Origin of the sequence: Pandoraea fibrosis (assembly GCF_000807775.2) — a bacterium.
Taxonomy (GTDB): Bacteria; Pseudomonadota; Gammaproteobacteria; order Burkholderiales; family Burkholderiaceae; genus Pandoraea; species Pandoraea fibrosis.
Map to the genome: position 1 here is coordinate 4,260,520 of NZ_CP047385.1, position 230,686 is coordinate 4,491,205.

The 230,686-nt window shown below is 61.7% G+C and carries 214 protein-coding genes, 1 tRNA gene, 1 other RNA gene and 1 pseudogene (1 of these 217 cut by a window edge); 97 read left to right on the plus strand and 120 right to left on the minus strand.

The features are described 5' to 3' along the window. Together PI93_RS18790 and PI93_RS18795 are read right to left on the minus strand one after the other, a co-directional pair. Positions 1–190, minus strand: partial view of a malonic semialdehyde reductase gene (locus PI93_RS18790; RefSeq protein ID WP_039369112.1) — the start only. The gene continues 404 nt to the left of window position 1, outside the view; only the first 190 of its 594 coding nucleotides appear in the window; its start codon is at positions 188–190; the stop codon falls past the left edge of the window. A gap of 91 nt (positions 191–281) precedes the next feature. Beyond that, entirely contained in the window at positions 282–1,178 is an 897-nt protein-coding gene (locus PI93_RS18795) for a DMT family transporter (protein ID WP_039369569.1), read from the minus strand. A 205-nt stretch (positions 1,179–1,383) separates the two neighbouring features. On the opposite strand from PI93_RS18795, the gene PI93_RS18800 reads away from it, so the two are divergent. Next, positions 1,384–1,815 (plus strand): DUF1841 family protein, encoded by a 432-nt coding sequence (locus PI93_RS18800; protein ID WP_039369114.1) that lies wholly within the window; start codon positions 1,384–1,386, stop codon positions 1,813–1,815. A gap of 134 nt (positions 1,816–1,949) precedes the next feature. Here the strand turns inward: PI93_RS18800 and PI93_RS18805 are convergent, their stop codons facing one another. Together PI93_RS18805 and PI93_RS18810 are read right to left on the minus strand one after the other, a co-directional pair. Next, positions 1,950–2,363, minus strand: a complete 414-nt coding sequence (locus PI93_RS18805) for a c-type cytochrome (RefSeq protein WP_224785852.1) — start codon at positions 2,361–2,363, stop codon at positions 1,950–1,952. A 25-nt stretch (positions 2,364–2,388) separates the two neighbouring features. Further along, a complete protein-coding gene (locus PI93_RS18810; protein ID WP_039369117.1) occupies positions 2,389–2,754 on the minus strand; it encodes a c-type cytochrome in 366 nt (121 codons plus the stop codon). A 281-nt stretch (positions 2,755–3,035) separates the two neighbouring features. Between PI93_RS18810 and PI93_RS18815 the strand changes: the two genes are divergently transcribed. The 4 genes from PI93_RS18815 to PI93_RS18830 all read left to right on the plus strand — a co-directional run bounded on the left by PI93_RS18815 (position 3,036) and on the right by PI93_RS18830 (position 6,796). Continuing rightward, a complete protein-coding gene (locus tag PI93_RS18815; protein WP_052240589.1) occupies positions 3,036–3,878 on the plus strand; it encodes an AAA family ATPase in 843 nt (280 codons plus the stop codon). 13 nt (positions 3,879–3,891) lie between these two features. After that, positions 3,892–5,067, plus strand: coding sequence for a vWA domain-containing protein (locus PI93_RS18820; protein WP_039369123.1), 1,176 nt, complete (start codon positions 3,892–3,894; stop codon positions 5,065–5,067). Positions 5,068–5,176: 109 nt separating this feature from the next. Next, on the plus strand, positions 5,177–6,373 hold the full coding sequence (locus tag PI93_RS18825; protein ID WP_039369126.1) for a benzoate/H(+) symporter BenE family transporter: 1,197 nt from the start codon (positions 5,177–5,179) through the stop codon (positions 6,371–6,373). Positions 6,374–6,457: 84 nt separating this feature from the next. Next, positions 6,458–6,796 (plus strand): DUF2322 family protein, encoded by a 339-nt coding sequence (locus tag PI93_RS18830; RefSeq protein ID WP_039369574.1) that lies wholly within the window; start codon positions 6,458–6,460, stop codon positions 6,794–6,796. A gap of 100 nt (positions 6,797–6,896) precedes the next feature. Here the strand turns inward: PI93_RS18830 and PI93_RS18835 are convergent, their stop codons facing one another. The 5 genes from PI93_RS18835 to PI93_RS18855 form a co-directional block, all read right to left on the minus strand. Beyond that, a complete protein-coding gene (locus PI93_RS18835) occupies positions 6,897–7,739 on the minus strand; it encodes a class I SAM-dependent methyltransferase (RefSeq protein ID WP_039369129.1) in 843 nt (280 codons plus the stop codon). 106 nt (positions 7,740–7,845) lie between these two features. Then, positions 7,846–8,373 (minus strand): DNA-deoxyinosine glycosylase, encoded by a 528-nt coding sequence (locus PI93_RS18840; RefSeq protein WP_039369132.1) that lies wholly within the window; start codon positions 8,371–8,373, stop codon positions 7,846–7,848. A gap of 6 nt (positions 8,374–8,379) precedes the next feature. Beyond that, positions 8,380–8,961, minus strand: coding sequence for a chorismate--pyruvate lyase family protein (locus PI93_RS18845; protein ID WP_039369135.1), 582 nt, complete (start codon positions 8,959–8,961; stop codon positions 8,380–8,382). Between the two features lie 224 nt (positions 8,962–9,185). Beyond that, the gene (htpG, locus tag PI93_RS18850; RefSeq protein ID WP_039369138.1) at positions 9,186–11,072 is read right to left on the minus strand and encodes a molecular chaperone HtpG; all 1,887 of its coding nucleotides are present in this window, start codon (positions 11,070–11,072) and stop codon (positions 9,186–9,188) included. A gap of 270 nt (positions 11,073–11,342) precedes the next feature. After that, a complete protein-coding gene (locus PI93_RS18855) occupies positions 11,343–12,770 on the minus strand; it encodes an aminotransferase-like domain-containing protein (protein WP_039369577.1) in 1,428 nt (475 codons plus the stop codon). A gap of 209 nt (positions 12,771–12,979) precedes the next feature. On the opposite strand from PI93_RS18855, the gene PI93_RS18860 reads away from it, so the two are divergent. From PI93_RS18860 to PI93_RS18880, 5 genes are all read left to right on the plus strand, one after another. Continuing rightward, entirely contained in the window at positions 12,980–13,354 is a 375-nt protein-coding gene (locus PI93_RS18860; RefSeq protein WP_052240590.1) for a DUF2917 domain-containing protein, read from the plus strand. A gap of 84 nt (positions 13,355–13,438) precedes the next feature. Continuing rightward, on the plus strand, positions 13,439–14,125 hold the full coding sequence (locus tag PI93_RS18865; RefSeq protein WP_039369141.1) for a VOC family protein: 687 nt from the start codon (positions 13,439–13,441) through the stop codon (positions 14,123–14,125). 76 nt (positions 14,126–14,201) lie between these two features. Next, a complete protein-coding gene (locus PI93_RS18870) occupies positions 14,202–15,098 on the plus strand; it encodes a DMT family transporter (RefSeq protein WP_052240615.1) in 897 nt (298 codons plus the stop codon). A gap of 140 nt (positions 15,099–15,238) precedes the next feature. Further along, positions 15,239–16,429 carry an aminotransferase-like domain-containing protein gene (locus PI93_RS18875; protein ID WP_039369144.1) on the plus strand — a complete coding sequence of 397 codons (1,191 nt, stop codon included), beginning with the start codon at positions 15,239–15,241 and terminating at the stop codon, positions 16,427–16,429. A 177-nt stretch (positions 16,430–16,606) separates the two neighbouring features. Then, positions 16,607–17,062, plus strand: a complete 456-nt coding sequence (locus PI93_RS18880) for a RidA family protein (protein ID WP_039369147.1) — start codon at positions 16,607–16,609, stop codon at positions 17,060–17,062. A 117-nt stretch (positions 17,063–17,179) separates the two neighbouring features. Here the strand turns inward: PI93_RS18880 and PI93_RS18885 are convergent, their stop codons facing one another. Then, positions 17,180–18,445: an MFS transporter gene (locus PI93_RS18885; RefSeq protein ID WP_039369149.1), complete on the minus strand. Its 1,266-nt coding sequence runs from the start codon at positions 18,443–18,445 to the stop codon at positions 17,180–17,182. 131 nt (positions 18,446–18,576) lie between these two features. Here PI93_RS18885 and PI93_RS18890 point away from each other — a divergent pair, with 131 nt between their 5' ends. Further along, positions 18,577–19,500 (plus strand): LysR substrate-binding domain-containing protein, encoded by a 924-nt coding sequence (locus PI93_RS18890; RefSeq protein WP_039369152.1) that lies wholly within the window; start codon positions 18,577–18,579, stop codon positions 19,498–19,500. Positions 19,501–19,507: 7 nt separating this feature from the next. On the opposite strand, the gene PI93_RS18895 is transcribed toward PI93_RS18890, so the two are convergent. The 9 genes from PI93_RS18895 to PI93_RS18935 form a co-directional block, all read right to left on the minus strand. Beyond that, positions 19,508–19,960, minus strand: a complete 453-nt coding sequence (locus tag PI93_RS18895) for a CopD family protein (RefSeq protein WP_039369156.1) — start codon at positions 19,958–19,960, stop codon at positions 19,508–19,510. Positions 19,961–19,972: 12 nt separating this feature from the next. Then, positions 19,973–22,309, minus strand: a complete 2,337-nt coding sequence (gene parC / locus PI93_RS18900) for a DNA topoisomerase IV subunit A (protein ID WP_039369160.1) — start codon at positions 22,307–22,309, stop codon at positions 19,973–19,975. A 273-nt stretch (positions 22,310–22,582) separates the two neighbouring features. Next, positions 22,583–23,533: a lytic transglycosylase domain-containing protein gene (locus tag PI93_RS18905; RefSeq protein WP_080759127.1), complete on the minus strand. Its 951-nt coding sequence runs from the start codon at positions 23,531–23,533 to the stop codon at positions 22,583–22,585. Then, a complete protein-coding gene (locus PI93_RS18910) occupies positions 23,514–23,933 on the minus strand; it encodes a DUF4399 domain-containing protein (RefSeq protein WP_191623300.1) in 420 nt (139 codons plus the stop codon). Before PI93_RS18910 ends, PI93_RS18905 begins: the two co-directional genes overlap by 20 nt. A 109-nt stretch (positions 23,934–24,042) precedes the next feature. Then, a complete protein-coding gene (locus PI93_RS18915; protein ID WP_039369163.1) occupies positions 24,043–26,022 on the minus strand; it encodes a DNA topoisomerase IV subunit B in 1,980 nt (659 codons plus the stop codon). 293 nt (positions 26,023–26,315) lie between these two features. Further along, positions 26,316–28,247 carry an ATP-binding cassette domain-containing protein gene (locus PI93_RS18920; protein ID WP_039369166.1) on the minus strand — a complete coding sequence of 644 codons (1,932 nt, stop codon included), beginning with the start codon at positions 28,245–28,247 and terminating at the stop codon, positions 26,316–26,318. Between the two features lie 107 nt (positions 28,248–28,354). Then, positions 28,355–28,822, minus strand: coding sequence for a GNAT family N-acetyltransferase (locus PI93_RS18925; RefSeq protein ID WP_039369168.1), 468 nt, complete (start codon positions 28,820–28,822; stop codon positions 28,355–28,357). 100 nt (positions 28,823–28,922) lie between these two features. After that, the gene (locus tag PI93_RS18930) at positions 28,923–29,156 is read right to left on the minus strand and encodes a hypothetical protein (protein ID WP_039369172.1); all 234 of its coding nucleotides are present in this window, start codon (positions 29,154–29,156) and stop codon (positions 28,923–28,925) included. Between the two features lie 556 nt (positions 29,157–29,712). Further along, complete coding sequence (locus PI93_RS18935) at positions 29,713–30,228, minus strand: hypothetical protein (RefSeq protein WP_039369175.1); 516 nt, start codon at positions 30,226–30,228, stop codon at positions 29,713–29,715. 147 nt (positions 30,229–30,375) lie between these two features. On the opposite strand from PI93_RS18935, the gene PI93_RS18940 reads away from it, so the two are divergent. From PI93_RS18940 to PI93_RS18950, 3 genes are all read left to right on the plus strand, one after another. After that, entirely contained in the window at positions 30,376–30,573 is a 198-nt protein-coding gene (locus PI93_RS18940; RefSeq protein WP_039369178.1) for a hypothetical protein, read from the plus strand. A 238-nt stretch (positions 30,574–30,811) separates the two neighbouring features. Next, a complete protein-coding gene (locus PI93_RS18945; protein ID WP_039369181.1) occupies positions 30,812–32,530 on the plus strand; it encodes a glutamine--tRNA ligase/YqeY domain fusion protein in 1,719 nt (572 codons plus the stop codon). A 250-nt stretch (positions 32,531–32,780) separates the two neighbouring features. Then, positions 32,781–33,719 carry an urea transporter gene (locus tag PI93_RS18950; RefSeq protein ID WP_080759128.1) on the plus strand — a complete coding sequence of 313 codons (939 nt, stop codon included), beginning with the start codon at positions 32,781–32,783 and terminating at the stop codon, positions 33,717–33,719. A gap of 272 nt (positions 33,720–33,991) precedes the next feature. On the opposite strand, the gene PI93_RS18955 is transcribed toward PI93_RS18950, so the two are convergent. Beyond that, positions 33,992–35,485 (minus strand): cryptochrome/photolyase family protein, encoded by a 1,494-nt coding sequence (locus PI93_RS18955; RefSeq protein ID WP_039369188.1) that lies wholly within the window; start codon positions 35,483–35,485, stop codon positions 33,992–33,994. Between the two features lie 127 nt (positions 35,486–35,612). Here PI93_RS18955 and PI93_RS18960 point away from each other — a divergent pair, with 127 nt between their 5' ends. After that, positions 35,613–36,068, plus strand: coding sequence for a hypothetical protein (locus tag PI93_RS18960; RefSeq protein ID WP_144400480.1), 456 nt, complete (start codon positions 35,613–35,615; stop codon positions 36,066–36,068). 251 nt (positions 36,069–36,319) lie between these two features. Here the strand turns inward: PI93_RS18960 and PI93_RS18965 are convergent, their stop codons facing one another. From PI93_RS18965 to PI93_RS19005, 9 genes are all read right to left on the minus strand, one after another. Then, the gene (locus tag PI93_RS18965; RefSeq protein ID WP_039369194.1) at positions 36,320–36,829 is read right to left on the minus strand and encodes an MgtC/SapB family protein; all 510 of its coding nucleotides are present in this window, start codon (positions 36,827–36,829) and stop codon (positions 36,320–36,322) included. A gap of 25 nt (positions 36,830–36,854) precedes the next feature. Further along, on the minus strand, positions 36,855–37,985 hold the full coding sequence (dinB, locus tag PI93_RS18970) for a DNA polymerase IV (RefSeq protein ID WP_039369592.1): 1,131 nt from the start codon (positions 37,983–37,985) through the stop codon (positions 36,855–36,857). A 71-nt stretch (positions 37,986–38,056) separates the two neighbouring features. Beyond that, entirely contained in the window at positions 38,057–38,845 is a 789-nt protein-coding gene (locus PI93_RS18975) for a hypothetical protein (protein ID WP_236105796.1), read from the minus strand. A 117-nt stretch (positions 38,846–38,962) separates the two neighbouring features. Beyond that, the gene (locus PI93_RS18980) at positions 38,963–40,063 is read right to left on the minus strand and encodes a CaiB/BaiF CoA transferase family protein (protein ID WP_039369196.1); all 1,101 of its coding nucleotides are present in this window, start codon (positions 40,061–40,063) and stop codon (positions 38,963–38,965) included. Between the two features lie 101 nt (positions 40,064–40,164). Then, the gene (locus tag PI93_RS18985) at positions 40,165–41,448 is read right to left on the minus strand and encodes a CaiB/BaiF CoA transferase family protein (RefSeq protein ID WP_039369198.1); all 1,284 of its coding nucleotides are present in this window, start codon (positions 41,446–41,448) and stop codon (positions 40,165–40,167) included. Positions 41,449–41,451: 3 nt separating this feature from the next. Then, positions 41,452–43,479: an aconitase family protein gene (locus PI93_RS18990; protein WP_039369201.1), complete on the minus strand. Its 2,028-nt coding sequence runs from the start codon at positions 43,477–43,479 to the stop codon at positions 41,452–41,454. 128 nt (positions 43,480–43,607) lie between these two features. After that, positions 43,608–44,684 carry an ABC transporter substrate-binding protein gene (locus tag PI93_RS18995; protein ID WP_080759129.1) on the minus strand — a complete coding sequence of 359 codons (1,077 nt, stop codon included), beginning with the start codon at positions 44,682–44,684 and terminating at the stop codon, positions 43,608–43,610. 161 nt (positions 44,685–44,845) lie between these two features. Then, entirely contained in the window at positions 44,846–45,769 is a 924-nt protein-coding gene (locus PI93_RS19000) for a LysR family transcriptional regulator (protein WP_039369205.1), read from the minus strand. Positions 45,770–46,322: 553 nt separating this feature from the next. Beyond that, complete coding sequence (locus tag PI93_RS19005; RefSeq protein WP_236105794.1) at positions 46,323–48,143, minus strand: ABC transporter permease; 1,821 nt, start codon at positions 48,141–48,143, stop codon at positions 46,323–46,325. A 296-nt stretch (positions 48,144–48,439) separates the two neighbouring features. On the opposite strand from PI93_RS19005, the gene PI93_RS19010 reads away from it, so the two are divergent. From PI93_RS19010 to PI93_RS19020, 3 genes are read left to right on the plus strand one after another with little or no spacing between them, the layout of a single operon-like run. Further along, a complete protein-coding gene (locus PI93_RS19010; RefSeq protein ID WP_039369207.1) occupies positions 48,440–49,549 on the plus strand; it encodes an ABC transporter ATP-binding protein in 1,110 nt (369 codons plus the stop codon). 59 nt (positions 49,550–49,608) lie between these two features. After that, positions 49,609–50,403, plus strand: coding sequence for a thymidylate synthase (locus PI93_RS19015; RefSeq protein ID WP_039369210.1), 795 nt, complete (start codon positions 49,609–49,611; stop codon positions 50,401–50,403). Continuing rightward, positions 50,400–50,888 (plus strand): dihydrofolate reductase, encoded by a 489-nt coding sequence (locus PI93_RS19020; protein WP_039369212.1) that lies wholly within the window; start codon positions 50,400–50,402, stop codon positions 50,886–50,888. The genes PI93_RS19015 and PI93_RS19020 overlap by 4 nt, the downstream gene beginning before the upstream one ends. On the opposite strand, the gene PI93_RS19025 is transcribed toward PI93_RS19020, so the two are convergent. The 7 genes from PI93_RS19025 to pmbA form a co-directional block, all read right to left on the minus strand. After that, positions 50,835–52,292: a sensor domain-containing diguanylate cyclase gene (locus tag PI93_RS19025; protein WP_080759130.1), complete on the minus strand. Its 1,458-nt coding sequence runs from the start codon at positions 52,290–52,292 to the stop codon at positions 50,835–50,837. The genes PI93_RS19020 and PI93_RS19025 overlap by 54 nt on opposite strands. Before the next feature lie 439 nt (positions 52,293–52,731). Beyond that, complete coding sequence (locus PI93_RS19030; RefSeq protein ID WP_039369215.1) at positions 52,732–53,445, minus strand: ABC transporter ATP-binding protein; 714 nt, start codon at positions 53,443–53,445, stop codon at positions 52,732–52,734. Then, a complete protein-coding gene (locus PI93_RS19035; RefSeq protein ID WP_039369218.1) occupies positions 53,442–54,242 on the minus strand; it encodes an ABC transporter ATP-binding protein in 801 nt (266 codons plus the stop codon). The genes PI93_RS19030 and PI93_RS19035 overlap by 4 nt, the downstream gene beginning before the upstream one ends. Positions 54,243–54,260: 18 nt before the next feature. Further along, positions 54,261–55,136, minus strand: a complete 876-nt coding sequence (locus tag PI93_RS19040; RefSeq protein WP_039369221.1) for a branched-chain amino acid ABC transporter permease — start codon at positions 55,134–55,136, stop codon at positions 54,261–54,263. A 13-nt stretch (positions 55,137–55,149) separates the two neighbouring features. Then, complete coding sequence (locus PI93_RS19045; RefSeq protein ID WP_039369224.1) at positions 55,150–56,031, minus strand: branched-chain amino acid ABC transporter permease; 882 nt, start codon at positions 56,029–56,031, stop codon at positions 55,150–55,152. A 130-nt stretch (positions 56,032–56,161) separates the two neighbouring features. Continuing rightward, positions 56,162–57,313, minus strand: a complete 1,152-nt coding sequence (locus PI93_RS19050; protein WP_039369227.1) for an ABC transporter substrate-binding protein — start codon at positions 57,311–57,313, stop codon at positions 56,162–56,164. Positions 57,314–57,531: 218 nt separating this feature from the next. Next, positions 57,532–58,890 carry a metalloprotease PmbA gene (pmbA, locus tag PI93_RS19055; RefSeq protein WP_144400479.1) on the minus strand — a complete coding sequence of 453 codons (1,359 nt, stop codon included), beginning with the start codon at positions 58,888–58,890 and terminating at the stop codon, positions 57,532–57,534. Between the two features lie 115 nt (positions 58,891–59,005). On the opposite strand from pmbA, the gene yjgA reads away from it, so the two are divergent. Beyond that, positions 59,006–59,614, plus strand: coding sequence for a ribosome biogenesis factor YjgA (gene yjgA, locus PI93_RS19060; RefSeq protein WP_039369233.1), 609 nt, complete (start codon positions 59,006–59,008; stop codon positions 59,612–59,614). Beyond that, positions 59,614–60,234, plus strand: coding sequence for a molybdopterin adenylyltransferase (gene mog / locus PI93_RS19065; RefSeq protein ID WP_039369235.1), 621 nt, complete (start codon positions 59,614–59,616; stop codon positions 60,232–60,234). Before yjgA ends, mog begins: the two co-directional genes overlap by 1 nt. 104 nt (positions 60,235–60,338) lie before the next feature. Here mog and orn read toward each other — a convergent pair whose 3' ends face one another. After that, positions 60,339–60,977 (minus strand): oligoribonuclease, encoded by a 639-nt coding sequence (gene orn / locus PI93_RS19070; protein WP_039369238.1) that lies wholly within the window; start codon positions 60,975–60,977, stop codon positions 60,339–60,341. A gap of 102 nt (positions 60,978–61,079) precedes the next feature. Here orn and PI93_RS19075 point away from each other — a divergent pair, with 102 nt between their 5' ends. Continuing rightward, complete coding sequence (locus PI93_RS19075; protein ID WP_039369241.1) at positions 61,080–62,327, plus strand: M48 family metallopeptidase; 1,248 nt, start codon at positions 61,080–61,082, stop codon at positions 62,325–62,327. Continuing rightward, positions 62,324–63,265 carry a ribosome small subunit-dependent GTPase A gene (gene rsgA / locus PI93_RS19080; protein ID WP_039369244.1) on the plus strand — a complete coding sequence of 314 codons (942 nt, stop codon included), beginning with the start codon at positions 62,324–62,326 and terminating at the stop codon, positions 63,263–63,265. Before PI93_RS19075 ends, rsgA begins: the two co-directional genes overlap by 4 nt. Before the next feature lie 79 nt (positions 63,266–63,344). Here the strand turns inward: rsgA and PI93_RS19085 are convergent, their stop codons facing one another. The 6 genes from PI93_RS19085 to rpsP all read right to left on the minus strand — a co-directional run bounded on the left by PI93_RS19085 (position 63,345) and on the right by rpsP (position 67,694). Beyond that, positions 63,345–64,283 carry a CobD/CbiB family protein gene (locus tag PI93_RS19085; protein WP_039369248.1) on the minus strand — a complete coding sequence of 313 codons (939 nt, stop codon included), beginning with the start codon at positions 64,281–64,283 and terminating at the stop codon, positions 63,345–63,347. 135 nt (positions 64,284–64,418) lie between these two features. Then, on the minus strand, positions 64,419–65,105 hold the full coding sequence (locus tag PI93_RS19090; RefSeq protein WP_039369251.1) for a CoA pyrophosphatase: 687 nt from the start codon (positions 65,103–65,105) through the stop codon (positions 64,419–64,421). Between the two features lie 233 nt (positions 65,106–65,338). Further along, positions 65,339–65,728, minus strand: coding sequence for a 50S ribosomal protein L19 (gene rplS, locus PI93_RS19095; protein WP_010807534.1), 390 nt, complete (start codon positions 65,726–65,728; stop codon positions 65,339–65,341). A 103-nt stretch (positions 65,729–65,831) separates the two neighbouring features. Further along, the gene (trmD, locus tag PI93_RS19100; RefSeq protein WP_039369254.1) at positions 65,832–66,602 is read right to left on the minus strand and encodes a tRNA (guanosine(37)-N1)-methyltransferase TrmD; all 771 of its coding nucleotides are present in this window, start codon (positions 66,600–66,602) and stop codon (positions 65,832–65,834) included. Positions 66,603–66,662: 60 nt separating this feature from the next. Further along, positions 66,663–67,313 (minus strand): ribosome maturation factor RimM, encoded by a 651-nt coding sequence (rimM, locus tag PI93_RS19105; RefSeq protein ID WP_236105792.1) that lies wholly within the window; start codon positions 67,311–67,313, stop codon positions 66,663–66,665. A 129-nt stretch (positions 67,314–67,442) separates the two neighbouring features. Then, positions 67,443–67,694: a 30S ribosomal protein S16 gene (gene rpsP / locus PI93_RS19110; protein ID WP_017234865.1), complete on the minus strand. Its 252-nt coding sequence runs from the start codon at positions 67,692–67,694 to the stop codon at positions 67,443–67,445. Between the two features lie 210 nt (positions 67,695–67,904). Here rpsP and PI93_RS19115 point away from each other — a divergent pair, with 210 nt between their 5' ends. The 5 genes from PI93_RS19115 (at position 67,905) to PI93_RS19135 (ending at position 72,837) form a co-directional block, all read left to right on the plus strand. Beyond that, on the plus strand, positions 67,905–69,110 hold the full coding sequence (locus PI93_RS19115; RefSeq protein WP_080759132.1) for a PQQ-dependent sugar dehydrogenase: 1,206 nt from the start codon (positions 67,905–67,907) through the stop codon (positions 69,108–69,110). Positions 69,111–69,298: 188 nt separating this feature from the next. Beyond that, positions 69,299–70,111 (plus strand): META and DUF4377 domain-containing protein, encoded by an 813-nt coding sequence (locus PI93_RS19120; protein ID WP_039369260.1) that lies wholly within the window; start codon positions 69,299–69,301, stop codon positions 70,109–70,111. Between the two features lie 9 nt (positions 70,112–70,120). Further along, entirely contained in the window at positions 70,121–70,570 is a 450-nt protein-coding gene (locus tag PI93_RS19125) for a TM2 domain-containing protein (protein WP_039369263.1), read from the plus strand. A gap of 9 nt (positions 70,571–70,579) precedes the next feature. Beyond that, complete coding sequence (locus PI93_RS19130; protein ID WP_039369266.1) at positions 70,580–71,512, plus strand: Rossmann-like and DUF2520 domain-containing protein; 933 nt, start codon at positions 70,580–70,582, stop codon at positions 71,510–71,512. Between the two features lie 191 nt (positions 71,513–71,703). Further along, a complete protein-coding gene (locus tag PI93_RS19135) occupies positions 71,704–72,837 on the plus strand; it encodes a PA0069 family radical SAM protein (protein WP_052240592.1) in 1,134 nt (377 codons plus the stop codon). Positions 72,838–72,846: 9 nt separating this feature from the next. On the opposite strand, the gene PI93_RS19140 is transcribed toward PI93_RS19135, so the two are convergent. Further along, positions 72,847–73,335, minus strand: coding sequence for an Lrp/AsnC ligand binding domain-containing protein (locus tag PI93_RS19140; protein WP_039369269.1), 489 nt, complete (start codon positions 73,333–73,335; stop codon positions 72,847–72,849). 104 nt (positions 73,336–73,439) lie between these two features. Between PI93_RS19140 and PI93_RS19145 the strand changes: the two genes are divergently transcribed. Both PI93_RS19145 and ald read left to right on the plus strand, forming a co-directional pair. Continuing rightward, positions 73,440–74,726, plus strand: coding sequence for a D-amino acid dehydrogenase (locus PI93_RS19145; protein WP_039369273.1), 1,287 nt, complete (start codon positions 73,440–73,442; stop codon positions 74,724–74,726). Positions 74,727–74,830: 104 nt separating this feature from the next. Then, positions 74,831–75,964 carry an alanine dehydrogenase gene (gene ald / locus PI93_RS19150; protein ID WP_039369275.1) on the plus strand — a complete coding sequence of 378 codons (1,134 nt, stop codon included), beginning with the start codon at positions 74,831–74,833 and terminating at the stop codon, positions 75,962–75,964. 66 nt (positions 75,965–76,030) lie between these two features. Here the strand turns inward: ald and PI93_RS19155 are convergent, their stop codons facing one another. Beyond that, positions 76,031–79,174, minus strand: coding sequence for an efflux RND transporter permease subunit (locus PI93_RS19155; protein ID WP_039369278.1), 3,144 nt, complete (start codon positions 79,172–79,174; stop codon positions 76,031–76,033). Between the two features lie 29 nt (positions 79,175–79,203). Next, positions 79,204–80,502 carry an efflux RND transporter periplasmic adaptor subunit gene (locus tag PI93_RS19160; RefSeq protein WP_052240593.1) on the minus strand — a complete coding sequence of 433 codons (1,299 nt, stop codon included), beginning with the start codon at positions 80,500–80,502 and terminating at the stop codon, positions 79,204–79,206. Between the two features lie 444 nt (positions 80,503–80,946). Here PI93_RS19160 and ubiG point away from each other — a divergent pair, with 444 nt between their 5' ends. From ubiG to ssrA, 4 genes are all read left to right on the plus strand, one after another. Further along, complete coding sequence (gene ubiG / locus PI93_RS19165) at positions 80,947–81,645, plus strand: bifunctional 2-polyprenyl-6-hydroxyphenol methylase/3-demethylubiquinol 3-O-methyltransferase UbiG (RefSeq protein ID WP_039369282.1); 699 nt, start codon at positions 80,947–80,949, stop codon at positions 81,643–81,645. A 1-nt stretch (position 81,646) separates the two neighbouring features. Further along, positions 81,647–82,372, plus strand: coding sequence for a phosphoglycolate phosphatase (gph, locus tag PI93_RS19170; RefSeq protein ID WP_052240594.1), 726 nt, complete (start codon positions 81,647–81,649; stop codon positions 82,370–82,372). A gap of 117 nt (positions 82,373–82,489) precedes the next feature. After that, positions 82,490–86,473 carry a DUF748 domain-containing protein gene (locus tag PI93_RS19175; protein ID WP_052240595.1) on the plus strand — a complete coding sequence of 1,328 codons (3,984 nt, stop codon included), beginning with the start codon at positions 82,490–82,492 and terminating at the stop codon, positions 86,471–86,473. Between the two features lie 29 nt (positions 86,474–86,502). After that, positions 86,503–86,861, plus strand: a transfer-messenger RNA (tmRNA) gene (gene ssrA / locus PI93_RS19180). Positions 86,862–86,934: 73 nt separating this feature from the next. Here ssrA and PI93_RS19185 read toward each other — a convergent pair. Both PI93_RS19185 and PI93_RS19190 read right to left on the minus strand, forming a co-directional pair. Further along, complete coding sequence (locus PI93_RS19185; RefSeq protein WP_144400485.1) at positions 86,935–88,005, minus strand: linear amide C-N hydrolase; 1,071 nt, start codon at positions 88,003–88,005, stop codon at positions 86,935–86,937. A 118-nt stretch (positions 88,006–88,123) separates the two neighbouring features. Continuing rightward, on the minus strand, positions 88,124–88,723 hold the full coding sequence (locus tag PI93_RS19190) for a LysE family translocator (protein WP_039369288.1): 600 nt from the start codon (positions 88,721–88,723) through the stop codon (positions 88,124–88,126). 364 nt (positions 88,724–89,087) lie between these two features. Here PI93_RS19190 and PI93_RS19195 point away from each other — a divergent pair, with 364 nt between their 5' ends. Next, complete coding sequence (locus tag PI93_RS19195; RefSeq protein WP_039369291.1) at positions 89,088–89,987, plus strand: LysR substrate-binding domain-containing protein; 900 nt, start codon at positions 89,088–89,090, stop codon at positions 89,985–89,987. A gap of 79 nt (positions 89,988–90,066) precedes the next feature. Further along, positions 90,067–91,356, plus strand: a complete 1,290-nt coding sequence (locus tag PI93_RS19200) for an MFS transporter (protein ID WP_039369294.1) — start codon at positions 90,067–90,069, stop codon at positions 91,354–91,356. Positions 91,357–91,396: 40 nt separating this feature from the next. Here PI93_RS19200 and PI93_RS19205 read toward each other — a convergent pair whose 3' ends face one another. The 6 genes from PI93_RS19205 to PI93_RS19230 all read right to left on the minus strand — a co-directional run bounded on the left by PI93_RS19205 (position 91,397) and on the right by PI93_RS19230 (position 99,010). Further along, positions 91,397–91,864, minus strand: a complete 468-nt coding sequence (locus tag PI93_RS19205) for a hypothetical protein (RefSeq protein ID WP_039369297.1) — start codon at positions 91,862–91,864, stop codon at positions 91,397–91,399. A gap of 150 nt (positions 91,865–92,014) precedes the next feature. Then, on the minus strand, positions 92,015–93,415 hold the full coding sequence (locus PI93_RS19210) for a c-type cytochrome (protein WP_236105790.1): 1,401 nt from the start codon (positions 93,413–93,415) through the stop codon (positions 92,015–92,017). Positions 93,416–93,426: 11 nt separating this feature from the next. Next, a complete protein-coding gene (locus PI93_RS19215; RefSeq protein WP_039369300.1) occupies positions 93,427–95,202 on the minus strand; it encodes a GMC family oxidoreductase in 1,776 nt (591 codons plus the stop codon). A 12-nt stretch (positions 95,203–95,214) separates the two neighbouring features. Then, positions 95,215–95,937: a gluconate 2-dehydrogenase subunit 3 family protein gene (locus PI93_RS19220; protein WP_039369303.1), complete on the minus strand. Its 723-nt coding sequence runs from the start codon at positions 95,935–95,937 to the stop codon at positions 95,215–95,217. A 380-nt stretch (positions 95,938–96,317) separates the two neighbouring features. Then, positions 96,318–97,910, minus strand: a complete 1,593-nt coding sequence (locus tag PI93_RS19225) for a hypothetical protein (protein ID WP_039369306.1) — start codon at positions 97,908–97,910, stop codon at positions 96,318–96,320. A gap of 185 nt (positions 97,911–98,095) precedes the next feature. Then, a complete protein-coding gene (locus PI93_RS19230; protein ID WP_039369309.1) occupies positions 98,096–99,010 on the minus strand; it encodes a helix-turn-helix domain-containing protein in 915 nt (304 codons plus the stop codon). A gap of 342 nt (positions 99,011–99,352) precedes the next feature. Between PI93_RS19230 and PI93_RS19235 the strand changes: the two genes are divergently transcribed. The 6 genes from PI93_RS19235 to PI93_RS19260 all read left to right on the plus strand — a co-directional run bounded on the left by PI93_RS19235 (position 99,353) and on the right by PI93_RS19260 (position 105,582). After that, the gene (locus PI93_RS19235; RefSeq protein WP_039369312.1) at positions 99,353–100,405 is read left to right on the plus strand and encodes a porin; all 1,053 of its coding nucleotides are present in this window, start codon (positions 99,353–99,355) and stop codon (positions 100,403–100,405) included. Positions 100,406–100,576: 171 nt separating this feature from the next. Next, positions 100,577–100,900: a hypothetical protein gene (locus PI93_RS19240; RefSeq protein WP_039369314.1), complete on the plus strand. Its 324-nt coding sequence runs from the start codon at positions 100,577–100,579 to the stop codon at positions 100,898–100,900. Positions 100,901–101,047: 147 nt separating this feature from the next. Then, on the plus strand, positions 101,048–102,310 hold the full coding sequence (locus PI93_RS19245) for an MFS transporter (RefSeq protein WP_039369317.1): 1,263 nt from the start codon (positions 101,048–101,050) through the stop codon (positions 102,308–102,310). Positions 102,311–102,470: 160 nt separating this feature from the next. Further along, on the plus strand, positions 102,471–103,319 hold the full coding sequence (locus tag PI93_RS19250; RefSeq protein ID WP_039369628.1) for a dihydroorotate dehydrogenase electron transfer subunit: 849 nt from the start codon (positions 102,471–102,473) through the stop codon (positions 103,317–103,319). Continuing rightward, on the plus strand, positions 103,312–104,262 hold the full coding sequence (locus PI93_RS19255) for a dihydroorotate dehydrogenase (RefSeq protein ID WP_039369320.1): 951 nt from the start codon (positions 103,312–103,314) through the stop codon (positions 104,260–104,262). Before PI93_RS19250 ends, PI93_RS19255 begins: the two co-directional genes overlap by 8 nt. Before the next feature lie 66 nt (positions 104,263–104,328). Continuing rightward, on the plus strand, positions 104,329–105,582 hold the full coding sequence (locus tag PI93_RS19260; RefSeq protein WP_039369323.1) for a hydantoinase/carbamoylase family amidase: 1,254 nt from the start codon (positions 104,329–104,331) through the stop codon (positions 105,580–105,582). Positions 105,583–105,698: 116 nt separating this feature from the next. On the opposite strand, the gene PI93_RS19265 is transcribed toward PI93_RS19260, so the two are convergent. From PI93_RS19265 to PI93_RS19305, 9 genes are all read right to left on the minus strand, one after another. Then, positions 105,699–107,159 carry a M20 family metallopeptidase gene (locus PI93_RS19265; RefSeq protein WP_039369326.1) on the minus strand — a complete coding sequence of 487 codons (1,461 nt, stop codon included), beginning with the start codon at positions 107,157–107,159 and terminating at the stop codon, positions 105,699–105,701. Positions 107,160–107,425: 266 nt separating this feature from the next. Beyond that, a complete protein-coding gene (locus PI93_RS19270; RefSeq protein WP_039369329.1) occupies positions 107,426–107,797 on the minus strand; it encodes a hypothetical protein in 372 nt (123 codons plus the stop codon). Further along, positions 107,782–107,949 carry a hypothetical protein gene (locus tag PI93_RS19275; protein ID WP_158453307.1) on the minus strand — a complete coding sequence of 56 codons (168 nt, stop codon included), beginning with the start codon at positions 107,947–107,949 and terminating at the stop codon, positions 107,782–107,784. Before PI93_RS19275 ends, PI93_RS19270 begins: the two co-directional genes overlap by 16 nt. Positions 107,950–109,188: 1,239 nt before the next feature. Further along, a complete protein-coding gene (locus PI93_RS19280; RefSeq protein WP_039369332.1) occupies positions 109,189–109,470 on the minus strand; it encodes a hypothetical protein in 282 nt (93 codons plus the stop codon). A gap of 112 nt (positions 109,471–109,582) precedes the next feature. Next, entirely contained in the window at positions 109,583–110,536 is a 954-nt protein-coding gene (locus PI93_RS19285; protein WP_236105788.1) for a DNA/RNA non-specific endonuclease, read from the minus strand. A 51-nt stretch (positions 110,537–110,587) separates the two neighbouring features. Next, complete coding sequence (locus PI93_RS19290; protein WP_158453306.1) at positions 110,588–110,746, minus strand: hypothetical protein; 159 nt, start codon at positions 110,744–110,746, stop codon at positions 110,588–110,590. Positions 110,747–110,867: 121 nt separating this feature from the next. Beyond that, positions 110,868–111,512 carry an FMN-binding negative transcriptional regulator gene (locus PI93_RS19295; RefSeq protein ID WP_039369339.1) on the minus strand — a complete coding sequence of 215 codons (645 nt, stop codon included), beginning with the start codon at positions 111,510–111,512 and terminating at the stop codon, positions 110,868–110,870. Between the two features lie 148 nt (positions 111,513–111,660). Continuing rightward, positions 111,661–112,128 (minus strand): DUF2501 domain-containing protein, encoded by a 468-nt coding sequence (locus tag PI93_RS19300; RefSeq protein WP_039369633.1) that lies wholly within the window; start codon positions 112,126–112,128, stop codon positions 111,661–111,663. Positions 112,129–112,266: 138 nt separating this feature from the next. Then, on the minus strand, positions 112,267–113,889 hold the full coding sequence (locus PI93_RS19305; RefSeq protein WP_039369344.1) for a restriction endonuclease: 1,623 nt from the start codon (positions 113,887–113,889) through the stop codon (positions 112,267–112,269). Positions 113,890–114,306: 417 nt separating this feature from the next. Between PI93_RS19305 and PI93_RS19310 the strand changes: the two genes are divergently transcribed. From PI93_RS19310 to PI93_RS19330, 5 genes are all read left to right on the plus strand, one after another. Beyond that, complete coding sequence (locus PI93_RS19310; RefSeq protein ID WP_052240597.1) at positions 114,307–115,014, plus strand: phosphatase PAP2 family protein; 708 nt, start codon at positions 114,307–114,309, stop codon at positions 115,012–115,014. A 219-nt stretch (positions 115,015–115,233) separates the two neighbouring features. Continuing rightward, complete coding sequence (locus tag PI93_RS19315; protein ID WP_039369347.1) at positions 115,234–115,986, plus strand: sulfite exporter TauE/SafE family protein; 753 nt, start codon at positions 115,234–115,236, stop codon at positions 115,984–115,986. Between the two features lie 69 nt (positions 115,987–116,055). Beyond that, positions 116,056–116,751, plus strand: coding sequence for a phosphoribosyltransferase (locus tag PI93_RS19320; RefSeq protein WP_080759134.1), 696 nt, complete (start codon positions 116,056–116,058; stop codon positions 116,749–116,751). Between the two features lie 153 nt (positions 116,752–116,904). After that, positions 116,905–117,435: a glycine cleavage system protein R gene (locus PI93_RS19325; RefSeq protein ID WP_039369353.1), complete on the plus strand. Its 531-nt coding sequence runs from the start codon at positions 116,905–116,907 to the stop codon at positions 117,433–117,435. Then, positions 117,404–118,033, plus strand: coding sequence for an SRPBCC family protein (locus PI93_RS19330; RefSeq protein ID WP_052240598.1), 630 nt, complete (start codon positions 117,404–117,406; stop codon positions 118,031–118,033). The genes PI93_RS19325 and PI93_RS19330 overlap by 32 nt, the downstream gene beginning before the upstream one ends. A gap of 150 nt (positions 118,034–118,183) precedes the next feature. Here PI93_RS19330 and PI93_RS19335 read toward each other — a convergent pair whose 3' ends face one another. Further along, on the minus strand, positions 118,184–118,942 hold the full coding sequence (locus tag PI93_RS19335) for an IclR family transcriptional regulator (protein WP_039369355.1): 759 nt from the start codon (positions 118,940–118,942) through the stop codon (positions 118,184–118,186). Between the two features lie 300 nt (positions 118,943–119,242). Next, the gene (locus PI93_RS19340; RefSeq protein WP_039369358.1) at positions 119,243–120,091 is read right to left on the minus strand and encodes an NAD(P)-dependent oxidoreductase; all 849 of its coding nucleotides are present in this window, start codon (positions 120,089–120,091) and stop codon (positions 119,243–119,245) included. A 351-nt stretch (positions 120,092–120,442) separates the two neighbouring features. Here PI93_RS19340 and ybgC point away from each other — a divergent pair, with 351 nt between their 5' ends. From ybgC to PI93_RS19385, 9 genes are all read left to right on the plus strand, one after another. Next, on the plus strand, positions 120,443–120,925 hold the full coding sequence (gene ybgC / locus PI93_RS19345) for a tol-pal system-associated acyl-CoA thioesterase (protein WP_080759135.1): 483 nt from the start codon (positions 120,443–120,445) through the stop codon (positions 120,923–120,925). Between the two features lie 39 nt (positions 120,926–120,964). Beyond that, the gene (tolQ, locus tag PI93_RS19350) at positions 120,965–121,639 is read left to right on the plus strand and encodes a protein TolQ (protein ID WP_039369362.1); all 675 of its coding nucleotides are present in this window, start codon (positions 120,965–120,967) and stop codon (positions 121,637–121,639) included. 21 nt (positions 121,640–121,660) lie between these two features. Next, positions 121,661–122,095 (plus strand): protein TolR, encoded by a 435-nt coding sequence (tolR, locus tag PI93_RS19355; RefSeq protein ID WP_023873635.1) that lies wholly within the window; start codon positions 121,661–121,663, stop codon positions 122,093–122,095. Continuing rightward, complete coding sequence (gene tolA / locus PI93_RS19360) at positions 122,092–123,141, plus strand: cell envelope integrity protein TolA (protein ID WP_039369370.1); 1,050 nt, start codon at positions 122,092–122,094, stop codon at positions 123,139–123,141. The genes tolR and tolA overlap by 4 nt, the downstream gene beginning before the upstream one ends. A 101-nt stretch (positions 123,142–123,242) precedes the next feature. Next, on the plus strand, positions 123,243–124,535 hold the full coding sequence (gene tolB / locus PI93_RS19365) for a Tol-Pal system beta propeller repeat protein TolB (protein ID WP_039369372.1): 1,293 nt from the start codon (positions 123,243–123,245) through the stop codon (positions 124,533–124,535). Positions 124,536–124,565: 30 nt separating this feature from the next. Further along, on the plus strand, positions 124,566–125,066 hold the full coding sequence (locus PI93_RS19370) for an OmpA family protein (protein ID WP_039369374.1): 501 nt from the start codon (positions 124,566–124,568) through the stop codon (positions 125,064–125,066). Between the two features lie 49 nt (positions 125,067–125,115). Continuing rightward, entirely contained in the window at positions 125,116–125,820 is a 705-nt protein-coding gene (ybgF, locus tag PI93_RS19375; protein WP_236105787.1) for a tol-pal system protein YbgF, read from the plus strand. 331 nt (positions 125,821–126,151) lie between these two features. Continuing rightward, positions 126,152–127,267, plus strand: a complete 1,116-nt coding sequence (locus PI93_RS19380; RefSeq protein ID WP_039369380.1) for a YeeE/YedE family protein — start codon at positions 126,152–126,154, stop codon at positions 127,265–127,267. 106 nt (positions 127,268–127,373) lie between these two features. Next, positions 127,374–127,449: transfer RNA gene (locus PI93_RS19385), tRNA-Lys, on the plus strand. A 107-nt stretch (positions 127,450–127,556) separates the two neighbouring features. On the opposite strand, the gene PI93_RS19390 is transcribed toward PI93_RS19385, so the two are convergent. The 8 genes from PI93_RS19390 to PI93_RS19425 form a co-directional block, all read right to left on the minus strand. Beyond that, a complete protein-coding gene (locus PI93_RS19390) occupies positions 127,557–128,063 on the minus strand; it encodes a hypothetical protein (RefSeq protein WP_039369383.1) in 507 nt (168 codons plus the stop codon). 223 nt (positions 128,064–128,286) lie between these two features. Beyond that, entirely contained in the window at positions 128,287–128,508 is a 222-nt protein-coding gene (locus PI93_RS19395) for a tautomerase family protein (RefSeq protein WP_039369385.1), read from the minus strand. A gap of 646 nt (positions 128,509–129,154) precedes the next feature. Further along, the gene (locus PI93_RS19400; RefSeq protein WP_201278403.1) at positions 129,155–129,745 is read right to left on the minus strand and encodes a lytic transglycosylase domain-containing protein; all 591 of its coding nucleotides are present in this window, start codon (positions 129,743–129,745) and stop codon (positions 129,155–129,157) included. A 2-nt stretch (positions 129,746–129,747) separates the two neighbouring features. After that, a complete protein-coding gene (locus PI93_RS19405; protein WP_159372143.1) occupies positions 129,748–129,972 on the minus strand; it encodes an acyl carrier protein in 225 nt (74 codons plus the stop codon). 80 nt (positions 129,973–130,052) lie between these two features. Beyond that, a complete protein-coding gene (locus tag PI93_RS19410; RefSeq protein ID WP_144400476.1) occupies positions 130,053–133,448 on the minus strand; it encodes a hypothetical protein in 3,396 nt (1,131 codons plus the stop codon). Between the two features lie 326 nt (positions 133,449–133,774). Continuing rightward, the gene (locus PI93_RS19415; RefSeq protein ID WP_039369392.1) at positions 133,775–134,632 is read right to left on the minus strand and encodes a hypothetical protein; all 858 of its coding nucleotides are present in this window, start codon (positions 134,630–134,632) and stop codon (positions 133,775–133,777) included. A 40-nt stretch (positions 134,633–134,672) separates the two neighbouring features. Continuing rightward, positions 134,673–136,055 (minus strand): type III secretion system translocon subunit SctE, encoded by a 1,383-nt coding sequence (sctE, locus tag PI93_RS19420; RefSeq protein ID WP_158453304.1) that lies wholly within the window; start codon positions 136,053–136,055, stop codon positions 134,673–134,675. Positions 136,056–136,079: 24 nt separating this feature from the next. Then, on the minus strand, positions 136,080–136,613 hold the full coding sequence (locus PI93_RS19425; RefSeq protein ID WP_328803333.1) for a SycD/LcrH family type III secretion system chaperone: 534 nt from the start codon (positions 136,611–136,613) through the stop codon (positions 136,080–136,082). Between the two features lie 194 nt (positions 136,614–136,807). On the opposite strand from PI93_RS19425, the gene PI93_RS19430 reads away from it, so the two are divergent. Next, a complete protein-coding gene (locus PI93_RS19430; protein ID WP_039369398.1) occupies positions 136,808–137,746 on the plus strand; it encodes a hypothetical protein in 939 nt (312 codons plus the stop codon). A 73-nt stretch (positions 137,747–137,819) separates the two neighbouring features. On the opposite strand, the gene PI93_RS19435 is transcribed toward PI93_RS19430, so the two are convergent. From PI93_RS19435 to PI93_RS19460, 6 genes are all read right to left on the minus strand, one after another. Beyond that, a complete protein-coding gene (locus PI93_RS19435) occupies positions 137,820–138,512 on the minus strand; it encodes a hypothetical protein (RefSeq protein WP_039369400.1) in 693 nt (230 codons plus the stop codon). Further along, positions 138,496–139,098 carry a hypothetical protein gene (locus PI93_RS19440; RefSeq protein WP_039369403.1) on the minus strand — a complete coding sequence of 201 codons (603 nt, stop codon included), beginning with the start codon at positions 139,096–139,098 and terminating at the stop codon, positions 138,496–138,498. The genes PI93_RS19435 and PI93_RS19440 overlap by 17 nt, the downstream gene beginning before the upstream one ends. Continuing rightward, positions 139,095–139,835, minus strand: coding sequence for a type III secretion system inner membrane ring lipoprotein SctJ (gene sctJ, locus PI93_RS19445; protein ID WP_052240600.1), 741 nt, complete (start codon positions 139,833–139,835; stop codon positions 139,095–139,097). Before sctJ ends, PI93_RS19440 begins: the two co-directional genes overlap by 4 nt. Then, positions 139,832–140,035: a type III secretion system inner rod subunit SctI gene (gene sctI, locus PI93_RS19450; RefSeq protein WP_158453303.1), complete on the minus strand. Its 204-nt coding sequence runs from the start codon at positions 140,033–140,035 to the stop codon at positions 139,832–139,834. The genes sctJ and sctI overlap by 4 nt, the downstream gene beginning before the upstream one ends. A gap of 365 nt (positions 140,036–140,400) precedes the next feature. After that, a complete protein-coding gene (gene sctF, locus PI93_RS19455; protein ID WP_144400475.1) occupies positions 140,401–140,676 on the minus strand; it encodes a type III secretion system needle filament subunit SctF in 276 nt (91 codons plus the stop codon). Between the two features lie 157 nt (positions 140,677–140,833). Beyond that, the gene (locus PI93_RS19460; RefSeq protein WP_039369408.1) at positions 140,834–141,955 is read right to left on the minus strand and encodes a PrgH/EprH family type III secretion apparatus protein; all 1,122 of its coding nucleotides are present in this window, start codon (positions 141,953–141,955) and stop codon (positions 140,834–140,836) included. Positions 141,956–142,210: 255 nt separating this feature from the next. On the opposite strand from PI93_RS19460, the gene PI93_RS19465 reads away from it, so the two are divergent. The 15 genes from PI93_RS19465 (at position 142,211) to PI93_RS19535 (ending at position 156,036) form a co-directional block, all read left to right on the plus strand. Further along, entirely contained in the window at positions 142,211–142,537 is a 327-nt protein-coding gene (locus PI93_RS19465) for a hypothetical protein (RefSeq protein ID WP_039369412.1), read from the plus strand. Further along, positions 142,516–143,307, plus strand: coding sequence for a helix-turn-helix domain-containing protein (locus PI93_RS19470; RefSeq protein WP_080759140.1), 792 nt, complete (start codon positions 142,516–142,518; stop codon positions 143,305–143,307). Before PI93_RS19465 ends, PI93_RS19470 begins: the two co-directional genes overlap by 22 nt. Before the next feature lie 267 nt (positions 143,308–143,574). Continuing rightward, positions 143,575–145,380: a type III secretion system outer membrane ring subunit SctC gene (gene sctC, locus PI93_RS19475; protein ID WP_080759141.1), complete on the plus strand. Its 1,806-nt coding sequence runs from the start codon at positions 143,575–143,577 to the stop codon at positions 145,378–145,380. Continuing rightward, entirely contained in the window at positions 145,373–146,488 is a 1,116-nt protein-coding gene (locus PI93_RS19480) for an HrpJ domain-containing protein (protein ID WP_039369418.1), read from the plus strand. The genes sctC and PI93_RS19480 overlap by 8 nt, the downstream gene beginning before the upstream one ends. Further along, positions 146,481–146,786, plus strand: a complete 306-nt coding sequence (locus PI93_RS19485) for a hypothetical protein (protein ID WP_039369420.1) — start codon at positions 146,481–146,483, stop codon at positions 146,784–146,786. Before PI93_RS19480 ends, PI93_RS19485 begins: the two co-directional genes overlap by 8 nt. Before the next feature lie 79 nt (positions 146,787–146,865). Beyond that, the gene (locus PI93_RS19490; RefSeq protein WP_236109295.1) at positions 146,866–148,896 is read left to right on the plus strand and encodes an EscV/YscV/HrcV family type III secretion system export apparatus protein; all 2,031 of its coding nucleotides are present in this window, start codon (positions 146,866–146,868) and stop codon (positions 148,894–148,896) included. A gap of 8 nt (positions 148,897–148,904) precedes the next feature. Then, complete coding sequence (locus PI93_RS19495; protein WP_039369426.1) at positions 148,905–149,309, plus strand: InvB/SpaK family type III secretion system chaperone; 405 nt, start codon at positions 148,905–148,907, stop codon at positions 149,307–149,309. Continuing rightward, positions 149,306–150,613: a FliI/YscN family ATPase gene (locus tag PI93_RS19500; protein ID WP_052240602.1), complete on the plus strand. Its 1,308-nt coding sequence runs from the start codon at positions 149,306–149,308 to the stop codon at positions 150,611–150,613. Before PI93_RS19495 ends, PI93_RS19500 begins: the two co-directional genes overlap by 4 nt. Next, positions 150,597–151,058, plus strand: coding sequence for a hypothetical protein (locus tag PI93_RS19505; RefSeq protein ID WP_039369429.1), 462 nt, complete (start codon positions 150,597–150,599; stop codon positions 151,056–151,058). Before PI93_RS19500 ends, PI93_RS19505 begins: the two co-directional genes overlap by 17 nt. Further along, on the plus strand, positions 151,055–152,257 hold the full coding sequence (locus PI93_RS19510) for a SpaN/EivJ family type III secretion system needle length determinant (RefSeq protein WP_039369432.1): 1,203 nt from the start codon (positions 151,055–151,057) through the stop codon (positions 152,255–152,257). Before PI93_RS19505 ends, PI93_RS19510 begins: the two co-directional genes overlap by 4 nt. Beyond that, complete coding sequence (locus PI93_RS19515; RefSeq protein ID WP_080759142.1) at positions 152,254–153,174, plus strand: FliM/FliN family flagellar motor switch protein; 921 nt, start codon at positions 152,254–152,256, stop codon at positions 153,172–153,174. The genes PI93_RS19510 and PI93_RS19515 overlap by 4 nt, the downstream gene beginning before the upstream one ends. Next, positions 153,171–153,866, plus strand: coding sequence for an EscR/YscR/HrcR family type III secretion system export apparatus protein (locus PI93_RS19520; RefSeq protein WP_039369438.1), 696 nt, complete (start codon positions 153,171–153,173; stop codon positions 153,864–153,866). The genes PI93_RS19515 and PI93_RS19520 overlap by 4 nt, the downstream gene beginning before the upstream one ends. Before the next feature lie 8 nt (positions 153,867–153,874). Beyond that, positions 153,875–154,129, plus strand: coding sequence for a type III secretion system export apparatus subunit SctS (sctS, locus tag PI93_RS19525; protein WP_039369441.1), 255 nt, complete (start codon positions 153,875–153,877; stop codon positions 154,127–154,129). A 15-nt stretch (positions 154,130–154,144) separates the two neighbouring features. Next, entirely contained in the window at positions 154,145–154,915 is a 771-nt protein-coding gene (gene sctT / locus PI93_RS19530; protein ID WP_080759143.1) for a type III secretion system export apparatus subunit SctT, read from the plus strand. Continuing rightward, entirely contained in the window at positions 154,912–156,036 is a 1,125-nt protein-coding gene (locus tag PI93_RS19535) for an EscU/YscU/HrcU family type III secretion system export apparatus switch protein (protein ID WP_052240604.1), read from the plus strand. Before sctT ends, PI93_RS19535 begins: the two co-directional genes overlap by 4 nt. 105 nt (positions 156,037–156,141) lie before the next feature. Here the strand turns inward: PI93_RS19535 and PI93_RS19540 are convergent, their stop codons facing one another. The 3 genes from PI93_RS19540 to PI93_RS19550 form a co-directional block, all read right to left on the minus strand. After that, on the minus strand, positions 156,142–156,507 hold the full coding sequence (locus tag PI93_RS19540; RefSeq protein WP_158453302.1) for a CesT family type III secretion system chaperone: 366 nt from the start codon (positions 156,505–156,507) through the stop codon (positions 156,142–156,144). 13 nt (positions 156,508–156,520) lie between these two features. Beyond that, positions 156,521–157,420 carry a hypothetical protein gene (locus tag PI93_RS19545; protein ID WP_039369446.1) on the minus strand — a complete coding sequence of 300 codons (900 nt, stop codon included), beginning with the start codon at positions 157,418–157,420 and terminating at the stop codon, positions 156,521–156,523. A gap of 113 nt (positions 157,421–157,533) precedes the next feature. After that, positions 157,534–158,208: a hypothetical protein gene (locus tag PI93_RS19550; RefSeq protein WP_039369449.1), complete on the minus strand. Its 675-nt coding sequence runs from the start codon at positions 158,206–158,208 to the stop codon at positions 157,534–157,536. 353 nt (positions 158,209–158,561) lie between these two features. Here PI93_RS19550 and PI93_RS19555 point away from each other — a divergent pair, with 353 nt between their 5' ends. Beyond that, positions 158,562–158,765, plus strand: a complete 204-nt coding sequence (locus tag PI93_RS19555) for a hypothetical protein (RefSeq protein WP_144400474.1) — start codon at positions 158,562–158,564, stop codon at positions 158,763–158,765. A gap of 145 nt (positions 158,766–158,910) precedes the next feature. Then, positions 158,911–159,585: a response regulator transcription factor gene (locus tag PI93_RS19560; protein ID WP_144400473.1), complete on the plus strand. Its 675-nt coding sequence runs from the start codon at positions 158,911–158,913 to the stop codon at positions 159,583–159,585. A gap of 324 nt (positions 159,586–159,909) precedes the next feature. On the opposite strand, the gene PI93_RS19565 is transcribed toward PI93_RS19560, so the two are convergent. The 7 genes from PI93_RS19565 to PI93_RS19595 form a co-directional block, all read right to left on the minus strand. Continuing rightward, positions 159,910–160,998, minus strand: coding sequence for a CfaE/CblD family pilus tip adhesin (locus PI93_RS19565; RefSeq protein ID WP_080759145.1), 1,089 nt, complete (start codon positions 160,996–160,998; stop codon positions 159,910–159,912). Between the two features lie 306 nt (positions 160,999–161,304). Continuing rightward, positions 161,305–161,991 carry a thiol:disulfide interchange protein DsbA/DsbL gene (locus tag PI93_RS19570; protein ID WP_158453301.1) on the minus strand — a complete coding sequence of 229 codons (687 nt, stop codon included), beginning with the start codon at positions 161,989–161,991 and terminating at the stop codon, positions 161,305–161,307. Between the two features lie 98 nt (positions 161,992–162,089). Then, the gene (locus PI93_RS19575) at positions 162,090–164,783 is read right to left on the minus strand and encodes a TcfC E-set like domain-containing protein (RefSeq protein WP_039369458.1); all 2,694 of its coding nucleotides are present in this window, start codon (positions 164,781–164,783) and stop codon (positions 162,090–162,092) included. Positions 164,784–164,881: 98 nt separating this feature from the next. Beyond that, on the minus strand, positions 164,882–165,385 hold the full coding sequence (locus PI93_RS19580) for a CS1 type fimbrial major subunit (RefSeq protein ID WP_052240608.1): 504 nt from the start codon (positions 165,383–165,385) through the stop codon (positions 164,882–164,884). A 57-nt stretch (positions 165,386–165,442) separates the two neighbouring features. After that, complete coding sequence (locus PI93_RS19585; protein WP_144400471.1) at positions 165,443–166,249, minus strand: fimbria/pilus periplasmic chaperone; 807 nt, start codon at positions 166,247–166,249, stop codon at positions 165,443–165,445. Between the two features lie 380 nt (positions 166,250–166,629). Next, positions 166,630–170,007, minus strand: a complete 3,378-nt coding sequence (locus PI93_RS19590) for an ATP-binding protein (protein WP_158453300.1) — start codon at positions 170,005–170,007, stop codon at positions 166,630–166,632. Next, a complete protein-coding gene (locus PI93_RS19595; RefSeq protein ID WP_052240609.1) occupies positions 169,991–170,665 on the minus strand; it encodes a response regulator transcription factor in 675 nt (224 codons plus the stop codon). Before PI93_RS19595 ends, PI93_RS19590 begins: the two co-directional genes overlap by 17 nt. Positions 170,666–171,465: 800 nt before the next feature. On the opposite strand from PI93_RS19595, the gene PI93_RS19600 reads away from it, so the two are divergent. Continuing rightward, positions 171,466–171,972, plus strand: a complete 507-nt coding sequence (locus tag PI93_RS19600) for a hypothetical protein (RefSeq protein WP_039369470.1) — start codon at positions 171,466–171,468, stop codon at positions 171,970–171,972. Positions 171,973–172,679: 707 nt separating this feature from the next. Here the strand turns inward: PI93_RS19600 and PI93_RS19605 are convergent. The 7 genes and pseudogenes from PI93_RS19605 to PI93_RS19635 form a co-directional block, all read right to left on the minus strand. Next, positions 172,680–173,162: a hypothetical protein gene (locus tag PI93_RS19605; protein WP_039369473.1), complete on the minus strand. Its 483-nt coding sequence runs from the start codon at positions 173,160–173,162 to the stop codon at positions 172,680–172,682. Positions 173,163–173,683: 521 nt separating this feature from the next. Further along, positions 173,684–174,625, minus strand: a complete 942-nt coding sequence (locus PI93_RS19610) for a hypothetical protein (protein ID WP_144400469.1) — start codon at positions 174,623–174,625, stop codon at positions 173,684–173,686. A 1,015-nt stretch (positions 174,626–175,640) separates the two neighbouring features. Beyond that, positions 175,641–175,949, minus strand: a pseudogene (locus PI93_RS19615) (proton-conducting transporter transmembrane domain-containing protein); the annotation flags it as partial. A gap of 188 nt (positions 175,950–176,137) precedes the next feature. Next, positions 176,138–177,430 (minus strand): hypothetical protein, encoded by a 1,293-nt coding sequence (locus PI93_RS19620; protein ID WP_039369483.1) that lies wholly within the window; start codon positions 177,428–177,430, stop codon positions 176,138–176,140. A gap of 715 nt (positions 177,431–178,145) precedes the next feature. Further along, the gene (locus PI93_RS19625) at positions 178,146–179,711 is read right to left on the minus strand and encodes a complex I subunit 4 family protein (protein ID WP_039369486.1); all 1,566 of its coding nucleotides are present in this window, start codon (positions 179,709–179,711) and stop codon (positions 178,146–178,148) included. 476 nt (positions 179,712–180,187) lie between these two features. Further along, a complete protein-coding gene (locus PI93_RS19630) occupies positions 180,188–180,808 on the minus strand; it encodes a flavin reductase family protein (RefSeq protein ID WP_039369492.1) in 621 nt (206 codons plus the stop codon). Between the two features lie 89 nt (positions 180,809–180,897). After that, positions 180,898–181,431, minus strand: coding sequence for a cupin domain-containing protein (locus PI93_RS19635; RefSeq protein ID WP_236105785.1), 534 nt, complete (start codon positions 181,429–181,431; stop codon positions 180,898–180,900). Positions 181,432–181,729: 298 nt separating this feature from the next. On the opposite strand from PI93_RS19635, the gene PI93_RS19640 reads away from it, so the two are divergent. The 4 genes from PI93_RS19640 (at position 181,730) to PI93_RS19655 (ending at position 184,756) form a co-directional block, all read left to right on the plus strand. After that, positions 181,730–182,383, plus strand: a complete 654-nt coding sequence (locus PI93_RS19640; protein ID WP_039369682.1) for a DsbA family oxidoreductase — start codon at positions 181,730–181,732, stop codon at positions 182,381–182,383. A 6-nt stretch (positions 182,384–182,389) separates the two neighbouring features. Further along, entirely contained in the window at positions 182,390–183,796 is a 1,407-nt protein-coding gene (locus PI93_RS19645; RefSeq protein ID WP_039369497.1) for an MFS transporter, read from the plus strand. Between the two features lie 165 nt (positions 183,797–183,961). After that, complete coding sequence (locus PI93_RS19650) at positions 183,962–184,381, plus strand: DUF3224 domain-containing protein (protein WP_039369500.1); 420 nt, start codon at positions 183,962–183,964, stop codon at positions 184,379–184,381. A 21-nt stretch (positions 184,382–184,402) separates the two neighbouring features. Continuing rightward, positions 184,403–184,756 (plus strand): VOC family protein, encoded by a 354-nt coding sequence (locus tag PI93_RS19655; RefSeq protein ID WP_039369503.1) that lies wholly within the window; start codon positions 184,403–184,405, stop codon positions 184,754–184,756. Positions 184,757–184,767: 11 nt separating this feature from the next. Here the strand turns inward: PI93_RS19655 and PI93_RS19660 are convergent, their stop codons facing one another. Then, the gene (locus tag PI93_RS19660; protein WP_236105778.1) at positions 184,768–185,274 is read right to left on the minus strand and encodes a lipocalin-like domain-containing protein; all 507 of its coding nucleotides are present in this window, start codon (positions 185,272–185,274) and stop codon (positions 184,768–184,770) included. 168 nt (positions 185,275–185,442) lie between these two features. Here PI93_RS19660 and PI93_RS19665 point away from each other — a divergent pair, with 168 nt between their 5' ends. Further along, on the plus strand, positions 185,443–186,324 hold the full coding sequence (locus tag PI93_RS19665; RefSeq protein ID WP_039369504.1) for a LysR substrate-binding domain-containing protein: 882 nt from the start codon (positions 185,443–185,445) through the stop codon (positions 186,322–186,324). A gap of 15 nt (positions 186,325–186,339) precedes the next feature. On the opposite strand, the gene glmS is transcribed toward PI93_RS19665, so the two are convergent. Continuing rightward, on the minus strand, positions 186,340–188,169 hold the full coding sequence (gene glmS, locus PI93_RS19670; protein ID WP_039369507.1) for a glutamine--fructose-6-phosphate transaminase (isomerizing): 1,830 nt from the start codon (positions 188,167–188,169) through the stop codon (positions 186,340–186,342). 155 nt (positions 188,170–188,324) lie between these two features. Here glmS and PI93_RS19675 point away from each other — a divergent pair, with 155 nt between their 5' ends. The 4 genes from PI93_RS19675 to PI93_RS19690 all read left to right on the plus strand — a co-directional run bounded on the left by PI93_RS19675 (position 188,325) and on the right by PI93_RS19690 (position 192,186). After that, the gene (locus PI93_RS19675; protein WP_039369509.1) at positions 188,325–188,819 is read left to right on the plus strand and encodes an Lrp/AsnC family transcriptional regulator; all 495 of its coding nucleotides are present in this window, start codon (positions 188,325–188,327) and stop codon (positions 188,817–188,819) included. A 103-nt stretch (positions 188,820–188,922) separates the two neighbouring features. After that, complete coding sequence (locus tag PI93_RS19680) at positions 188,923–189,696, plus strand: DeoR/GlpR family DNA-binding transcription regulator (RefSeq protein WP_039369513.1); 774 nt, start codon at positions 188,923–188,925, stop codon at positions 189,694–189,696. Between the two features lie 114 nt (positions 189,697–189,810). Continuing rightward, the gene (locus PI93_RS19685) at positions 189,811–190,746 is read left to right on the plus strand and encodes a glycerophosphodiester phosphodiesterase family protein (protein ID WP_039369515.1); all 936 of its coding nucleotides are present in this window, start codon (positions 189,811–189,813) and stop codon (positions 190,744–190,746) included. 204 nt (positions 190,747–190,950) lie between these two features. Further along, the gene (locus PI93_RS19690) at positions 190,951–192,186 is read left to right on the plus strand and encodes a porin (protein ID WP_039369517.1); all 1,236 of its coding nucleotides are present in this window, start codon (positions 190,951–190,953) and stop codon (positions 192,184–192,186) included. Between the two features lie 94 nt (positions 192,187–192,280). Here the strand turns inward: PI93_RS19690 and PI93_RS19695 are convergent, their stop codons facing one another. Beyond that, a complete protein-coding gene (locus tag PI93_RS19695) occupies positions 192,281–193,171 on the minus strand; it encodes an AraC family transcriptional regulator (RefSeq protein ID WP_080759148.1) in 891 nt (296 codons plus the stop codon). Positions 193,172–193,269: 98 nt separating this feature from the next. Continuing rightward, the gene (locus PI93_RS19700; RefSeq protein ID WP_039369519.1) at positions 193,270–193,560 is read right to left on the minus strand and encodes a DUF4148 domain-containing protein; all 291 of its coding nucleotides are present in this window, start codon (positions 193,558–193,560) and stop codon (positions 193,270–193,272) included. Between PI93_RS19700 and PI93_RS19705 the strand changes: the two genes are divergently transcribed. Continuing rightward, positions 193,559–193,780, plus strand: coding sequence for a hypothetical protein (locus PI93_RS19705; RefSeq protein WP_158453299.1), 222 nt, complete (start codon positions 193,559–193,561; stop codon positions 193,778–193,780). The genes PI93_RS19700 and PI93_RS19705 overlap by 2 nt on opposite strands. A 64-nt stretch (positions 193,781–193,844) precedes the next feature. Here the strand turns inward: PI93_RS19705 and PI93_RS19710 are convergent, their stop codons facing one another. From PI93_RS19710 to PI93_RS19755, 10 genes are all read right to left on the minus strand, one after another. Then, positions 193,845–194,336 (minus strand): Rrf2 family transcriptional regulator, encoded by a 492-nt coding sequence (locus PI93_RS19710; protein ID WP_039369521.1) that lies wholly within the window; start codon positions 194,334–194,336, stop codon positions 193,845–193,847. Between the two features lie 145 nt (positions 194,337–194,481). Continuing rightward, complete coding sequence (locus tag PI93_RS19715) at positions 194,482–195,504, minus strand: branched-chain amino acid ABC transporter permease (RefSeq protein WP_080759150.1); 1,023 nt, start codon at positions 195,502–195,504, stop codon at positions 194,482–194,484. A gap of 7 nt (positions 195,505–195,511) precedes the next feature. Beyond that, the gene (locus tag PI93_RS19720) at positions 195,512–196,402 is read right to left on the minus strand and encodes a branched-chain amino acid ABC transporter permease (protein ID WP_039369525.1); all 891 of its coding nucleotides are present in this window, start codon (positions 196,400–196,402) and stop codon (positions 195,512–195,514) included. A gap of 21 nt (positions 196,403–196,423) precedes the next feature. Further along, positions 196,424–197,173: an ABC transporter ATP-binding protein gene (locus tag PI93_RS19725; protein WP_052240610.1), complete on the minus strand. Its 750-nt coding sequence runs from the start codon at positions 197,171–197,173 to the stop codon at positions 196,424–196,426. Beyond that, entirely contained in the window at positions 197,170–197,949 is a 780-nt protein-coding gene (locus tag PI93_RS19730) for an ABC transporter ATP-binding protein (RefSeq protein ID WP_039369528.1), read from the minus strand. Before PI93_RS19730 ends, PI93_RS19725 begins: the two co-directional genes overlap by 4 nt. A 4-nt stretch (positions 197,950–197,953) precedes the next feature. Next, on the minus strand, positions 197,954–198,643 hold the full coding sequence (locus tag PI93_RS19735; RefSeq protein ID WP_039369530.1) for a DUF2848 domain-containing protein: 690 nt from the start codon (positions 198,641–198,643) through the stop codon (positions 197,954–197,956). Positions 198,644–198,678: 35 nt separating this feature from the next. Further along, positions 198,679–199,920 carry an ABC transporter substrate-binding protein gene (locus PI93_RS19740; RefSeq protein WP_039369533.1) on the minus strand — a complete coding sequence of 414 codons (1,242 nt, stop codon included), beginning with the start codon at positions 199,918–199,920 and terminating at the stop codon, positions 198,679–198,681. Between the two features lie 106 nt (positions 199,921–200,026). Then, a complete protein-coding gene (locus tag PI93_RS19745; RefSeq protein WP_039369536.1) occupies positions 200,027–200,407 on the minus strand; it encodes a cupin domain-containing protein in 381 nt (126 codons plus the stop codon). Positions 200,408–200,491: 84 nt separating this feature from the next. After that, the gene (locus PI93_RS19750; protein WP_039369539.1) at positions 200,492–201,973 is read right to left on the minus strand and encodes a 4-hydroxyphenylacetate 3-hydroxylase family protein; all 1,482 of its coding nucleotides are present in this window, start codon (positions 201,971–201,973) and stop codon (positions 200,492–200,494) included. A gap of 26 nt (positions 201,974–201,999) precedes the next feature. Next, on the minus strand, positions 202,000–202,518 hold the full coding sequence (locus tag PI93_RS19755; RefSeq protein WP_052240611.1) for a flavin reductase family protein: 519 nt from the start codon (positions 202,516–202,518) through the stop codon (positions 202,000–202,002). Positions 202,519–202,934: 416 nt separating this feature from the next. Here PI93_RS19755 and PI93_RS19760 point away from each other — a divergent pair, with 416 nt between their 5' ends. Then, complete coding sequence (locus PI93_RS19760; protein WP_039369542.1) at positions 202,935–204,167, plus strand: IscS subfamily cysteine desulfurase; 1,233 nt, start codon at positions 202,935–202,937, stop codon at positions 204,165–204,167. 49 nt (positions 204,168–204,216) lie between these two features. Here the strand turns inward: PI93_RS19760 and PI93_RS19765 are convergent, their stop codons facing one another. The 4 genes from PI93_RS19765 to PI93_RS19780 all read right to left on the minus strand — a co-directional run bounded on the left by PI93_RS19765 (position 204,217) and on the right by PI93_RS19780 (position 209,221). Beyond that, a complete protein-coding gene (locus PI93_RS19765; protein WP_039369544.1) occupies positions 204,217–204,759 on the minus strand; it encodes a MarR family winged helix-turn-helix transcriptional regulator in 543 nt (180 codons plus the stop codon). Positions 204,760–204,919: 160 nt separating this feature from the next. Further along, positions 204,920–205,654, minus strand: coding sequence for a transporter (locus PI93_RS19770; protein ID WP_039369548.1), 735 nt, complete (start codon positions 205,652–205,654; stop codon positions 204,920–204,922). A gap of 133 nt (positions 205,655–205,787) precedes the next feature. After that, a complete protein-coding gene (gene mgtA / locus PI93_RS19775) occupies positions 205,788–208,541 on the minus strand; it encodes a magnesium-translocating P-type ATPase (RefSeq protein WP_052240612.1) in 2,754 nt (917 codons plus the stop codon). A 326-nt stretch (positions 208,542–208,867) separates the two neighbouring features. Then, positions 208,868–209,221 (minus strand): hypothetical protein, encoded by a 354-nt coding sequence (locus tag PI93_RS19780; RefSeq protein WP_144400468.1) that lies wholly within the window; start codon positions 209,219–209,221, stop codon positions 208,868–208,870. Between the two features lie 630 nt (positions 209,222–209,851). Here PI93_RS19780 and PI93_RS19785 point away from each other — a divergent pair. From PI93_RS19785 to PI93_RS19815, 7 genes are all read left to right on the plus strand, one after another. Then, positions 209,852–210,370: a sigma-70 family RNA polymerase sigma factor gene (locus tag PI93_RS19785; protein ID WP_039369551.1), complete on the plus strand. Its 519-nt coding sequence runs from the start codon at positions 209,852–209,854 to the stop codon at positions 210,368–210,370. A gap of 29 nt (positions 210,371–210,399) precedes the next feature. Then, positions 210,400–211,419, plus strand: coding sequence for a FecR domain-containing protein (locus PI93_RS19790; RefSeq protein WP_039369554.1), 1,020 nt, complete (start codon positions 210,400–210,402; stop codon positions 211,417–211,419). Positions 211,420–211,566: 147 nt separating this feature from the next. Further along, positions 211,567–214,032 carry a TonB-dependent receptor gene (locus PI93_RS19795; protein ID WP_080759151.1) on the plus strand — a complete coding sequence of 822 codons (2,466 nt, stop codon included), beginning with the start codon at positions 211,567–211,569 and terminating at the stop codon, positions 214,030–214,032. A gap of 83 nt (positions 214,033–214,115) precedes the next feature. After that, on the plus strand, positions 214,116–214,862 hold the full coding sequence (locus tag PI93_RS19800; protein ID WP_052240614.1) for a DUF4198 domain-containing protein: 747 nt from the start codon (positions 214,116–214,118) through the stop codon (positions 214,860–214,862). Between the two features lie 12 nt (positions 214,863–214,874). Continuing rightward, complete coding sequence (locus PI93_RS19805; protein ID WP_039369557.1) at positions 214,875–215,186, plus strand: DUF3649 domain-containing protein; 312 nt, start codon at positions 214,875–214,877, stop codon at positions 215,184–215,186. Further along, positions 215,183–216,847: a PepSY-associated TM helix domain-containing protein gene (locus PI93_RS19810; protein ID WP_039369560.1), complete on the plus strand. Its 1,665-nt coding sequence runs from the start codon at positions 215,183–215,185 to the stop codon at positions 216,845–216,847. The genes PI93_RS19805 and PI93_RS19810 overlap by 4 nt, the downstream gene beginning before the upstream one ends. Beyond that, on the plus strand, positions 216,844–217,122 hold the full coding sequence (locus tag PI93_RS19815; protein ID WP_039369564.1) for a DUF3325 domain-containing protein: 279 nt from the start codon (positions 216,844–216,846) through the stop codon (positions 217,120–217,122). Before PI93_RS19810 ends, PI93_RS19815 begins: the two co-directional genes overlap by 4 nt. 22 nt (positions 217,123–217,144) lie before the next feature. On the opposite strand, the gene ribA is transcribed toward PI93_RS19815, so the two are convergent. From ribA to PI93_RS19835, 4 genes are all read right to left on the minus strand, one after another. Next, positions 217,145–217,792: a GTP cyclohydrolase II gene (gene ribA, locus PI93_RS19820; protein WP_039369567.1), complete on the minus strand. Its 648-nt coding sequence runs from the start codon at positions 217,790–217,792 to the stop codon at positions 217,145–217,147. A gap of 264 nt (positions 217,793–218,056) precedes the next feature. Continuing rightward, positions 218,057–219,148 (minus strand): threonine aldolase family protein, encoded by a 1,092-nt coding sequence (locus PI93_RS19825; protein ID WP_052241086.1) that lies wholly within the window; start codon positions 219,146–219,148, stop codon positions 218,057–218,059. Beyond that, the gene (locus tag PI93_RS19830; protein ID WP_039375130.1) at positions 219,145–220,455 is read right to left on the minus strand and encodes a dicarboxylate/amino acid:cation symporter; all 1,311 of its coding nucleotides are present in this window, start codon (positions 220,453–220,455) and stop codon (positions 219,145–219,147) included. Before PI93_RS19830 ends, PI93_RS19825 begins: the two co-directional genes overlap by 4 nt. A 54-nt stretch (positions 220,456–220,509) precedes the next feature. Next, entirely contained in the window at positions 220,510–221,202 is a 693-nt protein-coding gene (locus PI93_RS19835; RefSeq protein WP_039375129.1) for a GntR family transcriptional regulator, read from the minus strand. Between the two features lie 436 nt (positions 221,203–221,638). Here PI93_RS19835 and PI93_RS19840 point away from each other — a divergent pair, with 436 nt between their 5' ends. The 5 genes from PI93_RS19840 (at position 221,639) to PI93_RS19860 (ending at position 227,240) form a co-directional block, all read left to right on the plus strand. Beyond that, positions 221,639–222,691, plus strand: a complete 1,053-nt coding sequence (locus tag PI93_RS19840; RefSeq protein WP_080759486.1) for a DUF2167 domain-containing protein — start codon at positions 221,639–221,641, stop codon at positions 222,689–222,691. Positions 222,692–222,699: 8 nt separating this feature from the next. Then, positions 222,700–223,428: a site-2 protease family protein gene (locus PI93_RS19845; RefSeq protein WP_039375128.1), complete on the plus strand. Its 729-nt coding sequence runs from the start codon at positions 222,700–222,702 to the stop codon at positions 223,426–223,428. 100 nt (positions 223,429–223,528) lie between these two features. Then, positions 223,529–224,173: a LysE family translocator gene (locus PI93_RS19850; protein ID WP_039375126.1), complete on the plus strand. Its 645-nt coding sequence runs from the start codon at positions 223,529–223,531 to the stop codon at positions 224,171–224,173. Between the two features lie 219 nt (positions 224,174–224,392). Next, positions 224,393–225,748: an aspartate aminotransferase family protein gene (locus PI93_RS19855; protein WP_039375124.1), complete on the plus strand. Its 1,356-nt coding sequence runs from the start codon at positions 224,393–224,395 to the stop codon at positions 225,746–225,748. Positions 225,749–225,848: 100 nt separating this feature from the next. After that, positions 225,849–227,240, plus strand: a complete 1,392-nt coding sequence (locus PI93_RS19860) for an amino acid permease (RefSeq protein WP_039375123.1) — start codon at positions 225,849–225,851, stop codon at positions 227,238–227,240. A 121-nt stretch (positions 227,241–227,361) separates the two neighbouring features. Here PI93_RS19860 and PI93_RS19865 read toward each other — a convergent pair whose 3' ends face one another. Continuing rightward, positions 227,362–228,243 carry a MurR/RpiR family transcriptional regulator gene (locus tag PI93_RS19865; protein ID WP_039375122.1) on the minus strand — a complete coding sequence of 294 codons (882 nt, stop codon included), beginning with the start codon at positions 228,241–228,243 and terminating at the stop codon, positions 227,362–227,364. 1,140 nt (positions 228,244–229,383) lie between these two features. Then, complete coding sequence (locus tag PI93_RS19870; protein ID WP_158453317.1) at positions 229,384–230,472, minus strand: CfaE/CblD family pilus tip adhesin; 1,089 nt, start codon at positions 230,470–230,472, stop codon at positions 229,384–229,386. Positions 230,473–230,686: the final 214 nt, after the last annotated feature.

Below are 230,686 nucleotides of genomic sequence, written 5' to 3' on the forward strand. Positions count from 1 at the left end.
TGGCCTTCGCCTGCTCACTCTTCACGAAGACGATACGCGCAGGCGTGGTGTTGGCCGATGTCGGGCCCCACTTCACGAGGTCGTACAGTTCGCGCAACGTATCGTCGCTGACCGGCTTGTCGAGCCACACGTTGTGCGTGCGGGCATCGGTGAACAGTTGGGCGATGGCTTCTTTGGCAATAGTGCTCATGACGATTGACCTCGGGTAATGAATGACAAACGATGCGCGATTGTACCGTTGCCGTACGACATGCGCTGAGGTGGCAAAAATCCTTGAGATATCAAGAGTTGGCAGGCGCACCGCGCGCCGATAGCCAGATCACCCCGGCCAGAATCAGCACGCCGCCGCCAAGCTGCGCCACGGTGAGCGTTTCGCCCAGCAGCATGGCCGCGAGCAAGACCGTGACCACCGGCTCCAGCGTCGAGAGCATCGAGGCGCGCCCTGCCCCGAGACGCTGCAGACCGGCGAAGAACGTCAGAATGGCGATGACCGTCGAACACACCGCGATGGCGACAAGCGCCGCCCAGCCGCCCGAGCCCGTCGGCCATTGCAGCGGCAATCCTTGCGCCACACGCACGACCGCCAGCACGCCAAAGGAGACGGTGGCCGCCACACAGACGAGCGTTGCGGTGGCGCGGGCGTCGACCCCCTTCGTCAACCGGGCACCGACCACGATATAGCCCGAATAGATCAGCGCCGACGCCACGGCCAACGCCATGCCCAACGGCTGCCCGTGCCCGCCACCCACGGTGAGCGCGGTGCCGAGCGAGCAAAGCACGAGTGCCCCCAGCGTCACCGACGTCAGACGTTCATGCAGAAAGAGCGCCGCCAATATCGTCACAAACACCGGGTACAGATACAGCAGCAGCGCGACCAGCGACGCCTGCGCGTATTGCAGCGCCCCGAAGAAGCACAACGACTGGCCGACGTAGCCGACACCCCCCATCAGCGCAATGCCAAGCGCCCGGCGGCGCGACGGGAAGCGCACCCTTTGCCACCGACACCAGACGAGCAACAGGATGGCGGCCACGAAGAAACGGAACAGCAGCATCGCGAAGATGTCCGCGCCGGACGCCGCGGCCGCCCGCGCAAAAATCGCCATGGCGCCGAACGCAGACGCCGACACGGCAATCAACGCCACACCGGCCCAGGCCGACGGCGGAGGGACGGGATGCATGGCAGCGATGTCGCCGGCGGCGGCCGGCACGCGGGGGCTTTGCGACATGATTGGAAAAATTGAGCGACAATACGGCCTGTTTTCATGCGATACCGGCGCGTTCCACCCACAACGGCCCGCCCGGCGCACTGCGGCGATCGATCCGCCATTGTAGTCATGGCATAACGTGCCGCAAGATGCACGACAAGAACCCCACGGAGTCCCCATGTTCAATCCGAGCCGCGACGAAGTCCGGCAATTCTTCTGCACCACCTGGCAAAAGCAGCGCAGCGGCAGCATCCTGACGCCGCTCGAGACGATTGCCGCCGACTGGATCAACGAACATCCCGAGTATCACGACGCGCTGTCCGATACCGAGGAAGCCAGCGCGCGCGACTACTCGCCCGAGGCCGGACAGACCAATCCGTTCCTGCATCTGTCGATGCATCTGGCCATCAGCGAGCAGGTCTCGATCGATCAGCCACCGGGCATCCGTGCCGCCTTTGAGAAGCTGACCCAACGTCTCGACTCGCCGCACGACGCGCAGCATCGCATCATGGAATGTCTGGGACAAACGCTATGGGAAGCACAACGCACCGGCCAGCCGCCGGACTCGGACGCCTACCTGCAACGCATCGAGCAACAGGCGTCGCGCTGAACGAAGCGAAACGAGAATCGCCTCGCTAACGTTGCCCGCCAGCGAAGCCTGAACAAAGACAAAGCGAAGACAGAAAAGCAGACGACGGTGGCCCTCGGCGCAACCGTCGTTTTTTTATGCCGACACCCGAACGCTTACTTCTTCGTCACGAGATCGCCGGGCAGCGATTCGATATAGGCCGAAATGTCCTTGAGTTCCTGCGACGTGAACGGACGCGGCTTGCCATCCTTGCCGATCGTCGCGGGGTTGGACATGACCTGCGTCTTCATGATGGCGTTACTGCGGCCATACACCAGACTGGTTTCGTTCTGATAAGCCCGCAGCGCGTTATACACGTAGTCCGCATATTGCCCTGCCAGCTTCGGATACTCCGGGGTGATCGGCGCGTTCAGATTGGCGCCGTGGCAGCTCGCGCACATGCCTTTGTCGACGAGCGCCTTGCCGTTGGCGATATTGCCGGCCGCCACTGCCGAGCCGGTCCAGCCGGCGAGCATGGCGCCGAGCGCCAGGGATGCCGCCGCCGCGGCCTTTACCATCGAATGCTTCATCGTGTTCTCCTCAGCCACGCAGGTTTTACTTCTGGGGATTGACCGGTGTCGACGCCGTTTGCGCCGCGTAGTACGCGGCAATGTCGACGATGTCCTGATCGGTCAACGTGGCTGCGATGCCATGCATCGTCTGGAACTTGCGATCGCCCTTCGCGTACTCCTTCAGGGCGTTTTCGATGTACTTCGCATTCTGTCCGCCGATCCGGGGCACGTGATACACCTCGGGAAATGCGGTGCGATAGTCGGGAATGCCGTGGCAGCCGATACACATGGCCACCTTGTCCTTGGCCGCGTCCAGATTGGGCTTGAGTTCAGCCGCGTGAAGCGCACTAAGTGACGTGAGCGACGTGCTGCCGAGCGCCAGCGCCATCATCGTGAGGAACTTTTTCATGGTCTTCTTGGGAACGTTTTTGGTTGGAATACCGGCCCGCAACACGCAGATCGTCGTCCCGACTCCAAGGCCGCCGACCTGTGAAAAAAGCAATCGATTGTAACCCACACCTTCGCCCTCGCAAACTCGGTGCTGACCCGCACAGTTCTCCGAAGTTTTCCCCCAAGCCCTTGATGCAAAGACAGATTTTGACTGTCCCAGCGAGGCTCATGCGCAATGTCTTATACTGAACTTTTTCCCTGCCCGGCCGGTTGGCCGGCTGTTTGCGGACGGCACAGACAATGCGCTTCGAAGGCTCTTCCCAGTACGTCGCCACCGACGACCTCAAGCTCGCCGTGAACGCGGCGGCCACGCTGCAACGACCGCTGCTCATCAAGGGCGAACCCGGCACCGGCAAGACCATGCTCGCGGAGGAAGTTGCCGCCGCGCTCGACATGCCGTTGCTGCAATGGCACGTGAAGTCCACGACCAAGGCCCAGCAAGGGTTGTACGAGTACGATGCCGTCTCGCGTCTGCGCGACTCGCAACTGGGCGACGAACGGGTGCGCGACATCGCGAACTACATCGTGAAGGGCGTGCTCTGGCAAGCCTTCGAGGCCGATCATCCTGTCGTGCTGCTCATCGACGAGATCGACAAGGCCGACATCGAATTCCCCAACGACCTGCTGCGCGAGCTCGACCGAATGGAGTTCTACGTGTACGAGACACGCCAGTTGGTGAAGGCCCGCCATCGTCCGCTCGTCATCATCACGTCGAACAACGAGAAGGAACTGCCTGACGCCTTCCTGCGCCGCTGCTTCTTCCACTACATCAAGTTCCCCGATCCGGTGACGATGCAGTCGATCATCGACGTGCACTTCCCGAACATCCGCCGCGAGTTGGTCAGTGCCGCGATGGCGACCTTCTTCGAGGTGCGGGAGATCCCGGGACTCAAGAAGAAGCCATCGACCTCGGAGCTGATCGACTGGCTCAAGCTGCTGATGGCCGAGGAAATCGGCCCCGAAGCGCTGCGCAGCGCCGACAACAAGCTGGCGATCCCGCCGCTGGCCGGCGCGCTGCTCAAGAACGAACAGGACATGCATCTGTTCGAGCGCCTCGTGTTCATGAATCGCGCCAACCGGTAAGCGCGCCACCGTCATGCTGATCGACTTCTTCTACACCTTGCGCGCGGCGAAGCTGCCCGTCTCGGTCAAGGAATACCTGACGCTGCTCGAAGCACTACAGCGTCAGGTCATCGCCCCTTCGCTCGACGAGTTCTACTATCTGGCGCGACTCTCGCTCATCAAGGACGAGAAGCACTACGACAAGTTCGATCAGGCGTTCGGTGCGTATTTCAAGGGCGTGCAGCAAGTCGTCGACGCCTCGGGCGAGGTACCGCTCGAGTGGCTCAAGAAGCGCATGCAACGCGAGCTGTCCCCCGAGGACAAGGCGCGGATTCAGGCGCTGGGCGGCATCGACAAGCTCATGGAGCGGCTGAGGCAACTGTTCGACGAACAGAAAGGCCGTCACGAAGGCGGCAGCAAGTGGATCGGCACGGGCGGCACGTCGCCGTTCGGCAATGGCGGCTTCCATCCCGAAGGCATCCGCATCGGCGGCGAGAGCAACGGCAATCGCACGGCGGTGAAAGTCTGGGATCAACGCACCTATCGCGACTACGACGACACCGTCGAACTCGGCACCCGCAACATCAAGGTCGCGCTGCGGCGCCTGCGCAAGTTTGCGCGCGAGGGTGCCGCCGAGGAACTGGATCTCGACGACACCATTCGTTCGACCGCAGCCAACGCCGGCTGGCTCGATCTGAAACTGGTGCCAGAGCGTCACAACAACGTGAAGGTCCTGATGCTGCTCGACGTCGGCGGCTCGATGGACGACCACATCGCACGTACCGAAGAGCTGTTTTCTGCGGCGAAATCCGAATTCAAGCATCTCGAGTTTTACTACTTCCACAACTGCGTCTACGACTATCTGTGGCGGCAAAACCGACGCCGTCACAACGAGCGCTTCGAGACGTGGGACGTGCTGCGCAAGTACCCGAGCGATTACAAGCTGATCTTTGTGGGCGACGCCACCATGAGTCCCTACGAGGTGCTGCAAGCCGGTGGCTCGGTCGAATACAACAACAAGGAAGCCGGGGCCGTGTGGCTGCGCCGCTTCATCGACCGCTTCCCGCATCACGCATGGCTCAATCCGGAGCCCGAGGCGATATGGCAATATCGCCAGTCGATCTCGGTCATCCGGCAGCTCTTCGCAGGCCGCATGTATCCGATTACGCTGGCCGGACTGGAATCGGCCATGCGCGTGCTAAGCAAGTAAGGCCTGACGCCAGAGATCATCGCCGCAATAGGCCACAGCCCGGGACGACCGGCCGCGTGCCTCGCCCCCTGCATCACAACAACAACGTAACGAGACACATCCTTCCACCATGACGTCCAGCACCACTCCCCTGCCACCGCTCCGGCCGTTGGCAGATACGTCGCCGTCCGCCATCGTCGCCGGCTTCGTGGCCATGATGACGGGCTACACCAGTTCGCTGGTCCTGATGTTCCAGGCGGGACAAGCCGCCCACCTGTCTGCGGCGCAGATTTCGTCGTGGATCTGGGCGCTCTCCATTGGCATGGGCGTGACGACGATCGGACTATCGCTGCGCTATCGCACTCCGGTGGTCGTCGCCTGGTCGACGCCCGGTGCGGCGCTACTGATCACGTCGCTTCCGGGAGTGCCCTACGGCGAGGCCATCGGCGCGTTCATCGTCTGCAATGCCTTGATCGCGCTGTGCGGGCTGACCGGCGGCTTCGAGACGATCATGCGCCGCGTGCCTCCGGCGCTGGCGTCGGCGCTGCTTGCCGGCATTCTGTTTCGCATCGGACTCGAGATCTTTGTAGCGGCCCAGCATCAGACGGCGCTGGTGCTCTCGATGTTCTTCACGTATCTGGTCGTCAAGCGCTTTGCGGCGCGCTACGCGATTCTGTTGGCGCTGATCGTGGGCACGGCGGTCGCCGGCGGACTCGGCCTGCTCGACTTCAGCCACTTCAATATCTCGCTCGCCAAGCCCGTGTGGACCACGCCGTCGTTCTCGCTGGCGGCCACCATCAGCATTGCGATTCCCTTGTTCGTGGTGGCCATGGCGTCGCAGAACGTGCCGGGGCTCGCCGTGCTGCGCGCCGACGGCTACAAGGTGCCGGCGTCGCCGCTCATTTCGACGACGGGCATCGCGTCGGTGCTGCTCGCACCGTTCGGCTCGCACGGCATTCATCTGGCGGCCATCACCGCCGCGATCTGCACGGGACGCGAAGCGCACGAAGATCCAGCCAAGCGCTACACCGCCGCCGTGTGGTCGGGCGTGTTCTATCTGATTGCCGGCACGTTCGGCGCGACCATCGCGGCACTGTTCGCCGCCTTCCCGAAGGCGCTGGTGGTCTCGATTGCCGCCCTTGCGCTGTTCGGCTCGATCATGAACGGTCTGGCGAACGCCATGCACGACACCCGCCAGCGTGAAGCCGCGCTCATTACGTTCATGGTGACGGCCTCGGGTCTGACGCTGCTCTCGATCGGCTCGGCGTTCTGGGGCCTGATCGCGGGCGTGGTAACGCTCACGATCCTGCAATGGCGACGCGCATGAGGCATCGCGAGCCGAGGTGATACCATTCGGCCCGCACCGTTTTTCTGAATTCAACGTAACCGCAGGAGCCGCACCACCATGGCAGTGATCGAACCGACCCCGGTCTTCAAGGACAACCTCGCACAGATGGCCGCCATCGGCAGCATCGAGGGCATCGCTCGCATCGAGTTGCGCGACAGCAAGGGTGCGGTGGTGGCAACCATCGAGAACGCCCCGGGCAAGCAAGGCTCGCTCGCCGTGTACCACTACCTGAAGCAGGCCTTCGGCACGCTCGACGCCAAGGCGGCCGAGCACGGCCTGGCCGTCTTCGGCGAACACACGGCCGACGCGCGCCAACGTCCGGGGGCTCACCCGAACGTCGACCGTCTGCTGGCCATCGTGGCAGGCAGCGAAGCGCTCAGCATCGAGGAAATCGCTGCCTGAGTCCGCAACGTTCGTCGTACCCAAAAGAAAAGCCAGCCTCACGGCTGGCTTTTTTGCATCCCCTGCGCACGCACAAGCAGCGCAGGATCGGTAGCGAACGTCAGATCGTCAGTACCGGTCCGCCGTCGCCGTTGGCCGAGCGAAGCTGCTTGACCCAACGCTTGGCCGGCAGGCCCGTGGCGGCTTCCACGACTTTCGCACGCGCTTCCACATCCTTCCACTCGACCGACAACAGCGGGCCGTTGAAGGCGAGCACGATGACGTTGCCGTCGTGCACTTCCGGGAATTCGATCACGCGATTATCGAATGCCTGACGCAGACGACGGATGTTCTTCGGATAGCTGTCGTGATCGCCGAACAGGTTCATCGTCAGCATGCCCGGCGCACGCAGCGTAGCGCGGCAAGCCTTGTAAAACGCCGGCGTATCGTGCACAGGGCCGCGCGCCGTCGCATCGTAAAGATCGACTTGCAGTACATCGACGGTGCCATGGTTTGCCGTATCGGTGACGAAGTCCCAGGCATCGGCTTCGAGCACCTTCAGATGACGCGAATCGTCCGGCAGGCTGAACATCGTGCGCGCGGCAACGACCACGGCCGGGTTCAATTCGACGGCCGTGACTTGCGTGCGCGGGAAGTGCTGGTGCGAGAACTTGGTGATCGACCCCGTCCCAAGGCCCAGTTGCACCACGTGCTTCGGAGCACGCATGAACAGCAACCACGCCATCATCTGTTGCGCATATTCCAGTTCGATACGGTCGGGCTTGGACAGACGCATCGCCCCTTGCACCCACTCCGTGCCGAAATGCAGGTAACGCACGCCACCCTGTTCAGAGAATGTCACCGGCGCAAAGCGCGGCTTATAAGCGGGACGGGGAGCACGCGTCGTGCGCTCGTCGCTGACGAACGCTTCGGCTTCGATGGATTTGCGTTTGATGAGGGTCATGTGTCCTTCAGTGAAGCTCGGGGAATTCCGATGGGTTCGCATTGTACCGGGTTCGCGTAGCGCCGCCGTCGCGCTGGCCCACGCACTACGCTGGCGAACGTGCGGCTCAAGCCGCCGCGTTCGTGCCCAGCCAGTCGCGCAACGCGAGCCACGCATCGCGTTTCGTCGCATAGGGAATCGTGTAGGCCGGGCTGCTCGACGGCAGCAGTACCACCGGCGTCGTCACACCGCCTTGTGCCAACGCTCGCTGTCCGATGCGTGCCGCCGTGCCGCCATTAAACGCAACCGCGCGCAGCGACGGCAGCGTAGCGATCAGCCCTGCGAGATCGCTGCCGGCGTGCAGACGAATATTGCTGTCGAGACTGCCTTCGCGTCGCGCTTGCGCCACCACATCCCAAAGCCCGACGCCGTGCGCGCGCACCACCTCCAGTCGCTCGGCATACGGCAGCGACGGCAGGGGTTCATCGATCACCTCCCCCACCAGATGCCAGAAGCGATTCTGCGGATGCGCGTAGTACTGCTGGTGCGCAAGCGACACTTCGCCAGGCAGGCTGCCGAGAATCAGCACCCGCGTGTGCACATCTACCACTGGCGGAAAGTTGCGCTTGAGTTCGGATGGGGATGGTGTCGCCATGAGGTGTCAGTCGTGCGCCGCTTGCAGACGTCGCCAGAACCGCGGCAGAAACGCTTCGGTCACGAGCAACGGCGCACCGTGGCGCAGGAAGACCGAGCGGCGCGCCCACAACCGCGCATACGACTTCGCGCCCACCAGCGGATCGCGGGCATCGTGCCGTGCGCGGCCGTGCAGCAAATGGCGCGGCCCCAGCGGGCTCGACACCAGCATGGAGCGCGTCACCGTAGGGTCGTGGTAAAGCAGATCGGCCAGCGGTCGTGTGCGCAGACGACGCATTGCCTGCCATATCGAACGGCTATAGGTGAGCGGCGTGACGCTATGCGCCACAACGACCGGCTCGTCGTCGACCAGCAGAATGACGTCGCGCGCCCACATCGGTGTGCGCAACGGCACACCGATCGCGCGGCACTGGTCGGCGTCGGCGGGCATCACCCGCTCTGCGACCACACGCACACTCACCCGGCCGAGTGTCGACAGATGGCGCGTGAGCGCCCCCCCGCGGGTCAGCCAGTCCTTATGACGACGCGAAAGCGCCGGTGCCGGGACAGCCTGCCAGCGCCGCCCGCCTACATCGAATCGGAAAGTCATGGCTCGGCATTATAAAGGCGCAAAGCGACAGCGCGCCGCCCAAGAAACGCCCGCTCCCAGCCGCCGGAAATTCTCAGCGCCACGGCGAGCAAAACGTTCGACAGATACACGAAGGCCCCCGCGACATATCGACGCGGGGGCCTTTGAACTACGCTACGTGCCATGCCGCTATTGGCGGGAGACCCCGGTGATTGACCGTGACTGCCCGCCGTGGCTGAATGCGATCAACGGGCGGCGAGCAGCAACGCGTTGGTACGCTTCACGAACGCGGCCGGATCTTCGAGGCTGCCACCTTCGGCCAGCAGCGCCTGATCGAACAGGAGCTGCGTCCAGTCGGACAGATCGGCGCTCTCGGCCGTCAGTCGCTGAATCAGCGCATGCGACGGGTTGATTTCGAGAATCGGACGGAACTCCGGCATCTTCTGGCCGGCCGCCTTCATCAGCCGCTGGAGCGTGCCGCTCATGTCGTTCTCATCCGACACCAGGCACGACGGCGAATCGGTCAGACGGAACGTTACCCGCACGTCCTTGGCCTTATCGGCGAGCACTTCCTTCATCTTCTCGACGAGCGGCTTCAGATCGTCGCTGGTTTTCTCCTGCGCAGCCTTCTCGGCGGCATCTTCCAGCGCGCCCAGATCCAGATCGCCCCGCGCCACGCTCACGAGCGGCTTGCCGTCGAACTCGTGCACATACGAGAGCATCCACTCGTCGACGCGATCCGTGAGCAACAGCACTTCCACACCCTTCTTGCGGAAGACTTCCAGATGCGGGCTGTGACTTGCGGCCACCCAGCTCTCCGCCGTGACGTAGTAAATCTTGTCCTGACCTTCCTTCATGCGGCTGACGTAGTCGGCCAGCGACACGCTCTGCTCGGCCGAATCGTTATGTGTGCTGGCAAAGCGCAGCAGCTTGGCGATGCGCTCACGGTTCGCGTGATCCTCGCCCGTGCCTTCCTTGAGCACCTGACCGAACGCGCCCCAGAACTGCGTGTACTTGTCTTTCTGGTTCTCGGCCAGGTCTTCGAGCAGACCGAGTACCCGCTTCGTGCAACCCTCCCGGATCGCCTTCACATCACGGCTTTCCTGCAGGATTTCGCGCGATACGTTCAACGGCAGATCGGCCGAGTCCACGACCCCACGCACGAAGCGCAGGTAGTTCGGCAGCAGTTGATCCGCGTCATCCATGATGAACACGCGCTTCACGTACAGCTTCAACCCACCCTGCGAGTTGCGATCCCACAGATCGTATGGTGCGTGCGCCGGCACATACAGCAATTGCGTGTATTCGCTGCGGCCTTCGACACGGTTGTGCGTCCATGCCAGCGGGGCCTGCATATCGTGCGCGATGTGCTGGTAGAACTGCGTGTACTGCTCGTCGGTGATGTCGCTCTTGCTGCGCGTCCACAGCGCGCTGGCCTGATTGACGGTCTCGTCCGTCGAGGCGGGGACCATCTCCTTCTTCTCTTCGTCCCAGGTCTCGCCGCGCATGACGATCGGCAGCGAAATGTGATCGGAGTATTTGCGGATGATCGACTGGAGTTGCCACGACGAAAGCAGTTCGTCTTCGCCATCACGCAGATGCAGCGTGATGGCTGTGCCACGCGGCGCGCGTTCGATGGTCTCGACCGAGAAGTCGCCTTCGCCGGTCGACGACCAGCGCACGCCTTCCGATGCCGGCAGACCGGCGCGACGCGATTCGACCGTCATCCGGTCGGCCACGATGAAGCCTGAGTAGAAGCCCACGCCGAACTGGCCGATGAGCGCAGCGTCCTTCTGCTGATCGCCCGACAGGCGCGAGAAGAACTCCTTGGTGCCGGACTTGGCAATCGTGCCGAGATGCGAGATCGCTTCCTCGCGGCTCATGCCGATGCCGTTGTCCTCGATCGTGACGGTGCGAGCGTTCTTGTCGAACGACACGCGAATCTTGAGTTCCGGATCCTGCTCATACAGCGCTGCGTCGTTGATCGCTTCGAAGCGCAGCTTGTCGGCGGCGTCCGAGGCGTTGGAGATCAGTTCGCGCAGGAAGATTTCCTTGTTGCTGTACAGCGAATGAATCATCAGTTGCAGAAGCTGTTTGACTTCTGCCTGGAAGCTCATGGTTTCTTGCGCCATGGTCGGGAACCCTCGTGAATCGGTGTGATGGATGGAATGTCGACACTGACCGCCACTCGGCGCACTTGCGCGCGCGCTGCCAAAACGGCGGTACAGATCGGAACATAGGGACAGGCAGCCGGCATTTCAAGGCCGCCAGCAGGGTTATTTCGACGCCGGTTGCGCGACGATGCGCAACATTGCGGTGAAACCCGGCGATATCCCCGTGTGACCGGCGTGTGCGCACCGGGACCGCCGCCCCGCCCCCCACGCCCATGGCCGTCCGGCCGGTCAGGCAGCCAGTTCGAGCTGACGCGACAGGAAGCTCAGCATGGCAGGATCGCTGGAGCAGGCGACATTCATCCGCATCCACGTACTCGGCGCCTGGCGCGGCGAGAACAGCGCGCCCGGCGCAAACAGGAAGCCCGCCTCGTGACCGGCGGCGGCGACCGCACTGGTATCGACCCCGGTGTCGACCCAGAGGAACATGCCGGACGTCGGATCGCCGAACATGCGCAGGCCGATGCGTTCGAGATGCCGCCGCGTGCTGTCGCGCACGTCGTCCAGACGCGAGCGCAGGCGCTCGACGTGACGTCGGTAATGCCCCTCGGTGAGAGCCTTGTAGACGATCCGCTCGTTGATCTCGGGCGTGGTCGAGCCCGAAAGCATCTTGTGATCGATGAAGGTCTTCGCCAACTCGGGAGAACAGGCGACGAACGCCACGCGCAGATTGGCGGCGAGCGTCTTCGAAAAGCTGCCCATGTAGATCACGCGCTTGAGTTGATCGAGACTCGCCAGACGTGCCACCTGCTGATGCGGTGGGCACAGATCGCAGTAGATATCGTCTTCCAGCACCATGAAATCGTACTGCTCGGCCAGCCGCAGAATCTGGAACGCCCGTGCCGGTGTCAGCGACGTGCCCGTCGGGTTCTGAAGGATAGAATTGATGATCAGCAGCTTCGGGCGATGCTGCTGCACCAGACGCTCCAGCGCCTGCATATCCGGCCCGTCGACCGTGTACGGCACCCCCACGGTATGCGCGCCTTGCGACGCAATGCGGCCGAACATCACGAACCATGCCGGATCGCCCACGAGTACCGTGTCGCCGGCCCGCACATACAGACGCAACAAGAAGTCCACCGCCTGCGTGATCCCCGACGTCAGCACGATCTGCTCGGGCCGCGCGCCGATTTCCAGCTCCGCGAGCTGGGTCTGGAGTTGAACGCGCAGCGGCAGGAACCCGTGCGGATTGCCGGTTTGCAGCAAGTGCGCGCTCGACTGACGGCTCATGGATCGCATGGCGGACGTCATCATCTCGGCGTCGAGCCAGCCCGGGGGAAGATAGCCCATACCGGGCCCGCGCTCGGGCGCCACCGAGTGCAGCATGCTGCGCACGAGCCAGGCCACGTCGATGGGGCCTTTGGCGACCATCGGCATCGCGGCGTTCTGCGGCGGCATCGCGGGCCGCTCGCGCACGTAGAACCCCGAGCCGCGACGCGCCTCGAGATAGCCCTGCGCGACCAGACGCTCATACGCTTCCACCACGGAAAAGCGCGATACACGCTTGTCTTCCGCGAGCGAGCGGATCGACGGCATGCGCATGCCCGGCAGAAACACCCGCTCTTCGATGCGCAGACTCGCCCAGTGTACGAGTTGATCGACAAGCGTCATGCGCGCGGTGTCGAGTGCGGCGTTGTCCGCCAGCGCCAGCGGAGAAATACGGTTGGTTGTCGTCATCGTCTGTCCACCTCTGCCCGGTTGACCGGCATCGTGCTGCCGAAGTGTCTTCCCGTTGCCGCTCATGGGTCGCCACTCTACGCCAGCCAAATTCCCTGTCAATCCAGAACTGTACCGAAGATTACCTTGATATCTGTATCGGTACTGTACCGGAGTTAACCGATAAAGTGTCCTCTCAACTGGAGACCGCTATGCGTGAAATCCGACTCTTCGAACTGGACCGGGGACAGACCGTCTTCTGGCCGAGCCCGGCTGCCGACCTGCCGCAATCGCTTCAGGTCTTGCAGGGCGTACTGTGGCTGACCGTGGAAGGCGAGCCCGCCGACCACTGGCTTCACGCCGGTGAGAGCTTCGAGATTCGCGGCGGTCAACGGGTGTGGCTCGGCACGTGGCAGGACGGCGCGCGGTTGCGCGTGAGCCAGCCGGCGACGACGCTCTCGCCGTCCGCAGGGATGCTGGTACGCCCGCAGGGCCGCGACACGGGCCGTCTGGGCTGGCGTCTCGCGTGGCGCGATCTCGCGGCACGCCTGGTCAATCGGACGGCAACGCGGCTTTCGCGCGGCTAAGTCCGCGCAGATCCGTCGATCCGCCGATGCATCGCGAAACGATCGGGGCGGAGTAAGCTATCGGTTTTGCCGTCTGAACCCACCATGTCCGCACCTCAAGCCCTGAAACTGGATCATCTCGTCGTTGCCGCGCAAACGCTGGAGGCGGGCGAAGCTCATGTCATCGAGCAGCTTGGCTTGACGGATGTTGTGCCGCAGCGCGGCGGCAAGCACGCCCGCATGGGCACGCACAACAGTTTGCTGGGGCTGTGGGGTGGCGTGTATCTGGAGATCATCGCGATCGATCCCGACGCCCCGCCGCCAGGCCGCGCCCGCTGGTTCGGCCTCGACGACGAAGCGGTTCAGGCGCGTCTCGCCCAGGGACCTTATCTGGCGCATTGGGTGGCGCGCGTGGATCGTCCACGCTCGCTGCCGCGCTGGCAGACCCAGTATCCGCAGCGACTGGCCCCCGTCATCGAGATGCAGCGCGGCGCACTGACGTGGCAGATCGGCGTGCCCGACGATGGCAGCCTGCCCGCATGGCAAGGCGCCGGTCAGGGCGTGCTGCCCACGCTAATCCAATGGGATTCATCGCAGCATCCGGCCGATACGCTACCCAGCGCCGATTGCGCGGTCACGTTGTTGCGCGGTTTCCATCCGCAAGCGGCCGCGATCCACGAACAATTGCAGTGGCTCGGCGCAGACACCCTCATCAATGTGGAAGCGACGCTGGTCGAGCCGTCCCTCGCCGCAGAAATCGATACCCCCGACGGTCCGCGTACATTGCGCTAGCGCCAAAGCAACACCAGGCGCCCGGCACAACGCATGGCGGGCGTGCAACCGAAAACGAGATACACGAGGCGGCATGATGAATTCGCGCGAATCCCAAGGCATGCTGATCGGACTGATCGGCGTGCTGATCTTCAGCCTGACGTTGCCGATGACCCGCATCGTCGTGGCGGAAGTCAATCCTCTGCTCAACGGACTGGGACGTGCGCTGGTTGCCGCTGTATTCGCGGGCGCGTTGCTCTGGTGGCGTCGCGAGCCGTGGCCCACGTTGCCGCAACTCAAAAGTCTGGCCATCACCTCATTGGGCGTGATCATTGCGTTCCCCGTGTTCTCGGCATGGGCGATGAAGACGATTCCGGCGTCGCACGGCGCGGTCGTCAATGGCCTGCAACCCTTTTTCGTCGCGATCTACGCCTATTGGCTGGGTGGCGAGCGTCCGTCGCGTGGCTTCTGGGTCTGTGCACTTGCCGGTAGTGCGCTCGTCATCGCGTTCGCGCTGCGCGCCGGGGGCGGTAGCCTGCATGCGGCCGATGGCCTGATGTTGTTCGCCGTGATCATTGGCGCGCTGGGGTATGCCGAAGGCGGCAAGCTCGCCCGCGAGATAGGCGGCTGGCAGGTCATCTGCTGGGCGCTGGTGGTATCCGCGCCAGTGCTGCTCCTGCCGGTCGGCTGGCTCGCCTGGCAGCAACCGTGGCCCGTGAGCGGCAAAGCGTGGGGCGCATTCGCCTACGTCACCCTCTTCTCGCAGTTCATCGGCTTTTTCGCGTGGTATGCCGGTCTCGCCATGGGCGGAATCGCACGCGTAGGCCAAGTACAATTGCTTCAGATTTTCTTCACGATTGCGCTGTCCGCCCTGTTTTTCGGCGAACAAGTCGACGCAGCGACGTGGCTCTTTGCGGCTGGCGTCGTGTTGACCATTGCACTCGGCAAGAACATGAAGATCGGCGCCTCGCGACTCACGGGCAAACCGGTCTGACGGCACGTCGCGGTGCATGCGATCCCTGCACCGCGATGCGCCTGCCCCCCGGCGTTTGCGACTGCCTTACGCGCCCGGCACCCGCAACGCCTGATACTCGCGGCCGCTCAGAAAGGCCGCACTCTCAAAGCGAGACCATCATGCATGATTGGCAATATTCCGAACGTGCCCGCAATCTGACCAGCTCGGCCATTCGCGAAATTCTGAAGGTGACGGAACGCCCCGACGTCATTTCGTTCGCCGGTGGCCTGCCCTCGCCGGCCACCTTCCCCGTCGCCCAGATGCGCGCCGCCGCCGAGCGTGTACTGACCGAGTCGCCGCAGGCTGCGCTGCAATACAGCGCCACCGAAGGTTTCGCGCCGCTGCGCGAGTGGATCGCCAAGCGCTACTCGCGCGACGGCCTCGCGCTCACCCCAGAGAACATCCTGATCACCACAGGCTCGCAGCAAGGCCTCGACCTCATCGGCAAGATTTTCATCGACGAAGGCAGCCGTGTTCTGGTGGAGGCCCCCAGCTATCTGGGCGCCCTGCAATCGTTCTCGCTGTTCGCCCCGAAGTACGTGCCGGTGCCGACCGACGACCACGGCCTGCTGCCTGAAGCACTCACGCCCGAGATCGTCAATGGCGCACGCTTCCTGTACGCCATGCCGAACTTCCAGAACCCGACCGGACGCCGACTGCCGATGGCGCGCCGCGAGGCACTGGCTGCGGTGGCCAAGCGCGACGGTCTGGCGATCATCGAAGACGATCCATACGGCGAACTCGACTACGAAGGCCAACGCCTGCCCAGCCTCATGTCGCTCGCCCCGGAGCATGTGCTCTACATGGGTTCGTTCTCGAAGGTGCTCGCGCCGGGGCTGCGACTCGGCTTCATCATCGGCCCGCAGGCCGTGATCGCCAAGCTCGTGCAGGCCAAACAGGCCGCCGATCTGCACACACCGAGCCTCACGCAGCGCATCGCTTACGAGGTCGTGAAGGACGGCTTCCTGGATTCGCATATCCCGTCGATCCGCACGCTCTACGCAGCGCAGGCCAAGGCGATGCTCGCCTCATTGGCAAAGCACATGCCGGCAGACGCCACCTGGACCACGCCGGCCGGCGGTATGTTCATCTGGTTGACATTGCCCGCAGGCATCGACACCATGCAGTTGCTGGAAAAAGCGATTGCGCAGAATGTCGCGTTCGTGCCCGGTGCACCGTTTTACGTCGGTACACCGCAATCGAATACGCTGCGACTGTCGTTCGTCACCGTGCCGCCCGAGAAAATCGAAGTGGGCGTTGCCCGACTGGGTGCGCTCGTCGCGGAAGCCCTCACGCGTCGCGCTGCCTGACGCGACTGCCCTGAGCGTCGGGGTGCCGGGCCGAAGAGAGTTCGGGCCGGCACATCGACGTTGCGACACAGTGGTGACGCCGTCACGCACCTGACACCCATCGCCCGACCAGCCTCACACCGACCTGTCCGACCGATCGACAGGTCCCGATTCAACGTATCTGCAAGGAAGCCGTACATGTCCGTCTACGACAAACTGAAGCAACTGGGTATCGAACTGCCGAGCGCCGGCGCCCCCGCTGCCGCCTACGTGATGAGCGCACAAACCGGCAATACCGTGTTCCTCTCGGGCCATCTGCCGAAGAAGGATGGCAAGATCTGGACCGGCAAGCTCGGCCAGGACGTGAGCGTCGACGAAGGCAAGGCTGCCGCACGCGCCGTTGCCATCGAACTGATCGCGACCCTGCATGCCCACACGGGCGACCTGAACAAGGTCAAGCGCGTGGTGAAGCTGATGAGCCTCGTGAACTCGACGCAGGAATTCACCGATCAGCATCTGGTGACGAACGGTGCCTCGGAACTGATCGCGGAAGTCTTCGGCGACGCCGGCAAGCATGCACGTTCGGCCTTTGGCGTTGCGCAGATTCCCCTGGGCGCATGCGTCGAAATCGAACTGATCGCCGAACTCGCCTGACGATCGCCCGGTAGGCAATGCGCCGCGTTGCGGCCATTCTTACGCACCCAACGACAACAGCCACCCTCGGGTGGCTGTTGTTTTATGGAAGTGTCCCGCTTAGGTAGCGTGCCGGAATCAGAGCGGCTTACCGCCGCCGTATGCGCGGCGCATGGTGATCGCTACCGCCAACGACAGCACGACGGCCACGGCCAGCAACGCCACGACCCCATGCCAGCCGTGCGCCTTGAGCATCACGCCCGAGTAGCTGCCCAGCAGGCTCGATCCCAGATAGTAGAAGAACAGATACAGCGCCGAGGCAATCGCGCGCCCTTCCGTGGCCCGGCGTCCGACCCAACTGCTGGCGACGGTATGCGCGCCGAAGAAGCCGAACGTGAAGATTGCCAGACCGATCACCACACCCAGCACTTGCGACGAAAGCATGGTCACGAGTCCTACGAGCGAGAACGCGACCAGCACCCACAGCAGACGCGGGCGTCCCACGCGATCCGATAGCGGCCCGGCAATGAACGAGCCGACCACACCGATCAGGTACATCGTGAAGATCGCGCCAATCGCCGCATGCGGCAAATGGAACGGCGACGCCGACAAGTGGAAGCCCAGATAGTTGTAGACGCTCACGAAGCTGCCCATCATCAGCCCGGCGAACAGATACAACCCCAACAGCGCCGGATCGCCCAGATGGCGACGTGCGTGACCGATGGCCTCGCGCACCGACATGTGACGCGGCGTGAAGCGGCGCGAATGCGGCAGGCTGCGGGCAAACTCCAGCCCCATCGCCAGACATACCAGGCCGATCACGGCCACCGACACGCGCCACGAGAACATATCCGCCACGAACGCGGCAAGCACGCGCCCGGCCATGCCACCCAGGATATTGCCGCCGATGTACAGGCCCATCGACATACCGAGCGAGCGCTGATCGATCTCTTCGCTCAGGTACGCCATCGCGATGGCCGGCAAACCGGAGAGCGCCAGCCCCTTGAGAGCACCGAGAACCACGACGGTCTCGAAGTTGGTAGAGAACGCACTCGCGAGCGTGAGCACCGACGAACTGAGCAATGCCATCGTCATCATCCGCTTGCGACTCACCCGATCGGCAGCAACGCAGGTCACGAGCAGCCCCAGCGCCATCATCATCGTGGCTGCCGAAACGGACCAACTGGCCTGCGCAGGCGTAATGCCGAACGTCGTGGTCAGCAACGGCAACAGCGACTGCATGCAGTACAACTGCGCGAACGTCGAAAAACCGCCGAAGAAGAGTGCCCGGCTGATGACAGCGTATTCGGCGGTGCCACGGGCAACGCCCGCAGGAAGCTTGGGCGCCGACGCACCACTGGCCGTCGCGCCGTTAGCAAGAGGAAGGGAATTGGTTGATGCCATGACGCTGGCTCGCCTCGCGCGAACCCAGGATGAAATGTATACGGCGAATGATAAGTTTGCCGTTACCCAGCGTCCAATATATATTTAAGCGATATTTCCATATATAAAACAGATCAATCGAGGTTCGACGTATGGAACTGCGCCATCTCCGCTACTTCGTCACCGTGGCTGAAGAGTTGCATTTCAGCCGCGCTGCGCAAAAGCTCAATATCGGGCAACCACCGCTTTCCATGCAGATTCGCGCGCTGGAGGAAGAACTTGGCGTGCCGCTCTTCGAGCGTTCGCAGCGGCGTGTCTTTCTGACCACCGCCGGACGCGCGTTTCTCGTGCGAGCCCGTCAAATCCTCGCCGATGCCGAAGCGGCACGTCTCGAGGTACAGCAAATCGCAGGACTCGACGCCGGGGAATTGCGTATCGCGTTCACGACCTCGGCACCAATGACCAACCTGATGAAACGTGTGCTCACCAGCTATCGGCAACGGTATCCGCGCGTCACACTCACGTTGAGCGAATCGCCATCGGAACGCCAGCGTGACGCGCTTGCCGAGCGCACACTCGACATCGGCCTGTTACGTCAGGCAGATGACGCGCCACCGGTCGCCGGATTGAGTTTCGAAACGTTGATCGACGAAGCGCTGGTCGTCGTTCTGCATCAGGGCCATGCGCTGTCGCGACGTCAAAGCCTGTCCATTGCGGATCTGGCGAACGAAGCGTTCATCATGCACCCGCACGACGTCGGTACGGCGGTAGACGGCAAAATCCGGGGAATGTGCGAACGCGCGGGGTTCATGCCGCGCGTGGTGCAGGAAGCGCGCGAGTCGACCACCATCGTCGCACTCGCGGCGAGCGGGTTGGGCGTTGCCGTCCTTCCCGCGGCCGTGCGATGCATCCAGATCGAAGGGGCATGCTTCATGGACCTCAGCGAGCCCGATGCCCATACGCCTCTGCTGCTGGCCAAGCGTCGCGACGATGCCAGCCCGTTAGTGCAAGCGTTCGTCGCGATGTGCCACGAAGTGGCTGGCAATCTTCACGAGACTCGCCAGCCTGCGCACTGACGCGGGATCAGCCGCGCAGCGAGGCCGCCAGACCGATGACGACGACGCCCAGCACGAGGTTGAGAATTACCAGCCGGCGAATGCCGTTGACCGCCGCAGCACCGTCCGGCCATGACTGCGCCTGCACCGCGCGTTGCAGGCGCGGGAACAGAGCAAACCGGATGTGACCGAAGACGAGCATCATCAACACGCCGACGCCTGCCATCGCATGCACAGGCCAACGCGCATGCAAGCCCCCCATCCCCATCATCATGTGACCGCCCGAGAGCAGGATCACGACGATGGCCACGCCCACCCACGTAAAGAAGCGCGTGAGCGCCGCCTCCCACAACGGCAGACGTTGCTGCGGCGAGAGTTCGGACGACGCCGGCCGCAGGCAGGCCAGGGCAAAGAACATCCCCCCGATCCAGACAGCAACGCTTACCAGATGCAAGAACAGGCTGAAGGCATAAACGCTCATGCGTGACTCCCGTCAGGATGCCGAAGGCACGGCCGGCAACACCGGCTCGAGCGAACGCGGCTTGAAAGTAGCGAACTTGACGGCAGGCGAGCGCCCCTTGCGGGCACGCTTGCCGATATTCGGCGCCAGCGATGCCCCCGAGAGTGTCTCGGACTGCACCTTGCCGCCGCGAACTTCGCCGTACACCGTGACACCGGCTTCGCTGATCGGCACCGCCGCCACCAGCGTTTGCTTGTCGTCGAGCCCGATCAGCGTGACACCCCGTCCGCCGCCCGTGAGCGACTTCATCTCGTCCATGCCGAACACGAGCAAACGGCCGTCACTCGACAGACAGGCCACCGCGCTTGCCCCCTGCCAGATCGGCGTCGGGGCAAGCGGCTCGGCACCATCGTCGATGGTCATGAACGACTTGCCCGCCTTCACGCGGCTGACCATATCGCCCAGCTTCGTCGTGAAGCCAAAGCCTGCCGACGTAGCCAGCAACAGCGGTTGTTCGCTCGATGCCGCGTAATAGTGCAACAAGCGCGAGCCCGACTCGAGTTCGATCAGCGACGTGAGCGGCACCCCGTCGCCACGCCCCCCCGGCAGCAGCGACACAGCGACCGAATAGACGCGGCCATTGCTGCCCCACGCGATCAGCGGATCGACGGTGCGGCATTCGAACGCGCCGTACAGGGCGTCGCCCTGCTTGAACGAGAAGCCCTGTGCGTCCAGACCATGGCCCTTGAGCGCACGCACCCAGCCTTTGGCAGAGACCACCACCGTGACCGGCTCGTCGACCACGCGCGCCTCGGCAACGGCACGCTTTTCTTCCTGAATCAGCGTGCGACGATCGTCACCGAACTGCTTCGCGTCGGCCTCGATTTCCTTGATGATCAGGCGCTTCATCGTGCTGTCGTTGGCGAGCAACTCTTCGAGCTTGGCCTTCTCGTCGCGCAACGACGCGAGTTCCTGCTCGATCTTGATCGCTTCCAGACGCGCCAACTGACGCAGCCGGATTTCGAGAATGTCTTCGGCCTGACGCTCGCTCAACTGGAACGCGCTCATCAACGCGGCTTTCGGCTCGTCCGACTCGCGGATGATGCGAATGACCTCGTCGATATTCAGAAAGACGATCATCCGTCCTTCGAGAATATGAATGCGGTCGTTGACCTTGCCCAGACGATGGCGCGAGCGGCGCGTGACCGTCTCGAAGCGGAATCCGATCCACTCGGAAATGATGTCGCGCAACGACTTCTGCGCCGGACGACCATCGGCCCCCACCATCACGAGGTTGACCGATGCGCTCGACTCGAGGCTCGTATGAGCGAGCAGCATCGTAATGAATTCCTGCTGGTCGATGCGGCTCGACTTCGGCTCGAACACCAGTCGCACAGGCGCATCTTTGCCCGATTCGTCGCGAACCGTATCGAGCATGCCAAGCACCGACTGCTTGAGGTTCTGTTGCTCCGGCGTGAGCGTCTTCTTGCCGAGCTTGACCTTCGGGTTGGTGATTTCCTCGATTTCCTCGAGCACCTTCTGGCCCGAGGTATTGGGCGGCAACTCGTACACTACCGCTTGCCACTGGCCGCGCGCCATCTCTTCGATCTTCCAGCGCGCGCGCACCTTGAGACTGCCGCGACCGGTATCGTAGGCCGCACGGATTTCCGCAGCGCTCGAAATCAGTTGACCGCCCCCCGGGAAATCCGGCCCCTGCACGTAGGTCATCAACTCGGCATCGTCGAGCTTCGGGTTGCGGATCAGCGCAACGGCAGCCGACGCGACTTCGCGAAGATTGTGCGACGGGATTTCCGTCGCCAACCCCACGGCAATCCCCGACGCGCCATTGAGCAATACGAACGGCAGACGTGCCGGCAACAAACGCGGCTCTTCCGTCGACCCATCGTAGTTCGGCACGAAGTCCACCGTGCCCGCATCGATTTCGTCGAGCAGCAGCTTCGCGATCGGCGTCAATCGCGCTTCGGTGTACCGCATGGCCGCCGCGCCGTCGCCATCGCGCGAGCCAAAGTTGCCCTGACCGTCGATGAGCGGATAGCGCATCGAGAAGTCCTGCGCGAGACGCACCAACGCGTCATAGGCAGACTGGTCCCCGTGCGGGTGAAACTTGCCGAGCACGTCACCGACCACACGCGCCGACTTCACCGGCTTGGCGTCGGCCGCAAGGCCCATTTCGTTCATCGCGAACAGAATCCGGCGCTGCACTGGCTTCTGGCCATCGCAGACGTCAGGCAGTGCACGGCCTTTGACCACGCTAATTGCGTAGTCGAGATAAGCGCGCTCGGCGTAAGCGCCGAGCGTCAGCGTGTCGTCATCCGACGGCTGCGTAAAGAGATCTTCTACTTGTTCCATAAAACCTGTGGGTTTGCTGCGAACGTTTGACGAGAGTTCGGGTGGACGTTGACCGCGAGATCATACCAAGCTCGTCGGTACATTTCGGCAAAAACACGTCCGAATGACAAAGCAAGACGTGATTTCGGAGCTGAGGAGACGGGAATCGGGAGGATGCCGCCCATGTTTCAGACGAATCCGAGCATCGAGACCGCAGTTTGCGCATACGACCGCACGACCCGCACGACCATCACGCGCCCCCTCCTGCGGCAATAACACCCCAGAGGTGACGATTCAGTCGGTCGATGGCGCGGAAGACAGTGCCCTTGGCGCCGAGTCACGTACCGACGCGTTCGGCATGGTAGCAGGCACGACGGGCAAACCGGACGGCGCCCCCAAAATGACGTGAATGCGGCCATCGCGCGAGCCGCTCACTCGGGCACGGCCGACTTGTCCTGCGCCGTTGGTGCCGGCCGCCCGAAGCACACCGCCGCCAGAGGCCGCGTCTGGCGCGTCGGGATTGAAGCGTCGGTAGAGTTCGAGCACGGCAGCCACATAGTCGCGGGTCTCCGCGTAAGGCGGGATCTGATCGGCATGACGCGCGACAGCGCCCTCGCCGGCGTTGTACGACGCCAGCACCAGTTCGAGACGATCGGGATAACGCGCCTGCAAATCACGCAGATAGCGCGCCCCCGTCAACACGTTGATACGCGGATCGGTCAGTTTGTCCGCGACCGTGCGCTTCGCATCGGCACGCACGCCGTAACGCTCGCCCGTCGTCGGGAGTACCTGCATCAGGCCGACCGCCCCCTTGGGCGACACGGCATCGCTATCGAATCCCGACTCGGCCGCAATCACCGCCTTGAGCAGCGCGGCATCCACCTGAAAACGCTGCGCCGCCTGGGCAATGACGGGTGCGAGCTTTTTCAGATTGGGATGACGTGCGAGCGCGTCGTAAAGACGTGAGCGATCGGTACCGGTGACAGCGCCGCCCGGCTGGGCTCGCAGATCGGCGCTAGCCCCTGACCCGACGACCAGACGGTAGCGCGCGTCGAGCTTGCGTGCGGCGAGATGAGCCACGCCGTTCTCGTCGACATAACCGTAGAGTTCGGCATGCGCAAGCGGCGGCGCGACAAGCAGCGCAGCCGCCAGCGCGGGCCCTGCGAGCTTGCGCAGAGAGAACGGTTGGCGGAGCGCGCTCGCGCGATCCGCCGTCGACACTGACTTATTGCTGACCTTTGACATGCACCTTGATCGTCTGGCTCATCGCCGGACCATACGACTGGTGCGCACCGTTGGCGAACTGCATCGTCAACGTGTGATCGCCCGGCGTCAGATTGACGCTCGTCTCGGTCTGGCCCTTGCCAAAATGCAGGTGCGTGTCGTCGGTGGGAACGACCTGACCTGCCGGAACGGAATCGCCGTCGATAATGAGGTGGTGATGACCGGTGTTGGGCGTCATATCGCCCGCCGGCTTGATCGCCATCCCCTCGACGCCGAACTTGACCACGACCGGGTTCGACACCGTGGCACCGTTGGTCGGCGCAACGAAGAAGACGCGCGGCTGAGCCGACTGTGCCAAAGCGGTAACGCTTGCGCCAGCAAGCAGTAGCGGCACGAAAATGCAACGCATGGAACGCAACATAACGCGACTCCCGGAAGGGTGAAGCTTGGATTATCCCACTATGTGAGCGCTCACGCTGGTCTGCCCATGCGTGAGGCTCCCGCGATTGGAACGACGTCTGCGCAAGCGCTTAGATGTCGGCTTCCACTTCATTGCCCTTGGCTTCGAGCCAGCTGCGCCGTTGCGCCGCTTCGCCCTTGCCCATGAGCATGTTCATACGCGCCACGGTCGCATCGAAATCCAGAGCGCCGAGCGCCACCGGGCTCAGCCGGCGCGTGTCGGGATTCATGGTGGTTTCCCACAACTGCGCGGCACTCATTTCTCCCAGCCCCTTGAAGCGGCTGATCGACCATGCGGACTCGCGCACGCCATCCTTGCGCAGTTTGTCGAGAATCGCCTCGAGCTCACCTTCGTCGAGCGCGTAGAGCTTCTGCGCGGGCTTCTTGCCACGGGCCGGGGCGTCCACGCGATAAAGCGGCGGACGCGCCACATACACATGCCCCGTCGCAATCAATTGCGGGAAATGACGGAAGAACAGGGTGAGCAGCAGCACCTGAATGTGCGAGCCGTCGACGTCGGCGTCCGAGAGAATGCAGATCTTGCCGTAGCGCAGATTCGACAGGTCGGGCGTGTCGTTCGCGCCATGCGGATCGACGCCGATGGCCACGGCGATGTCATGCACTTCGTTGTTCGCGAAGAGCCTGTCGCGCTCGGTCTCCCAAGTGTTGAGCACCTTGCCGCGCAACGGCAGAATCGCCTGAAACTCCTTGTCGCGGCCCATCTTCGCCGAGCCGCCTGCCGAGTCGCCCTCGACCAGAAACAGTTCGTTACGCGTGATGTCTTCGGTCTCGCAATCGGTGAGCTTGCCCGGCAACACGGCCACGCCGGAACTCTTCTTCTTCTCGATCTTCTGGCCGGCGCGCGTGCGCGCCTGCGCCTGACGAATCACAAGTTCGGCGAGCTTCTTGCCATGCTCGACGTGATGATTGAGCCACAGCTCGAGCGCAGGACGCGTGAACGACGACACCAGACGCACGGCGTCGCGGCTATTCAGACGCTCCTTGATCTGGCCCTGAAACTGCGGATCGAGGACCTTCGCGGACAGCACGAACGACACGCGCGAGAAGACGTCTTCCGGCAGCAACTTCACGCCCTTTGGCTGAAGATTATGCAGTTCGATGAAGCCTCGCACGGCCTGAAACAACCCTTCGCGCAGGCCCGATTCGTGCGTGCCGCCGGCTGGCGTCGGAATCAGGTTGACGTACGACTCGCGCACCGGCGCACCGTCTTCGGTCCAGGCGACGACCCACGCCGCGCCCTCGCCTTCGGCGAAGCTGTCTTCGTTGCCGTCGGCAAATCGCTCGCCTTCGAACAACGGAATGAGCGGCTCGGCACCGTTCAGCGATTCGACCAGGTAGCCACGCAGACCCTGCTCGTAGAACCACGTCTGCTCTTCGCCGTTCTTCTCCTGACGCAACGTCACGCGCACGCCCGGCAACAGCACTGCTTTCGAGCGCAGCAAGCGTTGCAGTTCGCCCAGCGGCAGCGCAGGGCTGTCGAAGTACTTCGTGTCCGGCCAGACGGTGACACGTGTACCGCTCTTCTTCTCACCGCGTTGTGCGGCACGCGAATGCAGTGCCACGTTGACGTTACCGCCGTCGGCGAACTCGAGTTCGGAAACCTGACCGTCGCGCCAGACGGTGACCGCCAGGCGGGTGGCCAGTGCGTTCGTCACCGACACGCCAACGCCGTGCAAACCACCGGAGAAGGTGTAAGCGCCACCGGCGGCCTTATCGAACTTGCCACCGGCGTGCAGGCGGGTGAATACGATTTCGACGACCGGCACCCCCTCTTCCGGGTGGATGCCGACGGGGATGCCACGACCGTCGTCCTCGACGCTCACCGAACCATCCTTGTTCAGAGTGACGAGAATCTGCTTACCGAAACCGCCCAGCGCTTCGTCCGACGCGTTGTCGATGACTTCCTGAATGATGTGCAGCGGATTTTCGGTGCGTGTGTACATGCCCGGGCGCTGCTTGACCGGCTCAAGGCCCTTCAGGACCTTGATGGACGCTTCGCTGTACTGGGCAGGCGTATTTTTTTTCGACATAGCGTGACTGAATTGGGGTACGACGCCCGGCGATTATCCACATTTCCTGTGGACAACCACGGGGAAAACCCATTAACACATGACAAAAGTGACGCCGGATCAACGACTTGAGTTGCGGCGCCCACATAATGGGCACTCTGAGCGCTTCGCGCCCGGCATGGGGGTCCGGGAAGCGAGCCGCGCCTGATGAATCGCGGCCTATTGTACTGTCACTCGCGATGCGATCGAATGACAGCCCCTGCCGGACAACATTCGGCGGCCGGACCTCGGGCCGCAGGAGCGTCCATCGACACTCAGGCGTTCTCGCCGCGCTGCCTGGCTTCGAGCACTTCCCAGCGTTCGAGCGCTTCGAGCAACTCCAGTTCAATGGCTTCGAAACGTTCGGACAACGCCGCCCCGGCTGCCGGATCTTTCACAAAGATCGAACCGTCTTCGATCTTCGCCGCAGCCTCCTTCTGCTCGTTTTCCAACGAAGCGATGCGCTCCGGCAGACCGTCGAGCTCTCGCTGCTCCTTGTAGCTCAGCTTGACCTTGCGATTCGCGCTGCGCTTGGCGGCGACGGAGGCATCCTTGGCCACCTCATCGGAGGGTGCACGCTGCGCGGCGAGCGCGGCGGAGCGCTCGCTCTGCACCTGCCAGTCGGTGAATCCGCCGACATACTCGCGCCAGTTGCCGTCGCCCTCGGCCGCAATGACCGAGGTCACGACGTTATCCAGGAATGTCCGGTCGTGGCTCACGAGGAACACGGTGCCGGTGTACTCCTCAAGCAGTTCTTCGAGCAGTTCGAGGGTCGGGATGTCCAGATCGTTGGTCGGCTCGTCGAGCACCAGCACATTGGCCGGACGCGCGAACAAGCGCGCGAGCAGCAGGCGGTTTCGCTCGCCACCCGAGAGCGACTTCACCGGCGAGCGGGCGCGCTCCGGCGAGAACAGGAAGTCACCGAGATAACTCATGACGTGCTTGCGCACGCCACTGATTTCGATCCAGTCGCTACCCGGGCTGATCGTATCGAGCAGGCTCTTCTCCGGATCGAGCTGTGCGCGCATCTGATCGAAGTACGCCACCTGCAAATTGGTACCCACGCGGATCTGCCCGCTATCCGGCGTGATGTCGCCGAGGATAAGCTTGAGCATCGTCGTCTTGCCGACGCCATTCGGACCGACGAGACCCACCTTGTCGCCACGCATGAGCGTCGCCGTGAAATCGCGCACGATGACGCGATCGCCATACGATTTCGTCACGTTGGTGAGTTCCGCCACGATCTTGCCGGACTTCTCGGCTTGCGCCACGTCCATGCGCACATTGCCCTGAATCTCACGGCGCTCGGCACGCTCGTTGCGCATCGTCTTCAAACGCTCGATGCGCGACACACTCCGCGTGCGGCGCGCTTCAACGCCCTTGCGAATCCACACCTCTTCCTGTGCGAGCAGCTTGTCGAACTTCTCGTTCTCTACCCGCTCGACTTCGAGTTGTGCGGCTTTGCGCTCCTGGTATTGCGTGAAGTTGCCGGGGTACGACAGCAAGCGTCCACGATCGAGTTCGACGATACGTGTGGCGACACGGTCGAGAAAACTGCGGTCGTGGGTGATGAACAGCAGCGCGCCGCGAAAGCCGATGAGCAGTTCTTCGAGCCAGCGGATCGCCTCGAAATCGAGGTGGTTGGTCGGCTCGTCGAGAAGCAACACGTCGGGTTTCGCGACCCAGGCCTGCGCAAGCGAAACGCGCTTTTGCATCCCGCCGGAGAGCGCCCCGACACGCGCATGCCCGTCGAGGCCAAGCTGAGCAATGGTCGTCTCGACACGCGTCTTGAGTTGCCATGCATCGGCGGCATCGAGCGAGGATTGCAGGGTGTTGAGTCGCGCGAGCAGCGCATCGTGCTCGGCGCCATCGGGCGCTTCGGCCAATGCCTCGGCCGTGCGGTCGTAATCGGAGAGCAACTGGTGCGCGTCGCCCAGGCCGAGCGCGACGGCGTCGAACACCGTCTGATCGGCGTCGAACTCGGGCTCCTGCGGCACGTAGACCGTATGGAGCCCAGCCTGACGGGCAACCAGCCCGTCGTCGGGCGCCGTCAGGCCCGCCACGATCTTGAGCAGCGACGACTTACCTGCGCCATTGCGCCCGATAAGCCCGACGCGCTCACCGGCTTCGAGCGAAAAATCGGCATTGTCGAGCAATGCCACGTGACCGAACGCCAGTTGGGCGCCCGTGATGGAATACAAGGCCATGAGTCGGGGAACGGGAGAACTACGATGGGAGGTATTGTAGTGCCGGGCACGAAGGCCCGACCGATATTGCACTGCGAATGCGCTGCTTCTACACGGCTAAGGTACGGTCATTGCGCGGCCGGTGCGCGCAGCATTTCGATATGCATGATGCCGTCTTCGTCATACGGCTCGCTTGCCTTGACGAACCCGAACGCGCCATAAAACGCTTCCAGATGCGCCTGAGCACCGATGCGCAGCGGGGCTGATGGCCACTGTACCTCGGCAATGGCCACCGCCCGGGCGAGCAACTCGCGCCCGAGTCCGGTACCGCGATGCGACGCTGCCGTGATCACTCGCCCGATCGACGCCTCGTCGTAGGCAAGTCCCGGCGGCAGTAGACGCAGATACGCGGCAATCTGCTGCTGGTCCGACGCGTCGCGCACTTGCGCAACGAGATGCAGGCTATGGGGATCGCGTCCGTCGATGTCCTGATAGGGGCACTGTTGCTCAACCACGAATACGGCATTTCGCGCCGCCAGAATGCGGTAAAGCAGTGTGCTGCCCAACTCGTCGAACGACTTGCACATCCATTCCATTCCCGACTCTCCCGCCTCGCGTTGCGAAAGGCGGGACTATAGCACCGTCACAAATCGACGATGCCAGCATCGCGCACAGGGAATGAACTCGGGATTGGATTTACTGGTAGTAGACGATGCCCTGCTCGATGTCGGCACGGGCATTGCGCTCGGCGTCGTCAAGGGCGTTACCTTGCGTGGCAAAGCCGTAGGCGGTCTGCACCTGATAGGCGCCTACCTTCTCCATCCCACGTTGCGTCGGGCGGTGAATCTCGTAGAACGCGTCCCAGCGGGCGTTGTCACGCTCCACGGCACGGACGCTGTACTGGAATTCTTGATATTGTGATGTTTTCATTTTGTATCCTTCTTACTGCATAAAATTTGACTAATAACGATCCCTCTCCAATCGGCTTACGGTGATGAGAGTGCAGATTTGCACAAATGTTTCCGTGAAGTGCACGCAGACTATCCGCCAAATATGACAGGCACGAGACATTCGCGTGACTGACATACGACAGACGGCACTGCTGAACGCTGCGTACGGCACAAGACCGCAGGCACACCGTCACTGCGCAACGTAAGGCGCAATGGGGGCGTTCTGTGTACAACTTCCTATTTCGGGGAACGGTGCACTGCCACCCGGTCGGGGGTAGCGGCAAGAACGTTGGTCACGTGGAATCGCGCCAATCATTCAGGGCGACATGCGGTAGCACGGTCGTGTGGCACATGTGTAGTGATAATCGTGCCACACGTTGGCTAACTCCGGGCGGGGTCTGAACCTGCCCGGCATTTCATGCCACGGGTGACTGCCACTCATTGAATCCGAAGATGACGGAAAAATGAGCACAGTTGGCGAATGATAACAGAAAAATCCTGCTCATGCACCAAAGCAGACAAACGCCAAAACCTGTCTAGCGGGCTGAGGTACGGTCGTCGATTTGGGCCAGTACCCAGTACATATAGCCCGCGAACGCCCCGAAGATCACGTGCCCGGCCAACATCGTCCAGCCACGCGACTCGATGAACCACGGAAACAATTGCGTCATCACGTAAAAATTGACGGCATACACGATCAGCCCGAAGACGGCGCCCGCCACCGATACGGTCACAACGTCCGAATCCAACCGGAACGGAGCGACGATGGCACCCAGCACGACGCCCAGCACGACCCCGATGGCCGCGTGAACCATGAGCGCCATGGCAACGATCGAGATATCGAACGTGGCAGGCTGAGACAGAATGCCCGGCCCCAGCACGATGGCCGCGACCATCCGGGGCGGCACCCACGGGCTCTGGCCGGAGACCAGCAGCACCATGAGCATTTCCACCGCAGAGAAGAAAGCGCAGGCGACGAAGCCGGCGACGGCGGCCGCCATCCAGTCGGGCGAACGGTGCGTGTAGCGATGCGAGTGGAGGTGCAGTTCCATGATGTCCTCCCTTGAGGGTTGCTCACAGGCCGCCGGCAGCACCGGCAGTCTTTTCAGGATAGAACAATCCGGGCGCGGCGACGGCTGGCCAGCGCTATATACTTGGCGTCACGGCCCGCCGCCGGCGGGACTTTCGGGAGATATCGTATGTCCAGTCTTATTGGCTTGCTCGTCGCTATCGTGCTCGTTGGGGTTCCCGTCTGGCGCATTCTGACCCGGCTCGGCCTGTCGCCCTGGTTCACGATACTGGCCTTCATCCCGGTCGTGAACATCATTTCCCTCTGGCTGCTGTCCTATGCCAACTGGCCCGGACAGCGCACGGCGGTACAAGTCCCCAACGTCTGACGCTGCCTCGCCGATGCCCGCTCGCGAGGCATCGGCAACCCGCCCTCCTGCAACCGCTGGCGCAGGTTCTCGTCGATTTCCGCCGATTCGTGCCATTTTCCGGCTAGCTCTCCCGCATCACTCCCCAGGTCGATTCTCCGCGCCATCCCGCTTGCACGCCGCGTTACGGCATGAACGCCCGCCCGTGGTGCAATGCGGTACGGTAGAATATTCGCCAAACTCCAAACACTGGTCAGGCATGAGCACAGAGCTGAACGCGGCATCCAATTTCATCCGCAACATCATTGACGAAGACAATCGCTCGGGCAAATGGGGCCAGCGCGTCGAAACGCGCTTCCCGCCGGAGCCTAACGGCTATCTGCACATCGGTCACGCGAAGGCCATTTGCGTGAACTTCGGCATGGCGCGCGACTACGATGGCGTGTGCCATCTGCGTTTCGACGACACGAACCCGGAAAAAGAAGAGACCGAATACGTCGACTCGATCATCGAAATGGTCAAGTGGCTCGGTTTCAGCTACCAGACGCCGCAGAAGGAACATCTCTACTTCGCCAGCGACTACTTCGACAAGCTCTATCAGGGCGCCGAGATCCTGATTCAGCGCGGCAAGGCATACGTCGATAGCCAGAGCGCCGACGACATGCGCGCCAACCGTGGCTCGCTCACCGAGCCGGGCAAGGATTCGCCGTTCCGCAACCGCTCGGTGGAAGAGAACCTCGATCTGTTCCGTCGCATGCGCGCGGGCGAATTCGCCGACGGCACGCACGTGCTGCGCGCCAAGATCGATATGTCCTCGCCGAACATCAATCTGCGCGACCCGGCCATCTACCGTATCCGTCACGCCCACCACCATCGCACGGGCGACGCCTGGTGCATCTATCCGATGTACACCTACGCGCACCCGCTCGAGGACGCCATCGAGAACATCACGCACAGCCTGTGCACGCTGGAGTTCGAAGATCAGCGTCCGTTCTACGACTGGGTGCTCGGTGAATTGGCCGACGCCGGGATGTTCACGCGTCCGACGCCGCAGCAGATCGAATTTGCGCGTCTGCAACTGACCTATGCCATCACGAGCAAGCGCAAGCTTCGCCAGTTGGTGGACGAAAAGCACGTCGACGGTTGGGACGACCCGCGCATGCCCACACTCGTCGGCTTGCGCCGCCGCGGCTTCTCGCCGGAGAGCCTGCAACTGTTCTGCGAGCGCATCGGTGTGGCGAAGTCGGCGTCGTGGATCGACATGAGCATTCTCGAACAGGCCCTGCGCGACGACCTTGATCCGAAGGCACCGCGCGCGACGGCGGTGCTCGATCCGCTCAAGCTCATCATCGACAACTATCCGGAAGGCAAACAGGAAGACTGTCAGGCCCCGGTACATCCGCACTTCCCGGAGCGTGGCATGCGCACGTTCCCGATCTCGCGCGAGTTGTGGATCGAGCGCGAAGACTTCCAGGCAGAGCCGGTCAAGGGTTTCTTCCGCCTGTTCCCGGGTAATAAGGTGCGCCTGCGCTACGGTTACGTGGTGGAGTGCACCGGCTTCGATACCGATGCCGACGGCAACGTCACTGCCGTGCATTGCAACTACTTCGAAGACAGTCGTTCGGGCACGCCGGGGGCAGACAACTACAAGGTCAAGGGCAACATCCACTGGGTGAGTGCACCGCACGCCGTGGCTGCCGAGGTGCGCATCTATGATCGTCTGTTCCTCGATCCGAACCCGGACGCCGGCGAGAAGAACTTCCTCGACGCCATCAATCCGAACGCCAAGCGTGTCACGCAGGCCTACGTCGAACCGGGGCTGATGCACGTGGCACCGGAGGAGCGCGTGCAGTTCGAGCGCCACGGCTACTTCGTTGCCGATCGTCACGACTCCGTACCGGGCAAGCCGGTATTCAACCGGAGCGTGTCGCTCAAGGATAGCTGGGCAGTCAAACCGGCCAAGGGCGGCGGCAAGTAATCGCCATCGCAACCCTCGCCGAACAAAACCCGCGCCGCCGTGCGCGGGTTTTGCTTTTTTAGCGTTGGCTTGACGACAGACGGACGGGGCGACAGACCAAATACCCACTATAACTGGCCGACGCGCCCGGGCAGGCCGGTTCGGCGTAAGCTCGCGCCCATCGTTCGTCACCGGTTGGGCGGCTCACCTAATACGGCCCACCTGAGGCGAGCCCACCCTCAACGACCGCCAGAATCGTCGCTGTCCACCCATGCCAACGCCTCATCTGTCGCCCATGCCGGATGTCCCCTCACCGCGGTCCACGTCGCCGACTGCGGGGGAACAACACTGGCTGATCGGCGAGTTGCACGGCACCGTCGCGAACTTCGCACAGATCTACTTCATTCCGTCGGCGGGTATCGGGTTGTGGTTATTCGCCGTGCTCGCCCTGGCCGACTTGCCCGCAGCCCTGTCCGGACTGGCCGCCAGCGTTGCCGCGTCGTGTCTGGCAATTGCGCTACGGCTGCCACGCGAGCAACGCCGCAGCGGACTACTGGGATACAACGGGGCGTTGGCCGGCATTGCATTTGGCGCCTTGTGGCAGCCCGACGCCACGTTTGCCGCATGGCTCGCGGTATGCGTCTGCCTGACCGTCTTCACGACGGTCCTACTCGCCCGATACCGGCTCCCAGCCCTGACCGGCCCGTTCGTGGGTGTCATGGCGCTCACGTGGGCCGCGCAGCCCTGGCTAACGTTACTGCCGCGCTCGGGAGCGCTCGCGTGCGACACGGGCACACCCGGCTTCGTCTTCTGCTCGGTAGGTCAGGTCGTCTTCGTAGCCCCGTTGGTCCTGGGCCTGCTCACCTGGTATTTGCTCGCGCTCTGGAACCTGCGTGCCACGCTGTGGGCGTTGGCGGCGGGCGTTGCCGTATGGTCGGGCATCGCCGGGCTGGCGACGGCATGGCCCGCGATGGCCGGACAAGCTGGCGGCATCGGCGTGAACGCCTTTCTTGCGGCGCTCGGATTAGGGCTATTTCATCGCCGCCCTGCCGTGCGGTTTGTCGGCGCCGTCCTGGCCAGCGTTCTTTGTATCGCGCTCGGTCAGGCGCTCAGTTCGCTCGGCTGGCCGTACTTCACGCTGCCGTTCAATCTGGCGGTCTGGATCGTGCTAGGTGCAACGGCTCAGCGCCACCGCCCCGCTTCCCCATAAAAAAATGCCCGGAACGCTCACGCTCCGGGCACTCGCTCATCGCAAACCCCGTATGGCGAAGCTGCCGCCTGTGCGGTCAGCTTCTCTGTGTGGTTTTGGCCTGCCTTCGCTCGTCTCCGAGCGCTTCTCGCTGTTGTATTGCTCCCTGCCTGACGCCCACTAACGCCCCCCGACGTTGCGAACCGCTACCGAAGCCCGGGCCTCTCGTGTGCCCTACCCATATCAACGGTCGGCCGCGAGAAAAGTTGACCGGGGTATACACCGATCTTTCGTCAATCGGTATCGGCGTCTTCGTAGTTGCCGGAAACGGCCGGCGTCTTCACGACCGCATACCGTGCCAGCGTCTCCTTGCGCGCCACGTCGTGGGCCACCAGCGGCTGGGGATAGTCACGCCCAAGCGTCACCTTGGCGTCGAGCAACGTTTGCGCGTCGGCTCGCCACGGCGCGTGCAGCGCCTTGTCGGGCAAATCGGCCAGCTCCGGCACATACTTCCGGATGAAACGGCCCTGCGGATCGAACTTCTCCGACTGCGTGATCGGATTGAAGATACGGAAATACGGTTGCGCGTCGCACCCCGTCGAGGCCGCCCACTGCCAGCCACCGTTGTTCGCCGCCAGATCGAAATCATTGAGCGCGCGCGCAAAGTACGCCTCTCCCCGTCGCCAATCGATGCCCAGATCCTTGACCAGAAAACTCGCCGTGACCATGCGTAGACGGTTGTGCATGTAGCCGGTCTGGTTGATCTGACGCATGGCGGCATCAACCAGCGGATACCCGGTTTGCCCTTCGCACCACGCGAGGAAATTCGCATCGGCCCCCTTCCCTGACGCCCATTCGATCGCGTCATACGCCGGTTTGAACGCACGACCGACCACCTCCGGATGATGGTGCAGGATCATGAAGTAGAACTCGCGCCAGATGAGTTCGCTAAGCCAGGTCTGCGCGCCACTGCCCGCATCACCGCCTTTCAACATGGCCGCATGCGCCTCGCGAGCCAGCGTGCGAATCGAGATCGTGCCAAAGCGCAGGTGTACTGACAGATAGCTCGGCCCGCGCACGGCGGGATAATCGCGCCGCTCGTGATAATGCGCCATGCGCGGCAGAAAATCGTCCAGCAATTGGCGCGCACCGGATTCTCCTGCCGGGATCGCCATCCGTCGCGCGGCCGGCACATCAAAACCCAACGATGCGAGCGAAGGAAGGGGGCGTGCACCGCCCGGAGGTACTGCCAGACGCCGCAGTTCGCCCTTGCGCCCGTGAGGGGCCAGATCGACGGGACGCACCTGCTTCAACCACGCCCGCTGATAAGGCGTGAACACGCTGTAAGGCTCGCCCTGCGCGGTCAGAATTTCGTTGACCTCGAAGATCACCTGATCCTTGACCGCCTCGAACACGATACCGATCTCGTCAAGAGAACGCGCCACCGCGCGATCACGCGCCACCGCCGCCGGTTCATAGTCCCGCCCGGCGAACACCGCCTGAACACCCAGCGACGTTGCCAGCGACGGAATCTCCACCGTGGGGTCGCCGTGACACACAATCAGCGCGCCGCCGGCACTTTCCAGCGTGCCAGCCAACTCGGCGACACTGTCGTGAATGAACGCGACCCGGCGATCGTCGGAGGGCAGGCCTGCCAGAATTGTCGTGTCGAAAACGAACACCGCATATACCTCGCGGCACGTCGCAAGCGCCTGCGTCAGCGTTGCGTTATCGGTGCAGCGCAGGTCGCGCCGCATCCATACCAGCCCTTTTTGGAATTCGCTCATGTCGGTTTAGCGCGATGTCGGTTTGACGCGACACCTGTGCGCCGCTATCAGTCGATTCGGGACGAATCCTTCAAATCCCGTACCATAGCGAGATCGCGGACTTTATGCCATCGGCCTCGATTACCTCATGACTCGGAAGTTTCCGAATTTGGCTCGCGCGCGCCGTGTCGTGCCGGCCCTCTTCTGTGTCGCAACCGTCCTGCTTGTCACCGGCTGCGCCACTCCATCGAAACCGAACACCCCGTCAGCAGCAACGCGGGCCCCCGCGCCAGACGCCCCCACGTTGCGCGAGCGTCATCTGGCAGCTGCCGACGCTGCCGCCGACCAGTACCGGACGTGTCTTTACGGCCACGTGGCACGCTACATCAATCTCGTCCCCGATCCCGCCCGGCTGGCGGACGAAGCCGCCGTAGAGTGCGCACCGATCACCGAGCGATTCCACCGCGAGCGGCAGGCCGCCATCGTGACGTACACCTCAGCCACCGATGCCGCGCAGCAAGCCGATGCCGCCACCGTCTCGCTCAAGGCCGACGGCCTGAGAGTCGCGCGCGCCCGTGCCACGGAGCTTCGCGCACTGCGGTAGGGGGCCGCCGAATCTCGCGAGAACCTACGTAGTCCCCCCGACGTGCTTTCCCTAATCGGGCAAGCCCCGATTGGCGAACGACACACCGGTGACCAAAATGAAATCGCCCTCTTACGTCCTTTTGGGGGTACTGCGACAACGTCATTTGCCCGCTTCGGCGGGCATTTTTCTTCGGTATCCGCAGAATTTTTCCCGAGACGTCCGGGGCGAGGAGACAGCGATGTGCATTTTCTGCAGACGCTGCATGGATGTCACTTGCCGTCGCGCCCACGCGGCGCCGATGCGTCCTCGTCAGACGAAGGCTCCCGCGGTTCGTCGTGTCCCAGCCACCGGTGCGCGAGCGCTTCGATGCGTCCGCCGACCGCCAGCACGATAAGCAGCAGCGCCATCGCCACAAGCGCGATATGCCAGCGGCCCAGACCGCAAATGATGCCGATCCCTGTCGTACTCCATAGCGCCGCCGCCGTCGTGAATCCATGCACCGAGGCGCCGTGGCTCGGACGGATGATGCACCCCGCGCCAAGAAAGCCGATGCCGGCAACGATGCCTTGTATCACCCGGCCGACCGACGACCCGTCGAAGGTGAGCGACGACCCCGGAAACGGCACGACCGCCAGCACGAACAAGGCCGAGCCGAACGATACGATCGCCAGCGTTCGCAAACCGACCGACTTGTGGTGCAGATTTCGATTGAGCCCGACGAGGCCGCCCAGAATCAACGCCGCCGTCAGCCGCAATGTGACTTCGATGATCTCCGTCATCCCTCACCTCACTCGCCTGCGCGATCTATGCCTGTGATGGCGCATTATCTCCCGGTGGCGCCGCAGTCAGTGCGGTAGCGTCGTCCCAGTCGTCGAACAGTCGCAACTGACGCGCCGCCTGCGCCTCCATCAGGCGCACCCCCACCCCCATGAGCCGAACGGGTTTGCGTTTGCGGCCCACCGCTTCCGCCAGCAATTCTCTGCATTGCGCAGGGTCGACGCCCAACGCACCGGCCTCAGCCGTCGTGCGCGAGAAATCGGCAAAGCGGATTTTGACGAAGACTTTGGCGACCGACAGCGGCTCGCTACGGCGCGCCCGCTCGATGCGCTCCAATAGCTGGCGAAGCAGCGGTTCCAGCGCCGTTTCGCATTCGGCAAGCGTTCGTAGATCGCGCGTGTAGGTGGTCTCGACACTGATCGATTTGCGCTCGCGATCCGGACTCACCTCGCGGGTGTCGATGCCACGGCAGCGCTCGAAAAGGCGTTGCCCGAACACGCCGAAACGCTCGGTGAGATCGGCCATCGAGTGGCTACGCAAATCGCCGCAGGAATCCACACCCAGGGCACGAAGCTTTTCCGCCGTGACCTTTCCCACTCCGAACAGGCGCTCGACGGGCAGTACGGCCACGAACGCGTCGACCTGCGCAGGCCGCACGACGAACATGCCATCGGGCTTGCGCCAGTCACTGGCGATCTTCGCGATGAACTTGTTCGGCGCCACGCCTGCCGAGACAGTCAGCCCGACTTCGGCGGCAACACGCGCGCGAATCTCTCGGGCAATCAGTGTCGCCGAGCCCTCGCAATGTTCGCTGTCCGTGACATCCAGATACGCTTCGTCCAGCGATAGCGGTTCGACGAGATCCGTGTAGTCGCGATAGATCGCCATGATGCGCCGTGACGCCTCCTGATACCGGCTCATCGTCGGTGCAATGATGCGCAGCTCGGGACACAACTTGAGCGCCTGGGCCGAGGGCATTGCGGAGCGCACACCGAAGGCGCGTGCCTCGTAATTGCATGTCGCCACCACGCCGCGCTGATCGGGTTGCCCGCCGACGGCCAGCGGAATTCCCCGCAACGACGGATCGTCACGCATCTCGACGGAGGCGTAGAAGCAGTCGGCGTCGCAGTGAATGATCTTGCGGATTGAGGATGACATGGCGGGCGGCGAAAACACTGTGCAAATATACAGCATTTGCGCAACATATGCGCCTCATCAGTGACATCCCGTCATCGCACAGGCAGGAACTGAAGGAACTGTGCGCCGAGCAGATTCTGCACATACCCGATGCCCGCTCGGCGGTACTTCTCGTCGAGCATTTCGGCCAGCAGATCGAGCCGACCGATGACCTTCCCGAATTCCCGCTCGAAGCTCACGTTGCGCACGTCGGCAATCTCGTTGGCGAGCAGCAACGGCTTGCCCACGGCATCACGACGACTCGCCAGCAACCACGCGGCAATTTCGACGTTGCGTGCCGCGTTATAGATCCGCTGCGCGTCCAGACCATCGCTCAGATAAAACACGGTCGTTCCCCCATGAGCGGCGATGATCGTGTCCGACAGGCTGAAGACGAAAGCGCCCACGCGATCGCCACCGAACGCCGGATCGAGCGAGAGCGACAGCGCTTTCACGTCACGTAAGTCCTTCAGTTCCGGCAGACTGCGTCGCCCTTCGACTGCCGCACGCAGTTGCGCCATCGCCTGTGCCTGAGTCGTGGCGCCGCCCTTGCGCCATTCTCGCGGGTTACGCTTGTAGAGCTTGTCGGCCAGCACGTACAAACTCTCGAGATTGGCCCGCATGCCCAGCGTCGCCATGCGATTGATGTCGGTCTGTGCGAGATCGGCCGTGGTCATCGACGTCGAACGCACCTTCCCGTGGTCGACCGGTGTGTCCTGATAAGACGCACATCCGGAGATCGCCACACCTGCGGCTGCACTGACGAGCGCGATCGCCCATCGTCCTCGCGCGGCATGGGTGAGCCAGTGTCGATGTCGGTGCAAGGCGTGCCGTCGGGTCATGGGCGTTTCGGTGTCGGTAAGCGACGACTCTACGCGATGAAACGCCATGCCTCGCGTCTCTCCTCCTCGAAAAATTGTGACATTCGGTAACGTCCCCTCACATCGCCCCCGTCGCCATCAGGGCAGCAGCGACTCGCGCACTTGCGCGAACAGCGGATGCGTCATCGCTTCCTCCAGACGCAACACCGGGGTGACGCAGCAATCCGCATCGGCAAAACGCGCCGCCCAGTCCGCCTGCGACGCGCTTGCAAACACTGCGGCCAATTCGCGCTGAAGTTCGCGCGCATCCTCGCCACCGATCGCTTGTCCCAGTGACCAGTGACGCGACTTCCAGTCGCTGCGTCCGAGCACATCGCACAGGGTCTGCCAGAACTTGAGTTCGAGCGCCCCTACGGCCATGTGCCGTGCGTCCTGTGTGCGGTACACCTGATAGCAAGGCACGCCGCCGTTGAGCAAATCGGTGCCCGCCCGCGACGCGTGGCCCTGCCGGTGCAACGCCACGGCGGGGACAAGATTCGCGCGAAAGACCTCGTGTGTCATGGAGATATCGAGCCAACGACCTCGCCCGGTGCGCTGCGCCGCAACGAGAGCTGCCAACACCGCTTGCACCGTCGCCTGCCCGCCGCCGTACAAGTCGCCGATCTGGAAGTTCGGGACGATGGGCGCGTCCGCCGCGTCGCCCAACTGATCGAGCACGCCGGCATAGCCGATGTAGTTGATGTCGTGCCCTGCGGCTTGCGCCATCGGGCCACGCTGTCCGTAGCCAGTGATCGACGCCATCACGAGCGACGGTCGCAAACGCGCGAGCGTCTCGTAATCGAAGCCGAGCCGCGCCATCACGCCGGGCCGGAATCCCTCGAGCAGCACGTCGGCACGAGACACCCAATCTCGAAACGTCGCACGATCCGTGTCGTGCTTCAGATCGAGGCGCTCGACGGACTTGCCCCGATTGAGCAGCCGCCAGAACGCACTCGGTGGCGCCTCGCTTTCCCCCAGCATCATCTCCCGCGCGTAGTCGCCCGCGCCCTTGTCCTCGATCTTGATGACGCGTGCTCCGAGTTCGGCTAGGCGAAGCCCCGCAAGTGGTCCCGGCAACAGGCGTGTGAGATCCAGAACGGTGATACCGGCAAGCGGTGCGTCGGCAGCCTCGGAAGCACTGGCACCCGGGGACGAAGCGGACGATTGACGTGCCTGAGAGAGATCGAGCGATTCGGTCATGGCGTGCGCGAAGGTGTGAGGAGCAATGCCCACACCGTACCGCGCCGTGCCGTCTGCCGGCAAGCAGACAACGCGCCATCCTCGCTCGGAAAGCGCTGAATTCAGCCTTGACTGGCGCCGTCCTCCCACAAAACGGGACCGGTGTGAACGTCCGCACCGGAGGCATCGTCCGCAGACGTTTCGTCCAGCGGCCCCGCCACCACGCCCTCGCTCAACAGACGGGCGATCTGAGCATCGAGATATCCCAGATCTCGCAGGATTTCGTTCGTGTGCGCGCCGGCCAAAGGTAACGGGCGGCGCGCAGTGAAGCGCTGCCCCGCCATGGTGATCGGCAGCAGTGGCACCTGCGTGTGCTCGCCATCCTCCGTGACCAGATCGCCCAGCCCGCCACTGGCGAGCAAATGCGGATCGTCGAACAACGTCTGTGGCGTTGCGATCGGCGCGAACGGCAAACCGTGACGCTCAAACGCGGCCGCGAGATAACCGGCGTCGAATCCCTGCATCATCTCGCGCAGCAGGGGCAGCAGCCAGTCGCGTGCCAGCACCCGGTCGTTGTTCGTCGCGAGCCGTGCATCGTCGGCCAGATCGTGACGGCCGAACACGTCGCAGAAAATTCGCCATTGGGTGTCGCTCACGACTGCGAGAAAGATCTGCACCCCATCGCGCGCCGTGAACACGTCGTACACGCCCCAGGCCGACACGCGCGCAGGCATCGGATCGGGCGCCACGCCCGTCACGGCATACTGCTGCATGTGCTGCGCCGCGAGCAGCACGCAGTTCTCGAACAGCGCTCCCTGAACTTCCTGTCCGCGTCCGGTCGTCTTGCGCTCGTACAACGCCGCCAGCGCAGCGAGTGCACCGAACACGCCACCCATGATGTCGTTGACCGATGCGCCCGCCCGCAGGGGCTGCCCGGGCAGCCCCGTCATGTAGGCCAGCCCCGCCATCATCTGCACCACCTCGTCGAGCGCCGTGCGTGCAGCGTAGGGTCCCGGCAAAAAGCCTTTGAGCGAGACGTAGACAAGCGCCGGGTTCAGACGCGACAACGTCGCATAGTCCAACCCGAGCTGGCGCATTCGCCCGGGCTTGAAGTTCTCTGTCAACACGTCGGCCGTGCTGACCAGCCGCAGAATCAGTTCGCGACCCTCTGGCCGAGTGACGTCCACGGCAAGACTGCGCTTGTTCCGATTGAATGCACGGAAAAAGCCCGCGCCCGTGCCCAGCAGACGCCGCGTCGCGTCGCCACCCACGGGTTCCACCTTGATGACGTCGGCACCCAGATCGCCGAGGACCATGCCGCACGCAGGACCCATCACCATATGGGAAAACTCCACAACGCGAATGCCTTGCAACGGCGTCGGCACCGCAGGAGATTCATCCAGCATCGGCTACCCTCCCGAACCTGCTCGCGACGCTTCGCCACACGGCCGGCCCGGCGTGCTTACGGCATGCGAAACGAATCCGTCGCGTCGTAGTTGATCGAAGCCGACGATGTACCCCGCCAAGGCACTCGCCGCCACGGTAGCCGGACTGCCCAGCCACATCTGTCCCGGACCGGAACGTCCGGGGAAATTCCGGTTCTGAGCGCTGATGACCACTTCCCCCGCCGCACGGGAGACGCCCGGCCCCGCATTCACACACGCGCCGCACCCCGGCGAGAGCATCGTCACGCCAGCGGCCTTGAATACCTCGGCATAGCCTTGCGCCTCGCACCACGCACGCACGTCTTCACTGCCGTATTGCAGGTAGAAGCGCACACGCTCGGCTACGCGATGCCCGTGAGACAGTCCCCACGCGAGCACGTCGTGACAGGCCTGCAGATCGTCGCGCTTGCTGCCCGTACACGATCCGCCATAAGCGATATCGATGGGCACGACCCCCGTCATATCGGCAAGCGCCACCCCGTTGCCCGGGTCACCCGGACTCGCCACCATCGCCCCAAGACGCGAGCAATCGATCTCGATGACATGGGCGTAGGACGCCTGCGCATCGCTGGTCATCCACGGCGCTAGCGAGACGTCGATGCCACGCCGCTCGCGCAAATAGCGAACCGTCTCGACGTCGGGCACGATCAGCCCGGTCAGCCCGCCAATTTCGGCGACCATATTGGTGAGCGTCGCCCGCTCGTCGGTCGACAGATGAGCCACCGCCTCGCCGGCGAATTCGATGATCTGGCCAATGGCGCGGCCGTCTCGGATGTACGGCAGATGCAGCAGATGCAACGCCAGATCCTTCGCCCCTACGCCTGCCGGCAACTGCGAGCGCAGATGCACAAGACAGGTGCCGGGGACGGTCAGGCGTGCATCGCCCGTGAGCCACGCGTTCGCCATTTCAGTCGCGCCAACGCCGAACGCAAAGGCACCGACAGCGCCGCAATGCGGGGTGTGCGAATCGGTGCCAACGATCACCTGCCCCGGCAACGCATAGCGTTCGAGCATCAGCGCATGGCAGATGCCTTCCGAGCCGCCACCGGGCGCTCGCCCATGAAGCCGCAGATCGTGCTGCGCACAGAATTCCCGCTGCACCGCCCCCAAACGTCTTGCTGCGTCAACCAGCGGCGGCGGGCGGCTGCCGTCGGCAGAGACCGCGTCGAGATGGGTGAGGTGGTCCTCGAAGCAAAGCATCGACGCCGGATCGTGCAATGCCGGCACCTCATCGCCGAAGGCATGGCGCAGGAAACTCACGGCCATCGGTGTCACGTACTCATGGGAGAAGCGCCAATCGGCAGGCACGAACACGGCGTCGCCCGCCCGCACACGCGCTACGCCGAGCGCGTGTGCGATGAGTTTCTCGCCGTAGGTCATCGCCCCCGCCGGGTGCTCGGGACGCGGTGGCACGGTATCCCCCGACAGACGCCGCCGCGTGTAGCCGAACAACCCGCCACTGCGCACGATGGCTTCGGCCAACGGATCGCAGTCTTCGAGGAAGGCTTCCATCGGCACCGCCTCTCCCGCCTGCAAACGCTCGGCCAGCGCCAGGTCGGTCGACATCAACAATCCGAGGTTCTGGCAGTTCTGCGCGTAGATCCGCTCGAAACTCTCTGCAATCACGACACGGATGCCAGCACACCATTCGGCAAATGGACTTGCCTCTCGCGACGATCCCTTGCCCCGGCGCAGTCCGGCGACCGAGAGGGCGAAGCCGCCTTCGCGCACCGCTTTCGGTCTGACGGGAAACACGCCGGCAGGATCTACCGCGTCTTCACTGCATCGCAAGCCGACATAAACGTAGTCGCCCAACGTCTCGTCGAACGCCAGACACGCCCATGCGGGCGTCATCTCGTCGGTGGAAATCTGGTCGCGCAGGGGCCCGGCCTCGGCACGCGTCAGTGACTCGCCCGCCAGTTGCCGGGTCATGGCCTCGGCACGCTCGCTCAACCACAGCACGCGTCCGTTCAATTGCACGGTGGCTTGCATGAGATCGCTCCTCGAATGTTCCCGCATGGGTTCACCCGTTTCGATCGCAAGTTCCGTGCCGAACTGTCATGCGGCAACCTGGAAAAAGTGAAGTCATGAGGTCCAAACGCGCGTTCGTCGGCAGATGTTCAGGGGTACTGCCGATTCGCTTGTATCGCGAATGCGTTGGTCCACGTATCGCCCAGCCGGATCTGCGACGGCTTGACTTCGGGAGTGAACGATGCGAGCGCCTTGAGCGCCGTGGCAGGACCGTCGGCGGGCATCATGCCGTCCGGCGAAAATGCCTCGCGACAGTTGGCGAAGGCTTTCAGATAGAGCGTCTTGTCGCCCAACAGATAGGGTTCCGGCACCGTTTTCAGGAGGTCGGCGGCGGAGGCATGCTGAAGCCACTTGTCCGCCCGCACGATAGCGTTGGCCAACGCCTGCACCGTATGCGGATTTTTCTGGATAAAGCTTTGGGGTGCGTACATCACGGCGGCCGGCATCGGCCCGCCGAACATGGCGCGGGTGCCCGCCTGCGTGCGCGTGTCGACAAGCACCTTGAGATCGCCAGACTCCTGCAGCAGCGTCATCATCGGATCGACGTTCGAGACGGCATCGACCTGTCCGCCGCGGGCGGCAGCGACGACCGTTGCGTTGCTCCCGACGCCGACGATCGACACGTCGGCCGGCTTGAGCCCGACTTTCGCGAGCGCGACGTTCACAAGCATGTGCGTGCTCGATCCGGGCGCACTGACACCGATGCGCATGCCCTTCAGATCCTTGACCGACTTGACCTCACCGGCCTTGGCCTTCACCACCCCGAGCACGAGTTGCGGTGCGGCGCCCAGTACGGCAAACGCCTGATAGGTCAGCCCCTTGGTCTGCATCAGCAGCGTGTGTTCGAAGGCACCGGTGCCGACGTCGGCACTCCCGCCGACCACGGCCTGCAGTGCTTTCGAGCCACCGGCGAAATCGTCGATGGTCACGTCGAGGCCTTCGTCCTTGAAATAACCGAGTTGTTCGGCGATGGTCAGCGGCAGGTAATAGAGGCCAGGCTTTCCGCCTACGGCAATCGTGACCTTCGTCTTTTCGAGCGGCTGTGCGGGAGCGGCAGACGCCCCGGCGCTCAGGCTCAATGCCACCAGGCCCAGCGCAATCAACGTGAGAACGAGAATCAAGCGTCCCACGGCATCGCGCACACGGCGCGCTTCGGCATGTGTCATCGCGTGTCTCCTCCCGCACGAAGCGGGACACAGGCGCGCTCCGGCTCGTCGGCCGGAATCGCTATCGGCCCCCCAAGCATCCACTGCCCCCGATGCTGCGACAAGCTGTGTTTCGGCATGCCAGACATCGCCGATTGCGATGCTTGCGGCAGCGCTACGCATCAGGCGTTACCCGCTGTTACGTTACGGGCGCACAAATGGTCGACCAGCATGCGCGACGCGACCGGCAAAGCATCGTACCGGCGCACACATACGACCAGACGCCGCTGCGCCCACGGATCGGTGAGCGGCACAATGCGCAACGCCTCTCCGTCGGTGACCTGCGAATAGATGCCGACGGCTTCGCGCGGCGCAATCGCGAGTCCGAGGTTCGCGCGCACCATGCGGCACACGGCTTCGAAGGTCGAGACATGGATACGGAATTTGACCGTCTTGCCCTGCTCGGCGGCCAGGCGTCGCAGCACGGTATACATGGCGCTGTCCGGATGCACACCGATCTGATCGAAATCGAGTGTCTCGATGAACGCGAGTTGCTCCGCACAGGCCAGCGGGTGTTCACGGTGCAGCACGGTCACAATCTGGTCGTGCCGGTAGGGAAAGACTTCGACGTCGCGGGTATCGACCGCGTCCCAGCAAATGCCGATGTCGGTCGCGCCATCGGCCACCCCCCGCACCACCTGCGCGCTGGTGTGCTCTTCGAGGTCGACCTTCACCCCTTCGTGGCGACGCAGGAACGCGCCGAGTTCATCGGGCAATGTTTCGACAATCGAGGAAACGTTGGCGAAGATGCGGATGTGACCACGCACGCCGCTGGTGTACTCGGACAAATCGCCCTGCATCTTCTCGAGACTGCGCAGGACATTGCGCGCGTGGTGCAACAGGGCTTCGCCTGCCGGGGTGGCCCGCACGCCCCATTTGTGGCGCTGGAGAAGCGCCGATCCGACAAGGGATTCGAGGTCGTTGATGCGCTTGCTGACCGCCGAGGGCGCGATGAATTCGCGCTCGGCGGCGCGGGCAATGCTGCTCTCTTCGCAAACGGCGACGAACAGTCGCAGCGAGACAAGATCGATCCGCCATAGCGCCATGCCTATCTCCCGAAGGCACTGCATTGACAGCGATTTTGCGGCGCGTGTAGCAAAAACGCCACTCGCGACCACCCCTGACGACACCGGAAAACAACACCGAATCACCCATGAACGCTCGTGAACCATCATGAATGACTGTCGGCGAACGCAAAATCCGGGAAAACGGTGGTTCGACGACTCAGAGGGAGAACGGTCAGGCGCCGAATGACACGAATCTGACTTCAAGCCGACAGGTTACACGCTGCCATCGGACGTCGGGCGTCCGTTTCAAGTGCCTGCGCCGGTCCCTCCCAGGACAACCGCTAGCGTATCGCTCCCGCCAGCAGAACGGCATTCCAGCCACCGTCCGCCGTGTCGAACGATACCTCGGGCGATGGTGCCGACGCCAAGGCCATGAACAGCCAACATTTGCAAATGACGATCGCAATCATTTTGTTGCCGCTCAGTCATCCCGGTTTCGTTGCCGGGTCTGTTTTGACTATAGTGCGGCGCTATCGGGGCGGCAACCATCAACCCCTTCAAGAGACAACGCCATTGACAAAACTGTCGCGTTTCAGGCACGTCGAGCCATGGCGCGCGCCAGTACGAGCACCGGCAGCAGCCCCACCAGCACCAGCGTCAGGGCAGGCACCGCGGCCTCGGCGAGGCGCTCGTCGGCGGCGAGATGGCTGGTGACGACCGCCAGCGTATCCATATTGAAGGGCCGCAGGGCAAGCGTCGCCGGCAGTTCTTTCATGACATCGACGAATACAAGCAGCGCGGCGCTCAGCACGCTGCCGCGCAGCAGCGGCAGATGCACCCGGCGCAGCATCGACCAGCCCCCCACACCAAGACTGCGCGCGCTGGCGTCGAGATTCGGGGCGATGCGTCCGAAGCCGGCGTCCACACTTTGCAATGCCGCCGGCAGGAATCGCACGACATAGGCATAGATCAGCACACCTCCGGTCCCGGCGAGCACCAGCCCCTTGGCGCCGAATGCGCTGCCAAGCCAGCTATCGAGAGACAGCACAGGGGTGAGAATGCCCAGCGCGATGACCGCACCCGGGATGGCATAGCCGACACCGACCAGCCGCACGGCGATGCGCGTCACGCGCCCTGGCGCCAGTCGCTGTGCATAACCCAGCACGATCGCGAAGGCACTCGCGACCAGCGCCGCCACGCCCGCCAGACGCACGGTGTTGTACACCCATTCCCCGTAGCGGGGCCAGGGCACCTGATCCAGCTCCGAAACGGCGAGTCGCAGCATGATCAGTACGGGCAGCACAAAGCCGACGACGAGCGGCAATGCACACGCGAGCGTGGCCCATGCCGCCCTTGCACCATGCAGTCGGGTTCGGCGCGAGGTCGTCGGGGCGCGTCCGGGCGCGCCGTAGTACCGCAGTCGCGCGCGGCTGCGCGCTTCGGCAATCAGCAGAACGAGCACAGTGAACAGCAAACATGCGGAGAGTTGCGCGGCGGCCACCCGGTCGCCCATCGACAACCATGCACGGTAGATGCCGGTCGTGAATGTCGGCACCCCGAAGTAGGCGACCGCCCCATAATCGGCCAGCGTCTCCATGAGAACGAGCGCCACGCCCGCGACCAGCGCCGGACGCGCCAGCGGCAAGGCCACGCGCACGAACGCCTGCAAGGGCGTGCACCCGAGCGTGCGCGCGGCCTCGAAGACGCGCTGGCTGTGCTCCAGAAATGCCGTGCGCGCCAATAAATAGACGTAGGGATAAAAGGCCCCGGCGAACACCCACGCCGCGCCGTACCACGAGCGCACCTCGGGAAACCACGTCACACGCTCGACCGCCAGCAGCTTGCGCAGTGCGCTCTGGACCGGCCCGGCGAACTGAAGGAAGTCGGTATAGGCGTAGGCCGTCACGTAGGCGGGCATCGCGAGCGGCAGGATCAGCGCCCACTCGAGCAGGCGTCGCCCGGGAAACGCATAGTGCACGACCAGCCAGGCGCTCGCCACCCCGGCAACGAGTACGCCGACGCTCACCGCCAGCGAGATACGCAGCGAGTTGAGGGCATATTCGGGCAGCACCGTGTCGAGCATATGGGCGAGGACGGCACGCGTGTCCGCGTCTCCGGCGCCCAGCGCCGCCACGATACCGAACATCGGCACGAGCACGATCAGTGCCGGGATCCACGCCACCAGCCGCCACGCCCCCACCCCGGAGAGACGGCCCCTGCCACCGCCTCGGGCACGTCTGCGAGCGTCGCCGACTTCGCCGGCGAGGCCGGATGCGCGACCTGCGGGCAGCGTTTGCGTCGTCCCGGCCACGGCGGCGGACGTGATCAGGCCCTCGGCCGGATCGCTCGCCCCGGAGAACGCATCGAGGGAAACGGGATCAGTGGCGGCGCGTGACGGAGGCGTCGATGACATTGGCAAATCGTGGCGGGTAGCGGTGAATGAGTGGGCGAACCAGCGAATCGGGCGGCTGAGAACACGTCGGTGACGGCAGGTGGCCGTGCGCCTGACGTCGTCGCAGGGAACCGGCAGACATTCACCGGTCTAAAACGTTGTAAATTATACGCATTCGCGATTGGGACTCTGACGCGGCCGGTCGCAGAAAGTGCCCGGTTACCGGGCAAAGCCACCGATACGCTTGCGTCGATCCGATGTTTCACCCCGTTTTCGTTGATGCGCCAGCGTCGACACACCCCACGCCACCCACGCCGATGCCCCTGCCTTATCTGCTGCTCGACCACATCTCCGTGAATTACGACACCGCCGGCCACGTCCACACGGCCGTTCGCGACCTGTCGCTATCGCTCGCACGCGGCGAGATCGGCTGCCTGCTCGGTCCGTCCGGCTGCGGCAAGACGACGGTGCTGCGTGCCGTGTGCGGTTTCGAGCCACTGGCAGGCGGTCGTATCGTGCTCGACGCGCACGAAGTCGCCAACGCGCAGTTGAACGAACCGCCGGAGCGTCGTCACGTTGGCGTGGTGTTTCAGGACTACGCGTTGTTCCCGCATCTGAACGTCGCCCAGAACATCGGGTTCGGCCTCGGGCGCATGGGGCGTACGGAGCGTCAGGAGCGGGTGGCGACGCTTGCCGAACGTGTCGGTCTGGCAGGCGCATTGCGCAAGTATCCGCACGAACTCTCCGGCGGTCAGCAGCAGCGCGTGGCGCTGGCCCGTGCGCTGGCCCCCTCGCCCGCCCTGTTGTTGCTCGATGAGCCGTTCTCGAATCTCGACCTCGATTTGCGCGAACGGCTCGCCGTGGAGGTGCGCGAAATCATCAAGGCGAGCGGCGCGACGGCGATTCTCGTCACGCACGATCAGCATGAAGCCTTCGCAATGGCCGATCGCATCGGCGTGATGCATGCGGGCGCGATTGCCCAGTGGTCGCCCGCGCGGGAGTTGTGGCGCGCGCCCGCCAACCGGGTGGTCGCCGACTTCATTGGACGCGGTGCGCTGATTCCGGGCACGTTCCGAGGAAACGCCGACGGCGGTGGCATCTCGCTCGAACTCGGGGAGCTTGCCGTCTCGCCGGCATTGGCAGACAAATTGCTGCGCGCCGCCGCGAAAGACGCCTATCCGGTGAACGTCGACGTGCTCCTGCGTGCCGACGACATTGCACATGACCCCGCCAGCCCATTTGAAGCCACGCTTGTGCGGCGGGCGTTCCGGGGCGCGGACCAGCTTTACACGCTGCGTCTGGCATCGGGTCAGGAGGTCATCGCACGCGTTGACGGCGAGCTCACGCACGAGGCGGGCGAACGCGTGGGGCTGCGCCTGACAGTGCGGCATCCGGTAGCGTTCGCGGCCAGTTCCGCCCCGGTCTGACGCACCGGCAGCGCACCGTCACTCAGAGGCTGGTAAAATCCGGCAAAACGGATGGGCCTATGAAACAGTACCTCGACTTCATGCGCCATGTACTCGAACATGGCACAGACAAGACCGACCGCACGGGCACGGGCACGCGCTCGGTGTTCGGCTATCAGATGCGCTTCGACCTGCAGGAAGGATTCCCGCTCGTCACGACGAAGAAAGTGCATATCAAGTCCATCGTGCATGAACTCCTGTGGTTTCTGCAGGGCAGCACGAACGTGGGCTATCTGCAGGAAAACGGCGTGTCCATCTGGAACGAATGGGCCGATGCCGACGGTGAACTCGGTCCGGTCTACGGCGCCCAATGGCGCTCGTGGCCGACGCCCGACGGCGGTCACATCGACCAGATCACGCAACTCGTCGACCAGATTCGCACCACACCGGATTCGCGCCGTCTGATCGTCTCCGCATGGAACGTGGGCGAGATCCCGCGCATGGCGCTGCCGCCGTGCCACGCGTTCTTCCAGTTCTATGTGGCCGACGGCAAGCTGTCGTGCCAGCTTTATCAGCGCAGCGCGGATATCTTCCTCGGCGTGCCGTTCAATATCGCGAGCTATGCACTGCTCACGCACATGATGGCGCAGCAGACCGGGCTGGATGTCGGTGACTTCGTGTGGACAGGCGGCGACTGCCATCTGTACAACAACCATCTGGAACAGGTCGCCACGCAACTCGAGCGCGAGCCGTTCCCGCTGCCAAAGCTCGAAATCGTGCGCAAGCCCGATTCGATTTTCGATTACCGTTTCGAAGACTTCCAGATCGTCGGGTACGAAGCGCATCCGCATATCAAGGCACCGGTGGCCGTATGACGACGCTGACACTGGTCGTCGCCCGCGCCAAGAACGGCGTGATCGGGCGCGACAATCAATTGCCGTGGCGTTTGCCGGAAGATCTTGCCCACTTCAAACGCACCACACTCGGCAAGCCGGTCGTGATGGGACGCAAGACCTATGACTCGATCGGCCGACCGCTGCCGGGACGCCGCAACATCGTGGTGTCGCGCAATCCGGATCTGAAGATCGACGGTTGTGACGTCGCCGGCTCACTCGTCGATGCGATGCGGCTGTGCGTTGGAGTGGAGGAAATTTGTCTGATTGGCGGCGCGCAGTTGTACGCCGAAGCGCTGGCGAGCGCCGACAAGGTGATCGTCACGGAAATCGCGAAAGCCTTCGAGGGCGACGCGCATTTCCCCGATCTGCCCGCCGCGCAGTGGCGAGAGACGGCCCGCGAGACGCATCACTCACCCGCGCCGAACGACTTCGACTACGCGTTCGTGACCTACGAGCGCGTTTGATTCGCTGCCCTCCCCACCGCCCTGCGGTGGCGTTTCCACGGACACATACACCCGGTCACGGCCAAGGCGTTTGGCCGTGTACAACGCCTCGTCGGCCAGCGCGATCAACCGTTCCGGCGTATCCGTGGCATCCCCCTGCCGGGGAACGTGTGTCGCACACCCCACGCTGACCGTGACAACGCCGAGGGGCCCCGGTGCGGGCTTCGCCAGCGCCCGGACACTCTCCGTCACGCGCGTTGCGACGAATTGCGCGCCGTTCACGCCGGTGTCCGGCAACACGATCACGAACTCTTCCCCACCGTAACGCGCCACGATATCCACCGGCCGATGCGTCGCCCGCATGATGGCAAGCGCCACATGCTCAAGGCACTCGTCACCCACCGGGTGGCCATACTGGTCGTTGTAACGTTTGAAGTTGTCTACGTCGACCATCAGCAGCGATAGCGGCTGCCCCGAGCGACGTGCCTGCTCAAAGTCGCGCGGAAACCGGTCGTTGAAGTAACGGCGATTGAAAATACCGGTGAGCGCGTCGCGGTTGCTGTATTCGATCAGTCGCAGGTGCGCCCGGGTAAGCTCCCGGTACAGACGCGTCACTTCCCATACCAACACGCAAACCAGCAACCCCGGCGCCGACATACTGAACAGTCGCGCCAGATACCAGCCCAGCGAGAACCGCACGGTACTCATCAGACTGAGCATGGTGTCCGTCACGCACGCTAGGACAGCCAACGCCATCCACAGATCGAGCACGGTGCGCAGACGGCCGATCGTGAGCACCGCCCCCAGCGCAACGAGATTCACCACGAGCAACACCATGCCCGCCCCCCGTGCGGAGAAATCACCCGGTGCAGTGGCCGGCGACAGCGCCGGCGGCAACTGCACCGCCAGTACCGTCATGCAGAGCAACACCCCCACAATCAAGGGCAGGCCGACGAATCCCCATAGCGCGCGCGCCGTCGGCGGCATTTGCGTCACGGATTGCGGCGCGAAAATGCGCCGGGAGATCATGGCGGCGAGCACCAACACCGGAAATCCGGCGTGCCAGATCGCCCAGATCCAGCCGGATGTCGTGGGAAACGCACCGAATAACCCCTGCGGTGAGAACAAGCCCGGGTACGTTAACAATTGCATCGCAACCGTCAACGCCGTAAAGGCATAGGCCCCTGAGAGCCATCCGAACACCGGCAAACGGCTCACCTGAAACTGCGCCGCCAGCAGGAACGACGCGATCGCCGCCGTGGTGAACACCGTCAACCCACACATGGGCAGGAAGGGGGCAACCGCAGGCAACACCGTCGTTGCCTGCGGTGCCGCCAATGTCAGAGCGGCAAGGATCGCAATCGCCAGACAGCCGGCAAATGCCCGCTGCCCTCGCGATGCCCGCGCCATCAAAAAACCGTCCATGTCATCCCTTTCGGTTTTTGAAGTCTCTTGCGGACCTCTCTGTCTCCGGCCATTTCGACACGCCGTAGCCAATTTCCTGGAGCCAATTAACCGCAGCATGCACCAATTCCCGCCCTCTGCCAATGTGCCTTCTCGCCCGCTTTCTTGTCCTCTCGTTGTTGCCTTGATTCCGGCCTTTATACTGACTTTTACGTCGGTTATCCCGAAACCTTTACACCTCCCCCCCAGACGGATCGGGGCCCCTTTCCGCCTCTCAGACATAAACCCAACTCGCTGCAGAAAGGGGCCCCGATCCGTCTCCGCCTACGCTCTCGGAATACCCCCCACCATGCAAAACGGCGTCGACCAGTTATCGTCAGATAACCCGTCGACGCCGCATTCGTTACGTCTTCCGCCCCGGTTACCCCCTTACGGGGCCGGGCTTTTCTTTCTCTCGACGTCAACCGCCCAGGTACGCCTCCAGAACTCTCGGATTGCCCAGCAGGCTGCGTCCTGTGTCCTCCAACACGACCTTACCCGTTTCGAGCACGTAACCGTGTTGCGCGATTTTCAACGCCTGACGCACGTTCTGCTCCACCAGGAAAATCGTTAAACCGTCTGCGTTGATTTCCTTCAATGTGCTGAAAATGCCCTGCACAATGATCGGCGCCAAGCCCATCGACGGCTCATCCAGCAACAACAAACGCGGACGCGCCATCAACGCGCGACCAATCGCCAGCATCTGCTGCTCACCGCCCGACAAATTGCCCGCCATCTGGTCAATTCGCTCCGCCAAGCGCGGGAAACGATCGAGCACCTTGTCCAGATCCGGTTTCACGTTTTGCTTGTCTCTACGCGTGTAGGCACCCAGCTCGAGGTTTTCTCGGACCGACATCGTCGTGAGCGTGGCACGGCCCTCTGCGACCTGTACCAGACCGCGCTGCACGATCTTGTTCGGCGCCAGACCACCGATCTCTTCGCCCTGGAAAAGAATCGAGCCAGCCTGCTTTTTGATCAGGCCCGACAGCGCCAGCAGCGTCGTCGATTTGCCCGCGCCATTGGCCCCCACAAGAGATGTGATCTCGTGCTCGCGCAACGAAAAATCGACGCCCTTCACCGCCTCGATATGCCCATAGGCCACTTTCAGGCCCTTCACTTCAAGCAACGCGCTCATGCCTTGTCCTCCGCGCCAACCGCAAGCGCGGCCGTATCGTCGTCATCATCGCGACCAAGATAGGCCTCGATGACCTGCGGGTTGTGCTTGATCTCGTCGGGCTTACCTTCGGCAATGATGCGACCGAAGTTCAATACCGCGATGCGTTCGCACAGACCCATCACGAAACGCATGTCGTGCTCGATCATGAAGATCGTGTAACCGCGCGCCTTGATGTTTTCGATCTCGCTCATGAGATCGACCTTCTCGCCTGTGTTCATGCCCGCCACCGGTTCGTCGAGCAGCAACAGCTTGGGCTCGGTCGCCAGCGCACGCGCCAGCTCGAGCTTGCGCTGGTCGCCATACGAGAGGTTGTCGGCGATGTCGTATGCCTTGTGGTCGAGCTTCACCCACGACAGCAATTCATGAGCGCGCTCACGCGAACGCTTCTCCATCTCGCGAAAACCGGGCAACGAGAGCAGCAGACCTGCCGGGCCGTAGGAAAGATGCCGATGCATACCGACCACCACGTTCTCGATCAACGTCATCTCCTTGAAGATGCGGATGTTCTGGAACGTGCGGGCAATACCTCGCTGCGTGATCTTGTGCGGCTTCTGCCCCACCAGACTCTCGCCGTCGAACGTAATGCTGCCGCCGGTCGGCTGCAACAGGCCGGTGATGAGGTTGAAGACAGTCGTCTTACCCGCACCGTTCGGGCCGATCAGACCGAAGATGGTGCCCTGCGGCACCTCGATGTTCACGTCCTGCAGAACGTGCAATCCACCGAATCGTTTGGAAATATTGGAAAGCTTGAGCATGTCGTGTCCCCCGTCCGCTTACGTGGAAGAGGCCGAACGCGCCTTGTCGGCACGGAACCAACGGCGAAATCGCATCGGATCCCAGATACCCTTGGGCAGAAACAGCACGATCAATACCAGGATCAGGCCGTTGACCACAAGGCGGAAGTCGTTGAACGCACGCAGCAATTCCGGCAACAACGTCAGAATGGTGCTGCCCAGAACCGGACCCACCAAGCCATTGATACCGCCCAGAATTGCCATCGTCAGAATCTCGACGCCACGGTCGAACCCGAATTCGTTCGGACCGATGAAGAACGTGAGATGCGCATTGAGCGCCCCAGCCAGACCGGCCAGCACCGCCCCCAGCACGAACGCCAGCATCTTGTAGCCGGTGACGTTGATCCCCATGAGGCCCGCCGCCGTCTCGTCTTCCTTGATGGCTTCGAAGGCGCGACCGACCTTGGAGCGACGCAGACGCCACAACACGGCAAGGGCAATCACGACAGCACCCGCCACATGCCACCACTGCGTGAGCTGCGGAATGCCATTCAGGCCGAGTGCACCGCCGGTCAGGTCTTCGGTATTCAGAATCAGCACGCGCACGACTTCGCCGAAACCGAGCGTCGCCATCGCGAGATACACGCCCGACAGACGCAGCGTCGGCTTGCCGATGATGAATGCGACCAGCGCCGGTGCCGCCATGCCGCCCGCGAGCGACACCGCGAACGGCGTGTCGTAATTCATCGTCAGCAATGCGGCGGTATAGGCGCCAATGCCCATGAATGCCGCATTGGCCATGGCCAGCATGCCGCACGAGAGCGTGAGGTAAATCGACAGGGCCAGCAGCGCATTGGTGCCAAGAGTCAGCACCAGATTGCTGTAAACCGCCCAGAAATTATTGAACCAGTCCATTGCGCCCCCGTGATTACGCTTTGCGTTCGAGCACTTTGCCGAACAACCCCTGCGGACGCACCAGCAGGATCAGGAACAGCAGGCCGAACGCCACGGCGTCGCGCATGTTCGAACCGATATACGCGACCGACATGACCTCGGCAAAGCCAAGGAACAAGCCACCGATCATCGCGCCCCGGATGTCGCCCATGCCGCCCAGAATGATCACCGCAATCCCTTTGTGCAGCATCGGCTGCCCCATCAGCGGGAACACCGCGTTGGAGTACAGCCCGATCAGCACGCCGGCCATGCCACCCAAACCCGCCGCCGCGAACGACGTCGCCAGAAACAGGCCCTCGACGTTGATCCCAAGCAGATAGGCCGCCTTCGGCGATTCGGCAATGGCGCGCAGCGCACGGCCCAGTTGCGTCTTCTTGATCGTGGTGATGAGCACGGCCATGAGCGCAAACGAGATGAAGATGATCGCGAGTTCAAGCGCCGTCATGTGCACGCCGGCGACGGTCAGGGTCTCCTGCGACACGACGTCGTAGGGGAAACGCAGGTTTTCCGCACCGAAAATGCCCTGCACACCGTTGTTGAGCAGAATGCCCACGCCAATGGTGGCGATCATCGGGATCAGGTGAGGCGCACCGCGTTTGCGCAACGGTTTGAGCACCAGCACATCGATGAGCAAGCCCAGCAGACCGGCGACGATGACCGCCGTCAGCATGCCCGCCCACAGCGGCAGATGAAGACGCGCGATGGCTTGCAGCGCCGCGTAGGCGCCGACCATGAAGACCGCGCCGTGCGAAAGATTGATAACGCCAAGGATGCCGAACACGAGTGTGAACCCGAGCGCGAACAAGGCGTACACGCACCCGAGGGAGAGCGCGTTGACGAGTTGCTGTTCCAGCATGGTGTGTATTCCAGCCTGAGGGACGAAGGCGCGCGTCGTGATGGGGGACGGCGTGCGCCAGAAACGCCGATGGGCGTAGCGCCTTTCGGCCCTACGCCCATGCGGACTTCTTCAAGTACTGCCGGGCTGCTTACTTCTCGATGACGTACTTGCCACCCTTCGTCACGCTGACGATCGGTGCCTGTTGTGCATCGTAGCCTGCCGGCTTGCCGTTCTTGCCCGTGGCCTGACGGAACGCAAACTTGCCCGTAGCGCCTTCGTGCGTGACCTTCGGCAGCGCGTCGCGCAGTGCCTTGCGATCCGCTTCCAGATTGCCCGAGATCTTCACGTTCTTGATCGCACCGGCCGCGATGTACATCGCGTCGTAGGCCTGCGCTGCGAACTGGTCCGGTGCCACGTTGTACTTCGCCTTGTAGGCGCCGATGAACTTCGTGTTGGCCGGCGTATTGTTCTCGATCGACCACGGGCTACCCACCCACAGGCCATCCGAGCTGCCCTTGGCCAGATCGAACACCTTGACCGAGTTCATGCCGTTGCCGCCGATGAACGGCACGTTAATGCCCAGCTGACGGGCCTGCACCATGATCGGCGCGCCTTCGGCGATCAGCGCCGAGAGCACGATGGCGTCGGGGTTGCTCGCCTTGATCTTCGTGAGCTGCGCCTTGAAGTCCACGTCGCCCTTGGCGAACGTTTCGGTCGTCGTGACCGGGATCTTCAGGTCTTCCAGCGCCTTCTTGAAGTTGTCGTAGCCGCTCTTGGTAAACACGTCGTCGTTGCCGTACAGCACCGCGACCTTCTTGATGCCCGCGTGCTTGGCCGCGACCTTGATGGTCTCGGGCAGCACGTCGGCTTCGGTCACCGAATTGCGGAAGATGAAATCGCCGATCGACGTAATGCCGTCGGCCGTATTCGACGTACCGAACGCCACCGTCTTGCCGGCTTGTGCGATCGGATCGGCAGCCTGTGCCGAGTTCGACAGCGTCGGGCCGAACACCATGAGCACCTTGTCCTGGAAGATCAGCTTCTTGAAGACGTTGATCGCCTCTTCCTTCTTGCCTTGCTCATCTTCGACCTGCAGTACGAGCTTGTTGCCATTGATGCCGCCAGCGGCGTTGATTTCGTCAGCAGCAAGCTGGAAACCGTTTTTGATGGCTGCGCCGTATTGCGCAGCACCGCCCGACAGTGCTTCGGCCACACCGATCTTCAGATCGGCTGCGTGGGCCGCAGCCACCATCCCCGTAGCGACAAGCGCGCTCAGCAACTTGGTCATGGTGCTTTTCATGAGTCCTCTTCCTCCAATACCTAGTCTCTAGTTATGAGAAGGCGCGCCTTATGAGCGCGCCCATTACCCTAACTACCGTGTCCGTTCTTAAGCCACGGCTTAAGAAAACTCCTAAGGATAACGCAAACCGCCTGCGCCGGACACGACAAATGGGTTTTTGCCCCGTTATGGCGCATAAACGCAACGCATTTATCGCGCCATAACGGCTTTTCGCAGCATCAATGACCGGCGATGGTCATTTGTTCAATCAGGATTGACCCCACCTCTTTGGTACCGCGCACGAGCGTGTCGGCCCCGATGGCGACGATCTGGCGGAACATGTCGTTCAGGTTGCCCGCCAGCGTGATTTCCTCAACCGGGTACTGAATCTCGCCATTCTCGACCCAGAAGCCCGACGCACCACGCGAATAGTCGCCCGTCACGTAGTTCACGCCCTGCCCCATCAGTTCGGTTACGAGCAACCCCGTGCCCAGCTTGCGCAGCATCGCCCGGAAGTCGTCCGTCGGCGCCGTGAGCTTGCTGTACATGCGCAGGTTGTGCGAACCGCCGGCGTTACCCGTCGTCTGCATGCCCAGTTTGCGAGCCGAGTACGTCGACAGGAAATAACCCTGCACCACGCCATCGCTCACGACATCGCGAGCGCGCGTCTTCACGCCCTCTTCGTCGTAGGGCGCACTGCCCATGGCCCGTGGGACATGCGGATCTTCGTGAATGCCCACGTGCTCGGCAAACACCGGCTTGCCCAGCGTGTCGACGAGGAAGGTGGCCTTGCGGTACAGCGCGCCACCACTCACGCCCTGCACGAACGCCCCCAAAAGTCCGGCGGCGAGCGGGGCTTCGAACAGGACCGCGCATTTGCGCGTGGAAAGCTTGCGAGCATGCAGACGCGCCAGCGCGCGCTCGGCAGCGTAACGGCCAACCGACTCCGGAGACGCCAGATCGCCGGCCGCTCGCTTGGACGAATACCAGTCGTCGCGCTGCATATGGCTGCCCGAACCGGCAATCGGCGAGACCGAGAGGTAGTGACGCGAATACGGATAGCCCGACAGGAATCCCCGGGTCGTGCCCAGCATGAACTGCGAATGCTGCGCCGACACGCCAGCGCCTTCGGAGTTGCGGATGATCGGGCTCACGTCGAGCGCCGCCTTCTCGGCGCGGCGCGCCAGTTCTACCGCTTCATCAGCGGTAATGCGCCACGGATGGAACAGCGACAGATCCCGCGGATGCATTTCCAGCAGATCGGACTCGGCGAGCCCGGCACAGTCGTCCTCTGCCGTGAAGCGGGCGATGTTGTAAGCGGCGTCTACCGTGTCGTGCAACGCCTTGCGGGAGAAATCCGACGTGCTGGCATTGCCGCGACGCTGGCCGATGAAGACCGTCACACCGACGAGCTTGTCGCGGTTGCGCTCGATGGTCTCGACCTTGCCGCGCCGCACCGAAACCGACAGGCCGTCGCCCTCGGAGATTTCGGCGGCCGCATCGGTTGCGCCGAGCGAACGGGCGTATTGCAGTACGTCGCTGACGATTTCCTTGAGTTGATCCTGGGTATGCGTGAAGTGCTGGGTCGCTTGGGACATCGGCGCGATTGGGTCAGTAGCTGAATAGGAACCGCCATCTTAGCGCGACTTCCTCACCATCGTGCGTGGGCCCAGCAACTATTTGGACGGCGCGCGCCGCGTTACAATAGCGCCCATGACGCACATTCACCGCTTTAACCGTATCGCTCACAGCGAGCTTGCCGACGAAGGCCCGAGCAAATCCCAGCGCAAGCGCGAGTCGCATGCCTTGCAGGATCTGGGCGAAGAACTGGTCAATCTTGGCAAGGACGCGCTCGCCCGCGTGCCAATGCCCGACAATCTGGAACGGGCCGTCCGCGACTGCCGCAAGATCACCGCGCACGAAGGCCGCCGCCGCCAGATGCAGTATGTGGGCAAGCAAATGCGCACCCTCGACGAGTCGGAAGTCGAGGCGATTCGCCGTGCCCTGGACATCATCAATGGCGTCTCGAAGGCGGAAACCGCCAAGCTGCACGCCCTCGAGCGCTGGCGCGAACGCCTGCTGGCCAAGGACGAAGCCCTCACCGAGTTGCTCACCCAGCATCCGGAAGCCGACGCCCAGCAACTGCGCACGCTTGTACGCAACGCGCGCCGCGAACAGGCCGCGCAAAAGCCGCCCAAGGCCTTCCGCGAACTGTTCCAGGTCCTCAAGGACCTGCTTGGCACCGGGGCGTCCAGCACCGCCGAAGCTTCGGACGATGCCGATAGCGATCTGCCGGAATTCCCAACCCGCGAGGAAGACTGATGGTCGCCCGCTCCCATCCGGACGAACTCCGCGTAGGCCTCGTGTCGATCAGCGATCGCGCGAGCCAGGGCACGTATGAGGACCAGGGCATCCCCGCCCTTCAGGACTGGCTCGCCAGCGCGCTGGCTTCGCCGTGGGTGGCCGAAACGCGATTGATTCCCGACGACGCCGACGGCATCACTGCGACCCTGATCGACCTTGTCGACACGCTGAAGTGCGATCTGGTATTGACGACGGGCGGCACAGGACCGGCGCGGCGCGACGTCACGCCGGAAGCCACGCTGCGTGCCGGCACGAAGGAAATGCCCGGCTTCGGCGAACAGATGCGTCAGATCAGTCTGCGCTTCGTCCCGACGGCGATCTTGTCGCGTCAGGTTGCCGTCATCCGGGAGACGGCAGATCACGCCGCGCTTATCATCAACCTGCCCGGACAACCCAAGTCGATCAAGGAAACGCTCGAAGGACTGCGCGACGCCGACGGCAAGTCGATCGTGCCCGGTATTTTTGCTGCCGTGCCGTATTGCATCGATTTGATCGGCGGGCCGTACATCGAGACGGACGAAGGCATCTGCAAGGCCTTCCGCCCCAAGAGCGCGATTCGCGCACCGAAATCGTCGTAAGCACCTGCCAGGCTGATCTTCCGGGCGTCTGCTCCGGTGATCCTAAACAAAAACGCCAGCGATTTCGCTGGCGTTCTTTATCGTGCGGCCGGCCTCGTCGGGCTTCAGGCGGAGACCGGCGCCGGAGCATCCGGTGCACCGGGCACGGCCGTTTTCAGGAAATGCTCGCGGTAGTACACCAGTTCGTCGATCGACTCATGGATGTCGGCCAACGCCGTGTGAGCCCCGCGCTTCGTGAAACCCTTGTAGACCGTCGGTTCCCAGCGTCGGCAAAGCTCCTTGAGCGTGCTGACGTCCAGATTCCGGTAGTGGAAGAAGGCCTCGAGCTTGGGCATGTGACGCGCCATGAAGCGGCGATCCTGGCAAATGGAGTTGCCACACATCGGCGACTTGTTCGGCGGCACGTACTGAGACAGAAACTCGATCAGTTGGGCTTCGGCCGAGGCTTCATCGATGGCGGACGCCTTGACCCGGTCGATCAGACCCGAGCGGCCATGGGTCGACTTGTTCCAGTCGTCCATGCCATCCAGAACGGCGTCGGACTGGTGGATCGCGAAGACCGGGCCCTCGATGCGACGCGTCAGCGCAGAATCCGTGACAACGACCGCCACCTCGATGATGCGGTCGCTATCGGGCTGCAAACCGGTCATTTCCATGTCGAGCCAGACCAAATTGAACTCGGCGCGGGCGAGCGTCGTCCCGGCAGCGGCAGACGTGGGATTTTGGGAGGGAATGACAGACATGATCGGAAGACTCTGGAAAACGCATCGGTAGGCGACCGGCGCGGCGCCTGACCGGTCGAAAGAACTTATAATTCTCGCATACTTCGGATTCTCCTAAAGCGCATGTTCACTTATCTCTTCGTGATCTTCCTGCTGGCGATGGTCATGACCAAGCTCTGGCTGGCCGCCCGTCAGGTTCGCCATGTGGTCGCCCATCGGGCCGCCGTTCCCGAACGGTTCGCCGATACGATCACGCTGACCGACCACCAGCGCGCCGCCGATTACACGGTCGCCCGCACGCGGCTCGGTATGGCAGAGATCTTCGCGCAGGCCGTGCTGCTCGTTGCCTTCACGCTGCTTGGCGGGCTGAACCTGCTGCACATCGGCATCTCGGAATGGCTTGGCGAAGGGTACGTGGGTCAGATCGCGCTGATTGCCGCCGTCCTGCTGATCTCCGGCCTCGTCGACCTGCCGTTCACCTATGTGCGACAGTTCGTGATCGAACAGCGCTTCGGCTTCAACCGGATGTCGCTCGGATTGTTCATCGTCGACATGATCAAGGGCACCGCCATCGGCGTCGTGCTCGGGTTGCCGTTGCTCTTTGTCGTGCTGTGGCTGATGGAGCGCGCGGGGCCGCTGTGGTGGCTGTACACATGGATTGTGTGGGTTGCCTTCAATCTGTTCGTGCAGTTCATCTTCCCGCACGTCATCGCGCCGATGTTCAACAAGTTCGAGCCGCTCGCGGACGCGTCGCTGGCGCAGCGCATCGAAGGCCTCATGCAGCGCTGCGGGTTCGCCGCTCGCGGTCTCTTCGTGATGGACGGCTCCAAACGCTCGGCCCATGGCAACGCGTACTTCAGTGGCTTTGGCCGCGCCAAGCGCATCGTGTTCTTCGATACGCTGATCGAGCGCCTCTCGCCCGCAGAAATCGAGGCGGTGCTGGCCCACGAGCTGGGGCACTTCAAACGCCGTCACATCACCAAGCGCCTGATCGTCGCCTTCGCACTGTCGCTGGCGTTCCTCGCGCTGCTGGGCTGGCTGGCCGGGCGCACGTGGTTCTACACCGAACTCGGTGTGATGCCGTCCATGACCGGTAGCAACAATGCGTTGGCGTTAGTGCTGTTCTTCCTCGTGCTGCCTGTGTTCGGCTTCTTTGCGAGCCCGCTGAGCAGCCTGACGTCGCGCAAACATGAGTTCGAAGCCGACGCCTTCGCCGCCAGCCAGACGCAGGCCAGCGATCTGATCAATGCCCTCGTGAAGCTGTACCAGGACAACGCCTCGACGCTCACGCCCGACCCGGTCTACACCGCGTTCTATTACTCGCATCCGCCTGCCTCCCAGCGTATCGACCGTCTGCTGGGGCACGCATGAAGCGAAGCAGCAGAGTGAAGACGGCGCCGGTCGAAACAAGCGCTCAGGAACGACGCCATGGCCGCGTAGCCGCTGCGCATGGTCGTCACTACGTTGTGGAAGCCGACGACGGCGAGACGGTGCTCTGCTTTCCGCGTGGGAAAAAGAGCGAGATCGCGGTTGGCGACGAGGTCGCGTGGGCCCGCACGGGGGATCAGGGCGTCATTGAAGAGATTCTGCCGCGGCGCAACCTGCTCTATCGTTCGGACCAGTTCAAGAGCAAGCTCTTCGCTGCCAACATCGACCAGTTGGTCATCATGCTGGGGACCGAGCCGTACTTCAGTGAGGATTTGCTCGGGCGCGCACTCGTGGCAGCAGAAGCCAACGAATTGCGGCCCTTGATCGTCCTCAACAAGACAGACGTGGTGGACGCGCTGCCGGCAGCGCGCGAGCGTCTGGCACCCTATCGCGCGCTGGGTTACGAGGTGCTGGAACTGTCGGTGCGTGCCGATCCGGAAACGGCGAAAGCATTATTGCTGCCGCGCCTCGCGCATCAGGCCTCGCTACTGCTCGGGCAGTCGGGCATGGGCAAGTCCAGCCTCGTGAACCTCGTTGTGCCCGACGCCGATGCGGCGACGCGCGAGATCTCCACCGTGCTGAACTCCGGCAAGCACACGACCACCTTCACGCGCATCTTCCATCTGCCCGATGGCGGATTGCTCATCGACTCCCCCGGCTTCCAGGAGTTCGGCCTGCATCACCTCAAGGAAGGCGCACTGGAGCGAGCCTTTCCCGAGTTCCGCCCTTTGCTCACCGGATGCCGGTTCTACAACTGCCATCATCTGAAAGAGCCGGGCTGCGCCATTCTCGAAGCCGTCGCCGATGGGCGGATCTCGAAACAGCGTCATGCGCTATATGCGCAGCTCGTTCACGAATCGGAGCAAGAGATTCCGTATTGAGCGCGTCGGCCAATCGGGACCGGCAATAAAAAACCCCGCCTGCGCGGGGTTTTTTATTGTTAGCGATTGTTCGCAGACGTCAGCCCAGCCACACGGCGAGCGTGAGCAGCAGCAACAACAGCATCCACAACAGGACGGCGCGCCACACCAGCCCCACCGCTGCCTGAAGCGTCCGCGGCGTGCATTCGCTGCCGACCGGCAGCACGGCGTCGTCGACTTGATTGAGTGCGTCGACGCTGGAGACTTCCGCGAGCGGCCCCGTGAGTCGCGCGCCGAGCGCACCGCTGCCCGCAGCCAGCAGAATGCCTTCGTTTTCGTTCGGCCATTGCTTGGCGTAGTGCCGCCACGCGTAAATGGCGTCTTCAAAGTTACCCACGATGGCGAAGCCAATCGCCGTCAAGCGTGCCGGCACCCAGTCGATCACATAAAACGCCTTGCGTGCAAAGGCGCCGAACGCGGGGCTGCGATCCGGAACGTTTTCGGTCCAGCGACGCGACAGATATTCCGCAAGGCGGTAGAGCACCGCGCCCGCCGGACCGACCGGCATCAGGAACCAGAAGAACACGCCGAACACGTGGCGATGCGACGCAATGACCGCGTGCAACAACGTGTGGCGCACGATCTCGTCCACCGGCATGTCGACGGTATCGATACCAATCCATTGGCGCAAAATTTCACGCGCTTCGTTCACGTTGTCGTTGTTCAACGCGACGTGAATGTCGGTGAAGTAGTGACTGAACTGCCGGAAGCCCATCGTCAGATATACGATGAACACGTTCCACGCGAAGCCCAGGAAAATGTTGACCCGCATGAGCAGGTAGTAAATGACGCCGACCGCCAGCACAAAGGGCAACACGACGACCAGCCATGCAAGCACGCCGTGGCGCGGTTGTCCCGCGTCAAAGCTCTGCGAAGTGTGGGTCGCGTGGGAGCGAATCAGGTTGTAGATCGGGTTTTGCGTGGAGAGCGCACGCACCTGCTCGAGGATCAGCGCGAGGAGTACCGAAAAGAATGTCATGCGTGCGTTCAGATCACCAGACGGAATGGTGTAACGATAGCACAGCTTCTCGCGAATGCCCGCCCCAAGCGCCTCTGCGGCGCACTCACTTCACAGATCGAGCGGACAACTCGCGAAAACGATTCGCCTTTCGCATCAAGCCCGCAGAAGTTGATAGAAATTACGCAGCATGCCGGCCGTCGCCCCCCAGATGAAATACTCACCGCCTGCCGGCTTCGGATAAGGCATCGCGTAAAAGCGGCGCTCACCTACCTGATAGTTGAAGACGCGAATCTGATGATGCGCGGGGTTCATCAGAAAATCGAGCGGGACCTCGAAAATCTCGTCCACTTCTCCCGCGTCGGCCACGAGATCGAACGGTGGCTTAACCAAACCCACGACCGGCGCGACACGAAAACCGGTGCCCGTTACGTAGTCCGGCAAGCTGCCAATCACTTCCACCACCCCGGAATCCAGCCCGATTTCCTCTCGCGACTCGCGCAAGGCCGTCGCAATCGGTGTCGGATCGTCGGGCTCACGACTGCCACCGGGGAAACTGACCTGTCCGGCATGCGTGCTGAGATGCTGCGTTCGCCGGGTGAGCAATACCGTCGTGCCATGCGGACGCATGACCAGCGGCACGAGCACGGCGGCAGCGCGTGGTGTGAACAGTGACGGGGAAGCGAGTTCGATGGCGCCCGACTCTGGCGTCCAGATCGGTGGACTGGCGAGGCGATCTCGTAACGCTTCGGCCGTCAATCGCTCAGCCGGCACCGTGGGCTCCCCTTCGCCCGTCGAGACGATGGGTAACGCTTCAGGATGCAGGATGAGAGGTGGCGCCACGTAGACCTTTGAACGAGAAATAACTTTGCTATTTTAACGAGGAAGCGGGAAATGCGTACACGCGAAGAAAATGCCAATCCCCCGGCAATTCGCAGCATTCAATGGCGATGACGCGCTGCCGCATTCGTATGGATCGGGCGCGACACAATGAAAAAAGCACCCCGAAGGGTGCTTTTTCCATGCGGCTTTGGCTGCGCCCGGCCACGAGGTCGCCAGGCGTAGCGGCGTCCGATTTACTCGGCAGCAGCAGTGGTCTTGCTCTTGAACGTGAGCTTTTCCTTGATACGTGCCGACTTGCCCGAACGCTCGCGCAGGTAGTACAGCTTGGCGCGGCGAACATCACCACGACGCTTGACTTCGATGCTGGCGATCAGCGGCGAGTACGTCTGGAACGTACGCTCAACGCCTTCACCCGACGAAATCTTGCGAACGATGAACGCCGAGTTCAGGCCACGGTTACGCTTGGCGATCACAACGCCTTCGTAAGCCTGGACACGCTTGCGCGTGCCTTCCACAACGTTCACGTTGACGATCACGGTGTCGCCCGGGGCGAAGTCGGGGATCGTCTTGTTCGCGGTCAGACGCGCGATTTCTTCCTGCTCGATCTTAGCGATCAGATTCATTTACCACTCCTTGTGCCATCGTATCGGCGTTATATACCGGCATGCCGGCCCCGACAGAGGATGGGTTCAAACCGAATGCCGTCCCCATGACGACACCCGTTGCCTACTTGGCCGACGTATCGGCCCGCAGGCTTGTCAGCCATGCCTCATCGGCACGACTGAGCAATCCGTTGGCACGCGCGCTCTCGATCAGATCGGGACGCTTGCGCCAGGTGTTGGTCAACGCCTCACGGCGCCGCCATTTTTCAATCTCGGCGTGATGCCCGCCCAACAGCACATCCGGTACGCGTACCCCTTCGTACTCTTCGGGCCGCGTGTAATGCGGGCAATCGAGCAGCCCATTCACGAAACTGTCCTGCTCGGCCGACTGTTCGTCGTTCAGCGCTCCCGGCAATAGCCGAATGAGCGAATCCATCAGTGCCATGGCGGGCAACTCACCGCCCGACAACACGAAATCGCCAACGCTGACCTCTTCGTCCACCACCCGATCGATCAAACGCTGATCGATGGCTTCGTAGCGACCACAGAGCAAAATCAATCCTTGCTCCTGTTCGCGCAATTCGACCACCCGACGATGCGTGAGCGGCTTGCCCTGCGGCGACATCAACAACACACGACCGCGCGGCACGCCGGCCTCGGCCTGCGCCGCTTTCGCGGCGTTGATCGCGTCGTCGAGCGGTTTGGCGAGCATGACCATGCCCGGACCGCCGCCATACGGTCGATCGTCGATCGTGCGGTAGTTGTTGTGCGTGAAATCACGCGGATTCCAAAACCGCAGACCGTAGCGCGACTGCTTGAGCGCCCGGCTGGTGACGCCCCAGTCGGTCAGTGCCCGAAACATCTCGGGAAAGAGCGTGACGACGTCAAACTGCATCAGACCGGTTCCGTCCAGAGGTGCCCGGACGCAACAACGGCCGGGCGATCAATCGGTATGTCAGTAATCGAGACCCCAGTCGGCCACAATACGCCCCGCCTCGACATCGACGGTCTGCACATATTGGCCCACGAACGGGATCAACCGCTCAGCGGTCTTCGCCGGCTTATCGTCGGCGGCAGGCACGTCGTAGACGACACGCAACACAGTGTGCACGCCGTTATCGAGCAAACCGACAACCTTACCCAGCGATTCGTCCTGCAAATTCGTTACCTGGGCACCGATCAGGTCTACCCAGTAGAACTCGTCTTCGCCAGCGGTCGGAAACGCACTGCGCGGCACCCAGACCTGAAGGCCCTTGAGTGCCTCGGCGGCAGTGCGGCTGTCGCTGCCGCGCAATTGCGCAACGACCGTACCGGAATGCCCCCGACTGTGCAGCACATTGGCCTTGGTGTAGACCGACTCACCGGGACGACGGAAATACCAGCATTCTGCGGCCAAGAGCCCATCGCCCTTGCCTGTGTGCGGCTGCACCTTAATCCAGCCGCGAATCCCGTAGGCATCGCCGATGTAACCCAGCTCGACGAGATCATCGGGCACTTCGGTCACCGGGGCGAGCACCTGCTCAGCGCGCATGCCAGCGGCACGCCGCGCCTCAGCGCCGATTTTCAGCGGTACCCGCTCACGTGCGGGTCGAGCGGAACGAACCATGCCAATCCAACGTTGTGACGAACACACGGCGATGCCCGCTCCAGATCGCTCGGGAACAGGCACCGCCGTTAAATTCTCATGCCGCCGGCAAACCGACAGCAATGCGTACAGCTCGATTAGCTGAAGCGCTTAGGCAGCAGCCTTGGCGCCTTGCTTGATCAGACGAGCCACGGTCGGCGACAGTTGTGCGCCAACGCCTTGCCAGTAGGTCAGACGGTCCTGAGCAATACGCAGACCTTCCGTGCCTTCGGCAGCGACCGGGTTGTAGAAGCCAATACGCTCGATGAAGCGACCATCGCGACGGTTACGCGAGTCGGTTGCAACGATGTTGTAAAACGGGCGCTTCTTCGCGCCGCCGCGAGCCAGGCGGATAACGACCATAATAAATCCTTGTGAATCCAGAAGTGTTCGGACAGAAAACGCGTGATTATAGCGCAAAACCCTCGTCAAAACAAACACTTCCCCCGACCTCAACCTTGCCCCGCTCTGGCACACCCGGATTGGACGCGCGATGCCGGGGCGTCCGAGGGCATCGCCGCCTGCGAGCGCTGGTCTACAATGCACCCATCCTGTGAGCGGAGCGAGTCCGGCATGCGACGATTTCTCGATGGATGGCAACAGCCCTTTCGGCCGCAATGGCCCACATGGTTCAGCGTAAGCCTTGGCCGATTCACGCAATTTGTACGTTGGGCCAGTCTGTTTATCGCCACAGGGGGCGCGCTCGCACCACAGTTGGCTGCCGCACGCGACGCCCTTCCCATTGAACGTCTCTCCCTGCCTCCCGGCTTTTACGTCGAAGTCCTCTCGGATCAGGTTCCCGGAGCCCGGGGCATGGTGCTTGGCCCCAAGGGCACGTTGTTCGTGGGCAGCCGGGCACAGGGGGCTGTCTATGCCATCACGCTAGACCCATCCCGCGCCTATGCCGCGAAAGTCCGGACCGTAGCGTCAGGGCTGAACATGCCCGTCGGCGTGGCCATGCGCAGCGGCGCCCTCTATATCTCCGCAGTTTCACGCATCGTCAAGCTCGACGACATCGAGAACCGCCTCGACAACCCAGGCCAACCTTCCGTCGTCTACGACAAGCTGCCAGGCGAGAGCCATCACGGCTGGCGGTATATCGCGTTCGGCCCCGATCAACGTCTATATATAGGGGTCGGCGCCCCCTGCAATGTCTGCAAGCGCGACGAGAACCGCTACGCGATGATCGGCAGCATGAAACCAGACGGCACCGACTGGCGCGTCGTCGCGCGCGGTGTGCGCAATACCGTAGGGTTTGACTGGCAACCCGGCACCAATACCCTGTGGTTCACCGACAATGGCCGAGACTTGCTCGGTGACGATGTCCCCGACGATGAGCTCAACCGACTCACTCGCACCGGGGAGCACTTTGGATTTCCCTATTGCCATGCGGGCAACGTCGCCGACCCGGAGTTCGGCCGCGAGAAGCGCTGTTCCGCCTTCACGCCTCCGATGGCGAAGCTCGGTGCCCACGTTGCCGCCCTCGGCATGAAGTTCTATACCGGCAAGCAATTCCCCGAGGACTATCGCGGCAGCATCTTTATCGCAGAACATGGCTCCTGGAACCGAAGCCGCAAGGTGGGCTACCGGGTTGTCCGCGTCGTGCTCGATACGAAAGGCAACGTCGCGAAGCAAGAGGTATTCGCTCAAGGCTGGCTGGGGGACGACGAATCTGTCTGGGGCCGGCCCGTCGACCTCCTGACCTTGCCCGACGGCTCACTATTGATCAGTGACGATCACGCGGGTGCCATTTATCGCATCACTTACCGGAAACCGTGAGGTGCCCCGATGACCTACCTCGACACCGATTCGGAAATCCGTCCCGTAAGACCACGCAAGGAACTGTCCCACGCCTTGCCCGGTCAATCTTCCACGGTACTCACGGCGCGCCACGGACATCCCCTCCTCTGTCTGTCGCGACCTATCCGCCGTCCCTGCCCTCTTCGCCACTACGTCGACACAAGATCATGACCCAACGCCCACTCTCGTTCCTGCCGTCCTCCTTTGCGTCTTACATCGCCATCCTGCTGGTACCGGCTGCCATGCTCGCCGGCTGCGCAGCGCCATCAGGCGGTGGCGCCACGCCGCCATCGGATACGTCCGGAGCGAGTGCCGCCGCCACGACCCCGGCCGATATTCTCGGGACTTGGCAACTCGTGAAATGGGAGGGCACGAGCGAGGTTCCGAATTTGCCGGAAGGCCGGGTGATCAACCTGACCTTCAACGACAAGGGCGCATTCTCGGGCACAGGCGGCTGCAATCGCATCTTCGGTCAGTACACGATCGGCCCGGGCAACGGACAGGTTAGCCTGAAGGCACCGGCCGCCACGCGAATGGCGTGCCCCGACTCCATGGCGTTCGAAGATCGCTATCTGAAGACACTGCCTCTTGTCACCCGCTTCGAGCGCCGCGACACGCAATTGACCCTGAGCGCCTCGAACGGTGAAACGCTGACCTACGCCTCGCAAACGCTGCTCAATCGCCCGGTCGCAGGCACCGGCGCGGCCAACAAGACGGAAGACCGTATTCTCGACGTCGATTCGCAAATGGCGGATTGTGTAGGAGTCGCGCCACGCAAGTGTCTGCGTGTGCGCAATGCCGATGATTCCGGCAAAAACCAGTGGGAACTCTGGTATGCCCACATCGATGGATTCGAGTGGAAGCCCGGCGTAGAATACCGCGTGAAAATTCACGGCGAACCCGTCGCCAATCCGCCCGCCGACGCTTCGAGCATGCGCTGGACGCTCGTTGAAGTCATTCGCGAAACGCCTGCCCGATAACCATTCCCAATGAACGCAGTCGCTTATAAATCCAAAACCCTGACCGCCGGCCTGGCGATGCTGTTCGGCACGCTCGGTCTGCATCGCTTCTATCTGTATGGTTTGCGCGACCGCTTCGGCTGGGCTCACATCATCGGATCGGCATGCGGCGTGGCGGGCTGGGGGCTTCTGGTCACGAGCGAACTGCGTTCGCCTGCGGGATGGGGGCTTACGATTCTCGGTGCCATTTCGCTGTTTTCGGCGTTCCTCGCGGCCATCGTCTACGGACTTCGCCCGGACGAGCGCTGGGATGCCCAGTTCAACAGCCGTGCCGGGCAGAAGTCGAGCTCGGGCTGGATCGCCGTCATCATCGTCAGCGTGTCGCTGTTCATCGGCGCGATGTTGATGATGGTCGGCTTCGCCGTCGCGTTTCAGACCTATTTCGAAACGCACGACACGCCGAATCGGCTGTCGCAATAAGCCATTCCCGTGACAACGCCCCTCGCCCCCCGCCAACGACCGACGCTGGGTTTTATCGGTGCCGGGCGTGTCGCCCGTGCTCTGGCCACAGCTACCCGCCACGCCGGTTATGACGTGACAGCCGTCGCAAGCCGGCGGATCGACGCCGCGCAGCGCATCGCGTCCGAGCTGCCCGGATGCGAGGCCCTGTCGATCGGACGTCCGGAAGGCATGAATCGCATCTTCTCGCATGCCGATCTGGTTTTCCTGACAGTCCCCGACGACGCCATCGCCACGTGCGCCGCCCATCTCGTCCCGCATGCGGGTCAGGCGCTGGTGCATTGCAGCGGGGCATCTGAAGTCGCACTGCTTGCGCCGGCAATGCAGCAAGGCGCGCAGATCGGTGGCTTCCACCCGCTGTTTCTTTTTGCCGGGCTTGACGACGACGCGTCGCGAATGTCGGGCAGTGCCATCACGATCGAGGCCGACGCGCCACTGAACGAGACGTTGCACGACCTCGCCAACGCCATCGGCTGCCGCCCGCTGTCGATACCCGCCGGCGAACGAATGCGATATCACGCCGGCGCCAACTACGCCGCCAGTTTTCTGCTGTGTCTGCTCGACGAAGCCACCTTGCTGTGGAAAGCGATCGGGATGCCGGAAGACGACGCCCGCGAAGCCATGTGGCCGCTTGTCATGGGCACCCTCAGCGCCGCTCGCGATCGCGGACTCGCCGGCGCTCTGGCCGGCCCGGTGTCGCGCGGCGACGCCGGCATCGTGGCGCGGCACACGGACGCCCTCGCCGCCATGGGCGGCAATCACGCCACGCTCTACTCGCTCCTGACGCTGCGCGCCATTCACCTTGCTCGTCAGCGGCCGAACGCGGACGCCGCCGCACTCGACGCGATCGCGCACACTATCGCGCCCTATTTGCCCCCATTCGCCCCCGAAGGCGACGCATAACGATACCCAACGCCCCCAACAAGTCCATCCGGCCGATATCAGCCGCCAAGACCCGCCTGCCCCGCCCGCTCGTCCCATCGCCATCATTCTTCTCCCCGCCCCGAATACTGTATAAAAACACAGTATAATGACAAGCATTCCTCACGGATGCCCCGCATTCGTGCCCCGGACTGCCATCAAGGAGACGAGCCATGGCTTCGTCATTCGCGCCGCCCCCGTCGCGCAAGGGCCGGGGCGCTACCGCCAATCTCGAATCACGCTATTCCGAGTTCCGTCGCGAAAGCGACGAGACGCGTCATGAATCGGACGCCGCCCAAGAATGCGAAGTCAAATTCGTGACGCAAGTCGCACTGGAGACAGCACGGACGATCATCTCGCGCAACCAATCGGCCGATATCCCGTTCGATCGTTCGATCAACCCGTATCGGGGGTGCGAACACGGTTGCACCTATTGTTTTGCGCGCCCGACGCATGCCTATCTGGGGCTCTCGCCGGGGCTCGACTTCGAAACGCGCCTGTATGCAAAGCACAACGCAGCCGAACGACTCGACGCCGAACTGCGCAAGCGCGGCTATCAGCCCGCCCTGCTCGCGCTAGGCGCAAATACCGACCCCTATCAGCCCATCGAGCGCGAATACCGCATCACGCGAAGCGTGCTCGAAGTGCTTGAACGCTTCGGCCACCCCGTTGGCATCACAACGAAATCTGCATTGGTCACGCGAGATATCGACATCCTGTCACGCATGGCAGCGCGTGGTCTGGCGCGTGTTTTCATTTCCGTGGGAACGCTCGATGCCGACATCGCCCGCAAGATGGAGCCGCGCGCCAATACGCCGTCGCGACGGATTGATGCGATACGCAAACTGACTGAAGCAGGGATTCCGACGGGAGTGATCGTGGCGCCGATCGTTCCGGCGCTGACCGACTTCGACATTGAACGGGTATTAACGACGGCGGCAGAAGCCGGTGCAACATACGCGGCTTACGTGATGCTGCGACTGCCCCGCGAGGTCCACGACGTGTTCGTCGAGTGGTTGGAGGCCCATTACCCGATGCGCGCACGCCATGTCATGAGCCTGATCGAGCAGGTGCGCGACGGCAAGCACAACAGTTCCGAATTCGGCACACGCATGCGGGGCACCGGCCTGCACGCCGAGTTGATTCGCCAGCGCTTTCATCTGGCAGCCCGCAGGTTGGGGCTCAATCAGGCCAGACCTCCTCTGCGCAACGACCAGTTCAGCGTTCCTGCGCCGACGGCCGCGACCTCGGAAGACGGGCGACTCGGCACCTCCGGCAACGTCGACCCGCAAATGCCGCTCTTTTGAGCCCGCCCGTCACTCCTCGACGTGAATGGTCAGCGTCTCCTTGATCTCCTCCATCACCACGTAGCTCTTCGACTGCACGGCACCGGGCAGTTGCAGAAGAATGTCGCCGAGCAGCTTCCGGTACTCGGACATCTCCCGGATACGCGCCTTGATCAGATAGTCGAAATCGCCGGAGATCAGGTGGCACTCCATCACCTCGGGAATTCGCAGGACTTCCCGGCGGAACTGATCGAACATGTTGCCCGACTTGTGATCGAGCGTGATCTCGACGAACACGAGCAACGACGCCCCAAGCGCCGCCGGATTCACCCGTGCGAAGTAGCCCACGATCACGCCGTCGCGCTCCATGCGCTTCACGCGCTCGATACAGGGCGTGATCGACAGACCGACCTGTTCCGAGAGGTCTTTCATCGACATTCGGCCGTCCTGCTGAAGCAACGTGAGGATGCGCCGATCCAGCCGATCCAGCGTGCGGACCGATTGCTGCTGAACTCTCATGATTTATTCCTGAATTACGGCGATATACATTAACTAAACCTAGCAATCCGAGAATAGCATGCCAATTATTACTGGATAACTATGGTTTTACAGGAGTCAACGCAATGAAGGTCATCGTTCTCGGCAGCGGCGTCATTGGCGTCACCAGCGCCTACTACCTGGCCAAGGCCGGGCACGACGTCACGGTGCTCGACCGCCAGGCCGGTCCGGCACTCGAGACCAGCTTCGGTAACGCTGGCCAGATTTCACCGGGCTACGCCTCGCCGTGGGCGGCACCGGGCATTCCGACGAAGGCCATCAAGTGGTTGTTCCAGAAGCACGCCCCGCTTGCCATCCGTCCGGACGGCACGCTCACGCAGCTCAAGTGGCTCTATCAGATGCTGCGCAACTGCACGCCTGAGCGTTACGCCGTCAACAAGGAACGCATGGTGCGAATCGCCGAATACAGCCGCGATTGCTTCCGCACTTTGCGCGCCGAGACCGGCATTCCCTACGAAGGCCGCCAGGCCGGCACGCTGCAACTGTTCCGAACCGAGGAGCAACTGGCCAACGCTGCGCGCGATATCGCGGTGCTCGAAGAGGCCGGGGTACCGTTCGAACTGCTCGACAGCTCGGCCCTTGCCACAGCGGAACCGGCATTGGCGGCGGTATCGCACAAACTCACCGGTGGCCTGCGGTTGCCGAACGACGAGACGGGCGACTGCCAGTTGTTCACCACGCGTCTCGCGGCCATGGCCGAAGCCCTCGGGGTGAAATTCCGTTACGACATGCCGATCGACGGCCTGCAAGTCGTCGGCGACAAGATCGAGGGCGTGGTCTGCGCGGGCATGATGCAGCGCGCCGACGCCTACGTTGTGGCGCTCGGCTCGTATTCCACGCCATTCCTGCGCGGCATCGTCGACATCCCCGTCTACCCGCTCAAGGGCTACTCCATCACCGTGCCGATCGTGGACGCCTCGCGCGCCCCCGTGTCGACCATCCTCGACGAGACCTACAAGATTGCCGTCACCCGCTTCGATGACCGCATCCGCGTTGGCGGCATGGCCGAAGTAGTCGGTTACAACAAGACGCTCAATCCGGCACGTCGCGCCACGCTGGAAATGGTGGTGAACGACCTGTACCCGGGTGCGGGCAACACGGCCGAAGCCTCGTTCTGGACCGGCTTGCGCCCGATGACGCCGGACGGCACGCCGATCGTCGGCGCTACCGCCCTGCGCAATCTGTTTCTGAACACGGGGCACGGCACGCTGGGCTGGACGATGTCCTGCGGTTCCGGTCAATTGCTGGCCGATCTGATGTCAGGGCGCCGGCCGGCGATTCTGGCCGACGATCTGTCGGTCGCGCGCTACAGCGGCGCGTCCGAGGCTCAGGCCCAACCGGCCTTTGCCTGACCCCAAACGGCACCTTCGGGTGCCGTTTTTGTTTGGCGCGCACGCAACGTTTGCATGAGTCGTACCCGTTTCTTGCTGTCACATCACAACAAAGGAGACGCATCATGAAAATCGGTGTACCGAAGGAGATCAAGAACCACGAATATCGCGTAGGCATGACGCCCGCAGCCGTACGCGAAGTGGTGGCACGCGGGCACGAGGTGTGGATCGAGACACAGGCCGGCGAAGGCATCGGCATGGACGACACGGTCTACGCTGCCGCCGGTGCACGCATTGCCGCCAATGCCGTCGACGTGTTCGACCGCGCCGAGTTGATCGTCAAGGTCAAGGAGCCGCAGGCGGTAGAGCGCGCCCGGCTACGCCCCCATCACACGCTCTTCACCTACCTCCATCTCGCCCCCGACCCCGACCAGACCCGCGACCTGATCAAGAGTGGTGCAACGTGCATTGCGTATGAAACAGTGACGTCAGCGAATGGCGGCCTGCCGCTACTTGCACCAATGTCCGAGGTCGCCGGTCGCATGTCGATTCAGGCCGGGGCAACGGCGCTTGAAAAAACGCACGGTGGACTGGGGCTGCTGCTTTCCGGCGTGCCCGGCGTGGAAGCTGGCAAGGTGGTGATCCTGGGGGGTGGCGTCGTCGGCACCAACGCCGCAACGGTGGCCGTCGGCATCGGTGCGCAGGTCACCGTCATCGACAAATCGGTCGACGCGCTCCGGCGCATCAGTGCGCAGTTCGGTGGCCGCGTGCAGACGGTCTACTCCACGCAGCACGCCATCGAAACGCATCTGCGCGAAGCCGATCTCGTCATCGGTGGCGTACTCATTCCGGGCGCAGCGGCACCGAAGCTCGTCACCCGCGAGATGCTCGGTCTGATGCGCAGGGGGGCGGTGATTGTCGACGTCGCGATCGATCAGGGAGGCTGCTGCGAGACGTCTCACGCCACGACACATGCCGATCCGGTCTATGTCGTGGACGGCGTGGTGCACTACTGCGTGGCGAATATGCCGGGCGGCGTACCGAGGACGTCGACGTTTGCGCTCAACAACGTGACGTTGCCCTTCATTCTGCAACTGGCAGATCACGGCCCGGTGGCGGCCATGAGGGCAGACCCACACCTGCTGGCGGGGCTGAATGTCGCACACGGCCTGGTCACCAACCGAGGTGTCGCCGACGCACTGGGGCTGGTCTATCAAGACCCGCATGTCGTATTGGCGAACCTGCCGGCTGCGGCGTAATCTCGCCGGCTCCTGGCGCTGCGTCGGACAATTTCTTCCCGGCGCAGCGCCAGTCCCGCTACCGCATCACTCGGGCGCCTGCGCGCCCTGCTGCGCGCGACGCGCTTTGCGCTCCCGGAACCAGAGACTCGCCCGGTCGAGATAGAGATAGATGACGGGGGTCGTAAACAGCGTAAGGGCCTGCGACAGCACCAGTCCACCAACCATCGCGTACCCCAGCGGACGCCGCAACTCCGACCCTGCCCCCGTGCCGAGCATCAGGGGTAAGCCCGCGAGCAGCGCACACATCGTCGTCATCATGATCGGACGGAAGCGCAGCAGGCATGCCTGATAGATCGACGCCTCCGGCGAAAGCCCATGGTCACGCTCCGCCGTGAGCGCAAAGTCCACCATCATGATCCCGTTCTTCTTCACGATCCCGATCAGCAAGATGATGCCGATCAACGCAATCACACTCAGATCGTGTCCGCCGAGCATCAGAATCAGCAACGCCCCCACGCCGGCCGATGGCAGCGTCGAGAGGATGGTGAGCGGATGGATATAACTCTCGTAAAGCAACCCCAGCACGATGTACACCGCCACCAGCGCCGCCAGAATCAGATACGGCTGCGTCGATAGCGAGTCGCGGAACGCCTGCGCCGTTCCCTGAAAGTTGCCGTTGAGCGACAGCGGGAGATTCATCTGTGCCTGCGTGCGGCGAATTGCATCGACCGCCTCGCCAAGCGAGACGCCCGGCGCGAGATTGAACGATAGCGTCACCGCCGGAAACTGGCTCTGGTGGCTGATGAGCAGGTAGTTGGTCTTGCTACGATCGATGCGGACGAACGTAGAGAGCGGCACCCGATTTCCGGTCGTCGGCGACATCAGGTAGAGCTTGTCGAGCAAAGCCGGATCGGCCTGCAACGCCGGCGTGACCTCCATCACCACGTGATAGCTGTTGATCTGCGTGAAGTACTGCGCAATCTGCCGCTGCCCGATGGCGTTGTACAGCGTGGCCTCGATCAGCGCCGGGGAGATGCCGAAGCTCGACGCTCTGTCGCGGTCGATCGTCAGCGTCGCGGTGGCGGCATTGCTCTGCTGGTCGGTTGCGAGATCCGTGAGTTGCGGCAATCGACGCAACCGCTCCAGTAACAGTGGCGCCCAGTGATTGAGTTCGTTGATGTCGGCGTCCGTCAACGTGTACTGGTATTGCGTGCGGGCCAAACGACCGCCGACATTGATGTCCTGCCCGGCCTGCAAGAACAGGTTGATGCCCTCGAGCTGCGCGAGCTTGGGCCGCAATCGGGCAATGACTTGGTCCGCAGAAAGCGTGCGCCCTGCCGCCTTCGGCTTGAGGTTGATATAGAAGTTGGCCGTATTGGCGGTGTTGTTGCCGGTATTCGCGACGAAGCTGAGCACATCGGGGTCTTGCCGCACCACATCGGCGACGCGCACTACGCGCTCACTCATCAACGTGAACGACGTATCTTGCGCGGACTCCGCAAATCCGAAAACGAACCCCGTGTCCTGCTGCGGGAAGAAGCCTTTGGGAATCACGATGTAGAGCATCGCCGTGAGTACCAGCGTCGCCAGAAACACCAGCAGCGTGATGAACTGATGCGCCAGCACCACTTGCAAACCGCGTCGATAGCCGTTCTGCATATGGTCGAAGCCTGCTTCGAACCAGCGATACAGACGACCGTGCCGCTCGGGCGGCGTATGCCGCAGAAAGCGCGAACACAGCATCGGGGTGAGCGTCAGCGACACGATCACCGAGATCGCGATCGTCAGCGTGACCGTGATGGCGAACTCCCGGAAGAGTCGCCCGACGATCCCGCCCATCAACAACAAGGGAATAAAGACTGCCACGAGCGAGACCGAGATCGATACGATCGTGAAGCCGATTTCGGCCGCCCCGCGATAGGCCGCCTCCATCGGGTCCATGCCGTCTTCCACATGGCGATAGATGTTCTCCAGCATCACGATGGCGTCGTCCACCACAAAGCCGACGGAGATCGTGAGCGCCATGAGCGACAGGTTGTCGAGGCTGAATCCGATCAGGTACATCACAGCCGCCGTTCCCATCATGGCGAGCGGTACGGTCACCGCCGGAATCAGCGTGGCCGGCAGATTGCGCAGGAACAGGAAAATCACGAGTACCACCAGCACGCCGGTCAACACCAGGGTGAACTCGACATCCTCGACCGATGCCCGGATCGTTTGCGTCCGGTCGGTCAGGATATTCACCTCGACCGCCGGCGGAATGGATGCCTGCAAACGCGGCAGCGCCGCCTTGATGCGCTCGACCGTGGCGATCACGTTCGCGCCCGGCTGCTTCGTCACGGCGAGAAACACCGAGCGCCCGCTCTTGAGCGTCTCGCTCTCCGGCATGGCGGCGCCGCGAAACGCCCATCCGGCGAAGCGGGCATTTTCCGGTCCCGCCACCGCCTGCCCCAGATCGCGCACGCGCACCGGCGCTCCCCCTCGATAAGCGACGATCACCTCGTTCCAGAGCACGGGACTGAGCAGTTGACCGTTGTCGTAGACCGTCACGCTCTGACGCGGCCCGTCGAAGCTCCCCTTCGGCGCATTGACCGTCGCGCTGGCCAGCGCGCCTCGCACCGTCTCCAGATCGAGGCCAAGCGCGGCCACCTTGTCCGGGTCCAGTTGAATGCGAATCGCCGGTTTCTGAACGCCCCCGATGTTCACCAACCCGACACCGTCGATCTGCGAGATTTGCTGCGCAAGCACGTTATCGGCGTAGTCGTTGACGACTGTGAGCGGCAAGGTGTCCGACTTGACGGACATGAGCAGAATCGGCGAGTCGGCAGGATTGATCTTGCGATACGTCGGTGGACTCGGCAGGTTGCTTGGCAACTGCCCGCCCGCCGCATTGATCGCGGCCTGTACGTCGACAGCGGCAGCATCGATGTTGCGATTCAAGTCGAACTGCAACGTGATCGACGTGGTGCCAAGCGCACTGGTCGACGTCATCTGCGTAAGCCCTGCGATCAGCGAGAACTGACGCTCCAACGGTGTGGCGACATTCGACGCCATCGTTGAGGGATCCGCTCCGGGTAGCGTGACCGACACCTGAATCGTCGGGAAATCGACCTGCGGCAAGGGTGCGACCGGCAGCAGCGGCCAGGCCGCCACCCCCACCAGAAACAAGGCAGCGGCGAGCAGCGACGTGCCGATGGGACGTTTGATGAACGTGGCGGAGATGGACATGGGCGCGGATGAGAAGGCCGGCGAGCGCGCTAGCGGCCCGCAGAACCCGATGTCCCGGCTGCGTGGGTGCCGGAACCCGCAGGTGGCGGCATCGCCCCGGCGCCACGGCTCGTCGTCTGCGCGGTCGCCGCCCCGCCCCCGGACGTATTGCGCGCCTCCATGACCGGCGTTCCTGGACGCAACTTGAGTTGCCCGTCGACGACCACCCGCGTGCCCGCCGTCAGGCCGCTCTCGATGATGGCCTGCGTACCCTGCGTGACGCCCACCTTCACGGGTTGTACCGCCGCCCGCCCCTGCTCGTTCACCACATAGACGAAAGTCCCACCGGGACCGTTCTGCACCACCGACGCATCGAGCGCGATTGCCTGCGACATCACCCCGAGCGTCAGCCGCGCATTGACATACTGGCCGGGCCACAGCCGATGGCCGGCGTTCGCGAACGTCGCCTTGAGCTGCACGGTGCCGCTCGTGTTGTCGATCTGATTGTTGATAAGCGTGAGTTTTCCGGAGGCCAATCGCTCCCCCCCATTTCGCGCGTAAGCGTCGACCGCCAGCCCCGCATTGCCCGCCGTCTGCATCGCGGCATTCACGGCGCCGACGGTGTCCTCGGGCAAGGTGAACAGCACCGTGATCGGATCGATCTGATTGACGATGACGATGCCGCTCGCGTCGGCGGCGTGCACGATATTGCCGACATCGACCAGACGTACCCCGGTCCGCCCGTCAATGGGAGACCGGATCGTCGTGTAATCGAGTTGCACCGACGCGTAGTCGATCTGTGCCTGATCGGTCAGCACCGCCGCTTCGAGCTGCTTGACGAGCGCAGCCTGCGTATCCGCCTGCTGCTGGGACGACGCCCCCTGTGCGGCGAGGGTCTGGTAGCGCTTCAGATCGAGCCGCGCGTTCACGAGCTGCGCGACGTCGCGTGCCTTCGTGGCACGCGCCTGTTCGAGCTGCGCTCGGTACGGCCTCGCGTCGATTTGCACGAGCAAGTCGCCCGCCTTCACGTCACGCCCTTCGGAGAACGCCACCCGTTCGATCTGACCGTCGACCCGTGCGCGCACCGTGACCGACGTGGTGGCCTGCACAGTGCCGATCCCGATGACGTAGCGCGGCAGGTCCGCAGCCGTCACAACGCTCGACACGACGGCGACAGGAGGCGGCGGTGCAGCAGGCGGTGCCGTGCGGTGCGCCGCCCAGCGCCAGACCAGCAGCGCCACGACGACCAACGCGACGAGGACGAGCCAGCGCCAGCGACGCGACGCGTCAGAGCGGCGTGGGTCGTCGGGCGCGGGCCCGGCATTGTCTTGCGCCGTGGGTTGCGTCATGACGCCTCCCTGGGGAGTCCGATCCAGAATGGCCGGGGGTCCGTCGCGGCGACGGCCGGCGCCGTCTGACGCTGCGACAAACCCGATATCGTCCCGGCCGGATGGCGGGATGTGCTCACGAGTGTGTCGTATCTGCGCAGGGCTCGCAGTCCGCATTTTCCCTGCCTATACAAGGCCTTGCCACGTGACGGACAGCCGGCTGCCATGCTCGCGCCATGCGGGGGCGAGCATGACGTTTTGTGGATTCCAAACGTCTGTTTTACCCACGACGCGTCGGCAGCGAACTGGCTGCGGGGCCGCGCCACGCCTCGCGCTTTGGACATGGGCATACTCACTTCGTTATACTTGCCCAATCTCGACGGCGCCGCCGGTCAGCCCCGATCCGCGGGCACGCGCTGCCGCGCAGCCTCCTGCCTGCCCCGAGCCGTCAATGTCCATGAGCAAGTGATGAACGCCGATCCGCAAGAACTCAATAAATTCAGTGAATTGGCCCACCGTTGGTGGGACCCGCACAGCGAATTCAAGCCGCTGCACGAGATCAACCCGTTGCGTCTCGACTGGATCGAGCAACATGTGCCGCTGCAAGGCAAACGTGTGCTGGACATTGGCTGCGGCGGCGGCATCCTCTCCGAATCGATGGCTCGTCAGGGGGCGCGCGTGAAGGGGATCGACCTGTCGAAGAAGGCGCTCGGCGTGGCCGACCTGCATAGCCTGGAAGCGGGCCTGTCCATCGATTACGAAGAAATTTCGGCCGAGGCCCTGGCCGCCCGCGACGCCGGAACCTACGACGTGGTGACGTGCATGGAAATGCTTGAGCATGTGCCGTCGCCCGCGTCGATCGTGGCGGCCTGCGCAACGCTCGTCAAACCGGGCGGCCATGTCTTCTTCTCGACGCTCAACCGCAAGCCCAAGGCCTGGTTGCTGGCCGTGGTCGGCGCCGAGTATGTGCTGCGCATGCTGCCGCGCGGCACGCACGATTACGCCAAGTTCATTCGCCCGTCGGAACTCGCGTCGTTTGCCCGCGCCAGCGGACTCACGGTGCGCGACCTGCGCGGCATGACGTACAACCCGCTGAGCAAGCGTTACGCGATCAATCGCGACACCGACGTCAATTACATGATCGCGTGCACGCGCGATGCCTGATATGTTCGAGCCCCCCGCCCGAGTGCCCACCTCCGCTCCCGAAGCTGCACAGCGCCTGTTGAACGGCAACGTGCGCGCGGTCCTGTTCGATCTGGACGGCACGCTCGCCGACACGGCACCGGATCTCGTTGCTGCGGTCAACAAAGTGCGTACCGACCGCGGTTTGCCGCCGGGTCCTTACGAGACGTTGCGTTTGCAGGCCTCGCACGGCGCGCGCGGATTGATCGGCAGTGCCTTCGGCATTGGCCCCGACGACGCGGCGTTCCCCTCGTTGCGCGATGCGTTTCTTGCCAATTACGAAGCCGCCTTGTGCGTACAAAGTCATCTGTTCGACGGTGTACCTGCGTTGCTCGCGGCACTGGCCGAACGCGGCATGCCCTGGGGCATCGTCACCAACAAGGCAGCCCGGCTGACGAATCCACTCGTGAAGCTGCTGGGGCTCGCCGACGGTGCTGCCTGCGTGGTGTCCGGCGACACCACGCCGCATAGCAAGCCGCACCCGGCGCCGCTACTGTACGCAGCCGAGTGCATCGGTGTCGCACCGACGCAGATCGTGTATGTCGGCGACGATCTGCGCGACATTCAGGCGGGCAAAGCGGCGGGGATGGCGACCGTTGCGGCCGCTTACGGTTATTGCGGCGATACGTTGGCCCCGGCTCAGTGGCAGGCCGACGCCGTCGTCGAACGCGCGGGTGCGATCGCCCCGCTGGTGATGTCGCAGGCCTGACCGGCCACGTCATTGCCTGCCGGGACAGGGCCGCTGCCGCAGCGGCCGGTCCCGGATCTGTCCCGCCGCGCAACAGTGGCGCGGCGCGTGCTTCACTGGCGACTTACGGGAGACCGCATGGCCGAGCAAGCGAACGATCGCAAACCCTCTTCGAACACCACCTCGGGCGGCACCCGCCTGCAGCAAGGCGTCGCCCGCGCACAAGCGCTTGGACGCGATCCCGACGTGCGCCGCCGCGCGCGCAAGACCGGCCTGTGGGCCGCTGGCGTCATTGCCGTGTTCGGTGTCGTCAGCTATTTCACGGTACCTGCCGTCCTGAAGCATTACGCCGTCGACAAGCTCTCCGCCTATCTGGAACGGCCGGTGAGCGTGGGTGGCGTCAGCTTCAATCCCTACACCCTGCGCCTCGATCTGCGTCAGGTCCACATCGGCGACAAGACACCGGGGCAGCCATTCGTCGACGTTGGCATGTTGCGTGTGAACGCTTCGTGGGGGTCCGTGTTCCGTTTTGCGCCGATCGTCGACGAGCTTTACATCGACACACCGGTCGTCAATATCGTGCGCACCGCGCCGCAGCGTTTCAACTTCTCGGACATCATCGATCGCGCGACGTCCGGGCCGCCGTCGCCCGAGCCTTCGAAGCCCGCGCGCTTTGCACTGAACAACGTTCAGATCAAGAACGGCACGATCCGCGTCGACGATACCGTGCAGAACGAAAAGCACGTCGTCGACAATCTGCAGGTCGGTGTGCCGTTCATCGCCAATCTGCCGGCCGATACCGATATCTTCGTGCAGCCACTGCTTCAGGCGTCCATCGACGGGTCGCCGCTGCACATCTCGGGGCAGACCAAGCCGTTCGCCGACTCCATGGAATCGACGGTCGACATCAAACTCGACCATCTCGATGTACCGAAGTACCTCGGTTACTCGCCGCTCACGGTGCCGGCACAAATCAAAAGCGCCTCGATCAGCACGGACCTCAAGCTGCGCTTCACGCGTGACAAGGAAGGCAACCATGTCCTGCTCACGGGCACGGCCGGACTCTCGGATGCCAAGGTCGTCGAGTCGGATGGTTCGCCGATCGTCGCCGTCAAGCAAGTCGATGTGAAGCTGGCCAAGGTGGAGCCGCTCAACAACGTCATTCATATCGATAGTGTTCGTATCGATGGCCTCGACCAGCAGGTCACGCTGAGAAAAGACGGTTCGCTCAATGTCGAAAAGGCGCTGCTGCCGCAGCGCACGGTAATCAAGGCCGTGGGCAAGGCGGTCGATCAGGCCGCAGCGTCTCCGCAAGCCCACGAGGCGGCCAGAAGTGCCCCGCAAGTCCCGGCGCAGCAGACGGCACGACCGGCAACGCCGGCGTCGGCTGCCGAAGCGGCGCAAGTCAAGACACAGGCTGCGGCCCAGCCCACGCCGCTCGATCTGCTGATCGGCGACGTCTCGCTCGTGAACAGCAAAGTGCGCTTCACCGACGAACGTGGGGCGAAACCGGCGAGCGTGGCGTTGGAGAACGTTCAGATCGGTGTGAAGCAGTTCTCGACGCTCGGCAAGGAACCGGCGACGTATGACGCGTCGCTCGGCATTCAGAGCGGCGGCTCGGTTAAAGCACATGGCCAGTTCAGTCTGAACGCATACAACGCAAGCGGCGAACTCGACGCGCAGTCGATTGCCCTCGCGCCGTTGCTGCCCTTGGCGCAAGGCGCGCTCGCGGGCGATCTGAAGAGCGGTACGGTGGGTGCACAGGCCAAGTTCAACGCGGCCTTCTCTCCCGACAAGCAGCCGAACGTGCAAATTTCGCCGGCTACGGCCACGCTTGAGAAGATCGAGTGGCTTACCGGCCAAAAGGGCGATGCGCCGCTCAAGCTTGCCAAGGCGGAAGCGAAACTTTCACGTTTCGATCTGGGCGCACGGCAGGCGGTCGTCGACGAGGTCACGGTCACCGGGCTGGATGTCTCGGCACGCCGGGACAAGGACGGCAAGATCAACCTGCTCGCCCTGACCGGGAATGGTCAGCCGAAGGCCGCCACTAGCAACGCTCAGAGTATCCAGTCGCGCGTTGGCACCGAACGCGGTCGCCGAACCTCTGCCAAGGCCTCGGGACCTCAGGCAAGTGCCGGCGACTGGCAATGGAAGGTTGGCAAGGTCGCCATCGAGAACGCGAGCATCGGGTTCGAAGATCGTGACGTCAAAGGCCGTCCGATCAACGCAAAATTTGCGCCCCTGAACGTCAAGGTGCAAGGTGCGTCGCAGGACATGAGCAAACCGTTGCAACTCGAAGTCAACGGCACGCTCAATAAGAAGGGTTCGCTCAACGCCTCCGGCAACATCACGCCGCAACCGCTCGCGGGCGACCTCCAGATCAAGACGCAGCAACTCGATCTGGCCGCGTTCGACTCCTATATGAGCGATCAACTGAACGCGAGCATCGCCAGCGCCCTGCTCTCCAGCAACGGGCGCGCCACCTTTGCCATGAAGGGCGATACCCCGCAGGCGACGTATCGCGGTGATGCAACGCTCGGCAACGTCCGCTTGCTCGACAAGGTGACGGCGGACGACTTCATGCGTTGGAACGCGTTGTCCGTTCAGCAGATCAATCTGGCGGTAGGCAGTGGCAAGCCCAATGTGCAGATGGGCAGCATTGCGTTGTCGCGGTTCTACGCGCGACTGATCATCAACGCCAACGGGCGGCTGAATCTGGCCGACGTGGTCGGCAACAAGGAGACGGCGCCCCGGTCGCTCACGCGCGCCAACGAAGGCGTGCCACTCGGCGGGGCAGCGGAAAAGCCACCGCTTGATGCGGCGGCATCTGCCGTTGAAGCCGGGCAACCGACGGAAGTCGAGAAGAAGGAGCAGAAACCGGGCGAGACGACCGCGCAGCGCGGCCCGGGCTACGGCGCCGGCAAGGCCCTGCCTGCGGACGTCCACATCGGACGTATCACGTTGCAGGGCGGGAACATCAACTTTACCGACAACTTCGTCAAGCCGAACTACACGGCCAATCTGACGGACATCGGCGGACGTATCGGCGCGTTCGGCACGGCAACGACCGAACCTGCGGAAGTGGCGCTGCAAGGCAAGGTCAACCGCAATGCGCCGATCGGTATCACCGGCAAGATCAATCCGCTTGCGCCGATGGCGTTTGTGGATATTGGCGCCAAGGCTGACGGCATCGAGCTGACCAACCTGACGCCGTACTCCACCAAATACGCGGGCTACCCCATCGAAAAGGGCAAGCTCACGGTGGATGTGCACTACTTGCTCGATCAGGCGAAGCTCACGGCGAACAACCATATCTTCATCGACCAGTTGACGTTCGGCGACCGCGTGGAAAGTCCGACGGCCACGAATTTGCCGGTGCGGCTGGCGGTATCGCTGCTGAAGAATTCGCGGGGCGAGATCGACGTCGACATTCCGATTTCCGGCTCGCTCGACGATCCGCAGTTCAGCCTCGGTGGCGTGATTTTCCGGGCGTTCGTGAACCTGATCGTCAAGGCGGTGACGGCACCGTTCAGCTTGCTGGCGTCGGCGTTTGGCGGCGGTGATCAGGAGTTGGGCTATGTGGAGTTCGCGCCCGGGAGCGCACGGCTGACGCCCGAGAGCGAAAAGCGGCTCGAGACGCTGGTGAAGGCATTGACCGATCGCGAGGCGCTGAAGCTGGATATCGAGGGCCGCGTCGATCCCGCGAAGGACACCGACGGTTTGCGCAGCGTGGCCGTGGAACGTGCGATCAAGGCGCAGAAGGTCAAGTCGATGGTCGGCAAGGGCGAAAGCATCGACGTCGACAGCGTGACGGTGAGCCCGGAGGAGCGCAGCAAGTACTTGACGGCCGCTTACAAGGCGGCGGACTTTGCCAAGCCGCGCAACATGATCGGGTTTGCCAAGTCGCTGCCGGATGACGAGATGGAAAAGCTGCTGGAGACGAACGTCAAGGTGAACGATGACGATCTGCGGGCGTTGGCGGAACGGCGTGCCCAACGGGTGCGATCGTGGCTGGACGGGAAGATCGCGTCGGATCGGTTGTTCGTGGTGGCACCGAAGCTCAATGCCGATGGCATCAAGGACAAGGGGGCGACCACCCGGGTGGACTTCGCACTGAAATGAGCCATTTGTGTCATAATCGCTACTCCACTGGGGCCGACATGGTTTCGACGTGGGTAGCGAAGCGATTCAGGGCATACCGAGGACCCGTCACCTCGTTAATCAATGGGAAATTAAGTAACCGCTAACAACGACCGTTACGCACTGGCTGCCTAAGGGCGCCTACCTCGCACTAGCTCGCTGATGGGTTAGGGTAGCAATACCACGCGAGGTTATTTACATCAGCTAATCTCCGGTGGTGCCATGGCGCCGGGGCCGAAAATCAAGTGGATCGCCGTTGCGAAGCGTGTTCGTCCGCGACAAAACGGTTAAATCAAATGACTGAACTAAGTATGTAGAACTGATCGTAGAGTGCTTGCGGACGCGGGTTCGATCCCCGCCGGCTCCACCAACAACACTTCCGAAGACTGTCTCAGTCTTCCGTAAAACCCCGATAGAGCAAGCCTCTTCGGGGTTTTTCTTTTTCAACGCCCCTTCCCTGTATTCAACCCAAGAAACGGAAACGGCGGCGCCGTCTTGAAATCGGCGGACACTTCGCCGCTGAACGTGTTGCGCTGATCCTTACCGAGATCCAGCCGCTTCACCGGCGCCCCGGCGGCAAAATCCACCTTGTTCAAATCCACCCAGAACGTGTTCGGCGTCAGCGCCGATTCGAAGAAGTAAAGCATGCGCTTGTGATCGACCACCGTGCGCCAGCGCGTCGACGAAATATTCGGTTCGCCCGGCGTCGTGATCCCATACGGCACCGACGCATTGCGAATCACACTGAACACGCTGGCCAGCGCCTCGACCGGATCTTCGTTCTTCGGAATCGCATTGATGTAGAACGACGCCCGCGCAAAACGATCCGACGAGCGATTCGTTCCCGGCAGGAACGTCGTCCCTCCGATCTGCTTCCAGTACGTATTCAATGCCAATTGCTCGTCGAATGTCGGCGAGTTCGTCATCACCTGATACTGACGACCATGGTGAATCACCTGCCGGCCGTCGATGTACTCGACGATGGCGCTATCGCCAGACTTGTCCGACATCGACAGGTGCAGCGTCGTGAGCCGGTTCTCGCCCGGCACGTTGTCCGTCACAATCGTGAACGGCACTTTCTCCAGCGCCGCGACGGCTTCGGCGACCGTCGCAAAGTTGTCCAGCACGTATTGGGCCCAGGCGGCGATCGTCAGCCCCGGCTTCGAGCCCTTGTCGAAGGTCGGATATTGCGACTCCACCAGCCATAGCAACTGCGCAGACAACCCTTTCTCATTGACGCCGTCCGTCGTCGAAACGTCGTAACCCGTGGCCACCACACTGCCATATCTGGCCGTCCAGCGAAGGGAGTTCGGCCCGGCTTCGCCCGAACGCGTGATGCCACGCGGCAACACATAGAGATTGGTGGCGACGTCGAGCTTCCAGTCCATCGAGCGTGCCGTGATGACGTCGTCGTTCGCGCCGAGATACACCACCCGGGTGCAGGCCAATGACGACGGCGCAGAGAGTGCGAGCGTTGCTGCCGCGACAAGGCAAGGCAGCGTTTTGACAAACATGCGGGGCATGACGATACCTCACGTTTGAGGGAAGGATTCGCGCAAGCCGTCAGTATAACGATGGAATCCTCGATGCCAGCGCCACACTCGTCACCGAACCCTCAAGCCCCGCGCAACCTCACTCGACGAGAATCGGATAGAGCGACGCCACCAGCAGTGCCGCCGCAAATCCATTGAAGATCCGCACCGAGCGCGCATCGGTGAGCACACGACGCATCGCGACGCCGAAGCCGGCCCACAAGCCGATACACGGCGCGCACAACACGCCATAGATCAGCGCAAGCACCATCACGTCAGGCAAATGCGACGCATTGGGCAGGTAGGTGCTGATCGCCCCGATCGCCATCACCCATGCCTTCGGATTCACCCACTGGAACGCCGCCGCACCGAGAAACCCCATTGGCCGTTCGCGCTCACGACGCGCGCCATCCATCGGCCCCGAACGCGCCAGATGCCACGCGAGCCACAACAAATATGCCGCGCCGACATACCTCAGCACGGTGTGAATCACCGGGAAACGCACGAAGACCGAGTGCAATCCCGTGCCCGTCAGAAAGACCATCAGCGCAAAGCCGAAGGCAATGCCGGCCAGATGCGGCAACGTGCGCACGAAGCCGTAGTTCAGCCCCGAGGCGAGAATCATCATATTGTTCGGCCCCGGCGTCACCAGTGTGATGACAGCGAAAGCACAGAAGGCCAGCAATTGTTCGGTCGTCATATTCGAAAGTCTGAAACACTCGCTTCAGCCCGCGTCCGGCAGTCGGCCCGGAAGTCGCGGCGCCGCATCGGAGACACGGCGGGAGCATGGTGGAAGCGCAGCGGAAACACAGAATAGGCACGGCCATCTTCCGAATCCCGGTACAGTTCGCCAAATTCGGACAGGCCTGTACCGGTCACCCACCATGACAGTTTCGACGCCAGCCCCTCGTCGGCAGGCATGCCTGCCCGATTGACGACCCACTGCCACACAATCCCCGGCGTCGTGCGAAAATCGAAGGCATCCGAACGAAGCCGTCGATACCGGCGCGCAGCGCCTGCTACCGCCACTATCCTCGCTCACCGACCGCTCGACACCGCCCCCGATGCCGCCCCGCCTGCCACCGCTATCCGCCCTGCGCCTGTTCGAAGCGGCCGGGCGCCACCAGAGCTTCAAACGCGCCGCCGCCGAGTTGCATCTCACGCCGAGCGCGGTGAGCCACGGCATTGTCGGGCTGGAGCAAACGCTGGGCGTCGCCCTGTTCACCCGTTCGCCACAAGGGCTCTCGCTCACGCCGGAAGGCGTGGACTATCTCGCCTATGTGACTGAAGCGTTCTCGCTACTGCTCACCGGTACGCGACGCCTGCCCACCCCCGACGCCTCGCGCGCCATCGCCATTACCTGTGCCCCGACCTTCGCCTCACGCTGGCTTCTGCCCCGGCTTGAAACATTCGTGAAACGTATGCCGAACGTCGACATCACGGTGGACACATCGCGCCGGCAGGTGGGTTTCCCGACCGACGGGTTCGACTTCGCCATCCGCCTCTCGCGCGCTCCGGTCGCGAGCGACACCTGGCACCGGCTGTTCAGCGAACGATTCGTGCCCGTGTGCAGCCCGGCATATCACGCAAGCCACGCCGACGCGCACGGCAGGATCGACCTGCGCACCGTCACGCGAATCCACGTCAGCAGCGCCAGCGAAGATTGGCAAGGCTGGATCGAAAGCGCCGGCATCGACGACTTCGATGCGCAAGGCGGACTGAGTTTCGACAGCATTCAGATGGCGTTCGAAGCGGCAATGACCGACCTTGGCGTCGTCATCGGCCGTCGTCCGCTGGTCGACGAATATCTCGCAAGCGGCGCGCTGGTGCCCGCGCACGACATCACCACGCCAGCGCAAGGCGCCTATTGGCTGATCTGCGCGCACGACATCGATCCGCACCCCGAATGCGTGGCGTTCCGAGAATGGGTGATCGAGCAGGCTCGCCCGCCCTTAGGTGAATAAAATTCACCCGAGACAGCGCACAACTCCTTTGCTATACGTGGATTTCATTGCGAGACTACGGTGAGGAGGACTCACCGCCATGCAAAAATCCGTTGTTTCCGCATCGCCCTCGTTACAAAACCGCGTCACCCTGATCATCATTGCCGGTGCACTCGTGCTGAGTGCGGCGATGGGCACTCGCCAGACGTTCGGTCTGTTCATCAATCCGTTCTCTTACGATCGGGGCGTGCCCGTTACCCTCGTCGCCTTCGCCATCGCATTGCACAATCTCGTGTGGGGATTCGCTCAACCGTTTGCCGGGGCCATGGCAGACCGTCACGGCCCCGCCCCCGTGGTTGCCTTCGGCGCCTTTGCTTTCGCCGGCGGACTCGCGATGGCGGCGTTGGCGCCGTCAGGCATATGGCTCGTCATCGGGCTTGGCGTGCTGGTCGGGCTCGGCATCAGTTGCACGACGTTCGGCGTGGTACTGCCCGCCGTCAGCCGCGCCGTGACGCCAGAGAAGCGCACGATGGCAATGGGACTCGTGAGCGCTGGCGGCTCGCTCGGACAAGTGGCGCTGGTCCCCATCGCGCAAGGTCTGCGTCAGACCTACGGCGTATCGACCTCGCTCTTCGTCCTTGCGCTGATCCTGTGCTGCGCCGCGCCGCTCGGTCTGGTCATGACGCTGCAACGGCGCAGCAAGGCAACCGCTTCGGGCGTTACCGGCACGCCCACCGCTCCCAAGACCGACAACGACAGCGAACATGTCTCACTGCGCGACGTGCTGCATCAGGCACGCACCCACCGTGGGTATCAATTGCTGACGCTCGGCTTCTTCACCTGCGGCTTCCAGTTGGCCTTCATTGCCACGCACCTGCCTGGCTATCTGCTGATGTGCCATATGCCCGTCGGTCTGGGGGCCACGGCGCTCGCCCTGATTGGCCTGTTCAATATGGCGGGAAGTTGGGCGTGCGGCTGGCTCGGCGGACGATATCGTCAGCATCACGTGCTGGGCTGGTTGTACCTGATTCGCGGGGCGGCCATCGCACTCTTCTTCCTGCTGCCGAAGTCCGACACAAGCGTGGTGATCTTTGCCGCCGTCATGGGGCTAACGTGGCTCGGCACCGTGCCGCTCACGAGCGGTCTGGTGGCGAAGGTCTTCGGTACTCAACATCTGGGAACGCTCTTCGGCCTGTGCTTCATGAGCCATCAGGTCGGCTCGTTCCTCGGGGCCTGGCTGGGCGGCTATGTGCTCGACGTCACCGGCTCGTACAACCTCATCTGGGCTGCGACGGCGATCCTCGGTGCGGTAGCGGCCGCCCTTCACTTCCCGATCAACGACGACCGCGTGGCGCCCCCCGTCCGATCACCGATGCCTGCCAGCGTCTGAGTGCCGCCGGTGGGTGGGACCGAGCGAGGGAATGAGCCAATTACAGCCGATGCGCGCTCACCAGACGAAATATCTTCGTCCAGCGCTGCGCCAGCGAACGGTCGGGCATCGGCACACGCCAATTGGCTTGCGCCTGATGGGCAAGTTCGAGCACGAGCCACCACCGGCCGCCCTCGTTCACCGGATGCGCCGACGACACATCCGAAAACACGAAGCGCGTCTCATGCTCCGCGACGCGAATCGTGCCCATCTTGCGCTCGGCGTCGAGCGTGAGTTCGCCCCACTCGCCCGTGACGCTGACACACCGTTTGCCATCGCGCCGCACGCCATGCACGGCGCGATAATGGCGTACCGCATTCCCGATGAGCCACACGACGATCAACACACATACAACAATCGTCGCGACGGCGGCCAGCGTGCCGAAGCGAAGCGCCACGGCGTCATATACACGCACCGCACCGTACACGATGCCCGCCAGCACGACGAGCGCGAGAAGTATGAATGGCACCCTGCCCCTCCTGCATCGATAGCGTTCGCGCCGACAGATCGCGAACATGAAAAAACCCCGCCGGCGGAACAGCCCGGCGGGGCTTTATTTCACCACAGGCAACGTGCCCGCGTCGGCCAGCGCCGGCCGCGAACACGACACATCACACATTTAACGCTGCGGCTGCGGTGCGGCGCCCACGTCCTTGCGCACCTTCGCCACTTGCGCGGTCGTGACTGCCGGTGCCTTGTTGCCCCAGCTCGAACGCACGAACGTCAGCACATCGGCCACATCCTGATCGGTCAGGCGGTCGTCGAAGCCCGGCATCGCGTAATGCGTCGGCGCCGACTTCGTCGAAGGCATTTCTGCCCCGCGCAAGACGATATGGATGAGCGAGGTCGGGTCTGCCGAGTTCACCGTCGAACTGAGCGCAAGCGTCGGGAACGTCTGCGTGTAGCCCTTGCCCGTGCTGCGGTGGCACGCGGCACAGTTGTCGATGAAGGTCAGCGCACCGTTGCTCTTGTCGGAGCCCGCACGCAACGCCTTGGCCGCGGTTTCATCGTAGGCCAGTGCCTTGGCGTTCGGATCGACCGGTTTAAGCGTCTTCAGGTACTTGGCGACGGCGGTGAGATCGTCGTCGTTCATGTACTGCGTGCTGTGCTGCACGACGTCCGACATGCCGCCGAAGGCTGCCGAATGGTCGTTACGCCCGCCCTTGAGGAATGCCGTGATGTCGCCTTCACTCCAGTTGCCCAGACCGTCGGTCGCATCGCCACGCAGGTTCTTCGCAAGGAAGTTGTCGACCACGCCCCCCGAGAGGAACGCGGTGCTGTCGTCCGTCAGCGCCTTCTCCTGCAAGGCCACGCCACGCGGCGTATGACAGGCACTGCAATGGCCCAGACCTTCGACGAGATAACGTCCGCGCGAGATCGGATCGTTGTCGGTCGACGCGGCATCGGCCACGACCGCCGGAGCGAACATCTTGCGCCAGATCGACAACGGCCAGCGCATCGACATCGGCCACGGAATGTCCGTTGCCTTGTTCGCCTGCGCGACAGGCTGCACGCCGCCCATGAAGTAGGCATACAACGCCTTCACGTCCGCCGGACGCACTTTCGCATACGACGTGTACGGCATGGCCGGATACAGCGTCGAGCCATTCTTCGCGACGCCGTGACGCACCGCCTTGTCGAAGTCTTCGAGGCTGTAGTTGCCGATTCCGGTGTCCTTGTCCGGCGTGATGTTCGTCGAGTAGATCGTGCCGATGGGCGACGCGATCGGCAGACCGCCTGCGAACGGCTTGCCCTTGGGGGCCGTATGACACGCAGCGCAATCGGCCGCACGAGCGAGATATTCGCCCTGCTTCACGAGTTGCGCTTGCGGATCGTTGGCGGCGGGCGACTGTGCTCCGCCCTCCACGGCCACGGCGGGAACCGAACGCGTCGGTACCGGCGAGACGGCGGCGCCGGAGGGCGCCGTCGCGCTCTGCGCCCACACGGCAGCGGCCACGAGCGCGAGCGCCCCGACTGTCAGCACACCAACGGAGCGTTTCATCATCGTTTTGCGGATCATGGTTGCGCTCCTCAGGCTTGCACCAGCGGGCCGGCGTTCTTGAGGTACTGTTCGCGAATCGCCTTCGCAGACCAGTACGCCAGCGCCGCCACCACGCCCGTGGGGTTGTAACCCATGTTCTGCGGGAACGCCGATGCGCCCATCACGAACACGTTGGACACGTCCCAGCTCTGCAGATACTTGTTGACCACGCTGTTCGACGGATTGGTGCCCATGATGGCGCCCCCGGTCGTATGCGTGCTCTGGTAGATCCGCGTGTCGTAATGGGTGCCCTTCTTGCGGATCGCGCGAAACACCTTCTCGGGATTCATCGCGCGACCCACTTCTTCCATCCGGTCGCCCATGTACCCCAGCATGGCGTATTCGTTGTCATGCCAGTCGAACGTCATGCGCAGCAGCGGCACGCCGTAGGCATCCTTGTACGTCGGATCGAGATCGAGGCAAGCATCGCGATACGACATGACGGAACCGGAAATGCCGATGGTCATGTAGCGCTGATAGGCGTCGGCAACGCCGGCCTTCCACTTGCTACCCCACGACGGCGTGCCCGGCACGGTCGGGGTCATCTTGATCGGACGCCCGCCATAGCGAACGTGGCGAATACTCGCGCCGCCAATGAAGCCCAGCGGTCCGTGGTCGAACTGGTCGCCGTTCAGGTCGTCCATCGACACGCCACCGGCGCCCGTGCCGATGAACGGGTTCAACTGCGTGCCCTTGGGCAGCAACACGTTCACCGCGCCGTTCATCTGGTAGGCGTAGTTCTTGCCGACGACCCCCTCGCCCGTCTTCGGATCGTAAGGCTTGCCAATGCCCGAGAGCAGCAGCAAGCGCACGTTGTGCATCTGATAGGCTGCCATGATGACGAGGTCGGCAGGCTGCTCGACTTCGCGGCCCTGCGCGTCGATATACGTCACACCGGTGGCCTTCTTGCCGTCGCTGTCCAGATTCACCTTGACGACATACGCGTTCGTGCGCAGTTCGAAATTGGTCTTCTTGAGCAATACCGGCAAGATGGTCGTCTGCGGCGACGCCTTCGAATACATGTAGCAGCCGTAGTTCTCGCAAAAGCCGCAGAAGTTGCACGGTCCGAGACGCACGCCATACGGATTCGTATACGGCTCGGACGTATTCGCGGCAGGCGCCGGATACGGATTGAAACCCACGTCGCGGGCCGCCTTCTCGAACAACGTCGCGCCGTAAGTATTCTGCAGCGGCGGCGTGGGGAATTCGCTCGAGCGAGCGCCCTCGCGCGGGTTGCCGCCCGGCACGATCTTGCCGTTCAGATTCCCGGCTTTGCCCGACGTGCCGAACACCTTCTCGGCGAAGTCGAAGTGCGGCTCCAGTTCTTCATAGCTCACGCCGAAGTCCTGAATCGTCATGCCCTCGGGAATGAACTTCTTGCCGTAGCGTTCTTCGTAATGACTGCGCAGCTTCAGTTCTTCCGGAAGAATGCGGTAGTGCATGCCGTTCCAGTGAAACCCCGCACCGCCCACGCCATTGCCCAGCAGGAACGAGCCGTTCTGGCGGTAAGGCACGGCGAGATCGTCCGGCGTGTGACGAATCGTGACAGTCTCGCGGGCCAGCTCCTGAAAGAGCTTGCCTCGCACCGAGTATTCGAGTTCGTCGATGACCTTGGGGTACTGCGCGTCGGTCGGCGTGTCGCGCATGGCGCCGCGCTCGAGCGCCACGACATTGAGTCCTGCATCGGTGAGTTCCTGCCCGAGGATCGCCCCGGTCCAGCCAAAGCCCACGATGACGGCATCGACCTTGTCTTTCTTGATTGCCATAGCGTTGTCCCCTTAGCCCCGTTTTCCGGAAATCGACACGGGCCCATACGGGTACTTGACGTTGGGCTGGTCCACCCAGTCCATATAGTCGGCGCGAGCGCCGGGGAAGCCGACCAGCTTCCAGCCGACCATGTCCTTGTTGCCACCGTGAATCGGGTCCGAGAGGAACCCTTCCTTCGTGTTGGCCAGCAAATAGGAGAAGAATGTGCGCGCAGGCACGCTGTCGAACTCGATCTTTGCGTGTTCGAGATCGCCCAGCACGGTTTCCTGCGTCGCGTGATCGAGGTCGGCGAACGCCTTGTTGTACTGCTTCTTGCAGTACGCGTCGCATGCCGCAATGCCGTGACGGTAGATGTCACGTGGCACGAGGCTCAACTGGTAGCCCATCTCGGGCGGCTGATCGGGATGGAACGGCCCCTGCATGTACCAGAGCTTGCCGTGCCCGAAAGGGGTCTCCATCTGACGGTCGATGAACTGCGGCACATCGGCTTGCAGCGCACCCGGACCAAGATCGTCGGCGGGAATCAGACGGTCGACGGCAGCGTTCACGAAACGCCATTCGTCGGCAGTAAAGTACTTGGGCTCGTAGGGAGTGGTCGAAGCAGCGGGGGCAGCGGGTTTATCGCTGCTACAGGCGGACTGCGTAAGCGTCGCACCGGTGGCGAGAGTCGTGGCAGGCACGATCGCCAGCACCTGGCGCAGAAAGCGCCGGCGCGGTTCCTTGTCCTGTGACATGGAGTTCTCCGTTTTTTGTGGGGGACGGGACGAATCACGCATGACAGTCAAGCAGTGGCTCGCCATGCGTGAAGAAAACCTGACAGGCCATTCACCTCGCGTAGCGCATATAACGCGGCCATTCTACTGACAAGTTCCCTACATGGCAAAGCAAGAGATTGTTGCGTAAATCGCGCAACATATTGATTGGAAAGGCTTGCAGATAATTAAAATATTTACTATTACGCGCGCACGAAGCGTTTCGACAAGCAAAATCCCAGCGTCGATTTCACTCGCCAGATGAGAAACCCGCGCCCGCAGACGCGCGCGCCCAGGCATGAAAAAAGGCCGCTCCCCATTCAGGAAGCGGCCTCGCTGTTTAATGCAGCAATTGCAATGAATTACTCATCGATGGGCGGCAGCGGCGGCGGTGGGAACGACGGCGGTGGCGATGAACGCAACGATGTCGGCCGCAACGGCGGGGGCGGAAGTGCTCGCGACGGAAGCGGAGGGGATCCCTCCTGTGTGTCGCTCGAACGGGCGACGTCCAACGCCTCAGCAAACCTCACCGCGCTGGGCATTCGTGGGCGTCTCGCACTCGCCGACGACGTTTCATCCCACGTCATGCGCACGTATTGCGCGCCGTCCGGCGCGCGAAAATGCGGCACCGTGCTCTCCTCCTCGCTCTCATCCTCGTCGAACCGCGTGTCGTCATGTGCCGGCGCGGCGAAAGTGCGGTTCGTCCTCGCTTCGCCGACGGGTCGACGCGATACCGCGTCGTCACCCTCGCCATGCACTTGTGCCGACGCCTGGGCCTGCTCACTGCGCTCGCTGGTATTCAGAGGGAGTAACGCGTAATGATTCTCATCGAACAGATCGTCTTCCTGCGCTGGCTCAGGCGTGTCGCCGAGTGGTCGGTGCTCGAAGGCTTTCGCAACATCGTCCACCACCGTGCTGCCTGCCGTCTTTGCCATGTCGATATCCAACGCTCTGGTGGCGAGCCATGATCTCGTGTTCCCTTGTCCCGCGGCTCGCGCATCGTTGAGCACCGTCGAATACTCGTATGCCCCGAAACCCCGATCCCGAATCATCTTGAGCGAGACACGCTGATCTGCCGGATAGCCGAGCAGCAAGGCAAGCCGCGCGGCGTCATTGGCGGCGCGTGTTTTATTCTTCGAGAACCACGATGTCGACGCCGCCGGTTTGAGCACCCAGTTGCCATTGCGCACGGAAAGACGCAAAGGCACATCGGCACCGCCATTGGACATCTCTCGCTCGGCCTCGCGCGCCATGTCGTTAAGCGCGATCAGCTTTCTCGTTTCCACCTTGAGTTCGTCGCGCTTGCGTTCATGAGCATCGAGCGTCAGGCTCACCATCGCATTGCGGAGCGCCACGAGATCATCGCGATTCCCCCGTGCGATCCGCTTTCCCTCGCCTTCCGGCAACAATTGCAGCGTTGCATCCAACTTGCGGATTTCGTCGTGCAGTGGCGCGATCTGCGTAAGCTGGGCGCGCACCGGCGACACATCGAACGTGCGGACAAATGGCTTGGCGTAATGACGCGCTTCGCGAGGCATCGATCCGACAGCCAGGGGAATTCCGTTGCGCATCGATTGCATCGCTGTCGAACGATCACGCTCGAAGCTCACGTCTTTGCCGATGGCATCGAGATACGTGGTGCGCCAGCGCTCCAGCGTCTCGCCGACGCATTGGGGCATCAGCGGGTGGGCTTTCAAACGGTTGGCGGCAAGGAGGTCCCGATCTCGCTCCCCGCACCAGCGTCCCAGCGAGATGCCGCTGTTCTCCAAATCGCTTCGCTGTCGCGCCGGGTACGTCTGCCAGGCCTTTCCTATCGGCGCGAGCGTAGAGGTCGCGACCGAGCCCAATCGCTGGAAGTCCGAGCCGAAGCTGTTACCGTCGTCCGGTAGCTTCGGCCAGCTCGCAGACAGCATTTGCACCGGTACATGCCCCGATGCTGCGGAAATTGTTCCCATAATCGTCTCCAGATAATCAGACCGGATGGTCTTCAGGCGCGAGGAGACTAAAGGGATTCACCACGGGGGGATTTCGATTATGTCGAATGGCTTCGCTTTGTGGCACCGGCACAGCCGTTTCACATCGGTTCCACCGTCGTTTTACCGCCGCTTTACCGCCGCTTCAAGGCCACGTCCCGGCGCCATCAGAATCGCGCGAGCAGTTGCCCTAACAGCGCGGCGCCTTCCTTGCCCTTGGCCGAATCGGCCCACAGGCGATCGATCATGGCGCGGTACATACCGACGCCGTCTGGCGATGTGGTGATGGTGGCGATGCCGGTACGCAGGTTCGGCAACTCCCCCAGACGGAACGGCGAGACGGCGACATAGGCCTCGCCCTGCGCTTCGAAGATCTGGAATGTCTCGTTGGGCATGTTGTCGCTCACGATCCCGATCTGCACACCGGTCGTGTCGGCTTCGAGGAACTCGACAATGCGCGCGACTTCGCGACGTGCCGCCATCTTGCGCTCAAGTTGCACCCCCGGTGGCAATCCGAGCCGCCCCACGAGCCCGTGATGCAGGAACTGCTCGATCTGGCGCAACCCGATCAGGCTCGTCACCGCGAGCCGCTGACGCGAGAAGCTCGATTTGCGCTCTTGCAGAATGCCCAGCACGCGATCGATCGTGTTCGCCCAATGGCGGTCGGCGAGGGTGGGCGGAATGCTCTCGTCGAGCATGTGACGCAGCCACACGTCGTAGTCTTCGGATGTGAGCAGAAACGAAATCGGGTCGAAGTGCGCGACGATGCGCTCGGAACGGCTCTCCAGTTGACGCATCCGCTCGAAGTAGCTCACCGCCGAGTCGTGATATTCGACTTCCACGCCCAGCAGGTTCGCCAGCGACACCCCCAGCAGCGCCGCGAGCCGCTCAAGCGTATCGATCTTGACGATCTCGCCACGCTCCAGCTTATAGATGGCCGCGCGCGAGATATCGAGTTGCTCCGCCACATCCTCGCTACGTAACTCCGCCGCCAGCCGGTAGGCGCGCAAACGCTCGCCAATGGCTCGGAAATTGAAACGCGCACCTCTCGGCGCCCGGGATGTCGTCGCTGCTCGATTCAAATCGCCCCCTGTCGGATGCCAATGCCCGGGTCGGTCAGTCGCCGTGCCCGCATTGCAGTGCGGGGATTATACCGGTCGCTCGCACGTCCCGATGTCGCACCATTGCACGCCGCGCCGGACATGCCGCCGTCCCCGCACTGTCGCAAACACCCCACATCGGCTCGCCGAATATTTTTCCGATTGTCTATTTTTTTAGACATCCGCACGATTCCGATCACGGATCCCCCATGGCGTGGGAATGCCCTGCCCCGAGGGCGTGCCCGATGTGTTTTGGGGGATGACCCCACGTGCTGGCAGTGATAGCCTGCGCGCCGTCCAGAAATTTATACCAACAAAGAGGGAATGATGAAAACCTGGCACAAGGTGGCTGGCGCCGCCGCACTGAGCGCCGCAACGCTCGCAACCACGGCTCACGCACAATCGAGCGTGAGCTTCTACGGCCTCGCCGATGCCTACGTCGGCTCGGTGAAGAACCCCGGCGGCAACGCTGCCGTCGTGCAGCAAGGCGGCGGCATGACCACGTCGTACTGGGGGCTGGCCGGCACCGAAGATCTGGGCGGCGGCAACAGCGCGCTGTTCGTGCTGGAAAGCTACTTCCAACCGAACAACGGCACCTATGGGCGCTTCGCCGGCGACAGCTTCTTCTCGCGCAATGCCTACGTCGGTCTGTCCAACGCCATGGGCACCTTGCGTCTGGGGCGCATCACCACCCCGCTCTATCTCGCGACGATCCAGTTCAACCCGTTCAACAACTCGTACACCTTCTCGCCGATGATTTTCCACACCTACAAGGGTCTGGGAACGCAAGGCGTGGTGGGTGACTCGGCATGGAACAACGCGATCGCCTACACGTCACCGACATACGCCGGCATGGCGGGCACACTGCTGTATGCGACCGGCAACAGCCCAACCGACCATAGCGCGAAGAAATGGGCCGCAGCGTTCACGTACGCCAACGGCCCGTTCGCCGCCGCCGTGAACTATCAGTACGTGAATTTCAGCGCGACGCCCGGAGATTTCGGCTCGCAATTGCCGGGCGTCACCGGGCTGACCAACCAGAACACGGCACAGCTCGGCCTGTCCTACGACTTCGCCGTGGTGAAGGTCTTCGCCCAGTACATGCTCGTCGCGAGTCAGGCCGCGAGCGGCAACTTCCACGCCAATACGGGACAGTTGGGGGCCTCGGTGCCGCTCGGCCGTGGCAGCGTGCTCGCCTCGGTAGCCTACACCGGCTCGAACGGCTCGGGCGATAACCAGCGTCGCACCACCTGGGCGCTCGGCTACGACTACCCGCTGTCCAAGCGAACGGATATCTACGCCGCGTACAAGTACGACCACATGAGCGATATGTCGACCGGCCAGACCTACGGTGCCGGCCTGCGCATGAAGTTCTAAGCCGTGGCTGGCCGCATGGCCAGCCTTCCCGAGGCATGCGACGGCACACGTTTCCCGTTCTGGCTACACACTGTCGCATGGCCCCGGGATCAGGGTTTGACCCGATTATTTTCGCCTTGCCTGCCCCGCCGGGTTCGTTTAGTCTAAATATTTAGACAAATGGAGCGCACGATGGATCTGCAACTTGCATGCGTCTGGTTACAACGCGACACGGTCGGTCTGGCCGACATCGAAGATTTTGCCGCGCGTTGTCTCAATGCATCGAAGTCAGCCACGCGAGAGTCGGCAGCGTTGCTGCTGCTGGCGCAGGCCGCCCAAACCTTCGCGGAACGTCAGTCGGGCATTGCCGCCAGCGGCGAGACGTTTCAGGCATTCCTCGCCCGCAGCAAGGCCTACGCCACCATGTTGCGCGATGCAGCGGCCACCTCCGATGCCCGTTTCCTTGCCTCGCTGAACGACTTCGCTGCGCAACTGACCACCGAGGTCTATGCCTGACGTTGCACGACGGCGGGCGAGGGGCGAATCTTGGCGCGCATCCCCGGCGATATTTTTTTCACTTGATCGTCTAAAAATTTAGACAAATTGACGAAAACAACGCGACGGTTATCGCCGCGTCGCTTCGCCGCCCCACAGGAACCGATCATGGAAGCCAACCTGAATACACCGAGTGCGCAACACGCGGGCGCTACGTCCGACGAGATCGTCACCCCTTACGCCTGGAAGGCGCTCGCGGGCTCTGCCATCGGCTATGCGATGGATGGTTTCGATCTGTTGATTCTCGGCTTCATGCTGCCGGCGATTACGGCCGGGCTGCAACTCTCGGCCGGACAGGCCGGCGCGCTCGTGACGTGGACGCTGATCGGTGCCGTCGCGGGTGGCATTCTGTTCGGCGCGCTCTCGGACCGCTACGGCCGGGTGCGCATGCTCACCTGGACGATCCTGCTGTTCGCCGTGTTCACCGGCCTGTGTGCGTTTGCGCAAGGCTTTTGGGACTTGCTCGTGTACCGCACGATTGCGGGCATCGGACTGGGTGGCGAATTCGGCATCGGCATGGCGCTGGCCGCCGAAGCGTGGCCTGCGGCCAAACGCGCCCGTGTCTCGTCGTATGTCGCACTCGGCTGGCAGACGGGAGTCCTCGCCGCAGCGTTGCTGACACCGTTGTTGCTGATGCATATCGGCTGGCGCGGCATGTTCCTCGTGGGCGTACTGCCCGCCCTCGTCGCCTGGGTGCTGCGCAACAAGCTGCACGAGCCTGAAGTGTTCGTGCGGCGCACTGGCAAAAGCGCGACGTCGGAGCGCAGCAGCAACGCCTTCCGTCTGCTCGTGAAAGACGCCCGCACCACGCGCGTGAGTCTGGGCATCGTGATTCTCTGCTCGGTGCAGAACTTCGGCTACTACGGGATCATGATCTGGCTGCCGACGTTCCTCTCGCAGAAGCTCGGCTTCTCGCTCACGAAGTCCGGCCTTTGGACCGCGGCCACCGTGATCGGCATGATGATCGGCGTGTGGGCTTTCGGACAACTGGCCGACCGCATCGGACGCCGTCCCACGTTCCTGCTGTATCAGGCCGGCGCTGTGGTCATGGTGATCGTCTACGCCCAGTTGACGGACCCGACGGTCATGCTCTTCGCCGGCGCGCTGATGGGCATGTTCGTGAACGGGATGGTCGGCGGCTACGGCACGCTGATGTCCGAGGCCTACCCGACCGCCGCCCGCGCCACCGCGCAGAACGTCTTGTGGAACATCGGACGCGCCATCGGCGGGCTGGGGCCGGTCGTCGTGGGTGCATTGGCTGCCCGCTACTCGTTCCAGATTGCCATTGCATTGCTCGCGAGCCTGTATGTGCTCGACATGCTCGCGACGCGCTTCCTGATCCCCGAACTCAAAGGCGTTGAACTCGAATAACGAGCGGCACGACGTCCACGACGCGTGCCACGCCAGCCCCCACCATTCGGAGACCCCCATGTCAGTTGCCACTCTGACGCGTACCGACGTCGCCCACCCTTCGGGGTGTGTGCCTTCGGACGCAGACACCCCCTGCGACACCTTCGACACGCACAATGCGATGTGCCGCACGCCGACGGTCGCAACGCATCGCTGCCGTATCCTCACGCATCATGCGGTCAATGCGCGTTACCGCTACCTGCGATTGCAGGCCGATGCCCCCATCGCCCTCACCACGCAGCCCGGCCAGTTCTACCAGTTGAAGTGCCCGGTCACGCACAGCGACGCGCCCTTCCTGCTGCGCCCGATGAGCGTGTACGGCACCGGCCCCGAGCCGGACACCATCGAGTTTCTTTACAACGTCACGGGCGTTGGCACGCGTGCGCTGGCGACCCTGCCGGAAGGGGCAACGCTCGATATCGTCGGCCCGCTCGGCAATACGTTCACACTGAACACGCAGTCGTCGCAGTGGCAACGTGTGATGCTGGTTGCGCGCGGCGTCGGTCTGGCGACGATGGCGCCGCTCGTGCAACGGGCCGCGGCCGCCGGGCTGAAGCTGACGGTCGTGATGTCGGCGCGCAGCGAAGCCGATCTGATGCGCGACGAATTCCTGCGCTCGCCGCAAGCCCGCGCACTGGCCGACGTGCATTGCGTGTTCGACACCGACGGCTCGTCGGCCGTCGATGCGCTTGAGCCGCGCATACGCGCCCTGCTCGACGCCGCGTCCCACGACGCGGTCTACACCTGCGGCTCGCATCGTCTGCTGATGCTGCTTCAGCGTGTGCTGCACGCTCACCCGCAGATCACCGCCGAAGTCGCCATGGAGCAACGCATGGCGTGCGGCATGGGCGTCTGCCTGTCGTGCGTGCGCCTGTTCGATCGCGACGGCGACAAGCAATTCCTGCGCGTGTGCCGCGAGGGCCCGGTGTTTCCGATTCGCGACGTCGTCGGGGAGGTGGATTTTGGCTGATCTCTCGGTACGCATCGGATCGCTTACGCTGCGCAACCCTGTCATGCCAGCCTCGGGCTGCTTCGCGGTCGAATACGCCGAAGCGCTGGATCTGACCCGGCTCGGTGCGCTCGTCATCAAGAGCGTCTCGCCCGCCACTCGTGCGGGCAACCCGACACCGCGCGTGGCCGAAACCGCCAGCGGCATGCTCAATTCCATCGGTATTCCCAGCAAGGGGCTCGACGCCTACCGGCGCGACGTTCTGCCCGCCTATACTCGCTTCGACACCCCTGTCGTGGTATCCGTGTCGGCCGACACCGCGGAGTCTTTCGGAGACGCCTGCGCAACGCTGTCGCTGCCGGAAGTCGCGGCCATCGAGGCGAACATTTCCTGCCCGAACCTCGAGGCGGACGGCATGGCCTTCGCGATGTTGCCCGAGAGCACTTACAAGGCGGTGAGCGCCATTCGCCGCCGGACCTCGCATCCGTTATGGGTAAAGCTCACCCCGAACGCCGGCCAGATTGCACTGATCGCCAAAGCTGCAGAAGACGCAGGGGCCGACGCCATCGTCATGGGCAACACCGTACTGGGCATGGCCATCGACGTGCGCACGCGCAAGCCCAAGCTCGGCAATGTGATGGGCGGACTCTCGGGCCCGGCGATCAAGCCGCTCGCGATCCGGCTCGTGCACCAGTGCCATCGCGCGGTGCGCATTCCGATCATCGGTTGCGGCGGCATCGAAACGGCAGACGACGCCATCGAGTTCATGCTCGCAGGCGCCTCGGCCGTGCAAGTCGGCACGGCGTCGTTCCGCGATCCGGCCGTGATGGGACACATCGTCGATGGACTGACCGCGTATTGCGATGCGCAGGCCGTCGAACGCCTCTCGACGCTCACGGGCGCTGTCGCGCTCGACGCCCAACTGACCGACCGCTGGCTGCGCTTCGCCCAGCAATCCGGCTGAGCCATCCAATCGCGGTCCCAAGCCTTACGTAACCCTCGCAAAGCCTCACGCGAAAAGAAGTCACTCATGGAACTGAACGCGCTGGCCCCATTGGCCGAGCAACTCTTCACCGACCTGCGCCGTCTTGGCGACGATGGCGTCGGCATCACCCGCGACAGCTACGGCGAGGGCGAGAATGCCGCCGCCGTGTATCTGACGGAGTGGGCCGGACACCAGGGACTGACGGTCACACGCGACCGCGCCGCCAATCTGGTCTTCACCCTGCCCGACGACACCGGCGACGCGCCCGCCACGTGGATCGGCTCGCACCTCGACTCGGTCCCGCAAGGCGGCAACTACGACGGTCTTGCCGGCATCGTGGCCGGTCTGTTGTGTCTCGTCGAACAACGACGCTGCCAGCGAGTCACGGCCACACCGGTGCGCGTGCTCGCCTTGCGCGGCGAGGAAAGCGCGTGGTTCGGCAAAGCGTACATGGGATCGAGCGCGCTATTCGGCAAGCTGAACGATGCCGATCTGGCCATGCCCCACCGCACGCACGGCCGCACGCTCGCAGCATGCATGGCCGAGGCCGGCGCCGATATCGACGCGATTCGCGACGGCGTCACGCTGTTCGACACCTCACGGGCCAAGACGTGGCTGGAACTGCACATCGAACAGGGCCCGGTGATGATCGCGCGCCACATGCCCGTGGCCATCGTGCCCGGCATTCGCGGCAATGTGCGGCATAACCGCGTGTCTTGCGTAGGTGAAGCGGGCCACTCGGGCGCCGTGCCGCGATGGCTACGCCACGACGCCATGTTCGCGGTGGCCGATCTCATCACGCGACTCGACGAGCACTGGCGCGCCCTGCTCGAGCGCGGCATCGATCTGGTCGTGACGACCGGTATCGTCGGCACCGATCCCGCCGAACACGCGATTTCGCGCATTCCCGGCAAGGTGGATTTCAGTCTGGAAGTGCGAAGCCAGAGTTCGGATACGCTCGACGTGTTCTACGAGTTGATGCGTACCGAGTGTCGTGCGATCGAACGCGATCGCGGTGTGCAGTTCGTGTTCGATCGTCGTCTGGCGTCCCCGCCCGCGATCATGGACGCGCATGTGTCGTCGCTGCTGGTCGACGCCTGCCGCACGCTCGATCTGCCGCAGGAACGTGTGCCGAGTGGTGCGGGTCACGACGCCGCCATTTTCGCCAACGCCGGGATTCCCAGCGGTATGGTGTTCGTGCGCAATGCCAACGGCTCGCACAATCCGCACGAAAGCATGGATCTCGACGACTTCATGCGCGGCGTACAGGTACTGGACGCCGTCACGCATCGGCTCTGAACGACCGTTGCGTCGACACAAAAAAACGGGCCGCTAACACGCGGCCCGTTTTGTCTTTCAGATTCACCCCGCCGTCCAGACGCATCGCGCGCTGACGGACACGCCAGCTTGAGGCCTTACGGCGCCAACGCAATCACTTCGGCAACCGCAGCGGTCAGCTTCTTCGCATAGGGTACATGCAGGAATTCGTTCGGACCGTGCGCGTTCGACTTCGGACCCAGCACACCGCATACCATGAACTGCGCCGTCGGGAAGCCGGCTTGCAGCGTGTTCATCAACGGGATCGTACCGCCCTGTCCGATATACGCCACGTCTGCGCCGTAGTGTCGTTGCGAGGCCGTATTCAGCGCGGACGTGAGCCAGGGCGCAACGTCAGGGGCGTTCCAGCCGGAGGCTGCGCCCGCGTCGGACTTGAACGTCACCTTGGCGTTGTACGGCGGATCGAGTTCGAGCAACGACTTGAGTTCGGCCACCGCGGCGGCGGCGTCGACGAGCGGCGGCAGACGCAGCGACAGCTTGAACGCCGTGCGCGGTCGCAGGACGTTGCCGGCGTCGGCCAACGCGGGCAGACCGGCCGCCCCCGTGACCGACAACGACGGGCGCCACGTCGAGTTGAGCAACGCTTCCTTCGGATCGGTCGTGGTCGGCAGCACCGACAGGCCGTCCTGACCGCAGGCCCACGGCATCTTTTTCCAGACGTCGTCGCCAAGGATATGGGCGGTGGCTTCCGCCTCCTTCAGACGCTGCAACGGGATCGGGGTATGAAAGCCCTGCGGTAACACGTTGCCCGTGCCGGCATCTTCCAGTCGCTCGAACAACTGTCGCATGATGCGGAAGCTCGACGGCGCAATGCCGCCATAGCCGCCCGAGTGGATACCTTCGTCGAGCACCTGCACTTCGAGGCTGCCCGAGATCAGGCCGCGCAGCGAAGTCGTCAGCCACAACTGATCGTAGTTGCCCGCCCCCGAATCGAGGCAGACAACCAGACCGACACGGCCCAGACGCTCACGCAATGCGTCGACATACGGCAGCAGATCGTAGCTGCCCGACTCTTCGCATGTCTCGATCAGGCCCACGCAGCGCGGGCGCTCCACGCCCTGTGCGTCGAGTGCCGCGAGTGCCGTGACACTGGCGTAGATGGCGTAACCGTCGTCCGCGCCCCCACGGCCATAGAGCTTGCCGTCTTCGAACTTGGGCGTCCACGGGCCGAGGTCCTTGCGCCATCCGTCGAATTCGGGCTGCTTGTCGAGATGGCCATAGAGCACGATCGTTTCCGTGCTGCCCGAACGCGTGGCCGGCGCCTCGAAGAAGATCACCGGTGTGCGGCCTTCCAGACGGATCACTTCGAGTCTCAGCCCCTTGACCGGCTGACGCTCCGCCCATTGAGCGGCATCGCGCACCACGCGATCGATATAGCCGTTGCGCGCCCAATCGGCGTCGAAGCCGGGGCTCTTGGCGGGCACCGCAATGTAGTCGGTCAGTGCATGCAGGATTTCGTCGTTCCATTTTCGTTCGACGAACTCACGCAATGCCGCCGTGTCGAGCGACGGCTGAGTCGGGGTGACGGTGTCGGTCATGGGGAAGTCCTTGGGGAGGTTCTGGTTGACGTGACAGACCGGCGCGCCGGATTGGCGGGCGATCTGTCGCGGGCACGCGTCGAAGTTGCCGACGGTCCCTATGGCGTCATGATAGCCATTCCCGGCAACGGTGGCGACCGGCCGGCCAAGCGTCGCGCATCAACGGGTAGCATCGGTTGGCGGCGCCGGCCGGACGACAAGCGGCATCGGCTGGACAGCCGACAAGCCTTGCGCCGGTCATCGAAGCGAAGGTGACGAGTTAGCGCTCAGTTGCCGGTACCCGGCGGATCGAAGCGGAACACGATCTCGCCGGCGGCGGCCGTCGCCTTCACGCAGGTGGCGGACAGCGTGGCTTTGCTGGGGACTTCCAGAGAATGTTCCGTGTCGCCGGTGCTGCAACGCCAGAAGAAGGTGACCGGACGCTCGCACCGGTTCGCGACTTCGTAGCGATAGTGCGTTACGTCGGCGGGCAGCGCGCGTAGCGCCCCGCACGGCTTTCCGGCCGTGTCGAGCGGCTCCGTCGGCATGGCCGACGTCTGCGCGTGAGCCGGCATGCTCGCCGCGATGGCGAGCCCCGCCAGCATTCCTGTGATCCCCGAGCGGCGCTTTGCGGTGATGAACATCAGATCCAGCGCCATGCGATGGCGATGGCCCCGATGGCGACGCCAACGGAGATGACCACACCAAACCATGCCAATTGCGCACGCCGTGCCCGGCGGCGGCTCGATTCCGAAGTGTCGTAAAAACGACCCAATCCGCCCGAGTACAACTTTTCCCAGCGAATTTCCATGGCGCACCTCACAAATCAATCAAACCAGCCCGCACTACTGTTGTTCTTTTCTTCTTTATCGAAAGTTTTGAGGCGCAAGACAATTCGGATAAATCCGGGCAAATTGCGAAGGGTGGATTACCCAAAATTCCGACACCGCGCCTTCGGTTCAAGATCGCACTATTCTTTCGTAAACGCAATAGCGTGAACACCCGGAATGCAGCACCAGAACCACGGGAGACCACGTTATCGACGATGGATATCAACGCACATTGCGCGCTTTACCGTCGGAGCTGACAGATCTTTAACGAGGAATTGCAGAGAACCGATGACATCCTGGCAAGAAAGCTTTTTTGAAACCCGGAATCTTTGTAACAAGACGTTTCAAAAGAGCACGGACGTTCGTTCAAATCGGGCAATTGAAAGGGGGAAATACAAGCGTCGCGACCCCCGGCACCATTGGGGCGGGAGCGGACTGTTCGCTTGAAAAGCGGGAGACGGCGCGACTCGCGTCAGCCGAAGCAACGCTGCGCGGCAATCCGCCGAAGGCGGTGCCGCGCACGAAAAGGAAGATCGGGAAGATCGGTGACTTTAGCGTCCCAGGAAGGCCGCACCTACGGACAAGAGCACGAAACCGCCGACGCTACAGGCGATCGCGATTGCCAACAGGCGTTGAAAGAGTTGCTCGCGCTCAGTCGCGCTGCGATGGGAACGGGGTGCATCGTGATGAATCGTCCCCCATCCACTCGAATACACTTTTTTCCAACGGATGTGCATAAGTAACCTCGCGTTGTTTAGTGTTCGTAGCCTTGCCGGTCATCGATTCACACTATCGGAATCGACGAGACGCAGGGCTAGTATGCGCTTTGTCTGGGAACCGTAAACCCCTTATCCGTGCTGCGTCGCCGCAAGCAAAACGTCTGATTTAGATAGATTTCGAGACTGAATTACGCGAGCGGGAATACCGTCACCGTGACGCGATTCCGGATTTATGACGAGGCGTGTCAATGCGACAGAATGTCGCAGGTGCGACAAGTTGTCGCGCAAGCCGCATGGATCGTGGAATTGGGGAATTTCGGGATGCGATGCGGGCGGTCATGTCGCAGGGATGCCCTCGGCGGCCGGCCGGCCCACCGAGAGGTGTCGGGGGCAAAACGCACAGCCTATTCGGGTCATCGTGCACCGCAGCATCGATTCTTCGAATAAGCGACAAATCTGGGGTAAATCCGGGGGTGCAACGCCCCCCCTGCCCCGCAAGCCTCACGACTCGAACGGATTTTTCACTTGCCGGGCAGTCGTGCTGCCCGGCGTTTCGGCCTGTGCCGGAAGATCCGCGCCGGAGAGCGCCGCCACGACGGCTTCGAGTACCTCTTTGAGTGCCTGCGCCTGACGAAGCCCTTGCGCGTCGCGACGTATCTCCAGGTTTCCAAAGATGGCAACGTGATCCGTATGGTTTTCGACGTTCAGTTCGCCGAGTGCAAGCGCATCGGCATCGTTGGCGAATGGTGCGAACTTGACGTTGGCGGAAGACGAAGCGGACATCGGGGGCTCCTGAGTCGGGGGAAGTCAGTCGGTTTGGATCGGTCGATGCGGGGAGTGACACCTGTTGACGAAGCAACGCATGTCACGACGCTTTTGGCATGTTGCCGCGTGCTTAACGGATGATCGTACGCAAGAAGTCGAGCACCGTCTGCACTTCGCGATACGACGGCACCTCCGGATCTCGCTTGCGCTTGCCGCCTGCGGCCTTCGGGGCAGGCAGACGCATTGCCGTGCGTTTCACGTCGGCCGGCATGCCGGGGAAAAAGTCGATACCGGCCAGCGTTTCGAGTTCCGCCACGCTCACGACCGAATAATCCCCTGTGGCTTCGTTCGCGACAAGGTAGGCCCCTGCCTGCTTGCGCTTGGGGTCGTAGACCACCTTGTAGAGTTGCGTGGGCACCATCACCCGATTGCCGACCTGCGTGATGGTTTTGCCCTTGAAGAGCGGACCGGTGAGGACGAACAATTCGCCGCGCTCCTGCGCGAGCTTGCGCACACTCGACTCGATGCCAGCCCACAGATAGCGATTGTTCTCGCTGTTCTGCGGCACCATGTTCGACAGCGAGAAGCTCTCCGACTGTGCCTGCGCGTCCGGCATATCCGCCGACGGCGCCATGTGTCCGCGGTCATATCCCGAGCGCACGTAGTCGCGCAATTCGGCCCGCTCTCCCGGTGGGAGCCGCGACTCTGCGTGAAAGTTGTTCACGCGCGAGATCTGGCGGGCATCGTTCAAGCCAGCGCGCGTAAGACGCTGCGCCGACCACAACGGCGTGCGCGTCACGCCGGAGTGCATCACACCGAACGCGCTGAAGCACACCTCGCGCGCGTTACGCGTCATCGCAGCGTTGGTGATATCGGGCGCTGTGCCGGCCCAGTAATGGTCGCCACACGCCGAGGCCGCGGCGAACGCATCGCCGGGGAACGCCGTAACGGCAACGGCAACGGCAGAAGAAAAGGAAATCAGAGAGATCAGAGCGGCGGAGGACACCGCCAACGGCAACTTCCCGGCCATCGCGCGCAAGCGGCTTGCGCGCACTGCGGTGACCGTCCATCGAGACTGCTTCATCGCACTGCTTTGGGTAAGACTTCAGGGGGTGCGATTGTAGCGGATCAACGGCTATTCGGGGACGACGTTTGCCGCGCCATAGGCAGCGCATTGCAGGGTCTGGGCGGGGCCGAGATTGTCGCACTCGTCCGCTTGCGCCGTCGGCAACCATGCCTGCTCGAGAAAGAGCAGGCACAGCGCCAGCGCGAGCATGAGGAGCAGCGTTTTCATGGCGGCATCCGAATTGGGTTGCCGCATTGTATGCGGGGACACCGTCGTCCAACCGGCCCGCATGCCGCTGAATTGTTTCGATTCGTTACGGCAGCCGATACGCTGCCCCCTCCGGGGCCGCTCAGTTGCCCGGCACATCGCCTCGTTGTGCAACGAGCGCTGCCAGCGGCTCGTTCATCGGTCCGTCGGCACGCAGTCCTTCGACCACACCAACGCGGTCGGGCATCGCACGATTCTGCGACATCTTGAATTTGCCTTCGATGCGGCGAATCGGAATCTCCACACCGACAATGGCGCGCAGCATGCCGTCGATGAAATCGGCCGGTGCGTCTTCCACCGCCCACGGCGCAACACGCCCCTGCTCCTGCGATTGTGTGAGATCCCCCACGAGACGCCGCAGCCATGCCGCATCGTCGATCACGCGTGGCTTGCCCCAGACATGCACCGCCGCGTAGTTCCACGTCGGCACCACTTTGCCGTGCTCAGCCTTGGCGGCGTACCACGACGGCGTGATGTACCCATGCGGCCCGGTGAACGCAATCAGGCAATCGTCGACATCGCGCAGCGCCGGGCCATGCGGATTGGCGCGCGCCAGGTGACCACGCAAGGTACCGAATTCGCCTTCGTCGGAATACACAAGGAAAGGAATCGAATCGGCGATCAAGCCCTGCGAGCCGGCGCTCACGAGCAGGCCGAGCGGATGCGTGCGAATGAGATCGTGCAGTACGTCGGGACGAGTCTCTTGAAAGGCAGCGGGCTGATACATCGATGGCTCCGGACAGAATCGGCGGGAATGGAATAACGCCTAGCGTACGTCCGCGCGTGGCCCTTGGCAAAGACCCAAAATATGGAATTTTTTTGGTGCCACCGGTCGCGGGCTCGTCCTCAGCCCGCGCACGGCCCTGGCGTCGATGTCAGAGGAAGGACTTGGCCTGATCGAGAATCTTGTCGCAGACCTGACGTGTCAATTGTTCCTTGAGCCCGCCGCCGTTGAGGTCGACCGTCTTGCCATCGGGCGAGGACAGCAGCCCCTTGGCCCCATCTAGATAGCCGGGGCTGGCGGCCGGCGAACCCGATTGGGTGCCGATCTTGCCGAGTAGCTTGTCCTTGACGTCGGTGGCCGAACTCAGATTTGCGCCGCTCAGGTAATTGTTCTTGATGCAGAACTGCAACACACCGGTTGCATTCCCCACACTGCCAGAGGTCAGCGAACCGGTCGAGGCCAGCCCGCCGAGGCTGCCGGCCAGACCGCCGGAGTTGCCGCCGCCCGAGCTTCCGCCCACGGCGTTCTTGAGCATATCGAGTTGCGCTTGTGCCTGTATCGGTGCGCCCAGGGTCAGCGCCAGGGCAAGACCGACCCCTGCCACTCCGATTCCGGACATCTTCCAACCTGCATCAGCCGAACTTTCCGTGCGTCGCGACATACGATCCTCCGTGATGTAAATGACGTGGGTGAGGTCGGCTCACTATAGCAGGACGTTCGCGGCGAGACGACGAATCGCCCGGTCGGCAGGAAGACGTCAGAGCAATGCAGCCGTAGCGTCGAGTGTCTGCGGCACCACCACACTCGCGTCGACCCCGGCGTTTTCCTTGAGCAGGAAGACCAGATGATGTCCGGCAAGCAGTTCGATGCGGCGATCGCGCGCAAACTCCTCAACACCGTCGTCGAACACGCCCGTGGTGATCAGCATGCCGCGCGCCGCGCCAATCTGCTGCATCTCCGCGAGCATGTGACGCGCGGCGCTCATGCCAATGCGCGCCGCGGGGTCCATCTCCCGGTAGATATGCACCACGACGTCGCCACCGAAGATCGGATGCGGGTCCCACGCACGGCAGGTCAGCATGCCCGGCGTCTCGCTCGGCAACAGCGGCGGGCCTTCGAAACCGTGCGAGCGCAGCAGGTGGAACATCACCTGCATGAAGTCCTTGTCGGTCAGCGTCATCAGATTGAAACGGCGGTCGACGGCCACATCGGCGTCCGTGACGACCTGCGTCATGTCGACACCCGCCACCGGCGTCACGGCCTCCAGCGCCTCCGGCCGCGCGCTAACGCGAGCCCCCAGCGCCGCCAGATGCGTCGCCGGATCGCCTTCCGAGAGCGTCAGCGCCGCGAAATCGGCACGCGCCACATGCGCACTCGCCAGGCAGACTCGTGCATCGCCATCGCGGGCGTAGATGTTGAACACGATGGCATTCACGTGACGCAGCGGATCGGCCGAGAACAGTTCGTGTAACGAACGAAGCACGATCTGGCGCAGCGCGTTGGCGTAGACCTGCCCACGCATGGCGTCGCCCGCCGGCATGCCTTGCACGAGATTCTCGGCGGCGTTGTAGCGGTACTCGAGCGCGACAGGCACGGCCGCGTCGAGCGAGGGCACGTCGTAGCCGATGGCCAGCAGCTTGTGATTCTCGACGTAATGCGCCGCGAGCGTCTGCTCGAACGCTTCCGGATACGGACTGCGGCTGAGCACGATGCGCGCATAGCCGGTGATGGCCGCCGCCTCACCGCGCAACAGCGCCCCTTCGAAATCGGCGACGGCCGCGTTGTGGCGCGCACTCTCGGCTCGTGCGGCTTCCGTTGCCTTCTGCTGCGCGATCTGGAGAATCATCGAGCCTTGCGTGCGACGGATCTTCGATGCCTCGTACTCGCGCTCGGCGTGCACGAATTCGCTGCGTGCCTTGGCAACGGCCTGCTCGTAACGGCCCGCCGCCCCCGGCATCGCCAGCGCGAGTCGGCCCGGCTTTTCCGGTGCGAAGGTTTCCCATTCGGGTTTGGCCAGAATCTTCGGGAGATGCCGGGTATCGAGCACCGGCGGCGTATTGCGCGCGCGCAAGTCGGCGGGCGGGATACGCAAATCGCGAGCCAGGCCATCGGCAAGCAAACGTTCGAGCCGCGCGACTTCCAGCTTGGCCTTCGCGCCTTGCGCTGCCGCTTCGGCCTGCCGCCAGGCCAGATGCAGGCGGTCACGCGCGGCAGCGTCTGCCGCAGGCGCCTCTTCCCAGGCGCGTTGCGCCTGATCCACGGCACGCACTTCCGCGAGCGAACGCGCCTGCATCTGGACATGCTGCTGCTCGCGCGTATGTGCGGCGCGCCAGAACTCACGCGCCAGACGATCGATGATGCTTTCGAATCCCCGGTTCACTACTGCCCCCGCATGCGATTTTGATTTTGTTTTGCCAAGCCAACTGCCACTTCCCGAACGGCGCGCGCCCGATCGCGCTGGGCGACCGGCAACGCACGACATTTACGTAGGGGACGATTGTAGGACGTTGCCCCCTCCTCCAGCAAAAAATCTTTCCGTTCCTTGCCGTCCCAGCATGGCACAGGCACAACACCTGCGCCCTGATCGTCATCAAAGCGCCATGACGGCAGCGCAATGTCGACCGTGCTGTCATCACGGTCCGAACGTGGCGGCGATGGAACCTCCGCCGTGCCGGGCGTTACGCCACGCCGCATGCATGCGCCGGCGATGGGAGGCGAAGCGCAGCAGCCCGCAATAGCGACTACCCTATGGCGATATCGTCGCCCGCCGACGCTCCGTCGTTTTTCACCTTAAGTCATGAACGAACTGACGCCGAATGCCCGACCGGCAGCCTCGCCGGCCTGCGGTCCTGTTTCCGACTCGCGCCCCTGCCTGCGCACCGCATGGTTGAGCGCGGTGGCTTGTCTCCTGTTGGCCGTCGTTGCGATCCCGTGGATCGACCGGCCCGTGGTGGACTTCGTGCATATCCACACGCAGGGAACCCGCTGGATTCAGCACGTCGCGGAATTACCCTCGCCGTTGTTCGTCCTCGCCTGGCCCGCGTTCGTGATCGTTGGCGCGGTACTCCTGTGGCGCCGGCGACTGCCTGCATGGGCCACCACGTTGTGGCTCGCAGCCGGTGCGGTGGGTGTGGGCAGTGTGCTCAAGCAGGGGCTGAAGTTTGTGTTCGGGCGCACATGGCCGGCCACATGGATTCATGACAATCCGTCGTATTTGCGCGACGGCGTTTTCGCGTTCCGTCTGTTCGGCGGCGACGGCGCGGCCTATGCCTCGTTCCCCTCCGGTCACCTCACGGTCATGCTCGCGTTCGCGACAGTGCTCGCGCTACGGCACCGCGTGCTGCGCTGGCCGTGCGCCGTCGCCGTTGCACTGACGGGATTCGGCCAGATCGCGGCCGCTTATCACTGGACGAGCGATGCGCTTGCGGGGGCAGCACTCGGCATCGCGATCGGCACAGCGTTCGTCGCCGCATGGCAGCGCTGGAGCCTGCGCGCCGGGGTGTGAGGAACAGCACGCCACCGGGGGCGACAATTTCGTGAATCGGCCGGATCCACGCATAATGGCCGTTGATAACAATAAACCCGAGACTGCCCGACTTGGTTAGCGGCGAGCCGTGAGCGCCGCCGGACGTTTGCCACATGTCTGTACGATGGCGTCCGAAGCGTTGGCACATGACAGCGCAACAGCACCGTAGTGCCGCCAGGCAGCCAAGCCACCCGATTCATGACTGTCGATCCGTTGCTCCCCCTCATTGCCGGTGCCTGCGTCGCCGGCTTCGTGCAAGGCCTGTCCGGTTTTGCGTTCAGCCTGGTCGCACTGTCCTTCTGGGCATGGACGCTGCCCCCTACGCTGGCAGGCCCGCTCGCCGCCTTCTGTTCGCTCATCGGCCAACTTCTGGGCTTACGCGCCGCCCGCCGGGCGGTGCCGCTCGGTCGTCTCGCCCCGTTCATTCTCTGCGGTCTGATCGGCGTGCCGGTCGGTGTGTGGATGCTTCGCTATCTTGATCCGGTGTGGTTCCGGGCAGGCATTGGCGCAGTCCTCGTGATCTATTGCACGATCCTGCTGCTCGCCGCCCACCTGCCCCGCATCCGGCACGGCGGACGAGCCGCAGACGGCGTCGTCGGCTTCATCGGCGGCGTGATGGGCGGCATCGGCGGACTCGTCGGTGTGGTGCCCACGCTCTGGTGCACGTTGCGCGGCTGGGACAAGGACATGCAGCGCGCCGTCATGCAGATCTTCTTCATCGTCATGCACACGCTTACCATCACGCTCTACGCAGTGCATGGGGTGATTACCGTGCAGACGCTGCATGTGTTCGCCATTGCCGTGCCGTCGATGATCCTGCCAACGCTTGCCGGCGCATGGGCTTACCAGTTCCTCTCCGATCATGCCTTCCGACGTATGGTGCTCGCGCTGCTTGCCTGTTCCGGCGTGACGCTGCTTGTCGGCACGGTGCCCGAATTGCTCGCGCGCTGAGTCGCTTCATGCACCTCGCGCACGGCAAGCGTGAATTCGCGCAAACGGGCATCAGTGCGCGGCGTTACGATGGCGGTATCCCTTCGCTCCCGTCCTCGCGCCATGCCCGCCGTTGCCTCGTTTCTCGATCGTGCCGCCGCAGGTAACGCGCTGGCCGAAGTGCTCGCGTCCCATGAATTGATCTCGCGCTGCGCGCCGCCGCTGGTGCTCGCGATTCCGCGCGGCGGCGTCCCCGTCGCACTGCCCATTGCCCGCCAGTTGAACGGCACCCTCGACGTGCTGCTCGCCCACAAGTTGCGGGCGCCGCACCACGCCGAACTGGCCGTTGGCGCGGTCGACGAGTTCGGCGGCATCTTCCTCGCCGATCACGCACTCTCTCTCGGCGCCACCGGCACCTATCTCTCGCATGAAACCGCACGTCAGCGCGCGCTCATTGCCCAACGGCGTCAGGCGTATACCCCGGGACGCGGCGCGCCACATGTGCAAGACCGACCGGTCGTGATCGTTGACGACGGTATCGCGACCGGCGCCACGATGATCGCGGCATTGCGAGCGATGCGACGCCTCGGTGCGACACCGCTCATCGCCTGCGCGCCGGTCGGTGCACGTGACGCCATCGCGCGGCTGACGACCTTGGCGGATGCCGTCGTTTGTCTGGAAACACCGCAGCCTTTCTACGCGGTGAGCGTGGCGTACAGCGACTTTGTGCAAACGGACGATGCGACCGTGATCGCGCTGCTCGCGATGGCGGCGGATCGTCCCTAGGCCGTCAGCGAAATCTGCATCGCCGCCAAGGCTGCCGTAGCGGCACACCCCGCGATTGCACTACACTTGAGCCTGCTGCGCGCCGTGACCTTGCCGAAGGACGAGCGCGCCGCTTGCGCCGCCTCTTGCCCCTCAGTTTCGACGGAGCCTGTGATGACGACGTCCCTGATTCTCAATGTGATCGGTCCGGATCGTCCGGGTCTGGTCAACGCAATCGCCGATCGGGCGAGCGCCTCCGGCGCCAACTGGCTGGAGAGCCGCCTCGCCAATCTTGCCGGCCAGTTCGCCGGCATCATCCATCTGCAAGTCCCCGACGAGCACGCCGACGCGCTCACGCAAGCCCTGAGCGCGCTGGAAACGCACGGCCTGCGCGTCACCGTCACGCGCGCGCAAAGCGCCGCCACCGATCCGGCCGCCCGCACGCTTCAGCTCGATCTGGTCGGGCAGGATCATCCAGGCATCGTCAAGGAAATCTCGCACGTCCTGTTCTCGCGCGGCATCAGCATCGATGAGCTCGCCACGGAATGCGTCGAGGGATCCATGTCGGGCGGCACGCTGTTTCGTGCGACCGCGCGCCTTCATGTACCTGCAAGTGTCAGCACGGAATCGCTACGCGAGACACTGGAAAGTCTGGCCGACGACCTGATGGTCGATGTCGAACTCGATTCGCCAGCCGGTGCCTGAGCGCACGCCGATGAAGCGAGCCTTCCTGTTCGTCCTCGGGGCGGTGGCCCTGCTCGCCGTGTTCTCGTTGCTCCCGCTGCCCTTCGAGCGCCAGACACATGTCGTGAATACCGTCACGCTGCGCGCACCGCCGCAGGTCGTCTACGACTACGCCACCACGCCGCAGAACTGGCCCAAGTGGCATCCGGCCTCGATCAACGTGCAAGGATCGACCGACCATCCGCTCAAGGTGGGCGAGGAAGTCGCCGAAGAATTCCGGCTCGCAGGGCGGCACGGCATCGTTCACTGGAAGGTCGTCGACGCCAGGCCGCCGCTCGAATGGCGCATCGAAGGCGAGGTCAACCGGCGTCCATCGGGCGAAGTCCGCTATAAGCTCACGCCGGATGGCACCGGCACACGCTTTGAGCGCGACTTCATCTATCGCACACCGAATCTGCTCTTTCTGATTCTCGATCCGATCTTCATCGGGCCTCGCATGCGCGCGGAGTCGGCGCAAGGCGCGAAGCAACTCGAACAGATTTTCGAGGCGCTGGCCCCGGCCGTGCCTGCCACGGCCTCGATGCCGGACGCCGCCGCGAGCGCTGCGACGGCCCAGTGAGGCAGTCGCAGCATAGCGTCGAGAGACGCCGGAAGACGCGAGGGAAAAGTGCTGCGGCAACAGGTCCGGCCGTCACCCAATCCGCATTCGGTCGGCCGGGCGCCAGGGATTCTCTGCTGCGCGGCCGCGCATTGGCGCCTGACGCTCGGCTTACTCGTTGAACGTCGCCGCCATGGTCTCGGCCGCGGCCTCGAGGTCGGGCAAGAACGTCATGAGCGTCTCGAGCGTGCAATGCTGCGCGCTCGCCTGTACCGCGATGGCGGCACACGCGCGATTACGGTCGAGCATCACCGGCACGGCAACGGCAATCATGCCCGGCACATGCTCTTCGTTATTCGTGCCCACCCGGCGTTTGCGTGTCTCCGCCAACTCCTCGCGCAGGTCTTCCAGATCGGTGATGGTGTTCTCCGCGCGCGGGCGCAACGGCAAATGGGCAATCAACTTCTCACGACGTGCGCGCGGCAGAAACGCCAGCAGCAATTTGCCGCTCGCCGTGCAGTGCAGCGGCACGCGCGATCCGGGAGACAGCTTGAGTTGGCGCGACCATTCGGTCTCCACGCGGTCGAGGTAGACGAGATCGTCGCCCGAGAGCATCGACAGATTGCAGGTCTCGCCCAGCTTGTCGACCAATTGCTGAAGGACGGCATGACGCGCAGCCGCCGGGCCGACGTGCATCAACGCATTGACGGCCATTGCCCGCACCCGCGACGACGGCTCGTAATGACGGCTGCCAGCCTCACGCGTGACCAGCCAGGCAGCTTCGAGTTGTTTGAGAATACGGTGCACGGTCTGCTTGGGCAGACCGATGGCGGCAACAATCTCCGCCAACGTCATGGGCGTGCCGGAGGCACTGAGAATTTCAAGAATGCGAAATGCGCGGACGGCCGCAGCGTTCGACTGATTGCTCATGTCGGTACCTGGATCTCGGGTTCGAGTTGTGTTCTAGATCGTTATCGCTCGCGGCGGTCTCCCTCCTGCCCAACGTCGGCACGCCAGCGCGCAAGCTCGCTCCCAAGCCGTCGCGTTGTCGTACCGTCGCGCCGCGACGTCCCGTTTTCCGCATTCTAGTGCCAATCGATACCGGCTGACGATTGGAGATAAACCCGGAGATATTCCAAATATCGGATACCTGACGATGAGACGCACGCATCGCCCGGCAGGCCGCCGGGCGTCTCACGGTCACCGAAAGGCGGGGCCGGCCTGAACGTTTCAGGCCTTACCGGACAGCACGCGCAGACGATGAATCAGGCTGGAGGTATCCCAGCGCGAACCGCCAAGCGCCTGCACGTCGCCATAAAACTGGTCGACGAGCGCCGTGACCGGCAACGACACGCCGTTGCGCTGCCCTTCGGCCAGACACAGCCCGAGATCCTTGCGCATCCAGTCGACCGCGAATCCGAAGTCGAATTTGCCGTCGATCATGGTCTGACCACGGTTGTCCATTTGCCAGCTTGCCGCAGCGCCCTTGTTGATGACGTCCAGCACGAGCGGCATGTCCAGACCGGCCCGCTGACCGAAGTTGATCGCCTCGGACAACCCCTGCACCAGTCCGGCGATGCAGATCTGATTGACCATCTTGGCCAGTTGCCCGGCACCGGCGTCGCCGATGCGGGTCACGGCGCGGCCGTAGGCGCCGAGCGTTGCCGACACGCGTTCGAAAGCCGCAGCGTCGCCACCGCACATGATCGTGAGCGCACCGTTCTTGGCGCCGGCTTCACCGCCCGACACCGGCGCGTCGACAAAATGCAGGCCCTTTTCGCGGGCGGCCGCATAGAGTTCGCGCGCCACATCGGCCGAGGCCGTCGTGTGGTCGACGAAGACGGCGTCGGCCTTCATGCCGGCGAAGGCGCCCTGCTCTCCGAGCACGATGCTGCGCAGGTCGTCGTCGTTACCCACGCAAGCGGCAACGATATCGGCGTCGCGTACCGCGTCGACCGGCGTGGTGGCGGTGGTGCCGCCGTACTCCTTCGCCCATTGCTGCGCCTTGGCAGCCGTGCGGTTATAGACCGTGACCTGATGACCCGCGCGCTGCAGATGACCGGCCATGGGATAACCCATCACGCCCAGACCGAGAAATGCGACGCGAAGGGAAGATGCTTGCGATGAGGGGGAAGTCAATTCGAGGGCCTCGCAGGTTGATTCGCTAAGAAGAGGCGCCAAAGGGCGCGATGCAGGCGTGCGCACACATTTGGCCCTGTCTGAAATTCAGGGGGGCTTGCGAGCCCTCATTATAGAGACGGGCCACGCCCGCGCGCCAGCGCAATCCCCCGCCACACGGGGCATTCGCGCCAATTCGCCCCAGTTTGGTGCGCCGCGACGCCTCACATAATCATCCGTAAACATCAGGCCATCGCACGGGTTTGAAAAATTCTGTTTCCGTGACTGGCGTTGCTGCCCGGTTCCGATACAATGCGCGGCATGGCTGATTTTGATACCAGTTGGTCAATTCGCGTTTACTACGAGGACACGGACGCCGGAGGCGTCGTCTTCTACGCCAACTACTTAAAATTCTTTGAACGGGCCCGCACCGAGTGGCTCCGTTCGCTCGGTATCGAGCAACTCGAACTGGCCCGCAATACGGGGATGATTTTCATCGTGCGCGCAACGGCCGTCGACTATCTGAGCCCCGCCCGGCTGGACGATCTCCTCACCATTAAAAGCCGCATCGAGCGCATTGGCGGCGCCTCCGTCGACTTCGAACAGGAAGCCTGGCGCGAGGCCCCCGATGGCCACGGCGAACTGTTGGCGCGCGGAAGCATCAAAATCGGCTGCGTGGCAGCTCACACCCTGCGCCCGGGCAAAATCCCAGCGCAAGTCCGTCTCGTCATGCAATCGGCCGCCAAGTCGGTCAACGCCACGTCGGGCGAGCCTGCCCGTGGGGCAGCCGCCTGAAGCCAAGGACAAGAATTCCGGTCAGTCAACCACCACACCATGCCCGATCAAGATCTTTCTATTATTTCGCTGGTCATGCACGCCAGCGTGCTCGCCCAGGCAGTGATGGGCTTGCTGCTGCTGCTCTCGCTGCTCTCGTGGACGCACATCTTCCGCAAGATCTTCGCGATTCGCCGTGCTCGCTCTCAAACCGAGCGCTTCGAGCGTGATTTCTGGTCTGGCGGCGATCTTCAGGCGCTGTATCAAAGCGCGCTGAACAACCGCCATCAAACCGGTTCGCTCGAACGCATCTTCGAGTCGGGCATGCGCGAGTACATCAAGGCGAGCGAAAAAGGGCTGAACGATCCGCACGCCATTCTGGACGGCGCACGCCGTGCCATGCGCGCTTGCTATCAACGTGAAATGGACTCGCTGGAAGCCAATCTGCCGTTCCTCGCGTCAGTCGGTTCGGTAAGTCCGTACATCGGTCTGTTCGGAACGGTGTGGGGTATCATGAACGCATTCCGCGGCCTGTCGAACGTGCAACAAGCCACGCTCGCCAATGTGGCGCCGGGTATCGCGGAAGCGCTGGTGGCCACGGCCATCGGTCTGTTCGCCGCTATCCCTGCCGTGGTTGCCTATAACCGCTTCGCCACCGACATCGACCGGCTGTCGATCCGCTTCGAAAGCTTCATCGAAGAGTTCTCCAACATCCTGCAACGGCAGATTCACTAAGCATTCCGGGAGCGCCGAGACATGGCAGGTTCTATGCGCAACGCTCGCCGCGGCCGTCGCGCCATGGCGGACATCAACGTCGTACCGTACATCGACGTGATGCTGGTGCTGCTCGTCATCTTCATGGTGGCAGCACCGCTCGTCGCGCCGTCGATCGTCAATTTGCCGAGCGTCGCGAATGCGAGTCCGCAGCAGCAGACGCCGCCGGTGGTCGTCAACATCGAAGCCGATAACCGCATGCTGGTGCGCTACAAGGATGGTGAGAACACCATCGAGCAGCGCATGAGCGGGGGCGATCTGACCGGTTTCCTGCAAGGCCGTCAGGCCGCGAACCCGGATCAGCCGGTCGTCATTGCCGCCGATAAGTCGGTGCGCTATGAAATCGTCATGAATGTGATGTCCGATCTCAAGGCTCAGGGCGTGAAACGCGTGGGCCTGCTCGTCAAGCAGAAATGAGTCGCACTGTCGCCCGTACCGACCGCCCTAACCGCCCCATCGGCCCGCGCAATGACGAGCGAGGCACAGGGCGGGCATTTCTCCTCGCGCTGTTCATGCACGCGCTGCTGTTTGCGCTGCTGTTCTACGGCATGCGCTGGCAGAACAGTTCGCCAGCCGGCTCCGAAGCCGAACTGTGGACGCCCGCCGAAGTCGCGGAGCCGACGCCGCCGGTGGTAGCGCCTGCGCCGACACCGGCGCCGCCCGCCATTGCCGCGCCCACGCCGCCGGCAGAAGATGCCGACATCGCCCTTCAGCAGAAAAAGCGCAAGCAGGCGCAGGAAGCCGCCGAACAGGCGCGTCTGCTCGAGGCTCAGCAGGAAAAGGCGCGTCAGGAAGCCCTCAAGCAGAAGCAACTCGCCGAGCAGCAGGCAGCGGCCGATCTGGCGCGCAAGAAGGCAGCGGCCGACGAAGCGGCGCGTCAGCAGAAGCTGGCCGATCAGAAGAAGGCCGACGAGCTGAAGCACCAGAAGGAAGAGGAAGCCAAGAAGGCAGAACAACAGAAGCAGCAACAGTTGGCCGACGCGCAGAAGAAGGCGGACGCTGAGAAGAAGGCTGCGGAAGACAAGGCGGCCAAGGCCAAGGCAGCGAAGGAAGCTGCGGCGCAGAAGGCTGCCGATGCGGCACGCGCCGAGCGTCTGGCGGCCTTGCGCGGCATGGCCGGAGGCACACCCGGCGCGACCGGCAACGGGCTGGGCTCGCAGGCCGGCGGTACCGGCTCGGGCGCTGGCGGCACCGCGTCGGCAGGCTATGCCGATCGCGTGCGTGCCAAGGTCAAGCCGAACATCGCTTACGGCGGCGACACCGAGGGCAATCCCACGGCTGTCGTTGCAGTACGCCTCGCTCCGGATGGCAGCGTACTATCGATGCAGCTGGTCAAATCGAGTGGCAATCCCGCGTGGGACGCCGCCGTTCAGGCCGCCATCACCAAATCCGACCCCTTGCCGCGCGATACGAACGGCAAAGCGCCCCCGAGCGTCAACCTGCGCTTTAGTCCAAAAGGCTGAGTCTGTTGTCTATCGGGAACGAAAACCGAGCGATGCGAGTCCATTTTCATTCGAATGTGGTAAAAATGGCCCTTGCACCGCGTAACTGACCAATCGAACGCATGCGAATCTCCAGTCAATATGCATGGCGTGCGCTGGTGGCCACCTGGCTCACCGCGGCTTGCACGATCGCCCATGCGCAGACACCGCTGACCGTCGACATCACCGGCGTCGGCACCAACCGCTACCCGATCGCCGTGTCCAACTTCAAGGGCACTGCGCCGACGGACATCGTGTCCGTCGTCAAGGCGGACCTGAGCAACAGCGGACGCTTCAATCAGATCGACACGGGCGGCGCCACCGTTGGCGTGGACGATTCGGTCGATCTCGGCACGTGGCGCGCCAAGGGGGCGAATGCATTCGTCTCCGGCACGATCACGCCGGCAGGTAACGGTAACTTCCAGGTCAGCTTCCGTCTGTACGACGCCGTGAACGGGCAACCGCTCGGCGGCCTGGCGCTCACCTCGTCGGCGGCGAATCTGCGGCTGACGGCGCACAAGATCGCCGACTATATTTATCAGAAGCTGTTGGGCGACCGTGGTGTCTTCGCCACGCGTCTGTCTTACGTGCTGCATAGCGGCAGCAACTACCAGTTGCAGATTTCGGATTCGGACGGTCAGGACGCGCGCGTCGCGCTCAACAGCCGCGAGCCGATCATCTCGCCGGCCTGGTCGCCGGACGGCACCAAGGTCGCCTACGTATCGTTCGAGAAGCGCAAGCCGGTCGTGTACATCCACGATCTGCCGTCGGGCCGCCGTGCCGTGCTGGCCAACGAGAAGGGCAACAACTCCGCGCCGTCGTGGGCGCCGGACGGCAGCAAGCTCGCCGTCGCCCTCTCGCGTGACGGCAACACGCAGATTTATCAGGTCAACGCCAATGGCGGTAACCTCAAGCGTCTGTCGCGCAGCGGCGCGATCGACACCGAACCGCAGTATTCCCCGGATGGCAAATGGATCTACTTCACGAGCGATCGTGGCGGTGGTCCGCAAATCTACAAGATGCCGGCCGGGGGCGAAGGTGAAGGCGGAGCGCAGCGCGTCACCTTCAAGGGGAGTTACAACGTCAGCCCGCGAATCAGTCCCGACGGCAAGTTGCTCGCGTTCATCGCACGTCAGGGTGGCGGATTCAAGCTGTGCGTGCAGGATATGAGTACTGGCGATGTTACGGCTCTGACCGACACCAGCCACGACGAGTCACCGAGTTTTGCTGCCAACGGCAAGTACATTCTTTATGCAACGCAGTCGGGAGGCCGCAAGGTTCTCGCGGCAGTCTCGGTGGACGGGCAAACCCGGCAGATTCTTCAGGTTCGAGGAGGGGAAGTTCGCGAACCCTCCTGGGGCCCTTTTATGCAATAACATCAACAGCAACATCAATCGGAGGCTCATATGAGTTCCCTGCTTCGTAACATCCTCGCCATCTCTTCGCTGGCCGCACTGGCCGCTTGCTCGTCGGGCGTGAAACTCGACGACCAGGCTAACGCCAACAAGGGTCAGACCACGACCGACGCCCGCGCTGTCGCCCCCGTCGACGCATCGGCTGACGAACTGAACAACCCGAACGGCCCGCTCGCCAAGCGCAGCGTGTACTTCGGCTTCGACCAGTACAACGTCGACGCTCAGTACACCCCGCTGCTCCAGGCGCACGCCGCCTTCCTGAACAAGTACTCGCAGCGTCGCGTGCTGGTTCAGGGCAACACCGACCCGCGTGGCACGAGCGAGTACAACCTGGCCCTGGGTCAGAAGCGTGCTGAAGCCGTGGTGAAGGCCATGTCGGCGCTGGGCGCCAACACCAGCCAGATGGAAGCCGTTTCGCTGGGCAAGGAAAAGGCAACCGGTACCGACGAAGCGGGTTGGGCACAAGACCGTCGCGCCGATCTGGCTTATTGATTGAATCGTCATGACGTCTCGTTTGCTTAAAAACATGATTTGCGTAGCGATGCTCGGCACTGCGGTGCTGAGCCCGCTCGCGCATGCCGGATTGTTCGACGACGACGAGGCGCGCAAAGCGATCCTCGATATCCGCAGCCGTCTGGATTCAGACAAGCAGCGGATCGAGGGGCTCACGCGCAACGTGCTGGATTTGAACAACCAGATCCAGCAGTTGCAACGTGATCTGGCCGACCAGCGCGGTCAGAACGAAGATCTGAAAAACCAGCTTGCGAACCTGCAACAGAGTCAAAAGGATTTCTACAACGACCTTGATGGCCGTCTGAAGAAATTCGAACCGCAGCAGATGACCGTCGGCGGCGTGACAGGCACCGTCCAACCGGGCGAGAAAGATGTCTTTGACGCCGCGCTGACGAAATTCCGCAATGGTGACTACAAGGGTGCGCAAACGGATTTCCGGACCTTCTCGGCCAAGTATCCCGGCAGCCCGTATCAACCCGAAGCGCAGTTCTGGCTTGGCAATGCGCAGTATGCCAACAAGGATCTGAAGGGTTCGACTGCGACGCTGCAGGGGATCGTGACGAAGTACCCGACGAGCCCGAAGGCTGCCGAGGCCATGCTGGCGATTGCCAGCAACCAGGCAGAGTCTGGGCAGGTTACCGCAGCGAAAAAGACGTTGCAGGATTTGATGGCCAAGTACCCGGACAGCGAATCGGCAGCGGAGGCCAAAAAGCGTGCGGCCAAGCTGAAGTAACACGCTCCTCGGGAGGCTGCGCGAACCAGCCTTCCGTGTGAGGAACTCGTCAAGCGCACAACGCCGCCTTTGGGCGGCGTTGTCGTTTCCGGGGTTTGCGAGCGCCGGGGGCGACCTCAAGTAGAATACGGACTTTCCAAGCGCCCGAGGCGCGGCGTCTCAGGGGATGTGGGCGAACCCGGTTCCGGTGCAGCCCACATGACGACCGCACCCGCGACGGGTTCGCGCACATCCTGCGCAACGCGTCTGATAACCACAATGCCGGCCACACCCTGTGGCTCGCGACAATGTATCGAACGGCCGGGCACGGCCGCTATCGTCTTCTTGCCTCATGACCGACGTCGATCTCACTGCCCTCTCCCACACTGTCGTGTGGCTCACCTTTGGTCTGGCCTTCGTGTTCGGTGCTGTGCTCCAACGCACGCACTTCTGCACGATGGGCGCCCTCTCCGACATCGTGAACATCGGTGACTGGAATCGCATGCGCATGTGGTGGCTCGCCATCGGCGTGGCGACCATCGGCACCGGCATTCTCGCGTCGCAGGGCGTTATCGATCCGGTCAAGGCAATTTACACGACGCCGCGATTCACCTGGCTGTCGTACATCGTTGGCGGATGGTTTTTCGGCTTCGGCATGGTGCTGGCATCCGGATGCGGCAGCAAGACACTGGTGCGCATCGGTGGTGGCAATCTCAAGTCGCTGCTGGTGTTCACGATGATCGGCTTGTCGGCGTACATGACGCTCAAAGGCCTGTTTGCGGTATTGCGCGTCACGGCCCTCGACAGTGTGCAGACGACGTTCGCGACGTCGCAGGATTTGCCGACGTTGCTGGGCGGTCTGTTCGGCGGCGACATCCATCGTGCGCAGCTCATTCTCGGGCTGGTGATCGGTGGTGCATTCGTGATTGCCGCGCTGGCGCGACGCGAATTCTGGACGTTCGACAACCTGCTGGGTGGTCTGATCGTGGGCGCGATCATCGTGGCACTCTGGTATGTCTCGGGCAAGGTCGGTTACGTTGCCGAGAATCCGAATACGCTTGAGGAAAGCTTCGTCGCCACGAACTCCGGGAAGATGGAAGCCCTGTCGTTCGTCTCGCCGCTGGCGTACACGTTGTACTGGCTGATGATGTGGAGCGACACGAGCAACGTCATTACGCTGGGCATTTCCAGTGTGCTGGGCGTCATCGCCGGCTCGTTCGCCTACGCGCTGGTCTCGCGCAACTTCCGCTGGGAAGGTTTTCAGGGCACGGAAGACACGGCGAACCACATGGTGGGTGGCGTGCTGATGGGCTTCGGCGGCGTGACTGCGTTGGGCTGCACCGTAGGCCAGGGCTTGTCGGGCGTATCGACGCTCGCGCTCGGATCGTTCCTTGCCATCGCGGCCATTCTCGTGGGCGGCATCTGCGCATTCAAGTATCAGATGTGGCGCATTGAGCGCAGCGTTTGACGGTAATTCGCGCGCGTATGCGGAAAATGCCCGCGAATCGGACATATCCGCGTCACACAAGTATTGACACCACAACGGCAGCAACGCTATAATCTTTTTCTTCGTTGGGTCGTTAGCTCAGCTGGTAGAGCAGCGGACTTTTAATCCGTTGGTCGCAGGTTCGAATCCCGCACGGCCTACCAAACGAATTCAAGGGGTTAGCTTCGGCTAACCCCTTTTTATTTGCCACGTGGTTTTGGCGTTGTTACCCCTTAGCTACCGTCTGGGATGAGGTAAGAGAAAGACTGGGTCAACTGACAAGAGGGGCGAGCAAAGAAAAAAATTCCCTCTCGTCCAGAACCCTTTGGAGCCCCGCACGTCGGCCAACCATCTCGACGGTAGATGCCGGAATGGTAAACGCCCACGCCCCTTCGGGCGCAGAAGGATCATCCATATACAGCCGGTAATCCTTGACGTTTGCGACGCCGTGATACTGAAGCTCCAACTGGCATTTCGCACCGAGGATGTTCAGTGCTTTAGGCTGGAAGCGTAAAGACCGCCCCTCATAGCAAATTGTGATTCTCTCAGCTTCGAAACGATTGCGACCGTGATCGCTCACGATTGGCGAGTCGAGCACATAGCTGCGCTCAACGGACACGGTCACTCCAGGCACTCCCTCGAGCCAAGTTTGGATCGTTTCCGCCAACGCGTGTACACGCTTCCGAAAACAATCGATGTCCGAAAGCGCTCGCTTCCGCCCGCTTTCCAACTCCTGCTGATTCCGCTCAACTCGGGCAACGAACTCTTCCTTTCTCACCCCCAAATCTCCGTGTGTATCGCCCCCCCCTGAGGGCACGGTTAAGATCGATATCCCATTTCCGATTTGAGGCGACGAGGCGAGGTTTCTATTTTCTTGCCTACGAAATCGCCTTGTCGCCCAGATGACAGATCACGGCGAATTCATAAAAAACAAAAGAAATGAGATAGCGGGAGATAGCCGCACCGTGGAGCGGCGCGCATCGCGCTCCACGGCGCAGGGATTATTTGGACTGATTCCGCATCATCTCGATGCTCTTGAGCGTAACTTTGTGACCACCCGACGAGTACAGTCCGTCCTCAACCTCGTCGACGATCACGATGGTGTGGCGTCGAATGTACTCGCCCGCCACAGCCGCGACGGCATCGGTAATGCCATCCATCATTTTCTGTGTATTCTCTTGCGAGAATGCGCCCTTCAGAAGCTTCAGATTAACAACCGGCATTTTTCCTCCATTGAGAACGTCAGTTTTACGTGTGAGACGCGCAAACCACGACAATGCGCCACACGTAGAAGAACGTAGCTACGCAAACACCACAATGAACTGCGGAAAGCCCTCAAATCGCCGAGACATTTGACCGGCTCGCGAGCCACCTAAAGCAACGTACAACAGCGCTGGCCAATCTCTCTTTCTTCTTTAGCCATTCTCACACTCATCAAATCCGATCGCATCGCTGGCACATGGTATGCGAGCATATCCATTCCAACAAAGCGCGGGGTAGCCAAACGCGCAGGGTTGACAACTTCGCAGACGAAACTTCTCGCATAGGGATCGAATCTGGCACCGAAACTTCCAGTACTAGAACTACCGCTACTGAGTCGTCGCCTCGCCGCGGTGACCGACGTAGCGGCACCGATTGCACCGCGCGCAGGGGTCAGTTGGGGCCGTTGCGACGTGTCAACAGTCGGCCGAAGCGGTCCGTTGACACCATTTATTGATGCCCATTCCGAGTTCACTAAACGTCCCTCCCAAGGTTGGTCCGGCACTAGCTAGATTCGAAGCTGAGAATTGCAAGGTATGTCATGCAACGGCTTACCTGAACTCACGAGGCAAACGCACCCACGTCAAATGGCAACGACGCAAAATTCAACTACGTAGGTTCCTCGGAGCCGTTCTGCAACACGATCGTGTTTAACTTCTTGTGACGCCGACCGGCGGCCTCATTCACCCCCCGGCCCCTCGCCATTGCGCGCTCCCGGGTCGAGACCATTGCGGAATAGCGCTGCCAAACCTTCGTTGCATACTGGTGTCGCGCCACGCCCCGCGCCGCACTCCCCCCAGCGTTGTACGCACCGACGGCCGCCCACGTGTACCCGTAACGAGCAATCATTTCGGCCAGAATGGAAGCGCCAGCATGCACGGACACACACGGGTCATCCAACAATCGACGCTCGTCAATGCCAATGGACTTCAACTTTGGCAGATGCAGGCTATTGACCTGCATCAGGCCGTAGTCGACGCTTCCATTTCGATTTCGATTTGTGGCAGACGGAATGAGGTTCGACTCAACCTCGGCGATCGCATACAACAGCATCGGGTCTACGCGATAACGCTGTCCGGCGGCGACGAAACATTGCAGCGGCAGCTCACTACCTGCCGTTGCTTTCGGCGCTGCCAGAACTGCCTCAGCAGTCCCCAGCAGCGCCATCGCCAACAGGCTCGCCCAGAAACGAGAGACCATGGTCAGCCCTTTTCCCGCAGCTCAGCCAATGCGGCGGCCACCAGGCTCGCCATATCGCCCACGGTGTATGGCAGCCGTAGCATCTCGATACTCAGATCCACCTGGAATTGGTCCCGCAGGACCATTCCAAACTCCACCAAATCGAGAGAATCGAGTGCGAGGTCCTCGTCCAGTCTCGTAGCAAACGTCACCTGCTTATCGATCAATCCAAAATGGATGATCAGCAATTCGCTCACCTGTTCACAGACGTGCTGCCACGCTACGGCTTCGCCCTCCGACGAACATTGCCCTACTTCCCTTACCTCCATCATGTCCGAGTCGTGCCTTTATCCTGAGGCCGCTCCGTCTCGGAAACCTCGTTGGTTGCGCTGGGCTTCATATCGCCCGGCCGAATGTTCGATGAAAACGCGTCCCAATGCGAACCGGGTCGCGTTGTCATCACCGTTGATGAAGGATCGACGTTATAGCGCTTGCCTGCGTACTGCCATTCATCGTCCTTGACCTTAAGTTCCTTGAGCTCTGCGGCGTTCGGAGACTTCGACATCATGCGAATCTGGCGCGCCAGGTCATCCCCTCGTGAGAGACCCGTTTTGGTGCCCTCGCTCACCTTCGTAGCCCCCGTCGCAGAACCACGCGACCAGGTCGTGGATTGGGACGACAGGCGCAGATTTTCTCTGATCGCCAATCCACGCTTGGGAGTATCGCCCTCAGCCCCATTCACACGCACCGACGAGGCGCTCTCGCTCACGCGACGAGACTGTGCCGTCTCCTTGCTGATCAGCGTTTGAGCAGAAGCGAATCCCGTATGCTCCCTGCGTTCGCGAATACCGTGCGGCGGCCGTGTCGAATTACCTGCCTGGCCCTCCAGGCGCACCTCACGTTCACGACTGACCGTAGACGTAGTCTTGAGGAGGTCGTGACTCTCTCTCCCCCGTACCTGCGAGACTGAAGACATGGGTCGATCCACCTCATCCTCGCCTTCCAGCGATGACGCTCCCACAGCATTCACGTGCTGAGCCGCCTTCGTTACGCCCAGTTGCACAGATGTCTTAGTGACATCAGTGGACGTTGCGTCGCGCGAGGATTGATAGCCCCCCTTCGTCGCGCTTTCCCGCATGGCATCCCGGACAACACCTTTGTACTCTTCGGTTTCAGTTCCTGGCTCCCCAAGCGACCAGAGCAAGAGAGGATGCCCGCGGCCCGAAGCGACTGCGCCCGTCTGAGATTGCTCCGCACGACGGCTCGCAGTCGAAGTGACCGTATCGACATTATTGTTAACGGTGGTATTCAGCGACGTCTGCTGTTTCACAACGGTCCGAGCGTTGGAAGCAGCGTCATCGGCCTTGCCCTCATTACCGTCACCAATGCGGCTCTCGGTGCCCTTACGCATCGGTGTTTCAACGACGTCCACGCCGCGTGTAGAAGCCGTGCTACCGGCACCACCCGCAGCCTCACCGGAGGGCTCTGCGCCGCGGTTCACAATCGATGTGGTCGTACCAGCATTGTTGTTAGCGGCGCTATTCAGAGATGTCTGCTGTTTCGCAACGGTCTGAGCATTGGAAGCAGCGCCGTCGGCCTTGCGCTCGCCTCCATTACCGTCACCAATGCGGCTCTCGGCGCCCTTAGCCATGGGTGTTTCAACGACGTCCACGCCGCGTGAAGAAACCGTGCTACGGGCACCACCCGCAACCTCGCCGGATGACTCCGCACCGCGGTTCACGATCGATGGGGTCGTACCCGAATTATTAGCAGTGCTATTCAGCAACGTCTGCTGTTTCACAACAGTCCGGGCGTTGGAAGCAGCGCCGTCGGCCTTGCCCTCGCCTCCATTACCGTCACCAATGCGGCTCTCGGTGCCCTTAGGCATCGGTGTTTCAACGACGTCCTCGCCGCGTGCAGAGACCGCGCTACCGGAACCGCCCTCAACCGCAACGGACGGCACCGCACTTTCCGCCGCCACCGACGCCGATATGGGAGGGGCAGTGTTAGTAGAAATACGTGGAGACGTCGGCGGCTCCTTGGCAGCGGAAGCGCTGTCAGCATTGCCTTTCTGAGCGTCGTAAGTGGCCCATGCATTTTGCAATGCCTGTTCCAGAGCACCCTTAGTCACACGTGTTTTAGCTGGCGCGAAACCACCAAAGTCAACCTCATCAGGAGCACGTTCCGTGGTCGTGCGATCTCGAGCCCTAATGGGCATACGAGTCGCCAACTCGCCCTCCCCGACCCTAAGGCTGCGACGGCCTAACGACGCGCGCGTGCCATCATCGCGCACAGCCGTCCCAGCCCTACCGAGGCCATTTAGAGAGGCGGTACGCCGGGGCGTCAACGGCTCCTGAACCGCCGAGGCGTCGTGAGCGGCGAGCTTCTCTGAAGATGTGGACTGCCGTTGCTGCGCTAAGAACTTCTGCTTATCTTCGTTGGTGTAATTTACCGGAAGCTTCGGCGATTCCTTGTACTGCGAGAGGGTAAAACCCCGTCTAACACTAGCGGCTGCGGGAGCGCCCTCAGTGGCATCAGCGCGCACGCTGTCGGGCTTGCCATGTGACATGGCGCCGCCGCGCTCTCGCGTGAGCGTCGAAGCCCCTTCCGAAGCAGTCTCCGGGGTATGACGCCCCTCTGCGGGAGTCCCTACACCGGCCGAATCGGGTGCTGCACCACGCTGCGCAGTCGCCGTTGTCTCCGTTGTCTCCGCCGAATTAAAGTTAGTCGTGGTGTGCTGAGAGTTATCCGTGCAGTGCTGCGAGTAATCATAGTTAATGTTGATGATAACCGGCGCGCCGTTTGTTCCAGCACCTCCCGCAGGCGAGTCTGCAGGTGCCCGTTGCCCTGCGGATCGAGGTGTGCCATCCACCCCATCCTCACCCACACCCTCGGCATGGGGCCGAGCACCTTCGGGGCCGGCACCACCTTCCGGTCCTCCACGGCGTGGCACGCCCGCCGGCCCGCCGGGTACGCCCGATCCCCCCGATCCCCCCGGTACACCGTCCCATCCAACCGGGCCGGCGCCCCAAGGCGGCGCAGCATCTCCCTCGGCATTAAGTTGAGGCTCGTCGCTCGGCTGCGTGAAGAGTTCGAATGCCGGAGCGATGTTGTTGACGAGTACTCTGAGCGGACTATTCAGCGTTTCCGCGCCGAGATTCGCACATGCGCTCTGGTATCGGATATAAAGGTTCGGGTCGATGTATGCCGCTGCCTTGTCCGGCTGAACACCTACCACCTTGGCAGTCGCCGGAGCGACAACGTCATCCACCACCATGCCGAACAACTTCTGACACATCTCGCCTTTCGGTATGCCATTGCCCGCGCCGCCACCCATGACCTTATTGAGAAGACCAAATAGCTCGCCCGCGAATTCCTTGGAGAATTTGTGGTAGTCCTTATAGACCTTGGGAGGTGTCTGCTTGGACGATGCGTGAAGATAATTTTCAGGCAGCTTCTTACCCTTCTTCAGCTCTTTCACAAGCTCTTTCACAAGCCGTTCCCGAATACCACCCAACTCATTCAGTAGCTTGCCGCGCAGTTCGTCGACGCTCTTGAGCGTAGCTTCCGGATCCGCCCCTCTCGCCGCAGCATGGGCAATCGCCTCGAGCATCGCTCGGGAGACGTCCATTTCCTGGTCAAGCTGCTTGACATTGCTGTCCTCGCACCCAGTTGTGCTATGCGGAAACGCATACTGGTTGTTGTCCCCCGAATCGTGGGTCAACGCAGCCGCCATTAATGCGGGGCGCATCGAAGCGGCGGAAGCCGGATCCGAAGCAGCCCCCGGCCGCGCGCTCGCCAGACTCCGACGAGCGACGCTCGAGCCACTTGCCCCTCCCCTTGAGCCGCTGGTCATCGCCCGGGCCCATCCGGCACTGCTCGGCGCTGCAGCAGAACTCCCTGCCTTGGGTGACGGGTGATGCGGAATCAGCGTTTGAAATACGCGTCCTAAGTTTCCAACGATGTTAGTGGGCATACTATGTTCAAAAGGGAAAACTACAAAATCGCTTACAGCAAGTGGCTAGAGGGGACTGGCGATGCGCGCGCGGCTTAGGCCGATCTAGCGATATGCGCCGCCGCGTTGTCTTTGGACTGCGCCACCGAATCTCGCAAGGCTCGAATGCTGTTCTGGAAATCGTCGATCGAAGCGCGAGCCTTGAAGGACGCGTCCGTCGTACGGTTCGCCACCGATGCTTCACCCGCCACGACGGCCTGATTCGCACGATGCCCGCTAACCGCCGCGTTCTGACTTCCTTCCGCGACCTTGGTGGCGGCGCCACCGACGACCTTGATCGCTTCGGATTGCGTCTGCATCTTCGAGGCCTTGAAGGTCTTCTCCTGGTAGGTACGCATGGAAGCTTCGCGAAGGTCCGAGAAATTCGCTCGCGCGCTAGCGCTGTAGTTGGGCGAGGAAGCAAACAACTTGGCTTCGTTGGCCTTCGGCAAGTCCGTCCGTGTCGCATTGAGCTGGAGATTCGAGCCCTTCATGGCTCTCTGGGCCGAGACTCCCGCACCGCCTACCATGACGCCCGCCTGTGTGAACGCGCCGAACATCTCGGCACGACCGGCGCTACGTTGAGCGTTGGCATTACTCGCCGCGAGGTCCAACTCCATCTTCGAGTTCGAACCAATGGTCTCGATACTTTGCCGGGAGAGGGTGAGGTTCGCGCTCATCAACATCCCGAGGATGTCTGCAAGGCGAGCGTCAGTCGAGCGCGGCGAATTCCCCACACGAGGCTCACGCAACTCGGGCATACCGCGAGTTTTCGCCTCACCGCCGTCGAGCCGAGCCACTTCGGCAGCACCACGAAGTGGCGCAGCCTTTTTTTCTTCAATGTTGCTCGGTGCGACCGAGGAAATGCCAACGGTTGCCAATGAGGCGCTTGTGTTTTGCGTAATGATCGACATGTCTATCTCGATAAAAACTGTCAGGTTAAAAATTCGGCGATCAGGCCTTTACCATGGTGCGGGTACGCGCAAGAATGTGCCGTTGGACATCCTGCTCATCTTCTACCGCGTTCGTGGCACGATGCCCGAGACCTTCCAGCCACGTTGCGCTCTGCCGCCAGGAATCGACCGCGGTTTGAACATACGTTTGCAGCACCTCCTTATCTGCGAGCATTTCAGTAATTTCGGCGTTCGCCTGAGCGACTTGGTTATTCGTTACCCCCACCCAGCCGGTAACACCCGCTTTGGCGCTGGCATCCAGGGCCTCGGCAACGATCGCGACTCGCGTGCCCTGCAAACCCACCACCTGCGCGTTGGTAATCCCCACCTTCCCGCTCAGTTTCGTCACCGTTCGCGAGACGGCGATACTCACTTTGCCCATGCCGCTTGCGAACGCGCTACTCAACTTGCTGGTGACCCCGGAAATCAATTTCGGCATCATCTTGGAGATCGATCTCATGAGCGGTCGAGTCACCGCCTGCATCGCTTTCCCGATTGGCAGCGCTTTCGCGGCGACAGCCGCAGCAATGACCGCGACAGCGGCCGCCACAGCGCCGGCGACAGCGCCAATGGTGTCCGCGACGTCTGCGTCAACATCGAGTTTTTTCAGCACATCGGCAATAGCGTTGCCAATCATCTGAGCCATTGGCGTGAAGACTTTTTCAATCAATGGGCTGAGAAGTCGCCCCGTCAATGACTCGCCGGTGAGCTTCTCCGCCACCTCATCGGCCGCCATGAGACCAAGCCCGATGCCCGCCAGCACCAGGCTCGAGCCGCCCGTGATCAAGGAAGATCCGATCGCGATACCCGCAATAATTCCACCGACGATTTTGCCGAGACACCCCATCACTTCCTGCGCCTTGCGCGCGGCGGCCTCTTTCTCCTGGATCTCTGCCGACTTCTTTGCGTGAAACGCGCGCTGTGCCTTGTTTTGCTCCTTGAATCGCTCCAACGTTGAAACAAGCTGCGATTCGGTGTTCTCGTCCACCTTCTCCTGGAGCTGATCAATCAGAAAACGCAGGCGTATGGCGCCTCTCAGCGTTTTCGGATCGAAGCCATCCTCCTTCTCGCCAAGCGAGGCGCCTTCATCCGATTTGCCTGGGCCGCGCGGCGCCCCTGGGCCTTCGTCTTCCTCAGACACGGCTCGCGCCAGCGCCTCCGACGTCGGGGGGGTTAGCTCGGGCTGCTCATTTGGCAGGGCAAGCCCCGCCAGTCCTGCCGGACTAGCATTGCGACGAGCTTGCAACTCCGCCACCACATCACCCAGCGGTAGCTTGCGAGTCTGGCTGATGCCCCCCTTGCCTCCAACCTCCCGACTTTGGCCGGCATTCAGGTTGCCCTGCACCACCGCACTACCAAGACGCCCCACACGTAGCTCTGCCACGATTTCTTTGCTCCCGTTATTCCATCAATCCGACTTACTGCCAGCGCCCCCCGCCATCGCATCCAAATAGGCCTGCGCCTTGGCCGCGAAACGCGAATCGCCAGCATCTTCAAGTACGGTCTCAAAACAGCGTCTGGCCTTGCCTAGTCGGCGCAATAGCAAATTGCACTCCCCGGCGTAAAACATGGCTCGCTCATCGTTACCTCCGCCGATCGTATATGCCATGGCATAAACGTCCAGCGCCTTCTCGTAGCGTTTTTTCAGTTGAAAAACCGCCCCCAACCCAAGCGCGTAATCCGCGTTGTGAAAGTCATAAATGCATAGAAGGCGAAACAACGACTCGGCTTCGTCCAAGCGCCCCTGCTGGTAGAAATCGTATGCATGGGCATAGATCGCCTCCATCGTGTCACTTGAGATGCCATACATATCCTTGAAAGTCGCACCTTCCTGAACGCCCTCGAGAACACGATCAAACAATTCCTCAAGCTGCTCCTCACTCATCGCGGGAAGCGCTTCAACGGCACTTGGCTGATTACCCATTGACTCTGATTGACTCATACTGAAACCATCCTTGCTCAGATGCGCACGATACCTGTTCGCGCGCCATTTAAGTTGTAAAAATTGACCACCAGCGAATATCGCCGCGGCGGGCACGGATTGAATAACTTCAATTGTTGGCGACTTTTTGCAAATTCACGCCCCCTCAATGCGCTATCCTTTTATTATTAATCTCTTCATATTGGCGTTTAGCAATGTCCATAATTTTTTCATCTACCTTTAACCCGCAACTTAGCCGTCCACTCGGCACGATTTCGGCAAACGTCGCGCCCACTGAATCCGCACCGGCGCTCAATGAATTGGTCGATCCCGATGACATCGAGACACAGGTCAAGACCACACTTGAACGGGAGTTCGCGCACTTGCCACTCGAAGCCAAGGCGCTATACCTGGACAATCTCAATGTACGCGTAAAGCAGAAAATTCCTTCCCTCGTTCAGCACCTCGAAAGTCTCCCCCCCGAGCAAAAAAGCACAATTTCAGCGTTCGAAGAAGTATTGAAAAAGATTCAGAATCAGAACACTGATCCAAAAATGGATTTGGTGGGAGACTACACAAAGTACATCGTTGCGATTAGCGAACTGGTTACGAAGATAAATAAGCTGATGGAAGGCGGCGCGGAAGGAAAGAACAATATTAACGGCAGAGAAATCCTAAGGGAGCTTGATAAATTCTGTGGAAAATGGGGCAAAGATTCCCGCCCCCTAGCAAAGTATGACAACCTGGAAGACGCAAAGCGGGTCGCAGGGCGATTTAGAGCGGGAACGGTCGAAGTTGTTAAGGCGAACGATGGATATGAAGTTCGCCTTTCATTTTCCAGACTCATTCCCATTGCAGAGGCCGTCAACTCGCCTTCAGCAGTTATTGACAACTTGAAGGCCGGGAGATCCCCCCTGCATGGTGGCTTGGACAACAACCGCGCACTGGACAAGGTGCACGGCAAGAACATGAATAACCACACCCTGCAGAGCGTGCAATTGGCCACTCAAGAGGTTCAGAAAACGCACCAGACGGACGTTGAAACGTTGACCCATGAAATGGACCGGGCGCTCAAATGGCTGGACAACATCGGTATGGCCCACTCACAACATATGTCCAAGTGGACGGAAACGATGCTGGCATTTCTGCACTGATTTCCCAGCCATGCCCTCCCTGCCGGAGGTGGGGAGGGCATGGTGACCGCCCCCCCCTCATGTCGCGATACGGCTAGCGACTAGCGGAAAATCCCTCCGCGACGTCGAGCAATGCAGCGCGACAAGCATCGCGCACTTCCGAGACCTCAGGCGCCTCGACATTTCGCTGCGATTCATCCCAGACAAGGGCCTTGATGTCTGCGAAATGGGCCTTCCATACGTGTCCGCTCCAGGCAACCGAGAAGACCCCCTCCTCCTCCCCCAGCGTCACTACAGCGGAGATACCCAGCGCCTCACAGCGGGACTCCAGTTCGCGAATTGCAGCGACCGACGGCACGCAGATGCGTATGCGCTCCGGCTGATGAGGTAGGTGCTGAGCCAATACGGCATCCAGAATCGCGCCCAAGACCTGATCGTTTTCGAATAGATCTTCGATGCAATCGTGCAAATGGCCGGCGATCTTTTCCCGCAAAGTCTGATGGACCGACTGCCACTGCAACGCCAGCGTAGCTATCGGCGCAAGCGCAGCAGATATCCCCTCGGCGACACCCTCGCGAAAGGCGTTTGCGCGAATCCTTGCGGCATCTCGCTCGGCACAAGCAATCAGCTCCGCGGCCTGCCTCTCAGCTTGAGATAGCAAGTCGGCAGCATTACGGGCTCGGTCGATTTCCGCTTGCTTGACCAGTGGCGAAAAAGACGACGGCCGCCCCTCCTCCTCAGCGTCTGCAAAGGAAGAGGGAAATGGATCTTCAATGATTCTCAGCATAATAAAAATGGGCTGCTGATTGCAGCAGCCTCAATGCAACTCTTGAATCCAGGACACTACCCGGCGGTTCAACGCAGGCGGCATCTCGCCAATCACATGAGTGCGGGAATCTCAACCGAATCCGCTGCTGCCAGCCAAACGCAAGGGCGCGAGTCGCGACCTTGACGCAGCTCACCCCGCTCGCAAGCGCAAGCCGATCCGCATCGACATCGGTGCCAATCGGCACAGCAAGCGCACTCATGGACGACTGCCTATCGAGAATTGGAATCGGCAACGCGACAAAACCGAACGCGTTGAATCGAAGTTTCGTCAGTGCATTGCTGCCAGCCAGCCGCCAGCGAGCCAGACGCGCGCCGGCAAGATATGTCACGGCAGGAAGGTCGGCCCAATGCGAAATCAACCACTCGACGAGCGCACCGTCACAATCCTCACGCCTGACATTCGACAACTGAGCGCGGCGCAACATGACACGGTTGGCAAAACGCCGCGGCCAGCGCTCGTCCACGTCGAAATGGGCGAACCATTCGGGATCCGCCCAACCGACTGGGTCATAAAGCGTTCGAATCAGCGCACTCGACGGACTCATGATGTCCCTCGTTTCGCCAACATCCGGCGCCGCAAGAACACGACACCTGGCGCAGCAATCGCAACGATCGCCAACAGGAGGAGAGGCACCCAACGCCACGTGGCCCACCCAGGTTTTGGCGAATGGGCGGGAGGCGCCTGAGGCATTTCGGAGGCTTGAAATACGACAACGGAAATATTGTCGTAGCTCAAGGCATCGAAACTGTTCTTAAGCAACTGCTTCAGGCGCTGGATCAAGATCGCGTCATCCAGCGGACCGTCATAGGTCACCATGACGGAGGCATGCACGGGCTGGCCCACATAGCTACGGTCCGACAGCGGGTAGCTGATATGAACGCGAGCGGAAAGCACCCGCTCGATGGAGCGAATCGTCTGTTCCAACCGCTGTTCAATCCCCGAAATCAACCGGGCACGCTCAGCCGCAGGCGAGTTCACCAGCGAATCCGTCGGAAATAGATCAGCGATCGACTGGTCGTCGCGCGTTGGCAACCCATGCCGATCCAGCAGGCTCACTGCATCCGGAAAATCGCCACCGCCAACTTCGACCTTATAGCGCCCTTTGCCCAACTCCTTTTTCTCGGCGGCAATGTCATGGCGCTGCAAGAGCGCAATGGCCTCATTCGCCTGCCGTTGACTTAACCCCGTCAGTAGCTCCGTGCGGCACGCCGAGAGCGAGGCCATCACGAGTAACGATGCCGCGACCGCCAGAAGGCGGCCACGGCCCGAGGTGCGGCTCAAGCTTTCACCAGCGTCTCAACAACCGAGACGCCCTTGCGCGCCAACGCGCTGCTCAGCGACATTTCAATATGAAATTTCGCCAGATCAGCCTGCGCCCTGAGCAACCGCATCGGGTCGTCAGACGCACTGCTCACAGTTTCGGCGAGATTATTCTGGCGCTCCGTCGCGACTTCCGAGCACCTTGCCAGCTCACTCAGCATTCGCCCCTCGAGTGACTGGCCGCCACCATCGACTAGCGCCTCTGGTTGCGCTCCCATCACCTGCACCGGTCTGATAATTGCTGACATCTTAAAAACAATAATATTAGTTGGAATCTCGAATATTTCTATTGCCGAGATTTAAATTACGCTCGATCACAAAAGTCTGCGGCTTTGTGGGTATGAGGAAAATCTATTTCCTCATACACGCACACCATCCCAGGAGAGGAATCATCGCTCCGGCAAGTATTGCCATCCAAATACGGCGTCCGTCGCTTAGTGACAGCCGGTCCGGCCCACTTGGCCCGAAGCCGTATCCACACGAAATGCACCATCCTGAGAAAAAACGACTTAACCGACCTTCAGCGTTAATTGAAATCTCGAATAATGCCTTTATCGATGTCGTTAATGCCCTTGATCACCGATGCTTGCGCATTCGTATGCACGCTAAACATCATCATGGCTTTTTGATATCGAGCAAGTTTCTGCGGATCGCTACTATCGCCCGTCCCCAGCTCCGCAATCTGCTCATTCAAGTGCTCCATAAAACTATGTTGTGTGTCACCCTTATTCGACTTTACTTTCGCATTCGCGAATTGATCGAAGAGTTTGGTAATAAAATTCGAACCGGTGCTATCAGCCACTATTTCTTCCTCAAAAAAATTTCATTAAATCAATCCAACAAGCCGAGAAACCGAGACAACCAAGGATGCCTGCCATCTCACGTCTCTTTATTGACTTATTGAACATAAAAAACAACACCAAAAAAACCAATTAATCCATGAATTCTTGATCAACCCCTTACATCACGCCATTAACACCCTCCCCGAAGAATAAATGTCGCACCCCTCTTAACTCGTAACCGAAGCGTCCGACTTTAATTCCATCAATTTGGGCTAGATCGCGCTGATTGATGACGAAATGCACGTAGCGCCCTCCCCAGTGCTTTCGGTAGGCATACAAGGCACTACCGAGCGCATCCAGTTGCGTGTCGCTCAGGTGATCGCTGATAGAAACCGTGAATCGGTCTGGTGTCGCGCTGTAGTTCGCTGTCAGGCCAAGCTCACGAACGAGGTCCACGGCCGCACGCTGGGCGTCTTGTTCCGTGCGCAACCGCACGTCAAGCTCATGAGCGTAGGCCAACGCACCTTCGAGCCGGCTTCTGACCCCGCTCGGCAAATGTGCGGGCAACATCAACACCGGTCGCCGGGGGTCCGTTAGCACCACCGAGAAATAGCGGATACCCGACTCATCGAGCACTCGCTCGATTTTCTCGACGATTTGCTGACGCGTGACTACCGTCACATTTGGCGAGCTTCCGGATTTCTGCAAAGTTCGGCGAATCACGCCCGCGGCTTCCACGCTATGCGCCACCACGTAAGGCTCGCCCATGGCGTTTTCCATCACTACGCCATGACGGCTAGCCAGATGATGGACCGGGTCGTCAGCCGACGTTGGCGACAGATGCCACGTTGCTGCCAGCGCACCGATGGCCAGGACGGCCATCCCGGCCCACGCCAGAATCGACTTTCGGCGATCGCCTTGCGATACCGGGATCGCAGGCGTTCTGCAGTCTTGCAATACAGCTTCGGACCAAGTGTCCTTCGCATGACGCAGGGCAATACGAAGCGCGCCGATAACAATAGGCGCATTCAGCTCGGCTTCCCACTCTGCCACCTCGCACTCGCGATCAAAGACCTCGACGTACACGGCATCGCCCTTCGGCTTCAACATGAAGCCCGGACAGGACCCCGGCAAAGGAATTGTCAGAACCTCGAGGTTCGACATCACGTCCACCGCACGTTCGACCTCAGGAACAACAGTCCGAAGATCCGGATCCACCGTCCTTACAAAGCACTCGTCGGCAGGCAGCGCGAACTCCGCCCCGAACAGCGGACCGTTCAACACCTTAAGTACGAACAAATGGCCTCCGCGAATTATGGCTTCCCGCTTACTGCGAAAAGCCGCTCATTACTCATTGACTGCGCCCTCCCCAATCGGCCGATACACAGAGGTATCGCGATCTTGCGACGCTCAAAAGAACTGGCGCGGGGAAGGTTAGAACGGAATGTACCCGCCATCCGCACCTACCAACTATCGGATTCCTCTTATTTTGGAAAGTGGGTTCATTTTCGATAATTGAGCCCACTGAATGCACAAGGCAAGGAGAGGAGGGCTATGAAATTCTGGATCGCAATTCCCACCTTTACGCTTGCCGCCTGCCTGACTGGCTGTGCCTCGCCATCACGCACACCTTCCCTGGTGGACGGTGAAGTGATGTCGAACGAACTGAACGAACAGATCGTCCATTGCACGCTGCCGTTCCTGGCGGCGCATGCCATCGACCGAGCGACGATTTCGTATCGTTATCAAGACGGTGTCGTCACGTTCAGCAGTGATATTCACGCCTTGGCCACGCATCTGGGCCAGTGTGCGACGCCATCGAGCGGTCCCGACGGCACCTTTGAGAAGGAAATCGAAATATGGTCGACGGACAAAAAATGACCGGCCGCGATGGGACCGACTGCGCGCCGGCGCTCGATGGCTTTGCGGAAAAAATCGCCTTCGGATCAGGCGATCTCTTGGTGGCGTTGCCTGGCGATACTTGCAATATTCACATCGCCACCGCTAAGGGACGTAGTCAGAAAATCGCCCGCACGGTGCCGCTCAGTCAGACGGGTACGGTCATCGCGAGCGCCAAACGGCTGCTGGCCGAGTTTGACGCCGAGCGCGAATATCGCGTGGTACCCGAGGGCGATTTGTGCTGCATTCTGGCTTTTATCGATGTCGCTTTGAATCCGGACATCGCTCAGCACGCGTCGCTCGAATCGATTTGCCTGCAGCCAGCCCCGTTGGTGGCGCTGGAAAGTGTCGAGCAACTCGGTCACTGGCTCGTACTGGAAGTGATGCAACGCACCGCCGGCAATGCGCTTGTGCACCACTTACGTGGCCAGGAATCGTATGCACTGACGAAGTACTTGCTACAAAACCCCGGTGATTCCGCGCATTTGAATGAGCTATGCGTCCACTACGGCTTGTCGTATTCGCAATTTCGACGACTGTGCCGCCGTCCCCTTGGACCCGCGACCAAAGCTCGCCTTCGTTCATGGCGTGCGGCTCGTACCGTGCTCGAGATCATTGAGAGCGATCGGACCATCTTCGATATCGCCGTCGAAAATGGCTATACGTCAGCGTCTCACGTAAGCAACGACATCAAGCAGATTTTCGGTTTTACGCCCAAGACAGCAAGAAATGCGCGACATCTCCTGCCCTGACGATCCACGAGCGGAAGCCGTCGAACTGAGCCGGAACGACGCCGACGGGTCCATTTCTCTGAACCTCAGCATGATCCCGAGCAGTCATTACGTTTTCGACGACGTGCTCTCCCTATTGTCGTGCTGGTGGTTGAGATGGGTCGTCACGATTGACTGTGACTTTCATTTTGACGGACACGGCTGGCACGTCCATTGCCACATGCCACTGGAAACTTGCCGCGCGCTTCCCCATGTGCTGCGCGACCTATTAACCATAAAAAGTGTTGTATGTTCTTAGACCCCACTCCGATCAAGCGAGCTTGTGTCGGATTCCTACTGTTGATTGCGAGCGTCGCCACTCACGGCGCACCGAGCGTTGCCCCACTGCCGGCGAGCGAGCCTCATGCCGCGCGGTCGTCCTCGCCAACCGACGTCGACCTGGCGGCCACCGACGCCTCCCCCGCGCGCTTCATTGCTCGAAAAGAGCCGGTGGAGCAACTGTTTAAGGCCATCGGATCGGAAATCCACAAAGCGACACGTCTGAGCAGTAAGGCACGTCAATATCGCATTAGCGGCGAGTTCGACCTGCGCCGTCCTTTCGAGCTTATCGAGCGCGTCACGTCGAGCCTCGGCCTGATCTGGTACTTCGACGGGCAGATCATCTATGTGTACGACAATTCGGAGGTCGCCTCCGCAATGCTGTCGGTGTCTTCGGAGACTGTCGATAGCCTGGTGTCGTCGCTGAAGAAATCGGCACTCTATGACCATCGCTTCCCCATCAAGCACGCGGTGGGGACTGACCTGGTCTATGTATCGGGGCCACCCAAATATGTCGAGGTTGTGCAAGCCGCAGCCTCGCTCCTGCACACGCAGACCGAAGTCACCCGACGAACCGAGCGTCACATCGAATTAATCAGGATTCGTCACGTCCCGGTCGGCGATCGCAACTATTCGCAGCGAGGTGTTCAGTCGTCCGTGGCCGGGCTCGCACAGGTACTGGCAGCCGTGCTCGGGCGCGGCGCCTCGGTGACGGTTATGCCGCCGAAAGATCCAGGTACGCGGTCTCCGGGCGATGGCTCGAAAGACGCCGCCCTCCCGCTGCCGCCCGGTGTCAGCGAAATGCCGCCATTTGACGTCAACACGCCAGTCACTTTGGCGCCCCGGGGGACCACGACGGCCACTGGCCAACTCGCCCAGGAGCCTGCCGGTTCCGTGAACGCTGCGACCGAAGACGCGGCGCCAATGAACATTGTCGCCTACCCCTCCAGCAATAGCCTGCTTCTGGAGGGTACCGGCCAGCAGCTTGCCACGGCCCGCCGCCTGATCGATCAGCTCGACGTCGCCAAGGATCAAGTCGAACTGTCGCTATGGGTCATCGATATTCAAAAAAACAACCTCGACGAGTTGGGGGTCAACTGGTCTGCGAACGGAAGCATTGGGCCCGTGAATGTCGGATTCAATACGGCAGCGACGCTTTCGCGCTCGCAGGCCATGCAGTTCATGGCATCGGTAACGGCGCTAAGTCAGCAGAAAAAGGCCCGGATCGTTTCGCGCCCGATACTGCTGGCACAAGACAACAGTCCCGCCGTCTTCGACAACAGCAAGACATTTCTTGTGAGAGTCCGGGGCGAGCGTGTGGCTGCGCTGGAGAAGTTCACCTACGGGACCATGATCAGCGTGACGCCGCATGTGGTCTCGCCGGATGGGCGTATCGAAATGGAGCTGACCATCGAGGATGGCAATAGCGATGCCCCAAGCAAAGGCTCCGGGCTTGATCTGCCTGTCGTCTCCAGCACCAAGATCTCGACCGTCGCGCGAGTCCAGCACGAGCAAAGCCTGCTGGTCGGGGGCTACACGCAAAGCCACAACACAGAGGGCGTCGAAAAGATTCCGCTGCTGGGCGACATTCCCGTGCTCGGCCGCCTGTTTCAGTTTCGAAACACGAACGATCAGCAATCCGTGCGGATCTTTCTCATTCAGCCGCGCATGCTCGTCGAGGACGCGCGTTTTGAACGTGAGCGTGTGCGCACGCCGGTCGATATCACCGACGCGGTCGACGCGTTGAAAGCGCAAGTGGAATACTCCCGTGGCTAACATCGACCTCTCTCGCGTCACCGGCCCACGCCAAGCCACCGCGCCCGGCGCCTTTGGTCAAGAGGCCGGCGCAAACAAGCTGGTGCTGACCCAAAGCCCGCGCGGATCGCTCTTTGCGGGCAAGGACAGTTTGTCGTCCTTGTTGGCGGCCATGGCGCAAAAGCAGGCGGTTCGACGGGTGGAGAAACCCGCGAAGGGAACCGCGTCCAAGCGCCGCAATTCGATGTCCGAGACACAGAAGGCGGAACTTGCCCGCGTGCGCACTTTGATCCAAAGCGGTGGCGCGAACTTTGGCGCCGCCTACGAACACGCGCGCAATCTCTTCCCTGTCCCCGAGGAGCTTGCGCTGGTGCTGGCCGGTCTCCTCGAGGATGAGGAACTGGATGCGAAAACGAAGCAGGAAATCGACGACGCGCTCGCAGCGCTGATTCGCGAATACGGTCACGCACGATTAAGCGCCGGGCTCAACACCGGCCACGTGGTGAACACTTTCGCCTCGCGCTTGAACATTGATGCCAACGATCTTCGCGCGGCGTATCGCACATTGGTTGGCGCAGGCACGGGCGAGGCGGTCACGTATCGCTACCTCATTGACAAGTTCGGGTTCGAGCGCCGAGGACTGGCATTGGAATTTCTCGAATGTGCGCTCGCGGCCGATTTGGCCTCGGACGTGCCGTCGCATCCCCCGGAAGCGTTTCAACCGATGCTCGATTTGCTCTTTCAGCTACGGTTGATCCGATCCGCAGATGATCTGCTCCTGACAAGCGCCAGAGAGCGCAATAGACGCAAACGCGCTTCGACGCGCCATGATGAGCCGGACCTGTTCGATCAGGTGCTGGTCGACTTGCTTATCGCCAGTCTTTTTGACATTCAAAACGCTTGCCGACACCTCACGCATTGCTTGCTGCGATGGCGGGAATTTGCCGGAACGGACAACGTCATGGATTGGGCGGGTCGAATATTGCGCGCGATGGCTGACCTCCCGGTAGAGCTGTTCCCGGATTTGGCTTACCGCCAAGCCCTGCTGAGTGCGCTCTGCGAAGTCGTCGACGACATCTTTTTACATCGACGGGGCAGCGTCGCACGTCTCGGGAGTCTCCATGCCTGAGGACGCCTGGTACGCCGTGCTGGAACACGCTCTGGCAATGCACGAAGGGGAATATATCAGCGCGTGCCACGGCCCGACGACGCTGCTTCTGGAGCGTCGCGCCGACGTGTTGATTGCCATGCGCGAAATCTCTTCGAACGTTGGCGACATCGCCTCGTTCGCCGCGCAGATGCATCTGACAACGGACCTGTCCCATTGTCAGATTCTCTCCTTTGGTGACGCCCGCTATCTGTGCGTCTGGCGCCGCCGCCCGGTCAATGCCGACTGGCTTGCCGCGCTGGCTACCGCCGATTTTTGAGCGCCCCCGCTTTGATCCGCTCCTTATGAACACGATTGCTACCCGCCTGATGCGCCCTGAGCTGCTCGTATTGGTGTTGATGACAGCCATCATCTCGATGCTCATCATCCCACTCCCTACGTGGCTCATCGACACGCTGATCGCTGTGAACATGATCACCGCGGCGTTGATTTTCGTCGGCTCGTTTCACATTCAGTCGATTGTTTCGTTTTCATCGTTCCCCGCGTTGCTGCTTGTGACAACCGTGTTCCGGCTCGCGCTATCGATCACGACCAGTCGCATGATTCTCCTCGAAGGCGATGCGGGAGCGATTGTGGCGAGCTTCGGCAATTTCGTTATTGCCGGCGATCTGGTGATCGGTATGACGATCTTCGCCATTGTGACGCTCGTGCAGTTTATGGTCATTACCAAAGGGTCGGAGCGTGTTGCCGAAGTCTGTGCGCGTTTTTCGCTCGACGGCTTGCCTGGCAAACAGATGAGCATCGACGCCGACTTGAGGGCTAACGTCATCAATGGCGAACAGGCGAGAAGCCAGCGCAAACTCCTGGAGAAGGAGAGTCAGCTTTATGGCTCGCTCGATGGCGCCGTCAAGTTCGTCAAAGGCGACGCACTGGCCGGCATTCTGATCATCTTCGTGAATTTTCTGGGCGGCATTGCCGTCGGCGTGATGCGCAATGGCGACAGCTTCAGCCAGGCGCTCGAGACCTATACCCTGTTGACCGTCGGTGACGGCCTGGTGGCTCAGATCCCGGCGCTGCTCATCTCTATCGCCACCGGCTTCATCGTGACGCGCGTGAACGCCGACGACGAGAATCTGGGCACCACGATGCTCAAGCAACTCGGGGCGAAGAACGAAGTGCTGCTCACCGCAGCGGTGCTTTCCTTGGCTGCCGGCTTTCTTCCCGGATTTCCATTGGCGATCTTTGTGCTGATTGCCCTCGGCCTTGCCAGCATTTTTGTGGTGCGAAAGGGAGGGTTGCGCATGGCGTTGAGTGCTGCCGGCTCAACGTCCACCGGCGAATCCGATTCGGCCGGTTCGAGCGCCACGGAGTTACGGGCCAAAGGAGCCGGTGCAGGCGAAGACCAGCCACTGGGCGTGGGAGACGTCATCCCGGAAGCGGTCGCACTGGCCCTTCTTCTGCCACGCGACCAGAAATCATGGGCCACGCGTATCAATCTCTGCGCGAAGCTCGAACACGAAGTGTTCACTCAGTACGGCGTGAAGATCCCCGAGGTCGAGATTAGAGAAAGTTCAGCGCTGGCACCGCATAGCGCGCTGATTCTCGTGAATGAAATTGCCGCCGGCGAGATCCGGTTGAGCTTCGGAAGACACAAGGTGACAGACGGCGCGGACGTGCTGCTTGCATGCGGCACCGAGCTTGTCGATCTCTCCGACGGAAAAGATGCGTCGTACTGGATTGACGAAGACGCCGCCGAACGCGAGCGCCAAAAGGAAGTGCCGTCCTTTTACAGCCGCTCCGATGTCGAAGAGCTGGTGGAGTGCTTCTCCGTCATCGTCGCTCGCCACATTGGGGAAATTTTCGGCATTCAGGAAGCCAAGAACCTGCTGGATCAGTTGGAGGGCAAGTATCCCGAGCTGGTGAAAGAATGCCTCCGCAATGCCCCCGTACAACGGATTGCAAATGTGCTTCAGCGGCTCGTGGTCGAGCGAATCTCCATCAGGAATCTAAAGGGCATTCTCGAGGCAATTGCGCAGTGGGCGCCAAAGGAGAGAGACAACATCATGTTGTGCGAGCACGTGCGTAGCACGTTGGGACGATACATCACCGACAAGTTCAGTCGGGGTCGCCGCTTGAACGTTCTGCTTCTCTCCTCGGAACATGAAGAGCGGGTGCGCCGCTCGGTGCAACAGACCGCCAATGGCACATTCGTCAATCTGCCAGCGGAAGACGCACAGTCGCTTATCGAGCAAATCGACGCCCGCCTGAAGGGCGTGTATCTGTCGTTTGACGACATCGTGCTCCTGACGTCTGCCGATACTCGGCGTTTTGTCAAACGTGTCATCGAACCGCAATACCCGCAGCTCGACGTACTTTCCTACTCGGAAATCACCGATCAATCGCGTATCAACATCATCCACACTGTATAGGCATTACCATGACTGTCGACCTTATCTCGCTTATCAAAGCAGCACTCACCCATACCGGATGTATGGAAAAGCTGACTGAAGAACTCGACCCCCATGCGGCAATCGAGCTTAACTTCATGGAGGCACCGACAATCCGTATCGAAGCCGTGGATGACTCGGTTGTACTTTCCTGCCAGCTCTCCGAGTACATTGCGAATCTCCGCAATTGCCCCACCACGGTGATTCTCGACACTGTGGCCCCGAAGGCGCCGTGGGCGCGCCATCATACTGTGTCCTTGCTGGAAGACAACGGAGACCTTTACCTGACGGCAGTCGTTGCCGACCAGTACCTGCAAGATGGTGAAATATTCTCCCAGTCGATCGATGGCTTCTATGAACGAATTCGACTCCTGTGCGAAGCAGCCCGCCCATGAGCAAGCCGATTCGCTCGCCATGGATACGTCATAGCGCTCAGTTGTCCAAACTCCATGGTTCGGTCATTCACGCCCCGCTGCGTCGAACGTTTATCGGCGAGCGATGCGATGTGGTGCGCGACCCGCACCAGCCCGACACACGACTCTGTCAAGCGCAGACCATTGGATTTAGCCACCAGGACGCCATTCTGAGCATCCTGGGCAATACCCAGGGTATTCCTCGCGACGCCTGGATCATTCCGTCGGGGCGAGGCACCAGTCTGCCGTTGGGTAACGATGCGTTAGGTACGGCGATCGACAGCGAGGGGCGCGTGATCGCCAGACTCGCGCCACCGCACCACCAGGTGGCACAGTCCAGTACGCTCAATCTCGATGCCATGCCTCCCGCACTGTCGTGCCGTCGCAGCATCAACCGTGTCTTCGAGACCGGCGTGCGCGCCATCGATGGACTTCTCACATGCGGCGTCGGGCAACGTGTGGGCATCTTTGCCGGCGCGGGCGGCGGGAAGACGACGTTAATGTCGATGCTGATCGCGCATGCGAGCGCTGACGTCTATGTCGTCGGTCTGGTCGGCGAGCGCGGTCGTGAGGCCAGTGAATTTATCGACCACGGGATTCCCCCGGAAAAAAGAGATCGAACGATTCTCGTGTGCAGCACGTCGGATCGCCCGCCTGCGGAGCGCCGCAATGCCGCGCATTTTGCTACGGCGATCGCCGAGCGCTATCGCGACAGCGGGCTCAACGTACTGCTGATCGTCGACTCGATCACTCGCTATGCGCGCGCGTTGCGGGACATCGCATTGTCTGCGGGCGAACCACCCGCACGACGCGGCTTCCCGGCATCGGTTTTCGACGCACTTCCCACCCTTCTCGAACGGCCCGGCGTCGTTGAGCAAGGGTCGATTACGGCGTTCTATACCGTATTGCTGGAAGACGAGGACCTTGGGGATCCCGTTGGCGAAGAAGTCCGCTCGATTCTCGACGGACACATATATCTCTCTCGCAAGCTAGCCGAGCGAGGCCATTTCCCTGCGATTGATGCGCTGAAGAGCACAAGTCGTGTCATGACCCGGATCGTCGAAGCCGAGCATCGCGGCGCTGCTTCAGCGTTACGCGGCAAGTTGGCCAAGTTAGCGGACCTTCAGTTGGCGCTCGACCTTGGCGAGTATCAACCGGGAAGAGATGCGGAAGTCGATGCTCTATTGGACGCAAGACCGGCCATCGATGCCTGGTTAAGGCAAGACATCGACGAGTCTAGCGCCTTCGACCATACGCTGGAGGGGCTGCATGTACTCACGCGATAAACATGCCCAGCTAGCGGGGCTATGTGGACTCGGTCAGGTCCGTGTGCGTCGCGCGCTTAACGACTTGCATCTCGCGCGGTCCAATGTTCAGGCGTTGAAACAACGCCTGAACGACATCGAACGCAGCATTGTCGAGCTGGACCGTGAACGGGAATCGCTATTTGAGCAGCATCGCGGAATAACGAGCAGAGAGGGCTTATTTTCGCTTAGACGGCGCGCCGGCATGCTGGAGCTTCGGCGCATCGACCTTTCGTTAACTCGGGTTCAATTGGATTCGAACATAGAGATTGCGGTGCGAGAGGAGTCGCTCGCTCAAACCGCGGTCGCAGCAGCCCGGCGCGAGCGCGACAAGTTGGATCACGTCTCTCGTCTTTGGCAAAAAGAGGAAAAGATTCATATGCATCTGAAAGAAGAAATCAATGGTACCGGAGGTATCCCAGTATGAAGTTTGAGAAGGCCGGCGCTCCGAGACACGGCGATCCCATCTTTGGGGACGCCGCTTCGGCGCCTGCGCTCATCGAGCGAGTGCAGGCTGCCGCAGCGCAGCTATCCGAGAACCCGCTCGGTGATCTCGCACAATTGGCCAGCGTAGACAGCAATGCCGGTGCGGGTACCGGTGAGTTTGTTTTTCGGTTCTACGGGGGGTCACCCATCCCTCTCGAAGTCGATGACGACGATGACGATTGGAAATTGCCCAACGCCATACCGATGTACGTGGACGTCACGCTTCGCAGGGCAGTGCCGGAGCCTCCCGTCGAGGCCGCGCCCGGTGGCGCAACGAATGCACCACTCGACGATACGGACGTCCAGCGCAACACGCACTCTGCACTGGATCGCCCGATCCCCAACCCGCCTCAACAGGTTCCTGGCGGACTCAGATCGGCTTTGAAAATCGGAGTCACACCGTCAAGGCATAGCGAGTCTTCGCCGCACGCGCATCTCGGCGAGAAGACCCACAAAGGGGGGAAGCCCACGCGCGCGCGCTCGCTGGGTCAGGCAATGGTTCGGCGATCGATTGGGCGCACATCTGACGTCGCCGATGCCGAACCTCAACCTGAAGTCGCTGACATTCGCGACGTACATTTGCCCAACGCAACGCCCCATGGTGGCCAAGGACCGCGCCATCACGCTGGCGACCGGGGAGAGTCGGCAAAGGATGGACGCTCTGACGACGACAGAGCGCACGCACCGGTTGTCGCCGCTAGAGTGTCCGTGCCGTTTTCCTCTCCATCGCTGCTTTCAAAGGACGACGTTCCGCAGGAACGACCACAAAGTCGGATGGTTCGGCAACTGGCCAAAGATGCCTCGCAAGCCGCGGCGGAAACGGCGTCCAGCGAATCGGCGAATCACAGCGATGCCTACGAGATCACATATCGCTTTACCTCCTGGGGGGCCACCGCCTCGGTCAAGCTCAATGTCGACGGGTCGCAACTCGGACGCGCTATTGTCGCGACGCCTTCCGATCCCCGCGTGCACAAAGCCCTTCGCGCCGGCATAAGCAAGAAGCCGGCGGACGCGGAGAAAAACTCCGTGGGACTGCCCATTCGGCTCGCCTCCCCATCCGCCCCCGTCATTTCGGTGAACGAGCAGGAGCAAGAGCGACATAGACAGCCGCAGGTGCCGCCCGAAGAGGGAGAACAATGAATCGGGATCTGAAACTACGTCGGATGGATCACGCCCTGAGCGAGATGCGAAATTCGATTCTGGCGGCTCGCCTGTCGGGCGCGGTCGCAGCGCAACTCACTGCGGGGACTGACTACATCTCGCTGGAAGGCGAGTGCGGCAATCAGGAACTTCGAGCCTTTGCTCCGCTACAACAGCTCATCGATTTCTGGCTGGGAGAGGCCTCGATCCCTGCCGAGCAAATTGATCGCGACATTGCCGAGCAGCTGGTTATCGATGCATTTTCCGCGCAAGGTCTGCCATCCCCATCAGAGATATTTCTCTGGCGGGGGGTTTCCGGTTTCGCGCGAGAAGACGATTTCACGACCCCCAAAGCGCTCTTTCGCGGTGGGCCATTCGAGCTATATCTCGACACGTTGCCCGAGTCGCTCCACGCCCCGCTGTCGTTACATCCGGCCCTGCCGGTCGACGTGCAGTGGGTCCTGGGAAAGCTGACGCTGCCGGCGTCGTCAGTTTCCGGCCTTTCGCGCGGCGATCTATTGCGACTTCCCCCAACGGGCGGGGTGCTGCGCTCGGGCGAAATTTCACTATTTTCATTTCATCTTTACGGAGAATACTTGATGCTCGATGAGCTCGAAGACACTGGTGGCGACGCCAGCCACTACGACGACGAAAACGAGGCGGAAATGATGGCAAGCACCGCCCTGCAGGATTTGCCGATTACGGTCTCTTTCATGCTCGGCAAGCGCACGATGCGCGTGGCGGACATTGCGACAATGCAGCCGGGCATGACGATCTCACTGGAGCTTCTCTCGCCCCAGGTCGACCTGATCGCGGGTGGCGCCCGCCTTGCTCAAGGGGAATTGGTTCGCATCGGAGATTCGTTCGGCGTCGAGATCATGAAAACCGCGAACGACTCCAGCGATTCAGGATCATGACGCAGAATCCCGTCATCCTTATCGCAACGCTGGCGTTTGCCACACTCCTCCCGTTTGTTCTGGCTGTAGGCAGTTGCTTTATCAAGTTTTCTATTGTGTTCTCGCTTCTGCGAAACGCGATTGGATTGCAGCAAGTCCCGTCCAACCTGACGTTGAATGGACTCGCGCTCATCATGACCGCTTTCGTGATGATGCCGATCTTCAACCAGGTACAGCAGTACTACTACGAGCATAACGTCAACTTGGCCAATCAGGCGTCAATGCACGGGTTTCTCGACGAGGGGCTGGGTGCCTATCGTCAGTACCTGGCAAAGTATGCCGAGCCGGAACTGGTTGAATTCTTCAGCGAGCTACAGGACGCGCAGTTGCGGGATCACCCGTCTGGCGTTGACACCTATCGCCCCGACCATCACGTGGAGCGCGACGACATCGAGCAGGCCCCGCTTCTCGTCCTGCTTCCCGCCTATGCGCTTAGCGAATTGAAAAGTGCCTTCAAGATTGGCTTCTACATTTATTTGCCGTTCTTGGTCGTCGACATGCTCATCTCCAACATATTGCTGGCACTGGGCATGATGATGATGAGTCCGGTCACGATAGCACTCCCCATCAAGTTGATTTTGTTCGTCTTGCTGGATGGATGGGAGAAGCTGGTCAAAGGCCTGATTCTTCAGTACATCGACCTGGCGAAGTAACGAAACTCATGAGCGATTTACTACATGCCGCCGACAGGGCGCTATTCCTGATCGTCGCCTTGTCGGCGATTCCCATTGCCGTTGCGACACTGGTAGGTCTTGGCGTTGCGCTGGTGCAGGCCGTCACGCATTTACAGGAGCAAAGCCTTCCTTTTGGCATCAAGTTGCTCGCGGTGTGTCTTTGCCTGTATCTGATTTCAGGTTGGCTTGGCGCGCGCATTCTGAATTTTGGCGACGATATCCTTCGGATGGCGCTCCGGTGACCCACAGTGGAAACGATGGCACCTCCCCTTGAGCAATCCATATTGTGCGTAGCACTCGGGCTGGCACGCATTGGGCCCGCCCTGTTGTTTGTCCCGCTATTCGGAGAGAAAGCGCTGGCGCCGGGCCTCTTGCGCAGCGCGATGATGGCGCTGATCGCCCTCTCGCTGCTCCCGGTGCTGGCGCCAACGGAGCAAACGCTATCCGACATCCCCCTGCTGTCGACCGTGCTCAAAGAGGCAACCATTGGGCTCGTTCTCGGCTTCCTGTTCGGCGCGCCGTACTTTGCCGCCCTGGCTTGCGGAGAAATATTGGACAACCAGCGCGGCGCGACCATGGCGAAGGCGATCGATCCGGCGGCCGGTGTTGACGCATCGGTATTGGCCACGCTCATGGGCTTTCTCTGGACCGTGACATTTGCGCTTGGCGGCGGCCTGCTACATCTGCTCGACACACTGGCGGCAAGCTACCGGCAGATCCCCATCGAGAGTGCGCTGACGTTCGATGCCACCACGTTATACGGCATCGCGAAGTTGCTCGGACAGGCACTGCTCGCCGGCATCTCGGCAGCAATGCCCGCGCTGGCTGCGATGTTGTTTGTCGAGATTTCCCTTGGCGTCTTGTCTCGCTTCGCCCCGCAACTGAATCCCTTTTCGGTCGCCATGACGCTCAAGAGCCTCGTGGCCTGTCTGGTCCTGTTGCTGTACTTCAGCGGTGAAGCCCCCAGATTCCTGTACAACCGATTTGACGAGTGGTCGCTGCCCACGTTGTTCAGGGGAGTCCTGTGAGTTCAAGCGCCAAGACAGAAAAGCCATCGGAGAAAAAGAAGCAGGATGAAAGTAAGCGCGGAAAATCCTGGCGCAGCCAGGATCTCGTCACACTGATCATTCTGCTCGGCGGCGTATGCTTCATCCGTTTCGGTATTTCCGTAACGGGCGTGTTTCACTCCATGTTTCTCGCCGCCGAAGATGGCTTTGTTATTCCTCTGGACGATTACGCGAAGCGTTTCGTGGAGTTGTTTGCCGTCACGATCTCCGGCTTGATCCTATTGGTGATTGTTCTGGCGGCGATACCGAATCTCCTGATGTCGCGGTTTCGCTTCGCCACCGAGGCCATTCGGTTGAACTTCTCGGCCATCAGTCCGGTCTCCGGGTTCAAGAGAATTTTCAATCTGAAAACCGTGAAAGATGCCGCCAAGGCATGCTTGTATCTCATGGTTTTTGCCTTGGCGATGGCCCTGTTCTGGCACAATCATCGCGCTGAAATTCTCAGCCTGGTGCGACTTCCGCCGGCCGGTCTGCTACCGACGCTCGCGGATCTGGTGTTTTCATTGATTCTGACCCTCCTGCTGGCCGCACTGACGATTGTGCTGGTGGACGCCTTCCTTGAATATCAGCTGTACATTCGCGAGCTGAAGATGACGCGAGAGGAAGTGAAGCGTGAGAACAAGGAGCAGAACGGCTCCCCCGAAATCAAGCAGGCGCAACGGCGTCTCGGTGCCGAAATGTTGTCTGGCGAAGTTTTGGCCGATGTTGAAAAATCGTCCTTTATTCTCGCCAATCCAACCCATATTGGCATCGGACTCTATATCAATCCGGAAATCGCACCGTTGCCTTTCATCTCGGTGATGGAAACCGACGAACGGGCTCTTGCTGTCATTGCTCACGCAAAGAAAATGAAGGTTCCTGTCGTTCGGAATATTTCACTGGCACGTAAGATCTTTGCAACTCACCGACGCTACTCCTTCATCTCCGAAGACTGCCTAAACGATATTGCCGACGTCTTGATGTGGTTTGTCGATATCGAGAAGAATCAACGGGCAGAATATGACGAAGAACAGAATGACGAGGCGCCAGATGATGAGGAGCCGTATGAGGACGTGCCGGATAAAACCGGATATGACGCATAACACCCAAACGCATCGGGTGCCCGGTCGTATTTATTGAGTGTCGTTTGCGCGGAGGGAACGCCGACAAACCGTCAGCGTTCCCCCGTTAAAGAGACGAAGGGGATATCAACCTTGGCTCAACCGTTCAAGTTTCGCACTCAGCACTTCCAACTGATGCTGCATGTTACCTATCTCGCAATGATCCAGCGATTGACGATTCCAGAACACCCAGACGTCGTCGGCACCGGATCGCGCGCCGACAGGTTGAAGTGGATCATCGAGAAATAGATTCTCATAGAGAATTTGATCGATTTCGTGGTCAGCTATCCGTTCGAGACTACCGAACATCACAAGACTGCCCTGTGGCTGTTCGACCACATGGACGACCTGCTCCGATATCTGAAGGCTCAGTATGCCGTCGATGGGCTGCGGGACACCGAGTCCGAGAGAGCGCCAAAGATCGACCGTCACCTTGTCAAACTGGGTTGCCATAGACGTGTTCATCCTATAGGTGCGTCGTCTCGATCAACGGTTCGCTCGCCGGATCAACAGGCTCCATGAAATTCAGCTTCCATGCCCGCAGAATGGTCACGCATGCCTCATTCACGAGCGCAATTTCTCGCCTGTCATAAGACCCGATATCTTCGAGCGAGTAGATGGGGCATGAAATCGCCAGGGAGGTCTTGTTCAAAGTTGTAGAGTCGCGGATATCGCTCGACGCCCGATCGGAAAAAAGAGACAGCGTATTCAGTGCATAGATCGCACATTTCATTGCCGATTCGTCCGAAATGGACTTCAAGGCATCAAGGTGGGCCTCAGTCACTCCCTTGCGTCCCTCGGCCACGCTCTGGATATCCGCGATTTTTGGCCTCGGACTCGCGCGAATCACCGATTTGACAATATCCGCCATTTCTTTGGTGCTGTAGCTATGCGCCAGCGGCGTTGCGGAGTCGTTCATCTCCGCCATGATTTGGTTCTTTCTCCCCGCCCCCAGACACTCGCGGAATAGACCGTTCTCCAGCGTCTCATTTTTTGCCACATAGACCAGGCGACAGCAGATTTCGCTAAATTTCTCAGCAAACTCGGGGCTGAATTTCGGCTCGACAGATAAAGCACCTATGCGTGCAGTTGCCGCAACCTGTTGGGTAGACGCCGGATGGAATAGTCGGCAGATGGTTGCCGACACTTCTCCGACAAAAGACGATACGCGGTTGAAAATCGGCCGAAGAACTTCGCGGTGCACCGAACGACACCACGCCAGAATCGACGCGGCGACACCGTGGCGCTCTCCGCCAGTGACATCGCGCACCTGACGACCGTTGAGTTGACCGATCTGTGTTGCGGCCGGCCTTTCGATGCTGTGAATTGACCTTTGAAGAATGGGGCTTTGTGTCTGAATCTGCATATAGACTCCGGTTGCACGACAACCCATGGGTGCGGACCATCGGAAACTGCTTGTCGCTCCAGTCAGTAGAGCGACAAGCGAACGTTGCCAGTGACCGCTATTGGAACGGCCGGTTAGATTGAAAACCGTCGTAGCCAATCCGTGCGGACGGGATTCAAATCTACGCCCGGTGATTTTTCCTTTTTCTTTTCAGCTTCAATGGGATCTGGATCGAAGTCGGTAAAAATCGACCAGTTTTGATTCAATTCCCTAACTTCTAATACCTCGCTAAGCGTTACAGCGCCTCCGCCAAAAGCCAGAAACTCCCCCGTCTTGGAATGGCTCTCATTGTTGCGTGCCAGGTAGGCCATATATGACCTTCCATTCTCATCGAGCACCTTCCAAGTTCCTTCGGGATCATCCACATAGATGACATGATCGCAGTTCGACGATAAAGAATCGTCACCCCGGGCCTGTTCCGAAACAACACCGATTGTCACGATATCAGGCGAAAGTCTTTTAGCTTCGTCGTACACCACACCGATCCCGTCCGACGTTGCCCCGGCTGCCACGCACGTGCGCGCAATTCCATGGATGTCTATCGCCCGCTTGAGCTCTTTTTGTATTTGATCATGTAGCTTCGCAGGATCTTTGTAACCGAGTCCAGAGTACCCGCTAAAGACCATCACGTGCTTTCCCTGGGTGAGTCTGTCGATATCCAATTTGATCTTATCCGTATCTCGATTTGGCTCGGACACAGATCGCACTCGTGCGATGACGGCATTACCGGAATTGCTAACTGGAAGCATCTGGTTCTCCTTTGAACAGGTTGAGGACCCCGTCTAATTTGCTTCAGAGCATTGCGTATCGCCAGAGAACTTCACCAGATGGTTCCGCCGCGGATCACGATGCTCCGTACACTTTTTTTGTCATGCTAGCGTCCAGGAGAACGCCGTTGTTGCAGAAATTAACCAGCATCGACTTCGCGAACGTAAGCATCGTGTACGCAGCAATCCCCCTCCTTGCTTCGGCCTCCATGAAACCGGTAACGCCCCAGCGCACCGATATACAAATAGGACGAGTCCGATAGAGAATTTCCTCCGTCCCAATGAGAATAGAGCGCACTTTAACGCTAGCTAACGAGAAGCACGAGGATTTCTGTGTGGACAAACAGGAGGTAAATACAGTGGCGACGATCATTGTGGAAATGCATCATTCGGATTACGAAAATATTGAGCGAGCTGCAACGCTTCTAGGATATTCAAACATCGACATGATGAAACTGTGCTCCCACTTGATCGCCAGCGCAGTGAATCGTGACGAGCAGTTCGTCAGCACGCCGATACCTCGCCACCAGAAAGACTAACTGAGACCCTCTGCCGATTGGGGTGACCGACCAGAGCCGTCGGAGACCCGCCTCAGCATCTCGGCGACAACGATATACGCTAGGACACACCCGTGGCCTCCCACGGCCATAAGAATGGAATCCTATTCGGATACAGAGTCACTACATGAATTCGAATCCACCACCCTGGCGACTGATGATCGCAGACCCGCACCCTGTTTCCATCACGGGAATAGAGAGCGCACTTTCACGTCATGACGACTTTTGCGTGGTGGGTGCAGTCACCGAAATTCGACGCATCTGTCCGACAATCGAGCGCGAAGACGTAAACGTTCTGGTGTGCTCATATGAATTCGAGTCGGATCCGCTTCCGGACGGACTCTATCTGCTGGGCAAGCTCCGTCGCGAGCACCCATCGCTTCACATTTTTGTTCTGGCGAATTTTCTACCGGGAAGCCCTCTTGCCAGATATGTGAGGCGACTGGGGGTGGCCAATTTATTCTTCAAATCCCGACTGGATTCGAACGGTCTCGTCGCCGCCATGCGATGCACGCTGTCTGGCCAGCCGCCCGTGATTGACGAGCCATTGGACCCTGAGACCTCCCCGGCATGCACTCCGCTAGCCGCACACATGAACGCGCTATCGAAATGTCAACTTGAGGTGCTCAGATATCATCTCCGCGGCTGGAGCGATCCGCACATCGCATTCCGACGGAAGCGCACGGCCAAAACCGTGAGCAATCAACGTAATCAGGCACTTCGCAAGCTCGGTTTGGCCGATGTGCACCCCTACACCCGCGACGAAGCGCTCTCGACGCTTTGGCCATGGCTGGTCGGCTAAACGGTTGGTCGTCGATTACCTCCTGACTGAGATAGGCATCAATACAGCGAAGGCACTTTCGGCGCATTGGCTTGCACCGAATGCGTCTCCTTCTGCGGCCTAGTCGAGTCGATAACGGCAAATTGCCGCCCCAAAGCACGAAGCTGGGCGGCAATGGCACAACAGGGTTTCATCGCTTTCAAGCGCTTGGGCAAGAACGCCTCCACAGGCGCAAGGATCAGCAAAGCTTTCGCAAATCCTTGGCCATCCGGCGTGCGCTCAACGACTCTCGCATCTCGCGGCAGCGCTCCAGCATTCAGCTCATGGACTAGCGCTACCGCTTAGCTACAGACTCTGCGCCGACGGCGAGAAGATGATTTTCAGCTTGCCTGTGTAACTGCCCGCACGTTTCTCCTTCGCATTGAACTCCGGCGTTTCCAGCACCAATGGCATCGGTTTGCACGTCACAGGTACCGGGATATTGGGGAGGTACACGGACCTGACTTCGGCGCTGTTTCCCCCCGGTAACCGAACCGTTTCGCCATTGTTCAGTGCGTTGCGCTGTCCGTTGTGCAGGTACGTCACGCCGTAGTCGATACGCTCCTGGGTCGATTGACCCGACGTCCCATCACGAACAACGGAAAAACTGCCCGGTACACGCTGCGATGCCGGCAAATCGTCTTTGACCGTTACATCAAACCACGAACTGTGCGAGCCGAATCCGTCGTACAGGCACATGTCAATGTTTCGATGTCCAGTTGTGCGTCCATCGCGACTGACTTGACCGGTTAAGCCGAGGTCTACCGTCGGTGTCGTCGTGTTGTGCTCCGGGAGGAAGATTTGAACGTTCTTCGTGTCCGTTACGTGCAGAGTGATTTCGGCTTCTGTTTTGGCGACTTGCTTGGACGTCCCCCACTGCATCTGTTTTAGCTTCAGATGGGCCTTCCAAATACCGCCTGAGGGCAGTTTTTTGAGTTCAGATGGAGGGATGCGTACGTCGATCTTTACCCAAGCTACGCTCCTAGTGGACATCGCACCGTGGAGTGCATTCAATTCACTACCCGTATTCTTGAATGCAGCCAACTCCAGGCTGTGGGTAGCTCGACTCCCAACCTCCGTAAACCGAAGCTTCACGGTAGGCCCAGCAGGAACGTTCCACGCTCCCTTGGTTGCACACGCCCCATACTGGTCGTCAGTATCCGAATGGCAAACCCAGTAGTTCCGCTTCCAGTTATTGTCCTCCGGCGTAGCGTCTTCTGCAGCCAACTTGTTATTCCAAAGGACCACTTCCGCCGGAGCGTCCCGTTCGAACTTCTGCTCGATCTTTTCATCCCAGTCGTGGGGAAGCAACAACCCCGCCAGCGCTCCCTGCGAGGCGAATACCAGCGCCGCCGTAAGCAGCGGCATTAATACGAATGCACGAAGAATTCTCATGTTGACCTCCGGCCATAGAGTGAAATGGGCCAGGAGCCCAGCAGACTGTATTGTTTCGTCTCCGGGGCCGTCTGTATGTCGGAGAATTCCGTGTTGTACGTTCCCGCTTCCGGCCCATCGGAATATTCATTAGCTGCGCTGTCATGCGGCGGATTGACAAGGCACTCCTGTGCGGCACCTGTCACCTGAAGCCTCGGAACGCTAAAATCGCTGAGGAATCCTGTCTGTCGAATAGCCGTCGTTGCCATCCATGCAGAAGAGGTACGCCGCCCGCGATTGCGGGCTCCTCAATCGGCTACGAGTTGCCTATCGACCACCGCGCTTGGACTTCGACAGCAAGTAGTCCAGGACTTCGGCGGTTCGTTCAGGCGTAGTGCCGACGGTCACCAGCTCGTTACCGTTGAATACGACGGCTGGCACAGCTTCGATCTTGTATTGATTTGCCAGTCGCGCGTATTCGGCCACCGCCGCTGTGGTTTGCGGCGCTTGCAAAGCCTTTTGGAACACATCGTCCGACACGCCGAAACGCTTCACGAACTCCGATTGGCTGCGACTCGTCAGCAGATAGTTCCTGTTCACCAGCACTTCTTCGAAAACCGCCGGCGTAGCGAGCGCTTCGAGTTTGAGATGTTCGAGCGCGCCATAGAGGAATGCATGGCCCTCCAGCCGATGCGAAAAGACCACCGGGATGCGACGCACCGATACGAACGCGCTGTTTCGCTTCGCCCACGCTTGCAGGGCGGGGTCCATGCGCATGCATGCCTGGCAACCGAAGTAGAAAAACTCGATGACTTCGACTTTGCCGTTCTTTGCCGCCATGCTCTTTTTCCCCGATGCCAGCACCTGGTAATCGGTGCCGGCGACGACTTTTCGTTCTCGAGCGCCCGAGGGCGCGGCATTTGAAACGAGAGCGGTACAGCTAAGCGCAAAGAGCAAACACAGTGTCTTTAGAAACATATTGATTCTCCTGTAGGGCGATACACGTTCGGGCACGTTCGGACAACACATTGGCTGTCCGAACAGCGCTCACACGAACGCTCACTCCGATTCTTCAGCAGGCGTTGTTGCACGCCTCAACATTTAACGACGGCTTACAGGCTATTCGCCTTCTTCCCGCCTTCCGACAGTACGTAACGACGGTCGAGCACTCGCTTGACGCGCGCCTGACGAGAAATTTCCGGCGGCAGCTCGCTGGCATTGGCGACTTCACAACGCACCTCGCCAACCATCATCAGCACGTCCCTCCGATCCTTCACCGCCAACGGGCACCGCATGATCGACGCGCCGTCGGCAACATACATGTCCGAGGCCTTCCGATCGAACTCCGCGACAAATCCGCCGGCATCGTCGAGCGATGCGATCGGCCCGTTCAGAATCACGCTGTCTGCCAACGGCATTCCGTCCGGAGAAAGCGCCTGCCCGACATACGTGTAGACGACCTTCGATTCCACCGTGCGAGTCGTCAGATGACCCGGGACCATAAACAGGTCGCGTCGCCCCAACCCTTCAATCACGCTCGTGGCGGCGCCTGCGGCATCGTGCCCGCCCACATCCCGCACCTCGACCGCGATGGGCGAAAACGCGGGAACAGGCATCAACACGCTTTCCCCGAAGTTCACTCGCACGCCCTGCCCGCCGGGGGCCGAAACTTCGGCCGCTGCGCCACTGGCTTCCTCGTGCCCGCCAACGCTCACCGCAAGGCCGGCCATCGGCTCACCTTGCATGCTCGCGCCACCGAACATCACACCTTGCCGACTGATCGCCACCGACGACGTATAGCTGCCGCTCAGGGACGGCGAGTTGCCAAAGTGCTTGCTGTAGCTGTTGACGATCGCACCATTGGCATTGCCATACTTGCTACCCGTGGTTCGACCGCTGACGCGTACCGCAGCGCTAGTGGTGCCCGTCCCGGACAGATCGACACCGACCTCTCGATAGGTGTTGCCTTGCCACGCCCAGTTTTGGCTGGCCGTGTAGTTCACCGCGCTCTCTTTCCGGTTCGTGCGCACGTCGACGCTACCCGACGTATAAGTCGACGCACCACCGTCTGCCGACGCCGGCTGGGCACGCGAAATCGAGACGCCGACATAAATGCCATGATCGCGCGCGCGCCCCGCGTCTTGTCGGGCGAACACACCAACCCGTGAGTTAAAGGTCACGCCTCGCCACATATCGGAGCGGGAAAATTCCGCCTGCATCGCACGCGAAATCCGGTTCCCACCGACGGGGCGTGGACGGACAAGCCACGGACGATCATTGAAGGGGGAAGATTCGTATTGCGTGGTTCCCAGGCTTTTATTGAACGTGTAGCCCAACATCGCCGACCATTTTCCCAAGGGCATCGACACCGACGCGGTCACCGTGTCGTAGGACCCTACCGTTCGATACGCGGGCGTGCCGTTCGAGCGGCCAGCCCGGACCTGATATCGATAGACGTTGAACGACACGCCGTTGCTCCATGAGATGTTTTGCGTGTTTCCGCGTGTGCCGTCCGTACCGAAGAAATAGGCGCCGCTCAGCGAGAGCACGCCGACGGGAAAGGTCTTCGTCCAGGCCAGCGACGTCTCCGAGAACAGCTTGCCACGCTGAGACGCAATGCCGCTCGTGAGCGACACATCGCCCGGCAGTGGCACGCGAACACCTGCTGCGGCCACCACGCCGGAGCGCGTGATATCGCCACGCTCCGCAGCACGGCCGACCTGAGCGAACCATTGCGTCCGCTCCGAACCGGGACCGCCGCCCGTCTTGGAGAACGGGCTACTTTGTGTGCGCACTTGCACGCCGTCCTCGAAAATGCGCAGCGTCACCAGATATGAGCCTTCCGGAAACTGGCTTGTATCGAGCGTATTGATACCGGAGCGCAAGTAGAACGAGCCCAACAGCTCATTGCCACGATAGGCGTCCACGCGCGCATCGCGCGTGAGCAGCACCGTGACGGGCGTTCCCTGCGCCGCGACGGCAGCATTGGCGTAGGCAAGCGTTGTTCCCGCGCGCACGCCGTCGAGAACCCCGGTGGGCAACATCGAAAAACCGAAGTTCCCCCCGAGGCGGCTAGCCAGGTTCCGGCTATCCATGCGCCCGATCTGGGCATAATGTTCCGCGCCCAGGTCGTGGCGATAATACAAATCGCGCATGCGCAACTCGCTGCGCACACTACGGGCGTAGCTCGTGTGCGCGAAATCCCAATTCCCGCCAATAAAACTCTTTTCGCTGAGTCCGAGCGCGCCGGTGCCCGATACGCTCAAACTACGATAATTCTTGCCGGTAGACACATTGAATGTCTGACCATGCACCAGTGCATTCTGTGTCGAAGCGGTAATTTCGTGAAACTGGTTATCGATTGTCTTCTGCCGAATCCACTCCGGCGAAACGAACAGATTGAGTACGCCATTGCTCTCGTCATAAATGACGGCAGCCGTTTTCGTCTCAACATACGAACAGCTCGCGCTCTGCCCCTGGCACGTCAAGTGACTGTTGCGGGGCATGATGGTGGTCAGAGAATCCGCCAGCGGCTCGCCGAAATGTTCGACATCGACAAAGTCCACAATCGCCCGCATCAGACGTTCCGGTTCTTCGATGCGCACCGTATCCGGTGTGACGTGAACACGAAACAATCCAAGCGTGCGTCCCAGAAACTTGACTTCGACCCGCTCCTCGGCACCCTCGACGATCTCTTCGAACCCGCTGGGCACGCGCGCGAGCGCCTGTACAGGCATCGCGATGTCGTACACCGACATCGCGCCCAAACACGCCAGCAGAGATTTTCGAAAAGGGAACGTAGGCACGGTCTATATCGAAGTCGTTAAAAAATGGGATGGAGTAATGCAAAAAAATTGGGGGAGCTTTACCTCCCCCCAAAAGAAGATTCGCGTAGAGAAGCTTCTTAGCTGTTGGACCCAGCGGCCTGCGTCACGATCAGGCGTACCGGACCGCTATACAGACCCGCCGTCGCAATCGTGCCTGCTGTTTTGGGCTCGATGCTGAACGTCAGCTTCTTCGATGCTTTGCTGTCCTTGTCCTGGAAAAGCTCGGTGGCGGCCAGCTTGGTGCCAGTCAACTTCAGCGGCGTCCCGTCAACCTTCACCTGCAGCGGAATCGCCACTGCGCTGGTATCCATCGTGTGGGTCAGCTGCGGCTCGGCCTGCAAGCGAATCTCGATGTCCTTCGTCGTTTCGTTCGAGAAGATCTTGGCGTCGAAGGTCTGCGCACGGAGCCCCGTACCCGGGATGTGCTCCAACTTCAGGTTGCTGGGCAGGGCCGAACCATCGGCGGCAAGCAGTTCCACGGTCGGGTCGATCTGGGCCGTAACGGTGATTTCCTTTTCAACAGCAAAAGCCGAGAACGAGATGAGTGCAGCGGCAGCGACCGGAGCAATTTTCAGAAACATAATGATTTGAAGTCCTAAATTTAATGAAATAGACGAGCCATCGGAACAGGATTTCCTTTAGGCTCCAGGCATCTCCACGGTACTGCTGCGCACGGTGTTTTGTTGAACATCAGCAGAACCGTCGAGGCGATACTTGAGCTGCCATACGGGCTTGGTGACCGAATGTGGAAGCTCCCACGTTTGACCGGGGTAGACGCTGCGTTCTACCGACTTCCAGTCGCACTTGGCATCGGACGCATCCGACTCGCATGCCCCAGCTTCGAGCACGGCGAGACGAACGTTTCCGGTATTCTTGAGCGTCTTGCCCGAAACCGTCATTGACGGCGAGCGCACGCTTGGCAACACGCGAACCAACGGCGCCCATACGAGCGCGAAATCCACGTTACTTGCGATCTTTTCAGTGGGTCCGCGCTCCTCGTCGGCTTCAGGGGCGACCGGCTCGAAATTGACCCGGTACAGCTCCTCTTTCGCTGGCGTACCCAGCGCAATGACGCGCACGAGACGAGATCCCCCGGCAGGCAAGGCAAATTTACTCGGCGAGACGGTCACGGCCGCCTCCCCCGAACGTGGCGCGTCTTCTTCCGTTTCCTGCGCCGTCGCGGGATTGATGACGCGCTTGACCACCACCTTGACGTATTGCGTGGCGTCGGAGCGGGAGTGCACACGAAGTTGCGCAGCGCTCGAGACCTTCGTGTCGATAGCGCTGCTCATCGGCGAGACAAGCATGTTCGCTTGCGCTGTCGAGCAAAGCGTCGACAGCGTGAACAACGAAGCACCAATAAGAGCATTCGCCACGGGGGTTTTAGCGATAGAGATCAACATGATTTCCAAGTTTGCAAAAAATGGCTGACTCGGAAATGTCATTGATCAATAAGCAGCCACCGCTAATGAAGCCTTGCAGTAGTCAAAAATGACGAATGTCCGAGGACTCGCGACGAGATGTGCAAAGCAAACAAAGAGAACAAAGCAAACCGGTTCTGTCTGCGTTCGCGCTGCAACAACTCACAAGCAAGGATTATGGTCAATACCATTTACACCCGATATCGGACACTTCCTATTTTTTGGGAATGTCCCTATCGGAGTGCGTTTTTGCGAAGCGAGGGAAGAAAAACGGGGGGGAAAAGCGGGGATTCGGGAACATTTCGACGCCGGAGCGCCATGTATGTCGGATTATTCTGATTTGGAGCGCTTGCAAACAGTGAAGCCCCCATTGCCTGGGGGCTCCACTGGGGAACGCTCAATACTTACGGCACTTTCCTCCGATTCACCGGGTTCATTTGCAACTGATCGACCAAGGTATCAACGTCGGCAATCAGACTTCGCAATCCTCGCGCGAATTCGCTGATCGGCCGCCAGTCAGCGCTTTCAAATCGTTCGATCAAGTGGGCCGCGGGTGACGCGCCCAACACCAGCAAGGCGCCTTTGATGCGATGTAATCTCGCATGAACTGCCTTGACGTCTCCGTTGACCATCATCGATTCAAGCGCGACCTTATCCTTCTCCCAGTCACTCGCGAAGAGTGCCGCCAGACGCTTCCTGTCCTCGAACTGCTTTACGAACGTATTCGTGGCGCCTGCGCCTTCGGAGGGAACGGGAAGGCTCAATGCATTGGCAACATCGTCCAGGCTGGAGGGCTTCAGGATGACATCGTCAAACAGGGAACGCGCTTCCTTGCTGATTGTCACGTCCGCCGTACACAGCACAACCTTCGTTCTGTTCTTGCGCGCCTTCAATTCCCTCGCCAGCTCAAGACCGCTCTTGCCGGGAAGATTCAGATCGGTCATGACAACGTCGAACGCTTTCGCTGAAAACCGTTCGAGCGCGGCCTCCGCCGTATCGACCAGCTCTACGCTACGAATTCCCAGAACGGAGAGTTGGTCCTGAATCAGTTGGATGCAAATCCGATCGTCCTCCACGACCAGAACACTCAACTTCGCCGCCGCATCGGAAACCGCAGGCGAACCGCCGTTGTGACCGACGGACGCAACGCTTGCCTGCCCGGAGACCAACGCGTCAATGGTCGATTTGAGCAGTTCTCCGCTGTAGGCCGTGACAGCAACCGCTCCATTCTGTGCGATAGGAACCATTGGCCCATCCAGCGAGACCACGACATGGTGCAGCCCGGGCATGGAGACCTGGACCATCTGATCCGCACGTTCGCATGCATCGACGAACACCCAACCCTCGCCGGCCTCGACGCTCGATATGGCACTTGGCCGCTCCAGCTCGCTGATCTGCGCCTTCGGATACCAGCTTTTCAACTGTTTCGATAAATACTGCATCCAAAGGATGTTCTGGCAACGAATCAGGAAATCGGGCGACGGCCCCGGGACGGGGTCGACAGTTTCGACGTCTCCCCTTTTCAATGGCAGTCTTACGGTGAAGATCGATCCCGAGCCAAGTTCGCTCTCGACATGTATGTCTCCTCCCATCCGCTCGACAATGGCATGACACAGGGCAAGTCCCAGTCCGCTTCCGGCGCGCGCGCCCCGGTGCTCGAGACTTCCTTGCGCAAAGGGGGCAAAGATCTTCTCGAGATCCTCCTCGGCAATCCCCTTGCCCGAATCGGCAACACTGAACACCAGGTCGCCGCCTTCGTTCAACGTCAAGGTAACGGCAATCGAACCCCGCTCGGTGAACTTCACCGCATTGCCGAGCAAATTCATCACCACCTGCGACAATCTTGTCGAGTCGCAGTGCCAGATCCCTCGCGCCTCGGGCTGGATCAGACACAGAAGCCGGACACCGACGAGCTGGGACTCGGCCGCGAACGTCCGTGCCGCCTGCTCCACGATGCGATCGGGATGCGCGGGGGCCTCGAGCAGCGTCAGTTCGCCGGCTTCGGATTTGGAGAAATCCAGTACGTCATTGATGAGCGACAAGAGCGACGAGAAAGAATCTTGCGCGACAGACAACCGCGCCAGCTGCTCGGGGTTCAACCCCATTCTGCCCAACAGTTCCAGATTGCCCAGCGCGCCATGAAGCGGTGTGCGAATCTCGTGGCTCATCGTTGCGAGAAACATCCCCTTCTCTCGACTCTCGGCTTCGGCTCGTGCACGGGAGGCGATCAACCTGCGCTCGATCTCCTTGCGCTTCGCAAGGTCGACCATCCCCAGAACGAATACGTTTCGGCCCTGATATTTCGCTTGGGCATAGGCGACTTCGATATCGGGACTCATCTCGAAACGCCGGATCACACCCTCGTCCCGCGTGATCATGGCGTGCTGCCGCGCAAGTTCGCCGACCCGCTTGAAGAGATCCCCCTCAGTCACTTCCGCCGTGGCTTGGGCTTGCTGCTTGAGGAGTTTCGCCTCGGCATTCTGGACAAGGACCTTCCCGCTATCGCGGTCCGTGACCACCAGACTGACCGGGGCCACCTGAATGGCTGACCGGATGAACGCCTCGCTTTCGAGCAAGCTCTGCAAATGCGCATCGGCCGGCAGAAGGATCGATTTCCGTATCCAATAGGCCCCCGCCCCGACAAAGGCGCAGCCGAGGAGCATCGAGACAAGGAGAATGGCCAACTCCTTCCCCACACCCGCCACAAGGTCTGACCAACGGTATGCGTACACCGCGACCCAGTTCGGCCCCGGGACTCGCTGATAGAGAAAAAAACTGCCTTCCTGGAAGACGCGTTTGGGACGCTCGCTGGCATCGATATAGATCCATGGCATCCGGGAGATGATGGAGGCCCATTCCCGCTCCTGAGGGTTCTCTCCGTCCAGGCCTAACAGCCGCTGCAAACGACACGCCACCACGAAGAAGTGAGGATCTCCCTCATCGTGCAAAAAGAACTGATTGAACTTGGAGCAGGGGATCGAGGAAACCACGGTCGCGACGCGTCGTCCCTCCCGATAGATGGATGACGCGTAGTAAGTCGTGAGCAATTGGGAGACAGGGTCTTTCGATACCGTTACCCAAGCGACATCGCCGCCTTTGCCGGCCTGTTCGCTGGCGAGTACCGCGTCCTCCACAATTTTGACCCGAGCACCGACCACGGTTTCGACGGGCACATTGGCATCGGCGACCAAATGCTCTGGCTCACCGCCGTCGGGTGGCAAGGAGGCAAAGAATTTGAGATCCGGTGTGTAGATAAACCCTTGCGAAACAGCCAGCGAATGATCCTCGCGTGCTACCGGAAACGTCGAAGCATAACGTGACAGTTCCAGGAGGCGCGCCAACCGGCCGGCATCTCCGGGTTCGGTCAGCGTCGTCAGCACGGAAAAGTAGGACGGGGGGCCCTCATTAAGAATGGGCAGCCGAACTTCCCCACGGGCAAACTCCCGCTGGAGCTCCTGAACCTGCGTGGTGTCTACCTTGAAGTGCCGCAGCGAAAAGCGTGCCGTGTCGGCCAACTGCACCAGACTGACTTGGAGGTGATCAACCTCCTCCTTCAATGACTCTCGATAGGAGGCAAATCGCTGCGCAAACTCTTCATGCTGGCGAGAAATAAGAACAAACGCCGTTACGCACCCGCTCACTACGATGAAGAGAAGCGCTGCGAAGGTCGACACCAGAAACAGTTTGCGGGCGTAGTTCAATCGCAAAATTCTGGTTGCCGGCTCTTGCGCGAGATCTGTATCCCCCATCATCGACCCCGGTAAGTTACCCAAAGTTTTCAACGTATATCCGGAACAAATCGGCATCGGAGCGGACACCCAGCTTATGCATCGCCCTCAATTTCTGCGTACTGATCGTCTTGACGCTTCTGTTCGTATGGACGGCAATCTCGGTGACGCTCATCCCTCTGCCGAACAGACGAAACACCTCCAGCTCGCGTTCGGACAGGGCCTCGAGCGACGTCGCAGTCTGGTCGGTGTTCTGTAGCATCTCCGCTGAGGTCGCCGCATCCATGAACTTCCCGCCGGCCAGCACATTTCTGATGATCGTCGGCAGCCGCGCAATGTCCTCGCTCGATTTTCTCAGGAAGCCGGTGACCCCCACATCCATGACACGTCGCACGAACGAGGTGATGTCCTGATGTGCCGTGAGAACAATAATGGCGACGTCCGGGAATTGGCGCTTGAGTCGCTTGAACAAGCTCAATCCGTCAGGTTCGGTATCCGACTCGAATGAATAATCGCAAACCAGAACATCGCATGGGTGCGCTTTCAGGCACGAGATCAAGTCTGAAATAGTCAACGCTATCGCGACCACCTGGATATCCGCCTCCGCGCTCAAAATGGCTTTCACGCCTTCGGCAACGACGAGATGGTCATCCGCGATGATAACGTTGATATGCCTACCGGATTGGCCCGTTCGATGTATTGGAGTATTCACGGTATTTTTCCATGTGGTGTTTATCTTCGATAGACGTCACCATTGCTCGATGCTTTACCCGCAGCGCGCCGCTGCTATACCGCGCTGCTACACCAAAGGCTCGAGAATGTGCGCCATGACAAACTGAAGTGCCGCCGCAACAAGGCTCGACGCTTCCATATTCATTCCGTGGCCATCAGATTACACCATTCCTGATGAGCCCCATATGCAGGAAGGCGCCTGGCTCCTGGGCGATTTTCCCCCAACACTTAATGATGTTTTGCGCACCGAGACGTCGTCGCGAGAGAGCGTCGAACGTCGTCCCCATCGGAGCGCCGGCATCAATGAGAACGCGTGAGTGCTTTTCGTTGACCGTTCTCAGCATAGGGGCCTGAATTGTTCAGCTTCCCGGCAAATAGGTATATCGGAATATTCTGCTTTTTGGGGTGCGATCGGCAAATTCCGATGACTTGCCCCGCCACACAATGCATCTTGCGCACATTTCCGGTCGCGCCACTCGTGCTTCGTGGACAAGCACAACTGGCACCGCGCAACACCTACTGACTTAGTGGCGCCCAACCCGAGAACGGCGGATCGCAACAACAACAAAGCACGTCCGCATTCTAGTTTGCGATCCCCAACTCCGGCAGAAATACGTGCCAGTGCAAGCTCGCCCGCCTCCATGACATCTCTTTCGCTTCAAGCGATAAGGTTCAATATACCAGTAGAGGGTTTCCGCAAAAAAAATAGGAGTCGTCTGACATCCCCCTATCCGTGAATATTGAATCCTGTTCTTTCGTTTACCAAAGAGAGAGGGGTAGATGATAAGAGCTGATTATGATGCCAGCATACTTAAAACCATCAACGACATGTATCGCACCAACTTCATCAATACTGAAGCCCCATACATGCTCAATCACCCGACGCAAGAGGCGAGCATATTGGTCGGTGAATTCACTAATATCGGAGCCGCTACCTATACGACTGGCCCATCCAAGATATTCAACGCTGTGAACGCCTTAATTTTGGTGAACCAGGTTTCCTATGCTCTTGCCTGCATCACCAACCTGATTGACGCCAAGTTGGGGACATCGGAAGCCAGTCGAATGTTGTTAACCAACGCAAACATCACGTGCACGAGGATGATCGGAGATGCTTCCTGCAAGACCTTCATATTCGAAAGCCAATCTTCAGAAATTGACGTTTCTGGCCGAAAGCAATTTAATGGAAAAATGGATATTTCCGAGGGGGCTTTTGTCGTTGACGTACAAGGAATCATAACAAGCACCAATAAGCACGCCCTTCCCGTGGCTTCAGGTATGGGTTAGCGACGACGCTATCAACCGACGACCTTGCCTCGATGAGGTAAGCGGCCCACTCCACTCCCCGAGTGCGTTTAGAGCGCTCGGGGCACAAAGGGGCAGCACGACCGCTTTCCAAAAGAGTTCGGATGTGCGGCGGCACAAGGCTGCCGGATGGCCATCTCGAATGACGTTGGAAACGTGGCAACGAACTTAACCCATTGCGTGCAAGATTTCCCGATGGAGATCGAACAAGTCAGCCCGAAAAGCGGGAAGAGGACATACAGCGACGGCGCTGCATTGGACGCGCCAGATCGAAGAAGAGAGCGAGAAGCTCAAGCGGGCGGCAGAGAGGCTGAGCCTGGGCGGGACGGTGCTTCAGGACATGCTGTCAAATGCGCTGATGCCGTCCCGCAAGCGCACGCCTATTGACGAGTTGCTCGAGCGCTACCGGATAAACGTGACCATGGCGCGCGCTACTTGCAAGGGAAGCCAAAATTGCGGTGTCTCCATCCCCCCCTCTCCGCAGGCCTTTCCTCGTGCAAGGCAAGAAACGCCCTATGCCACGCGGCAAGCAGTGTTTCTTACACTACTAACAGTCCATTTTTACTACAAACAATAAGAAAGTATTTTTCTTCTTTTTTAGTGAGCCACGCCTTCAACTCTGTGTCTACCCGACGCTATAGACGGCAAGCAATAAAAAATACCCTGATAGCTATTTTTTACGGCCTGGCTTACGCCGACTTTCCGCCAATCCTCCAAGCATCTCTCTTCTTAGACTCCAGATCATAGATAGCATCCACAAGGCCGTTGATTTTATTTTTAATCATCAACTTAGCGTCCGCCACATTGATCTCGCCCTTAGAACATCCCAGATTCATAGCCGCCTCCTTACACTCCAACTTGTATCGACGCTGAAACAGGATGCTCTTTACCCCATCCCCCCCACACCCAACTTTAAAATGTCCATTTTTCAATCTTACGATGGATTTGTCGTCGTTACATTGCGACAGACCGGTAATCTCTGACAAGCGAGAAAATTCTCGTTGAATCTTTCCTTCAGCCTCGAAAATAAGCTTATCAAATTTAGCGACGGCGCGCTGCACGCTTACCATATCGCCCTTCAGCTTACTTTGATCTTGACTCAATAAATCCTTATTTACCGAGAAATTCCCCATCGCATTCTGTCGATAGGCATTGATTGAAATCAGCGACATTAATACTCCTTAACTCGAAATTTATTAGGAAGGGAAGGGGGATAGTGCCGATGAATTCGATCGTGCAACGATGTTCGAGATGTCAGAGGACAACGTCTTTGCATATACCCTCCGATTTCGTTGCTGCCACTGGGCAGCTTTCCGTGTGGCCACGACGGCATGGCGAAGCTCACTCGCCATCGCGCCGGTTTCGATCCAACTTAGCCTCCCACTTCACGCCAGATGGTAAAAGCGTTCGATCTTTCGCATTTTCATATTTTGACCGCTCGCAAGCCTATTCAATCAAGCAGGAGCTTTGTCCATACGTCGATTTCGACCAGATCGATCTATCTCCCCAGCGACAACGTCACGCCAGCAAGAATGAGGAGACACTCGGAACCGTGCACGAGGCGATTTCACAGCGCTTAGCCAATGGCGTCTGCACTTGAGCGTGGGCGATGGCCGTTACCGATTATTGGGGGTGGCTTACAACGGAGGCAGCCGACAAGCTCGTCCAAGGTACGCGGAGGGGTCGCCTTTGATCATGCTGAGGACGGGGCTTTCTTGGCGAGCTCGGCGAGCTTGGCGAGCTTGGCCTCGCCCCGCGGCGTCAGCCCACCGGATGCACAGACGTATGGCCTTAGTACAAATATAGACACGTTGTGCTTCTTGGCAAACCTGCGGACGCTGCCCCGCTTTGCTATTTGCTTCTTGTTGAGCGCCTTCCATTGCTCCAACGTGGCTTGGGTCACCGGATTTCTCTTATGCCTGTAGACTCGATCCTTGCCCTCGGGGCTTAACCCACCGTATTCGCGGGCATATACCAATAGCGCTTTAACGCATACGTTATGCTTCTCGGCGAAACCGCTGAGCCCGCCCACATCCATAATTTGCTCCCTGCTGAGATTTTCCCATTCCACCAACATGGCGTTGGTCAGCGGAGCTCTCTCATCCTTGTGGAGCCGATCGTTACCGTGCTGACTCAGCCCACCGGATACACGAGCATATGCCATTAGTGCCTCAAAGCGCACGTTGTGCTTCTTGGCAAAACCGCGCAGTCCCCCCTCGTTGTCCCTTTGCTCCTTGCTGAGATTCTCCCATTCCTCTAACATGGCGTCGCTCACCTCCTTCTTCTTCTGCCTGCCAAGCCTCTCCTCGCCCCGCGGCGTCAGCCCACCGGATGCACAGACGTATTTCCTTAGGGTTTCCCAAGCCACGTTGTACTTCCTGGCAAGTCCTTCGATACCACCCTCGTTTTCAATGTGCTCCCCACTGAGCGCTTTGCATTTCATCAACAAGGCGTCGGTCACCTTCTCGTACCTGCGAGTCCTTTGTCGAGGGATTTTGGCCGGGGTCGGCATTAACATAGCCTCCCGTCTATCACGTGAATCCTGGGACGTTGGACGCTTTCTTGCTCCGCCGTTCCAGGTGATCTCCTGTGTTGCAAGGAAGGTCGGTCGTTGGATGGGGCTCGACGACGCCATGTCGGGTCTCCACGTGCCTTGCACCGCTTGCCGAATGATCTCTGGCGTTTCGGGAGGCTGTGGTCGTTGGGCAGAGCTCGACAGCTCGCCGGGTTCCCACTCGCCCTGCAACACTTGCCGAATGATCTCTGGCGTTTCGGGAGGCTGTGGTCGCTGGACGGGGCTCGACGGCATGCCGGATTCCCAACCGCCCTGCAACACTTGCTGAATGATCTCTGGCGTTTCAGGAGGCTGTGGTCGTTGGATGGGGCTCGACGGCATGCCGGATTCCCAACCGCCCTGCAACACTTGCTGAATGATCTCTGGCGTTTCGGGAGGCTGTGGTCGTTGGACGGGGCTCGACGACGCCATGCCGGGTCTCCACAGGCCCAGCACCGCTTGCCGAATGATGTCTGGCGTCTCTGGGCGCGGCGGTCGCTGGACGGGGCTCGACGCCATGCCGGACTCGCACGTATTCAAGCGCTCCCATCGAATGACTGGCAGAGTTTGACCTGAATCGGGATCAAGGCCGAGCGATTCAATCAACTGTGAATTTGAGGATAGGTCGAGGCGAGCTCGCATGTCGACCGAGGCGCCACTGCCAACACCGATACAGTCTGACGTCCAAGTACGCGCTCGGTGACGAGGATCAGCCCCCGTTGCATTGGCATAGAGAAAAGGCGAGGTGCTGACGCAGGACGGAATAGAGAGTTTCATTAACATTCACCTTTGTGCACGACTATTAGGCGCTAACGAGCGACTCGGGCTCCTCCGTACAAGTGCAGCGAGGCGTGGCCTGCGCGATACGGATAACTCACTTGGCGAAACCCGGAATCCCAACAATCGCCTCCAGGGAGGGCAACTTACCACTCACCGGCCTTTCCAATTTTGTTTTTTTGCTCATCTACCCCGGGCCTCATCCAACAGAGAAAACAGCTCCGGCGGATTCAGTCGGTTACCGTGGCATTTCGAAAAACGCCGTGTCGAAACACGATCCAAGCAAATGGGATCGCGGGAGCTGTGTCGTCGAAGTCGATATGAAAAACGGGCGCTTCATCGCGCCCATCAACACAAGAAACTCCCCCACGAAACCCGACGTGCCCGGCATGCCCACATTCGCCATCGAGAACAGCATCGTGAACGCAGCGAAGCGCGGCATCGTCGCCGCCACACCCCCATAGCCATCGATCGACGCGCTGCCCGTACGGTCGTACAACATCCCTGTGCGCAGCAACATGGCTCCCGAGACGATGCCATATGAAATCATCTGCATCACCGCGCCATCGGTGCCCATTTCCGAGAAGAGAAACAGCCCCAGCGCGACCAGACTCGCGTAAATCACGGCGATCAACAGCGACAACGTCAAGCAAGAAAGAGAAGACACTCGGAACCGTGCACGAGGCGATTCCACAGCGCTTAGCCAGTGGCGTCTGCACTTGAGCGTGGGCGATGGCCGTTACCGATTATTGGGGGTGGCTTACAACGGAGGCAGCCGACAAGCTCGTCCAAGGTACGCGGAGGGGTCGCCTTTGATCATGCTGAGGACGGGTCTTTCTTGGCGAGCTTGGCGAGCTTGGCCTTGCCACGCGGCGTCAGCCCACCGGATGCACAGACGTATTGCCTTAGTACAAATATAGACACGTTGTGCTTATTGGCAAACCTGCGGACGCTGCCCCGCTTTGCTATTTGCTTCTTGTTGAGCGCCTTCCATTGCTCCAACGTGGCTTTGGTCACCGGATTTTTCTTATGCCTGTAGACCCGATCCTTGCCCTCGGGGCTTAACCCACCGTATTCGCGGGCATATACCGATAGCTTTTTAACGCTTACGTTATGCTTCTCGGCGAAACCGCTGAGCCCGCCCACATCCATAATTTGCTCCCTGCTGAGATTTTCCCATTCCACCAGCATGGCGTTGGTCAGCGGAGCTCTCTCATCCTTGTGGAGCCGATCGTCACCGCGCTGATTCAGCCCACCGGATACAAGAGCATATGCCGATAGCGCCTCAAAGCGCACGTTGTGCTTCTTGGCAAAACCGCGCAGTCCCCCCTCGTTGTCCCTTTGCTCCTGGCTGAGATTTTCCCATTCCTTCAACATGGCGTCGCTCACCTCCTTCTTCTTGTGCCTGTCAAGCCTCTCCTGGCCAGGCGATTTCAGCCCACCGGATACACAGACGTATTTCCTTAGGGTTTCCCAAGCCACGTTGTACTTCCTGGCAAGTCCTGCGATACCACCCTCATTTTCAATTTGCTCCCCACTGAGTGCTTTGCATTTCATCAACAAGGCGTCGGTCACCTTCTCGTACTTGCGAGACGTGCGAGTCCTTTGTCGAGGGATTTTGGCCGGGGTCGGCATTAACATAGCCTCCCGCCTATCACTTGAATCCTGGGACGTTGGACGCTTTCTTGCTCCGCCGCTCCAGGTGATCTCCTGTGCTGCAAGGAAGGTCGGTCGTTGGATGGGGTTCGACGACGCCATGTCGGGTCTCCACGTGCCTTGCACCGCTTGCCGAATGATGTCTGGCGTTTCGGGAGGCTGTGGTCGTTGGACGGGGCTCGACGGCTCGCCGGGTTCCCACGTGGCCTGCAACACTTGCTGAATGATCTCTGGCGTTTCGGGAGGCTGTGGTCGTTGGACGGGGCTCGACGGCATGCCGGATTCCCAATCGCCCTGCAACACCTGCTGAATGATCTCTGGCGTTTCGGGAGGCTGTGGTCGCTGGACGGGGCTCGACGGCATGCCGGATTCCCAACCGCCCTGCAACACCTGCTGAATGATCTCTGGCGTTTCGGGAGGCTGTGGTCGTTGGACAAGGCTCGACGACGCCATGCCGGGTCTCCACATGCCCAGCACCGCTTGCCGAATGATGTCTGGCGTCTCTGGGCGCGGCGGTCGCTGGAGGGGGCTCGACGCCATGCCGGACTCGCACGTATTCAAGCGCTCCCATCGAATGACTGGCAGAGTTTGGCCTGAATCGGGATCAAGGCCGAGCGATTCAATCGACTGTGGATTTGAGGATAGGTCGAAGCGAGCTCGCATGTCGACCGAGGCGCCAATGCCGACACCGATACAGTCTGACGTCCAAGTACGCGCTCGGTGACGAGGATCAGCCCCCATTGCATTGGCATAGAGAAAAGGCGAGGTGCTGACGCAGGACGGTATAGAGAGTTTCATTAATATTCACCTTTGTGCACGACTGTTAGGCGCTAACGAGCGACTCGGGCTCCTCCGTACAAGTGCAGCGAGGCGTGGCCTGCGCAATACGGATAACTCTCTTGGCGAAACCCGGAATCCCAACGATCGCCTCCAGGGAGGGCAACTTATCACTCACCGGCCTTTCCAATTTTGTTTTTTTGCTCATCTAGCCCTGGCCTCATCCAACAGAGAAAACAGCTCCGGCGGATTCAGTCGGTTACCGTGGCGTTTCGAAGAACGCCGTGTCAGCAAATGGGATGGCGGGAGCTGTGTCGTCGAAGTCGATATGAAAAACGGGCGCTTCATCGCGCCCGTTTTTCATGATTCATCTCACACCGATCAAGCACGATCAGGCGTCAGGCCCTGTGCCCTTCACCTTCGCCGCAGCGTGCCCTGCGGCATCGCCATGCCGACGCCCGGCAATCTCGCTACTGCCCGGATCGCCCGCTGGCAGACGATGACTCTCGATGTCCTGCACGACCTGAATCGCCGTCGCATCGATACCATCCGTGAGCGGCTTCGGATCGAGACCGATGCCGAGCACCATCACCGCCATGGCACCAAGCAGCGCAAACTCGCGACGGCTCACATCCTTGAGCAACGCCACTCGCGCGTTGCCCACCCGACCGAAAATCACACGCTTGTACATCCACAACGTATAGGCCGCACTGAGCACCAACGTCAGCGACGCCAAGGCACCGATCCAGAAATTCGCCTTGATCGCGCCCATCAATACGAGAAACTCCCCCACGAATCCCGACGTGCCCGGCATGCCCACATTCGCCATCGAGAACAGCATCGTGAACGCAGCGAAGCGCGGCATCGTCGCCGCCACCCCACCATAGCCATCGATCGACGCGCTGCCGGTACGGTCGTACAACATCCCCGTGCACAGCAACATGGCTCCCGAGACGATGCCATACGAAATCATCTGCATCACCGCGCCGTCGGTGCCCATTTCCGAGAAGAGAAACAGCCCCAGCGTGACCAGGCCCATATGGGCAACCGCCGAGTAGGCGAGCAACTTGCGCAGATCCGTCTGTACCAGCGCGACCAGACTCGCGTAAATCACGGCGATCAACGACAACACCACCATCAATGGCGCCAGAAAGTGGCTCGCGTCCGGCAACAGCGGCAGATTGAATCGAAGCAGCCCATAGCCACCAAGCTTGAGCATGCCCAGCATCACGGCAGCCCCGGTCGGGCCATCGAGATGTACCTCAGGCAACCAGGTATGCACAGGCCACATCGGCACCTTGACCGAGAACGCCCCGAGAAAACCGATGAACAACATCACCTGCACGGCCAGCGGCAGATGCAGCGTCTGCCAGCGCGCAATGTCGAAGCTCTGTGTCTGCATGTACAGATAGAGCATCGAGAGCAACATCATCAGCGAGCCGGTCAGCGAGAAGAAGAAAAACTTCACGGCCGCATGGGTGCGATTGGCACGTCCGTACACACCGATCAGCAGGTACAAGGGCAGCAGCGTCGCTTCGAAGAACACGAAGAACAACATGCCGTCCTGCGCAGTGAACACGCCCTGCATCAAGCCAGACAGCACCAGAAAGCTGCCGAAGTATGAGCTCATGCGCGTCGCCACGGCGCGCCACGACGCCAACACCACGATGATGGTCGTCACGCCAGTCAATGCGACAAGCCACAAGGAAATACCGTCGATGCCCACATGCCAGGAGGCATCGAACGATTCGATCCAGCGAAAGCGCTCCACGAACTGAAGACTCGACACGTGCGTTCGAAAGCCCTGCACCAGCGGCACGATGGGTAACGCCGACATCACGGCGGCGGCGAGCGATGCCCACCGAACGGTATTGGGATGACGATCCTGGCCGAGCAGCATGACGAGCACGCCAGCCACGATAGGAAGCCAGATGAGAAGGGACAGGATGGGGAACATTGGGGGGGTCCTGATGTGCTGCAACAAAAATCCAGTGCGAACGCACCATTTCGACGCAACCAGGGACGAACCTATCCCGCACACATCGCATGTCGCGATGCGCGCAAATCAAGGCAGATCAATGCCTGCGGGAGGGGACGCCAGGCGCGAGGGCGTCAACGAAGGTCGCAAGCATACGCGCCTCGAAAACATTTTGCATCGCAGCAAATTTTACAAATGATTGCGGGCATTTCGTCCGACCGGACGGTCGGCGATTGCGCCGGCGTTGCCATCGCCGTGCGGTAAAGCGCGCGCCGCAGGTGTCGACGTGGATGTGACGAACGCCGTCGAGACAGGCGTCGATTTTGTCAATAGCGCATTGCAGAATATGAAGACATTGCGAGCATCGCGGCGCGCGATACCCACAATCGTGGCGCGAGGGCACGCCCGAAGAAACCGCGCGTGACCTCGGAAAGACAGACGACGAAATTGACGGCTTAACCTCTCGGTCGACGCAGATCGAACATCGGCCCGATCTCGGCATAGTCACCGAGATAGCCTGCACGCATCACCGGATGCGCCTTGGCCGTATCGAAGAGACCGTCCTCGCGCAGATATTCGCGGCGGATGTGCACCCCGACCACCTGTCCGAGCGCCAGCCAGTTGTCCATCGGCTTGCCGTCGAGATCCTGCATGCGCACGATCTGCAGCAGTTTGCACTCGAGCGACGCAGGCGACTCGGCCACGTGAGGCACATCGACATTGACGCCGGGCGCCTTCGTCAATCCCGCCAGTTCGAACTCGTCGACCTCGTGCGGCACCGGCGCCGACGTCTGGTTCATCTGGGCGACGAGAGACTTGCTTGTCAGATTCCAGACGAACTCGCGCGTGGCTTCGATGTTGGCGATGGAATCCTTGTAGCCCTCACTGCAAAAGCCGATGATCGGCGGGAATGTCGCGAAGGCGCCGAAGAAGCTGTAGGGCGCGAGATTGGTTCGGCCCGACGGATCGCGGCTGGAGATCCAGCCAATGACACGCGGCGCCACGATCGCCTTGAAAGGGTCGTGAGACAGACCGTGACCTTTGGCGGGGTCGTAGAAATGAACGTCGTTGGACATGAGGGGGTGCCGACTAGGTTGAGGAGCTTGTCGGCGATGCTAACGCACTCTGCCAACTCGCGTCGCCTACCCCCTACCCTGCGATGCGATCACACGGACGCGCGACGCCCGAGCCGCTCAATCAACACCCGGTGCGCAGGCCACTGTGCGGCGAGCGCCGCCGCGTCTGCCATCTCGAAGTCCTCGAACGCAAACCCCGGGGCGACCGTACATCCGACCAGCGAATAGCGTGTCGACGGTGCAGGCTGCGCCGCGAACCAGTGCCCCGCGGGCACCACGTGCTGAAGCTGCTCGCCTGCAGTAACATCGGCGCCGAGATTCGTCGTCGTTAGCTTGCCGGTGGGGTCGATCTCGTGAATCCATAGCGTGCCGCCGAGATGGAAATGCCAGATCTCATCGCTGCGAATCCGGTGGAAGGCAGAGAAATCGCCTGCTTCCAGCAAATAGAGAATCGCGGTGGAAATGTTCCGCTCGCCCGAGAAGCCATCCGGCAGCGCGTGCGCAGCCATGGTGCCAGACGCGCGGTACGTCTCTCGGTAGTGCCCGCCTTCCGGATGCGGCTGTAGATGCAAAGACGTGACGAGATCGGCGGCAGACGGCATGACGGACTCCGGAGTAGTCATCGTGGGAATCGAAACGAGTGCACTGCACGCGAGTGGGCAACACAATATCGCATTGCGGTCGTCGCCCAGCAGCAGCCTGCGAGCGATTCATCAGGCAAAACAAAAATTCCGCACGGCAAAACATTCGGCCGTGACACGGGCCCGATCCTCGGCATGCCGAGAACGGCATAAACAAAGGTTCGCAGCGCGATTTCGGCAGGCGCCGGCGAGAATTGCCGAATTATGCGACGATTGCCGGGTTGCGTCGCGCAAGGCGACGCGTTTTTCATTGCACGCGCCGCCACGGCGCCGTCAGACCATGCCCGCCACACTCAAGATCGATTTTGTCTCCGATGTCGCCTGTCCCTGGTGCGCCATCGGCCTTGCCTCGCTGAAGACGGCACTCGGCCGTCTGGGCAACGAGGTCGAAGCCGACCTGCAATTCAGCCCGTTCGAACTCAATCCGGACATGCCGGCCGAAGGCGTCGCGCTCGCCGATTACATGTCGCAGAAGTACGGATTGTCGCCGGAACAGTTGGCACAGAATCAGGCGAACATCAGCGCACGCGCGGCAGCCGAAGGCTTCCCGATGCGCATGGATCTGCGCACGCACGCGTACAACACGTTCGATGCCCATCGACTGCTGCACTGGGCGCAAACGATCGGCCACGACAAGCAACTGGCACTCAAGGAAGCGCTGTTCCGTGCGTACTTCGTCGACGGCAAGCGCACCAGCGATCCGGAAGTCCTGGTCGACGCCGTGCAGCAAGCCGGTCTCGACGCAACGCGCGCCCGTGAAATTCTCTCGACCGACGAGTACGCCGAACAGGTACGTGCGCTCGAACGTCATTATCAGAATCTCGGCATCCGCTCGGTGCCCGCGATCATCTTCAATAACCGCCATCTCGTGAGCGGCGGCCAGCCCCCGGAAGTCTTCGAACAGGCTATCCGTCAGATTCTGGCCGAGGGCTGATCCGTGATGTCGTCGCTCCCCCCGACCGCCGATACGCCGGCGGCTGGCGCCCCTGCCGGGACGCAATCGCAAGAACCACCGACCACCGGACGCGGCCTCGCCATGACGGCGATCTTGCTCGCCGTCTCGCTCGCCAGCCTCGATACCGCCATCGCCAACACGGCCCTGCCGCAAATGGCGCTCGATCTGAACACGACGCCTTCGGCATCGGTCTGGATCGTGAATGCCTACCAACTCGCGATGGTCGCCACGTTGCTCCCCTTCGCGTCGCTGGGCGAGCGCGTGGGTCACAAGCGCGTGTTCATGTGGGGCGTGGCGGTGTTTCTCCTCGCGTCGCTGCTGTGCGCCCTGTCGCCAACGCTCGGCTTTCTGGCCGGCGCTCGTGTCTTGCAGGGCGTGGGAGCGGCAGCGGTGATGAGTGTGAACATCGCACTCATCCGCTTCCTCTACCCGGCCAATCAGTTGGGACGCGGCGTCGGACTAAACGCGCTCATCGTGGGCATTTCGTTTGCCATCGGACCGACGATCGCCTCTCTCGTGCTGGCGTTCGCCAGTTGGCCGTGGCTGTTCCTGATCAATGTGCCAACGGCACTGCTGGCGCTGGCCTTCTCGCGACGCAATCTACCGGACACGCCGCGCAGCGAGCACAAGCCCGACATGATCGCCGCGTTGCTCAATGTGCTGACGTTTTCGCTGTTGATCTTTGCATTGAGCCAAAGCGCGCAGCAGGCGGACTGGCATCTGACGCTGGGGTGCTTTGTCGGCGCACTGGTGTTCGGCTGGGCGCTGATTCGCCGTGAGCGAGGCCATCGCGCGCCAATGCTGCCGGTCGACCTGCTGCGCCTGCCCGCGTTTGCGCTGTCGACGATCACGGCCATCTGCGCGTTCGCGACGCAGGGGCTTGGGCTGGTGTCATTGCCGTTCTATTTCGAGAACGTGCTGCATCGCAGTCCCATCGAAACCGGCTTTCTGATGACGCCGTGGCCGTTCTTCGTGGCCGCGATTGCGCCGCTGGCGGGGCGACTGTCGGATCGCTATCCGCCCGGCGCACTGGGCGCGATCGGTCTGGCAATGCTCAGCGTGGGCATGGCGTTGCTCGCGATCATGCCCGAGCATGCGGCGCTGTGGGACATCAGTTGGCGGATGGCACTGTGCGGTCTGGGTTTCGGCTTTTTCCAATCGCCGAATCTGAAAGCCTTCATGCACAGCGCTCCGCCCGAGCGCAGCGGCGGCGCCAGCGGCATGGTGGGTACGTCGCGGCTGCTGGGGCAGGCAACGGGCGCGGCACTCGTCGCGCTCGCACTCGGCCTGGCAGGCACGCACGGCTCGACGTGGGCACTGGCGTGGGGAGCGGCATTCTCGGCCGCCGGATGTCTCGCCAGCGGCTTGCGATTGATGCCCCGACGCGCCTGATCACGTCCAGAAGCCGGCATCGGAAAAAAGCCCCGCCTCGCGCGGGGCTTTCTTATTTTCGGGCGCCCTTGCATTCGGCGCTTGCATATTGGCAATGTTTGAGTACACTCGATACTGTACAAAAACACAGTATTTTCATCTTCTCCCAAACCGAGGAGCACGCCAGTGAACCCCATAGCCAAAGGGCACTTTGATATCCAGCTCGAGCCGCAGACGTTAAGCGGTGTTGCCGAGAGCACCGGGCTAGGCCGTTTGTCGTTGAACAAGACCTATCACGGCGACTTGCAGGCAACCAGTCAGGGAGAGATGTTGTCATTCCGCAGCAGCACTCAGGGCTCTGCCGGCTACGTGGCGATGGAAAAGGTCAGCGGCACCCTGCACGGCCGCAGCGGCACGTTCGTGCTCCAGCACAGTGCCACCATGACACGCGGCGCACCTGCGCAGTCCATCAACGTTGTCCCCGACTCCGGCACCGACGCGTTGTCCGGGATTTCCGGAAGTCTGATCATCACCATCGCCGACGGCAAGCATTTCTACACGTTCGACTACGCCCTGCCGGAAGCGCGTGACGGCGCGCACGGCTGAGTCATCCGTCAGGAGAGAGACATGAGCACGCAAGGCATCGATCGTCAGATCGACAATATCGAATTCAAAGTGGCCGACATTGCTCGCAGCAAGGCCTTCTATGGCAGCGTTTTCGGCTGGACTTTCACCGATTACGGCCCGACGTACACGGAATTCAGCGACGGCCGACTCACCGGCGGCTTCACCACCGGCGAAGCCCGGCCGGGGGGTCCACTGATCATCCTGTACGCGAACGATCTCGCAGAAACGCAACGCCGCATCGAAGCCGCGGGCGCGACGATCACCCTTCCCGTCTTCTCGTTTCCGGGCGGCCGACGCTTTCACTTCACCGATCCGGACGGCTACGAACTCGCTGTCTGGTCGGCCGCGCAATAAGACCGACGCCCTTAATCGAGACGCTGCCAGACCGAAATCGGCACGTCTCCATTCGGTCGAGGGGTGACGCGATAGCTCAACTCACGACCTTTCAAGTCGTAGGTTCGTTTCTGCTGCTGTCCCTCCCAATTCGGAAAGGAAGCGTTCTGAATGTGGAAAGTCAGCGTTCCTGCTACCGGGTCGACGCTGAGCGTGCCGAAGTGCGTGCTGGACCCCATGACCGCGGCGTTGTACTCGGCGGGCGTCGCGACGCTCTTGTCCCCAGAGGCGAATTTTGGACGCTCCGACTTGAATATTTGCAGCGAATAGTGCCCCTGGCCGTCGATAAACAGCATTCCCTTCGGAGCCGCCCCATAGTCGCGCGTGCGTGACCCATCGGGATGCTGGACATCTGCGGCAACCAGCGTCCACGTTCCTGCCAACGATGTACCCCCTCCCGGCGCTTCGGCCTGCGTCACGCTCGTCACGAGTGCGCATGCGAGAACAACGACTCCCGAGGTAACGCGCTTGACAATCATCTGACCAGTCATACCGTACTTCCTCCACATCAACATTCAAGGTTCGAAACTGGCTCGTATCGAGCGAGTTGAAGCGCATCGGATCGCAATGCGCTCTTACGGATACTAGCCACCCAAATGTTTAGTGGGTGCGATAATTCGGCATCGATCATTCAGAATATCTGAACTATGGCTCAACCCAACCTCGATATGGATGCGTTGCGCACCCTCCTGGCCACGCAAAAACTTGGCGGTCTGAATCGCGCGGCGGAACGCATCGGCCGCTCGCAATCGGCGGTTAGCCAGCAGATGCGCAAGCTGGAAGAACAGGTCGGCATGCCGATGTTCCGGCGACAGGGGCGTGGGCTGGTACTGACCGAGACCGGCGAATTGATACTGTCCTACGCGCATCGCATTCTCGAACTCAACGACGAAGCGATACGCGCCGTCCGGGGCGCATCGATCGAGGGCGTCGTGCGCTTCGGCCTGCCCGGCGATTTCGCCGAAACATGGCTTCCGAAAGCGTTGGGACAATTTAAGAAAACACATCCGCGGGTACGCGTGGACGTTGCCGTTGAACGCAACGGCATGTTGCTCGAGCGATTGGATCGTGGGGAACTCGATCTGGTGCTCGCAATGGGATACGAACACCGTCCCGATGCCGAACGCCTGGCGACGTTGCCGATGACGTGGATCGGGCCGGCCGGAAGCGGCGTTGTCCTGACGCCGGGCGTTCCGTTGGATCTGGCGTTGTACAACCCGCCATGCTTCTTCCGCCGTGCCGGCATCAGCGCCCTCGATAGCGCCAACATTTCCTGGCGTTTGGCCTACACCACCGCCAGCCTCCGGAGTCTCTGGTCAGGGGTCGAGGCCGGCCTGGGCGTCACATTGCGAACCGCCTCCGGCATGCCCAGCACGTTAAGACGACTCGGAGAGAAAGACGGCCTCCCGCCGTTACCGTCCGTCGATCTCTGCCTGCATGCGGCGACGGACGACATCTCACCGGCGCTGGCACAACTCAAACGCGCCGTCGTCGAGAACGCGACGGCGAATCTGAATGGCGACGCCTGACCAATCACTCGCGTCTCACTCCACCGTCACCGACTTCGCCAGATTTCTTGGCTTGTCCACATCGGTGCCTCGTGCCACCGCAGCGTGATACGCGAGCAATTGCATCGGGATGGTGTGAAGAATGGGCGATAGCAGACCGTAGTGCTCATTGAGCCGGATCACGTCGATATCCGCACCGGGTGACAGGCCGCAATCGCTATCGGCAAACACATAGAGCTTGCCATTGCGTGCGCTCACTTCGTGCATGTTCGACTTGAGCTTCTCCAGCAGACGGTCGTTCGGCGCCACCGCGACCACGGGCATTTCGTCGCTCACCAACGCAAGCGGCCCGTGCTTCAGTTCCCCCGCCGGATACGCTTCCGCGTGAATGTACGAGATTTCCTTCATCTTCAGCGCGCCTTCCATCGCGACCGGAAAATGCAGACCGCGGCCAAGAAATAGAATGTCCTGCCGGCGCGTCAATTGCTCCGCCCACGCGATGATTTGCGGCTCCAGTGCCAGCACCTTCGCAATGGCGTCCGGCAGATGCCGAAGGGCACGCAGATGTTGCTGCTCGTCGTCGTCCGTCAGACGCTTGCGGCTTTGTGCCAGCGTCAGCGCCAGCAAGAACAGCGCGACAAGCTGCGTCGTGAACGCCTTCGTCGACGCCACACCGATCTCGACTCCCGCCCGCGTGAAGAACGTCAACGCGCACTCGCGAGCCAAGGCACTCGTCGCCACGTTGCAAATCGCCAGCGTGTGATGCATCCCTCGCTGCTTCGCCACATGCACAGCCCCCAGCACATCGGCGGTCTCGCCGCTTTGCGAGACGGCGACCACCAGCGTATTCGGATTCGCCACGCTGTCGCGATAGCGATACTCGCTCGCGATCTCCACGTTCACAGGCAGTTGCGCAAGACTTTCGATCCAGTACTTCGCCGTCAACGCCGCGTGGTAACTGCCACCGCAAGCGAGCAGAAGCACAGAGTCCACGGTATTGAACACCCGCCAAGCGTTGTCGCCGAACAGCTCCGGCATGATCGACGTCACGTCCTGTAATGTGTCCGCCACCGCGCGCGGTTGCTCGAAGATTTCCTTTTGCATGTAATAGCGATACGGCCCGAGATCGGCCGCCCCGGTATGCGCGGCGACCCGATTGACCGGACGCTCGCCCCGCTGGCCCTGCGCATCCACGATCCAGTAGCGGTGAAGCTGAACGTCCGCCACATCGCCGTTCTCCAGATACACGATCTGATCGGTGACGTTCGCGAGCGCAATCGCATCGGACGCGAGGAAATTCTCCCCCTCCCCCACACCGACGATCAGCGGCATGCCGTCGCGCGCACCGACCAGCCGATGCGGCTCGTCACGGCAAATCACCGCTATGGCGTAGCTGCCGCGCAACTGTGCTGCGGCCGCCTTCACAGCGTCGAACAGATCGCCGTCGTAAAGATGGTCGATCAGGTGCGCAATGACTTCGCTGTCGGTCTGACTCGCAAAGCGATAGCCCTGCGCCTCAAGCGTCGCACGCAACGCCTCGTGATTCTCGATGATGCCGTTGTGCGAAAGCGCAATGCGCGGCGCCTCGGCGTTCGGCGAGAAGTGCGGATGCGCATTGTCGGTGATCGGTTTGCCGTGCGTTGCCCAACGGGTATGAGCAATGCCGGTGTAACCCGTCAGTCCGGTCCGCGCGATTTCGTCCTGAAGATTCGCCACGCGCTCGACGCTGCGCGCACGCACCAAGGCCCGGTCGCGATAAAGCGCGACACCGCACGAGTCATACCCGCGATATTCCAGACGCTTCAGACCGTCGACCAGATTGGGGACGATGTCCCGCTGCGCGACCGCGCCGATGATTCCACACATAACGCCTCTCAGAAATGATTCGTGGTCAGCCAGTGAAGCGATGGTAGAGTTATCGAATTGAAATTAATCTTCAATATTTTGTCTTTTGTGAAATATAAATTCACAGAAATTCATTTGTGAAATTTAATTTCACATCTCGCTTTACAGGAGGCCTCATGGCCGGCGTTACGCTAGACGACTTGGACTTGCGAATCCTGAGCGTGCTGCAAGCCGATTCGTCCCTATCGAATCTCGAATTGTCGAGACGTGTCCACGCGTCCGCACCAACGTGTCTGCGCCGGGTGCGCGCGCTCGTCGACGCCGGCGTCATTGCGCGCCAGATCGCCATCATCGATCCGTCGAAGCTGGGACCGACGCTGAGCGCGGTCGTCGAAGTAAGTCTCGACCGGCAAGCGGCCGAGGACTACGACGCCTTCGAGTCGTACATTTGCGCAGAGCCTGTCGTCACCCAGTGCTATCGCGTCTCGCCGGGGCCGGACTTCGTGGTCATCGCCGAAGTCCGCGATATGGCGGAATACGACGAACTCGCACGCCGGTTGTTCAAAAGCTCGGCGAACATTCGCAATGTGCGCACGTTCTTTTCGACACGCTGCGCGAAATTCGAGGCCAACGCTCGCATTCTTCCGATTCGTTCGAATGCGTCTCGCTGATTGAAAATGTTCATTTGAACATTCGATATCGTCATTTGAATGTCATGCACGGCTGTCAAAGTGGCGCCCATTCCAGAATGAATGTGCACGCCACAACCGCCCGATGGACCTTTCCGAACGCCAGACCCGCATCGTTGCCTTGTTTCGCCAACACGGCGAAATAAGTGTCGATGCGCTCGCCGACCACTTCGGCGTGGCCACCCAGACGATTCGCCGCGACGTCAACACGTTGTGCGACGCCAATGTGCTGCGCCGCTATCACGGCGGGGCACGCCTGCTCACGCCGGGGCCGAACCAGCCGTATGAAGTGCGTCGCGTGCGCAATCTCGAAGGCAAGCTGCGCATCGGTCAGGCAGCGGCCGAACGCATTCCCGATGGCGCCACCGTTCTCCTTGGCATCGGCACGACACCGGAGCAAGTCGCCGTGGCCCTCGTTCATCGCAAGCGTTTGTGCGTCATCACCAACAACCTGCGCGCGGCGCTGGTGCTCGCCAGTAACCCCGAACATCGCGTGATCGTTCCCGGTGGCGAACTGCGATCGCCGAATCCGGAAATTCTTGGCGACGAGGCCGACCGTCTGTTCCGCGCCTATCGCGCCGACGTCGGCGTGTATAGCGTGGGCGGCATCGACGACGACGGTACGCTGCTCGATTACGACCGCCACGAAGCCGCGTCGCGCGAAGCGCTGCGCGACGCCAGCCGCTACCGCATTCTCGTCGCAGACACATACAAGTTCTCGCGCAAGCCCAGCGTGCGAGGCGGCCAGCTTGACGAACAGGATCTCGTCATCACCGACGGTCCGTTGCCCGACCCGTTGTGCGGGCATTTGCAGTTATCGGTCGTGTCACCGGTTTCCCCCGAAATTCTTGTCGTCTGACGCAACATCGTTCGTTGCCCCTTCGCCACTTTTTCCACCTTCGCCCCGAGACCGCCCGTTATGCATGCCGCCGCCCCCAGCTTCCCACGCTCTCGCCCCCGGCCATCCCGCCCCATGTGGACGCGCTTCGCGGCCGCGAGTCTCGCCGCGCTAACGTGTGTCTTTGGCACGATGACGCCCACCGTTGCCAGCGCCGCCCCGCTGATCGTGGCGCATCGCGGCGGCACCGGCGATACGCCGGAGAACACGGTGAAGGCGTTCACCAACGCGTTGCAGAACGGCGCGCAAGCGCTATGGATGACGGTGCAAGTCACGCGCGACGGCGTACCGGTGATGTACCGTCCGGCCGATCTTTCCGCGCTGACGGACGGACGGGGCAAGCTCGCGGACGTCGACTACGCCGACGTGCGCAAGCTCAACGCGGGCTATGCCTTCTCACGCAAGGGCGCCGATGGGCAAGCCGTCTATCCCTACCGCGACCACCCACTGCCGATACCCACCTTGCGCGAGGCACTGGCGGCTGTGCCCGCCAACGTGCCCGTGTTGCTCGACATGAAGCAAACGCCTGCTGCACCGCTGGTCGAAGCCGTTATCGAGGTGCTCGATGAGACCAACGCCTGGTCGCGCGTGCGTCTTTACTCGACAGAGGCCGAAGCGACCGATCGCATGCGTGCTCGCCGCCCGCAGGCACAGCTGTTCGAGTCGCGGGACGCCACCCGCAATCGCCTCGTCGCCGCCGCACTCGCCGGGCAATGCGCCGCACCCCCCGCCCCCGGCACTTGGGCCGGCATCGAATTCCATCGACAGGTGGAAGTCGTGGAGCGCTTCACGCTCGGCGAGGGAATTTCGAAAGTCGTGGCGAACTGGTGGACGCCGGCCGCCGTGCAATGCTTCAAGTCGCGTGGTGATGTGCATCTCGTCGCCTTCGGTGTCGAGACGCCGCAAGACTTCGAAACCGCGTCGCAACTGGGTTTCGATGCCGTGATGACCGATTCCCCTGCCCGCCTGCGCGCGGCATTGACCAACCAGGGGCAAGCCACAGCCAAGTAATTCCCCGATTCATGAGCTTCGCTCTGGCCGCGTGCTGAACACCCCTTCGCGCGGCCTGATTCTCCGCTGAGATCAGACAACATCACAACGGAGAGTCGATTTTCATATTTTTAGGATTCCTACTTTTAATCACGATGCAACAACACGGCGCATGACGTCGAAAAAAGCATCGCCCCTCACGGCTACGCACACAGGAAACACACCATGAAGTCTCTTGCTCGCTCCCCTCTCGCCCGCGCTGCCGCGCTCATCATCGGCTGCGGCGCCACCACGCTCGCGCACGCCCAGTCGAACATCACGTTGTACGGCATTGTCGACGGCGGCATTGGCTACGCCAGCAATGTCGCCAGCGTCACCCGGGCTGGCGCTGCCGGCCGTCCTGCCGTCGTCAATGGCGCATCGAATTACGCATTCCAGAGCGGCACGTGGCAAGGCAGCCGCTGGGGCATGCAGGGCACCGAGGACCTCGGCAATGGCCTGAAGGCACTTTTCCGTCTCGAGAACGGCTTCAACATCGGCAACGGAACCGCAAGTCAGGGCGGCGCCGAATTCGGACGCCATGCTTACGTCGGTCTGCAAGACAAGGCCTACGGCACGGTCACGCTCGGCCGCCAGTACGACCCGCTGATCGATCTGGTCGGCTCGGTCGGCGGCACGGCATTGCTCTCGGGCGTTGCGGCGCATCCCGGCGACGTCGACAACCTAGATCACAGCTCTCGCGTGAACAACAGCGTGAAATACCGTTCGCCGACGTGGGGCGGCTTCACCTTCGGCGCCATGTACGGCTTCGGCGGCCAGCCGGGCACGATGGGACGCCAGAACACGTGGGGGCTCGCCGGTCAGTATGCCAACGGCCCGATCACCTGGGGCGTCGGCTACTCGCACGCCAACAACGACAAGGCGAGCGCCACCGACACCACCATCGGAAGCTGGGCCGGGTCGTCCGAATCGGCCTTCGCGTCGTCGATCAACGCGGGTTACGCCAGCGCGAAAGCTCGCGACATCATCGCGACGTCGATGACTTACCAGATCGGCAACACCACGCTGGGTGCGAACTACAGCCACACCGAGTACTCGGCAGGCAGCTACTCGCGCTTTACCCGCACCGCCAAGTTCGACTCGGTCGGCGTGCTGGCGATGTATCGCTTCACCAACGCGTTCCGACTGGGAGGCGGCTATAGCTTCACAAACGTGAATGCACCGGCCGCCAACGCCTCGGGCGCGAAGTACCACCAGTTCAACCTTGCGGCGTTCTACAACCTGTCCAAGCGCACCGAGTTGTATGCGCTGGCGGGCTACCAGAAGGCGTCCGGCAGCACGCTCGACGCCTTCGGCAACGTGATCGACGCCACGGCCTCGGTCGGCGACGCGGCGAACGGCATGTCGTCGGCGACGAACTCGCAGACGGTCGTGCGTCTGGGCGTCAGCCACGTTTTCTAAGCCTGAAACACAAACCGGCCGGTGGCGTGCGATTGACGCACGTCACCGGCCGGTCTTGTGTTACCTGCGATCCTACTTAAGCCGCTTAAGCCGCTTAAGCCGCCTGTGCCGGCAGCGCCGGCACGAGCGTGACGCGCGGTGGCGGCAGCATCGTCACGGCATGCATCTGGGCGCGCAACCAATCGCGCGGACTGCTCCCCGTCTTACGGCGGAACGCGCGCGCAAGGGCCGACGCGCTTTCGTACCCCACCTCTTCCGCCACACGCGCAATCGGCTGACCGTCGCGCAGACGCTTCTGTGCAAGACCGATACGCCAGTCCAGCAGATAGTCCGCCGGCGACTGCCCGATGACCTCGCGAAACTGCGCGGCGAAGTTGGCCCGCGACATATTCGCCGTCCCCGCAAGCGACTCCACCGTCCACGCTTCGCCCGGCTGATTGTGAATCACATGTAGCGCCCGCGCGAGTCGTGGATCGGACAATCCGGCCAGCATGCCGCGACTGACGATGCGCTGCTCCAGCACATGGCGCAACAACTGGATGACGAGCAGTTCGAATAACCTGTCCATGACGGCAAGGCGTCCGCACTGCGCACCGAACGCCTCAGTGAACAGCCAGTTCAGCGTGAGTTCGAGCGTGGAGAGCGATTTCGTCGGAAGCACGAGGTATTCCGGCAGCGCCGCCACCAGCGGATTGTTGTGGCCACCGTCGAAAGACAGCGAACCGCAGACCAATTCCGTTCTCGCGGCATCGCCCGAGAGCAATTGATGATGATTGCGGCGTGGAAAGAAAATCAACGACGGTTCGACGATGTCCTGCCGCGAGCCGTCTTCGAGCACTAACGCGACTTCGCCAGCGCGTAGCAAATGCAAGTGTCCGCCGTCATGCGCGTCAATGCCATAGCTGGCAATACCGCACAGGCCGCCGCTATGAAACACGCCGGCGCGAACGCCGAAATTCGAGATCAGGGTGGAGAGCCGGTCCATGGCGCACTCAAGTTATCTAACCCGGTGCGCCGATTATGGAGGATTTGGCCAACGCTTGCTTGGGACCGGCATTTTTCCGTTCAATGACGATTCACACTTCAGGCGCGGTTGTCGCCCACGTTGGCGCCCGTGCCGATTTCCGCACGGACTTCAGCGCGCGAACGACCGGCCGAGGAACGTTGTTGCAGCAACGACGGATACGTCTGGAGCGATTGGTCGAGTTGGCCGGAGGCACGCGCCTGACGCAATTCCTCGCGCACCTGTGCGCGGGTGACGCCTTGCGTGGTAGCCGGTTGACCCACATCGGCGGTCTGCGTGTCGGCGAAGGCCGAAGCGGAAGCCAGCGTAGCGGTAGCGATCAGGGCAGCAGCGAAAATACGAGCGTTCATGATGAAACTCCTTTCGTTCGGCACTGAGTGCCGGTTGTCGATTTCCTCGATGCGCCTGCCTGACGCCTTGAAGGGCTGGGCAAGTGCTATCGGGTACGACTCAAGATTACGAAAGGGCGGGGCAAATTTCGCGGCTGCACGTCCGCAAGATGCGACCAATCGTCCAGATCTCGCGATCGCCATTAACCAGCGCTATGGCGTCGATAGCGAACGTCGATAAACGGAACCAAAAGTCGGAAAAATGCTGAAAAACAGGCAGAAATGCGGATGAAGCGGAGAGGGAATTACGATTCGGTCACGCGCCGCTTGACCTGGATGTCTGCGATGGGAATGGCGGCGGCCACGGCATCGCCGAGCAAGCGCCGCAACACGGCCGGCTGAGCGACCAGATCGGCCAACGTGTAGCCGTCCAGCACCGCGAAGTAGGCACGCAACGCCTCGCCCAGCACGCCTCGCAGATGGCACGCCGACGTGATCACGCAAGCGTTCTCGCCCTGACGGAAGCATTCGACCATCGCGAAGTCAGGCTCCATCGCCCGCACGACGTCTCCCAGTCCGATGCGCTCCGGTGCGCGTCCCAGACGAATCCCGCCGGAACGGCCGCGCACCGTATGCAGGAAGCCCAGTTGACCGAGCTTCTGCACGATCTTCACGAGATGGTTCTTGGGAATGTCGAACGCCTCCGCCACGGATTGCACGTGCACCAGCTCGTCGGGATGAACCGCAACGTAGATCAGGGTGCGCAAACTGTAATCGGTATGGTCGGTGAGTCGCATTCAGCGGGAGCGGCGGGAACGAACGGGGCGGCACGGCGTGCCGCCCGGCAATCTTGCGAGCCAGTTTAACATGGCCTTGATAGGCATCTTATACGCCGCCAGAGCCCTGCGCGATGCCATTTCCCACCCTCCCGCCCCGCCGCGACTAACCTTTGACGGCCCCGGCCAGCGCCGCCGGCCGAGTCGCGTTGCCGCGGCGTGTTCTCCAGCGTTGCGTCCACACGAGCCATTCGCCCACGATGCCACGGCGGAACAACAGCACGCACAGCACGAAGATCACGCCCGTGACCACGCTCACCATCGAACCCAGGCCGGTGAACGCCTGCCAACCCGTTGCCTGCGCCAGCCAGTTGCCGATGTCGCCGAGCTTGGTTTCCAGCGAGACGATCAGCAACGCGCCGACGACCGGCCCGAAGCGGGTTCCCATGCCGCCGACCAGCGTCATCAGAATGACCGATCCCGAGAGCGACCAATGCACGTCGGACAGCGTGGCAAAGCCGAGAACCAGCGTTTTCAACGCCCCCGCAAGGCCCGCCACTGCGGCGGAAAGGACAAACGCCAGCAGTTTGAAACGCTCCGCCTCATAGCCCAATGAAATCGCGCGTGGCTCGTTCTCCTTGATGGCCGCCAACACGCGGCCGAAGGGAGACGCAATCACCCGCGACATCAGCGCGAACGTTGCGGCGACCACGGCGAGCACCACGAAATACAACGCGAGATCGTGATCCAGCGATACGCCGAAAAGCGTCTGACGAGGCACGCCCTGCAATCCGTCCTCTCCCCCGGTGAATGGCGCTTGCAGGCAAAAGAAATAGAACATCTGCGCGAAGGCAAGCGTGATCATGGCGAAGTAGATACCCTGCCGACGGATCGCGAACAGACCGAAGATCAACCCGAACACGGCGCCGGTCGCAACGCCAGTCAACACCCCGGCCAGCGGCGACCATGCCAGGTCGCGCATCGCATACCCCGCGAAGTACGCGGCCCCGCCGAAGAACGCGGCATGACCGAACGACAACAAGCCCGTGTAGCCGAGCACCAGATTGAGCGAGCAGGCAAACAGCGCAAAGCACAGCACCTTCATCGCGAAGACGGGATAGACACCGAGGGCGGGCAACGCCGCCAGCAGCACGAGCAACACAAGATCGAAACGGTATTGACGCATCATCGACGACTCACTTGTAGGCATAACCACCGAACAGACCATGCGGGCGCACCAGCAGCACGAGCGCCATGATCACGAACACGACCGTGGCCGAAGCCTCCGGGTACCAAAGTTTGGTCAGTCCCTCCAGCACCCCGAGGGCGAGCCCCGTGACGACCGATCCGGCAATCGAGCCCATGCCACCGATCACCACGATGGCGAAGACGGTCACGATCATCGGCTGCCCCATGATCGGGGAGACTTGCATGATCGGCGCCGCCAGCACACCGGCAAACGCCGCCAGCGCGGCACCGAACGCATACGTGAGCGTGACCATGAGCGGTACGTTCACGCCGAACGTCTCGACGAGCCTGGCATTCTCGGTGCCGGCTCGCAGCAGGGCCCCGATTCGCGTGCGCTCGATGACAAACCACGTGAGCGCGCAAGCGGCTAGCGACGCGACCACGACCCACGCGCGATAGTTCGGCAACACCATGAACGGCAGACGCGTGGCACCGGCGAGCAACGCCGGCCCCTCGAACGACATGCCCGACACGCCATACGCCGACCGGCCCAGCCCTTCGATGATGAGCGTGAGCCCGAGCGTGAGCAGCAGCCCGTACAGATGATCGAGCTTGTAGATGCGCGAGAGCAGCCCGCGCTCGATGGCCGCGCCCAGCAAACCGGCCGTCAGCGGCGCGATCACCAGCATCGCCCAGTAGTTCAGCCCGAGGTACTGACCGCCCATCCACGCAACAAGCGCGCCGATCATGAAGAGCGCTCCGTGGGCAAAGTTGATGACGTTGAGCAAGCCGAAGATAACCGACAGGCCCAGACTCAGCACGGCATAAAAGCAGCCGTTGACCAGCCCCAGCATCAGTTGGCTGAGCAACGCCGGCAGAGGAATATCGAAAGGATTCACGGCAATGACCTTCTGAACGGGTTACACGTTGAGCAGCGTCTGGAGCGCCTGCGTGTGGGCGGGCAATCGGTCGGCGTCGAATTGCAGCGCGATGCGGCCGTGCTCCATCACGTAAAAGCGGTCGGCCAGCGGGGCCGCGAAGTGAAAGTTCTGTTCGACGAGCACGATGGTGTAGCCACGCGACTTGAGCGTCCCGATCATGCGCGCGAGCGTGCGCACGATGGCGGGCGCCAGCCCCTCGGAGATCTCGTCGAGCAGCAACAGCCGCACACCCGTGCGCAGAATGCGCGCAATGGCCAGCATCTGCTGTTCCCCACCGGAGAGCCGTGTGCCCGGACTGTGCCGGCGTTCGGCGAGGTTCGGGAACATCGCGTAGATCTCGTCCAGCGACATCCCGGATTGGCCGGCTTGCTTCGGCGCCAGTACCGCCGGCAGCAGCAGGTTTTCCTCGCACGACAGACTGGCGAAGATGCCCCGCTCCTCCGGACAGAAACCCACGCCGCATCGCGCGATCTTGCGCGTGGGCAGGCCAACCGTCTCGCGTCCGAAGATCCTGACCGACCCCTCCCGGGTATCCGTGAGGCCGAGAATGGCGCGCAATGTCGTGCTGCGGCCCGCGCCATTTCGTCCCAGCAGGCTGACCACCTCCCCTTGCCCGGCCACCAGATCGACACCGTGAAGAATGTGCGACTCGCCATACCACGCTTGCAAACCGCTCACCGCAAGCGCCGGAACGCTGGCCGCGACCAGCGAGGATTCGTGTGCCTTCATGCGTGCGCTCCCTCCAGTACGGCGTCTGCCGAGCCCATATAGGCTTCGCGCACGCGGGCGTCGGCGGTAACGGTGGCGTAATCGCCTTCGGCCAGAATCTCGCCCCGTTGCAACACGGTGATCGTGTCGGCAATGCCGGACACGACTTTCATGTTGTGCTCGACCATCAGCACCGTGCGCCCTGCGGCCACTTGCCGGATGAGCGCTGCCACCCTTTCGACATCCTCATGCCCCATGCCTTGCGTGGGCTCGTCGAGCAGCATGACGTCGGGCTCCATCGCAAGGGTGGTGGCAATTTCCAGCGCCCGTTTGCGTCCATAGGGCAACGACACGGTCAACTCGTCGGCATAGGCGGCGATGCCCACCTCGTCGAGCAATGCCATCGCGCGGGTATCCAGATCGCCCAAACCCCGTGTGCTGCGCCAGAAGTGATAGGACTGACCGGTGGCACGTTGCAGTGCCACGCGCACGTTTTCGATCACGGACAGATGTCCGAACACCGCCGAGATCTGGAACGAGCGAATCATGCCGCGCCGCGCCACTGCCGCCGGGGCGAGCCGGGTAATGTCTTCGCCCCGATAGACAATCTGGCCCGAGGTCGGCGTCAGGAACTTCGTGAGCAGGTTGAAGCACGTTGTCTTGCCTGCGCCGTTCGGGCCGATGAGGGCATGAATCGCACCGCGCCGGACCTTCAGGTCAACGCTATCCACCGCAGTGAAGCCGCGAAATGCCTTGGTCAGCCCCCGGGTTTCGAGAATGATGTCGTCGTGATGCATGCGCTTACCCCACCACCGGTAGCGGGGTAATGCCGTACCCATGTTGCAGGCGACGTTCCAATACGGGATCTTCCAGCTCGAAATCGAACCGCTCGGCCGAACGGATGCCACCTATGGCGGCCAGCGTGCCGCACAGCATGGCCGTGCCATCCTCGAAGCGTCCACCGGCCTCGGCGAAGCGCTCGAGCAGGTCCTGCGGCGAGCGCATCGCCGTGACCGGCCCCTGCTGATACAACACCTTCTCGCCACCGATGTTGGCGTAGCTGCGCAGCACGAGTCTGTCCCAATGCGCCTCGATATCGGCCAGTCGCCACAGCAACGCCGCGCAGGGCTTCTCGCACATCTGCTTCGAGACCGTGATGCCGTAGGTCTCGACTTCACGATCCGTGTGGTCCGACGCCACCCCCACATAGGTCTCCCCCGCGCTGCGCACGAGCAGAAACTCGACCTCGCCGCTGCTCGCGCGCCCGCTCGCTTCGATATGCGATTGCGTCGTGAGCCGGTCACTCGATACCCGATAGAACATCGGTGTGGCCGCCGGGCGCTTCACGCCCAACACTTCCAGCTCACGGATGTGATGTTCCATCGCCTCGACGTCGCGCCCGGTCCAGCCCGCAATCACCAGTTGCTTGATGGCGATATCGCGCTCGACGATACCGTCTGCGGTCTGCACTACGAAATGCATGAGATTCATCTTGCCAACTCCGGTCATAGCCTGACTTCCCGAGATCACTTCTTCACGAGCGCGCACTGGCTCTGGGCGAGCGGACGAAACGCCTCGTTGGCGGGAATCGTCTGCAACACCTTGTAGTAATCCCAGGGCTTCTTCGATTCCTTTGGGGACTTCACTTCCACGAGGTACATGTCGTGCACCATCAGGCCATCGGGGCGAATCTGCCCGCCTTTGGCAAAGAAATCGTTGACGGGCGTTTGCTTCATCGACGCCATGACCGTGTCGGCCTCGTCCGTGCCGGTGCGCTGCACGGCTTGCAGGTAGTGCATGACCGACGAATACGTTCCGGCGTGCACGAGCGTCGGCATCTTTCCGGTCTTGGCAAAGAAGCGCTGTGCCCAGGTGCGCGAGGCGTCGTCGCGATCCCAATAAAAGGCGGTCGTCAATGTCATGCCTTGCGCCGCGTCGAGCCCGAGGCTGTGAATGTCGCTGATGAACATGTGCAGGCCGGCAATCTTCTGCTTGGCCGGCCCGGTGATGCCGAACTCGCGCGCCGTCTTGATGGCGTTCACGGTGTCGGCGCCCGCATTGGCCAACGCGATCACCTTGGCGCGTGATGCCTGCGCTTGCAGCAGATAGGACGACAGGTCCGACGAATTAAGTGGGTGCTTCGCGCGGCCCACGACCTTGCCGTTCACGTGTTGCAGCGCTTCGGTGGCGTCCTTCTCCAGCGATGCGCCTAGCGCGTAATCCACCGTCAGGAAGTACCAACTGTTGTCGCCGCTGCGGGTCATCGCTTTGACCGTGTTCGACGCGAACGAATATGTGTCGTATGAGTACTGCACCGTGTACGGCGAGCAGTCCTCGTTGACGAGACGAGTGGTGCCCGCCCCCGTCACGATGGCGATCCGGCGTTTGGCTTTGGCGACGTTGGCGACAGCCAGCGCCACGGAAGACGGCAGCAAGTCCTCGACGACATCGACCTGCTGGTTGTCGAACCAGTCGCGGGCGATGGTCGCTGCGACGTCGGTCTTGTTCTGATGGTCGGCCGAAATCACTTTGATCGGCACGCCGTTGACCTTCCCGCCGAAGTCGTCGACGGCCATTTGCGCGGCAATCACCGAGCCCTTGCCGCCGATGTCGGAGAAGATCGACGACATGTCGGTGAGCACACCGATCTTCACAACACCGTCGCTCATCTTGCCGGGCTGCGCCTGTGCGGCAGACGACATGGCGAAGGCGGCAGCGAGCACCAGAGCCGCCATTGACGTGATACGACTTGCGCGAAACGTAGACATGTTGTTTTCCCGATAGCCTGTAGAGGTGTGGTGTGGGTGAAACAGTCTCCCGACGGCGCGGCAACGCCCTCACGTTCGCCGCGCCCGATGCCCTGCCTTGAACGTGTCAGGCCGGGTCGTAATAGTGAATTTCGAGCAGCAGACAGCCGCCGTTCGACTTGAACGGGCCGTGGAACGCGCCGGGCGGACGGCACGCATAGGTGTTCGGTGCAAAGGCTTCGCCGCCCTCGCCCTGCGCGTCGTTGCCGACCGTCAGATCGCCCGAGACGAGATAAACCTCTTCCCAGTACGTGTGCACGAACGGCGCTTTGGTGTAGATGCCCGGCGCAAAGCGCAGCAAGCGCGTGCGGCTGCCGGCGCGGTTCGGCTCGTCGAGCGAGCCTGCGAGAATCTTCTGCTCGATGCCCGGGGGATAGCCCGGGGGCACCTCCCATCCTTCCTTCATATCGATGGTGTGAAACTCGTCGTGCAGCTTGTTGATCGCCATGGGAACTCCTTTTCTGTGGCGGGTGACGCCGTGGTGGTACGGCAGTCGTAACGTTGTCGTGGGGGCCTGGCGGTGAAGCCGGACTCAGGCAGCGACCGGCTGCCGGACGATCTCGTCCGAGAGCGCGTAAGTGCCGAGCAAGTTGTCGACCAGACGCGTGGCCTTTTGCCAGTCGTAGGTGCGATACGCGTGGCCCTTCGTCACGAACGTGGCGCCGGCGTAGAACATCTCGTACTGGTTATGGCGCGAGGCGAATTCGGAGCCGACGGCGTCCCAGGCGAGCTTGAAGAACTTGACGCGCTCTTCGGCATCGACCACCGGCGACTTCTGTGTCTTCTCGATGATGCTGGCGAGCATCGGATTTTCGAAATCGTGGATGCTCGACGGCAGCATGATCATTCCGCCCCCCGCCAGTTCGCGCAGCGTGCTGAGCACCTTGGTGTAGAGCTGCTGCGTGAGGACTTGCGAGCCGTAGAGCAGGCTGCGATCCGGCACGTAGTAGCCCTTCTCCATGTGACCTTTTGCCTCCATGCCGTGCACCCACGCTTCGACCATGGCCGCTTCGGCCGCCAGTTGCCCGAGCGTTTCGCGCACTTGCGGGAAGGCGTTGGTGCCATTCACCTCGGTAATGCGCAGGGCGATGCCCACGAGGAAACGCAGCTTGACCATCAAGCGCACCTGGCACTGGTAGTTCTGGTAGCTGTGCGCAGGCGTGGCGTGGAACTGCTTCGCGCACATGGCCGTGTCGCCGGCCACGAAGATGCGCTCCCACGGCACCTTCACGTCGTCGAAATACAGCACGGCGTCGTTCTCGTCGAAACGCGACGCGAGCGGGTTGTCGAACACCGACGTCGCGCTACCCTCGTAGGACTTGCGCGACAGCACACGCAGCCCCTTGGTGTTCATCGGAATCGCGAACGACAGCGCGTACATCTCGTCGCCGGCCTTGAGCGGCTGGATGCAACTGCAGAAGACCTCGTTGGCCATGATGCCGCTGGTGGCGAGCATCTTCGCGCCGCGCACCGTAATGCCCTCGTGGTCCTGATCGACAATACCGACGGCGAGGTATTTGTCCTCCTGCTCATGCGCGGCCTTCGACTGATTCGCCTGCGGATTGACGATCACATACGTCAGGAACAGGTCGTTGTCGCGTGCATATTTGTAGTAGTCGCGCAGCGCGCCGGCGCGCCGGGTGTCGTATTGCTCGAAGACATCGATGCCCATCACCATGCCGGAAATGCACGACGCCACGTGATCCGGCGAACGCCCCATGAACCCGTAGTGCAACTCGCTCCAGGCTTCGAGCATCTCGCGGCGCTGCACCAGTTCGTCGTAGCTGGTGGGCAGTTGCCAGATGCGCGAGACCTGATCGCCCGTATCCGGCGACGCGAAGGTCATCGCCTCGAGGTTCTCGGGACGCGCCTGAAAGTCGTACAGACTCGCATAGCTGCGAATGGAATTCCGGAACGCCGGATGGGTGGTCACGTCGCCGACGGGCTTGCCGTCGATATACACCTCGCGTCCGTCACGCAATTGGCCGATATGTTGACTACCGTTCTTTACCATGACTCTCTCCTGAAACCCTGGGGAACTCACGCCGCAACCGGCGTGGTGTCGAGCGAGCGGTACTGCCCGCCGAAGAAAATGAGCGGCCGGCCGTCGTGACGCGCCGCGTGGCGCACCACTCGTCCGATGAAAATCACGTGATCGCCGCCGTCGTGCTGTGCGTATGGCTCACACTCGAAGGCGGCGAGCGCCCCCGGCAGGCGGCCAATGCCCTCGCCTTCGAAGCTCACGCCGTCCCACTTGTTGCCCCGGGCGGTCGCGAAACGGTTGGAGGTATCGCGCTGGCTCTCGTCGAGCACATTCACCGTGTAACGCCCCGCGGCACAGAGATCGTCGAGGCTGAGACATCGCCGGTCGACCGAGAACAACACCAGCGGCGGAGCAAGCGAAACCGAATTGAACGAGGCCACGGTGATACCGATAGGCGGCCCGTCGTCGCGAGGCGCCGTAATCACGGCTACGCCTGTGGCGAACATGGCAAGCGTGCGACGGAACTGCCGCGCTTCGTCTTCCGCTGCCGGTACTGCGGTCGATGCATCGTTCATGATTACCTCCTTCTGAAGCCGGTCACTCGGGCAACGCGACACCAAAACCGTCGACTTATCCAGCGAACCGTCTTTCACATTTAGCTTTGTTTATTAGTAATTATTGAACGTTAACAAAAATAGCTAATCAAGAAAGGTAAACCCTGAGCAAGAGGAAAGTGCATATGCATTTCGCTGGTGCATCGCCGCACCGAAAGTGCGCAAAACCCTTGCCAGTCATAGGGTTTCGCAAATCATGCAATGCACCAGACACAACCGGATTGCGCGCAACCTATCTCGTTAACCCGAGCCGTCCGGCGGGGAAAACGGAAGGCATGAAACCCTTTTTTCAATATGGGAGAGTGCAATTTTCGGAAAATGCGGTGCTACACTCGGCCGCAATTCAAGATGTCCACCGGACGATTTCGGAGTCCCCTATGTCGCCTACCAAGCCGTCGCTTTTCGAAGCTCCCATCTACATGGACTACAGCGCCACGACCCCGGTCGATCCGCGCGTGGTCGAGACCATGGTTCCGTACCTGAACGTCAATTTCGGCAATCCTGCATCGCGCAGTCACAGCTACGGCTGGGCGGCGGAAGAGGCTGTCGAGACGGCCCGCGAGCACGTTGCCGCGCTGCTGGGCGCCGATCCGCGCGAGATCGTCTGGACGTCGGGCGCGACCGAGGGCAATAACCTCGCCATCAAAGGCGCGGCGAATTTCTACAGCGGCAAGGGCAAGCACCTCATTACCGTGAAGACCGAGCACAAGGCCGTGCTCGACACCATGCGCGATCTGGAGCGACAGGGCTTCGAGGTCACCTACCTCGATGTGCCGGAAGATGGCCTGATCACGGTCGATACGGTGCGTAACGCCCTGCGCCCGGACACCATCCTGGTGTCGGTCATGATGGTGAACAACGAAATTGGTGTGATCCAGCCAATCGCAGAGATCGGCGAACTGTGCCGTGAACGCGGCATCGTGTTTCACTGCGACGCCGTGCAAGCCGCCGGCAAGATTCCGATCGATCTGCAAACGCTCAAGGTCGATCTGATGACGGTCACGGCCCACAAGCTGTACGGCCCGAAGGGCATCGGTGCGCTGTACGTGCGTCGCAAGCCGCGCATTCGCATCGAAGCGCAGATTCACGGTGGCGGCCACGAACGGGGCATGCGCTCGGGCACGTTGCCGACGCACCAGATCGTGGGAATGGGAGAAGCGTTCCGGCTGGCGAAGCTCGAACTGGCGACGGAAGCCGCACGGGTGGGCGCGCTGCGCGACCGCCTGCTGGCAGGTCTTCAGGCGATGGACGAGGTGTACATCAACGGCGACATGACCCACCGCGTGCCGCATAACCTGAACGTGAGCTTCAACTTCGTCGAAGGTGAGTCGCTCATCATGGGCATCAAGGGGGTCGCAGTGTCGTCGGGCTCAGCCTGCACGTCGGCGTCGCTAGAACCCTCGTATGTGCTGCGCGCGCTCGGGCGCAGCGACGAACTTGCACACAGTTCGATTCGCTTCACCCTGGGGCGCCTCTCGACCGAAGCAGAAGTTGACAGCGTGATCGAACAGGTGCGCGGCACCGTCGGCAAACTGCGCGAGATGAGTCCGCTATGGGATATGTATCAGGACGGCGTGGATCTGAACACGATTCAATGGGCTGCCCACTAAGCTGACGCGAGGGTCGCGCCAGACATTGGGGCACAGGGGAGTCCGGAGATCAGCGCTTGTCGCGGATCGCCAGCAGATGGCTCAGATCGAGTGTGGCGCGATCGCCGTTGGCGACCAGTCGGTCGACAACGGCACACAGCACCTTGAATTCGGTACGTGTCACGCCTTCGAACAGCACGTCGTTGATGCGCTGCTGCGAAGGCGTCAGTTCGTGAAGGAGTTTGGCGCCGGCCGCGGTGACCGTCAGGCTCATCTTGCGGCGGTCTTCCGGATTCTGGCGCTTGTCGATCAGCTTGAGCGCCTTGAGCTTGTTCGTCTCGATGGTGACGAACGCCCCGGATAGGTGCAGATGCTCGGCCAGTTGATTGACGGTGACATCACCGATCGACGAGAGATGCACCACCGACTGAAGCAGGGAATATTGAATGCCCGTCAGGCCGATCAGGCTGCCGAAGCCGTCGCGCACCGACAACAGACGTGCGGCAAAGGGCAGCAACCCATTGATCAGATGACGGAATTCAGCATCGGAGCCATCAATGAGACAGGCCGGATTGGTGACGGTAAGGGCCTTCGGGGCCGACGATTTGGGCATGGGAATTTGGGGTAAGCGGCGCGGCGCGCCAGGACAATCACTTTGAAAAAAAATTATACTGCAAAGTTATCTACGTCCTGACGAGCGGGGATTTGGCTTCGCCGCCTTGCGGCCCCCGCCCTGCCACGCCTCGGCCATGTGAGTTGCCCGGTCGACGTTCTTACCAGCGGGCGGTCATCCCGCCCATCCACGAGTCGTGATAGGTCTGCGGGTTGAGTCCGCGCCGATAACCCACGTCCAGATCCAGCCATGGCTTCGGGCTGTAGATGGCGCCGAGAATCAGGTATGCCGGATTGGTCCGCTGTGAAAAATCGGGGTTTTGCGACGTGCCTACATCCAGAATCAACTGCGTTGACGGCAACACGCGGTAAAGCACGGCGCCCGAGACCTTCCATACCGATTGGCGCTGCGCCTGACGGTTGGCCTGATAGACGGCCCCGGCGTTGAACAGGAACGTCCAGTCGTCGATCACGTACTGAGTGAGCAGCGTGGCGCCGGCATTCACCCGGCCAGTGCCGAGACCGCGCTGGTCGTTGCCCGAGGGAAACGTCAGATAGGGCTTGAGGCCGACGCTGAACGCCCCATCGTCGTACATACGCCACTTGGCGCCAGTCTCCACATCGCCGATCCCGCTGCCCGCCGTATCGGAGCGGGTCTGAATGTTGGTGTAGGGCACATCGACGTAGAGGTCGAGCGCCTCGCCCACACCGCGTGTCAGGGTGCTGTTCCAGAGGGTCTGCCGGCCAATGTCCTGCTGCTTCGACGTGACTTCGCCATTTGTCTCGAATTGCCAGTTGCCGTCGCCCTGCGTGCCGGTGTCGTCGGTGACCAGCGGATGCGCGGCGAAAGCGCTGAGGGGGCAGAACAATGCCAGATATGCCAGTTGCTTCTTCATGAGTCGTTCTCTTCTTGTGCGTGTGCTGCGCCGTGCCCTGCACGGCGCTTGCGTCGGGTTCACCCGCTCCCGCCCGAATGGCCGGGAGCGTGGCGTCAGTGCCATGTGAGCCAGGTATCGGATCGGGGCACGATCAGAACCAGCGGCCGAAGCGGCGGATATAGATCGTCTTGACCACCTGAGCCAGCGCGATGTATCCGAGCATGGTCGCCACGAGCCAGTAGAAGTACGATCCCGGCAGCGCCACGAAGCCCAGCGCTTCGGCGAACGGCGAGTACGGCAGCCAGCAGGCCAGCGCAATCGCCACCGTGGTGGACAGCATGATCGGCAGCGCCGGCGTGCTTTGCAGGAACGGAATCTTCTGCGTGCGCAACAGGTGCACCACGAGCGTCTGCGACACCAGACCTTCGACAAACCAGCCCGAATTCATGATGACTTGCCCGGCATCGCCGCCTTGGGCGTGATAGAGCGCGCCGGCACCAAAGACCGTCCACATCAGGATGTAGGTCGTGATATCGAACACCGACGAGGTCGGCCCCAGCCACAGCATGAAGCGCCGGATGTTGCCCGCGTCCCACTTGCGCGGCTTTTTGAGGAACTCGGGGTCCATACGGTCCCACGGCAGGAACATCTGCGAGATGTCGTACACGAGGTTCTGCACCAGCAGTTGCATCGCCAGCATCGGCTGCCACGGCAGGAACGCGCTGGCGACCAGCACCGAGAACACGTTGCCGAAGTTCGAGCTGGCGGTCATGTTCAGGTACTTGAGGATGTTGCCAAACGTCTCGCGCCCCTTGATCACGCCCTCTTCCAGCACCATCAGGCTCTTTTCGAGCAAGATGATGTCGGCGGTTTCCTTGGCGATGTCCGCACCGGTATCTACCGAGATGCCGACGTCGGCGTCGCGCAATGCCGGGGCGTCGTTGATGCCGTCGCCCAGAAAGCCCACGGTGTGACCATTGGCCTGCAACGCCTTGACCACTCGCGCCTTGTGCAGCGGCGCGAGCTTCGCGAATACCGTCGTGCGGCCGACCACGTCGCGCAACGTGGCGTCGGTCATCGGCTCGATGTCCGTGCCCAGCAGCGGCGTGCCCGGCTCGATGCCCACCTGACGGCAAACATTCATCGTGACGATGGGGTTGTCGCCGGTCAGCACCTTGACCGTGACCCCGTGCTCGCGCAGGGCAGCAATCGCCGGTGCGGCCGAATCCTTGGGCGGATCGAGGAACGTCAGGAAACCGCAGACCATCAGACCAGCTTCGTCGGCAGTCTTGTACTGCGTCTTCGTCTCGCCGGCCGGAATGTCACGCGTGGCGACAACCAGCACACGGAAGCCGTCTTCGTTGTACGCTTCGGCGCGAGCCAGCAGCATGGCGCGGGCTGTGTCGTCGAGCGCGCGCACGCCTTGCGGCGTCTTCACGTGCGTGGAGACCGACAGCATCTCCTCGACCGCCCCTTTGGTCACCATCAGGTGTTCGCCACGGTCGTTGGCGACCACCACCGACAGACGCCGGCGCACGAAATCGAACGGCAACTCGTCGATCTTGGCAAACGCGCGTGGCTGCACGGACTCGCCGATTTCGTTGGCGCGGCGGATGATCGCCACGTCGATCAGATTGCGCTGACCGCTCTGGTGATAACTGTTGAGCCAGCCAAGACGCAGCACCTCTTCCTGCACATCGCCCGACACATCGAGATGCTGTTCGAGAATGATGCGGTCCTGCGTCAGCGTGCCGGTCTTGTCGGTGCAAAGCACGTCCATGGCGCCGAAGTTCTGCACCGAGTTCAGACGCTTGACCACCACCTTGCGACGCGCCATCGCCAGCGCACCGCGCGCCAGATTGGCGCTCACGATCATCGGGAGCATTTCCGGCGTCAGACCAACGGCCACGGCCAGTGCGAACGTCAGCGCGCTCAGCCAGTCGCCCTTGGTCAGGCCGTTGATCATGAAGACGATCGGCACCATCACCAGCATGAAGCGGATGAGCAGCCAGCTCACACTGTTCACGCCACGGTCGAAGCTCGTCTCGACACGTTTGTGGCTCACCACGTTTTTCGCGAGTGCGCCGAAATACGTATCGCCTCCCGTTGCGACGACCACCCCCGTGGCTGTACCGCTGACCACGTTGGTGCCCATGAAGCAAACGTTCGACAGTTCGAGCAGGTTGGCATTGCCCTGCCCGTCGGCCATCTCGGCCGACTTCTGCGCCACGGCGCCCAGCGTGTCGTACTTCTCGACCGGCAACGCCTCGCCGGTCAGTACCGCCTGACTGATGAACAGGTCACGAGATTCCATCAGACGCAGATCGGCCGGAATCATATCGCCCGCCTGCAACGTCACGATGTCACCCACGACCAACTCGCGCATGGCGACTTCGTGACGTTCCGACTTCCCCGAGGCCGTCACACGGCGACGAACTGACGCCGTGGTGCGCACCATCGCCTTGAGCTTCTCGGCCGCACGCAGTGAGCGGAATTCGGAGAAGAAGCGCAGCAGTCCGCTGATCGTCACCATCGTCAGCAGGATGATGATGCCCGTGTATTCCTTGTCGTCCGGGTCGGCGAAGTAGACGTCGGTAAAGAAGCTCACGACGGCGAGCGCGAGCAGCACCATCACAAACGGGTTCTTGAAGGCGAAGAACAACTGCACCGTCCAGTGCGGCGGCTTGTCGTGCGCGATTTCGTTGGGGCCGTAGCGGGTCTGGCGCTGGCCCACATCGGCGAGCGTGAGACCGCTCGTGTCGGTGCCGAGGGTATGAAGGACGTCTGGCAGCGGCTCGGTGGCGAGCCTGGCAATGGCGTCGGGGCCCGAGAGCGGGAGATCTGAGGTTGTCGAGTGTTCGACGAAGCCACGCTGTTTATGGCGCGAGCGAAGGTTCTTGTTCATGACGATTTCCTGGCACGGCTTACGCTGGCATGGCGGCCGGCCGGTCTCGTCAGTCGCTACCGGAAATCATCTCTCCGGAAAAAAGCGCGAACGCACCCAGCCGCGCCGCGCGGCACGCGGTCGGTAATAACGAAAATGTTTGGATCTGGCATCGGATCGCCCGCCGGAAGTCCGTGCGACACGCGCGCGGTTCCGACGGGCTTCATTCGGCTACTTCCGTCTTCCATATCGGACTCCTTAGGTTGGTTTATTCGGTACACCGGCAGCCGTTATCGCGCTGCGCGGTAAAGAAAAAGCGAAACGGCAAATCGATCCGCGACGGCGCACTACGCGTGTGCAGGCATCGCGCCAACGTTGACGCCGCTGCAACGAGCACCGTCGTCGGACCAGAACACACGGCGCACGCTGCGCTCGCCGGACAAGCGCATGACGAGCGACGTGAGCGACGCACGCGAGGCGAACGGACAATCGAGCGTGACGGTGGCCGAGGCCTCGTCGCGGTCGCTCCAGTGCGTGATGCTGACGTGCGTGGCGCGAAGCCCGAGCTCGGTGAGATCGACGAACATTTGCTTGCGCAGTGCCCCCAGGGCATCGGCCAGGCAAACGATGGTCAGGCGCGACACCGGCGTGGTGCGCGTCGGTTGGCTTTGAACAGCCTGAAACGTTTGAAAAACTCGCATGACTTCCTCGCATGGCTGCGAATCGTCCTTGCCACACGCGGCACGGACGGTCGGCTCGTGTGCGTGCCGTCTCGATGCGAAATGCATGCGCAAGACGACAACGCCCATCACGGGCACGACAGTGGAATTTCTGCGGGAACTGCGCCGGAGAAGTCACGCTCAGGACGAGCGTTGAGGGGCGCTAGACACCGCATCCTGCATGAGGACGCGGCACAGGGAATGGCTGTGGATCCTCAGGCAATCAGTCGATCAACGGTCGACTACTACTGGCATCGGAATTCACGGACAACCCCTTAAATTGAAGACAGGGCGGATGGTAACTGAGGCTATTTTGCAGCGTCAAGCATTAAATGCTGCATCGCACCGAGATGAGAAATTGCCTATGAATTCAGGCGCTTGATCGCCCGTCACGGCCAGCGGACGGGCTTCAGCGCCCCACAAGCCTCATCGCCTCACAAATACCTCGGTGTCCTTGCAAAGCACTTGGCATTGACAGGGATATTTCCCATCGGTTATTAATAATGATTATCATTAACAAATTATTGGCATCCGCTTCAACGGCTGCATGACCGTTACCAGTGTTCGCGCTGGTCCAGAGCGTCGTGAGTGGACCGGACATCAGGCTGGATCATGCAAACCCAGGGCACCCTCCCTTCTACCGTCGAGCTGCTGTACAGCCATCACCACTCCTGGCTGAAGGGATGGTTGCATCGGCGTCTCGGGAGTGCCGAGCAGGCCGCCGATATTGCGCACGACACTTTCGTGCGGCTGCTGGGTAGCGATCGGGTGCCCGCGACGTTTGACGAGCCTCGCGCCTATCTCACGACCGTTGCGCAGAATCTCGTATCGAATCATTGGCGCCGTCAGAAGCTGGAACGCGCTTATCTCGACGCCCTCGCCCATGTGCCGCGCGACGTCGAATGGTCGCCCGAGACACGCGCGATGGTGCTCGAAACACTGCTGGAACTAGACCGCCTGCTCGATGGCTTGCCGGGTATCGTCCGGCAGGCGTTCCTGCATTCGCAGCTCGATGGTCAGACGCACGCCCAGGTAGCGCAGACGCTGGGCATTTCGATTCCGACGGTCAAGCGCTACCTCACCAAAGCCTTACAACGCTGCTATTTCGCCGACCTGTCGTTTCTCGGCTAACGCCCATCACCCTCGCCACAGAGCATCGCATGCCCGCTATTCACTCGACCTGGTACGACGCCACTGCCGATGCCGCCACTGTGCCGGGAGAAGTCGCCGAGCGCGCTGTCGAATGGCTCATCGAATTGCAGAGCGACGACGTGTCCCCACAACGCGTCGCCGAGTGGCAACAGTGGCGCGACGCGCATCCCGATCACGAACGGGCGTGGCAACGCATCGAGTCCGTCAAAGGCAAGCTCGCGCCGCTCGCCTCGCCCGTGCAAGCCGGTGTCGCACAAGCGGCATTGGCGCCGCCTGCGTCAAAGCAGCGCCGCCGCGCGGTGAAGGCGCTTGCCGTGCTTCTGTTCGCGGGTGGCGGCACGTGGGGCTTGCTGCACACGTCACCGTGGCAACGCTGGTCGGCGGACGTGCGTACAGCCGTTGGCGAACGTCGCACGCTACGTCTTGCCGACGGCACGCAACTCGTGCTTAACACGGACACCTCAGTCGACATCGCCTATGGAGACGACGCGCGTCGCGTCCGCCTGATCGCAGGTGAAGTATTGATCACCACGGCGCCGGACACACATGTGCCGTCGCGACCTTTCCTCGTCGAGACTTCGCAAGGGACGGCATGCGCCCTCGGCACACGCTATACGGTGCGGCAATTCGATGACGGCACGCATGTCAGCGTCTATCAAGGTGCCGTGGAAATTCGTCCCCGGACGAACCCGGCGCAGTCCCTGATCCTACGCACCGGCATGCATGCCCGCTACACGGCGCAGAGCATTTCCGATCCGAGCGACGCGCCGGCAGGCGACGCCACCTGGGCCGAAGGCGTCATCGTGGCGCGCAGCATGCGGCTCGCGGATTTCGTTGCCGAACTCGGGCGTTACAGCAATGCGGCGCTCTCGTGCGACGCCACCGTTGCGAACCTGCGCGTGTCGGGCACATTTCCGCTCGACGACGTGGGCAAGGTACTCGACACGCTCGGCACCACGCTGGCGGTGCGAACCGAGTCGGTCACCCGGTTCTGGGGAGCACGCGAAATCCGGCTGGTACCGGCGTGAATCACGATCGATTCGCTGTCGGTTGGCCGTCGATGCACTTAGCGTCGGCACAACCGAAATTTTTTCAAAAAAGGTGATCCGTTTCGATTTTTCGCGGGTCATGGAAGACGAGCACTACTCCTCCTCTTCCACACGAAAGGTCAGATCATGGGTCACGTCCGGGGGCTGCAACAAAGCCCAAGCCAACCACATTGGGTACATCGCCGCACGCGGCTGGCCTGCGCACTGGGTCGCATTGCCCTGGGTGCCGCCGTCGCCGCCCCCGTTGGCACAGTCCTTTTCGCACCACTCGCCGCGCAAGCGCAAAGCGCCGCCGCACCGGGCGAGCGCGCCTTCGACATTCCGGCCGGTTCGCTCGAAGACGCCCTTAGCCGCTTCGGCCGCGACGCGGGCATCATGCTCTCGTTCAAGCCTGAGGTCACGGCGGGACGTCGCAGCCACGGCCTCAAAGGCACCTATACGCCGCGCAACGGACTCGAAGCGCTCGTGGCAGGCACCGGGGTCGACGTGGTGCCGCAATCGAACGGCAGCTACCTCATCGCACCTTCCGCCAGCGGCGCAGCAACGGACAACGCGGTCATGCTGCCGGCGGTCAACGTGACGGCCGCCGCGTATGACAACGGCCTTCAACCGGCCTACGCAGGCGGTCAGATCGCACGCGGCGGCGGCCTCGGCATGCTGGGGTCGGCCGACGCGATGGACGTGCCGTTCAGCACCATGAACTACACCGAGCAAATGGTGCGTGACCAACAGGCTCGCACCCTCGCGGACGTCATCATCAACGAATCGTCGGTGCGCATGCTGACCTCGAGCGGTGGCTTCGGCGAAGACTTCCAGATTCGCGGTTATACGGTTTCGAGCAGCGATGTCGGCCTTAACGGCCTGTATGGCATGGCCAGCGCCAGCCGGGTGCCGGCCGCAATCGTCGAGCGCGTCGAGGTGCTCAAGGGACCGGGCACGCTGATGAACGGCATCGGTCCGAGCGGCAGTATCGGCGGGGCGATCAATGTGCTGACCAAACGCGCCACGAGCGAGCCGATCACACGCCTGACGACCTCGTTCCAGAACAAGTCGCAACTGGGTGTCGAAGCCGACATCGGCCGTCGCTTTGGCGAAAATCAGCAATGGGGGGTGCGCGTGAACGGCGTGTACCGCGACGGCAACACCACGCTCGATAACGGCAAGCAGAGCATCGGTTTCGGCTCGGTCGGGCTCGACTACACGGGTCAGCGCCTGCGCTGGACGCTCGACGCCTACACCCAGCACGAAGGCGACGACAACTTCCGTCCCCAGATCGGCTTCCAGTCGTCGGTCAAGACCCTGCCGGAGGCGCCGTCGGGCTACCGCAACTTCTACCCGGGCAGCGAGTTGCATCTGCACGATTCGGCCGTGACCACGCGCCTGGAATACGACGTGCTGCGCAATGTCACGGTCTGGGGCGCGGTGGGCTATCACTACGCCACTGCCTACCAGACCTTCCCGAGCGGTCCCGCCGACGCACTGGGCAACTTCACGGTGATGAATTCGTACTACGACTCGTACACACGCTCACGCACGGCGGATGTGGGCGCACGCGCGAACTTCAAGACCTTCGACATTGGCCATACGCTCACGGTGCAGGCCTCGCGTCTGGAGCAGGATGCTGGCAACGCCTACGTGCCGGGTTCGACGTCGGTGCCGTCGAATATCTACAACCCGTCGCCGCTGCCCGCGGTGAACGCACCGCGCACCGATCCGAAGAAGGCCTCCGAATCGGCGTTGACGAGCATTGCCGTCACCGACACGCTGTCGTTCCTTAACGATCGCATGCTGCTGACCGGCGGTCTGCGTCATCAACGCGTTGTACTCGACAACTTCAACACGGCCAACGGCGCGCTGACCTCAAGCTACGATCAAAGCGCCATATCGCCGCTCGCAGGCATCGTCGTCAAGCCGCTGCAAAACGTCTCGGTGTATGCGAACTTCACGTCGGGCCTGTCGCGTGGCGGCATCGCACCGGCGACCGCGCGTAACGCGGGTCAGGCGTTCCCGCCGTACAAGTCCAAGCAGTACGAAGCCGGCGTGAAAGCCGACTGGGGCACCGTCACGACGATGATCTCGGTGTTTCAGGTGCAACGCCCGAACGCCATCACCGATCCCGCGACCAACCTCTATAGCTTCGACGGCGAACAGCGCAATCGCGGCCTCGAAGTGTCGGCGTATGGCGAAGTCGTCAAGGGCCTTCGTCTGATGGCCAGCGCCACGTTCTACGACGCCAAGCTCACCCAAACGGCCGGTGGCGTGAACGACGGCAACGACGCCAACGGCGTGCCCAAACGCGCCTTCAACCTCGGTGTCGACTGGGATACGCCCTGGGTGCCGGGCCTCTCGCTCAACGGCCGCATCATCAACACGTCGCGCATGTACTTCAACGCAGCCAACACGCTCGAGTTGCCGGCGTGGACGCGTTACGACATCGGCGCGCGCTACCGCACGCGCATCGCAGGCAAGTCGGTCGTGTTCCGCGCCAACATCGAGAACCTGTTCAATTCCAACTATTGGCTCATGAGCGGCACCTACGCCACCGTGGCCGCACCGCGCACGTTCCTGTTGTCCGCGCAGATCGACTTCTGAGGACGATCGATATGCCGCGCATTTTTCACTTCGTTTGTCTCACCGCTTTTCACACCGTTAGCCACTTCTGCAAGGAAACCGCAATGAAGAAGACTGTCTCCCGCCGACTGACGCAACTCACGTTCGCCGCCCTCGCCGCCCTGACCGGCACCGCACAAGCGCATCAGATCTGGATCGAGCAGCCCGCCGGACAGAACGCCGTGATTCGCTTCGGTGAGTTCGGTGAAAACCTGCGCGAAGCCTCGCCCGGTCTGCTCGACAAGTTCGGCGCGCCCACGGGGACGCTGAGTTCCGCACAGGGCGAGAAGACGGCCCCCGCTACGAAGACGGCAAACGGCTTCGCGCTGCCGTTCAAGGCCGGCGCCGGCGAAGCCCTCGTGGCAGAAGATGCGCACTACCCGCTCTTCACCCTCAAGCGTGACGGTCAGGAAGTCACGAACTGGTATCGTCCGGCGGCGCGTCTGGCCACGGACTTCTCGAAGCAGAAGCCGCAACTCACGCTCGATCTGGTGCCCGCCGGCAAGCCGGGCGAGTTCCAGTTGTTCTTCCAGGGCAAGCCGCTGCCCAAGGCGAAGGTGTCGTTCGTCACGCAATCGGGCTGGTCCAAGGAAGCACACACCGATGCACAGGGTCTGGTGACGTTCGACATGCCCTGGAAGGGGGTGTACGTTGCCGAGGTCATCCACACCGACAAGACGCCGGGTGAACGCACGGGCGCCAAGGGGGCCGAGCGCTACGAGGGTGTGCGGTACGTGACGACCACGACGGTCATGCAGGCCAACGGTATCGAACCGCTCCCGGCCGGTCCGGCCGCCACGCCCAACAAGTAAGCGACACGCATCATGGCTCAGGTTCGTCGCGCTGCGTTTGCCAATACCGGCGCGCTCGTCTCTCGCATCGTTGCGGCCATCGGCGGCGGCTACGTCGTCGCGGCCCTGGCGAGCGTTGCTGTCCTCGCGTTGCCGATGGACAAGGCCCAGGCGGTCATCACCGGCATGCTGGCGAGCTTCGCCATTTATGCCGGTGCGGTCGTCTGGGTGTTCGCCGTGCGCAGCGCATGGCGCGCCTGGGCCGGTTTGCTCGTCGTTGCCGCACCGCTCGCGCTCGCCGCGTGGGCGGTGTCGTCGGGCCTGATGGCAGGAGGTGGCGCATGACAACGGCCTCCCCACCCAAAGTCAAACCGCAGGGCCGAGGCATCCGCCAGACGATGTCCGACCTTCACACCTGGACCGGCCTGCTCGTCGGCTGGCTGCTGTACGCCATGTTCCTCACCGGCACGGTGAGCTATTTCAAGGACGAGCTTTCCCAGTGGATGCGCCCCGAAGTGCCGCATCAGCAAGGGCTGCCCGATTCGGCCGAGGTCGCACAAAACGTCAGCCGTCAATTGACGACGCTTGCCGCAGGAAGTCCGCAATGGAGCATCTACCTACCGACTGAACGCAATCCGGTCGCCGGGGTGTTCTGGCGCAATGCGCCATCCAACGCCAAGGCAGGCAACCGTCGCACGTTCGAAGAAGCGACGTTCGACCCGACGACAGGCCAGATCCTCAAGGCGCGCGAGACGCTCGGGGGCGACTTCTTCTACCGCTTTCACTTTCAGTTCCATCCCCTGCCAGTGCTGTGGGGACGCTGGCTCGCAGGCTTTTGCGCCATGTTCATGCTGGTGGCGATCGTCAGCGGCGTGATTACGCACAAGAAGATTTTCATCGACTTTTTCACCTTCCGGTGGGGCAAGGGACAACGCTCGTGGCTCGACGCGCACAACGCGCTTTCGGTCTTCGGCCTGCCCTTCCACCTGATGATCACGTACACCGGCCTCGTTACGCTCATGGCGCTGTACATGCCGTGGGGCGCACAAACCGCGATCAAAACGCCGGTCGAACGCGCGCAGATGAATGGCCAACTGAGCGCCTTTCCGCCGCCGGCCAAAGCCACGGGCGAGAAGGTGGCGCTTGCCCCCATCGACGCCATGGTGCGCCAAGCCCAGGCTCGCTGGGGCGCGCACGATGTCGGGCGCGTCACCATCACCCTCCCCGGCGACGCTGCGGCCCGTGTCGCCGTGACACGCGGCGAGGCCACACGCGTGTCGATGAGCCCGCAGTATCTGCTGTTCGACGGCACGACCGGCAAGCTGATCGACGTGAAGGACAACGTCGGTGCAGCGGCCGAGACGCGCGGCGTCATGTATGCGCTGCACCTCGGGCGCTTCAGTGATCTGCATCTGCGCTGGCTGTACTTCCTCGTCAGTCTGGGGGGCACGGCCATGGTCGGCACCGGGCTCGTGATGTGGACGGTCAAGCGCCGTAGCAAGCTGCCGGACCCCGCGCGGCCGCACTTCGGCTTTCACGTGGTCGAACGCCTGAACATCGCCGCGATTGCTGGCCTTTCCATCGCCATGACCGCATTCCTGTGGGGCAATCGCCTGATTCCCGCCGATGTTGCGCGACGCAGCGCCACCGAGGTCGATCTGTTCTATTGGGTGTGGGCCGCCACGCTGCTGTATGCGCTGATACGTCCGGCCAGACGTGCGTGGATCGAATTGCTGTGGATCGCCACCGCCCTGCTGGCATGGCTGCCGGTACTCAACGCCGTCACGACATCACGCGGGCTCTGGCACAGTCTGGCCGCAGGCGATTGGGTCTATGTGGGTGTCGACCTGATGATGTGGGCGCTGGCGGCACTGCATGCCTGGCTCGCCGTGCGCACTGCCCGGCATCAACCCAAGGCGAGACCCGCGCGAGCCGCACCGGTCGCTCAAGGCACTCAGGCACCGGCCGCAGCGGCCAATGCCACGTTGAACGAGGATCGCGCATGATGCCTCTCTACACGTTCGCGATCTGTCTGGTAGGGTTTGCTGCGTTGGCACTGGCGACGGAGCGTCAACAGACAACGCTGTTCGGCAGCGTGTCGCACGTGCGAACACGCTATGGCCGTCGCGTCGGTTGGACGGCGCTGACTGTGGCGCTCGGTGTGAGCGTTGCCGATCAGGGATGGGGATTCGGACTGGTGACCTACAGCGGCCAGACCAGCATGGCAGCCGGTCTGGTGTATCTCGCCCTCATCGGGGTGGCGCGCCGCCGGTCACGCTGACCGGCAAGCCCCGATCTGAACGTTACTCGTTCTCTTCGAAGTAGTGCCCGAACTTCACCTGCTTGGTGCGAATGTAGCGTTCGTTTTCCTCGCGCATCGGAATATCGAGCGCGATGCGTTCGCAGACCGGGATGCCGTGCTTCGTGAGCGTATCGAATTTCTTCGGATTGTTGCTCATCAGACGCACCGAGCGCACGCCGAGAATACGCAGAATCGCGGCGGCCGAGTCGTACTCGCGAGCGTCGTCGGGTAGCCCCAGATCGAGATTCGCTTCCACGGTATCGCGGCCCTGCTCTTGCAGCAGATAGGCGCGAATCTTGTTGCTCAGACCGATGCCACGCCCTTCATGACCGCGCAGATACAGCATGACGCCACGCCCTTCCTCCGCGATCTTGCGCATGCCTGCATCGAGTTGTTCGCCGCAATCGCAGCGATAGGAACCGAAAACATCGCCCGTCAGGCATTCGGAATGCAGACGCACCAGCGTCGGCGCATCGGTGGACACCTCGCCCATGACCAGCGCGAGATGCTCGTTGTTGCTGCCTTTGACGCGAAATGCGTGGGAAGTGAAAGTGCCATAGCGGGTCGGCAAGGTCGCGGTGGCGACAAGCTCGACGCATTCGCCAGCGTCGCACGCGGGCGTGGCAGAGACATTACCAGGGGACTTCATGATGACGTTCAAACGGGCCGAAATGGGAGAGTTGCGTGCCACCAGACAGCGGTGGCGTGTGCTCGGAGTGTACCGCCATTTCGAATTTTCAGCCGGCAGCGGCGTGCAACACACTGTTGCACGCCGCTGCCGAATCGGTTAAGGCTCGACGACCGCCCGGATTCCCGGCCCTGACCGCGCGCGTCACCCGCCGCAATCGCCCCCGGTCCGATGGAGCAGATCGGCTACGGCACGGTGGGTGTCGATCATGCGCAACTCGGCGAATCAAAGCCCGCCGGGCGGCGCCGGGTTCGCCATGAACGCGTCGCGTATCGATGCGATGGCGGCAATCGTCAGGTCGATGTCTTCGTCGCCGATATGACGGTGCGTCACCAGCCGCAACATGGCCGTGCCGCTCGCGCGCGCGAGAATCCCGTGCTCCGCCAGCGCGGCCTCCCACGCTTTGGGATTGCGCTCTCGCTGCTCTGCCACGCGCAATCGCACGATATTACTGTTCGACGGCACCGCGTCTACCAATTGGGGATCGATCCGGACAAGCCCCGTCCATAGGCGCTGCGCCCGCTGATTGTCGTCCGCCAGTCGCGTCACCATCGTCTCCAGCGCCACCTTCCCCGCCGCCGCCATGATGCCGGCCTGACGCAAGCCGCCTCCGGTCATGCGTTTGAATGTGCGCGCCTGCTCGATCAGCGCGTGCGAACCGGCGAGCATTGCGCCCATCGGCGCAGAGAGTCCCTTTGACAGGCAGAACGTCAGACTGTCGCAATGCGTAGCGACCTGCGCAACGCTGACACCCAGCGCCGCCGCCGCATTGAACACACGGGCCCCGTCCATATGCACGGGCACGCCGGCGCGCGCCGCCAGCGCGTGCACGTCGGCCAGATATCCCAGCGACGGCACGTAGCCGCCCGAGTGGTTGTGTGTCGACTCGACACCAACCATTGCCGTGGGCTGCCCGTAACGCGAAAAGCCGGGACGCAGCGCCCCGGCCAACTGATCGAGATCCATCTCGGCACGCACAGACGGAATCGGCACGGGATACAGATGGGCGAGCCGCGACATGCCGCCCGCCTCCGACTTCGCCATGTGCGCCTGCGCGTCGATCACCGCCTCGCCACCCCGCGTGGCGTGACACAGCGAAGCGATCAGATTGCCCATCGTGCCGGAGACGACGAACATCGCCGCCTCCTTGCCCGTCATGTCCGCCGCGAGATGCTCCAGTGCGCGCACGGTGGGATCGCCTTCGAGGGTGTCGTCACCCAGCGATGCGTTCTGCATCGCTTCCCACATCAGTGCCGTGGGACGGGTGACGGTGTCGCTGCGCAGATCGACGAAGCGTTCGGTGTTACCTGAGGTCATGCGAACTCCTGACCGTGGGCATGGCTGCCGGTGCTTACCGGTGTGCCTCCCGCCGACTCGGCAGCGAGCGCGGCTTGCACGGCCTCGGGCGATTCGTAAGGAATGCCGGCGAGCTTCATTACGAGCTTGATGGCCACGGTGTTGCTGAAAACGTTGATGGCGGTGCGGCCCATGTCGAGGAAGGCGTCGACACCGGCGATGATCGCGAGCGCTTCGATGGGCACGCCAATGGTCGTGAGCACCATGGCAATCGCCACCAGCCCGCCTGACGGCACGTTCGCGCTGCCTTTACTCGCGAGTGTGGTGACGAGCACGATGGAGAGCAGCGTCGGCATATCCAGCGGCACGTGATAGGCGTCGGCCAGAAAACCGACGGCCAGCGCGAAGTACATGATCGAGCCGTCGCGGTTGAACGCGTAGCCGAGCGGCAACACGACCGATACGATGGCCTTGGGCACGCCCATCGCGATGAGCTTCTCCATGTGCAGCGGCAGCGTGGCTTCCGACGAACGCGTCGCGAACGCGAGAATCACCGGCTCACCGATGGCGCGTGTCGTCTCGAGCGGCTTTTCACCGATGGCCTTGAGCAGTATCCAGAACAGGACCAGCAGCACGCCGAGGCCGAGATACATCGTGCCCACGAGTTTGACGAGCGCGAGAATCGTGCCCACGCCCTGCGTGGCGAACAGCCACGAAATGATCGCGAAGATCGCGAGCGGCGAGAGCGAGATGATCCAGTCCGTCAGCTTGAACACGGCGCCCATCAGCGCGTCGAGCACACCAACCAGTGGCTTGGCGCGCTCACCGATGGAGGAAAGCGCCAGCCCGAGCAACACCGCGAAGACGAGCACCGGCAACAGGTTGCTGCCACTCATCGCCGCAAAGATGTTCGACGGAATCATCTCCAGAAAGAACTTGGTCCAGTCGACCGAGGCGGCAATCGGCTTGGCCGACGCATGTGCCGCCGCCAGATTCGCGCCGAGTCCCGGATGGAAGATCGCGTTAAGACCGAGCCCGATCACGATCGAGACCAGCGTGGCGATGAAGAAGTAGATGAGGCTGATGGCCGAGACACGTCCGAGCGCTCGGGCATTGTGTCCCATCTGATAAATGCCCAGCGTAATTGCGGTGAAAACGAGCGGCACGACGATCATCTTCACCGCCTGCACAAAGGCGGTGCCCACGGGCATGAGCTTCGTGGCGAGCGCCGGGGCGACCATGCCACAGCCAATGCCGAGTGCCAGACCGATCAGCATCTGGACGGGCAACGGAATGAGGCGCTTCTTACTGGCAGTACGTGACGACATGACAACGATCTCCGGAAATGGCGTGGCGACGCGGTGCGCGCCTGGCAGAGGCGATCAGCGCCCGGTGCCGGACGCTACGGCGGGCGGAACGAGCGCCTGCAAGCGAGCTTGCATGGCGTGCGTGAGGTGATCCCAGACATGACGCTGGGCTTCCTCGGGACGCCCCGCGGCGATGGCATCGAAGATCGCAAGGTGTTCGCGAACTGCGGCGCGCGTGCGCTCGGCGTCGTAATGCGGAATGCGTTGCAGCGCCAGACCGTTCTGGGTGCGCAACGCGTGATAGGTCTCGGTGAGCCGCGCGTTATCGGCTGCGGCAAACATCGCTTCGTGAAACTGCCAGCCCACGCGCTGGGTGATGTCGACGTCGAGCGGCAAATCCTGCTCGCCCTGCGCATTGAGCGCACGCAGGCGCACGGCGACTTCTTCGAGCGCGGGCGTCACGCCCTTTTGGGCCGCCAGCCACGCTGCCATGCCTTCGAGGGCAAGCCGGACTTCGTGAATCTCGCTCAGATCCCGCACCGACAACTGCCGCACAAAAGTACCGCGCATCGGCACGATCTCCAGCAGGCCGTCGTTGGCGAGCGCGCGTATCGCCTCGCGCACGGGGGTGCGGCTCACGCCGAAACGCTCCGACAGGGCTCGCTCCGAGAGCGCCTCGCCCGCGCGGATTTCGCCGGAAACGATCAGGGCGCGAATGGCGTTGTAAGCCGAATCGCTCAGGGCTGGGGTGCGTTGTGTCTGGTTCATGACTGGTATACCAGCAAAAAACAATTTGTCAGTCAACGTCGAAACCTGTCCGGGCATGCGAATTACGGGTAAACGAGGATGCTTTGGCGGCGGTCTAGAGAATGTTCTGGCCAGCGGGCGCGATCGCTTGTCGCGAGATGGCGAGAGCGCCGCATGCGGTTTCGCGCGAGCCCCATCGACGCCGGATGCTGCCCTTGCGATTGCTGACATTTCGCCGGGGAAGGCGTCGTGGTTCGTGTCGCGGCAGGTGGCCAGTGGCAGGTGACAAGGCACCCGCGGCAGTGCGGGGACATTGCCGGCATGAGCCCGGTTGTCATGAAGGTACGCAGGCCCCACAACGCTTCGGAATCCGATCTGCCTTCTGGCATAATCCGCCGCGGCACTCATCCTTCAGATGTGAAATTTAAAAAAGACGCCGTCCAGGGAAAGTCAAATCATGTCTTCCATCTTCCGCACGTTGTTTCTCGCTCTCGCGTTGAGCGCATCCAGCGCTTTCGCCCAGACGCCGGCTCCCGCTCCCTCCCCCGTTGCCGCGACCACGCCCGAAGCCCGGGAAGCCGAAACTCGCGCCGCTGTCAAAGCCGCTAACGAAGCACTGATCGAAGGCCCGAAGGTCATCGATATCCACGATCAGGCGAAGTTCTCGCTGCCCGGCGGCATGGGCTGGATTCCGAGCGCCACCGCCGCGCGCCTGCTGCGGGCGCTGGGCAACACCATCGACGAGACGTCGCTGGCCGGCCTCGTCGTGCCGACAGACGGCAAGAGCGAATGGCTCGACGTCATCACCTATGTCAACGACGGTTATGTTCGCGACGACGACGCTCGCGACTGGAAGGCCGACGACATTCTCGAATCCTTGCGCAAAGGCACGGAAAGCGCGAACGCCACACGACGCGAGCTTGGCGCCCCCGAACTGGAAGTCACCGGGTGGGCGCAATTGCCGCAATACGACAGCAGCACGCACCGTCTGGTGTGGGCCGCCCGAGTGGCGCAAAAGCAGACCGGGGTTCGGGTCGACAACGATCCTTCGGTGAACTACCGCACCACGGCACTCGGCCGTGAGGGCTATCTGGCGACTACGCTGGTCACGAGCGAATCGTTGTTGGCCGCAGACAAGCCCGTCGCCGACAAGATTCTCTCGGGCCTGAGCTTCGTCGACGGCAAGCGCTATGCCGACTTCAACGAGAAGACCGACCGCGTCGCGGAGTACGGACTCGCCGCACTGGTCGCAGGGGTTGCCGCGAAGAAACTTGGCCTGTTTGCGCTGATCGCCGCGTTTCTCGCGAAGTTCGCCAAGGTCGGTCTGCTGGCCTTGCTCGGTGCGGGTGCCGCGTTCACCAAGCTGTTCAAGCGTAAGCCGAAGCCGCTGCCCGTGACGCCGCAAGCCACGTCTGGCGCAGACCTCGACACAAGCGAAACCGCCATCGTGGCGGCACCCCAACCGCAGACGGCCTCCACGCCCCACGACGGCAACGCACCGCGTGCCTGAGAAACGCAATGACCAAACTCTTGCTGCTGGTATTCGGCGGGCTCAAGCTTGGCAAGGTGTTGACGACGGGCGGCACGATGCTGCTGTCCATCGTCGTCTATGCATTCGTGTACGGATGGAAGTTCGCGCTCGGCTTCGTGATCCTGCTGTTTGCGCATGAAGCCGGGCACTACGTCGCGGCACGCCAGCGCGGACTGGACGTCGGCCTGCCCACGTTCATCCCCTTCGTCGGTGCGTGGATCGAGCTAAAGGAAATGCCGCTCAACGCCGAGACGGAGGCCTATGTCGGGTTGGGCGGGCCGTTCGTCGGCACGCTCGCGTCGATGGCCTGCTATTTCGCTGCGCGCGAGCAAGACAGCAATCTGCTGCTCGCCCTCGCCTATGCGGGATGCTTCCTAAACCTGTTCAATCTGATTCCGCTCTCGCCGTTCGATGGCGGGCGCATCACTGCCGTGCTGTCTCCGCGCATCTGGTTCGCGGGCGTGCCGGTGCTCGTCGCATTGTTCCTCTGGCATCCCAGCCCGATCCTGATTCTGGTCGCCCTGCTCGCACTCCCGCAGTTGGCCAAGGCCTGGCGCTACGACCCGCAAGCGCCCGAGAACGTGCGCTACTATGGCGTGACGACGGAAACCAAGGTGACATACGGGGCCTATTACCTCGGCCTGCTCGGATTCCTCGCGCTCATGACCTACAACCTGCACGACATGCTCGCGGCAGTGCGTCACGCGGCACACTGAACCCCGTCTCCGCGCGACGTCAGGATGCCGCGAACCGGCGTACCGCTCGCCGGTCGCCGGTCGCCGGTCATTTCGTAACACCGCCACCGCAGAGACTTCAGTGATTATCGATCTTTCCCTTTTGCCCTTCTTTCTGGCTGCCGTCGCGGTACTCGTCGCCATCCCCGGGCCGACCACCATTTACATTTCCACGACCAGCGCCAGCCAGGGATTTCGCTTCGGCCTCGCATCGTGCTTTGGCGTGATGCTCGCCACGCTCGTTCATGTGAGCTTCGCTGCGGCCGGACTCACTGCCCTGCTGCTGGCGTCGCCGCTGATGTTCACGGTGATCAAGTCCCTCGGTGCGGGCTATCTGATTTACATCGGCATCAAGGTCATTCGCAGTCGCGCTGCGCCGGCAAGCGCCGCAGCACAGCCGCCCGCAGGTGCGCTGGGCGCATCGATGAAGAAGGGATTCCTCGTCAACCTGCTCAATCCGAAGACGGGGCTGTTCATCGCCGCATTTCTGCCCCAGTTCGTGACCCCGTCGCTGGGCCATGTGCCGATGCAGATCGTCACGCTCGGCCTGCTGCTTGTGCTGGTCGGCGCGGTGAGCGACATCACTTACGCAGCCCTTGCCCGAGCCATCGGCCGCGCCCTCGCCAACCGCAGCCGCCGTCCGGGGATCGGGAAGTATGTGGCCGGCCTGCTCTACATGGGCCTCGGCGTAGCCGCATTGGCAACGTCGAACGGTACGTCCAAGTGATGGCGGCAACCTGAATTAGCGCAGCATTCACGCCCCCCGCACACCACCGTAGAACCTCAAGCCCTACCAGCCTTTCCCCCTGTCATCCGGCAACGTCACCATCGCCCTGCCTCGGCGTCAGGGTTTTCACGCATCATAAAATAAACACATGTGCTATACATTTACTAAAATTGAACATTTGTTCAATTTGCATCTTTTGCTCAATGCCCCCAATCCACCATGAGTCAAGCATCTTCCAGCCGAGTCTTCCATCGTCACCTGCGCAATCAGCCGCCCATCGCCGTTGGCGGCCAGGGCGTCTACCTCCGCGACGCCGAGGGCCGTGAGTACATCGACGCCTCGGGCGGCGCCGCCGTCTCGTGTCTCGGTCACGGCCATCCCGATGTGATCGCCGCCATGCACGCGCAGATCGACAAGCTCGCCTACGCGCACACCGGATTCTTCAGCTCCGAAGTGGCCGAAGCCCTCGCCGAGCAACTGATTCGCACCACGCCTGCCGAGTCGGGTCTGAGCCACGTGTATTACGTCAGCGGTGGCTCCGAAGCCATCGAAGCGGCACTCAAGATGGCGCGTCAGTACTTCGTCGAGATCGGCCAGCCGCAACGCCGCCGTTTCATCGCGCGCCGTCAGAGCTATCACGGCAACACGCTCGGCGCGCTGGCCATCGGCGGCAACCAGTGGCGCCGCGCGCAGTTCGAACCGCTGCTGATCGATGTCACGCACGTCTCGCCCTGCTACGCCTATCGCGATCAGCAGCCGCAGGAGAGCGAGCAGGCATACGGCCAGCGTCTGGCGCAGGAACTCGAAGCCACGATCCTCGAACACGGTGCCGACTCGATCATCGCTTTCGTGGCCGAGACGATTGGCGGCGCGACGGCGGGCGTCATTACGCCTGTTGCCGGCTACTTCAAGGCCATTCGCGAAGTGTGCGATCGTTACGGCATCCTGCTGATTCTGGATGAAGTGATGTGCGGCATGGGCCGTACCGGCACGCTCCACGCCTGGGAACAGGAGGGAGTTGCGCCGGATATCCAAACCATTGCGAAGGGTCTGGGCGGCGGCTATCAGCCCATCGGCGCGGTGCTCGCGGGCAAGCACATTGTCGACGCGATGAACGCCGGCAGCGGCTTTTTCCACCACGGCCACACCTATCTCGCGCACCCGACGGCGTGCGCCGCAGCACTGGCCGTGCAGCAAGTCATCGAGCGCGACGATCTGCTCGCCCAAGTCCGCGATCGCGGTCGGTACCTGATGCAGCAACTCAACGAACGTTTCGCCAACCACCCGTTTGTCGGCGACGTGCGCGGCCGGGGTCTGTTCGTCGGTATCGAACTGGTCGCCGACAAGGCCACGAAGGCGCCGTTCGATCCGCGCTTCGCCGTCCATGCAGGCGTCAAGCGCGAAGCGATGGCACGTGGTCTCGCCTGCTATCCGGCCATGGGCACCATCGACGGCAAGCATGGCGATCACATCATGCTCGCCCCGCCGTTCGTCATCAACGAAGCCGAGATCGATCAGGTCGTCGACCGGCTCGAAGGCGCCATTCTGGCGGCAGTGCGCCCCGCAATCGGCTGACATCCCCCAACGTGTGCTGCTTCGCTGAGACACCGGTGCAGCACACGCGTCGCCGTTCGCACCGTCGTCCCATAAACCTTACACAACAGGGAATTCGACCATGCAGCAGAACTCGCTGAGTCAAAGCCTCAAACAGCGGCATATCACCATGATTGCCCTTGGCGGCGTCATTGGCGCCGGCCTCTTCGTCGGCTCCGGGGCGATCATCGCTACCGCCGGCCCGGCGGCCATTTTGTCCTACCTCGTGGGCGGCCTGATCGTCACGTTCGTGATGTTCATGCTGGGGGAGATGGCTTCGCGCAATCCCGACAGCGGCTCGTTCTCCACGTATGCGAGCACCTATCTCGGCGAGTGGGCGGGGTTTGCCGTCGGCTGGCTGTACTGGTTCAAATCGTTGATGACGATCACCATCGAAGCCATCCTGCTCGGCTCGATTCTCAACGAATTCCTGCCGTGGCTGCCAGTCTGGGGCGGCGCGGTGGTCATGCTCATCACGCTGATCGTGAGCAACGCCTACTCGGTGCGCTCATTCGGTGAAGCCGAGTACTGGCTCTCGTTCGCCAAGGTGGCGACGATCGTGATCTTCATGCTGTTCGGCCTTTCGATCCTGTTCGGCCTGCAAGCCAAAATCCCCGCACCGGGCTTCGGCAACCTTACCTCGCACGGCGGTTTCATGCCCAACGGCATCTCGCCGGTGATCGCGGGCATCATGGTCGTGATTTTCTCGCTGGGTGGCAGCGAAATCGCCGCCGTCGCGGCCGGGGAATCGGAGAACCCGCGCAAGAACGTCGTGCGCGCCATCCGCAGCGTGATCTTCCGCGTGCTGGTGTTCTATATCGGGTCGGTGTCGATCATCATTCTTTGCCTGCCGTGGACCGATAAGGCAAACCTCGCGTCGCCCTACGTCTCGCTGTTCAGCATGGCCGGCTTCCCGAACGCTGCGCTCGCCATGAAGGCCGTGTTGTTCGTGTCGTTCATGTCGGTGATGAACTCGTTCCTGTTCTCGAACTCGCGCATGTTGTACTCGCTGAGCCAGCGCGGTTATGCGCCGCCGATGTTCGCCCGCACGAATTCGCGTGGTGTGCCGATCAACGCACTCGGTTTGAGCTTCGCCATCTGCCTGGGCATTCTCGCGGTGCACTTCGTGAGCGGCGGCGATCTGTTCCTCATGCTGGCCAAAAGCAGCGGCGCGTTCGTCATGACGGTGTGGATCTTCATCATCGTGGCGCACTTCGTCATGCGTCTCAAGATGGCGCGCCAGCCGGTGCAGGAAAAGGAAGCGTCGAGCTTCAAGGCATGGTTCTTCCCGTTCTCCAACGCGATTGCCTTCCTGACGTTGGTCGCCGTGCTCATCTCGCAAGCCTTCAACCCGGATTCGCGCTTTCAGTTCTGGTTCATGGTGGCGACGGCACTCGTGATCGTGGGTCTGTACTTCGTGCTGCGTCGCCGTCCGAACTTCGGGCTGCTCAATGCCGGCGCCCGTCTGAACTGAGGGGACGCGATCGTCTGAATCGACGTGGGTGGCCCGAGCGGGCCGCCCCGTCAATGCAAAATGCCCGTCGACGGCCGCAAGGCATCGACGGGCATTGTGTTATCCGGTGTCCGGCCAACGCTCAGTCGTCAGCCGTATAGATGTTGAATTCGTGGAGTTGTGCGGCGCTGTTCGCCACTTCCGCCAACGTCTCTTCGCCGCCGTGGGCCATGAGCAATTGAGCGAGTGTCTGCGCCACCGCCAGCGCGGGCAGGATCGACGGAAACAGCGACAGACTCGTGTTCGGCGCAACGATGCACGTATGCGCCTGCGCCGCGACCGGAGACAGCGTGCTGTCGCTCACCGCCACGACGGTCGCCCCGCGCTGCCGAGCGAAGCGGGTTGTCTCGACGCTCGCGACCGTGTACGGACGCGCGGTAAAACAGAGCAGCACGTCGGTCTTGCCGATACGCCGCATGTCGTCGATCAACGCACCGCCTTCGCCGGAAATCAGCGTCACGTTGTCCTGAAAGGTCGACAGGACGTAATGCAGATAGAACGCGGGTGGATAGAGACTGCGCAGGCCGAGCACATAGATTCGGCTGGCATTGCGCAACAGATCGACGGCCTCGTGAAAGCTCTGCTCATTGCGCTTGGACAGCGTGGCTTCCAGATTGCCGTACTCATGCGCGAGCGACTCGGCCAGCAACTGGTCGTCGCCCGAGGCACGGGAATGTTCGCGAACCTGCTCTGCACGTTCGAGCAGCCCCGACGGTCCGGACGGCCCGGCCGAGAGCCAGTCGATATAGACCGAGCGAAAATCTTCGTAACTGGAAAACCCGAGATCACGGGCCAGACGCAGCATCGACGCCGGCTGCAACTGCGCACGCGCTGCCACTGTCCGCATGGACTGCAGGGCCACTTCCTTGGGGGAGTCGAGCACGTACCGCGCCGCCTGACGCAGCTTCGGCGGCATCTCCTGGAAACGCATCGAAATGACCTTTTCCAGTTCGTCTTTCGTCATCGTTGTGACTCGGCGTGGGAAACAAAAAGGGGGACAAAATGCACGACTTGCGTCGCCGCTGGGCACAGCCATCCGGTCGGCGCGCAGAAGGAATTTCCGATTTTATCGCTATCCGCGACATTGATGCGGACTTCTGCGGCTAGGGGAAGGAAGTTCGATGGACGCGAACGCGCGGCGCTCGCCTGGGCTGAGTCGGTCACGCGAGTGGCGACATACGGTCGCGCCGTAGCATCAGTATGCGAAAGCCCGCGCTGCGTTCGAGCAGCGCGGGCTAGTCGGTCCCACGATTGCGATCAGCCTCACGAATGCGTTCAACCGGATACTTATCCGCTTGTGCAAGACGCCGCCGGCGGCATTGAGTGCTTGATCGTCGTCGGGTGGTTAGCGCGTCGAAGGTATCGCGCTCAATGCTCTCGTCACTGTCTTGGACACCGGAGTGGAGCAAACCGAGTATTCAGGGCGAGAGCAACGTCCGTTTGAACAGGCGTCCTTGAACGCCAGGCGATCAACGCCTTTGGCGCCTTCGACGACAAAAATGCTCTGTTCTTCCCAACGCCCCGAATGCGCGGAATCGACACCCCACAGCGTGCAATACCCATCGCCTGCGCTATCGCAAGGCCAAGTCGCCACGATCGCGCTTGCGCCGCCACATATGGCGTCGTCCGTTGACGGGCCAGCATGGCCAATCGTCGAAACACACGCAACACCGAGAAGAATTAGCATTGCTCGCATTCCCAATACCTCCAGTTAGTGCCCCCGAGGTCCCCATATTCTTTTGATTTAGGTTTGGGTAATTTACTCCGATTCGTCGCGCGTGTGCGCATCGGACCACTGACCACCGCCCTGAAGGGTGGCCACGCCCTCTTCACGCGCCCGCACAACGCAACGGAGCATTCTTTCACCACGCGCCGTCGACTTCAATAAGATTGTTCTCATAATTCGTCTTGGCTTCAGCGCGAAGTCTGGCGGCAACCGACTGCCCGTGGAGGTGCGGCCGGCCAGCACCCGCGCCGGTACAGTGCGCGTCGCGCACTCAATGCGTGTGCGGCATGCGGGCGTCGCGGCCTACGAAGTCCTGGTCGATCCGGGGACAGGCGCGATGAAAGCCTCCCAAGGTGCTCCCCACCTCATTCGGTACCGCTACAAGCTCTGTGCCGACGGTGAGAAGATGATCTTGAGCTTTCCCGTATAGCTGCCGGCACTTTTCTCCTTGGCACTGAATTCTGGCGTTTCCAGCGTCAACGGCATCGGTTTACACATGACGGGCACCGGGATGTTCGGTAGATACACCTGCCTGACTTCGGTGTTGTTGCCGCCGGGCAGGCGAATTGTTTCCCCATTGTTCAGCGACTTACGCTGCCCGTTATGAAGGTAAGTCACGCCGTAGTCGATTCGTTCGCGCAACAATTGCCCCGTTGTTCCATCGCGGACCACCGAGAAACTGCTCGGCTCACGTTGCGGCACCGATAGCCCATCCTTAACCGTCACGTCAAAGTACGAACTATTCGAGCCGAAACCGTCGTACAGGCACATGTCGATATTCCGACGACCGGTTGTGCGGCCGTCACGACTGACTTGGCCAGTTAGGCCGAGGTCTACCGTTGGGGTTGTCGTGCTGTGCTCTGGGAGGAAGATTTGGACGTTCTTCGTATCCGTTACGTGCAGGGTGATTTCGGCTTCTGTTTTGGCGACTTGCTTGTATGTCCCCCACTGCATCTGCTTTAGCTTCAGATGTGCCTTCCAAATTCCGCCTGAGGGCAGTTTCCTGAGTTCAGATGAGGGGATACGTACATCGATCTTTACCCAAGCTATCCCATTAGTGGACATCGCACCGTGGAGTGCATTCAATTCACTACCCGTATTCTTGAATGCAGCCAACTCCAGGCTGTAGGTAGCTCGACTCCCAACCTCCGTAAACCGAAGCTTCACGGTAGGCCCAGCAGGAGCGTTCCACGCTCCCTTGGTTGCACACGCCCCATACTGGTCGTCAGTATCCGAATGGCAAACCCAGTAGTTCCGCTTCAAATCATTGTCTTCTGGACTGGCGTCTTCCGCAGCCAACTTGTTATTCCAAATGACCACTTCCGCCGGACTGTCTCGTTCGAATGCCCCCTCGATCTTGTCCTCCCAATCATGAGGAAGCAGTTTCTCCGCCTCAGCCCCTCCCGAGACGAGCGTCAATGCCATCGCAAGCAACGGCATCAATACGATTGAACGAATAATTCTCATGTTGACCTCCGGCCATATAGTGAAAACAGGCCAACAGGCCAACAGGCCAACAGGCCAACAGGCCAAATTATTCCAATGTCGGGGCGGCATGTATGTCGGAATATTCTGGTTTGTTACCAGACGACTTATCCTTATCCCTCTGTATGTACCCGGTGCCCGGTATCGCTTATCTACGACGCGAAACTGAGCATATCAACGGCGCTCTCTACGACAT

Coding starts and splice junctions, on each gene's coding strand:
- PI93_RS18795 (WP_039369569.1), bottom strand. CDS start 1,178: ATGCATCCCGTCCCTCCGCCGTCGGCCTGGGCCGGTGTGGCGTTGATT.
- PI93_RS18800 (WP_039369114.1), top strand. CDS start 1,384: ATGTTCAATCCGAGCCGCGACGAAGTCCGGCAATTCTTCTGCACCACC.
- PI93_RS18805 (WP_224785852.1), bottom strand. CDS start 2,363: ATGAAGCATTCGATGGTAAAGGCCGCGGCGGCGGCATCCCTGGCGCTC.
- PI93_RS18810 (WP_039369117.1), bottom strand. CDS start 2,754: ATGAAAAAGTTCCTCACGATGATGGCGCTGGCGCTCGGCAGCACGTCG.
- PI93_RS18815 (WP_052240589.1), top strand. CDS start 3,036: ATGCGCTTCGAAGGCTCTTCCCAGTACGTCGCCACCGACGACCTCAAG.
- PI93_RS18820 (WP_039369123.1), top strand. CDS start 3,892: ATGCTGATCGACTTCTTCTACACCTTGCGCGCGGCGAAGCTGCCCGTC.
- PI93_RS18825 (WP_039369126.1), top strand. CDS start 5,177: ATGACGTCCAGCACCACTCCCCTGCCACCGCTCCGGCCGTTGGCAGAT.
- PI93_RS18835 (WP_039369129.1), bottom strand. CDS start 7,739: ATGACCCTCATCAAACGCAAATCCATCGAAGCCGAAGCGTTCGTCAGC.
- PI93_RS18840 (WP_039369132.1), bottom strand. CDS start 8,373: ATGGCGACACCATCCCCATCCGAACTCAAGCGCAACTTTCCGCCAGTG.
- PI93_RS18845 (WP_039369135.1), bottom strand. CDS start 8,961: ATGACTTTCCGATTCGATGTAGGCGGGCGGCGCTGGCAGGCTGTCCCG.
- htpG (WP_039369138.1), bottom strand. CDS start 11,072: ATGGCGCAAGAAACCATGAGCTTCCAGGCAGAAGTCAAACAGCTTCTG.
- PI93_RS18860 (WP_052240590.1), top strand. CDS start 12,980: ATGCGTGAAATCCGACTCTTCGAACTGGACCGGGGACAGACCGTCTTC.
- PI93_RS18865 (WP_039369141.1), top strand. CDS start 13,439: ATGTCCGCACCTCAAGCCCTGAAACTGGATCATCTCGTCGTTGCCGCG.
- PI93_RS18870 (WP_052240615.1), top strand. CDS start 14,202: ATGAATTCGCGCGAATCCCAAGGCATGCTGATCGGACTGATCGGCGTG.
- PI93_RS18875 (WP_039369144.1), top strand. CDS start 15,239: ATGCATGATTGGCAATATTCCGAACGTGCCCGCAATCTGACCAGCTCG.
- PI93_RS18880 (WP_039369147.1), top strand. CDS start 16,607: ATGTCCGTCTACGACAAACTGAAGCAACTGGGTATCGAACTGCCGAGC.
- PI93_RS18885 (WP_039369149.1), bottom strand. CDS start 18,445: ATGGCATCAACCAATTCCCTTCCTCTTGCTAACGGCGCGACGGCCAGT.
- PI93_RS18890 (WP_039369152.1), top strand. CDS start 18,577: ATGGAACTGCGCCATCTCCGCTACTTCGTCACCGTGGCTGAAGAGTTG.
- PI93_RS18895 (WP_039369156.1), bottom strand. CDS start 19,960: ATGAGCGTTTATGCCTTCAGCCTGTTCTTGCATCTGGTAAGCGTTGCT.
- parC (WP_039369160.1), bottom strand. CDS start 22,309: ATGGAACAAGTAGAAGATCTCTTTACGCAGCCGTCGGATGACGACACG.
- PI93_RS18905 (WP_080759127.1), bottom strand. CDS start 23,533: ATGTCAAAGGTCAGCAATAAGTCAGTGTCGACGGCGGATCGCGCGAGC.
- PI93_RS18910 (WP_191623300.1), bottom strand. CDS start 23,933: ATGTTGCGTTCCATGCGTTGCATTTTCGTGCCGCTACTGCTTGCTGGC.
- PI93_RS18915 (WP_039369163.1), bottom strand. CDS start 26,022: ATGTCGAAAAAAAATACGCCTGCCCAGTACAGCGAAGCGTCCATCAAG.
- PI93_RS18920 (WP_039369166.1), bottom strand. CDS start 28,247: ATGGCCTTGTATTCCATCACGGGCGCCCAACTGGCGTTCGGTCACGTG.
- PI93_RS18925 (WP_039369168.1), bottom strand. CDS start 28,822: ATGGAATGGATGTGCAAGTCGTTCGACGAGTTGGGCAGCACACTGCTT.
- PI93_RS18930 (WP_039369172.1), bottom strand. CDS start 29,156: ATGAAAACATCACAATATCAAGAATTCCAGTACAGCGTCCGTGCCGTG.
- PI93_RS18935 (WP_039369175.1), bottom strand. CDS start 30,228: ATGGAACTGCACCTCCACTCGCATCGCTACACGCACCGTTCGCCCGAC.
- PI93_RS18940 (WP_039369178.1), top strand. CDS start 30,376: ATGTCCAGTCTTATTGGCTTGCTCGTCGCTATCGTGCTCGTTGGGGTT.
- PI93_RS18945 (WP_039369181.1), top strand. CDS start 30,812: ATGAGCACAGAGCTGAACGCGGCATCCAATTTCATCCGCAACATCATT.
- PI93_RS18950 (WP_080759128.1), top strand. CDS start 32,781: ATGCCAACGCCTCATCTGTCGCCCATGCCGGATGTCCCCTCACCGCGG.
- PI93_RS18955 (WP_039369188.1), bottom strand. CDS start 35,485: ATGAGCGAATTCCAAAAAGGGCTGGTATGGATGCGGCGCGACCTGCGC.
- PI93_RS18960 (WP_144400480.1), top strand. CDS start 35,613: ATGACTCGGAAGTTTCCGAATTTGGCTCGCGCGCGCCGTGTCGTGCCG.
- PI93_RS18965 (WP_039369194.1), bottom strand. CDS start 36,829: ATGACGGAGATCATCGAAGTCACATTGCGGCTGACGGCGGCGTTGATT.
- dinB (WP_039369592.1), bottom strand. CDS start 37,985: ATGTCATCCTCAATCCGCAAGATCATTCACTGCGACGCCGACTGCTTC.
- PI93_RS18975 (WP_236105796.1), bottom strand. CDS start 38,845: ATGACCCGACGGCACGCCTTGCACCGACATCGACACTGGCTCACCCAT.
- PI93_RS18980 (WP_039369196.1), bottom strand. CDS start 40,063: ATGACCGAATCGCTCGATCTCTCTCAGGCACGTCAATCGTCCGCTTCG.
- PI93_RS18985 (WP_039369198.1), bottom strand. CDS start 41,448: ATGCTGGATGAATCTCCTGCGGTGCCGACGCCGTTGCAAGGCATTCGC.
- PI93_RS18990 (WP_039369201.1), bottom strand. CDS start 43,479: ATGCAAGCCACCGTGCAATTGAACGGACGCGTGCTGTGGTTGAGCGAG.
- PI93_RS18995 (WP_080759129.1), bottom strand. CDS start 44,684: ATGACACATGCCGAAGCGCGCCGTGTGCGCGATGCCGTGGGACGCTTG.
- PI93_RS19000 (WP_039369205.1), bottom strand. CDS start 45,769: ATGGCGCTATGGCGGATCGATCTTGTCTCGCTGCGACTGTTCGTCGCC.
- PI93_RS19005 (WP_236105794.1), bottom strand. CDS start 48,143: ATGTCATCGACGCCTCCGTCACGCGCCGCCACTGATCCCGTTTCCCTC.
- PI93_RS19010 (WP_039369207.1), top strand. CDS start 48,440: ATGCCCCTGCCTTATCTGCTGCTCGACCACATCTCCGTGAATTACGAC.
- PI93_RS19015 (WP_039369210.1), top strand. CDS start 49,609: ATGAAACAGTACCTCGACTTCATGCGCCATGTACTCGAACATGGCACA.
- PI93_RS19020 (WP_039369212.1), top strand. CDS start 50,400: ATGACGACGCTGACACTGGTCGTCGCCCGCGCCAAGAACGGCGTGATC.
- PI93_RS19025 (WP_080759130.1), bottom strand. CDS start 52,292: ATGGACGGTTTTTTGATGGCGCGGGCATCGCGAGGGCAGCGGGCATTT.
- PI93_RS19030 (WP_039369215.1), bottom strand. CDS start 53,445: ATGAGCGCGTTGCTTGAAGTGAAGGGCCTGAAAGTGGCCTATGGGCAT.
- PI93_RS19035 (WP_039369218.1), bottom strand. CDS start 54,242: ATGCTCAAGCTTTCCAATATTTCCAAACGATTCGGTGGATTGCACGTT.
- PI93_RS19040 (WP_039369221.1), bottom strand. CDS start 55,136: ATGGACTGGTTCAATAATTTCTGGGCGGTTTACAGCAATCTGGTGCTG.
- PI93_RS19045 (WP_039369224.1), bottom strand. CDS start 56,031: ATGCTGGAACAGCAACTCGTCAACGCGCTCTCCCTCGGGTGCGTGTAC.
- PI93_RS19050 (WP_039369227.1), bottom strand. CDS start 57,313: ATGAAAAGCACCATGACCAAGTTGCTGAGCGCGCTTGTCGCTACGGGG.
- pmbA (WP_144400479.1), bottom strand. CDS start 58,890: ATGTCCCAAGCGACCCAGCACTTCACGCATACCCAGGATCAACTCAAG.
- yjgA (WP_039369233.1), top strand. CDS start 59,006: ATGACGCACATTCACCGCTTTAACCGTATCGCTCACAGCGAGCTTGCC.
- mog (WP_039369235.1), top strand. CDS start 59,614: ATGGTCGCCCGCTCCCATCCGGACGAACTCCGCGTAGGCCTCGTGTCG.
- orn (WP_039369238.1), bottom strand. CDS start 60,977: ATGTCTGTCATTCCCTCCCAAAATCCCACGTCTGCCGCTGCCGGGACG.
- PI93_RS19075 (WP_039369241.1), top strand. CDS start 61,080: ATGTTCACTTATCTCTTCGTGATCTTCCTGCTGGCGATGGTCATGACC.
- rsgA (WP_039369244.1), top strand. CDS start 62,324: ATGAAGCGAAGCAGCAGAGTGAAGACGGCGCCGGTCGAAACAAGCGCT.
- PI93_RS19085 (WP_039369248.1), bottom strand. CDS start 64,283: ATGACATTCTTTTCGGTACTCCTCGCGCTGATCCTCGAGCAGGTGCGT.
- rplS (WP_010807534.1), bottom strand. CDS start 65,728: ATGAATCTGATCGCTAAGATCGAGCAGGAAGAAATCGCGCGTCTGACC.
- trmD (WP_039369254.1), bottom strand. CDS start 66,602: ATGCAGTTTGACGTCGTCACGCTCTTTCCCGAGATGTTTCGGGCACTG.
- rimM (WP_236105792.1), bottom strand. CDS start 67,313: ATGGTTCGTTCCGCTCGACCCGCACGTGAGCGGGTACCGCTGAAAATC.
- rpsP (WP_017234865.1), bottom strand. CDS start 67,694: ATGGTCGTTATCCGCCTGGCTCGCGGCGGCGCGAAGAAGCGCCCGTTT.
- PI93_RS19115 (WP_080759132.1), top strand. CDS start 67,905: ATGCGACGATTTCTCGATGGATGGCAACAGCCCTTTCGGCCGCAATGG.
- PI93_RS19120 (WP_039369260.1), top strand. CDS start 69,299: ATGACCCAACGCCCACTCTCGTTCCTGCCGTCCTCCTTTGCGTCTTAC.
- PI93_RS19125 (WP_039369263.1), top strand. CDS start 70,121: ATGAACGCAGTCGCTTATAAATCCAAAACCCTGACCGCCGGCCTGGCG.
- PI93_RS19135 (WP_052240592.1), top strand. CDS start 71,704: ATGGCTTCGTCATTCGCGCCGCCCCCGTCGCGCAAGGGCCGGGGCGCT.
- PI93_RS19140 (WP_039369269.1), bottom strand. CDS start 73,335: ATGAGAGTTCAGCAGCAATCGGTCCGCACGCTGGATCGGCTGGATCGG.
- PI93_RS19145 (WP_039369273.1), top strand. CDS start 73,440: ATGAAGGTCATCGTTCTCGGCAGCGGCGTCATTGGCGTCACCAGCGCC.
- ald (WP_039369275.1), top strand. CDS start 74,831: ATGAAAATCGGTGTACCGAAGGAGATCAAGAACCACGAATATCGCGTA.
- PI93_RS19155 (WP_039369278.1), bottom strand. CDS start 79,174: ATGTCCATCTCCGCCACGTTCATCAAACGTCCCATCGGCACGTCGCTG.
- PI93_RS19160 (WP_052240593.1), bottom strand. CDS start 80,502: ATGACGCAACCCACGGCGCAAGACAATGCCGGGCCCGCGCCCGACGAC.
- gph (WP_052240594.1), top strand. CDS start 81,647: ATGTTCGAGCCCCCCGCCCGAGTGCCCACCTCCGCTCCCGAAGCTGCA.
- PI93_RS19175 (WP_052240595.1), top strand. CDS start 82,490: ATGGCCGAGCAAGCGAACGATCGCAAACCCTCTTCGAACACCACCTCG.
- PI93_RS19185 (WP_144400485.1), bottom strand. CDS start 88,005: ATGTTTGTCAAAACGCTGCCTTGCCTTGTCGCGGCAGCAACGCTCGCA.
- PI93_RS19190 (WP_039369288.1), bottom strand. CDS start 88,723: ATGACGACCGAACAATTGCTGGCCTTCTGTGCTTTCGCTGTCATCACA.
- PI93_RS19195 (WP_039369291.1), top strand. CDS start 89,088: ATGCCGCCCCGCCTGCCACCGCTATCCGCCCTGCGCCTGTTCGAAGCG.
- PI93_RS19200 (WP_039369294.1), top strand. CDS start 90,067: ATGCAAAAATCCGTTGTTTCCGCATCGCCCTCGTTACAAAACCGCGTC.
- PI93_RS19210 (WP_236105790.1), bottom strand. CDS start 93,415: ATGATCCGCAAAACGATGATGAAACGCTCCGTTGGTGTGCTGACAGTC.
- PI93_RS19215 (WP_039369300.1), bottom strand. CDS start 95,202: ATGGCAATCAAGAAAGACAAGGTCGATGCCGTCATCGTGGGCTTTGGC.
- PI93_RS19220 (WP_039369303.1), bottom strand. CDS start 95,937: ATGTCACAGGACAAGGAACCGCGCCGGCGCTTTCTGCGCCAGGTGCTG.
- PI93_RS19225 (WP_039369306.1), bottom strand. CDS start 97,910: ATGGGAACAATTTCCGCAGCATCGGGGCATGTACCGGTGCAAATGCTG.
- PI93_RS19235 (WP_039369312.1), top strand. CDS start 99,353: ATGATGAAAACCTGGCACAAGGTGGCTGGCGCCGCCGCACTGAGCGCC.
- PI93_RS19240 (WP_039369314.1), top strand. CDS start 100,577: ATGGATCTGCAACTTGCATGCGTCTGGTTACAACGCGACACGGTCGGT.
- PI93_RS19245 (WP_039369317.1), top strand. CDS start 101,048: ATGGAAGCCAACCTGAATACACCGAGTGCGCAACACGCGGGCGCTACG.
- PI93_RS19250 (WP_039369628.1), top strand. CDS start 102,471: ATGTGCCGCACGCCGACGGTCGCAACGCATCGCTGCCGTATCCTCACG.
- PI93_RS19260 (WP_039369323.1), top strand. CDS start 104,329: ATGGAACTGAACGCGCTGGCCCCATTGGCCGAGCAACTCTTCACCGAC.
- PI93_RS19265 (WP_039369326.1), bottom strand. CDS start 107,159: ATGACCGACACCGTCACCCCGACTCAGCCGTCGCTCGACACGGCGGCA.
- PI93_RS19270 (WP_039369329.1), bottom strand. CDS start 107,797: ATGGCGCTGGATCTGATGTTCATCACCGCAAAGCGCCGCTCGGGGATC.
- PI93_RS19275 (WP_158453307.1), bottom strand. CDS start 107,949: ATGGAAATTCGCTGGGAAAAGTTGTACTCGGGCGGATTGGGTCGTTTT.
- PI93_RS19280 (WP_039369332.1), bottom strand. CDS start 109,470: ATGTCCGCTTCGTCTTCCGCCAACGTCAAGTTCGCACCATTCGCCAAC.
- PI93_RS19285 (WP_236105788.1), bottom strand. CDS start 110,536: ATGAAGCAGTCTCGATGGACGGTCACCGCAGTGCGCGCAAGCCGCTTG.
- PI93_RS19290 (WP_158453306.1), bottom strand. CDS start 110,746: ATGAAAACGCTGCTCCTCATGCTCGCGCTGGCGCTGTGCCTGCTCTTT.
- PI93_RS19295 (WP_039369339.1), bottom strand. CDS start 111,512: ATGTATCAGCCCGCTGCCTTTCAAGAGACTCGTCCCGACGTACTGCAC.
- PI93_RS19300 (WP_039369633.1), bottom strand. CDS start 112,128: ATGTCCGGAATCGGAGTGGCAGGGGTCGGTCTTGCCCTGGCGCTGACC.
- PI93_RS19310 (WP_052240597.1), top strand. CDS start 114,307: ATGAACGAACTGACGCCGAATGCCCGACCGGCAGCCTCGCCGGCCTGC.
- PI93_RS19315 (WP_039369347.1), top strand. CDS start 115,234: ATGACTGTCGATCCGTTGCTCCCCCTCATTGCCGGTGCCTGCGTCGCC.
- PI93_RS19320 (WP_080759134.1), top strand. CDS start 116,056: ATGGCGGTATCCCTTCGCTCCCGTCCTCGCGCCATGCCCGCCGTTGCC.
- PI93_RS19325 (WP_039369353.1), top strand. CDS start 116,905: ATGACGACGTCCCTGATTCTCAATGTGATCGGTCCGGATCGTCCGGGT.
- PI93_RS19330 (WP_052240598.1), top strand. CDS start 117,404: ATGTCGAACTCGATTCGCCAGCCGGTGCCTGAGCGCACGCCGATGAAG.
- PI93_RS19335 (WP_039369355.1), bottom strand. CDS start 118,942: ATGAGCAATCAGTCGAACGCTGCGGCCGTCCGCGCATTTCGCATTCTT.
- PI93_RS19340 (WP_039369358.1), bottom strand. CDS start 120,091: ATGGGTTATCCCATGGCCGGTCATCTGCAGCGCGCGGGTCATCAGGTC.
- ybgC (WP_080759135.1), top strand. CDS start 120,443: ATGCGCGGCATGGCTGATTTTGATACCAGTTGGTCAATTCGCGTTTAC.
- tolQ (WP_039369362.1), top strand. CDS start 120,965: ATGCCCGATCAAGATCTTTCTATTATTTCGCTGGTCATGCACGCCAGC.
- tolR (WP_023873635.1), top strand. CDS start 121,661: ATGGCAGGTTCTATGCGCAACGCTCGCCGCGGCCGTCGCGCCATGGCG.
- tolA (WP_039369370.1), top strand. CDS start 122,092: ATGAGTCGCACTGTCGCCCGTACCGACCGCCCTAACCGCCCCATCGGC.
- tolB (WP_039369372.1), top strand. CDS start 123,243: ATGCGAATCTCCAGTCAATATGCATGGCGTGCGCTGGTGGCCACCTGG.
- PI93_RS19370 (WP_039369374.1), top strand. CDS start 124,566: ATGAGTTCCCTGCTTCGTAACATCCTCGCCATCTCTTCGCTGGCCGCA.
- ybgF (WP_236105787.1), top strand. CDS start 125,116: ATGCTCGGCACTGCGGTGCTGAGCCCGCTCGCGCATGCCGGATTGTTC.
- PI93_RS19380 (WP_039369380.1), top strand. CDS start 126,152: ATGACCGACGTCGATCTCACTGCCCTCTCCCACACTGTCGTGTGGCTC.
- PI93_RS19395 (WP_039369385.1), bottom strand. CDS start 128,508: ATGCCGGTTGTTAATCTGAAGCTTCTGAAGGGCGCATTCTCGCAAGAG.
- PI93_RS19400 (WP_201278403.1), bottom strand. CDS start 129,745: ATGGTCTCTCGTTTCTGGGCGAGCCTGTTGGCGATGGCGCTGCTGGGG.
- PI93_RS19415 (WP_039369392.1), bottom strand. CDS start 134,632: ATGTCGATCATTACGCAAAACACAAGCGCCTCATTGGCAACCGTTGGC.
- PI93_RS19425 (WP_328803333.1), bottom strand. CDS start 136,613: ATGAGTCAATCAGAGTCAATGGGTAATCAGCCAAGTGCCGTTGAAGCG.
- PI93_RS19430 (WP_039369398.1), top strand. CDS start 136,808: ATGTCCATAATTTTTTCATCTACCTTTAACCCGCAACTTAGCCGTCCA.
- PI93_RS19435 (WP_039369400.1), bottom strand. CDS start 138,512: ATGCTGAGAATCATTGAAGATCCATTTCCCTCTTCCTTTGCAGACGCT.
- PI93_RS19440 (WP_039369403.1), bottom strand. CDS start 139,098: ATGAGTCCGTCGAGTGCGCTGATTCGAACGCTTTATGACCCAGTCGGT.
- sctI (WP_158453303.1), bottom strand. CDS start 140,035: ATGCTGAGTGAGCTGGCAAGGTGCTCGGAAGTCGCGACGGAGCGCCAG.
- PI93_RS19465 (WP_039369412.1), top strand. CDS start 142,211: ATGAAATTCTGGATCGCAATTCCCACCTTTACGCTTGCCGCCTGCCTG.
- PI93_RS19470 (WP_080759140.1), top strand. CDS start 142,516: ATGGTCGACGGACAAAAAATGACCGGCCGCGATGGGACCGACTGCGCG.
- sctC (WP_080759141.1), top strand. CDS start 143,575: ATGTTCTTAGACCCCACTCCGATCAAGCGAGCTTGTGTCGGATTCCTA.
- PI93_RS19485 (WP_039369420.1), top strand. CDS start 146,481: ATGCCTGAGGACGCCTGGTACGCCGTGCTGGAACACGCTCTGGCAATG.
- PI93_RS19490 (WP_236109295.1), top strand. CDS start 146,866: ATGACAGCCATCATCTCGATGCTCATCATCCCACTCCCTACGTGGCTC.
- PI93_RS19495 (WP_039369426.1), top strand. CDS start 148,905: ATGACTGTCGACCTTATCTCGCTTATCAAAGCAGCACTCACCCATACC.
- PI93_RS19500 (WP_052240602.1), top strand. CDS start 149,306: ATGAGCAAGCCGATTCGCTCGCCATGGATACGTCATAGCGCTCAGTTG.
- PI93_RS19505 (WP_039369429.1), top strand. CDS start 150,597: ATGTACTCACGCGATAAACATGCCCAGCTAGCGGGGCTATGTGGACTC.
- PI93_RS19510 (WP_039369432.1), top strand. CDS start 151,055: ATGAAGTTTGAGAAGGCCGGCGCTCCGAGACACGGCGATCCCATCTTT.
- PI93_RS19515 (WP_080759142.1), top strand. CDS start 152,254: ATGAATCGGGATCTGAAACTACGTCGGATGGATCACGCCCTGAGCGAG.
- PI93_RS19520 (WP_039369438.1), top strand. CDS start 153,171: ATGACGCAGAATCCCGTCATCCTTATCGCAACGCTGGCGTTTGCCACA.
- sctS (WP_039369441.1), top strand. CDS start 153,875: ATGAGCGATTTACTACATGCCGCCGACAGGGCGCTATTCCTGATCGTC.
- sctT (WP_080759143.1), top strand. CDS start 154,145: ATGGCACCTCCCCTTGAGCAATCCATATTGTGCGTAGCACTCGGGCTG.
- PI93_RS19540 (WP_158453302.1), bottom strand. CDS start 156,507: ATGGCAACCCAGTTTGACAAGGTGACGGTCGATCTTTGGCGCTCTCTC.
- PI93_RS19545 (WP_039369446.1), bottom strand. CDS start 157,420: ATGCAGATTCAGACACAAAGCCCCATTCTTCAAAGGTCAATTCACAGC.
- PI93_RS19550 (WP_039369449.1), bottom strand. CDS start 158,208: ATGCTTCCAGTTAGCAATTCCGGTAATGCCGTCATCGCACGAGTGCGA.
- PI93_RS19560 (WP_144400473.1), top strand. CDS start 158,911: ATGAATTCGAATCCACCACCCTGGCGACTGATGATCGCAGACCCGCAC.
- PI93_RS19565 (WP_080759145.1), bottom strand. CDS start 160,998: ATGAGAATTCTTCGTGCATTCGTATTAATGCCGCTGCTTACGGCGGCG.
- PI93_RS19580 (WP_052240608.1), bottom strand. CDS start 165,385: ATGTTTCTGAAAATTGCTCCGGTCGCTGCCGCTGCACTCATCTCGTTC.
- PI93_RS19585 (WP_144400471.1), bottom strand. CDS start 166,249: ATGACATTTCCGAGTCAGCCATTTTTTGCAAACTTGGAAATCATGTTG.
- PI93_RS19600 (WP_039369470.1), top strand. CDS start 171,466: ATGATAAGAGCTGATTATGATGCCAGCATACTTAAAACCATCAACGAC.
- PI93_RS19605 (WP_039369473.1), bottom strand. CDS start 173,162: ATGTCGCTGATTTCAATCAATGCCTATCGACAGAATGCGATGGGGAAT.
- PI93_RS19610 (WP_144400469.1), bottom strand. CDS start 174,625: ATGGCGTCGTCGAGCCCCATCCAACGACCGACCTTCCTTGCAACACAG.
- PI93_RS19620 (WP_039369483.1), bottom strand. CDS start 177,430: ATGGCGTCGTCGAGCCTTGTCCAACGACCACAGCCTCCCGAAACGCCA.
- PI93_RS19625 (WP_039369486.1), bottom strand. CDS start 179,711: ATGTTCCCCATCCTGTCCCTTCTCATCTGGCTTCCTATCGTGGCTGGC.
- PI93_RS19630 (WP_039369492.1), bottom strand. CDS start 180,808: ATGTCCAACGACGTTCATTTCTACGACCCCGCCAAAGGTCACGGTCTG.
- PI93_RS19635 (WP_236105785.1), bottom strand. CDS start 181,431: ATGACTACTCCGGAGTCCGTCATGCCGTCTGCCGCCGATCTCGTCACG.
- PI93_RS19640 (WP_039369682.1), top strand. CDS start 181,730: ATGCCCGCCACACTCAAGATCGATTTTGTCTCCGATGTCGCCTGTCCC.
- PI93_RS19645 (WP_039369497.1), top strand. CDS start 182,390: ATGTCGTCGCTCCCCCCGACCGCCGATACGCCGGCGGCTGGCGCCCCT.
- PI93_RS19655 (WP_039369503.1), top strand. CDS start 184,403: ATGAGCACGCAAGGCATCGATCGTCAGATCGACAATATCGAATTCAAA.
- PI93_RS19660 (WP_236105778.1), bottom strand. CDS start 185,274: ATGATTGTCAAGCGCGTTACCTCGGGAGTCGTTGTTCTCGCATGCGCA.
- PI93_RS19665 (WP_039369504.1), top strand. CDS start 185,443: ATGGCTCAACCCAACCTCGATATGGATGCGTTGCGCACCCTCCTGGCC.
- glmS (WP_039369507.1), bottom strand. CDS start 188,169: ATGTGTGGAATCATCGGCGCGGTCGCGCAGCGGGACATCGTCCCCAAT.
- PI93_RS19675 (WP_039369509.1), top strand. CDS start 188,325: ATGGCCGGCGTTACGCTAGACGACTTGGACTTGCGAATCCTGAGCGTG.
- PI93_RS19680 (WP_039369513.1), top strand. CDS start 188,923: ATGGACCTTTCCGAACGCCAGACCCGCATCGTTGCCTTGTTTCGCCAA.
- PI93_RS19685 (WP_039369515.1), top strand. CDS start 189,811: ATGTGGACGCGCTTCGCGGCCGCGAGTCTCGCCGCGCTAACGTGTGTC.
- PI93_RS19690 (WP_039369517.1), top strand. CDS start 190,951: ATGAAGTCTCTTGCTCGCTCCCCTCTCGCCCGCGCTGCCGCGCTCATC.
- PI93_RS19695 (WP_080759148.1), bottom strand. CDS start 193,171: ATGGACCGGCTCTCCACCCTGATCTCGAATTTCGGCGTTCGCGCCGGC.
- PI93_RS19705 (WP_158453299.1), top strand. CDS start 193,559: ATGATGAAACTCCTTTCGTTCGGCACTGAGTGCCGGTTGTCGATTTCC.
- PI93_RS19700 (WP_039369519.1), bottom strand. CDS start 193,560: ATGAACGCTCGTATTTTCGCTGCTGCCCTGATCGCTACCGCTACGCTG.
- PI93_RS19710 (WP_039369521.1), bottom strand. CDS start 194,336: ATGCGACTCACCGACCATACCGATTACAGTTTGCGCACCCTGATCTAC.
- PI93_RS19715 (WP_080759150.1), bottom strand. CDS start 195,504: ATGATGCGTCAATACCGTTTCGATCTTGTGTTGCTCGTGCTGCTGGCG.
- PI93_RS19725 (WP_052240610.1), bottom strand. CDS start 197,173: ATGAAGGCACACGAATCCTCGCTGGTCGCGGCCAGCGTTCCGGCGCTT.
- PI93_RS19730 (WP_039369528.1), bottom strand. CDS start 197,949: ATGCATCACGACGACATCATTCTCGAAACCCGGGGGCTGACCAAGGCA.
- PI93_RS19735 (WP_039369530.1), bottom strand. CDS start 198,643: ATGAATCTCATGCATTTCGTAGTGCAGACCGCAGACGGTATCGTCGAG.
- PI93_RS19740 (WP_039369533.1), bottom strand. CDS start 199,920: ATGTCTACGTTTCGCGCAAGTCGTATCACGTCAATGGCGGCTCTGGTG.
- PI93_RS19745 (WP_039369536.1), bottom strand. CDS start 200,407: ATGGCGATCAACAAGCTGCACGACGAGTTTCACACCATCGATATGAAG.
- PI93_RS19750 (WP_039369539.1), bottom strand. CDS start 201,973: ATGGTAAAGAACGGTAGTCAACATATCGGCCAATTGCGTGACGGACGC.
- PI93_RS19755 (WP_052240611.1), bottom strand. CDS start 202,518: ATGAACGATGCATCGACCGCAGTACCGGCAGCGGAAGACGAAGCGCGG.
- PI93_RS19760 (WP_039369542.1), top strand. CDS start 202,935: ATGTCGCCTACCAAGCCGTCGCTTTTCGAAGCTCCCATCTACATGGAC.
- PI93_RS19765 (WP_039369544.1), bottom strand. CDS start 204,759: ATGCCCAAATCGTCGGCCCCGAAGGCCCTTACCGTCACCAATCCGGCC.
- PI93_RS19770 (WP_039369548.1), bottom strand. CDS start 205,654: ATGAAGAAGCAACTGGCATATCTGGCATTGTTCTGCCCCCTCAGCGCT.
- mgtA (WP_052240612.1), bottom strand. CDS start 208,541: ATGAACAAGAACCTTCGCTCGCGCCATAAACAGCGTGGCTTCGTCGAA.
- PI93_RS19780 (WP_144400468.1), bottom strand. CDS start 209,221: ATGCGAGTTTTTCAAACGTTTCAGGCTGTTCAAAGCCAACCGACGCGC.
- PI93_RS19785 (WP_039369551.1), top strand. CDS start 209,852: ATGCAAACCCAGGGCACCCTCCCTTCTACCGTCGAGCTGCTGTACAGC.
- PI93_RS19790 (WP_039369554.1), top strand. CDS start 210,400: ATGCCCGCTATTCACTCGACCTGGTACGACGCCACTGCCGATGCCGCC.
- PI93_RS19795 (WP_080759151.1), top strand. CDS start 211,567: ATGGGTCACGTCCGGGGGCTGCAACAAAGCCCAAGCCAACCACATTGG.
- PI93_RS19800 (WP_052240614.1), top strand. CDS start 214,116: ATGAAGAAGACTGTCTCCCGCCGACTGACGCAACTCACGTTCGCCGCC.
- PI93_RS19805 (WP_039369557.1), top strand. CDS start 214,875: ATGGCTCAGGTTCGTCGCGCTGCGTTTGCCAATACCGGCGCGCTCGTC.
- PI93_RS19810 (WP_039369560.1), top strand. CDS start 215,183: ATGACAACGGCCTCCCCACCCAAAGTCAAACCGCAGGGCCGAGGCATC.
- PI93_RS19815 (WP_039369564.1), top strand. CDS start 216,844: ATGATGCCTCTCTACACGTTCGCGATCTGTCTGGTAGGGTTTGCTGCG.
- ribA (WP_039369567.1), bottom strand. CDS start 217,792: ATGAAGTCCCCTGGTAATGTCTCTGCCACGCCCGCGTGCGACGCTGGC.
- PI93_RS19825 (WP_052241086.1), bottom strand. CDS start 219,148: ATGACCTCAGGTAACACCGAACGCTTCGTCGATCTGCGCAGCGACACC.
- PI93_RS19830 (WP_039375130.1), bottom strand. CDS start 220,455: ATGTCGTCACGTACTGCCAGTAAGAAGCGCCTCATTCCGTTGCCCGTC.
- PI93_RS19835 (WP_039375129.1), bottom strand. CDS start 221,202: ATGAACCAGACACAACGCACCCCAGCCCTGAGCGATTCGGCTTACAAC.
- PI93_RS19840 (WP_080759486.1), top strand. CDS start 221,639: ATGTCTTCCATCTTCCGCACGTTGTTTCTCGCTCTCGCGTTGAGCGCA.
- PI93_RS19845 (WP_039375128.1), top strand. CDS start 222,700: ATGACCAAACTCTTGCTGCTGGTATTCGGCGGGCTCAAGCTTGGCAAG.
- PI93_RS19855 (WP_039375124.1), top strand. CDS start 224,393: ATGAGTCAAGCATCTTCCAGCCGAGTCTTCCATCGTCACCTGCGCAAT.
- PI93_RS19860 (WP_039375123.1), top strand. CDS start 225,849: ATGCAGCAGAACTCGCTGAGTCAAAGCCTCAAACAGCGGCATATCACC.
- PI93_RS19865 (WP_039375122.1), bottom strand. CDS start 228,243: ATGACGAAAGACGAACTGGAAAAGGTCATTTCGATGCGTTTCCAGGAG.
- PI93_RS19870 (WP_158453317.1), bottom strand. CDS start 230,472: ATGAGAATTATTCGTTCAATCGTATTGATGCCGTTGCTTGCGATGGCA.